Annotated in this window: 221 protein-coding genes and 1 riboswitch (1 of these 222 cut by a window edge); of the genes, 174 read left to right on the forward strand and 47 right to left on the reverse strand. The window is 48.6% G+C overall.

Annotation, left to right across the window (positions count from 1 at the left end; genetic code table 11):
• Positions 1-1,184 (forward strand): group II intron reverse transcriptase/maturase (gene ltrA, locus KJS69_RS10140; RefSeq protein WP_213583648.1); only part of this gene is annotated, 1,184 nt, incomplete at its 5' end.
• 528 nt (positions 1,185-1,712) lie between these two features.
• Here ltrA and KJS69_RS10145 read toward each other — a convergent pair.
• Entirely contained in the window at positions 1,713-3,077 is a 1,365-nt protein-coding gene (locus tag KJS69_RS10145) for an MATE family efflux transporter (RefSeq protein WP_213583649.1), read from the reverse strand.
• 250 nt (positions 3,078-3,327) lie between these two features.
• Here KJS69_RS10145 and KJS69_RS29960 point away from each other — a divergent pair, with 250 nt between their 5' ends.
• Positions 3,328-3,456, forward strand: coding sequence for a hypothetical protein (locus KJS69_RS29960; RefSeq protein ID WP_283777453.1), 129 nt, complete (start codon positions 3,328-3,330; stop codon positions 3,454-3,456).
• A 66-nt stretch (positions 3,457-3,522) separates the two neighbouring features.
• Here KJS69_RS29960 and KJS69_RS10150 read toward each other — a convergent pair whose 3' ends face one another.
• The 3 genes from KJS69_RS10150 to KJS69_RS10160 all read right to left on the reverse strand — a co-directional run bounded on the left by KJS69_RS10150 (position 3,523) and on the right by KJS69_RS10160 (position 4,692).
• Positions 3,523-3,960, reverse strand: a complete 438-nt coding sequence (locus KJS69_RS10150; RefSeq protein WP_213583650.1) for a hypothetical protein — start codon at positions 3,958-3,960, stop codon at positions 3,523-3,525.
• On the reverse strand, positions 3,950-4,087 hold the full coding sequence (locus KJS69_RS10155) for a thioredoxin domain-containing protein (protein ID WP_213583651.1): 138 nt from the start codon (positions 4,085-4,087) through the stop codon (positions 3,950-3,952). Before KJS69_RS10155 ends, KJS69_RS10150 begins: the two co-directional genes overlap by 11 nt.
• Positions 4,088-4,170: 83 nt before the next feature.
• A complete protein-coding gene (locus tag KJS69_RS10160; RefSeq protein ID WP_213583652.1) occupies positions 4,171-4,692 on the reverse strand; it encodes an acyl-CoA thioesterase in 522 nt (173 codons plus the stop codon).
• A 252-nt stretch (positions 4,693-4,944) separates the two neighbouring features.
• On the opposite strand from KJS69_RS10160, the gene KJS69_RS10165 reads away from it, so the two are divergent.
• The 5 genes from KJS69_RS10165 to KJS69_RS10185 all read left to right on the forward strand — a co-directional run bounded on the left by KJS69_RS10165 (position 4,945) and on the right by KJS69_RS10185 (position 8,020).
• Positions 4,945-5,259 carry a hypothetical protein gene (locus KJS69_RS10165; RefSeq protein ID WP_213583653.1) on the forward strand — a complete coding sequence of 105 codons (315 nt, stop codon included), beginning with the start codon at positions 4,945-4,947 and terminating at the stop codon, positions 5,257-5,259.
• Positions 5,260-5,369: 110 nt separating this feature from the next.
• Positions 5,370-6,077, forward strand: a complete 708-nt coding sequence (locus tag KJS69_RS10170) for a glycosyltransferase family 2 protein (protein ID WP_213583654.1) — start codon at positions 5,370-5,372, stop codon at positions 6,075-6,077.
• Positions 6,074-6,445, forward strand: coding sequence for a DUF2304 domain-containing protein (locus KJS69_RS10175; protein WP_213583655.1), 372 nt, complete (start codon positions 6,074-6,076; stop codon positions 6,443-6,445). The genes KJS69_RS10170 and KJS69_RS10175 overlap by 4 nt, the downstream gene beginning before the upstream one ends.
• Positions 6,417-6,764, forward strand: a complete 348-nt coding sequence (locus KJS69_RS10180) for an EamA family transporter (protein ID WP_213583656.1) — start codon at positions 6,417-6,419, stop codon at positions 6,762-6,764. The genes KJS69_RS10175 and KJS69_RS10180 overlap by 29 nt, the downstream gene beginning before the upstream one ends.
• A 23-nt stretch (positions 6,765-6,787) precedes the next feature.
• Positions 6,788-8,020: an ArnT family glycosyltransferase gene (locus KJS69_RS10185; RefSeq protein WP_249730482.1), complete on the forward strand. Its 1,233-nt coding sequence runs from the start codon at positions 6,788-6,790 to the stop codon at positions 8,018-8,020.
• Between the two features lie 82 nt (positions 8,021-8,102).
• Here KJS69_RS10185 and KJS69_RS10190 read toward each other — a convergent pair whose 3' ends face one another.
• Positions 8,103-8,522: a CBS domain-containing protein gene (locus KJS69_RS10190; RefSeq protein WP_213584077.1), complete on the reverse strand. Its 420-nt coding sequence runs from the start codon at positions 8,520-8,522 to the stop codon at positions 8,103-8,105.
• A gap of 113 nt (positions 8,523-8,635) precedes the next feature.
• Here KJS69_RS10190 and KJS69_RS10195 point away from each other — a divergent pair, with 113 nt between their 5' ends.
• From KJS69_RS10195 to KJS69_RS29660, 3 genes are all read left to right on the forward strand, one after another.
• Positions 8,636-9,085 (forward strand): GNAT family N-acetyltransferase, encoded by a 450-nt coding sequence (locus tag KJS69_RS10195; protein WP_213583658.1) that lies wholly within the window; start codon positions 8,636-8,638, stop codon positions 9,083-9,085.
• The gene (locus tag KJS69_RS10200) at positions 9,055-9,198 is read left to right on the forward strand and encodes a hypothetical protein (RefSeq protein ID WP_213583659.1); all 144 of its coding nucleotides are present in this window, start codon (positions 9,055-9,057) and stop codon (positions 9,196-9,198) included. The genes KJS69_RS10195 and KJS69_RS10200 overlap by 31 nt, the downstream gene beginning before the upstream one ends.
• 457 nt (positions 9,199-9,655) lie before the next feature.
• The gene (locus KJS69_RS29660) at positions 9,656-9,901 is read left to right on the forward strand and encodes a DUF3892 domain-containing protein (RefSeq protein WP_249730483.1); all 246 of its coding nucleotides are present in this window, start codon (positions 9,656-9,658) and stop codon (positions 9,899-9,901) included.
• Between the two features lie 116 nt (positions 9,902-10,017).
• Here KJS69_RS29660 and KJS69_RS10210 read toward each other — a convergent pair whose 3' ends face one another.
• Complete coding sequence (locus KJS69_RS10210) at positions 10,018-10,764, reverse strand: MBL fold metallo-hydrolase (protein ID WP_213583660.1); 747 nt, start codon at positions 10,762-10,764, stop codon at positions 10,018-10,020.
• A 347-nt stretch (positions 10,765-11,111) separates the two neighbouring features.
• On the opposite strand from KJS69_RS10210, the gene KJS69_RS10215 reads away from it, so the two are divergent.
• From KJS69_RS10215 to KJS69_RS10225, 3 genes are all read left to right on the forward strand, one after another.
• Entirely contained in the window at positions 11,112-12,008 is an 897-nt protein-coding gene (locus KJS69_RS10215) for an alpha/beta hydrolase (protein ID WP_213583661.1), read from the forward strand.
• Between the two features lie 203 nt (positions 12,009-12,211).
• Positions 12,212-12,829, forward strand: a complete 618-nt coding sequence (locus tag KJS69_RS10220; protein WP_213583662.1) for a stalk domain-containing protein — start codon at positions 12,212-12,214, stop codon at positions 12,827-12,829.
• Positions 12,830-12,910: 81 nt separating this feature from the next.
• Complete coding sequence (locus tag KJS69_RS10225; protein WP_213583663.1) at positions 12,911-13,216, forward strand: DUF1292 domain-containing protein; 306 nt, start codon at positions 12,911-12,913, stop codon at positions 13,214-13,216.
• A 106-nt stretch (positions 13,217-13,322) separates the two neighbouring features.
• Here KJS69_RS10225 and KJS69_RS10230 read toward each other — a convergent pair whose 3' ends face one another.
• Complete coding sequence (locus tag KJS69_RS10230; protein ID WP_213583664.1) at positions 13,323-13,742, reverse strand: DUF1885 family protein; 420 nt, start codon at positions 13,740-13,742, stop codon at positions 13,323-13,325.
• Between the two features lie 201 nt (positions 13,743-13,943).
• Between KJS69_RS10230 and KJS69_RS10235 the strand changes: the two genes are divergently transcribed.
• Positions 13,944-14,231, forward strand: coding sequence for a DUF3055 domain-containing protein (locus KJS69_RS10235; protein ID WP_213583665.1), 288 nt, complete (start codon positions 13,944-13,946; stop codon positions 14,229-14,231).
• A 69-nt stretch (positions 14,232-14,300) separates the two neighbouring features.
• Here KJS69_RS10235 and KJS69_RS10240 read toward each other — a convergent pair whose 3' ends face one another.
• Positions 14,301-15,776, reverse strand: a complete 1,476-nt coding sequence (locus KJS69_RS10240; protein WP_213583666.1) for an aminotransferase class I/II-fold pyridoxal phosphate-dependent enzyme — start codon at positions 15,774-15,776, stop codon at positions 14,301-14,303.
• A gap of 242 nt (positions 15,777-16,018) precedes the next feature.
• Here KJS69_RS10240 and KJS69_RS10245 point away from each other — a divergent pair, with 242 nt between their 5' ends.
• Positions 16,019-17,341, forward strand: coding sequence for an MFS transporter (locus KJS69_RS10245; protein ID WP_213583667.1), 1,323 nt, complete (start codon positions 16,019-16,021; stop codon positions 17,339-17,341).
• Between the two features lie 31 nt (positions 17,342-17,372).
• The gene (locus KJS69_RS10250; RefSeq protein ID WP_213583668.1) at positions 17,373-18,551 is read left to right on the forward strand and encodes an MFS transporter; all 1,179 of its coding nucleotides are present in this window, start codon (positions 17,373-17,375) and stop codon (positions 18,549-18,551) included.
• 75 nt (positions 18,552-18,626) lie between these two features.
• On the opposite strand, the gene KJS69_RS10255 is transcribed toward KJS69_RS10250, so the two are convergent.
• Both KJS69_RS10255 and KJS69_RS10260 read right to left on the reverse strand, forming a co-directional pair.
• Positions 18,627-19,319, reverse strand: a complete 693-nt coding sequence (locus KJS69_RS10255; RefSeq protein ID WP_213583669.1) for a hypothetical protein — start codon at positions 19,317-19,319, stop codon at positions 18,627-18,629.
• 380 nt (positions 19,320-19,699) lie between these two features.
• Positions 19,700-20,323, reverse strand: a complete 624-nt coding sequence (locus tag KJS69_RS10260) for a YktB family protein (RefSeq protein ID WP_213583670.1) — start codon at positions 20,321-20,323, stop codon at positions 19,700-19,702.
• Between the two features lie 323 nt (positions 20,324-20,646).
• Here KJS69_RS10260 and KJS69_RS10265 point away from each other — a divergent pair, with 323 nt between their 5' ends.
• Positions 20,647-21,243, forward strand: coding sequence for a hypothetical protein (locus KJS69_RS10265; RefSeq protein ID WP_213583671.1), 597 nt, complete (start codon positions 20,647-20,649; stop codon positions 21,241-21,243).
• A gap of 188 nt (positions 21,244-21,431) precedes the next feature.
• On the opposite strand, the gene KJS69_RS10270 is transcribed toward KJS69_RS10265, so the two are convergent.
• Together KJS69_RS10270 and KJS69_RS10275 are read right to left on the reverse strand one after the other, a co-directional pair.
• Positions 21,432-22,814, reverse strand: a complete 1,383-nt coding sequence (locus tag KJS69_RS10270) for an ADP-ribosylglycohydrolase family protein (protein ID WP_213583672.1) — start codon at positions 22,812-22,814, stop codon at positions 21,432-21,434.
• A gap of 105 nt (positions 22,815-22,919) precedes the next feature.
• Complete coding sequence (locus KJS69_RS10275) at positions 22,920-23,768, reverse strand: AraC family transcriptional regulator (protein WP_213583673.1); 849 nt, start codon at positions 23,766-23,768, stop codon at positions 22,920-22,922.
• A 335-nt stretch (positions 23,769-24,103) separates the two neighbouring features.
• Between KJS69_RS10275 and KJS69_RS10280 the strand changes: the two genes are divergently transcribed.
• From KJS69_RS10280 to gndA, 11 genes are all read left to right on the forward strand, one after another.
• Positions 24,104-25,771, forward strand: a complete 1,668-nt coding sequence (locus tag KJS69_RS10280) for an extracellular solute-binding protein (protein ID WP_213583674.1) — start codon at positions 24,104-24,106, stop codon at positions 25,769-25,771.
• A 372-nt stretch (positions 25,772-26,143) separates the two neighbouring features.
• On the forward strand, positions 26,144-27,049 hold the full coding sequence (locus KJS69_RS10285; RefSeq protein WP_213583675.1) for an ABC transporter permease: 906 nt from the start codon (positions 26,144-26,146) through the stop codon (positions 27,047-27,049).
• 37 nt (positions 27,050-27,086) lie between these two features.
• A complete protein-coding gene (locus KJS69_RS10290; RefSeq protein ID WP_213583676.1) occupies positions 27,087-27,971 on the forward strand; it encodes a carbohydrate ABC transporter permease in 885 nt (294 codons plus the stop codon).
• A 39-nt stretch (positions 27,972-28,010) separates the two neighbouring features.
• Positions 28,011-29,741, forward strand: coding sequence for a sensor histidine kinase (locus KJS69_RS10295; protein WP_213583677.1), 1,731 nt, complete (start codon positions 28,011-28,013; stop codon positions 29,739-29,741).
• A 12-nt stretch (positions 29,742-29,753) separates the two neighbouring features.
• A complete protein-coding gene (locus KJS69_RS10300) occupies positions 29,754-31,436 on the forward strand; it encodes a response regulator transcription factor (protein WP_213583678.1) in 1,683 nt (560 codons plus the stop codon).
• A gap of 96 nt (positions 31,437-31,532) precedes the next feature.
• Entirely contained in the window at positions 31,533-32,807 is a 1,275-nt protein-coding gene (locus tag KJS69_RS10305; RefSeq protein WP_213583679.1) for a Gfo/Idh/MocA family protein, read from the forward strand.
• 231 nt (positions 32,808-33,038) lie between these two features.
• Positions 33,039-34,040, forward strand: coding sequence for a LacI family DNA-binding transcriptional regulator (locus tag KJS69_RS10310; RefSeq protein WP_213583680.1), 1,002 nt, complete (start codon positions 33,039-33,041; stop codon positions 34,038-34,040).
• 93 nt (positions 34,041-34,133) lie between these two features.
• Positions 34,134-35,402 carry a nickel pincer cofactor-dependent isomerase, group 22 gene (locus KJS69_RS10315; protein WP_213583681.1) on the forward strand — a complete coding sequence of 423 codons (1,269 nt, stop codon included), beginning with the start codon at positions 34,134-34,136 and terminating at the stop codon, positions 35,400-35,402.
• Positions 35,403-36,950 (forward strand): gluconokinase, encoded by a 1,548-nt coding sequence (gntK, locus tag KJS69_RS10320; RefSeq protein ID WP_213583682.1) that lies wholly within the window; start codon positions 35,403-35,405, stop codon positions 36,948-36,950. It begins immediately after the preceding gene.
• A 39-nt stretch (positions 36,951-36,989) separates the two neighbouring features.
• On the forward strand, positions 36,990-37,757 hold the full coding sequence (locus tag KJS69_RS10325) for an SDR family oxidoreductase (RefSeq protein WP_213583683.1): 768 nt from the start codon (positions 36,990-36,992) through the stop codon (positions 37,755-37,757).
• A gap of 269 nt (positions 37,758-38,026) precedes the next feature.
• Entirely contained in the window at positions 38,027-39,436 is a 1,410-nt protein-coding gene (gndA, locus tag KJS69_RS10330) for an NADP-dependent phosphogluconate dehydrogenase (protein WP_213583684.1), read from the forward strand.
• Here the strand turns inward: gndA and KJS69_RS10335 are convergent.
• Entirely contained in the window at positions 39,433-39,726 is a 294-nt protein-coding gene (locus tag KJS69_RS10335; RefSeq protein ID WP_213583685.1) for a hypothetical protein, read from the reverse strand. The genes gndA and KJS69_RS10335 overlap by 4 nt on opposite strands.
• Before the next feature lie 200 nt (positions 39,727-39,926).
• Between KJS69_RS10335 and KJS69_RS10340 the strand changes: the two genes are divergently transcribed.
• Positions 39,927-40,442: a shikimate kinase gene (locus KJS69_RS10340; protein ID WP_213583686.1), complete on the forward strand. Its 516-nt coding sequence runs from the start codon at positions 39,927-39,929 to the stop codon at positions 40,440-40,442.
• Positions 40,443-40,446: 4 nt separating this feature from the next.
• Here KJS69_RS10340 and KJS69_RS10345 read toward each other — a convergent pair whose 3' ends face one another.
• The gene (locus tag KJS69_RS10345; RefSeq protein ID WP_213583687.1) at positions 40,447-40,740 is read right to left on the reverse strand and encodes a rhodanese-like domain-containing protein; all 294 of its coding nucleotides are present in this window, start codon (positions 40,738-40,740) and stop codon (positions 40,447-40,449) included.
• A 287-nt stretch (positions 40,741-41,027) separates the two neighbouring features.
• Between KJS69_RS10345 and aroA the strand changes: the two genes are divergently transcribed.
• From aroA to KJS69_RS10360, 3 genes are all read left to right on the forward strand, one after another.
• Positions 41,028-42,320, forward strand: coding sequence for a 3-phosphoshikimate 1-carboxyvinyltransferase (gene aroA / locus KJS69_RS10350; protein WP_213583688.1), 1,293 nt, complete (start codon positions 41,028-41,030; stop codon positions 42,318-42,320).
• 36 nt (positions 42,321-42,356) lie between these two features.
• Positions 42,357-43,181, forward strand: coding sequence for a C39 family peptidase (locus KJS69_RS10355; protein WP_213583689.1), 825 nt, complete (start codon positions 42,357-42,359; stop codon positions 43,179-43,181).
• A 234-nt stretch (positions 43,182-43,415) separates the two neighbouring features.
• The gene (locus KJS69_RS10360; RefSeq protein WP_213583690.1) at positions 43,416-43,838 is read left to right on the forward strand and encodes a CoA-binding protein; all 423 of its coding nucleotides are present in this window, start codon (positions 43,416-43,418) and stop codon (positions 43,836-43,838) included.
• Positions 43,839-43,968: 130 nt separating this feature from the next.
• Here KJS69_RS10360 and KJS69_RS10365 read toward each other — a convergent pair whose 3' ends face one another.
• Positions 43,969-44,640, reverse strand: a complete 672-nt coding sequence (locus KJS69_RS10365) for a hypothetical protein (RefSeq protein ID WP_213583691.1) — start codon at positions 44,638-44,640, stop codon at positions 43,969-43,971.
• 258 nt (positions 44,641-44,898) lie between these two features.
• Here KJS69_RS10365 and KJS69_RS10370 point away from each other — a divergent pair, with 258 nt between their 5' ends.
• The 7 genes from KJS69_RS10370 to KJS69_RS10400 all read left to right on the forward strand — a co-directional run bounded on the left by KJS69_RS10370 (position 44,899) and on the right by KJS69_RS10400 (position 51,004).
• Positions 44,899-45,117, forward strand: a complete 219-nt coding sequence (locus tag KJS69_RS10370; protein WP_213583692.1) for a hypothetical protein — start codon at positions 44,899-44,901, stop codon at positions 45,115-45,117.
• 27 nt (positions 45,118-45,144) lie between these two features.
• On the forward strand, positions 45,145-45,474 hold the full coding sequence (locus tag KJS69_RS10375; protein WP_213583693.1) for a spore coat protein: 330 nt from the start codon (positions 45,145-45,147) through the stop codon (positions 45,472-45,474).
• 411 nt (positions 45,475-45,885) lie between these two features.
• Positions 45,886-47,787 (forward strand): glucose PTS transporter subunit IIA, encoded by a 1,902-nt coding sequence (locus tag KJS69_RS10380; RefSeq protein WP_213583694.1) that lies wholly within the window; start codon positions 45,886-45,888, stop codon positions 47,785-47,787.
• Entirely contained in the window at positions 47,780-49,525 is a 1,746-nt protein-coding gene (gene ptsP / locus KJS69_RS10385) for a phosphoenolpyruvate--protein phosphotransferase (protein ID WP_213583695.1), read from the forward strand. The genes KJS69_RS10380 and ptsP overlap by 8 nt, the downstream gene beginning before the upstream one ends.
• Positions 49,526-49,547: 22 nt before the next feature.
• Positions 49,548-50,078, forward strand: coding sequence for a type 1 glutamine amidotransferase domain-containing protein (locus KJS69_RS10390; protein ID WP_213583696.1), 531 nt, complete (start codon positions 49,548-49,550; stop codon positions 50,076-50,078).
• A 25-nt stretch (positions 50,079-50,103) separates the two neighbouring features.
• A complete protein-coding gene (locus KJS69_RS10395; protein WP_213583697.1) occupies positions 50,104-50,496 on the forward strand; it encodes a VanZ family protein in 393 nt (130 codons plus the stop codon).
• 88 nt (positions 50,497-50,584) lie between these two features.
• Positions 50,585-51,004 (forward strand): hypothetical protein, encoded by a 420-nt coding sequence (locus KJS69_RS10400; RefSeq protein WP_213583698.1) that lies wholly within the window; start codon positions 50,585-50,587, stop codon positions 51,002-51,004.
• Between the two features lie 6 nt (positions 51,005-51,010).
• Here the strand turns inward: KJS69_RS10400 and KJS69_RS10405 are convergent, their stop codons facing one another.
• Positions 51,011-51,238: a hypothetical protein gene (locus tag KJS69_RS10405; protein ID WP_213583699.1), complete on the reverse strand. Its 228-nt coding sequence runs from the start codon at positions 51,236-51,238 to the stop codon at positions 51,011-51,013.
• 46 nt (positions 51,239-51,284) lie between these two features.
• Between KJS69_RS10405 and ytxJ the strand changes: the two genes are divergently transcribed.
• The 4 genes from ytxJ to KJS69_RS10425 all read left to right on the forward strand — a co-directional run bounded on the left by ytxJ (position 51,285) and on the right by KJS69_RS10425 (position 57,115).
• On the forward strand, positions 51,285-51,626 hold the full coding sequence (ytxJ, locus tag KJS69_RS10410) for a bacillithiol system redox-active protein YtxJ (protein ID WP_213583700.1): 342 nt from the start codon (positions 51,285-51,287) through the stop codon (positions 51,624-51,626).
• Between the two features lie 162 nt (positions 51,627-51,788).
• Positions 51,789-52,793 carry a catabolite control protein A gene (gene ccpA, locus KJS69_RS10415; RefSeq protein ID WP_213583701.1) on the forward strand — a complete coding sequence of 335 codons (1,005 nt, stop codon included), beginning with the start codon at positions 51,789-51,791 and terminating at the stop codon, positions 52,791-52,793.
• Positions 52,794-52,964: 171 nt separating this feature from the next.
• Positions 52,965-53,678: a 5'-methylthioadenosine/adenosylhomocysteine nucleosidase gene (locus KJS69_RS10420; protein ID WP_213583702.1), complete on the forward strand. Its 714-nt coding sequence runs from the start codon at positions 52,965-52,967 to the stop codon at positions 53,676-53,678.
• Positions 53,679-53,905: 227 nt separating this feature from the next.
• Complete coding sequence (locus KJS69_RS10425; protein ID WP_213583703.1) at positions 53,906-57,115, forward strand: FIMAH domain-containing protein; 3,210 nt, start codon at positions 53,906-53,908, stop codon at positions 57,113-57,115.
• A gap of 164 nt (positions 57,116-57,279) precedes the next feature.
• On the opposite strand, the gene KJS69_RS10430 is transcribed toward KJS69_RS10425, so the two are convergent.
• Together KJS69_RS10430 and KJS69_RS10435 are read right to left on the reverse strand one after the other, a co-directional pair.
• Positions 57,280-58,476: an acetoin utilization protein AcuC gene (locus tag KJS69_RS10430; RefSeq protein WP_213583704.1), complete on the reverse strand. Its 1,197-nt coding sequence runs from the start codon at positions 58,474-58,476 to the stop codon at positions 57,280-57,282.
• A gap of 18 nt (positions 58,477-58,494) precedes the next feature.
• Positions 58,495-59,127: a GNAT family N-acetyltransferase gene (locus tag KJS69_RS10435; RefSeq protein ID WP_213583705.1), complete on the reverse strand. Its 633-nt coding sequence runs from the start codon at positions 59,125-59,127 to the stop codon at positions 58,495-58,497.
• Between the two features lie 168 nt (positions 59,128-59,295).
• Between KJS69_RS10435 and acsA the strand changes: the two genes are divergently transcribed.
• Complete coding sequence (gene acsA, locus KJS69_RS10440; protein WP_213583706.1) at positions 59,296-61,020, forward strand: acetate--CoA ligase; 1,725 nt, start codon at positions 59,296-59,298, stop codon at positions 61,018-61,020.
• A 125-nt stretch (positions 61,021-61,145) separates the two neighbouring features.
• Here acsA and KJS69_RS10445 read toward each other — a convergent pair whose 3' ends face one another.
• Positions 61,146-61,892 (reverse strand): anti-sigma factor domain-containing protein, encoded by a 747-nt coding sequence (locus KJS69_RS10445; RefSeq protein ID WP_213583707.1) that lies wholly within the window; start codon positions 61,890-61,892, stop codon positions 61,146-61,148.
• Positions 61,882-62,466, reverse strand: coding sequence for an RNA polymerase sigma factor (locus KJS69_RS10450; RefSeq protein WP_213583708.1), 585 nt, complete (start codon positions 62,464-62,466; stop codon positions 61,882-61,884). The genes KJS69_RS10445 and KJS69_RS10450 overlap by 11 nt, the downstream gene beginning before the upstream one ends.
• A 251-nt stretch (positions 62,467-62,717) precedes the next feature.
• Between KJS69_RS10450 and KJS69_RS10455 the strand changes: the two genes are divergently transcribed.
• From KJS69_RS10455 to KJS69_RS10465, 3 genes are read left to right on the forward strand one after another with little or no spacing between them, the layout of a single operon-like run.
• On the forward strand, positions 62,718-63,881 hold the full coding sequence (locus KJS69_RS10455) for a COG1470 family protein (RefSeq protein WP_213583709.1): 1,164 nt from the start codon (positions 62,718-62,720) through the stop codon (positions 63,879-63,881).
• Between the two features lie 3 nt (positions 63,882-63,884).
• Complete coding sequence (locus KJS69_RS10460) at positions 63,885-64,886, forward strand: ABC transporter ATP-binding protein (protein WP_213583710.1); 1,002 nt, start codon at positions 63,885-63,887, stop codon at positions 64,884-64,886.
• Positions 64,825-65,928, forward strand: a complete 1,104-nt coding sequence (locus tag KJS69_RS10465; protein WP_213583711.1) for an ABC transporter permease — start codon at positions 64,825-64,827, stop codon at positions 65,926-65,928. Before KJS69_RS10460 ends, KJS69_RS10465 begins: the two co-directional genes overlap by 62 nt.
• A 121-nt stretch (positions 65,929-66,049) precedes the next feature.
• Here KJS69_RS10465 and KJS69_RS10470 read toward each other — a convergent pair whose 3' ends face one another.
• On the reverse strand, positions 66,050-68,935 hold the full coding sequence (locus tag KJS69_RS10470) for a transglycosylase domain-containing protein (protein WP_249730459.1): 2,886 nt from the start codon (positions 68,933-68,935) through the stop codon (positions 66,050-66,052).
• A gap of 972 nt (positions 68,936-69,907) precedes the next feature.
• Between KJS69_RS10470 and tyrS the strand changes: the two genes are divergently transcribed.
• The gene (gene tyrS / locus KJS69_RS10475; RefSeq protein ID WP_374706630.1) at positions 69,908-71,158 is read left to right on the forward strand and encodes a tyrosine--tRNA ligase; all 1,251 of its coding nucleotides are present in this window, start codon (positions 69,908-69,910) and stop codon (positions 71,156-71,158) included.
• Between the two features lie 60 nt (positions 71,159-71,218).
• Here the strand turns inward: tyrS and rpsD are convergent, their stop codons facing one another.
• Entirely contained in the window at positions 71,219-71,821 is a 603-nt protein-coding gene (rpsD, locus tag KJS69_RS10480; RefSeq protein ID WP_213583714.1) for a 30S ribosomal protein S4, read from the reverse strand.
• Positions 71,822-72,208: 387 nt separating this feature from the next.
• Between rpsD and KJS69_RS10485 the strand changes: the two genes are divergently transcribed.
• From KJS69_RS10485 to KJS69_RS10505, 5 genes are all read left to right on the forward strand, one after another.
• A complete protein-coding gene (locus KJS69_RS10485) occupies positions 72,209-72,916 on the forward strand; it encodes a hypothetical protein (RefSeq protein ID WP_213583715.1) in 708 nt (235 codons plus the stop codon).
• 179 nt (positions 72,917-73,095) lie between these two features.
• Positions 73,096-73,785: a TVP38/TMEM64 family protein gene (locus tag KJS69_RS10490; RefSeq protein ID WP_213583716.1), complete on the forward strand. Its 690-nt coding sequence runs from the start codon at positions 73,096-73,098 to the stop codon at positions 73,783-73,785.
• A gap of 13 nt (positions 73,786-73,798) precedes the next feature.
• Entirely contained in the window at positions 73,799-74,914 is a 1,116-nt protein-coding gene (locus tag KJS69_RS10495; protein WP_213583717.1) for an aminopeptidase, read from the forward strand.
• Positions 74,915-75,026: 112 nt separating this feature from the next.
• Positions 75,027-75,275, forward strand: coding sequence for an HPr family phosphocarrier protein (locus KJS69_RS10500; protein WP_213583718.1), 249 nt, complete (start codon positions 75,027-75,029; stop codon positions 75,273-75,275).
• A 472-nt stretch (positions 75,276-75,747) separates the two neighbouring features.
• Positions 75,748-76,035 (forward strand): Fpa/YlaN family protein, encoded by a 288-nt coding sequence (locus KJS69_RS10505; protein WP_213583719.1) that lies wholly within the window; start codon positions 75,748-75,750, stop codon positions 76,033-76,035.
• A 112-nt stretch (positions 76,036-76,147) separates the two neighbouring features.
• On the opposite strand, the gene cax is transcribed toward KJS69_RS10505, so the two are convergent.
• Entirely contained in the window at positions 76,148-77,209 is a 1,062-nt protein-coding gene (gene cax / locus KJS69_RS10510) for a calcium/proton exchanger (protein WP_249730460.1), read from the reverse strand.
• Positions 77,210-77,325: 116 nt separating this feature from the next.
• Here cax and KJS69_RS10515 point away from each other — a divergent pair, with 116 nt between their 5' ends.
• Both KJS69_RS10515 and KJS69_RS10520 read left to right on the forward strand, forming a co-directional pair.
• Positions 77,326-78,111 (forward strand): SDR family oxidoreductase, encoded by a 786-nt coding sequence (locus KJS69_RS10515; protein WP_213583721.1) that lies wholly within the window; start codon positions 77,326-77,328, stop codon positions 78,109-78,111.
• 27 nt (positions 78,112-78,138) lie between these two features.
• A complete protein-coding gene (locus KJS69_RS10520) occupies positions 78,139-78,522 on the forward strand; it encodes an Asp23/Gls24 family envelope stress response protein (protein WP_213583722.1) in 384 nt (127 codons plus the stop codon).
• A 101-nt stretch (positions 78,523-78,623) separates the two neighbouring features.
• Here the strand turns inward: KJS69_RS10520 and ftsW are convergent, their stop codons facing one another.
• Together ftsW and KJS69_RS10530 are read right to left on the reverse strand one after the other, a co-directional pair.
• Positions 78,624-79,784 carry a putative lipid II flippase FtsW gene (gene ftsW / locus KJS69_RS10525; protein ID WP_213583723.1) on the reverse strand — a complete coding sequence of 387 codons (1,161 nt, stop codon included), beginning with the start codon at positions 79,782-79,784 and terminating at the stop codon, positions 78,624-78,626.
• 12 nt (positions 79,785-79,796) lie between these two features.
• Complete coding sequence (locus tag KJS69_RS10530) at positions 79,797-80,144, reverse strand: YugN family protein (protein WP_213583724.1); 348 nt, start codon at positions 80,142-80,144, stop codon at positions 79,797-79,799.
• 222 nt (positions 80,145-80,366) lie between these two features.
• On the opposite strand from KJS69_RS10530, the gene KJS69_RS10535 reads away from it, so the two are divergent.
• The 14 genes from KJS69_RS10535 to KJS69_RS10600 all read left to right on the forward strand — a co-directional run bounded on the left by KJS69_RS10535 (position 80,367) and on the right by KJS69_RS10600 (position 96,130).
• Positions 80,367-81,545, forward strand: coding sequence for a M20 metallopeptidase family protein (locus KJS69_RS10535; protein WP_213583725.1), 1,179 nt, complete (start codon positions 80,367-80,369; stop codon positions 81,543-81,545).
• Between the two features lie 120 nt (positions 81,546-81,665).
• Positions 81,666-82,103, forward strand: coding sequence for a CBS domain-containing protein (locus KJS69_RS10540; protein WP_249730461.1), 438 nt, complete (start codon positions 81,666-81,668; stop codon positions 82,101-82,103).
• 284 nt (positions 82,104-82,387) lie between these two features.
• Positions 82,388-84,082, forward strand: coding sequence for a DNA repair helicase XPB (locus KJS69_RS10545; protein ID WP_213583726.1), 1,695 nt, complete (start codon positions 82,388-82,390; stop codon positions 84,080-84,082).
• On the forward strand, positions 84,082-85,974 hold the full coding sequence (locus tag KJS69_RS10550; RefSeq protein WP_213583727.1) for a helicase-associated domain-containing protein: 1,893 nt from the start codon (positions 84,082-84,084) through the stop codon (positions 85,972-85,974). Before KJS69_RS10545 ends, KJS69_RS10550 begins: the two co-directional genes overlap by 1 nt.
• Positions 85,975-86,042: 68 nt before the next feature.
• Positions 86,043-86,501 carry a YlbF/YmcA family competence regulator gene (locus KJS69_RS10555; protein ID WP_213583728.1) on the forward strand — a complete coding sequence of 153 codons (459 nt, stop codon included), beginning with the start codon at positions 86,043-86,045 and terminating at the stop codon, positions 86,499-86,501.
• A 506-nt stretch (positions 86,502-87,007) separates the two neighbouring features.
• Complete coding sequence (locus KJS69_RS10560; protein ID WP_213583729.1) at positions 87,008-87,271, forward strand: YlbG family protein; 264 nt, start codon at positions 87,008-87,010, stop codon at positions 87,269-87,271.
• Between the two features lie 111 nt (positions 87,272-87,382).
• Positions 87,383-87,820 (forward strand): hypothetical protein, encoded by a 438-nt coding sequence (locus KJS69_RS10565; RefSeq protein WP_213584080.1) that lies wholly within the window; start codon positions 87,383-87,385, stop codon positions 87,818-87,820.
• Between the two features lie 321 nt (positions 87,821-88,141).
• The gene (locus KJS69_RS10570; RefSeq protein ID WP_213583730.1) at positions 88,142-88,990 is read left to right on the forward strand and encodes a PHP domain-containing protein; all 849 of its coding nucleotides are present in this window, start codon (positions 88,142-88,144) and stop codon (positions 88,988-88,990) included.
• A gap of 1 nt (position 88,991) precedes the next feature.
• Positions 88,992-89,864, forward strand: a complete 873-nt coding sequence (gene galU / locus KJS69_RS10575; RefSeq protein WP_213583731.1) for a UTP--glucose-1-phosphate uridylyltransferase GalU — start codon at positions 88,992-88,994, stop codon at positions 89,862-89,864.
• Positions 89,865-90,025: 161 nt separating this feature from the next.
• Positions 90,026-90,274 carry a hypothetical protein gene (locus KJS69_RS10580; RefSeq protein WP_213584110.1) on the forward strand — a complete coding sequence of 83 codons (249 nt, stop codon included), beginning with the start codon at positions 90,026-90,028 and terminating at the stop codon, positions 90,272-90,274.
• A 611-nt stretch (positions 90,275-90,885) separates the two neighbouring features.
• Positions 90,886-91,788 carry a Gfo/Idh/MocA family protein gene (locus tag KJS69_RS10585; protein WP_306434406.1) on the forward strand — a complete coding sequence of 301 codons (903 nt, stop codon included), beginning with the start codon at positions 90,886-90,888 and terminating at the stop codon, positions 91,786-91,788.
• 104 nt (positions 91,789-91,892) lie between these two features.
• A complete protein-coding gene (locus KJS69_RS10590) occupies positions 91,893-93,590 on the forward strand; it encodes a polysaccharide deacetylase family protein (protein ID WP_213583733.1) in 1,698 nt (565 codons plus the stop codon).
• A gap of 50 nt (positions 93,591-93,640) precedes the next feature.
• Positions 93,641-94,894, forward strand: coding sequence for a DegT/DnrJ/EryC1/StrS family aminotransferase (locus KJS69_RS10595; RefSeq protein ID WP_213583734.1), 1,254 nt, complete (start codon positions 93,641-93,643; stop codon positions 94,892-94,894).
• A 174-nt stretch (positions 94,895-95,068) separates the two neighbouring features.
• Positions 95,069-96,130, forward strand: coding sequence for an alpha/beta hydrolase family protein (locus tag KJS69_RS10600; protein WP_213583735.1), 1,062 nt, complete (start codon positions 95,069-95,071; stop codon positions 96,128-96,130).
• On the opposite strand, the gene KJS69_RS10605 is transcribed toward KJS69_RS10600, so the two are convergent.
• Positions 96,105-97,505, reverse strand: a complete 1,401-nt coding sequence (locus KJS69_RS10605) for an extracellular solute-binding protein (protein ID WP_213583736.1) — start codon at positions 97,503-97,505, stop codon at positions 96,105-96,107. The two genes, KJS69_RS10600 and KJS69_RS10605, sit on opposite strands and share 26 nt — an antisense overlap.
• A 179-nt stretch (positions 97,506-97,684) precedes the next feature.
• Between KJS69_RS10605 and KJS69_RS10610 the strand changes: the two genes are divergently transcribed.
• The 6 genes from KJS69_RS10610 (at position 97,685) to KJS69_RS10635 (ending at position 104,543) form a co-directional block, all read left to right on the forward strand.
• Complete coding sequence (locus KJS69_RS10610) at positions 97,685-98,878, forward strand: DegT/DnrJ/EryC1/StrS family aminotransferase (RefSeq protein ID WP_213583737.1); 1,194 nt, start codon at positions 97,685-97,687, stop codon at positions 98,876-98,878.
• 313 nt (positions 98,879-99,191) lie between these two features.
• The gene (locus tag KJS69_RS10615) at positions 99,192-100,055 is read left to right on the forward strand and encodes a sugar phosphate isomerase/epimerase family protein (protein WP_213583738.1); all 864 of its coding nucleotides are present in this window, start codon (positions 99,192-99,194) and stop codon (positions 100,053-100,055) included.
• Entirely contained in the window at positions 100,052-101,086 is a 1,035-nt protein-coding gene (locus KJS69_RS10620; RefSeq protein ID WP_213583739.1) for a Gfo/Idh/MocA family protein, read from the forward strand. Before KJS69_RS10615 ends, KJS69_RS10620 begins: the two co-directional genes overlap by 4 nt.
• A complete protein-coding gene (locus KJS69_RS10625; RefSeq protein ID WP_213583740.1) occupies positions 101,083-102,381 on the forward strand; it encodes a neutral/alkaline non-lysosomal ceramidase N-terminal domain-containing protein in 1,299 nt (432 codons plus the stop codon). The genes KJS69_RS10620 and KJS69_RS10625 overlap by 4 nt, the downstream gene beginning before the upstream one ends.
• A 261-nt stretch (positions 102,382-102,642) precedes the next feature.
• Entirely contained in the window at positions 102,643-104,076 is a 1,434-nt protein-coding gene (locus tag KJS69_RS10630) for an extracellular solute-binding protein (RefSeq protein WP_213583741.1), read from the forward strand.
• 257 nt (positions 104,077-104,333) lie between these two features.
• A complete protein-coding gene (locus KJS69_RS10635; protein ID WP_213583742.1) occupies positions 104,334-104,543 on the forward strand; it encodes a hypothetical protein in 210 nt (69 codons plus the stop codon).
• Positions 104,544-104,784: 241 nt separating this feature from the next.
• Here KJS69_RS10635 and KJS69_RS10640 read toward each other — a convergent pair whose 3' ends face one another.
• Positions 104,785-106,533 (reverse strand): Rqc2 family fibronectin-binding protein, encoded by a 1,749-nt coding sequence (locus tag KJS69_RS10640; protein ID WP_213583743.1) that lies wholly within the window; start codon positions 106,531-106,533, stop codon positions 104,785-104,787.
• 1,032 nt (positions 106,534-107,565) lie between these two features.
• Here KJS69_RS10640 and KJS69_RS10645 point away from each other — a divergent pair.
• The 18 genes from KJS69_RS10645 (at position 107,566) to spoVM (ending at position 128,094) form a co-directional block, all read left to right on the forward strand.
• Positions 107,566-110,337: a calcium-translocating P-type ATPase, SERCA-type gene (locus KJS69_RS10645; protein ID WP_213583744.1), complete on the forward strand. Its 2,772-nt coding sequence runs from the start codon at positions 107,566-107,568 to the stop codon at positions 110,335-110,337.
• 333 nt (positions 110,338-110,670) lie between these two features.
• Positions 110,671-112,569 (forward strand): bifunctional homocysteine S-methyltransferase/methylenetetrahydrofolate reductase, encoded by a 1,899-nt coding sequence (locus KJS69_RS10650; protein ID WP_213583745.1) that lies wholly within the window; start codon positions 110,671-110,673, stop codon positions 112,567-112,569.
• A 23-nt stretch (positions 112,570-112,592) separates the two neighbouring features.
• Complete coding sequence (locus tag KJS69_RS10655; protein ID WP_213583746.1) at positions 112,593-113,471, forward strand: YicC/YloC family endoribonuclease; 879 nt, start codon at positions 112,593-112,595, stop codon at positions 113,469-113,471.
• Positions 113,472-113,544: 73 nt separating this feature from the next.
• The gene (gene remA / locus KJS69_RS10660; RefSeq protein WP_213583747.1) at positions 113,545-113,805 is read left to right on the forward strand and encodes an extracellular matrix/biofilm regulator RemA; all 261 of its coding nucleotides are present in this window, start codon (positions 113,545-113,547) and stop codon (positions 113,803-113,805) included.
• The gene (gene gmk / locus KJS69_RS10665) at positions 113,795-114,436 is read left to right on the forward strand and encodes a guanylate kinase (protein ID WP_213583748.1); all 642 of its coding nucleotides are present in this window, start codon (positions 113,795-113,797) and stop codon (positions 114,434-114,436) included. The genes remA and gmk overlap by 11 nt, the downstream gene beginning before the upstream one ends.
• A gap of 2 nt (positions 114,437-114,438) precedes the next feature.
• A complete protein-coding gene (rpoZ, locus tag KJS69_RS10670) occupies positions 114,439-114,648 on the forward strand; it encodes a DNA-directed RNA polymerase subunit omega (protein ID WP_213583749.1) in 210 nt (69 codons plus the stop codon).
• A 102-nt stretch (positions 114,649-114,750) separates the two neighbouring features.
• Entirely contained in the window at positions 114,751-115,962 is a 1,212-nt protein-coding gene (coaBC, locus tag KJS69_RS10675) for a bifunctional phosphopantothenoylcysteine decarboxylase/phosphopantothenate--cysteine ligase CoaBC (protein WP_213583750.1), read from the forward strand.
• 2 nt (positions 115,963-115,964) lie between these two features.
• On the forward strand, positions 115,965-118,478 hold the full coding sequence (gene priA, locus KJS69_RS10680; protein ID WP_213583751.1) for a primosomal protein N': 2,514 nt from the start codon (positions 115,965-115,967) through the stop codon (positions 118,476-118,478).
• 452 nt (positions 118,479-118,930) lie between these two features.
• On the forward strand, positions 118,931-119,407 hold the full coding sequence (def, locus tag KJS69_RS10685) for a peptide deformylase (protein ID WP_213583752.1): 477 nt from the start codon (positions 118,931-118,933) through the stop codon (positions 119,405-119,407).
• Between the two features lie 7 nt (positions 119,408-119,414).
• Positions 119,415-120,389, forward strand: a complete 975-nt coding sequence (gene fmt / locus KJS69_RS10690) for a methionyl-tRNA formyltransferase (RefSeq protein WP_213583753.1) — start codon at positions 119,415-119,417, stop codon at positions 120,387-120,389.
• 21 nt (positions 120,390-120,410) lie between these two features.
• Positions 120,411-121,787, forward strand: a complete 1,377-nt coding sequence (gene rsmB / locus KJS69_RS10695) for a 16S rRNA (cytosine(967)-C(5))-methyltransferase RsmB (protein ID WP_213583754.1) — start codon at positions 120,411-120,413, stop codon at positions 121,785-121,787.
• A gap of 109 nt (positions 121,788-121,896) precedes the next feature.
• Positions 121,897-122,946 (forward strand): dual-specificity RNA methyltransferase RlmN, encoded by a 1,050-nt coding sequence (gene rlmN / locus KJS69_RS10700; RefSeq protein ID WP_213583755.1) that lies wholly within the window; start codon positions 121,897-121,899, stop codon positions 122,944-122,946.
• Positions 122,947-122,952: 6 nt separating this feature from the next.
• Positions 122,953-123,711, forward strand: coding sequence for a Stp1/IreP family PP2C-type Ser/Thr phosphatase (locus KJS69_RS10705; protein ID WP_213583756.1), 759 nt, complete (start codon positions 122,953-122,955; stop codon positions 123,709-123,711).
• Positions 123,712-123,718: 7 nt separating this feature from the next.
• On the forward strand, positions 123,719-125,779 hold the full coding sequence (gene pknB, locus KJS69_RS10710) for a Stk1 family PASTA domain-containing Ser/Thr kinase (protein WP_213583757.1): 2,061 nt from the start codon (positions 123,719-123,721) through the stop codon (positions 125,777-125,779).
• A gap of 2 nt (positions 125,780-125,781) precedes the next feature.
• Positions 125,782-126,690 carry a ribosome small subunit-dependent GTPase A gene (gene rsgA / locus KJS69_RS10715; RefSeq protein ID WP_213583758.1) on the forward strand — a complete coding sequence of 303 codons (909 nt, stop codon included), beginning with the start codon at positions 125,782-125,784 and terminating at the stop codon, positions 126,688-126,690.
• A 2-nt stretch (positions 126,691-126,692) separates the two neighbouring features.
• The gene (gene rpe, locus KJS69_RS10720; protein WP_213583759.1) at positions 126,693-127,355 is read left to right on the forward strand and encodes a ribulose-phosphate 3-epimerase; all 663 of its coding nucleotides are present in this window, start codon (positions 126,693-126,695) and stop codon (positions 127,353-127,355) included.
• Positions 127,355-127,627 (forward strand): hypothetical protein, encoded by a 273-nt coding sequence (locus tag KJS69_RS10725; protein ID WP_213583760.1) that lies wholly within the window; start codon positions 127,355-127,357, stop codon positions 127,625-127,627. The genes rpe and KJS69_RS10725 overlap by 1 nt, the downstream gene beginning before the upstream one ends.
• 386 nt (positions 127,628-128,013) lie before the next feature.
• Entirely contained in the window at positions 128,014-128,094 is an 81-nt protein-coding gene (spoVM, locus tag KJS69_RS10730) for a stage V sporulation protein SpoVM (RefSeq protein ID WP_010269764.1), read from the forward strand.
• Between the two features lie 69 nt (positions 128,095-128,163).
• Here spoVM and rpmB read toward each other — a convergent pair whose 3' ends face one another.
• On the reverse strand, positions 128,164-128,352 hold the full coding sequence (rpmB, locus tag KJS69_RS10735; protein WP_213583761.1) for a 50S ribosomal protein L28: 189 nt from the start codon (positions 128,350-128,352) through the stop codon (positions 128,164-128,166).
• Between the two features lie 194 nt (positions 128,353-128,546).
• Between rpmB and KJS69_RS10740 the strand changes: the two genes are divergently transcribed.
• The 9 genes from KJS69_RS10740 (at position 128,547) to ilvN (ending at position 137,979) form a co-directional block, all read left to right on the forward strand.
• Positions 128,547-128,906 carry an Asp23/Gls24 family envelope stress response protein gene (locus tag KJS69_RS10740; protein WP_213583762.1) on the forward strand — a complete coding sequence of 120 codons (360 nt, stop codon included), beginning with the start codon at positions 128,547-128,549 and terminating at the stop codon, positions 128,904-128,906.
• A 63-nt stretch (positions 128,907-128,969) separates the two neighbouring features.
• A complete protein-coding gene (locus KJS69_RS10745) occupies positions 128,970-130,676 on the forward strand; it encodes a DAK2 domain-containing protein (RefSeq protein ID WP_213584081.1) in 1,707 nt (568 codons plus the stop codon).
• 33 nt (positions 130,677-130,709) lie between these two features.
• Positions 130,710-131,567, forward strand: a complete 858-nt coding sequence (locus tag KJS69_RS10750) for a DegV family protein (RefSeq protein ID WP_213583763.1) — start codon at positions 130,710-130,712, stop codon at positions 131,565-131,567.
• Positions 131,567-133,624, forward strand: coding sequence for an ATP-dependent DNA helicase RecG (recG, locus tag KJS69_RS10755; protein ID WP_213583764.1), 2,058 nt, complete (start codon positions 131,567-131,569; stop codon positions 133,622-133,624). Before KJS69_RS10750 ends, recG begins: the two co-directional genes overlap by 1 nt.
• Positions 133,625-133,763: 139 nt before the next feature.
• Complete coding sequence (locus tag KJS69_RS10760) at positions 133,764-134,042, forward strand: ArsR/SmtB family transcription factor (RefSeq protein ID WP_213583765.1); 279 nt, start codon at positions 133,764-133,766, stop codon at positions 134,040-134,042.
• Positions 134,043-134,143: 101 nt separating this feature from the next.
• Positions 134,144-134,527 carry a VOC family protein gene (locus tag KJS69_RS10765; protein WP_213583766.1) on the forward strand — a complete coding sequence of 128 codons (384 nt, stop codon included), beginning with the start codon at positions 134,144-134,146 and terminating at the stop codon, positions 134,525-134,527.
• 95 nt (positions 134,528-134,622) lie between these two features.
• Positions 134,623-134,910 (forward strand): stage VI sporulation protein F, encoded by a 288-nt coding sequence (locus tag KJS69_RS10770; protein WP_213583767.1) that lies wholly within the window; start codon positions 134,623-134,625, stop codon positions 134,908-134,910.
• Between the two features lie 841 nt (positions 134,911-135,751).
• Positions 135,752-137,500, forward strand: a complete 1,749-nt coding sequence (gene ilvB / locus KJS69_RS10775; RefSeq protein WP_213583768.1) for a biosynthetic-type acetolactate synthase large subunit — start codon at positions 135,752-135,754, stop codon at positions 137,498-137,500.
• Positions 137,497-137,979, forward strand: coding sequence for an acetolactate synthase small subunit (gene ilvN, locus KJS69_RS10780; RefSeq protein ID WP_213583769.1), 483 nt, complete (start codon positions 137,497-137,499; stop codon positions 137,977-137,979). The genes ilvB and ilvN overlap by 4 nt, the downstream gene beginning before the upstream one ends.
• Before the next feature lie 84 nt (positions 137,980-138,063).
• On the opposite strand, the gene KJS69_RS10785 is transcribed toward ilvN, so the two are convergent.
• The gene (locus KJS69_RS10785) at positions 138,064-138,303 is read right to left on the reverse strand and encodes a ferredoxin family protein (protein WP_213583770.1); all 240 of its coding nucleotides are present in this window, start codon (positions 138,301-138,303) and stop codon (positions 138,064-138,066) included.
• A gap of 596 nt (positions 138,304-138,899) precedes the next feature.
• On the opposite strand from KJS69_RS10785, the gene KJS69_RS10790 reads away from it, so the two are divergent.
• Complete coding sequence (locus tag KJS69_RS10790) at positions 138,900-140,621, forward strand: putative bifunctional diguanylate cyclase/phosphodiesterase (protein WP_213583771.1); 1,722 nt, start codon at positions 138,900-138,902, stop codon at positions 140,619-140,621.
• 221 nt (positions 140,622-140,842) lie between these two features.
• Here KJS69_RS10790 and KJS69_RS10795 read toward each other — a convergent pair whose 3' ends face one another.
• Complete coding sequence (locus tag KJS69_RS10795; protein WP_213583772.1) at positions 140,843-143,032, reverse strand: anthranilate synthase component I; 2,190 nt, start codon at positions 143,030-143,032, stop codon at positions 140,843-140,845.
• 259 nt (positions 143,033-143,291) lie between these two features.
• On the opposite strand from KJS69_RS10795, the gene KJS69_RS10800 reads away from it, so the two are divergent.
• The 6 genes from KJS69_RS10800 (at position 143,292) to KJS69_RS10825 (ending at position 148,755) form a co-directional block, all read left to right on the forward strand.
• Positions 143,292-144,335: a serine hydrolase domain-containing protein gene (locus KJS69_RS10800; RefSeq protein WP_213583773.1), complete on the forward strand. Its 1,044-nt coding sequence runs from the start codon at positions 143,292-143,294 to the stop codon at positions 144,333-144,335.
• A 702-nt stretch (positions 144,336-145,037) separates the two neighbouring features.
• Entirely contained in the window at positions 145,038-145,349 is a 312-nt protein-coding gene (locus KJS69_RS10805) for an ArsR/SmtB family transcription factor (protein WP_213583774.1), read from the forward strand.
• Between the two features lie 13 nt (positions 145,350-145,362).
• Positions 145,363-146,772: an arsenic transporter gene (locus KJS69_RS10810; RefSeq protein ID WP_213583775.1), complete on the forward strand. Its 1,410-nt coding sequence runs from the start codon at positions 145,363-145,365 to the stop codon at positions 146,770-146,772.
• Between the two features lie 29 nt (positions 146,773-146,801).
• Positions 146,802-147,227, forward strand: coding sequence for an arsenate reductase (thioredoxin) (gene arsC / locus KJS69_RS10815; protein WP_213583776.1), 426 nt, complete (start codon positions 146,802-146,804; stop codon positions 147,225-147,227).
• A 54-nt stretch (positions 147,228-147,281) separates the two neighbouring features.
• A complete protein-coding gene (locus KJS69_RS10820; RefSeq protein WP_213583777.1) occupies positions 147,282-147,731 on the forward strand; it encodes a MarR family winged helix-turn-helix transcriptional regulator in 450 nt (149 codons plus the stop codon).
• A 211-nt stretch (positions 147,732-147,942) separates the two neighbouring features.
• Positions 147,943-148,755, forward strand: coding sequence for an arsenite methyltransferase (locus KJS69_RS10825; protein WP_213583778.1), 813 nt, complete (start codon positions 147,943-147,945; stop codon positions 148,753-148,755).
• Positions 148,756-148,777: 22 nt separating this feature from the next.
• Here KJS69_RS10825 and KJS69_RS30235 read toward each other — a convergent pair whose 3' ends face one another.
• The gene (locus KJS69_RS30235; protein ID WP_213583779.1) at positions 148,778-149,071 is read right to left on the reverse strand and encodes a YolD-like family protein; all 294 of its coding nucleotides are present in this window, start codon (positions 149,069-149,071) and stop codon (positions 148,778-148,780) included.
• A 564-nt stretch (positions 149,072-149,635) separates the two neighbouring features.
• On the opposite strand from KJS69_RS30235, the gene KJS69_RS10835 reads away from it, so the two are divergent.
• Together KJS69_RS10835 and KJS69_RS10840 are read left to right on the forward strand one after the other, a co-directional pair.
• Entirely contained in the window at positions 149,636-150,859 is a 1,224-nt protein-coding gene (locus tag KJS69_RS10835; RefSeq protein ID WP_213583780.1) for a hypothetical protein, read from the forward strand.
• Positions 150,860-150,884: 25 nt separating this feature from the next.
• Complete coding sequence (locus KJS69_RS10840; protein WP_213583781.1) at positions 150,885-151,415, forward strand: hypothetical protein; 531 nt, start codon at positions 150,885-150,887, stop codon at positions 151,413-151,415.
• A gap of 368 nt (positions 151,416-151,783) precedes the next feature.
• Here KJS69_RS10840 and KJS69_RS10845 read toward each other — a convergent pair whose 3' ends face one another.
• The 3 genes from KJS69_RS10845 to KJS69_RS10855 are packed head-to-tail and all read right to left on the reverse strand — an operon-like array spanning position 151,784 to position 153,811.
• On the reverse strand, positions 151,784-152,119 hold the full coding sequence (locus KJS69_RS10845) for a YolD-like family protein (RefSeq protein ID WP_213583782.1): 336 nt from the start codon (positions 152,117-152,119) through the stop codon (positions 151,784-151,786).
• The gene (locus KJS69_RS10850) at positions 152,116-153,384 is read right to left on the reverse strand and encodes a DNA polymerase IV (protein ID WP_213583783.1); all 1,269 of its coding nucleotides are present in this window, start codon (positions 153,382-153,384) and stop codon (positions 152,116-152,118) included. The genes KJS69_RS10845 and KJS69_RS10850 overlap by 4 nt, the downstream gene beginning before the upstream one ends.
• 55 nt (positions 153,385-153,439) lie before the next feature.
• A complete protein-coding gene (locus KJS69_RS10855; RefSeq protein WP_213583784.1) occupies positions 153,440-153,811 on the reverse strand; it encodes a YhjD family protein in 372 nt (123 codons plus the stop codon).
• Positions 153,812-154,493: 682 nt separating this feature from the next.
• On the opposite strand from KJS69_RS10855, the gene KJS69_RS10860 reads away from it, so the two are divergent.
• The 7 genes from KJS69_RS10860 (at position 154,494) to KJS69_RS10890 (ending at position 161,769) form a co-directional block, all read left to right on the forward strand.
• Complete coding sequence (locus KJS69_RS10860; RefSeq protein WP_213583785.1) at positions 154,494-155,996, forward strand: FAD-dependent oxidoreductase; 1,503 nt, start codon at positions 154,494-154,496, stop codon at positions 155,994-155,996.
• A 293-nt stretch (positions 155,997-156,289) separates the two neighbouring features.
• Complete coding sequence (locus KJS69_RS10865) at positions 156,290-156,910, forward strand: hypothetical protein (protein WP_213583786.1); 621 nt, start codon at positions 156,290-156,292, stop codon at positions 156,908-156,910.
• Complete coding sequence (locus KJS69_RS10870; protein ID WP_213583787.1) at positions 156,891-157,415, forward strand: accessory gene regulator ArgB-like protein; 525 nt, start codon at positions 156,891-156,893, stop codon at positions 157,413-157,415. Before KJS69_RS10865 ends, KJS69_RS10870 begins: the two co-directional genes overlap by 20 nt.
• The gene (locus KJS69_RS10875) at positions 157,412-157,537 is read left to right on the forward strand and encodes a cyclic lactone autoinducer peptide (RefSeq protein WP_213583788.1); all 126 of its coding nucleotides are present in this window, start codon (positions 157,412-157,414) and stop codon (positions 157,535-157,537) included. Before KJS69_RS10870 ends, KJS69_RS10875 begins: the two co-directional genes overlap by 4 nt.
• 22 nt (positions 157,538-157,559) lie before the next feature.
• Entirely contained in the window at positions 157,560-157,892 is a 333-nt protein-coding gene (locus tag KJS69_RS10880; protein WP_213583789.1) for a LytTR family DNA-binding domain-containing protein, read from the forward strand.
• A gap of 180 nt (positions 157,893-158,072) precedes the next feature.
• Positions 158,073-158,435, forward strand: coding sequence for a sporulation histidine kinase inhibitor Sda (locus tag KJS69_RS10885; protein WP_213583790.1), 363 nt, complete (start codon positions 158,073-158,075; stop codon positions 158,433-158,435).
• A gap of 289 nt (positions 158,436-158,724) precedes the next feature.
• Positions 158,725-161,769, forward strand: coding sequence for a YhgE/Pip domain-containing protein (locus tag KJS69_RS10890; RefSeq protein WP_213583791.1), 3,045 nt, complete (start codon positions 158,725-158,727; stop codon positions 161,767-161,769).
• A gap of 136 nt (positions 161,770-161,905) precedes the next feature.
• Here KJS69_RS10890 and KJS69_RS10895 read toward each other — a convergent pair whose 3' ends face one another.
• Positions 161,906-162,361 (reverse strand): Lrp/AsnC family transcriptional regulator, encoded by a 456-nt coding sequence (locus KJS69_RS10895; protein ID WP_213583792.1) that lies wholly within the window; start codon positions 162,359-162,361, stop codon positions 161,906-161,908.
• A gap of 294 nt (positions 162,362-162,655) precedes the next feature.
• Between KJS69_RS10895 and KJS69_RS10900 the strand changes: the two genes are divergently transcribed.
• The 3 genes from KJS69_RS10900 to KJS69_RS10910 all read left to right on the forward strand — a co-directional run bounded on the left by KJS69_RS10900 (position 162,656) and on the right by KJS69_RS10910 (position 164,289).
• Positions 162,656-163,495: a sulfite exporter TauE/SafE family protein gene (locus KJS69_RS10900; RefSeq protein ID WP_213583793.1), complete on the forward strand. Its 840-nt coding sequence runs from the start codon at positions 162,656-162,658 to the stop codon at positions 163,493-163,495.
• Positions 163,492-163,908, forward strand: a complete 417-nt coding sequence (locus KJS69_RS10905) for a DUF1634 domain-containing protein (RefSeq protein ID WP_213583794.1) — start codon at positions 163,492-163,494, stop codon at positions 163,906-163,908. The genes KJS69_RS10900 and KJS69_RS10905 overlap by 4 nt, the downstream gene beginning before the upstream one ends.
• A gap of 138 nt (positions 163,909-164,046) precedes the next feature.
• Positions 164,047-164,289, forward strand: coding sequence for a hypothetical protein (locus KJS69_RS10910; RefSeq protein WP_213583795.1), 243 nt, complete (start codon positions 164,047-164,049; stop codon positions 164,287-164,289).
• Between the two features lie 85 nt (positions 164,290-164,374).
• Here KJS69_RS10910 and KJS69_RS10915 read toward each other — a convergent pair whose 3' ends face one another.
• Entirely contained in the window at positions 164,375-165,238 is an 864-nt protein-coding gene (locus KJS69_RS10915) for a GNAT family N-acetyltransferase (protein WP_213583796.1), read from the reverse strand.
• A gap of 699 nt (positions 165,239-165,937) precedes the next feature.
• Here KJS69_RS10915 and KJS69_RS10920 point away from each other — a divergent pair.
• Positions 165,938-166,285: a YolD-like family protein gene (locus KJS69_RS10920; protein ID WP_213583797.1), complete on the forward strand. Its 348-nt coding sequence runs from the start codon at positions 165,938-165,940 to the stop codon at positions 166,283-166,285.
• Between the two features lie 119 nt (positions 166,286-166,404).
• On the opposite strand, the gene KJS69_RS10925 is transcribed toward KJS69_RS10920, so the two are convergent.
• On the reverse strand, positions 166,405-166,668 hold the full coding sequence (locus KJS69_RS10925; protein ID WP_213583798.1) for a WGxxGxxG family protein: 264 nt from the start codon (positions 166,666-166,668) through the stop codon (positions 166,405-166,407).
• Between the two features lie 33 nt (positions 166,669-166,701).
• Positions 166,702-167,220 carry a DUF3231 family protein gene (locus KJS69_RS10930; protein ID WP_213583799.1) on the reverse strand — a complete coding sequence of 173 codons (519 nt, stop codon included), beginning with the start codon at positions 167,218-167,220 and terminating at the stop codon, positions 166,702-166,704.
• 399 nt (positions 167,221-167,619) lie between these two features.
• Between KJS69_RS10930 and rsmD the strand changes: the two genes are divergently transcribed.
• Both rsmD and coaD read left to right on the forward strand, forming a co-directional pair.
• Entirely contained in the window at positions 167,620-168,210 is a 591-nt protein-coding gene (gene rsmD, locus KJS69_RS10935) for a 16S rRNA (guanine(966)-N(2))-methyltransferase RsmD (protein WP_213583800.1), read from the forward strand.
• 7 nt (positions 168,211-168,217) lie between these two features.
• A complete protein-coding gene (coaD, locus tag KJS69_RS10940; RefSeq protein ID WP_213583801.1) occupies positions 168,218-168,721 on the forward strand; it encodes a pantetheine-phosphate adenylyltransferase in 504 nt (167 codons plus the stop codon).
• Here coaD and KJS69_RS10945 read toward each other — a convergent pair.
• The gene (locus KJS69_RS10945; protein ID WP_213583802.1) at positions 168,718-169,971 is read right to left on the reverse strand and encodes a nucleoside recognition domain-containing protein; all 1,254 of its coding nucleotides are present in this window, start codon (positions 169,969-169,971) and stop codon (positions 168,718-168,720) included. The genes coaD and KJS69_RS10945 overlap by 4 nt on opposite strands.
• Positions 169,972-170,270: 299 nt before the next feature.
• Between KJS69_RS10945 and KJS69_RS10950 the strand changes: the two genes are divergently transcribed.
• Entirely contained in the window at positions 170,271-171,431 is a 1,161-nt protein-coding gene (locus KJS69_RS10950) for a SepM family pheromone-processing serine protease (RefSeq protein WP_249730462.1), read from the forward strand.
• Positions 171,432-171,496: 65 nt separating this feature from the next.
• Here KJS69_RS10950 and KJS69_RS10955 read toward each other — a convergent pair whose 3' ends face one another.
• Positions 171,497-172,762, reverse strand: a complete 1,266-nt coding sequence (locus KJS69_RS10955) for a nucleotidyltransferase (RefSeq protein WP_213583803.1) — start codon at positions 172,760-172,762, stop codon at positions 171,497-171,499.
• A gap of 381 nt (positions 172,763-173,143) precedes the next feature.
• Between KJS69_RS10955 and KJS69_RS10960 the strand changes: the two genes are divergently transcribed.
• From KJS69_RS10960 to ftsY, 12 genes are all read left to right on the forward strand, one after another.
• On the forward strand, positions 173,144-173,605 hold the full coding sequence (locus KJS69_RS10960; protein WP_249730463.1) for a YceD family protein: 462 nt from the start codon (positions 173,144-173,146) through the stop codon (positions 173,603-173,605).
• 102 nt (positions 173,606-173,707) lie between these two features.
• Entirely contained in the window at positions 173,708-173,881 is a 174-nt protein-coding gene (rpmF, locus tag KJS69_RS10965; protein ID WP_213583805.1) for a 50S ribosomal protein L32, read from the forward strand.
• Between the two features lie 265 nt (positions 173,882-174,146).
• On the forward strand, positions 174,147-174,767 hold the full coding sequence (gene fapR / locus KJS69_RS10970) for a transcription factor FapR (protein WP_213583806.1): 621 nt from the start codon (positions 174,147-174,149) through the stop codon (positions 174,765-174,767).
• Positions 174,751-175,740 carry a phosphate acyltransferase PlsX gene (gene plsX / locus KJS69_RS10975; protein WP_213583807.1) on the forward strand — a complete coding sequence of 330 codons (990 nt, stop codon included), beginning with the start codon at positions 174,751-174,753 and terminating at the stop codon, positions 175,738-175,740. Before fapR ends, plsX begins: the two co-directional genes overlap by 17 nt.
• A 9-nt stretch (positions 175,741-175,749) precedes the next feature.
• On the forward strand, positions 175,750-176,736 hold the full coding sequence (locus KJS69_RS10980; RefSeq protein WP_213584083.1) for a beta-ketoacyl-ACP synthase III: 987 nt from the start codon (positions 175,750-175,752) through the stop codon (positions 176,734-176,736).
• Between the two features lie 78 nt (positions 176,737-176,814).
• Positions 176,815-177,747: an ACP S-malonyltransferase gene (fabD, locus tag KJS69_RS10985; RefSeq protein WP_213583808.1), complete on the forward strand. Its 933-nt coding sequence runs from the start codon at positions 176,815-176,817 to the stop codon at positions 177,745-177,747.
• A gap of 146 nt (positions 177,748-177,893) precedes the next feature.
• Complete coding sequence (fabG, locus tag KJS69_RS10990) at positions 177,894-178,634, forward strand: 3-oxoacyl-[acyl-carrier-protein] reductase (protein ID WP_213583809.1); 741 nt, start codon at positions 177,894-177,896, stop codon at positions 178,632-178,634.
• A 260-nt stretch (positions 178,635-178,894) separates the two neighbouring features.
• Positions 178,895-179,128, forward strand: a complete 234-nt coding sequence (locus KJS69_RS10995) for an acyl carrier protein (RefSeq protein WP_213583810.1) — start codon at positions 178,895-178,897, stop codon at positions 179,126-179,128.
• Between the two features lie 101 nt (positions 179,129-179,229).
• Positions 179,230-180,468 (forward strand): beta-ketoacyl-ACP synthase II, encoded by a 1,239-nt coding sequence (fabF, locus tag KJS69_RS11000; protein WP_213583811.1) that lies wholly within the window; start codon positions 179,230-179,232, stop codon positions 180,466-180,468.
• A 22-nt stretch (positions 180,469-180,490) separates the two neighbouring features.
• Complete coding sequence (gene rnc, locus KJS69_RS11005; RefSeq protein WP_213583812.1) at positions 180,491-181,189, forward strand: ribonuclease III; 699 nt, start codon at positions 180,491-180,493, stop codon at positions 181,187-181,189.
• Between the two features lie 146 nt (positions 181,190-181,335).
• On the forward strand, positions 181,336-184,908 hold the full coding sequence (gene smc / locus KJS69_RS11010) for a chromosome segregation protein SMC (protein WP_213583813.1): 3,573 nt from the start codon (positions 181,336-181,338) through the stop codon (positions 184,906-184,908).
• A 61-nt stretch (positions 184,909-184,969) separates the two neighbouring features.
• On the forward strand, positions 184,970-185,971 hold the full coding sequence (ftsY, locus tag KJS69_RS11015; protein WP_213583814.1) for a signal recognition particle-docking protein FtsY: 1,002 nt from the start codon (positions 184,970-184,972) through the stop codon (positions 185,969-185,971).
• A gap of 19 nt (positions 185,972-185,990) precedes the next feature.
• Here the strand turns inward: ftsY and KJS69_RS11020 are convergent, their stop codons facing one another.
• The gene (locus KJS69_RS11020) at positions 185,991-186,191 is read right to left on the reverse strand and encodes a hypothetical protein (protein ID WP_213583815.1); all 201 of its coding nucleotides are present in this window, start codon (positions 186,189-186,191) and stop codon (positions 185,991-185,993) included.
• Between the two features lie 127 nt (positions 186,192-186,318).
• Positions 186,319-186,488, forward strand: a riboswitch (cyclic di-AMP (ydaO/yuaA leader).
• A 202-nt stretch (positions 186,489-186,690) separates the two neighbouring features.
• On the opposite strand from KJS69_RS11020, the gene KJS69_RS11025 reads away from it, so the two are divergent.
• Positions 186,691-187,452, forward strand: coding sequence for a 3D domain-containing protein (locus KJS69_RS11025; RefSeq protein ID WP_213583816.1), 762 nt, complete (start codon positions 186,691-186,693; stop codon positions 187,450-187,452).
• A gap of 86 nt (positions 187,453-187,538) precedes the next feature.
• Here KJS69_RS11025 and KJS69_RS11030 read toward each other — a convergent pair whose 3' ends face one another.
• Positions 187,539-188,606 carry a polysaccharide deacetylase family protein gene (locus KJS69_RS11030; RefSeq protein ID WP_249730464.1) on the reverse strand — a complete coding sequence of 356 codons (1,068 nt, stop codon included), beginning with the start codon at positions 188,604-188,606 and terminating at the stop codon, positions 187,539-187,541.
• Between the two features lie 340 nt (positions 188,607-188,946).
• Between KJS69_RS11030 and KJS69_RS11035 the strand changes: the two genes are divergently transcribed.
• The 17 genes from KJS69_RS11035 to KJS69_RS11115 all read left to right on the forward strand — a co-directional run bounded on the left by KJS69_RS11035 (position 188,947) and on the right by KJS69_RS11115 (position 205,277).
• The gene (locus tag KJS69_RS11035; protein WP_213583817.1) at positions 188,947-189,297 is read left to right on the forward strand and encodes a putative DNA-binding protein; all 351 of its coding nucleotides are present in this window, start codon (positions 188,947-188,949) and stop codon (positions 189,295-189,297) included.
• Between the two features lie 46 nt (positions 189,298-189,343).
• Positions 189,344-190,714, forward strand: a complete 1,371-nt coding sequence (gene ffh / locus KJS69_RS11040) for a signal recognition particle protein (RefSeq protein WP_213583818.1) — start codon at positions 189,344-189,346, stop codon at positions 190,712-190,714.
• Between the two features lie 50 nt (positions 190,715-190,764).
• Entirely contained in the window at positions 190,765-191,037 is a 273-nt protein-coding gene (rpsP, locus tag KJS69_RS11045; RefSeq protein ID WP_144933227.1) for a 30S ribosomal protein S16, read from the forward strand.
• A gap of 23 nt (positions 191,038-191,060) precedes the next feature.
• A complete protein-coding gene (locus KJS69_RS11050) occupies positions 191,061-191,291 on the forward strand; it encodes a KH domain-containing protein (protein WP_213583819.1) in 231 nt (76 codons plus the stop codon).
• A gap of 85 nt (positions 191,292-191,376) precedes the next feature.
• The gene (gene rimM / locus KJS69_RS11055; protein WP_213583820.1) at positions 191,377-191,898 is read left to right on the forward strand and encodes a ribosome maturation factor RimM; all 522 of its coding nucleotides are present in this window, start codon (positions 191,377-191,379) and stop codon (positions 191,896-191,898) included.
• Between the two features lies 1 nt (position 191,899).
• Complete coding sequence (gene trmD / locus KJS69_RS11060; protein ID WP_213583821.1) at positions 191,900-192,640, forward strand: tRNA (guanosine(37)-N1)-methyltransferase TrmD; 741 nt, start codon at positions 191,900-191,902, stop codon at positions 192,638-192,640.
• 222 nt (positions 192,641-192,862) lie between these two features.
• A complete protein-coding gene (locus tag KJS69_RS11065) occupies positions 192,863-194,155 on the forward strand; it encodes an ABC transporter substrate-binding protein (RefSeq protein WP_249730465.1) in 1,293 nt (430 codons plus the stop codon).
• Positions 194,156-194,219: 64 nt separating this feature from the next.
• Entirely contained in the window at positions 194,220-195,071 is an 852-nt protein-coding gene (locus KJS69_RS11070; protein ID WP_213583822.1) for a carbohydrate ABC transporter permease, read from the forward strand.
• Positions 195,072-195,079: 8 nt separating this feature from the next.
• Positions 195,080-195,925, forward strand: coding sequence for a carbohydrate ABC transporter permease (locus tag KJS69_RS11075; RefSeq protein ID WP_213583823.1), 846 nt, complete (start codon positions 195,080-195,082; stop codon positions 195,923-195,925).
• Positions 195,926-196,185: 260 nt separating this feature from the next.
• Entirely contained in the window at positions 196,186-196,527 is a 342-nt protein-coding gene (rplS, locus tag KJS69_RS11080; protein ID WP_213583824.1) for a 50S ribosomal protein L19, read from the forward strand.
• A 180-nt stretch (positions 196,528-196,707) separates the two neighbouring features.
• Positions 196,708-197,286: a signal peptidase I gene (gene lepB, locus KJS69_RS11085; protein WP_213583825.1), complete on the forward strand. Its 579-nt coding sequence runs from the start codon at positions 196,708-196,710 to the stop codon at positions 197,284-197,286.
• Between the two features lie 32 nt (positions 197,287-197,318).
• A complete protein-coding gene (gene ylqF / locus KJS69_RS11090; protein WP_213583826.1) occupies positions 197,319-198,185 on the forward strand; it encodes a ribosome biogenesis GTPase YlqF in 867 nt (288 codons plus the stop codon).
• A 104-nt stretch (positions 198,186-198,289) separates the two neighbouring features.
• The gene (locus tag KJS69_RS11095; RefSeq protein ID WP_213583827.1) at positions 198,290-200,068 is read left to right on the forward strand and encodes a sensor histidine kinase; all 1,779 of its coding nucleotides are present in this window, start codon (positions 198,290-198,292) and stop codon (positions 200,066-200,068) included.
• A complete protein-coding gene (locus tag KJS69_RS11100) occupies positions 200,052-201,671 on the forward strand; it encodes a response regulator (RefSeq protein ID WP_213583828.1) in 1,620 nt (539 codons plus the stop codon). The genes KJS69_RS11095 and KJS69_RS11100 overlap by 17 nt, the downstream gene beginning before the upstream one ends.
• A gap of 119 nt (positions 201,672-201,790) precedes the next feature.
• On the forward strand, positions 201,791-203,176 hold the full coding sequence (locus tag KJS69_RS11105; RefSeq protein ID WP_213583829.1) for an ABC transporter substrate-binding protein: 1,386 nt from the start codon (positions 201,791-201,793) through the stop codon (positions 203,174-203,176).
• Between the two features lie 301 nt (positions 203,177-203,477).
• The gene (locus KJS69_RS11110; protein ID WP_213583830.1) at positions 203,478-204,374 is read left to right on the forward strand and encodes a carbohydrate ABC transporter permease; all 897 of its coding nucleotides are present in this window, start codon (positions 203,478-203,480) and stop codon (positions 204,372-204,374) included.
• 18 nt (positions 204,375-204,392) lie between these two features.
• On the forward strand, positions 204,393-205,277 hold the full coding sequence (locus tag KJS69_RS11115) for a carbohydrate ABC transporter permease (RefSeq protein WP_213583831.1): 885 nt from the start codon (positions 204,393-204,395) through the stop codon (positions 205,275-205,277).
• Between the two features lie 663 nt (positions 205,278-205,940).
• On the opposite strand, the gene KJS69_RS11120 is transcribed toward KJS69_RS11115, so the two are convergent.
• Positions 205,941-206,897: a transposase gene (locus KJS69_RS11120; RefSeq protein ID WP_213583832.1), complete on the reverse strand. Its 957-nt coding sequence runs from the start codon at positions 206,895-206,897 to the stop codon at positions 205,941-205,943.
• Between the two features lie 953 nt (positions 206,898-207,850).
• Between KJS69_RS11120 and KJS69_RS11125 the strand changes: the two genes are divergently transcribed.
• From KJS69_RS11125 to KJS69_RS11140, 4 genes are all read left to right on the forward strand, one after another.
• Positions 207,851-208,462 carry a ribonuclease HII gene (locus tag KJS69_RS11125; protein WP_213583833.1) on the forward strand — a complete coding sequence of 204 codons (612 nt, stop codon included), beginning with the start codon at positions 207,851-207,853 and terminating at the stop codon, positions 208,460-208,462.
• Between the two features lie 313 nt (positions 208,463-208,775).
• Positions 208,776-210,701: a hypothetical protein gene (locus tag KJS69_RS11130; protein WP_213583834.1), complete on the forward strand. Its 1,926-nt coding sequence runs from the start codon at positions 208,776-208,778 to the stop codon at positions 210,699-210,701.
• Positions 210,698-210,991 (forward strand): EscU/YscU/HrcU family type III secretion system export apparatus switch protein, encoded by a 294-nt coding sequence (locus tag KJS69_RS11135; RefSeq protein WP_213583835.1) that lies wholly within the window; start codon positions 210,698-210,700, stop codon positions 210,989-210,991. The genes KJS69_RS11130 and KJS69_RS11135 overlap by 4 nt, the downstream gene beginning before the upstream one ends.
• Positions 210,988-211,365 (forward strand): YraN family protein, encoded by a 378-nt coding sequence (locus tag KJS69_RS11140; protein WP_213583836.1) that lies wholly within the window; start codon positions 210,988-210,990, stop codon positions 211,363-211,365. Before KJS69_RS11135 ends, KJS69_RS11140 begins: the two co-directional genes overlap by 4 nt.
• Positions 211,366-211,475: 110 nt before the next feature.
• Here KJS69_RS11140 and KJS69_RS11145 read toward each other — a convergent pair whose 3' ends face one another.
• Both KJS69_RS11145 and KJS69_RS11150 read right to left on the reverse strand, forming a co-directional pair.
• Positions 211,476-211,703 carry an LSm family protein gene (locus KJS69_RS11145; RefSeq protein WP_213583837.1) on the reverse strand — a complete coding sequence of 76 codons (228 nt, stop codon included), beginning with the start codon at positions 211,701-211,703 and terminating at the stop codon, positions 211,476-211,478.
• A 114-nt stretch (positions 211,704-211,817) separates the two neighbouring features.
• Complete coding sequence (locus tag KJS69_RS11150) at positions 211,818-212,126, reverse strand: hypothetical protein (RefSeq protein WP_213583838.1); 309 nt, start codon at positions 212,124-212,126, stop codon at positions 211,818-211,820.
• Positions 212,127-212,348: 222 nt separating this feature from the next.
• Between KJS69_RS11150 and KJS69_RS11155 the strand changes: the two genes are divergently transcribed.
• Positions 212,349-212,510, forward strand: coding sequence for a hypothetical protein (locus KJS69_RS11155; RefSeq protein WP_213583839.1), 162 nt, complete (start codon positions 212,349-212,351; stop codon positions 212,508-212,510).
• 502 nt (positions 212,511-213,012) lie between these two features.
• Here KJS69_RS11155 and KJS69_RS11160 read toward each other — a convergent pair.
• Complete coding sequence (locus tag KJS69_RS11160) at positions 213,013-213,798, reverse strand: ATP-binding protein (RefSeq protein ID WP_213583840.1); 786 nt, start codon at positions 213,796-213,798, stop codon at positions 213,013-213,015.
• Between the two features lie 173 nt (positions 213,799-213,971).
• Between KJS69_RS11160 and KJS69_RS11165 the strand changes: the two genes are divergently transcribed.
• The 4 genes from KJS69_RS11165 (at position 213,972) to KJS69_RS11180 (ending at position 217,465) form a co-directional block, all read left to right on the forward strand.
• The gene (locus KJS69_RS11165; RefSeq protein ID WP_213583841.1) at positions 213,972-214,598 is read left to right on the forward strand and encodes a hypothetical protein; all 627 of its coding nucleotides are present in this window, start codon (positions 213,972-213,974) and stop codon (positions 214,596-214,598) included.
• A 162-nt stretch (positions 214,599-214,760) separates the two neighbouring features.
• Positions 214,761-215,537 (forward strand): phage antirepressor KilAC domain-containing protein, encoded by a 777-nt coding sequence (locus KJS69_RS11170; protein WP_249730466.1) that lies wholly within the window; start codon positions 214,761-214,763, stop codon positions 215,535-215,537.
• 202 nt (positions 215,538-215,739) lie between these two features.
• Positions 215,740-216,003 (forward strand): hypothetical protein, encoded by a 264-nt coding sequence (locus KJS69_RS11175; RefSeq protein ID WP_213583842.1) that lies wholly within the window; start codon positions 215,740-215,742, stop codon positions 216,001-216,003.
• A gap of 52 nt (positions 216,004-216,055) precedes the next feature.
• Positions 216,056-217,465: an ApeA N-terminal domain 1-containing protein gene (locus KJS69_RS11180; RefSeq protein ID WP_213583843.1), complete on the forward strand. Its 1,410-nt coding sequence runs from the start codon at positions 216,056-216,058 to the stop codon at positions 217,463-217,465.
• Between the two features lie 285 nt (positions 217,466-217,750).
• Here the strand turns inward: KJS69_RS11180 and KJS69_RS11185 are convergent, their stop codons facing one another.
• On the reverse strand, positions 217,751-219,322 hold the full coding sequence (locus KJS69_RS11185) for a YifB family Mg chelatase-like AAA ATPase (protein WP_213583844.1): 1,572 nt from the start codon (positions 219,320-219,322) through the stop codon (positions 217,751-217,753).
• A 191-nt stretch (positions 219,323-219,513) separates the two neighbouring features.
• Between KJS69_RS11185 and KJS69_RS11190 the strand changes: the two genes are divergently transcribed.
• From KJS69_RS11190 to codY, 10 genes are all read left to right on the forward strand, one after another.
• Positions 219,514-219,771, forward strand: coding sequence for a hypothetical protein (locus tag KJS69_RS11190; protein WP_213583845.1), 258 nt, complete (start codon positions 219,514-219,516; stop codon positions 219,769-219,771).
• Between the two features lie 426 nt (positions 219,772-220,197).
• Positions 220,198-221,358: an ADP-forming succinate--CoA ligase subunit beta gene (gene sucC / locus KJS69_RS11195; RefSeq protein WP_213583846.1), complete on the forward strand. Its 1,161-nt coding sequence runs from the start codon at positions 220,198-220,200 to the stop codon at positions 221,356-221,358.
• Between the two features lie 58 nt (positions 221,359-221,416).
• Complete coding sequence (gene sucD, locus KJS69_RS11200; RefSeq protein WP_213583847.1) at positions 221,417-222,349, forward strand: succinate--CoA ligase subunit alpha; 933 nt, start codon at positions 221,417-221,419, stop codon at positions 222,347-222,349.
• 91 nt (positions 222,350-222,440) lie between these two features.
• Positions 222,441-223,535: a DNA-processing protein DprA gene (gene dprA / locus KJS69_RS11205; RefSeq protein ID WP_213584087.1), complete on the forward strand. Its 1,095-nt coding sequence runs from the start codon at positions 222,441-222,443 to the stop codon at positions 223,533-223,535.
• Between the two features lie 148 nt (positions 223,536-223,683).
• Entirely contained in the window at positions 223,684-225,762 is a 2,079-nt protein-coding gene (gene topA, locus KJS69_RS11210) for a type I DNA topoisomerase (RefSeq protein ID WP_213583848.1), read from the forward strand.
• Positions 225,763-225,973: 211 nt separating this feature from the next.
• Entirely contained in the window at positions 225,974-227,302 is a 1,329-nt protein-coding gene (gene trmFO / locus KJS69_RS11215; RefSeq protein WP_213583849.1) for an FADH(2)-oxidizing methylenetetrahydrofolate--tRNA-(uracil(54)-C(5))-methyltransferase TrmFO, read from the forward strand.
• A gap of 67 nt (positions 227,303-227,369) precedes the next feature.
• Positions 227,370-228,263, forward strand: coding sequence for a tyrosine recombinase XerC (gene xerC / locus KJS69_RS11220; RefSeq protein ID WP_213583850.1), 894 nt, complete (start codon positions 227,370-227,372; stop codon positions 228,261-228,263).
• 37 nt (positions 228,264-228,300) lie between these two features.
• Positions 228,301-228,843: an ATP-dependent protease subunit HslV gene (gene hslV, locus KJS69_RS11225; protein ID WP_213583851.1), complete on the forward strand. Its 543-nt coding sequence runs from the start codon at positions 228,301-228,303 to the stop codon at positions 228,841-228,843.
• A 43-nt stretch (positions 228,844-228,886) separates the two neighbouring features.
• Positions 228,887-230,281, forward strand: coding sequence for an ATP-dependent protease ATPase subunit HslU (gene hslU / locus KJS69_RS11230; protein ID WP_213583852.1), 1,395 nt, complete (start codon positions 228,887-228,889; stop codon positions 230,279-230,281).
• Positions 230,282-230,311: 30 nt separating this feature from the next.
• Positions 230,312-230,686, forward strand: the 5' portion of a protein-coding gene (gene codY / locus KJS69_RS11235; RefSeq protein WP_213583853.1) for a GTP-sensing pleiotropic transcriptional regulator CodY. The gene runs 405 nt beyond the window's last position; only the first 375 of its 780 coding nucleotides appear in the window; the start codon lies at positions 230,312-230,314; its stop codon lies beyond the right edge, outside the window.

Raw genomic sequence — 230,686 nt, forward strand, 5'->3', positions numbered from 1 at the left:
TGAAACCGGGTAAGGCAATAGGAGTAGATGGAGTAACAAAAGAGATGTACGAAAGTGATCTCGAAGCGAACGTAAAGAATCTCGTGGAGCGACTGAAAAAGAGAAGCTATCGACCCCTGCCAGCACGAAGGACGTATATCCCCAAGGATGAGAAAAGCAAGAGACCGCTCGGCATTCCCGCATACGAGGATAAATTGGTGCAAATGGCATTGAAACAACTACTCGAAGCGATATACGAGCAGGACCTTCTGGATCATTCCTATGGATTTCGTCCGAAACGAAGTATGCATGACGCGTTAAAGCGAGTCACCTACATCATGGAACGCAAAAAGATGGAATATGTCGTTGATGCGGACATCTCCGGATTCTTTAATCATGTTGACCACGACTGGTTGATGAAGTTTCTAAACAAACGGATCGGAGACCCAAACATTCATCGACTCGTGAAAAGAATGCTCATTGCGGGCATTCAAGAAGATGGAAAGTTCGAGCCGACAGAAGAAGGCACCCCCCAAGGGTCTGCGGTGTCGCCGCTTCTAGCCAATATCTATTTACATTACGTACTAGACCTCTGGTTTGAAGTAGCGGTAAAGAAACAGCTAAGGGGTCAGGCGGAAATGGTGCGATTCGCAGATGACTTTGTGTGCATGTTTCAATACAAAGACGATGCCGAGCGATTCTACTATGCGTTACTCAAGCGCTTGGTTAAATTCAATCTCACCGTAGCAGAAGAGAAGACCAAGATTATTCGATTCGGTCGTTTCGCCGAGAGTGCAAGGAGGAAAGCGGGCCTGGGAAAGCCAGAAACGTTCGACTTTCTGGGGTTTACCCATTACTGTGGGAAAAGTCGGACGGGCTCATACCGGATCAAGCGCAAGACGAGCAGGAAGAAATTCCGGCAGAAGGTGAAGGCTTTTGACGAATGGATGAAGCAGGAGAGGCATAAGAAGTTGGCCTTAACCATTCCAAAAGTTCGAGCGAAACTCATGGGTCACTACAGATACTACGGGATAACGGACAACTTTATGAGCATAAAGGCGTTCGCTTATCTCGCACAGAAGTCGATGTATAAATGGCTAAACCGCAGAAGCCAACGGCAGAGCTACACCAAAGAGGAATTCTATGACCGCGTCGTGCACTGGAAGCTACCCAAACCGCGTATCTACGTTAACATCTACAACTGAAAAAAAAACCATCGATTGTAAATGATCAATGTGAGGAGCCGTATGCGTTAATTGCGCACGTACGGATCTATGAGGGGTAAGGGGCACAATCCTCGAAGGAAAGGCCCCGCCTACTCGACCAGGTCTCCGGGATGATTCTAGCTGCAATCAGCTAATCTCATGCAAAAATGCAGTTGAATTTAGCGATTTGACCGATTTTCGGATTTTGGGGATGAAAGACATGCAATTTTGCGCGTCATTTGCGAAAAACAGTGGATTCTCGCAATGGACATGCATTCCTGCATGTCCATTTGCTTTTTCAGCCGAGCGCCTTGATCGTGGGGCAGATACGCGATAAGACGAGTCTAGCCCCGTTTATCCCATGTCTACACGTGAGAAGCTTTCTTCCAGATGGCCAAAACGTAGCGTTGCATGACGTTTGTCAACCGCGTGTGCCCTGCTAAAGCATATTAGCGTTCTATTATTCTCGTATATTAATATAGCTTGTAAGGACGATTGTACCTTATTCCTACAAGCTGTCCCAACAACCTAGCCGATGGAAATCGCCACAAGTTTAGATTTTCTTTGAACATGAAGCAGGCGGAATAGCAAGCAGAATGCTCCCAGGGCAAGTCCGGCAATTAACCCTATCCAATAGCCGTAGGCTCCCAAAGAGGTATAATTGGCCAGCACATAGCCTACCGGCAAGCCTATGCCCCAGAAGGAGATCAAAGCTACAATAAACGTAACGTTAACGTCTTTGTATCCTCGCAGCGCCCCTTGGATCGGTGCCGCTATCGCATCCGACAGCTGGAAGAAGATAGCGTAGTATAAAAATTGCTTGGTCAGCTCAATGACGACGGAATCGTTCGAGTAAAGACCGGCTACCTGCCCATTGAAAATGAACAGAGCGATCGCGCATAAGGTGGACATCATCAAAGCCATGCCAATGCCAATATAACTGTACTGCTTGGCGTCCGTTGGCCTTCTCGCGCCAATCTCATAGCCTACCATTATAGTCAAACCCATAGAAATGCTCATGGGAATCATATAGAGAAAAGAAGCGAAATTAATTGCCGCCTGATGGGCAGCTATCGTAATAGTATTAAAGTTGCTCATCAACAGAGTCACCGCGGCAAAGATTCCCGTCTCCAGCATAATGGCGAGTCCGATCGGGACCCCGATCTTCAGCAGCTCGAACCATTCAGACCAGGCTACGGCAGGAAATCGTCTCATCACTTGAAATCCGGAAAAAGGCTCGTTCCGATAGACTACAATGGCAGCAATAACACATATACACCAGTAGGTAATCGAGGTGGCCACTCCTGCGCCGATCCCGCCCATAGCGGGAAAACCGAATTTTCCGAAGATGAGGACGTAGTTGAAAAAGACGTTGATCGGCAGTGACAGCAGAGTGATAATCATGGTCACCCGGGTATGTCCGAGCGCATCAATGAAACAGCGAAGCACGGTGTACATGAACAGCGGAAATACACCGAATGCGAGAGCAAAGAGGTAATTTAGCGCCACATGGCGGACGGACTCCTCCAGATCCATCAAATTCAGGATGGGGTTAAGCGCCAGCCCTCCCAAGACGATCAGAAGAACCGAAATAGCCGCGGACAAGTATAACCCTTGCATGACTGTTAACGGCACACGGTCTCTCTTGCCTGCCCCGACCAGTTGGGCCACTGTAGGGGTGACTGCCATAAGAATCCCGGTAAGTCCGGTAAACACCGGCATCCACAGGCTGGAGCCAATGGCGACTCCGGCCAAATCCTCCGGGCTGACATTGCCCGACATGACCGTATCAAAGAAACTCATGGCATACATGGCTACTTGTGTCACCAAAATGGGAAACAGGATGATAAACAAGGCGCCCATCTTTTGCCTTACAGTAAAGGTTTGTTTCATTCTTCTCTCTTCTCTCTCTACCCTATTATTATTTTGACAGAATATTGAATAGTATAACAGACCATCCATAATCGGGCTAGAGAAGTGCTCTTTGTAATGAGAGAAGTGTATAGCACAGTGGTATGGACTGCGGATGGGGCAAAAAACACTCCTGTCCTCCGTAATCTGTATCGAACCTCCGTACTGCAGACTGAATAACAAGTAAGTAGAGTGTTGAATAGTGGAAAGTAAGCTGGATGAAGGAGGGGGAATGGATATGACTAGGGAAGAGTTCATCCTTCGCATCGCTCCGATTGCTGTACAGCTGAAGACCGAGGGCTCTCCAATTTTTCCATCCGTCCGGATTGCTCAAGCCATACTAGAAACGAGGGAGGCTTAATCGATACGCCGGAGAACGGAAGCTATGACTTCTATAGATTGTTAACAATATTATGGAGAAAAGGGATTATATAGTGCGTGCAGAGGAAATTCCTCTATATGGAACTTTATGAATTTTAATTTCCAGCCAGCTGCCTTTGCCGTTTACAATTGCTTTCGCATTGAAGGCCGCTTCAAAAAACTTCTTTTTATCCTCAAACTGATGGATGGCCATCCCCGGCCTTAATTCATATTCAAAGACATAATAATGATCGTCGATTTTCTCGCTGAAGCGGATAAGGGCGGGGAATAATTTGACGGTTCGACTGCCTCGCTCCATTTTTACAAATAAACCGGTTCGTTCAAAAGTGGCCTTCATTTTTCGAACGTTCCGGTTTTTGTTGGAAAAATACCAGATATAGAAAATAGCGGCCATAATAGCGCACAGTGCAAAAAGCTTCCCACGGTTAGCTTCCAGGAAGATGGATATCGATTCTACGGACGAGCCGAAAGGATTAAAAAACAACGCTTCCACCTCCGGCCAGCAGAGGATCTTCGCGGACCAAGAGAGGAACTTCTCCAGCGAACAGATAGTCCTGCCCGCGATGGACGACGGATCTGTCGTGAACCTGCCGAATCCTGAAGGGTATCATAGCCAAAAACTCCTTTCCAGCAGACTATATTACAAGGATATGTTGTCCTAGTAAAAATAGTCCACTGGAAAACAATTAACCGGCTATTCCCAAGGGAAAGAAGTGCCGAACATGGCAGCCCATTCCTTGCTTTCGACACGGCGTTTGCTGCGCGCCTCCGCACGGGCCGGGGCCGAGTCGTGCAGCAGCTTTTCCTGGGGAGTTTCGGGAAAGGCCTTGGGGACCTCGGTCGGCAACCCATCTTCCCCTAGCGCTACATAAGTCAGGAAGGAAGTGGCGCATACTTTTCTTTGTCCGGTGTGGAGGTCTTCGGCAATGACCTTGACAAAAACCTCCATGGAGGTTCGTCCGGCCCAGGTAACGAAGGCTTCCAGCGAGACCTCGTTATCGACGCGGATGGGATGGAGGAAATCTATCGAATCCGTCGATGCGGTAACGACCGGCCTTCTGGAGTGGCGCATGGCAGCCCGTGCCGCAACGTCGTCGATGTAGGCCATCAGCTTGCCTCCGAATAATGTATGATGATTGTTCGTATCGGGCGGCAATACATAGCTGGAAAGGACCGTCCGGGATTGCTTGACTGGTTTTGAATTCACGATGATCATTCTCCTCGAAGCCCTGATACGGGTAAGGTTATTTAATCAAACAGACTGATCGATTACAGAAATAGGTTTACCATGATTGACGGATTGGATTCCATCTATATAAGGGATCGGCTTATTACTCTAATGAATGTAACATAATCGGTTTGGCTGAGCCAAGCCCTTTGGGAATCCCTTTTCTAAGATCAATAAAATCGACTATAATGAAGCGGATGCATATGACTTAATTAGTTCAATAGAAGGGAGAAGAAATGAATGATTCCATACGGCGCTGCAACCTGGAAAGAAATTCACTTTACGGGCTTTACGCCAAACGTCGAGGAGAGGCTTCCCTGGATCGATATATATTTGAAGCTGCATTTCGAGGAGGGAACTGAGCTTCCCGAAGGATTAACAGACCCGAGCGGGCTTGCGATTTGCAATGCTGACCGAAAAATTGTCCAGTTGATCGTATTGGATGAAGGCTGCGACAGTGAGTTTCAATTTACTCCCGGAGAGAAGGAGCAAATCGTACGCTACCTGCTAGATTCCGGACTCGCGACCGGATATATAGAGGAGCGCGCGGAATAAAGGCCGGTGTTTAACGGTGTAAGAATGAGGGTATAATGTTTTCGAGATAGGCTGCTATGCAAAACTAGGTTCCAGAAGACCTTTTTGCCCAAGATTAAGGGGTGCATCCTTTGAAAACACTGATTATTATCCCTGCCTATAATGAGGAAAAAAATATTGTTCCCGTCCTTACCTCCGTTAAACAGAGTCATCCAACTAAAGATATTGTTGTCATTAATGACGGCTCCAAAGATCAAACGGGGGATTTAGCGCGTCAAACCGGACTGGCTCATGTTATAGATTTGCCGGTAAACATCGGGATCGGCGGAGCGGTTCAGACCGGCTATTTGTTCGCCTGCCGCAACGGTTACGATGTAGCCGTTCAAATCGATGCGGACGGTCAGCACGATCCGGCCGACGTTAATAAAATTATTGACGTCATCGAATCGGGCGAAGCCGATTGCTGCGTCGGCTCCCGGTTTTTGCAAAAAACCGCTTATCGCTCAACCTGGGCGAGGCGGGCCGGGATTCAATTTTTTGCCTGGTTAATCCGTGGCTTGACCGGCAAAACGATAACCGATCCGACCTCCGGGTTTCGTGCGGTAAATCGGCGGGTCATTGAGCTGTTTTCGGAATATTATCCCGATGATTACCCGGAAGTGGAGGCGGTCGTTCTGCTTGAAACTAAAGGGTTTCGGGTTAAGGAGACCTCCGTCCTGATGCACAGCCGCACTTCCGGAAAATCTTCCATTACCCCCGTCAAATCATTGTATTACATGCTTAAAGTGTCGCTTGCCGTTCTGATGACCCGAATAAGGAATGTGAGCGGGCGGCTATGAACATTTATTTATTATCGATTATATTCAGTCTGTTTTTTCTCGTGGTGACGCTGGAGCTCATCCGACGGCAAAAAGTAGCGGAAAGATATTCCCTGCTATGGCTCATTCTGGCGCTGGTTATGTTGGTGTCCAGTATTTTTCCGGGCTGGCTTAATGCGGTATCCCGTCTGGTAAATGTCTATTACGCTCCATCGCTTCTTTTTTTGGTCGGGTTTATTTTTTCCCTTCTGCTGATTATGCATCTGACCATCGTTATCACGCGTCTGCAAAGGCAAGTGACCCGAATGATCCAGGAAGTGGCCCTGCTTAAGGCACAGAAGGGACGAGAGGAGGCTCCCGATGACGGCTCTGCTCATCGTCCTGGCTAATGTTCTGCTGTTGGTCACCGGACAACTTTTGTGGAAAATAACGCTTAACCGACATCCGATTAAAACCTGGGACAATGTCCTTACGATACTCCTTCAGCCTTCCATGATTTTGGGCTGTATTTTGTTTGCGGCTGCTACACTGATATGGTTTTACGCTTTAAGCCGCTACAATTTAAGTCGAATCTACCCTCTGCAATCGATGGCTTACGTATTGGGGGCCGTTGGAGGGGTCGTTTTTTTAAGAGAATCGATGTCCGTCTATCAATGGCTCGGTCTGTTCTTTATAGTCGGCGGGGCGTTCCTGCTCTCCAAATCGTAATGCACGGAGGAATGCTTGTGAACATGCATAACACGCAGAACATGCAGCGAATCTACACAGGGGCTATTATCCTAATCATGCTGTTAGCGCTTGGACTCCGGCTTTATTACGTGTGGAGCGAAACCTACGAGCCTTTGGAGTGGGATCAGCTCGAATATACGAAATTGGCGATTCAATGGCTGGAGCAAGGAATCTATGCATACCGGGATACGGTTCCTAATACGCTGGTGACTCCAGGCTGGCCGGCGATGCTATACGTGATGTACGGTTTGTTTGGGTATGATCCGCTGGAGCCGACACTCATGATTATCCGGACGCTCAATTGTTTTATCAATGTGGTAGCGATCTGGTTTATCTACAAGCTGGGCGTTCGGCTTTTCCATCCGGCGGTGGGGCTGTTGGCTGCCTTGTTCGCTGCGGTTTATCCGTCTTATATTTGGTCGACCTCGCTTATTTTGACGGAGGTCCCTTTTTTGACTCTTTTTACGGCTTTTTTATATATGCAGGTTAAAATTATTCAGGAAAATCGTCCTCGAGACCATCTGGTCATGGGACTGTTGTTGGCCGCTTGCGTTCTCATTCGGCCCAACGTATTGCCGTTAGCTATCGTTCCGTACTTGTTTCTGTGGGTTATTCACCGCAGGCTGTTTGTGGCGCAAATTGTGCGAGGAGCCGGAGCCTTTGCACTCCTTATGCTTCCCTGGTGGATCCGCAATGCGGTCACCTTCCATGAGTTTATTCCAATCGCCAAGGGAGAAGCGGGTAATCCTTTTCTAGGCGGAACCGATCCTTATTTCAGAGGAACGATTGATTGGACGCAGGTGGATGAGCAGCATCAATTCCAACAAGGGCTGGAGCGGATTAAACGGGGACTTAAGGAGGAGCCCTGGCTGTGGATCAAATGGTTCACGGTCGGCAAATTTAAAGTGTTCTATCGGACCCTCTGGGTCGGCCCCTATCAAAATTTCGTGCCGGCTGTTTATTTCTCGCTGTTAAGCAAGCTTCATTATGCTATTGTGTATATAGGCTGGACAGCTTTGCCGGTCTTTAGCTTTTTTCATCGGTCCTTTGCTTATTTGACGGTAAGTCTGCTGATTTTTTATGGGGTTCACGCTTTATTCATTCCGGTTGATCGGTACTTGTACGGAATGCTTCCTTTTCTTATGCTGGGTACGGCGCAGGTTGCAGTGATGGGGCTCCGTTGGTTACAGAGTCTCCTTGACCGCTCGGCAGTCAATTCCCGGCGAAATGGTTAGCTGACTGGCGGCCGGAATGGCAAGGCATAACAAACCCCTCGCCGTGAAGGAACATAAGGTCGAGGGGTATTTGGTTTGTCAATTATCGGGAGTTCACTTCTTTAAAGATTTGGTCAGAGCAAAATTCAATGATATCACTTCGGCGGACGATGCCGATAAATTTATCCGTATCGTCTACGACGGGAACGAAGTTCTGGACCTTCACCAAGCTGATCAGGTCCTGCATATTGGAATCAATCCGCACGGATTTGTTCTGCATCCGCAGGGGCACCTCCGAAAGGCTATGCCGATGGGCGTTGTCGAAATTGACTTCCGAATTATTTTTAAAGAACCATAGCAGATCGCCTTCCGTAACACTTCCGACGTAAGTTCCGTCCTCCTTGAGAATCGGGACGGCGGTGTAACGGTGATATTCCATCTTTTCAAGCGTTTGGCGCAAAGTAGTATGCAAGGTTAAATGTATAACTTCATGCTTGGGCAATAAGAAGAACGCAATATTCATAGGCCGGGCTCCTTTATCCATTTCTCTCTCCCCCTTCATTTTATCAAAATCCGGCTGAACAGGATAGGGCGTGGCATTGTTTCAATTAGAAAATAATAACAATGGAGTGAAATATGATGAAATTGATTGAGGTTCGAACGACGGAAGAGCTTGAAAATTGCCTTAAAGTCCGTAAAGAAGTATTCGTGAAAGAACAAAAGGTTCCGGAAGAAATAGAGGTCGATGAGTACGATCGTTTCCCGGAGGCATGCTCCCATTGGCTGGCGCTGGATGAGGAAGATCGACCCGCAGGTACGGGGCGGTGGATTTTTTATGATCGCGAGCCGGATACTGCGAAGCTTCAGCGGTTAGCGGTGCTGTCACGCCATCGGGGCAGCGGATTGGGGGCTCGATTATTGCAGGCGTTGGAAAGTTCAGCCAAGGATGCGGGGGCGAATTACGCCATTCTGGACGGGCAGTGCCATGCTGAAGCCTTTTATATCAAGCAAGGCTATGAAACGATTTCGGAGAAGCCTTTCCTGGATGCGGGAATATGGCATGTGCGGATGAGGAAGCGGCTTTAGAGCCATCCATCGACATGGAAGTCTGTCTGATACAAGGGATGGCAGGACCCGAGGTCGAGCCGACAGACCGGGAAATCGGCGGCGATGGAAGACAGGGAATACATCACGCCTGATAGAGCCGCAGGCCGAGGATAGGATAATGGAGCGCTAATGGGAACAAACTAATGGAATCCCAAGGGAAAGGATGATTCCATGCAGCAATACGATCTGACAGGTCCACAGAATTCCTATGGTACGGCGGGCTCTCAAAAGGCTGTTGACAGCTCATCTATGCTTCAGCAGGTAACTCAGATGCAGCAGCAGCTGGAACAGCTCAGACTGCAGCTGCTGCAAGCGCAGCAAGCCGGTTCCTTGCCGTCTCAGAGCAATACAGGGCAGTATCCTACAGGAATGCCGTCTGAAAGCTATAGGGGGCAACCGTCGATAGGAATGCCGTCCCAAAGTGTTGCGGGACAGTTTACTGCCGGTATACCGTCTCCGAACAATGCATATTCATCGACAGCCAGGGAGGCGTCTCCGTCTAACGGAGCAGGAGCGCGGCCGCCTGATTTTCAGACACAGACGCAAGGAATTCAAGGAGGCGGCGGCAGCCCAAGAGAATCCTTTGTCGCCGTCCGCAAAAACGGAGACGGGGATTTAAGAGAATTTATGACTTCGTCCGGCCGCGTGCTAGCCTATGATCAGGCTCTTGAAGAAGTGCAGATGGGTAAAATCCAAGGAGTGAATGCGTTCAAAGGGCGGGATGGAGGCTTATACATTCGTGGAGATGCCGACGGGGATCCGAGCAACAACCTGGACAATTTACCAGGATTTTGACTAGCTTCCATAGTACAGAAGGGCGCCCCATAGAGGTGAATCTTTTAGGGTGCCCTTCTATTTGGTGTGAAGTTTTAATCCGTAAAGCCCGTCTTGACTATCGAACCGTCTAATCTTTATTCCATAGAGTAAGTGTACAGCTCGTGCTGGCGAATAAAAGTCATTATACCGGTCCGGCCGATGTATTGCTCCATATCATCGCCATAATGCATCAATTGAATTTTGCTTTGTACTTCTTCCGGGAGGGTCAGAAGCTCTTCTAATGTCGTATGTACCCCGGGAGCCCCGTACAGTTTACATTCGTGCAAAATATAGCGGACGCCCTGACTATGTAATTCTTCCAGCCTAGCGCGATTGAAACGGGTGTCGGAGCTATAGTACATTTGCCCGTTGATAAGCAGCGAATAGCTTGACTTATGGGCAATATGCTGTGTAGGCAATATATTTAGACGAAGTCCTGGGGATACTTCCATTTCATGCCCTTCATGCAGCTCGATCACATCGAAGTAGTCGTCCAGCGCCGTCAGCCCGGCTTCGATATTCTCCATCCCGCCCTTTAATGTATTCTCCCATAAAACTTCGCGCAGAGAGGCCGGGATGAACAGCTTTGGCTTCCGACGATGAATGTGAAGCATTTGAAAAGCGAATTCTTCCAGACCTCCGACATGATCCGCGTGTTGATGGGTAACGAATACTCCATCAATCGAGGGGAGCGGGACATCCATCTCACGCAGAGAACGAATGGCTGTGACTCCACAATCGACAAGCAACGTAAAAGATCCTGCCGTCATTAAAGCGTTGTTGTTGGCATATCGGGCGGAGAAGGCCCCGCCGGTGCCAACCATTCTTAATTTCAACTCCATCTTGACATTCCTCCAGGCCAGTGCAGATTGGTATACTCTTCTCTATTAAAAATGAAGCTACCTGTATTTCGTCCTCTATTGTATCCTACATTCGTTTCGGGATACAGACCTGACTGTTAGGAAACGAAGAATGAATGTCTTTTGGTCATTCTGGACCGTAAAGGACTGCTGTAGCACCGCGGCCTTTTCTGGAGCTGGTTCCGGAAAAGGCCTATAATGATTTTTTGATAATTATGGTAAAATAGTAGGATCGAAATCAGAGGTAATGGTTACATAGAAGGGAAAGGTATCATGTCAGTACAATTTCTTGGAAGTCTGTATGAGAAGGATATGTCGGGAGTACGCAGATGATAATGACCATTGCTATTGCAGCTGCAGTTCTCATCGTGATCGTTATCATTTGCATCGGGATCGCCGGGTACGTGGGATGGAACTTAACCCATCCCGAGAAGAAACCGTTGACAGATTCCCCTGCTAATTATGGCTTGTCTTACGAAGAAATCCAGTTTCCAAGCAAAACGGGAGAAGTTCAGTTGAAGGGTTGGTTTCTTCCAACAACGCAAGCAGAGCCGAAAATGACGATCCTGTTCGCCCATGGCTACTCCGTCAACCGTCTGCAGGACAACGTTCCGGCACTTCTGTTGGCCCGTTCACTCAATGAGGCGGGGTATCCAGTGGTGTTGTTCGACTTTCGCAATTCAGGGGAATCGGAAGGAAGCGTCACATCGGTCGGTCAATTGGAAAAAGATGATCTTCTGGGAGCAGTCGACTGGGTAAAGAGCAATCATCCCGGGCGGATAGGCGTTGTCGGCTTTTCGATGGGGGCAAGCGCGGCTATTATGGCGGCGGCGGAGGAAGAAGCGATAGCCGGGGTTGTGGCAGACAGTCCGTTTAATCATTTAACCGAATATTTAAAGGAAAACCTTTCCATTTGGTCCGATCTCCCGCATTTTCCTTTTACTAAGCTAATTCTGTTGTTGCTGCCCCGGATAACGGGCTTGGATCCGGACCAGGTTGATGTAGTTTCTGCAACAGATCGGGTGTACCCGCGACCGATCCTGTTCATTCATAGCACGGATGACGATAAGACTCCGTGTATACATAGCGAGAAGATGTGGGAGAAGCATCCTGATCGGTTTGAGTTATGGAAGCCTGCCGGGGGAGGGCATGTCGGCAGCTATCCATATGATCCCAAGGAGTATACGCGAAGAGTGATTTCATTTTTGGACGCCTTGCAAGGATAAACGCCTGCGGCGTCCTTGATCGTGGAGTTGAGTTATAGATTCTATATGTGGTCAAAAAAGGAACCTGAGGTAAGGGCCTGAAATAGCGGCATTCTGGTTTATAGAAAGACCGTTTGGAAGTTTTTCTCCCCGTAAATCCGCAACTCTTGAAAGGGAGTGGAGTATAAACAAGCAATACTAGCATGATGGAGGGTTTCCAGTACATGAAAACCAAAGCTAAACGAATCGTCATTCTTTCCGCACTTATTTTTACACTCGGATCGGTTACTGTCTTTGGTGAATCCTTATGGGGCAGCTTTGAGGGGTTTAGCAAGGCAAGGGTGTTTATTAATGATTCCGAGGTCAATATTCCGGAAGGAGATGTTCCGGCATTTATCGTTAACGGCCGAACGGTGCTTCCTCTCCGATTGTTGGCCGAATCGCTGCAAGCGACCGTCTCCTGGGACAACACAGAGCAAACGGCCAAAATTTATAAACCGAACATTCATATGTTCGTTTCTTTAGACGTGGATAAGGAATATACGATCAAGAAACCATTTGGCAAAGTAGCCCGCGGAGAAACGAGAAATTTTGTCGTTTCCACCCAAGTGGACACTTTAAAGATGAATGCGACGGGCTTCAAGATTACGGTTGAAGACCCTAAGGGGGAATTGGCTGCCGAGGCTGTGGAAGTGCCGCTTGAGAAGGCCAGTGAAAGCTTCTGGTATACCTGGCCCTTCAAAGTGAGCTTCAATCAGGCGGGCAATTATACGGTGAAATTTTCCCTGCTCGTCGATGGGTCCTACACCGTTGTATCCAAAAAAACAATCGTTTCCGAATAAGCCAAGTCGTTTGACCTTGCTTGGTCAATAGTGTTACGATACAAAGAAGAAATTTACTATACAATGAAATGAGGCGATGTCATGACCGATCATAACCATCAGGACTGCGGCTGCGGACACGACCATAATCACGAACACGATGAAGATATATTTTTAGTGACCGATACCGAGGGCGTAGAGCATGAAATGGTAATGGTATACACATTTGAAGCTGATAATCAGGCGTACGCCGTATTGCTGGATCGTAACGCGCCGGATTCCGACGGTGTTATATTTCGGATCGAGGAAGAGAATGACGATGCCTACCTTGTAAGCATTGAAGACGATGAAGAATGGAACCGGGTAGTGGCCATTTATAATGAATTGGCTGCATCGGAAGCAGAATAAAGCATAAATCTACTACGTAAAAAAGGGCTGCCCGGATTAAACGGTGCAGCCCTTAATGTTGCGGCAGCATCTTTGAAGCTAAGCAAGGACCGCGAGGAAAACGTCTTTATTTCCGGGGATTATAGTACATTATCCGCCCATTAAACAGATGAAGCTCCGCTTTAAGTTTCCGTCCGAGGTGTTTACAGAATTCGTTGGCCTTGCACTTGTCGCCGTGGGTGGCGTCATCGGGAAGGACGGCTTGAACATAGTGGATATCTTGGTCATCCCGCGATTCCCTGCCCAGACCAAGCACAATATAATGATACAGGCTGTCCATTCCTTTAAGATAGAACCACTTGTCCTGAGCTTCCGGCTTGGTCTCGATCGTGTAAGGGAAGCCCGCTTCAGAGTAATCCCAACCGAGCTGCTTGCCGGTCAGCGCCAGCTGCTCTTTGTAGTTCAATAAATGCTGTTTCAATTCATCCAAGGATAAGGAAGAAACCGTCGAACCTTCGACGAATTTAATGAAAGCGCTTTGAGCCATAGCTAAACACCTGCCTAAATTAATCTCTCATGCCCATGATAGCACTCCGATTAACGATTTACAATAACTCCCTTCTCTAGTCGAGCAGAGAAGCATAAGCTTTAAAATAATTACCGATTTAGGCTGTTACAAACAAATGGTTTTGTGGTAAAATTTATTAAATGAATATTCTGAAAATTTGGAGTCGAAGGAGGCTGATCTATGTTTGACAAACTGTATGAAGAAGTGGAAAGAGCCACGGTGCATTTTATCGGCTATGCCTCGGAGACAACCCGCTATGATTTCGCTATTGTTTATACGGAGCACTTTTTTGGCAAGCCGCTCGTTCTTTGTATGCAAACGGGTAAATCAACGCTACTTTGTCTCGATGATGTGAATAATCTGGAGCATCTGCAGACTCATTTTGGTGTCAAGCTGGACGAAGCTGAAGAGCTTTCGAGCTTCTTTCATGAACGGTTGCCTGCTGTTGGACTTCATGATCAATATTAAATTCAAAGTATGCAAACGACAAAAAAACCGGGGGAAGTCACCGGTTTTTTTGCCTGTTTTTTATTTTTTTTAAAAGATAGCTTCCGTTTCGACGATGACCTTCACAAACTCGACGTTGCGGTCCTCCGGCCCTTTGACCGGTAATCCAACCTGAACGTGATCCATAATGTAATCAATATTTTCTTGGGAAATAACCTCGCCTGGCAGCAGAATCGGAATTCCAGGCGGATACACATATATAAATTCGGCAATGATTCTTCCGGCGGAGTCTTTGAACGGGATCGTTTCCGTATCTCCGTAGAAGGCATCTCTAGGTGTCAGGGAAAGCTGCGGGATTTCCGGAATCTGCACGACCAGCTCTTTAACCGCACCGGTGTTACGGTGTTCCTCGGCCAGCTTATAGAGAGCATCCACCAGCAATTGAATAGAGTCTTCCGTATCTCCCGGCGTGACCAGACACAATAGATTGTACATGTCGCTCAGCTCGACTTCCAGGTTGCAATGATCGCGCAGCCAGTTCTCGGCATCGTAACCGGTTATCCCTAAATGCCGCACATGAATTGTCAGCTTGGTCGGATCAAAATCGTAGGTCGCTTCGGTACCGAGAATTTCTTCGCCGAAGCAGTACAGTCCGGGAATGTCGTTAATTTGCTTCCTTGCCTGATTAGCCAGACGAATAGCCGTTTCGGCCATCTCTTTCCCGTGCAATGCTAAATTACGCCGGGAAACATCCAGCGAAGCCAGCAAAATATAGGACGTCGAAGTCGTAGTCAGCATGCTTATTATCGTTTGGACCCGCTTAGGGTTAACGAGTCCTTCTTTAACACTCACATTAAGAACAGAGCTTTGAGTGAGGGAGCCTCCCAGCTTGTGAACGCTTGTAGCTGCCATATCGGCTCCGGCTTCCATGGCGGAAATAGGAAGCTGTTCGTGAAAATGGATCAGGGCACCGTGAGCTTCATCCACGAGAACAGGAATACGATAGCTGTGGACGAGCTCCACAATTTCCTTCAAATCAGCGCATACCCCGAAATAGGTCGGGTTAATGATGAACACCGCTTTGGCATCCGGATGAATCTCCAAAGCTCTCTTGACCGAACGGGTGGTGATCCCGTGATCGATCCCCAAGTTCTCATCCCGGGCCGGGGACAGAAACACAGGCTTGGCTCCGCAAAATATAATCGCAGACATGACAGATTTGTGAACGTTTCGGGGGACAATAATTTTATCGCCCTGAGAGCAGACCGACATAATCATAGTCATGATCGCTCCGCTTGTACCCTGTACGGAAAAAAAGGTATAATCGGCATGAAATGCATCGGCAGCGAGCTTCTGTGCTTCCTCGATTACGCCCATCGGCTGATGTAAATCATCCAGCGGAGCAATATTAATTAAATCGATAGAAAGAGCGCGCTCTCCCATGAAGTTTTTGAATTCGGGGTCCATGCCAACGCCTTTTTTATGTCCCGGTATATGAAATTGGATCGGATTGCGTTCCGCATGCTTGACCAAAGCGGAGAACAACGGGGTTTGACGATGATCCATTGGGCACTACTTCCCTTCTTGATATGAATTAATTTGAGACCGACCACCCTTGGAAGCTTCCATTCGAAGTCCTTCTCCGGATGCCGGATAAGTGACAATCAGATTGTTTTGCACGCCAGTTGGAAAGGATATTAGTTACATAACAACTCTGGTGCTTTCTAATCTTTTCAATGTCGCAAACAAAATGAGTATATCAGAATTGAAGCAGGATGCAAGTGAATTTTCCAGGTGAGAGGTGAGCTATGGATTCTCAAGCCAAAAAAGGGAAGATCGATCGCAAAATACTATTTTCCGGTTTCGTATTCAAGCTGCTGGCGATCATGTTTCTGATCGAATTCGTCAAGGGAGCTCTGTTGATTACATTTTTGCCCCTCTATATGAAAAATGCATTGAACGCTACCACGATTGTCATCGGCTGGACGCTTGCCGTCCAATACGTCGGTGATAATTTATTGCGGACACCTATCGGTTGGGTTATCGACCGTTTTGGCTATCGTTACAGCATGCTGATTGGCGTGGTGTGCACTCTGCTCGCGGTTATTATTATGGCCTTAACGTCCAGTTACTATTGGATTGTTGCCTCTTGCGCTATTCTGGGTCTAGGGACGGCCCCCCTATGGCCATGCGTGATTACGGGAGCGACCGAGGTAGCCGGGGAACAGGGGAGAGGGACGATCATGAGTGTCGTCTATATCGCTTGGTTGACAGGCGCAGGACTAGGTCCGTTTGTCATCACTTATTTTGTCAATGATCACGCATATCGCGGCGCTTTCATGCTGCTGTGCGGAATGATGGCCCTCGTGGTGGCTATCGCCTTGTTTTTACCGGGCAAATTGAAGAAGCGGAAGTGGGCGGACAGCCAGGGAGCGGGTGCAGCGGAATTTCATTCGCACCAGGCTGATAATTATAAGCAGTCCTCCAATGCCAATCTTCGGGCAGCTCAAGGAGGCTCGTCCATAGCAGAACGGATGAAGAGCTATTTTTCCGAGGTCAAACGTTCCATGAATGTCAGCTACCTTCTGTTTCCCGCTATGTTTGCCCAGACATTCGCCTTGGGGCTGCTTTCTCCGGTGCTGACCCTCTATGCAATGGAAGAGCTTAAGTTGACGGGGGACCAGTTCCGTATGTTTATGCTTGTCGGAGGAGCTGTCACTGTTCTGCTTATGATTCCTGTCGGCAAGCTTGTGGATCGGATAGGAGTCCGTTGGTTTATTAATGGAGGCTTTGCAATCATATCGACAGCCTTGTTTCTATTAACGGTCGTTCGCGAGCTGACCATGCTCTATGTTCTCGTTGGGCTGCTGGGTCTGGGCTATGCTCTTATTATTCCATCGTGGAATGCTTTGATCGCCGATGCGGTGCCTCCGGACAAAAGAGGTGCGGTCTGGGGCTTCTTCTTAACGATCGAAGGCTTGGGTACGACCATCGGACCGGTTATATCCGGTTTTCTTTCACATCTCGCCGGCTTGCAGGCGCCTTTTGTAGCCAGTGCTGCTGTCGTGCTGCTGCTGCTTGTTATGCAGTGGTTTATTAAAGTTCATCCTAAACAACAAATGGCAGGCTAGCGGAGCCGTTATAATCAGGAGGAAACCCTACATGAAAAAACAAATGATCATCATTATGCTGCTGCTGATGACCGTATTTATCGGCTTTGGAATTATCATTCCGATCCTTCCGGTTATCATTGGAGGAGGCGAAGGAGAAGGGATTCATCTAGCTCTTCTGCTTTCCTTGTATTCCGCCGTCTCTTTTATTATGTCCCCTTGGTGGGGTGGGGTTTCGGATCGGATCGGGCGCAGACCGGTGCTGTTGACCGGACTGCTTGGCTTCAGCCTCAGCTTCTTTCTATTCGCCATCGCCGGGGATAACCTGTGGCTGATGTATGTGTCACGCATTATAGGCGGTGCTTTCTCCGGTGCCGTTACCTCGTGCGCTGTGGCCTACGTAGCGGATATTACGTCGGAGGAAGAGCGGACCAAAGGGATGGGACTCGTCGGAATGTCTATCGGACTTGGATTTTTATTTGGTCCGGCGCTGGGGGGGATATTGAGCGTCTGGGGCAACAGCGCTCCTTTCTTTGCCTCTTCTCTGCTTTCCTTGTTGACGTTTATATTTGCCTTCCGTTTTCTGACGGAATCTCTACCGGAATCTGCTCGTAAGCAACGGACAGAGGAGAAGCCATCGAGATGGACCGCCTTTCAAGGCTCGCTTAAATATTTATATGTGCTGTCTTTCTTCGTAACGTTTACATTGGCTGGTCTGGAGACGACCTTTCAATTGTTCCAAATGCTCAAGATTGGTATCGGCCCCTATGAAGCGGGAATGATGTTTTTTGTCAGTGGTCTGGTAGGGGCCCTCATTCAGGGCGGTGTCGTCCGCCGTCACATTAAGCCCGGGATGGAAAAGAACGCTATTCGCCTTGGATTGATTCTGTCGGCTATCGGCTTCGTATTGATTCTATTCTCGACCAATGTGATCACTGCGGCCATCTATTTATCTATCTTCGGTGCCGGCAATGCGCTGATTCGTCCGTGTGTCATATCGCTCATTACTCAGAAGACGAATGTAGGACAGGGGATTGCCACCGGCTTGAACTCTTCGATGGATAGTCTCGGTCGAATTGCGGGCCCTCTTGTCGCTATGGGATTGTATGGCTTGGAAGTCTCGCTGCCCTATATCGTCGGAGCTATCCTCTGTGTGGCTGCTTTGACGCTCGTGGCCCGGTTTGTCAAGTTGGACAAACGGCAGGGGAAGGTGTCCAAGGCCGCACTTTAGTTTCTGAACGCCCGTCTTTCCCATGGCAAGGCAAGAGCCTGATCCTCAGGAAGGATCAGGCTCTGTTTTACATAATTATGGAGCAGGGGAAGATAGCTTCTGGCTCTCTTCTTTGAGCTTGCTCATCAGCTGCTCCTTGCTCATTCCATTCGCTTCTGCAATCTCCACAAGCGACTTTCCTTTTTTCAATTGAGCGGAAAGCTCTTCCTCGGATATGCCGATGATCGCCGCCACTCTTTCCGGATTAAAGTGCTTCAGGGTCCTATGCCGCATCGATTTCATACGGTCCTTGTGGAGAGATTGCATTCCTTTCTGCTTAACCATATAAGAAAGATGCTCTTTCATGTAGGCTTTAATTTTTTCCGCTTTTTCTGCAGACATTTTGCCTGCGATGACCGCTTCATTCACCTTTTGATTTCGGAGAGCAATCAGCTTTCCGATCAGGTCGGATTCACTCATCCCGCGGGCTTGGGCGACGTCAGACAAGCTTTTGCCTTGCTGTAATTCCTTGACGAGGTCTTCCTTGGACATGCCGAGCAAAGAAGCGGTTTCTTTTAAGATGGGCAGCATCGATTTGGATTCTTTGCCATCGTGATTATGTCTTTGACGGCGTTCGCGCAGCTGTTTGATCAGCTCGTTCTTCTCTTTGGCCCAGCTTCTTTCCAGCGCCCCCAGCTTGCCCGAATCTTTGGCCGCTCCATAGGCCATGTTACCGCTGAAAACTAGCGACAGCACCAGTGCCGTAGTTACAATTGTTTTGGACCTCATACGTACACCTTCCCTTCCTGATGGATTGTAAGCCGGTTTCCTCTCCCTCAATAAGGATGTTCAAAAAAACGAATGCTTTTTGAACTCGCACTATGTAGGATGCTCAAAAATCTCCAGTTTAATGAGAAAAATTTCTATCAGAATCCTTCGAGAATGAGCGATTCGTTTGGGTCTCGAAAAAGGACCAGGCATGGGCTGCTAACGCCTGCTTCACTTTTTGAAGATTCAGTTTGGATTCAGCGTTCATCTCCGAAAGAGCTTCAATAAAGTCTCCCTTTGTATATATAAAATAACCGATGAACATTAAATTACATTTAAAATCAGATTAAGTTTAGTTAAAAGTTGGTTACTTATTATCGTCCAGTAGCTTTGCATCGCCCTTAGAATGAAATACGGTAAAGCGGAATCAAAGTTTCAAACGTTTGCTCGGCCAACCGGATGAACCGATGGCCGTCCCGCAGCACGGGATCGTCACGCTCAATTCGCAAGCCGCACAATGTCTCCGCCTTCTTAACTCGTTTGAGCTTGTCCATCCAGTCGCCTAATATTTCCTCCGACATAGCCTGATGCTGGACGGTGTCCGGCCGGGTATGATCGTTGGACCAATAAAAATGATCAGGGATGGATGGATATACTTCATCCATACATTTCAGCAGATTATTTGCAAAAACCGCCTTGTTTGTGCTTTCGTAAATAATGGCGAATTGGATGAACAGATGGGTGGACCAGAGTCCTATTTGGAAGTGGGGATGTGCCTTGTACCCCCGTTTATGGCTAGCCCAGGCCACCCACGTATCGTCAGGTGGATTCACCGTGCGCCGTGCATGCTTGGCTACATGGGGATACATTGGCTGTCCGCATATGGCCGACAGGAAGGGACTAAGCTGTTCACCCAGCTCAGTTAATTTGGGCCGGATCTGTCCGATAATAGCTTCCATCCGCGGCTCCAGTCCTTCCACGGTTAGCGCATCGAAATCTTCTGCTTCGAATCCTGCAAACTTCATGGATGTCAATTCCTCCTAATCTTATCGCTGCACTCAAGCTATTGGTTTCAATTATAGCATATCCATAATATCAACTATTTTTAATAAGGATGGTTTCTATTGACAAATTTTTGTCTAAGCTATAGAAAGAAGTCCACCGATCTGCCGCCCGATGGCCAAGCTCTCAGGACAAGCCGCCGAGACATTCAACCAAATTCCTTCCTTTGCCAACATTTAATCATTAAACCAAGTTGCTAAAACATAATATTGATAATAAGATATGGTAAAAGGATAAGTTGTCTGAACATTCTGTCAAGGAAGTGCTATGGGGGGAGGGTCCGGCCGTGAACAACGGGCACGAAGTGGAGTATTGCAACTTAGAACTACGGTTTGATCGCCGTCAGATCCGGCATTTCATCAAAGCATTAATCCAGGAAGGGTTCTCCTTATATTGGAATGAAAACGACACCCAATTCATCATCTCCGTCCGTACAGGCAGGAAGCTGGTTAAATTGAAATTCGAACGGATAGGAGAACGCTTTAAAATGATTGGAAGCTACTCTTTCAAGGATGAAAAGCTTTCGGAATTGATGGAAAAGATGATAGGCGATACTAGAGGGCACGCAGTGGTCAAACGATTTAAGGAAAGACAGATTTTAATAGAGAGCATCATGTTCGGTGAAATTATTCGGATGGTTGAGATTTCCGGGGTGGACCATAAAATAATTTTTCAGAGGGATCCTATGGTTACATTAGAAGAAATGACGGAAGCACTAAAGTCGACACGTATAGAAGAGCGGATACCGGTTTTACGGATGGAATTGGATTATGAACTGGCCAACTTGCAGGAAGCGTTGGAGCGCGGCAACTACAGTGAAATTATGGAGATTAAGAAAAAGCTGGAGGAGCTGCGCAGAGAAATGCTCACGCTGGAGATGTGAGAAGTGAAGGGAACATTAAAGAGCTAGGCAAAAAAATCTTTCGCATGATCTTTGCGGAGATTTTTTTGATTTTCGGTAAAAGTGGAAGGCCGGCATCGATCGATGCCGGCCTAAGCCGTAACAGAAACTATCACGTCATTTATAGGACGCCGCAAGGCGTTTCTTCTTGTCATAATCTAAAAATAAGTTTACTGCTGCAATTTTCGGAAGACATTGTAGCTTCTTTGAGCGCATTCTGAGATGGCAATGGGGTGGAAGCCGCTGACATCCGCATACAAAGTATCGTTTAGCGGCGAAATCCATGTCTCAGGAAGCGCTGCCGCTCCAAGCGATGCGCCAAGAATGGAGCCGACGGTGGCGCCATTGCAATCGGTATCCCAGCCGCCAAGTACGGCTGTCGTAATGCCTTTCTCAAAATCGCCGCCGGAATGAATGAGCGCAGCCGCGCATAATGCAGCATTATTATTGGTATGAACATGGTGATAGTGCTTAAATGTCTCCCATATTTTACTCACCAATTCTAATGTGTCTTCCGTTTCCTCAGCAATTTTGACCGCTATTGCGATATCTTCTGCCAGACGGCTGTGTTTCGGTATTTCACTCAATCCGATCTCGACAATCCGCTTCATATCCCTTTCAACGAATGCGGCGGCAATCATAGCCGAGCAAAACATAGCGCCGTAAATACCATTCTTCACATGGGAGAAGGAAGCGTCCCGCCAAGCAAGCTCAGCTGCAAGCTGGGGCTGGCCGGCAGCACCGTATGCATAGCCATCCACACGGATCTGGGCGCCGATCCATTCGCGGAAAGGATTCAAATAAGAACGTCCCCAATGGATATGTTTCTCCCAGTCATCTGGCTGATCGCCGCTAATATGTGAAGTGACACGGGCAAAATTAAGATAGGACTGCGCCTCAGCTGTGAATACCTGCCCGAATGACAAATGACGATGCCACAGCTTGCCTACATCCCAGGAGTTAAAATCAAGCCCGCGCTCCTCAAGCATGAGCAGGCCAAGAACCGTGTAACGAATATCATCGTCTGTTTCCATAAAGCGAATGTTTTCCCGGCAGCTGGCCAAGCTGCTCCATCGGGCTATCTCGATACCGTACTCGGCTTCTGCAGTTGACTCGCCCGGGGTATAGTGCCGAATCGGCCATTGCCTGGCGCCTTCGAACCACAACTTGATATTGTGCCAGCCGGGTCTGTCGCCGGAGCCTTGCATGAAGGGAAGGGTCTCCAGAGGTTTTCCGAGCGCACAACCAGCCGACCGGCCGAGCCAAGCACCATAAAATTTATCCTGCCATTTGAGTTCATCCCAGTTTCCGGACAGTATTCTCGGTCCTTCCGGACGTTCGGCGCGAATGGCTTCCAATTCCGATGGCTCGATATACTTGAAATCCGCACTTGGTTCAAGGGCCATTAAAGCCTGGTATACTTCCATAAGCTTTGCTTCGTCTGTGCCGGCTGCTTCCAGACATTCGGACATCCCTTCTACATTACAGCCTTCTTCTCCGCGCTGCTTTATTTCTTCCCGAACTAATTCCCTCAGTCCAAACCATTTCGTCATAACGTTCCCCTCCTGAAAAAGGTGAAATCAACTTATGCCTTGATTATAACCAGCCATGCCGGCTCTGGCTTCTCATATTATGAAAGCGTTAATCTCATTTTTTGCTCATTCCGTAACCCCCATAGATTGCCGATAACTGATCGGAGACATGCCGACAGTCTCTTTAAAAACACGGTAAAAGGTCGGCAAGCTTTGAAAGCCGCATTCGAATGCAATATGAGCCACAGCTTTGTCTGTTCCCGCCAACTCCCGCTTGGCAGCCTGAATACGCAGCAAGGAAACATAGTCCGAGAAACGATAACCGGTCGTTTCCAGAAACGCCCGGCTCACGCGCGAGACGCTTAACCCAAGTTCATCAGCCAATTCCCCTAAGCTAATCGGCCCTTTGTAACGCTGTTCGACCAAAGCGGCCAGCGATTGCACCTGGCGAACGGACTGTACCATGTTCTGCCGCTCATCATCTGTGAGCAAACCGTTGTAATGACGCAGAAGACGGCCGCAGAGCTGAATGAGTGCGCTTTTGGCCATCACCAAATAACCCGGGGACTTCTCCCGCAGTTCTTCCGCTATGGCTAGCATCCATGGAGTAAGCTGTTTTGCGAGGGGTGAGCCGCCAATAATATGATTGCAAAAATGAGTGGAGCGATAGGAGAATGGCAGCAGCAGACCGGGCTCCTCCGCTAGCAGCAGCGCGGCATCAAAGTTAATAAAAAGATAACGGCTCGGGTCGTCGGGATCGGATTGGGCAATGTGCCGTTCCTCATTATTGACCAAGAACAAGTCGCCAGGATTAGCTGCATATTGTTTATTGCCGAAGAAAAAGCAGCCTTTGCCTGTTAAACAAAGGCCGATTTCCAGACTCGCGTGCACATGAGGCGGCTGCCGGTAAGTGGCAGGCGTCCATTCGAAAGCATTGATAGCAATGGGATGATCATAAGTAATATGAAGTTTCATCGTGACCAAATGCCTCCAGACAGTGATCAATTTATAGGCCAAGTATATAAACAAGGGTTGCCTTCAGCCAGATACTCCTTTTTACTTTTATATATACATTCTGAAGTATTTCCCGATGCAAAGTAAAGAAATGTATATAAAAAGCAAAGTTCTTGGAAGCCGCGCTCTAAACGCCAATCACAGTAAGTATTTATTTTTTGCCTGGTGTCAAGAGGTGTATACGAAAGTAAAGACTAGTATATAGAACAGCGGAGAGCTTCTTTCTATACTGGAAATAGGAAATACGGCAGTACAATTTGCAGCGAAAACTATAACGAAACATATCGGAGGGGTAAATGTTGAAGAGCAAAAAGGCACTTGCAATGATCTCCTTGACACTTGCTTTGGCGCTTACAGGCTGCGGCAGCAAAACGTCGCCTGAGCCAAGCCATTCACCTGGAAATTCCAAGGAACCGACTGAATCAACAGGCACGGGAAACGGCAATGATGTTATTGAAGTTTCAACGGTTTCGCCAAGCGATCCTTACTTGAAATTTGACGAAGGCGAAAGCTTCGACCAAAACTCGGTTTATGAAGCTTATGAAAAAGATATCGGTGTAAAAATTACAAACAAATGGGTTGCAGATATAAGCCAATTTAAAGAGAAAGTAAAAATTGCCATTGCATCCGACGATCTTCCGGATTTCTTGCTTGTAAACGCTACACAGCTTAAAGAGCTTACTGAAGCGGATATGATTATGGATTTGACAGAGATTTATGATCAGCATGCTACGGAAGAAACGAAAAAGTTTCTGACCATGGACGGCGGCATGCAAATGAAAACAGCGATGATCGACGGGAAAATGATGGGCATTCCAAGCTCATACAATCCGTTCAACTATCAATACTTGTTCGTTCGTACGGATTGGCTGGAAGAACTGGGCCTGCCTGAGCCTAAAACAATGGATGATTTCTTTGAAATTGCCGAAGCGTTCAAAGCGAAAAATCCTGGCGGCACAAAAGAAGCTTTCGGTATTGCGGCTAGCAAGAGCCCATTTAATATTGAGACAGGCGTTACCGGTCTGAGAGCGTTCTTGAACGGTTACCATGCTTATGAAAACATTTGGATGGAAGACGGGAACGGCGGTTTGATGAACAGTGATATTCAGCCCGAGATGAAGCAGGCTCTTACAGCGTTGCAAGAAATGTTCAAAAAAGGTCTCATCGATCCTGAGTTTGCGGTTAAAGATACGGAAAAAGCTGCTGAGCTTATTTACGACGGCAGCATCGGCATGGTATTTGGCGCTTCCTGGACACCGGCGCAGCTTGCGCAAGGCGCTGTTAAAGACGGCAAGGTTGTTCAAGAATGGGGAGTGTTCCCTGTCCCTTCCATAGATAACAAGCCTGCATTGAATCAAATCGGTCTTGGCGTTGATGAGTACTATGTCATCTCCAAACAAGCCAAGCATCCGGAAGGCGTGATCCGTTTGCTAAACCAATGGATCGTTGTTGACAATCATCCGACAGAAGAGCAAAAAGTATATGGGTATGGTAAAGACCGTGTTGAAAAAGGCAACAACTACTGGCTGCTTAATCCGCTTCGTGTAGGCAAACAGTTTGACAATAACGGCGAAATCTTGCCGAAAGCCATTGAAACCAAGGACGAAAGCATACTTGAGACAGCAGACCAAAAAACGCGTTATGCCCGCGCCATGCAATACGTTGAAGGCGATACAAACATGTGGTGGGAATATTTAATCTCTGGTCCTAAGGGAGCCTATTCTCATGTTCCAGAAATTCAAAAGAACAAGCAATACCTGCAAAACAAATTCTATGGCGCACCTACTCCGGCGATGGCAGACCGTCAAGAAATTTTAACTAAAAAACGTGATGAAGTATTCATCAAAATCATTATGAACCAAGTATCCGTAGACGAGTTCGATAAATTCGTTGAAGAGTGGAAGAAGCTTGGCGGCGATGAAATCACGAAAGAAGTTAACGAGTGGTATAAGTCGCTTAAATAGAATCTGTACGCAGGGAGGGATTGGTTCTATGCAATCCCTCCTTTTTTAAAGAACAACCTATATACCCGGCACTAAAGATATCATAGCTCATGAAGTGGAGAAAGAAAGATGCTTCCAGGGCGAGTTTTGGCTTTGTATTCCTACCATCCGAAGGCCCATCTATATAGAAGGAATCTGTTTGTTTCGGGGTCCCCGAAAAGTACCTGGAATTGCTTCGAAGCTCATCTTCACTTTTTGGGGAAGGAGTATGATGTTTGAAGCTTCGGAGGCACTTTCCTTTCGGAACGGAATGATAGCTTTATTTAGTGCCACATATATAGGTTATTGAGCAAGGAATGCACAGCATGAAAAGTGAATCAGCGAGGTGAAGATATGAATAGACTGACGCGCAGGTGGAAGAAGGAATGGCCGCTTCATTTGATGCTGCTGCCGGGTTTGGCTTTTATTATTATTTTTAGTTACATTCCAATGACAGGGATCATGATGGCTTTTCAAAAATATGTACCGAGTAAAGGGTTGTTCGGCTCCCCGTTTATCGGATGGAGGAACTTCCAATTGTTAATGGATTATCCGGATATCGGCCGTATTTTCTTTAACACGGTATATATTGCTGTAATGAAAATAGTTGCCGGTTTGTTTGTGCCGATCACCATTGCTATTTTGCTTAATGAATTGCGTAGAGAGTGGATTAAAAGAACGTTCCAAACATTGGTCTATTTGCCCCATTTTTTATCCTGGGTATTGCTGAGCGGTATTTTGGTCGATATTTTGTCTCCTTCCTCCGGCGTGTTTAACCAACTGCTCGGATGGTTGGGCATTAAGCCGATCTTCTTTCTCGGCGACAATAACTGGTTCCCTTATGTCATGGTCATCTCGGATGTATGGAAAGAATTTGGATTTGGCACCATTGTTTATTTGGCGGCGCTGACAGGGATTAACCCTACGCTTTATGAAGCCGCTGAAATTGACGGCGCAGGCCGCTGGAAACAAACGCTGCACGTGACGCTGCCGGGCATGATGCCGATCATAGTCCTTATGCTTACGCTTAATATCGGCAATGTGCTGAATGCCGGATTTGATCAAATATTTAACCTGTACAGCGCGCCGGTTTATGAAAGTGCCGATATCATTGATACTTTTGTTTACCGCATGGGGATACAGCAAGCGCAGTTCGGATTTGCCACAGCTGTCGGCTTATTGAAATCAGTTGTGTCATTTATTTTTATTTCCGTATCCTACGTACTCGCATACCGACTAGCGAATTACCGTATTTTCTAATAGCGGAAAAGCCGGTCATTCAGAAAGGAGACAGACCGTGGCAATTAAACCGTCATTCGGAAGAAGGGCTTTTCTTGTTTGCAATCTAATCTTTCTTGCGTTTATTTCTTTTCTATGCTTAATGCCGATTATTCATATTTTGGCGATTTCCTTTAGCTCGGGTTCGGCGGCGGCAGCCGGCAAGGTTGCGCTGTGGCCTGTAGAATTTACAACGGCGGCTTATGATAACGTGTTCGGCAAGCCTGAATATTTAAGAGCCTTTGGCGTTTCTATTCAACGGGTTGTTGCAGGGACGGCATTAAGCATGCTTTTAACGATTATTACAGCCTATCCTTTATCCAAGGACCGCAATACGTTTCGTCTAAGAACCGTTTATGCCTGGATATTCGTTTTTACGATTTTGTTCAACGGCGGACTTATTCCTACCTATTTGACCATTAAAAGCTTGGGACTTATTGATTCACTCGGAGCGCTGGTGCTTCCTACGGCGGTTAACGTATTCAACGTCATCCTGCTATTGAACTTTTACCGCAATTTGCCCAAGGAGCTTGAGGAAGCTTCACGGATTGACGGAGCCGGGCATTTTGCAACACTTTGGAAAATATATGTTCCGCTATCATTGCCCGCACTGGCGACAACGGGGCTTTTTACGATGGTCGGGCATTGGAATAGCTGGTTCGATGGTATGCTCTATATGAATCATCCAGAAAATTACCCGCTGCAAACGTTCTTGCAAACCGTTATTATTAAGATGGATTTCCGATTTATTAAATCCGAAAATGTGGAGCTCATGCTCCAGCTGTCTGACCGTACAAGCAGGGCGGCACAAATCTTCGTTGCGGCTTTCCCGATTCTTATTGTCTATCCATTCTTGCAGCGGTTTTTCATTAAAGGCATTGTAATGGGAAGTGTAAAAGAATAGACAGGAAAGTCGTAGATCTCGGGCACAGGAGAACAAACGATGAAAAGTATATTCTTTTTACAGGATTCCTCTATATTCAAAAAAATAATGGCTGCCTTTTTGGCGGCCTTGCTGCCGCTCATGGCCATTACCTGGATGATTAATGAGCAGGGGGCCAATAATATTCGCAGTGAAATATCCGATTCGATTTTGAATACGACGCGGTTTTATTTAGACTCCCTGAATAAAGAAGCGGACCGGATCAACCGATATTTGCCTAACTACGTCATGGACAGAGATTTAATGGAAGTGGCGGCGACCGGCGAGCAGATGAGCTCCTACGAGCGGTCGTATAAAATATTGGATATTCAGCACCGCTTGGATTTAATGAAAAATTCCAGTCCGTTTATTCGCGAGGCGAAGGCGTACATTCCGCATATCGAGCGCACTGTGCTGAGCAACAGCTTTGAAACCAAGCTGAATGCGGAAGAATATGCCGCGATGCAGCCAGGCAAGAAGCTTTATACGGAGCCTTTTATTTATTGGCAGGACCGGCTGTTTATTACGATGCAGTACCCTGCCGGCAAAAAGGATCCGCTCTATGTGGTGGGCGTAGAGCTCTCAACCGGCAAAATTAAAGAAACATTAGCGCAAATCGGCAACAGCAGGGGAGGCCAGACCATACTGCTTAATTTGGAGCGTGACTGGGAAATCAATAGCGGCTCCGACCTTGAATTGCATGATCTGATGAAGCAGCTGGCTTTTGAAAAGCAGGCAGCGCAAATGGATGAAGGCTATGAAACGATTCAGTATAAAAACAAACGATTTCTAACCGTATTCAAGTATTCCAGCCTCTGGAATTCATACATGATAACGAGCATACCGGAAGATATGCTTCTCGGTTCCTTGCAGGTATATAAAACTTTGTTTTGGTGGGCTTGCGTGCTTGCCGTTTTTATTGTGTTATTCTTCACCTATTTTTTAATCCGGTTAATATACCGTCCGTTGATAAAGCTGGTGCGTTCCTTCCGCCGCATGCAGCAAAACGAGCTGGAGCCGATCGTGATCGACCGCGGGAATGATGAGCTCGGCTATTTGTACCAGGCTTTTAACGATACTGTGAAATCTTTGAAAACACTGATTGAGGAAAATTATGAGCAGCAAATTCGCACTCAGCGCTCGGAGCTGAAAAGATTGCAATCGCAAATTAATCCTCATTTTTTATATAATTGCTTTTTTGTGCTTTGCCGCTTGATTAAATCCGATAGCCAGAAGGAAAAGGCGTACCAGTTCTGTTTATACATCGGGCAATATTTTCAATTCATTACGCGCCATAATGATGACGACATCCTGCTGGAGCTGGAGCTGGAGCATTCCCGCACTTATGTGGAGATGCAATCGATCTGTTACGGGGATCGCATACAAGTGCTGTTTGAAGCCGAATCCCAGCCGATTGAAGTCCCCCGATTGATTTTACAGCCTATTATTGAAAACGCTTATAAACACGCCCTCGGCAATATGCTGGGTCCAGGCGAGCTATGGGTGCACAGCAAGCTGCGAAAGGATGCTTTTTACATTTATGTAGAAGATAACGGCGGGTCCATTACGGACGAGGAAATAGAAGCGCTTGGCAAAAAGCTGCGTCATTCAACGAACCGGATGGAGGAGACAACAGGCTTGCTTAATGTTCATCGCAGAATTCAGCTTCGTTATGGAGAAGAGTTTGGCATGATCGTGTCACGCTCTGAGCTGGGAGGGCTGCAAGCTATTATTAAGCTGAGCATGAGCTAAGGAGGAATCGCCATGTACAGACTATTAATCGTAGATGATCTGCCGATTATTGTGGATGGTCTTCTGGAGTTGTTCGAGCAGACGGAGCATCTGGAGCTTGAAGTCATGAAGGCCTATTCCGGCGAAGAGGCGTTGGAGGTGCTGTCTCATCACCGGATTGATCTTGTGATTTCGGATATTAAGATGCCCGGCATAGAGGGTATTGAGCTTCTGCAGGAAATAAGATCGCAGTGGCCGGCGTGCAAAGTTATATTTTTGACGGGGTACAATGATTTTCACTATGCGAAGAGCGCCCTTACGTTTGGCGCCTTTGATTATTTGCTGAAAGTGGAAAGCGACGAGAAGATCGTTCATGCGGTTGAACGGGCGATAGAGCAAATTGAAGAAGAACAGGATCAGGCGCAAATGATCTTGCGCGCCCAGTCCAAAATGAGAATAGCGCTGCCTTCCTTGCAGAAGGAATATATGTGGGGCTTGTTTCAAGGCAAGCCTATGACCGGGGAGCAGCTTCGGGACGCTTTTGTGGAAATCGACATTCCGCTTGACGCATCGCTGCCTGTTTATTTGCTGATTGGCCGGATCGATGCTTGGAAGGAAATGTTCACGGCCCCGGACAAGGCTTTGCTCGCTTACGCTCTGCAAAATATCGGCGATGAGTATTTATCCGCCCATGTGCGCTGCTTCTCAGTCGTATTTGACATGAACAAAATGGTATGGATCTTTCAGCCTAAAGCCAGCCCGGAGTTAACATCGGATACCGGCACAGTGGAATGGACCAGGGCCTACCGCTATGTGAGCGGCAATTTGGAGACGATACAGGCTACCAGCAAAAAATTACTGAGCCTCTCCGTATCTTTTCTTATTGGCAGCGAGGCGGCCCCATGGAATCGGCTGTCGGATCGTTTTCATGCGATGAAATACGGTCTTGTGCAAGGCCATGGGTTGTTTCATGAAATCATCATGACAGATAAAGATATTCAGAAGTCCGAAGAAAATGAGAAGGCGAATAGCTATCATGATGGCTTTTTCCACGCTCGCGTGCAGCTGCTGATGAGCTGTCTTGAAAATAATTACCGCGAGCAGTTCAATAAACTGTTTGTTGAATTGACTGACAGCTGGAAAGATCCGGATACGCCTTATGAGCGCAAGGTTGAGCTGTACCATTCCCTGTCTGCGGTATTTCTGGCGCATTTGCACAAAAATAAAGACATGCGCGACTATATGAATACCCAGATTAATTTGGATATGCTGTTCCGCCAGGAGGAGACGGCTTCATGGACGGAGCTTATTTCATACTATTGGCAAATTGCGGACGGCTTTTTTGAATGGAATGCGATTAGAGGAACAGAGCTGCCGGCGGAGGTCGTCAACAAGGTGCATCGCTATATAGAGGAGCATATTGCCGACGATATATCCCTAACCGCTCTTGGGGATTATGTCAGCTTGAATCCATCCTATCTATCGAGGCTTTACAAGCAGATAACGGGAATGGGACTCTCTAAATACGTGAATGATTACCGCAATGTCATTGCAAAGGATATGCTGCTCAATACATCCATGAAGGTCAATGAAATTGCCGCCAAGCTGGGCTACAATTCGGCACTTGCTTTTATCCGCTTCTTTAAGAAGCAAAATGATATGACGCCGCAGGATTTTCGGACGGCCCGCACCGAAACGGTGCAGCAAGGTCAATAAATGTATATGAAATGTAAGCAATGATCTCTTTTTATGCGCGGAGTCACCCCTTACAATGAAATTAGGATGCAATTGTATACGCAAGGGGGAAGAGCTTTGAAAACATTAACGGCTGTACTATTAGGCGCAGGCAGCAGAGGAAGATACATTTACGGACCGTACGCGGAAAAATTTCCGAATGAACTGAAGTTTGTTGCGGTAGCCGAGCCGGATGATGAACGCAGACAGCGTTTTGCGGAGATTCATCAAATCGATGAAGAGCATGCATATAATTCTTGGGAAAAAGCATTTGAACAGGGGAAAATAGCTGATGTGATGATCATCTGTACGCTTGACCGAATGCATTATATACCGGCAATGAAAGCGATGGAGCTTGGCTACCATGTTATGCTGGAGAAGCCGATGTCGCCCAATGCGCGGGAATGCATAGAACTGGAGCAAGCTTCGCTTAAGCATAAGCGATTGCTGGTGGTCACGCATGTCCTTCGCTATTCTCCGTTCTGGTCGGGCATCAAGAAATGCATCGAGGAGGGCGAGCTGGGCGCAATCGGCACCATTCAGCTGACCGAAAACGTGGGCTATCACCATATGGTTCATAGCTACGTGCGCGGCAATTGGCGCAATTCCGAGGAAACAAGCCCGATGATTTTGGCCAAGTCCTGCCATGACCTGGACCTCATCTCCTGGCTGATGGATGAGCCGTGCACAGCTGTCAGTTCCTTTGGCTCATTGCTTCATTTTAAGGCCGAGAACGCGCCGGAGGGCTCAACGGACCGCTGCATCGACGGTTGCGAAGCAGAGAGGGAATGCGCTTTTTCAGCGATTAAAATGTATTTGCAGCTGCCTGCCGATCAATGGGCGCGCTATATGACGCACGATTTGTCGCAGGAAGGCATTATCCGGGCGCTTAAGGAAGGACCGTTCGGCCGCTGCGTCTATCGCTGCGATAATAATGTTGTCGACCATCAGGTCGTCAATATGGAATTTGCCAGCGGCGCCAACGCTAACTTTATTATGTCGGGATTACCGAAGAGCGGTACCCGCCGCGTGCAGATTATGGGCACGCAGGGCGAGATCATTGGCGACATGGATAAAGGTTCATTTACGCTATACCGCTATGCGTCGGGCGAAGAGGTTGAAATCAAATGCAGCGTGCAAGGAGACGGCCATGGCGGAGGCGATGAGCGGATGGTGAGCTCCTTCCTCAAAAATGTGCATCAGTTCGACCGCAACCCGTCTCAAGGCCTTACATCGGCTACAGCTTCCCTGCAAAGCCATTTGATTGCCTTCGCTTCCGAGCGCTCCCGCTTGCAGCAGGGCAGAAGCATAAAGCTGACAGAGATGTATGAGAAGGAAGAAGCGGGCGTTTAACGATTGTTTCATATTCTAAACCTTGTTCAACTCACGCCATAAATGCTTGTTTAACGTCTGAAAGCCTGCATATTTGTAGGCTTTTTCGTAATTTAAGACAGCAGCGAAAGTCCGTGAAAGAGGTCTCCATAGGGAGTTTGAGCCCGGGATTCCAATCAACCGAATTTATTTGTATCGATTCCGTTGTTAACGTGTGCAGAGATATGGTATTGTAGTAGCAGAGGTGAAACTATGAGCGTCACGATCAAAGACATCGCGAGGCTGGCCAACGTGTCACATACTACGGTTTCCAGGGCGCTCAATGAAAGCCCCTTGATTAACCGGGAGACGAAAGAAAAAATCCAAGAGATTGCCAAGCGACTGCATTACACGCCCAATTACAGCGCCAAAAGTCTTGTCCTGGATCGTTCTTATAACCTGGGGTTGTTTTTTTCCACCCTAAATGAGGGAACCTCTGCAGGATTCTTTTTCGAATCGGTTCGGGGTGTAAACAATGTTGTCAAAGGGTCTTACAATCTTGTCGTCCGGGGAATCGACGATTACAAGGATTACAACGGGATAACGAGAAAAAGCTTCGACGGCGTTCTGGTTATGAGCCAAAGCGCGAGGGACGATGAGTTTATCCGCCATCTGCATGAATCCGGGATTCCTTTTGTGGTGCTGAACCGGCATGTAGAAGGATACGGTTCTGTAAATATCCTGTCAGACGATCGGCAGGGGGCGTTCCAGATTGTACAGTTTTTAATTCATCAGGGACACCGACGAATAGCGATCATTGAAGGAAAAGCCGGGTTTAAATCGACGCAGGAGCGTAAAAAGGGATATTTGGAAGCTATGGCCGAGCATGATTTACAAATCCGGGAAGAATACCAGGTTCAGGGAAGCTACGATTTGGAAAGCGGTTATATTCGCATGAAGGATCTATTGAAGCTTCCGGAGCTGCCGACGGCCATTTTTTGTTCCAATGACGATATGGCGGTTGGCGCCATGAAGGCGGCTCTGGAGTACGGGCTGAAGATTCCCGATGATCTTTCATTAGCCGGCTTCGATGACAACCTGTTCTCGGGATACCTGTCCCCCGCATTGACGACCATCAAGAGACCTGTGGAGCAAATGAGCCGCAAAGGGGCGGCCGTTCTGGTTGACCTGATCGAAAGCAAGGATTTGGGCAAGCAGGATACTGTCTATTTGCCCACTGAATTAATGATCCGGGACTCCGTATCCCGGAGGTAGAGCAGGGCGCACGCCGTCAGTCCACTGCGTCGCAAACCGGCTATTAACAGCAGCTATAGCGAGCCGGGGACGCCATCTAAGGAGGAATTCAATATGGACATTTTACAACAACTGCTTAAGGATATTCCTATTCCGCGAATGGTCCGCATCCGGCAAAAATTCGACCGAAGCGTCGTCGAGAATCCGCAGCGGAAGCTGGAGGAAGAGCTGGCCAAGCCGGGCGCTGTTGACGCCATAAAGCCCGGGCAGCAGGTTGCAGTTGCGGTCGGAAGCCGCGGGGTAGCGAATATCGGCTTGTTTACCAGAACGACGATTGATGCTATTAAGGCCGCCGGCGCCCATCCCTTTATCGTCCCTTGTATGGGCAGTCACGGCGGGGCTACGGCAGAAGGGCAGAAGGAAGTGCTGGAGCATCTGGGCGTTACGGAGGAAGCGATGGGAGCTCCGATTCGTTCTTCGATGGAGGTTGTCCAAATCGACCAACTTTCGAACGGACTGCCGGTCTATGTAGATAAGTATGCTTATGAAGCAGACGCCATCGTCGTTATTAACCGGGTGAAGCCGCACACCGCCTTTCGCGGGCCGATTGAGAGCGGGATCATGAAGATGATCTCGATCGGGCTCGGGAAGCAAAAAGGCGCGGAGGCCTGTCATCAGCTCGGGTTTAAATATATGGCCGAGAATGTGCCGGCCATGGCCGAAATCATGATTGACAAGCTGCCCATCTTGTTCGGAGTGGCGCTCGTCGAGAACGCCTACGATGAAACCTGCCGGATTGAAGTGCTTCCGGCCGCTGCAATACGTGAAAGAGAGGAGCAGCTGCTCGTTGAAGCGAAGGAGCGTCTGCCCAAAATTTTGTTCGAGCAAATCGATGTTCTCCTGATCGACTATATCGGAAAAAATATTAGCGGAGACGGGATGGACCCGAATGTAACCGGACGTTATCCGACCCCCTATGCTGAAGGAGGACCCGAAGTGTCCAAAATGGTCGTATTCGATCTGACACCGGAAACGAAAGGCAACGCCAACGGGGTCGGTACCGCAGATTTTACGACACAAAGGCTCGTCGACAAGACGGATCTGAAGGCGACATACGCCAATGGGCTCACTTCGACGGTATGCGCTCCAACCAAGATTGCCACGACGCTGTCCAACCAGCGGGAGGCGATCAAGGCGGCGGTTAAAACGTGTAATATTCTGGACTATACAAAATGCCGCATGGTCAGAATCCAGGATACACTTCATCTGGGCGAGATCGAAATCTCCGTTAACTTGCTGGAGGAAGCCAGAAACCATCCGGATATCGAAATATTGACGGAGCCTTATGAACTGAAATTTGACAGCGAAGGGAATTTGTTCTAAATGAGTGGAGCTAAACGTTACGTCATTGCCGTCGATCTCGGAACGACAAGCACGAAGACGCTGGTGATTGACCGCGACGGCCGGGTGCTTGCTTCTCATTCCATCGAGTATCCGCTGTATACACCCGGTCCTGATCGGGCCGAGCAAGACCCGTTGGAAATTTATCAGGCCTCTGTCCGCGGAATCGGTGAGGTGATCCGTAAGGCCGACGTTGCCTCCCGGGAAGTGTCCTGTGTGTCATTCAGCTCGGCCATGCACAGCCTTATTGCAGTGGATGCCGAGGCGAATCCGCTCACTCCTTGTATCACTTGGGCGGACAACCGCAGCGCTTCCTATGCCGATTTATTAAAGAAGGAGTTCGATGGGCATCAGATTTATTTAAGAACCGGGACTCCCATTCATCCTATGTCGCCGCTCACCAAGCTGATGTGGATGAAGGATCATCAGCCGGAGATCTACCATCGTGCTTACAAGTTTATCGGCATCAAGGAGTTTGTCTTCGCACGGCTTTTTGCGCGATATGTCATCGATTACTCTCTGGCCAGCGCTACCGGAATGTTCAATCTCCGCAATCTGGACTGGGACCGTCAGGCGCTGGAAGCGGCAGGCCTATCGGCGGAGAAGCTGTCCGAGCCGGTACCGACTACCTGTGTGCTCGAAGGGCTGGCGCCTGAGCTTGCTTCGCAGATGGGACTGGAGCCGGACACTCCGTTTGTGATCGGAGCTTCGGACGGCGTACTCGCGAATCTCGGAGCCGGGGCTTTTGAGCCGGGGGTCTATTCGGTAACTATAGGTACCAGCGGTGCTGTCCGAGGAGTCGTCCGAGAGCCTCTGACCGATCCTAAAGGCAGGCTGTTCTGCTATGCGCTTAAGGAGGACTTTTGGGTGATCGGAGGGCCGATAAACAATGGGGGCATCATGTTCCGCTGGGTGCGCGATCAGCTTGCCACGCTGGAAGCGGAGGAAGGCCGCCGCCGAGGAATGGACCCTTACGATTATTTAACCGAATTAGCTTCGGAAGCTCCGGCGGGTTCGGGAGGTCTGCTCTTCCTGCCGCTCCTGTTAGGTGAAAGAGCGCCGTATTGGAATGCGAACGCAAGAGGGGTATTCTTCGGCTTGTCCATGTTCCATGAGAAGAAGCACATGATCCGTTCCGTGCTGGAAGGCGTCGTTTACCGGATTCATTCGGTTGTCGCCGCTTTGGAGGAAGTCGGAGGACGCACCCGGGAAATTCGTGCCTCAGGCGGGTTTGCGCGCTCCGCTTTTTGGCGGCAGATGATGGCCGATGTGCTGGGCACTCCGGTAACGGTGCCGGATTCCATCGAAAGCTCGGGGCTTGGAGCCGCTCAGCTCGGACTGTTGGCCATCGGAGAAGTGAATGATTTCAGCGGAGTGCATGATTGGGTGCAGGCGAATCAGCGGCATCAGGTCCATTCCGCCCATTACGAGGTTTACCGCGAATTAACCGAAATTTATATGAGGGTTTACAAGCAGTTGACCGGCGAATTTGACGCCATCGCTGCCTTTCAACATAAGCATGCCCATTGATGGATTAATGCTTGACATTCCAATCCCAGGAGGTACACAATGAACTTATTCGATTTAACCGGTAAAACGGCAGTAGTCATCGGCGGAAACAGCACTTTGGGCGGCGCAATGTCCGTTGCCCTTGGCGGGCACGGCGCGAACGTCGCTATTGTCGGCCGCAATCAGGAGAAGTCCGAGCAAGTCGTACAGAGCATCCGGGAAGCCGGCGGGCAAGCGAAGAGCTTCACCGCGGACGCTACCAGCGAGGAAGATTTGAAGCGGATATTACAGGAAGTGATCGCTTGGACAGGACGGGTGGACGTGCTTATGAACTGTCCGGGTGTTAATAGCGCAACCCCGTTCTTCGAGATTACAATGGAAGAATGGGACCGGATTATCGATGTCAATCTGAAGAGTGTTGTACTAGCTTGTCAAATCTTTGGTAAACATATGGTTGACAAAGGAGAAGGCGGAAGCATCATCAACATTTCCTCAGTTTCGTCCGATCCGCCATTGTCCCGGGTGTTCACTTATTCCGCTTCCAAGGCCGGCGTGAACAGCGTTACGAAGTATTTAGCACGGGAATTTGCACCGAGCCGGGTACGGGTTAATGCCATCATTCCCGGATTTTTCCCCGCGGAACAAAATCGCAAGATTTTGTCTGAGGAGCGCATCGCATCCATTATGGGACATACTCCGATGCAGCGTTTTGGCGAGGCGGAGGAGCTGCAAGGGGCAGCGGTATTCCTGGCTTCGGACAAGGCTTCCAGCTTTGTGACGGGAGCGTTCATCCGCGTCGACGGCGGTTTCGGAGCGATGACGATATAATTGAATGGGATGGATATAACCGGGAAAGGACTCTTTTCCGGTTATATACTCGGCACTAAAGAATTCAAAGCTCATGAAGTGGAGAAAGAAAGATGCTTCCAGGGCGAGTTTTGGCTTTGTATTCCTTCCATCCGAAGGCCGATCAAATAAATAAGGAATACAAAACAAGATGTTTGAAGCTTCGGAGGCACTTTCCTTCGGAACGGAATGATCGCTTTCTTTAGTGCAACTTATATAGCTAACATGATTTTTTAGAAGGGAGAACGAATATGTCTAAACAACAAATAGGCGTCATCGGATTAGCCGTCATGGGCAAAAATCTGGCATTGAACATTGAAAGCAGAGGGTTTACCGTCTCTGTCTTTAACCGGTCTCCGGAAAAGACGAAGGAGCTGCTGGCGGAATCCCCGGGCAAAAACCTCTTTGGTACATACAGCATGGAGGAATTTGTGCAATCGCTGGAGGTTCCCCGCAAAATTTTAATTATGGTCAAAGCCGGCGAACCGACGGACGCCATGATCGATCAACTCGTTCCTCTTCTCGATAAGGGAGATATTCTGATCGATGGGGGCAACGCCTACTTCCCGGATACTCAAAGAAGAAACAAAGCTCTCGAAGAACGCGGCATTCGCTTTATCGGGGCGGGCGTTTCCGGAGGAGAAGAGGGGGCGCTGAAAGGGCCGGCAATTATGCCGGGGGGGCAAGAGGACGCCTATCATCTCGTCGAGCCGATTCTGACTTCCATCTCTGCCAAAGTAAACGGAGATCCATGCTGTACTTATATCGGACCCGACGGCGCTGGACATTACGTCAAGATGGTACACAATGGAATCGAGTATGGGGATATGCAGCTTATTTGTGAAGCCTATCAACTGCTTAAGGATGTTCTCGGTCTGAGCACGGACGAGCTTCATGAAATTTTCAGCGAATGGAACAAGGGCGAGCTGGACAGCTACCTGATCGAAATTACGGCCGATATTTTCGGCAAACGCGATCCGGAAACCGGCCAGCCGATGGTCGATGTTATTCTGGATGCGGCCGGACAGAAGGGAACGGGGAAATGGACGAGCCAAAGTGCGCTGGATCTCGGCGTTCCGCTGTCTATCATTACCGAGTCGGTATTTGCCCGCTTCCTCTCGGCCATGAAGGAAGAGCGAGTAGCAGCCAGCCAGGTGCTGAGCGGACCGGCCTCCCAGCCATTTGACGGAGACCGTCAGGCGTTTATTGAGGATGTTCGCAAAGCTCTTTATGCCAGCAAAATTATTTCCTACGCTCAAGGATTCGCTCAGATGAGAGCGGCCTCCGAAGAGTACAACTGGGATTTGAAGTATGGCAATATTGCCATGATTTTCCGCGGGGGCTGCATCATCCGTGCGGCGTTCCTGCAGAATATTAAAGACGCATACGACCGTCAACCAGAGCTCAAAAACCTGCTGCTTGATCCGTACTTTAAAGAAGTCGTCGAAAGCTATCAGGACTCCTGGAGAAAAGTGATCGCGAAGGCCGTTTCCCGGGGAATTCCTGTCCCGTCTTTCGCCTCGGCTCTGTCTTACTACGACAGCTACCGTACGGCAAGATTGCCGGCTAATCTGCTGCAGGCACAAAGGGATTACTTCGGAGCGCATACATTCCAACGCGTGGATAAAGAAGGTTCCTTCCACTTCCAGTGGATGGATTAATCGGCGTCGATTAGTCCATAGCCGGCCTCTCGAAGCCAGCTTTTAATACTATCCAATTCTTGATCGTATACCGGACGGCCATGAATAAACATCATCGCCGTTTCGGCAAAATAATGAAAGTTCTTCAACAAGCGTGGTTGAGGCAGGTCCAGCAATTTAGGGTCGCCCTCAGCCACCTTTTTTTTAATCCATTCGAGCATCCAGATGACGTCATCTTTGCATAAAGGATGGTTAGGGTGTAAAATTTGCTCCAGCCTGCGGCTCGAAGGGTTGGGATGTGACGACAGCATAAGGCCAGCTCCTTTACAGAGTTTACAATTAATGGTTGTGTATAGCTAGTCTATTCACATCCTTGCTGTAAACATGTTAATTTATTCATAGCTGTAAAAATAAAATATGCAAAAAGCAATGGAAGAGCGGCTCATATAAAATACAGCTGTTGTTCATGTATATTTAAGAAGTAAAAGAATTTCAGCAAAGGGGCAAGAGGATGAAATACAGCAATTTGGTATTGATTGGATTTATGGGTACGGGTAAAAGTACGGTCGGATTAGCCTTATCCGGAAAGCTTGGCTGGTCATTCGTCGATGTGGATGCAAAAATCGAAGAGAAAGAGGGACGGACGATCCCTGAAATGTTTGCACAGAATGGGGAGGCTTATTTCAGACAGGTGGAAACCGCGGTCATTGCAGACATTATGCAGCAGAACCGGCAAATTGTGTCGATGGGAGGCGGAGCGGTGCTGGCCGCCGGGAACCGGGCCAGGATGAGCAGCAATGGCCTGGTCATAGCCCTGTCTGCATCAGTTGAAACGATAATCGAGAGGGTACGGGCGGACCAAAACCGGCCTCTGCTTCAGGGAAATCTGGAGGAAAGAGTCGCCTCTTTAATGGAACAGCGTAAAAATGCATACGATTTTGCCGATATACATATTAACACTGACAATATGCCGGTGCAGGACATTGTTGCAGCTATTCTGAAGGCCGGCGGTTGGGGAGGGGAGTAAGCTCTTAGAGCTTCTCCCATTCGAGCATGCCTCCGACCATATTTTTCAGGCCGGTCACGCCCATCGCGGACAGATATTCGCATGCTTTGCCGCTGCGGTTGCCACTGCGACATATGACGATAATTTCTTCAGCCGGCTCAATTTCATTGTACCGTTCGGGCAGTTCTCCGAGCGGGATGTGCTGGATGCCGGGGAGAGCGATTTCGGCCACTTCCTCGTCTTCACGAACATCGAGAAGGCGCAGCTTTTCCCCTTTGGCGAGGCGTTGTTTCACTTCGGACGGAGTTATAGTATTCATGAACGATCCTCCAGTTCTATAATCGCTTGTTACTTATTATGAATAACGCCGGAACCAATGTCAAAAGAGAGTCAATCTTGGGTCAATAGGCGTATACTGGGAAGGCACGGAAGGTGTGTGTTCTCGCCAGGAGGCGTTCCTTTAAGGAGAAGATTCCCAAGCGGATAGGCATATGGTACACTTAAAGCAATTGATTAAGGTTTGCCGCTGATCGGCAACCCAAGTGTTATCCAACCTATGTGACTCAAGCACTACTAATGATAAATAAAGAGGGAGAGTTCGACCAGATGAAGGCTATCGTCAAACCTACGCCAGAACTTAAAGGGACTATCAACGCCCTTTCATCCAAAAATTACACTACGCGGTACATGCTTGTCGGAGCCTTGGCGGAAGGGACAAGCACTCTGCTTTACCCGGCGCATAGCGAGGACAGCGATGCGATGCGTCGCTGCATCCGAGATCTTGGAGCCATCGTTGCCGAGGATGAAGAGAAGATGACTATTACGGGCTTCGGGCGGAATCCGCAGGTAGTCCGTGAGTTAAATGTCGGCAACGCCGGAGCGGTGCTCCGATTTCTAATGTCGGTTGCCGCCTTTTGCCCGGAGCTTACTTTCGTCAACACTTATCCGGAATCGTTAGGAAAAAGGCCTCATAGCGACTTGATCACCGCTCTCGAGCAAATGAATGTAAGGGTCGATCATAACGGCGGCAAGCTGCCGATTACTATTTACGGAGGCGAACCCAGAGGAGGAAAAATTTCCGTTTCAGGGAATGTGAGTTCGCAATTTTTAAGCTCCTTGCTGTTTATGACACCTCTTCTTAAAGAGGACAGTGAAATCGAAGTGCTGCATGATTTGAAATCGAAGATCATTGTCGGCCAGACCTTGGAGGTGCTGGAGCAGGCGGGCATTCACATCGAAGCGGCGAGCGATTTAATGCGCTACCGGATACCGGGGGGACAGCGTTATAAAGCTCAAGAATATACAATCCAAGGAGATTATCCGGGTTCAGCAGCTATTCTAGCCGCGGCAGCGGTTACGGGATCCGACGTTACGGTTCACCGGCTGGAGGAGAACAGCAAGCAGGGAGAACGCGCAGTTGTGGATGTGCTTCGTTCCATGGGAGTTCCGTTAACGCATAAGAACGGGACGGTTCATGTACAGGGAATTTCGGCTTTGAAGGCCGGAGAGTTCGATGGAGATCAGTTTACGGATGCCGTTCTGGCGATGGTCGCCGCATCTGTCTTTGCCGAAGGCACATCCCGATTTTATAATGTCGAGAATTTGCGTTATAAAGAATGCGATCGGATAACGGACTTTGTTACGGAGCTGAATAAAGCGGGAGCTAACGTCGAAGAGAGACAGAGCGAGATTATTGTTCACGGAAAGCCCGAAGGCGTAGAAGGCGGTTTAGAGATCGACGCTCACTACGATCATCGGGTGATTATGGCCCTGACGGTCGTAGGCTTGCGTTCCAGACAAGGGTTGGTCATCCGCGACGCTCATCATGTTGCCAAATCTTACCCACACTACTTTGAACATTTGCTGTCGTTGGGAGCGCAAATTGAATTGCAAGATTAAGAGCGGAATTATTAATTAAAGAAGAGTTGATAACGAATGAGTATCTTTGCCAGTGTGCTTAAATACACATTGAGTCTTTTGCTGCTCATCTCATTGGCTTTAACTAGCGGGGGGCTGTCCTTGGCTCTGTATTCCAAAATAACCGGTAAACCGTGGGCGTTTGCCGCCGCTTTCGAAGCCGCGGACGATTTAGGAGAGGGTGATCTCTCCTTGTCCGTCGAGGAAGAATCCGGGGCGGAAGAGCTTGGGCCTCTGCCGCATCCTTCGTCCGCGATGTTGTCGGCTCCAGCCATTAAGCAATATCCTGAACTGTATTCGGGCTGTGAAGTGACAAGTTTGACGATGCTTCTTCAGTTTGCCGGATTTGACAAGGACAAGATGGAGCTTGCAGAGGAGATGCCCAAAGATCCTACTCCAATCAGCTATAATGCGGATGGCTCCATTGCTTATTGGGGAAATCCGAATCTGGGCTTTGTAGGTGAGGTCACCGGTAAAGCTAAAGGATTCGGAATCTTTCATACGGCATTGATAGAGCAATTGAAAAGCTATATCCCTACGGCTGTCGATCTGACCGGAGGGGAATTTGAAGAGATTGAAAGACATATCGCAAGCGGTATTCCTGTCATTGCGTGGACAACGATTACTTTTAGAATCCCGGATAAGTGGGTTGTCTGGGACACTCCGATCGGGCCAATCAAGACCACCTTTATTGAGCATGCTGTGCTGGTTGTCGGATATGATGAGAATAATGTCTATGTCAACGACCCTTATTCAGGCAAGGCGCAGGTTAAAGTAGATAAAGCAAGATTTATTGAAACCTGGGAGCTTATGGGAAAGCAGGCGATTACTTATACGGAATAAAGGGTAATCTATAATGCCGACTATAAGTTGAACTAAAGATTCAATAGATCATGGAGTGGAGAAAGAAAGATGCTTCCAGGGCGAGTTTTGGCTTTGTATTCCTACCATCCGAAGGCCAATCCATATAGAAGGAATACAAAACAAGATGTTTGAAGCTTCGGAGGCACTTTCCTTCGGAACGGAATGATCGCTTTCTTTAGTGCCATATATACATTAAACCGGGAGGTTATTGTGATGACGTTCGAGAATCCGTCGCGGGATACAATTAAATCAATTTTGGAGGCTGCCACAACGATTGCCGTTGTCGGTCTGTCAGACAATCCGGACCGGACTTCCCACATGGTTTCACAGGCGATGCAGAATAAAGGATATCGGATCATTCCTGTTAATCCGAATGCAGAGCAAATTCTTGGCGAGAAATGTTATCCATCCTTAACGGATATACCCGAGTCGGTCGATATCGTGAATGTCTTCCGCAGAAGCGAGCATACGGTCCCTATTGCCGAGGAAGCGGTTAAGATCGGAGCCAAAGTGCTGTGGCTGCAGCAGGGAATCATCAATGAAGAATCGGCGAGGATTGCTCAAGAAGGCGGTCTTCAGGTTATTATGGACCGCTGTATTAAGGTAGAGGACTCGATATTGCTTCCGCCTCGCTAAGTAAAGGAATCGTAACCGCCCCGGAGGGCGGTTTTTTTAATGCGGGACCAATACTATCCATAAATAAAAGTACAAGCGCTGGCGGACAATATAGATGGCTTCCTTTCTGTGTTTTTATGAGAGGAGGACCTCACTTTTTCAAGGAGGACACAGAAGCGTGTATAACCAAAGCTCTTTCCATTCGGCGAACTACCGCGGGAATCAAACAGGTCATGATAACTACCTTCGTTCCGATTCGCAGAACCCTTCCCAAAGCTCCTTTGGCATAGGACAATCTTCGATTCGTACTTCCCAAAGTTTCCAGCCGACCGGTTTTGTTCAATCCAAATATGGCCAGAATCAGCAAAATCAAGCAGGCAATACTTCCTACGGAATGCAGTCTTTTCATACGAGCAATTACCGTGGGAACCAAGCGGGACATGACAACTACCTTCGTTCTGATTCCCAGCAGCCTTCTTCGCAGAGCAGCTTCAGCGCCGGCTCGATGAGCAGTATGGGGGGAAGTTCTTTTCACACGGCCAACTACCGTGGGAACCAACCAGGACATGACAACTACCTTCGTTCTGACTCCCAGCAGCCGTCGCAAAGCAGCTTTGGAGCCGGTTCGATGAACATTGGTTCGGGTTCCAGCTCTTTCCACACGGCCAACTATCGTGGGAACCAACCAGGACATGACAACTACCTTCGTTCTGATTCCCAGCAGCCTTCGTCGCAAAGCAGCTTTGGAGCCGGTTCGATGAACATTGGTTCGGGCGCCAGTTCTTTCCACACGGCCAATTACCGTGGGAACCAACCAGGACATGACAACTACCTTCGTTCCGATTCCCAGCAGCCTTCGTCGCAGAGCAGCTTTGGCGGTTCAATGAACATGGGAGTGGGTTCGGGCGCCAGCTCTTTCCACACGGCCAATTATCGTGGAAATCAGCAAGGACATGACAGCTACCTTCGTTCCGATTCCCAAAATCCGGCTCAAAGCGGAATTCGTTTCTAACTTGAGCACTTTAAAGCGGGCCTAATCGGGTCCGCTTCTTCCACATCCAAACCTTGGGGGTGTATTGCAATGCAAACGAACAATCAGCAAATGACGTCTGACCGCAGCATGATTTCGGAGAAGGAGCTTCTGTATATGAAGGATTATTTATCCTGGGAGCTTCTGGCGATGAAAAAATGCAATGAATCCGCTAATTTGTGTACGGATCCGCAGCTTAAGCAGCTTATCAAGCAAGTAGGCGAGAAGCATAAGCAGCATTATCAGACCATTCTGTCTCAGCTGCAATAATTTATTCAATAAAAGGAGGACGCCCTCATGAGTCTGCAAATTGCCATGCCGAAATCGCCGCAAGAGCCGCAGGTTAAAGGGCCGGAGATGAATGACCGGGATCGGATTAATGACGTGTTATCGAGCATTAAACAGCTCACGATTGGTTATAACATCGGTCTGAATGAAATGCAAAATCCTCAGCTTCATCAAAGCGTCGCTCAAATTTTGCAAGACCTTCACCAAACTCAATTTCAAGTGTTCGATGCGATGTTTCAAAAGGGCTGGTATAAAATGAAAGCTGCCGATCAGCAGGAAATTAGCCAGGCCCACACTCAATTCAGCAATTACAGCTCGCAATTTCCGAATTTTCAATAATTCTGGCTGTACTGTTAAAAGCCCTGACCCTATCAGGGCTTTTACTTTGCCATGCTGTTACTCTCGGGATATGAACTTATTAGCTTTACAAATGAGACGACAGGCTTTACCATTCTAATAGAGGTTGTTCAAAAAGTCCCCTTTTGATCACGAAGGATACCAAGAAGCGGAATCGGCATCGAACCTTGCACTCACCCTCGAAGTCCGATGCTCATGTAGGTTTGCCTACACTCCGCTCCTCCTGAAAGTTTTGCAGAGCAAAACTCTCTTCGGAAGCATAAGCTCTCAGCTTCGCACAATCTTCTCGGTGCTGAAAAGTTGACTTTTTGAACATTCACTAATAGGGGTTTGTGCATTTGCCAAAGATGGTCAAGCTCAGGCGTTATCGGAAAGGAGGGCAGGAAGCGGAAGATGAACTGGATGGGATATTTGCAGCAATTGGGCAGGTCGCTAATGATACCGACCATCGCCCTGCCCGTAGCGGCCGTCTTTCTGAGTCTGGGAGCGTTGCCATGGGAATCGGCTGGACTGGGCAATCTCGGGAGCTTGTTTGTTTTTTCCGGAGATATGATTTTTACTTACCTCCCTTTTATGTTTGCCGTAGGGGTAGCCTTGGGACTTACGAGCAATGCCGGCATTGCCGGACTGTCTGCTCTTCTCAGTTACTTCCTGCTAACCCAAATAACCCAGACCTATATGCAGCCACAGCTGCAAATGGGAGTTACCGGGGGCATTGTAATAGGGATATTGACTGCACTGTCATATCATCGGTTCAGCAATATTCAATTGCCGGAATATATTCAGTATTTTGGCGGACCGAGATTTGTGCCTATTTTTGTCGGAACCGCAACTATTTTTCTCTCCCTGGTTATTATTGCCGTAGGTCCAGCCGTCGAGCAGACGATCGAATGGTTAGGCGAAATGCTCCTGAGCCTGGGGGGATTTGGAGCTTTTATATACGGAACAGCTTATCGGCTGCTCGTTCCGTCGGGTTTGCATCATATTCTTAACAATGTATATTGGTTTCAAATCGGCACTTTTGAAAGGGCGGATGGAACGACCGTATTCGGAGATTTGCCGAGATTTTTTGCGGGGGATCCGGAGGCGGGAATCTTTATGGCCGGTCTCTATCCCATTATGATGTTTGCCCTCCCTGCTATTGCGCTGGCTATTATTCAGGAAGCCCGTGAAGACCTGAAGCCGAAAATCCGGAAGACATTTTTAACCGCGGCATTAGCGTGCTTTCTGACTGGAGTGACCGAACCGATTGAGTTCGCTTTTTTATTCGTGGCACCTGTGCTATTCTTCATTCACTCTATCTTATCCGGATTGTCCATGTGGATCGCCTACGAGCTCGGTATCCATCACGGCTTTTCCTTCTCGGCGGGCCTGCTGGAATTTATTATTAACGGCCATTTGTCCACTCGCGGGCTATGGCTGATTCCTATCGGCCTTGTATTCGGCATTACTTATTATGTGCTCTTCCGTTGGGCCATTCGGCGCTTTCAGCTTCCGACTCCGGGCCGGGAAGAAGGCTCGCCTCTGGAAGAATGGGCAGGGGATATCCGATATCGCTCGCCCCTCATTCTGCAAGCACTTGGAGGCAAAAATAATATTAAAACGATAGAGGCCTGCATCACCCGTCTGCGGCTAACGCTGCAGGATGACAAATTGATCGATACAGCGGCCTTAAAGCACCTGGGCGCGGCCGGAGTCATCCGCTTGGGCGGCGGCAACGTTCAGGTCGTCTTCGGAACGTTCTCGGAATTGATCCGGGAAGAAATCATTAAAGTGACCCGGACGGATTTGCAGCAAGTGCTGTTTAGCTCGCCTGTTCAAGGCAGGATGATCCCGCTGGATGAAGTGCCGGATCAAGTATTTTCGAGAAAAATTGTCGGCAACGGAGTAGCCTTCATTCCCGAACGGGGGGAACTCGTAGCTCCGGTAGCGGGAAAAGTGATTCATATCTATCCTACGATGCACGCCATCGGCCTGCAGACGGAGAATGGTCTGGATGTGCTGCTGCACATTGGCATTGATACCGTGCAGCTGCAGGGGAAAGGAAAATGGTTTACCGCCGTCGTACAGGAGGGGGACGAGGTTATTCCCGGACAACTGTTGGTTAAATTTAATTTGACCAAAGTAAGACAGAATGCCAAATCGCTGGCGACACCTATGCTTATAACCAATGCGGAGCGAATTAAGTCCTGGAGCTTTGCTCCCTTTAAAGCTGTTAAGAAAGGTCAAGGGGCCGTCATGTCCGTTGTGTTAAAAGAAGAAGCCGCAGCAGTTGGAGGTCAGTCTGATGATTAAAGGAATTGGAGCGTCTGTTGGAATCGCGATAGGAAAAGCGATCGTCCTGCCCAACTGGGAATGGAATGTGCCGGATAAACTGGTGGATGTGGCCGACTTGGCTTACGAATTCGAAAAGCTTTACGAAGGAATACAGATTTCCAAGGTGGAGCTGGAGACGATTAAAGAGGATATTTCCGAGCTTATTGGAGAAGAAGAGTCTAATATTTTCAACGCGCACCTGGCCATTCTGGAGGACCCGGTCTTTATGAACGAGGTCCAGGCTATTATGCAGCGGCAATATAAAGCTGCGGAAGTGGCTGTCAAAGAGACGATTGATAAATTTGTCGGCATGTTCGATCTGTTGGATGACGAATACATGAAAGAAAGAGCAGCCGATATAAGGGATGTTGGCAACCGGCTTCTCAAGCATCTTTTGGGCGGGTTTCAGGATACGCTGCCCGATCAGGATGATCCCTATGTCCTGGTGGCCAAAGAGCTTACCCCTTCCCAATGGACTCATCTCGATCCTTCCAAAATTTTGGGAATTGTCACCATTATGGGAGGGATGAACTCTCATGCAGCGATCATGGCCAGAGCTATCGGGATCCCATTCGTCCTTGGATTGGATGGGAAATTGAAGAGGCCGATCCAAACCGGAGATTTAATTATTTTGGATGGGGAAGAAGGAACCGTTTTTGTCAATCCGGACGAGGAAACGATTGCCCATTACCGGGAACGCAAGGAAATTATACAGAAGCATATGGAAAGGCTGGAGCAGTTGATCGATGTGCAGGCCATCACACAGGATGGAAAGCCGATTGAGCTGAAGGCCAACATCAGCTCTGTCAAGGAATTGGAGCAGGCATTGAAGACAGGAGCCCGGGGAGTAGGACTATTCAGGACAGAGTTTCTGTATATGGATCGGAATTCCCTCCCTCCGGAAGAAGAACAATTTGAAGTATACCGGCAGGTTGCTGAAATGCTTCATGGCGAGCCGCTCGTTATCCGAACGCTGGACGCCGGGGGAGACAAAAATATCCATTACATTGATCTTCCGCAAGAAGTCAATCCATTCCTCGGATACCGTGCTATCCGTATTTCCTTGGATCGGCAGGAGCTTTTTAAAACTCAGCTGAGAGCTATTCTGCGGGCCAGTCATTACGGGCATGTGAAGATTATGTATCCGTTTATTTCATCGGTTAAGGAATTCAAAGACGCCAACCAGCTGCTGGAGGAGGTCAAGAAGGAGTTAAGAGAAGAGGGACAGCCCTTTGACGAGCAGATAGAAGTCGGGATTATGATCGAGGTGCCGGCTGCGGCTCTGACCGCGGATCTGTTGGCCAAGGAAGCGGATTTCTTCAGCATCGGGACCAATGATCTCGTGCAGTACTTACTGGCTGTTGACCGGATGAATGAGCATATTGCTCACTTATATGATCCTTACCACCCCGCTGTACTAAGACTTCTGCGCCAGACGATCGAAGCGGCTCAGCAGCAAGGAATCCCGGTCAGCGTTTGTGGAGAGATGGCGGGCGACCCTAAGGTTCTGCCTATTTGGCTGGCACTCGGCATTGAAGAACTGAGCATGTCCGTCAAAACACTGCTTCCGCTCAAGGAGAGGCTGCTGCAAAGCTCGATCGAGCAAAGCGGACGGGTGTTTGAGCAAATTATGCAATGTACGGATAGTGACCAAATCCGCAACATTTTGGATCAATGCTATAATGGTAAGGAACGGTATGGACCGATTACAAATTAAGGACAGGGAGGAGAGGTCTGCTATGGACTTAACGGGTTATAAACTGCTAGCTTTTGTTGATGAAGAATTTGAAGATTTAGAAATGTGGTATCCGGTTCTGCGCCTGCGGGAAACCGGTGCCGAGGTAGATCTGGCCGGACCTATTGCGGGACAGGTGTACAAAGGAAAGTATGGCGTTCCACTGGAGACGAATGTTTCTTTCGACGAGGTTAACGCATCGGATTACATTGGCTTGTACGTTCCGGGAGGCTGGGCCCCGGACAAGCTTAGACGCTATTCCTCGGTTCTGCAATTGACGCGTGAATTTCATGAGGCGGGCAAGCCGATTGCGCAAATTTGTCATGCGGGCTGGGTGCTGATTTCAGCCAAAATCGTTGAAGGCTACACAATGACTTCCACTCCTGGAATACGAGACGATCTGGAGAATGCAGGAGCGATATGGGTGGACGAGGAAGTCGTGGTCGACCGCAATATCGTATCCGGAAGACGCCCTCCCGATTTACCGGCCTTTGTTAAAGAATACATCCGAGTGCTGGGCGAGTACGCAAAGTAGAGTGAGAGCCTGGGGAATCCGGTGGATGCCGGCCATATTGTGGATGGCAGTTATTTTCTATTCTTCTTCGAGAACTGCGGATAGTATGAACACCTTGCTTCCGTGGTTTCAAAAAATCGTCCCTTCGATGCAAAGCTTTGATTGGGGACATTTTATCGCCTATTTCATTCTTGCTTTAACGTACTTGTGGGCACTGGATAACGGCAATCCGTCCTGGAAGATCAAAGGGATGGTCATTGCCATGTGCGTCGTGTACGGAATGACAGATGAGTTTCACCAGCTTTTTGTGGACGGCCGCCATGCGGATTGGCAAGATATTCGAAATGACGGCATTGGTGCTGCCATCGCTATGCTGTTGGTTTCACTTAAGCCGATCTCCCGTTTATACGGAAGACTGCCTCATTCCAAAAAGTGCTAAGCTTGTTGCGAGAGGATTTGTGGGTTAAAGGTAGAATACCAATGGAGTGGAAGAAACCCGACCGTACCGCACAAGAGGAGTGAACATATTGCAAAAGCAGTGCCATTGCGGGGAGACGATGACCGTCCAACTGCGAACCGTCATTTATGAGAAAAAAATCGAAATAGGCCATGTGCCGGTATATTGCTGTTCCGGCTGTTCTGCAAGCGTTGTGTATCCCGATGTAAAGAATGATTTGACCGAATTGATCGCCGGACTTCATCCTCCCTCTTCGGATAAGCTGAAGATCAGCTTTGAGGATGTTAATGAACTGGCTTATCTGATAAAAAAAGCAAGCGACAAGGAGCATTGGAACGAGCCGCTCCAACAAATTATCGACGACCGGATTAACGAGCTGCTTGATATGCTTCTGCTGGCACAGTCACTGCAGGATGGCCGCTGGGCAGAGCAAGTGAGGAACAAGCTGCGGCAAATCTCCAGCTATTCCCAATCGGTTAATTTTACATAATGTCCCTCAATCTGGAGAGGAAAGGGACAACTCTTTTAAAAAGCCAATGAAAAATTGGCTTTTTTCTTTCATTTTTGTTAGTATTAGTCCAACAGTATTGCGAGTTAAAATCAACTTACCAGCTCCGAGAAGCACAAGTTTTCGCAGAAAACAGGCTCCGGAAGCGTTAGTTTGCGAGGCAGGGGGGAATACTTCTACTGCCATTTGTGCTTCGCATAGCAGCTCGAGATCCATTTTGTACAGCCTAATAGTAATCTTTTCGAATGGGGAGAGGATTCCTGTGGAACAAGTTAAACAACTGAATACCGTGGAGGAATGGCAGGCGAAGCTGCAACAATCCTCAGATAAGCCTGTTTTCGTTTTTAAGCATAGCACCCGCTGTCCTGTAAGTGCCGACGCTTACGATCAATACTTAATCTATTTGAATCGGGAACCAAATCGGGATGTTGACTATTGCCTTGTCAAGGTAGTGGAATCCAGACCGGTATCGAATGCCATTTCTGAAGATTTGTCGCTGAAGCATGAATCACCTCAGGCTATATTAATCAAGGACGGCAAAGTAGCCTGGCACACTTCCCACTGGAGAATTACAAAAGAATCATTGCAGCAAAACGCAAAATAACAGAACCTGTGAAGACGACTTAGAGGTTTAGTTATGTCAGATATCGCACAAATCGACGCAAAAGCTAGGATCCGTTTGTAAAATGAATAAAATTATCGTATTATAAAGTTAAATGTGTAGGTTCGACTGGAAAATAATTCTAAATAGATGGAGCGAATGAAAGTGACCGTAACCATATATGATGTAGCACGCGAAGCTGGCGTTTCCATGGCTACCGTATCCAGGGTTGTTAACAACAATCCCAACGTGAAGCCACAGACTCGTAAGAAAGTTTTCGAGGCGATTGAAAGATTGGGCTATCGTCCTAATGCCGTAGCCCGCGGATTAGCGAGCAAGAAAACGACGACCGTCGGGGTCGTTATTCCCGATATTTCCAATATGAACTTTGCGGAAGTAGCGCGGGGCATCGAAGATATTGCGACAATGTATCACTATAACATCATTTTGTGTAATGCCGACAAGAAGAAGGATAAGGAAATCCGCGTCATTAATACACTGCTGGAGAAGCAAGTGGACGGGCTGCTCTTTATGGGCGGAACTGTGACGGACGAGCATATCCAAGCTTTCCGTACTTCTTCGGTGCCTGTCGTGCTTTGTGCAACTGCAGACGGTAACAATACGATTCCTTCTGTCGATATCGATCATGAGAAAGCTTCTCTTGACGCTGTCAAGCTGCTTATTGACCATGGGCACCGCAAGATCGGGATGATTAGCGGAACGCTTCAAGATCCTGCTTTGGGCTATGCCCGTTACCATGGATATAAGCAAGCGTTGGAGAATGCCGGAATTCCTTTCAATGAGAACTATGTACGGGTGGGGAACTATCGGTACGAGTCGGGAATAGAAGCGATGAAGTTTTTCCTGGACCTTGAAGATCGTCCGACGGCTGTGTTTGCAGCAACGGATGAGATGGCCATCGGTGCGATTCATGCTATTCAGGATGCGGGACTCAAGGTTCCTGAGGACATATCGGTCATCAGTGTCGATAACAGCCGTATAGCTTCGATGGTGCGGCCGCAATTGACGTCTGTCGCCCAGCCGATGTATGACATCGGAGCGGTTTCCATGAGGCTCTTGACCAAATTAATGAACAAAGAATCCACTGATCAGAATAAATATGTCCTCCCTCATGACGTCATTAAACGTCAATCGGTTGCGCAGAAATAAGTAAGGGTGTTCCTGTTAGCCGGACAAGTCCCTTGCATAGAGGTTGGATCGGCCAGCATATAGCCTTGGACATTAACGGCTCATTACAATAATGAGCCGTTAATGCTGCGTAGCGCTAAGCTTATGAATCTACAATAGCTGCAGCAGAGATATAGCGGGAGGAAGAGAAGAATGAAATATACAAGATTAGGTCTCATTGGAGCCATGGAGGAAGAAATCGAATGGTTTCATAGCGGGATGAAGGAAGTCGAGACTGAAGAGATTGCCGGGATTCGCTTTGCGGTTGGACAATTTGGCGGAGTGCCCGTCGTTGTCTGCAAATCGGGGGTAGGTAAAGTGAATGCCGCGGTTTGTACACAAATTTTGATCGATCGCTTTGGAGTGGATGCCATATTGTTCACTGGAGTGGCCGGGGCTCTGGATCCTAAGCTTAATATAGGAGATATCGTCGTTTCTACAGATTGCATGCACCACGATATGGATGTTACCGCACTCGGATTTGAACGTGGAGTTGTCCCTTATCAGAATAACTCGATCTACCGAGCTGACGAGATGCTGCATAAGCTGGCCTATGATTGCAGCTGTGAATTATTTCCGAATCGGACCGTCGGTGGCCGGATTTTATCGGGAGATCAATTCATCGCCGACCGCAAGATCGTCAACGAGCTTTATGAGAGCATGAACGGGGCTTGCACGGAGATGGAGGGAGCTGCGGTTGCCCAAGTGTGTGAGATGCATGGAATTCCGTTCGTCATTATCCGTTCCATGTCCGATAAAGCAGACGGCTCGGCAGATATTAATTTTGTTGAATTTACAAGACTCGCTGCGGAGAATTCGTTTAGAATAGTAGAGAAATTGTTGTCGAAGCTGGTCGAACAGCAATAAAAAGCTAAATAAGCTAATAAATCAGGATTTCCTCGGAGTCGGGGAAGTCCTTTTTTTCACAATAAAGCAAATAAGCAAACGTTTTTCTAACCATAAATTTGAAAAAAAATCTACAATATCTAAAATATGTTACCTATTCAAGCTTGGACATAAACCTTAGAATGAACACGACGACTTATGAAAACGCTTTAATTTCTATGAGTCGAACAAACCAATAGAGGAGGACAATGATGAAACGAATGTGGTCTGTTTGCTGGATTGGGCTGCTGGCGGCCTCTTTCCTGCTGCCTGCAACCGGCTTATCGGCACAGAACGACAGGATTGGGATTAACGCCGAAAGTCATTTTTCGGAAGCTACTACTATTATCGAGCCGATCGGAAGCGAGACGGTCCGAGTGAATCAGTTAGAAAACGCCAGCTTCGAGGTTCCCCCGGCGGCGACGGGAACTATTCCCGGGTGGAAACCGAAGGATACATCAGGATCTGTGAGCTTCGAGCTGTCCCGATCGGAAGGTACCTTCCTGGACGGTAAGCAGAGCCTGCATATTCAAGGTTCGAACGAAGATGAGCCGGCTCGGCTTTACAGCAAACCGATCCAGGTTGTCCCCGGCCAATTGGTTAAAGCGTCCGGGCAATTTCTGGTGAGGGAGGGCAGCATTGAATTAGCCATTCATGCCTATGCCGGTCCGGACGAATTAGCTGCTTCCCTTAAAAGCAATACTCTCGGGATAACCGGGGAAGGGTGGAGTGAAGAACAGCTGACTATGACGGTTCCCGAAGAGGCAAGCTGGATTCGCATCACCTTGGGGACGATTTCCGGGGAGCCGGCAGACGCTTTTGCAGACGCATTGGATGTAGATGCAGGAGTCACGCTGGAAATGAAGGATTGGGGTCCCCCAATCGAGACAGTTAGCGGGTCTCGTGCGGTTTTTGCGGAAGAGAACGGCAGGAACATCATGTATATGAATTTGAACGGATCTTCTGCACAACTGGCCAAAGTTGATCTGGATACATTGACCCTGGTAGATCAAGTTGCCTTGCCTGATACGATGCTGCGCGGCCTTGCTTTGGGAGCGGACGGAAACGTCTATATGGTTGGATACACTACGGGAAAATTACTTAAATATGATGTCCAAAGCTCTACAATTGAGGAATTGACTGTCGTTATGGCGGGACATAACGTCTTCGATCTGGTCTCCACCCCGGACGGGAAGCTTTATGGGGGAACCTATTCCAGACTAGAGCATGATTACGGTCGTGCTTTTGAATACGATATTTATACAGGAACATTTAAAGATATGGGAGTAGTGATGAATGGAATGAAATATATCCATTCCGTCGCTTACGATGAAGTAAACGATGCCGTCTATTTCGGATTAGCCACCGATGCGAATATTCGTAAATATGACCGAAAGCAGCAACAATGGTCCGGAGACTTTATACCGCTTCTGTATGAGGATAAAAATTTTACCGATCTCTACAAATATACATTTGATTTGGACGCTATAGATGGCTTGGTTTATGCCAGATTGTCGCAGCTAAAAATAGCGGGTGCCGGGACTAGCGTAGTGGATTTGGTTCTGGACCCGGCCCGTGATGATCAAATTATCGGCACCTTTCCTAATAATCAGGCTCGCGAAATTTCCCCGACTCGCGACGGAAAGGTCTACTTTCAATATTATACGAAATATGATGGGGAGAACGGTAATTGGCTTGCCTATTATGACCTTGAGGACCAGGAGGTACACTTAGTTCTTACTCCTGAGCCGGTCAGAATGGACGGACGATTTAATGAGTTTGACATTCTGCAACTGGATAGGGATGGTTATCCGGGGGACACGTTTGTCGGTCTGAGTGCGGAAGGAGCTTTATTTACCTATAATTTCGAAACAGGAAAAACGGAAAGTATATTATTGCCGGTCATAGCGGAGGCGGGAACCATTCATGCCACTGGAAGAGGCAATGATGGAACGATCTATTTCTCCGGTTATACCACTACAGGCTACGCCGTGTTCCGTCCATCCGAGCAAAAGCTGACTCAGTATACTTCAAGAACAATCGGAGCCAATAACTCCCTCTATCAGGGTGAAATGTTTATTCCTTACCAGGAAGATCAAGTCTTTATCCCCGTTTATCCGGGGGTCATTATGTATCGTTATGATCCGAATAAACCATGGAATCTTGAAGATCCATCGCAAATGATCAATCCCGTTAAATTATTCGGCTTGGATCAGGCCGGACCGGATAAGCAGGAGCGGGCTTATGCAGGAGAGGTCATAACGAGAAATGGCAGAGAGACTCTGGTAACCGTCACTACACCGGCAAGAGATACCCGTACCGGCGAGTTGGTTTTCTATGATTTGACGACTAAAGATCTGGAGAGATATAAACCGATCGAGAACCAAAGTATAGTATCGATGGCTTATAAAGATGGAATCGTATATGGGGGCTCTTCGGTATGGAACAGTTACGGAGATACGGGGCCTAACGAGCCGGAAGCAAAAATGTTTGTGTGGGATGTTGCTGCAAACCGGAAAATCAAAGAATTTGTTCCGGTGCCGGGTAAAGGGGCGATTACCAAGCTTATCGTAGGGCCGGACGGCTATATTTGGGGATTCGCAGACGGACATTTGTTTATATATGATACCGAGAAAGGAGAGGTGGTGTATAATGAACCTAAATTTGACATCACATACTCCAGCATCGTTTTTAGAGACGCCTTTTTGGAAATAAGCCCGGATGGGAATGTATACGGCACCATATCCGGACGATTCTTCATGATCGAGCCTGAGACTAAAAATGTTTATCTTATTCAGCCGAAAGGGAGAAGGTACCTGACCCAGGATAATCAAGGAAACTTGTTTATGATGGGGGAGAATCAGCAATTTCTGCAGGCTTCGAATGATTTAAGTTCCAGTGCGGATTTGATCAATGTCAAAGTCAATCATGAGTTTATAGAAGGCTTCGATCCGCAGCAAATGGAATACTCCATCGAATTGGAGGGCTCTTCGGGTGAATTTCCACTGCTGGAGCCAATCGCCAAATCAGGAGATGCGGCCACAGTTACCGTAACTAAGGCGGATTCCTTGCCTGGCACAGCGGAAATACGGGTTCAATCGGCGGGTGGACTTAATGAGAAGCTGTATATCCTGCATTTCACCTTAGCTTCTCAGCCGATTACTTTAGATTCGATAGCATGGCAACTGGAACAATATATTTCTTCCGGCGATGTAGTCGAGCCGCTCACGAACCAATTGCGCAACAGCTTGAAGCAAGCGGAACATCATGGAGACAAAGGGCACACCAAGCAAGCGTTGAAGAGCCTGGATGACTTCCTGAAGCATATGAACAATCCGGCCCATGAGGACAAAATATCAGAAGCCGCCAAGAATAAGCTGAATGCGGATGTGCAAGCTTTAATTTCAAGTATGGAATGAGTTGTTTAGTAAAATGGAAGCGGCCTTAGCCTGCCTTACGGGTTCCATGGGCTAGAGGCCGATAACGCAGCAATCCCTTGCCCAATATCATTTGGACAAGGGATTTTGTTTCATCCTTATTCATAGGCAAGGATGGTTGCCTGATCCTAAGATAAGGGGGCGGATTATGGATCTGACGGAGAATCAGGCAAATAAAGAAGAGCTACTTCCTTGGAATGTTTGTTATTAATATTAATTTCGTTGCGTCTTGGAATCGGCTCCCATTGCTCTACCGGATCCAACCAAGTGTCCGGAAGCGGGAAAGGGCTTTCCGGCTGCCACTGCTTCAACCATTCCTCGGGCAATGGAGTAAGCGGTTTCGATTGCAGCGTTGCTATTAACGGATGATCCGCCATGGTCATCCACAGCAGCGCCCATGCTCTCGGAACGACACGCCATATCTCATATCCTCCTCCTCCCAAAGCGATCCAACGGCCCTCGCAATATTGGTGGGCTACTTCATGAATCCAATAGGGCATCTGCAGGTAGATATTCATACTGCAGTGCATATGGGCTTGCGGATCGAAAGCGTGGGCGTCACATCCGTGCTGTGAAATAATAACGTCGGGTTTAAAATAATCGACGACTTTCAGAAGGACCTCCTTGAAGCCGTCCATCCAAGACTCGTCCTCAGTATACGGGTCCATCGGCAAGTTGATATTAGTGCCGAAGCCTTCTCCTTCCCCTCGTTCACCGGCAGCGCCAGTACCCGGAAACAAATATTTACCGGTTTCATGAATGGAGAACGTGCATACATTGGGATCCGAGTAGAATGACCACTGGACTCCGTCTCCATGGTGCACATCTGTATCGATATACAGCACTCGGGAATTATATTTATGGCGAAGATGTGCGATAGCTACAGACGCGTCATTATAGACGCAGAATCCGCCGCCTTTGTTAGGCATGGCATGATGGAGGCCGCCTCCAAGATGCAGAGCGTGATTTGCTTGTCCAGTCATAACAGCATCTACCGCTTCCAATGAGCCGCCGACAAGAAGGGAGGTCGTATCGTGCATCCCTTCAAAATAGGGTGTATCCTCGTCCATCAGCCCCCAGCGATCGGCTTCCTGAATCCATCTCTCCTCCGGATTCGGCAGGCTTAGCGCCTGAACCGCCGCGATATATTCAGGGAGATGGACTCTGCTTAGCTCCTCGATGGTGGCTTGTCGCGGCGGTATAATAGAATCATCCGGGAGAGCCCCTGCTTTAATAAGTAAGTCAACCGTAAGCTCCAATCGCTTCGGATTAAACGGATGATCATCGTTAAAACGGTAGCTTAGTTCCTCTTGTCCGAACACAAATTTAGCGTGACAACTCAAATTAGTTCCCCCTAGCGCCTAGTACATGAATCTCTGACGGAATCGGAGATGGTCGAATTTTTCGACCGACTCCAGACTGACGTCTTTTCCAACGCGTACCATCAGGCAGTTGGCCGGATGCGAACAAATTTCCGGATCGTCCGTAGCATACCATACCATATCTACACATTTCATTAATTCTTCCATCATTTCTCTGTACTGCCATACGTTTAGACCGCTGCGCCGAAGATCCCAGTGCCAATAATATTCCGTTGTATAGACGATCACATTTTCCAACTGACCGTCTTGAAAAGCCAGTTTGATCAAGCCTTTGGCCAATCCTAACCCACGGTAATCATTAGCTACTTCAATGGCGCCAAGCTCGACCAAATCCTCCATGTTACCGTCAGACCAGCGCTCCATTTCGTCGGGATAGTGGAAAGTTACGTAGCCTACAATGGTCATCTCATCACGAGCCACAATGATTCTGCCTTCCGGAAGACCGGCAATCTCGACTAAAGCTTCCTGTTGGTCTTTAGGCCTTCGAAAAGCATCCAGATCGGGATGCATGGAAAGTCGGGCTACGTTCTCTGGGGCGACAGGTCCTTCAATAATAATCTGTTTGCCATCGTAGTTCACAACGGTTGAATTGTAAATTTTGATATGCTCCATAGGGCTAGCAGCTCCTTTTTGTGGCCTCTCTTTACTTATAGCAAATTTTATTGTTTGTGAAAAGCGATACACGGTAGTGACAGGTTATGTTATAATAGAAATGTCATCAAGTTTTCATAATGTAGATATGAAAGCGTTACATTTCGTTAAGGGAGGCAAGGAGACCATATGGAACAACGTCAAGAAGAAATTTTGAAAGCAACCGCAGAGCATTCCAATTTGGGAGATTATGACCAAGCAAAGGAAAACTTTAACTGGGAACAGGTAGAGAAGCAATTTAGCTGGCATGAAACGGGAAAAGTGAATATAGTGTACGAAGCGATAGATCGTCATGCCGAGTCATCCAGGAAGGATAAGGTTGCGCTTATTTTCGACGATGGTCAGCGGAATGAGCAGTATACTTACGACGAAATGAAGAGAAAGACCAATCAGTTCGGGAACGTGCTTCGCAAGCACGGAATCAAGAAAGGCGATCGGGTATTTATCTTTATGCCGAGAACGCCGGAGCTGTATTTTGCGTTGCTTGGCGCAATCAAGATAGGGGCTGTCGTTGGCCCGCTATTTGAAGCTTTTATGGAGCAAGCGGTAAGAGACCGTATGGAAGACAGCGGAGGAGTGGCCATTGTGACTACACCTTCCCAACTGCCGCGAGTACCGGTCAAAGACCTTCCTGATTTGAAGCATGTCATTATCGTGGGAGACAATCTGGAGCTCGAACCCGGCCAACTCGATTTCCACAAGGAGATGGCGGAAGCCTCCGAAGCGCTGGATATCGAATGGGTGGACCGCGAGGACGGAACGCTCCTTCACTATACGTCGGGATCGACTGGCAAGCCTAAAGGCGTCTTCCATGTTCATAACGCGATGATTCAGCATCTATACACCGGGCAGATCGTCCTGGATTTGCGCGAAGATGATATATATTGGTGTGCAGCAGACCCAGGATGGGTGACGGGCACATCTTATGGAATCTTTGCTCCTTGGCTCAACGGAGCGACGAATGTGGTTCGCGGCGGCCGTTTCAGCCCGCAGGATTGGTACGGAACCATTCAGAAGTACAAGGTTACGGTATGGTACAGCGCTCCGACGGCTTTCCGTATGCTGATGGGCGCTGGGGATGAAATCGTATCCCAATATGATCTGTCTTCTTTGCGTCATGTGCTGAGCGTGGGGGAGCCTCTGAATCCGGAAGTAGTCCGTTGGGGAATGAAAACATACTCCCGCCGGATTCACGATACTTGGTGGATGACCGAGACAGGAGCCCAGTTGATCTGTAATTATCCTTCCATGGATATTAAGCCAGGCTCCATGGGTAAAACTATCCCTGGAGTAGAGGCCGCCATTCTGGATGATTCCGGGAATGTGCTTCCTCCTAACCGGATGGGTAACCTTGCGATCAAAACTCCATGGCCTTCCATGATGCGCAAAATCTGGAACAACCCGGCTAAATTCGAAGAATATTTCCGTTTTCCCGGTTGGTATATTTCGGGAGATTCCGCTTATGTAGATGAAGACGGTTACTTCTGGTTCCAAGGCCGGGTCGACGATGTCATTATGACAGCCGGTGAGCGGGTAGGTCCGTTTGAGGTAGAGAGCAAGCTGGTAGAGCATCCTGCAGTCGCAGAAGCGGGAGTCATTGGCAAGCCGGATCCCATTCGCGGAGAGATTATCAAAGCTTTCATCTCGCTGAGAGACGGCTACACTCCTTCAGAAGAGTTGAAGCAGGACATTGCCAAATTTGTTAAAGTCGGCTTGGCTGCTCATGCTGCCCCCCGCGAGATCGAATTTAAAGATAAGCTGCCTAAGACGAGAAGCGGTAAGATTATGCGCCGTGTGCTTAAAGCCTGGGAGCTTAACCTGCCCACAGGAGACTTATCCACTATTGAGGACTAATATATTAGGGTTTATGTTTTCCCTTGCCTTTTGAATACAAGGTGCAAGCGCGGACAGCGGCTGCACAGAACAACCCATGGATGACGTTCCATGGGCTGTTCTAATTGCCCGGTTTACTACAAGGACTAGCGGGCAACGGATGAATCATCTCGAAGATTGACAAGAACACGATCAGGGCCGCTGGGTTGAAGACTGCCCCCTTTGGGTTCAATACTTAGCCAAATTCCTTCCGCTTCACGAACCTGATTTTTCTGAGCGGTATAATATAATGACGCTTTTCCATTCGTTAATTTGAGTATACCGCTATTTCGGCGATCGTCCGCTTTGACGATCCATACCTGGTAGTCGTATTCCGGAAGAGGGGGGAGGCCCTCCACATGGATGAGCATTTCCCCGGATTCTGAATTAAGCCAGACATAGCCGGTAACTAAGTCGTGGGCAGACGCAGGCACATTATAGAGAACGGTTCCCGGACGGGTAACCAGCCTCAGCTCTGGCAGAGTGGCGGGTAAATCCCGATCTTGCAGCCACGGAACCGAATGCGGACGGAAGAGACCGATAAAGAGCAGGAGGGTCATAACCGCCGCGAGCATCGCCACCCCCCATCTTTTGCGAACAGAAATGGAGCTAATGATATCTTTAAACCGTTGCCACCGCAGTTTTCCTCTAATTCTTTTCTTGATTATGGAACGTGGTTGTTCCGCCCCGGCCGGAGATAACAGGGTTAACCATTCGTCATATAACTTGCGGCATGCCTCACAGGTATTTAAATGCTGCAGGCTATGCCGTTCCGCATGCTCCCCCCATCTTCCTTGAAGTAAATCTATTATTCGCTCTTCCGTAATACATTGCTTCTCATCATTATTTTCCATCCTCAACACCTCCCGGCTGTTCCAGCCACCCCATTTTGGCTAACTGCTTACGCAGGCTGGCAACACCATAACGGATCAGCGATTTAACCGTTCCGTGAGGCTTTTGCATCACAGCGGCAAGCTGTTTCTGACTTTGTTCATAAAAATACATCCCGATCAAGGCAGCCCGCTGTGTTTCTGGGACTTGATCTATCGCTTTATGGAGCGATTCTATCTGCCATTTGGTAATGGTGGATTCCTCCGCCGATCGTTCTGTCGGAAACCAGGAGGAAGAGCTTTCGACAAGCAATCTTCGCTGATTGCGGCGGATTCGGTCCAGACATCGACTTTTGGTCCTTATAGCAAGCCATGCCTCCATACTGCCGCGTTCCGGGTCATATTGCTCCGCTTTGTTCACGATTTCCAAGAATAGGTCATGACATACATCCTCTGCATCCATACGGTTCCCCGTTATTTTTAACGCGATTTGATAGACAAGCGGAACGTAACTTTCATAGAAAAGTTCAAAGGCCTCAAGCGAACCTTTACTCATTTCCTTCAGCAGGAGATGAGCCTCTTCTTGGGACAAAGACACGGTAAATCACCTTTCCATCAAATAATCGATATTGAAGAAGGACAGTCGGCTGCAAGTAATCATTTTCAACAATAAACGGTATTTCTTACCAAGGAGGTCCTTAATTATTTATGTAGCAAAAATGATGCAAAAGGGGAAGTATTTGGTTAAATTTTAAGCTTCTTTTAATGAAATTTTTATCTCCCTTTCATAAATCCGATTGCGAAGTTCATTCGTAGGATAGTTGATAAAGAATAAAGGGGGAAGAATTCATGCTTTGTTTTTGGCACAGCAAAGTGCGTTGGGTCAGCATTGTATTAATGGCAGCTATAGTTTTAATGGGGTTTGGCTCCGGACAGCTGTCGGCAGCGGGAGGAGTGACGCTTTATACACCTTATACGGATATTTCGGTCACTCCGGGAACGACGATCAAATACACCATCGATGTAATCAATGACAGCGGCAGTGTGCAGGATGTCGGCTTGCGGTTGGAGGATAACGGTGCCGGCTGGGAATACGGAATGACCTCCGGCGGCTGGAAAATCGAACAAATTTCGGTAAAGCCTAATGATTCCCATCAGGTTAATATGGAATTAAATGTTCCGCTGCAAATAGATAAAGGGGATTACCAATTCGTGCTGACAGCGGATGGATTAGCCAGCTTGCCGCTGACCGTACGTGTCTCTGAGCAGGGAACTTACCAAACAGAGCTGACAACCGAACAACCTAATATGGAGGGGCATGCCGAGTCTTCATTCAGCTTCAGCTATACTTTAAGAAACCGGACAGCGGAGAAACAGGACTATGCTCTTGTTTCACAAGCGCCCCGTGGATGGAATGTGCAATTTAAAGCCGACAGCAAGAGCGTAACTTCAGTAACGGTTGAGCCTGGGGAATCCAAGTCTGTGACAGTGGATGTTAAACCGCCAGACCACGTTCAGGAGGGCAGTTACCGTATTCCAATCTCAGCGGCTAACGGCAATACGGAGGCCAAGTCGGAGATGGAGATTGTCATTACCGGCTCTTATAAAGTGAGCTTAAGTACAGAAAGCGGGTTATTAAGCACGGAAGTTACGGCCGGCAGCAGCCGAAAGCTCGATCTCAAAGTAACGAATGAGGGTTCGGCCGATTTAACGGATCTGCAGCTCAATGCCCAAGCGCCGATTAATTGGGAAGTGAATTTCGAGCCCAAGTCGATTCCTAAACTGGAAGCCGGGCAATCGACGACAGTGACCGCTGAGCTTAAGGCTGACAAAAAAGCCGTTGCCGGTGATTATGTGACCAGCATGAGGGTAACCGCTCCAGAGGCTTCCTCGGACGCGAATTTTCGTGTAGCCGTAAAAACTTCTGTGCTCTGGGGATGGATCGGGGTGTTGATCATCGCTGCGGTTATCGCTGGAATTTATTACTTGTTCCGTACTTACGGGAGGCGGTAACTTATGAGCGAACCGATAATTGAACTGGTGGATTTGACGAAGAAATACGGGGAGAAAACAGCGGTAAACCAATTGAACCTGTCGATTCATAAAGGAGAGATATTTGGACTTCTGGGTCCGAACGGAGCCGGTAAATCAACCACCATTTTGATGATGATCGGTTTGTCGGAACCAACCTCGGGCTTGGTGAAGGTATGCGGATTCAATTCCACCCGTCAGCCGATGATGGTGAAGAAAAGAGTAGGCTATTTACCGGATGATGTAGGATTTTATGATGAGCTCTCTGCACGGGACAATTTAATCTATACCGCCAGACTGAACAGGATTCCCGCCATAGAAGCCGCCGTCAGGGCAGATCTTCTTCTGGAACGGGTCGGTCTCGGTCAGGCCAAGCGCCAGAAGGCGGGGACCTTCTCCAGGGGAATGAGGCAGAGGCTCGGGTTGGCCGACGTTCTGATCAAGCGGCCGGAGATCATTATTTTGGATGAGCCGACCCTGGGAATCGACCCTGAAGGGGTCAGGGAATTTCTCGATTTAATTCGCACTCTCAGCCGTGATGAAGGATTGACCGTCCTGTTGTCTTCCCATCATTTGCACCAAGTACAGCAAATCTGCGATAGGGTAGGAATATTTGTTCAGGGGCGATTAATTGCTCAAGGAACGATAGAGAGCTTGTCCCGGGAGCTATTTGCCGGTGAACCGCTGGTTATAGAAGTGGAAGCAGCGGCCTTAACGAATGAAATGGAGGAGGCTGTCCGGGGCATAGAGCACGTTCTGAGAGTGGAGCGCGAGGGGCAGCGGCTTCGTCTTGGATGCGCGCAAGATGTCAGTTCGCAAGTTGCCCATACATTAGTTCAACAAGGAGCGGCTTTAACCGGTCTATCCAAAAAACAATACGGGCTGGATGAAATTTATCATCGCTATTTTGAAGGGAGTGATTCGGATGAAGGGGAAGGTTCCAGGATGGGAGCAAGCCGTGCGAAAGCTGCGCGAAAAGGTATATGAATGGAGAAGACCGCGCAGCAAGATGGAGGCCGCATCATCCGAGGAAATTGGGCGGGGCGCCTCTGAAGATGGGATAACTCCCAAGGAGCATTCCCCATCTGTGCACCCATTCTGGGTCATTGTGAATAAGGAAATCGGCGATCACATCCGCAGCTGGCGGGTGGTCATCCTTCTTTCTCTTATGGTGCTAACCTGTATAGGTTCCTTATATACTGCAGTGGAAGAAGTTCGTTCCATTGCACGCTCAGAGGAGGATTCCTCCTTCCTGTTCCTCAAACTGTTTACCGAGCATAACGGAACCTTGCCTAATTTCATTACTTTCGTGAGCTTCCTAGGCCCGCTTCTCGGCATAGGGCTGGGCTTCGATGCTGTCAATTCCGAGCGGAGCAAAGGTACATTGGGACGAATGATATCGCAACCGATTTATCGGGACGATTTGCTGCTCGCCAAATTTACTGCCGGCTTTGTCCTGATTGCTGTCCTCTTTATGTCGCTGGCTATGACTATGGTCGGCACAGGCTTGCTCGCACTCGGCATCCCGCCAACGCCCGAAGAGTTCTGGCGTATCGTTTTCTTCATGTTGATTGGTACTGTTTATGTCGGTTTCTGGCTGAATTTGTCGATATTATTTTCTGCCCGTCTGCGTCAGGCGGCAACGTCGGCCATCAGCTGTATCGCGGTATGGATTTTTTTCAGTGTATTTTTTAATATGATTGTCCAACTTGTGGGGCGCGCATTGGCTCCGGCGGGAGGTGCAGGAATAGACGACATATTAAGTTATGCCCGATCCATGCAGCTTCTCATTCGTTTATCGCCAAGTCAGTTATTTGACGAGGCTACCATGACTATGCTCGTTCCATCCATTCGTTCACTGGGCTTGTTAACCCCTGAACAGCAAATCGGGGCTATTCCGAGCCCCCTGCCCCTCGGCCAGAGCCTTCTTCTGGTATGGCCGCAGGTTACTGGCCTAATGGCGGCTACGATGGTTTGCTTTGGGATTGCCTACGCTTTATTTATGCGTCAGGAAATTCGTTCAAAGTAATAAGAGCCATGTTATTGTACTAAATTAATCAAGGCGTTTTTCCGTCAGAGGAAAAACGCCTTGATTTAGTCTTCGGGCTGATTTCGCGCGGATTACCTCTTGCTGCCAGCCTATGGATGGGTCAGGATTCAAAATGTACCGGTGCAGTTGGCTTCGATTCTTTATCGCCATTGGATGCCGTTACTCGGTAATATCCATTGTAATCATCCGACTCGCTGGCGTAAAAATTAAATTCGGTGTCGCCTTTAATCGAACCGATTTTTTGGAACGGTCCGCTCTCTTTCTCACTGTAGTAAATATTATATTGACTTGCTTTTTCTTTACTGTGATTCCAAGTGATTTGCAGTGCTTTTCCTTTCATGCTGGCTTTAACACCGGATGGAGGACTAAGCGCGGCGCCTTCACTGGAACCTTCTTCGCCTTGAGCTTTCTCTTGACGGCCTTCTCCTGGCAAGATCAAGTCAGGATTGATGCTGTCGTTGAACACCACTCGACTTGGCGCCGATTCCCGACCCGCTACATCTACGGCAGTGATATAATACCCGCTGCCAAAAGAGTAGGGCAGTCCGGTGAAGAGGGTCTCCTCTCCCGCCAAAATGACTTTGCCGTTCATGCGTTCGAATGATTTCACACCATCGGTTCTGTAGAGTCTGTAGCCGACCACGTCATTATTCCCGCTAGGATTGAAGGACAGGCTGTTCGTATCGCCGTTTCGGGTAAACACTAAATGGCTTGGCGGCTCCGGGGCTTTGCCATCATCCTGCCGCGGGTCCGTCTCCGTTGGAGCATCCTTATACGCATCTTTCGGGACGTAGGCGCTTAGCGATCTCCGTTTGTTCGCCGGAAGGGAAGAGCTCACTTCTTGAATTCGTTTCAGAATGGAAGCTACGGACTCCGGACGTTTAATCACAATCTCCTCACGCACCATATCATCCGGCGTTGAGGAATGGGGGAGATAGTTAACCCCATTGTAAGTTATATATTTGGATCTGACGAGGACATCATCCACCTCGGTCGGTACATACTTACGGTTGAAAATATCAGTAACCAAATGCCCGGAACTGGTCGTTAATTCAGTCGGCAGCTTGCCGGACAAATTAGAGACAGTCATTTTAACAATATCTTTGGGCTGTTCAAACTTTTCGGTCTGAAAGAGCTCGGGTTTCTTCTCGTAAGCGACATCCATAATATGAGACCATACCTGCAGAGGGTGCATAGTACTTCCGTTTTTACTGCTCAGCTTGTATTTGGGCTCGCTATATCCTGCCCATACTCCGACAGTGATATCAGGAGAGTAGCCGACAAACCAAGCATCCGCGTCCTCGTTCGTAGTACCGGTTTTTCCCGAAATCGGAAACTTTCCGTAGTTTTTAAGGTATTTCTTGATGTTGGTTCCGGTCCCGGAAGTAATAACGGTTCTCAGCATGTCAGTCATTAGATAAGCAGTTTCCTCCGAGAACACTTGCGTAGGCTTGGTCTCGTGCTCATAGACCATCTTGCCGTCGGCGCTTTCGATTCTGCGAATCATGTACGCATCGTTAAAGGCTCCCTTATTGGCAATAGCCGTATAGGCATTTGTCAGTTCCTCTACCGAAACCCCTTTGTACAAGCCGCCGATAACGCCTGTCTGAGCATGATTATCCTCTTCGGTAATTGAATTAATGCCAAGCTGTCTGGCAAAATCCCAAGCCTCCTGAATCCCTACCTCATTCAAGAACAGCTTGATAGCCGGAATATTGTAAGACTGATTCAAGGCTTCTCTGGCAGTAATCAGACCCTGGAACTGGCGATTCCAGTTCTCCGGAATGTGCCATCCGCTCGTTCCATCCTTAAGCACGATCGGAGAGTCATCAATGACACCGCCGGGTTGGATGGCCCCTTTTTCCAGCGCAGGCAGGAAGGCGGCGATCGGCTTCATGGCCGAGCCGGGCTGCCGGTAGGCCTGGGTCGCATGGTTGTAAGAGGTACCGCGTCCTTCGATCATCCCTAGAATAGCTCCGTCTCTATTATCGATCATAATGGCTCCAACCTGCTCGACTCCAGCCTCCGGGTGATCCGGAAGAAAATTGGACGGGTCATTAGCTATCGCCTGCATGGCATCATATAGCGTCTGATCAATCGTTGTATATACTTTATACCCTCCGCGGAACAACTCCTGCTGGGTCTCCTTGAATGCCTCTTGATACGCTTCTTTATTTTCCTCCTTATTCTCCGCAATTTCGGGGTGTCTCACCGAGAGCAGAACTTCGGTGGCTCTTTTTTCCACTTCAATCATCAGGTTAGGATAGGTGGTGTAGGCTTTAACCTGAGGCTCTGACAGGCTCTCTTTTAAATTAAAGCTAAGAGCTTCCTCGTATTGTTCGTTTGTAATTTTCTCAGTTTCGACCATCCGCTTAAGAACCCAATGCTGGCGTTCGACTGCCCGATTAAAGCCTGCTTCGTCAAATGTCCCATTTCCTTTAAAAGCCGAGAAGCTGCTTGGTAATTGGGGAAGTCCGGCCAGGTAGGCAGATTGGGCCAGGTTCAGTTCGTTCAGATTCTCTATTCCGAATATTCCTTTGGCTGCTGCTTTGATTCCATGAACGTTGTAGCCGTTCGCGCCAGTACCAAACGGAACTTTATTCAGATAGGCGGTGATGATCTGATCCTTGGACATAACTCGCTCTATACGAACGGAAAGCAGAATTTCCTTCAGCTTACGGCTAATCTCCCGGTCGGTGTTGAGAAAAACTCGTCTGGACAACTGCTGGGTGATGGTGCTTCCTCCGGTTTGAATGTCTTCGTTCAACACTTTCTGCTTAACGGCCCGGAAAACCCCTTTGAAATCAAAGCCGATGTGATCATAAAAGTTCGAATCTTCTACGGCAATTAAAGCTTCCTTCACTAATTTGGGAATTTCATCGTAGGTCGCCATCCGCCGATCCTCGTCGGATCGCAGCTGACCCAGCTCGGTATCGTCCAGAAAATAAACGAAGCCGGTCATTGCGTTTTCTTCCATCTTCGCCATTATTTCTTCCTTGCTCCGAACCGGATCATCTTTAACCAGCGCGGAAGAATAACCAAAGATGGCACCCGCAGCCAAAAATCCGCAGATCACTATAGTTATGCAAGTCCACTTTAGGGTTAACCAGCTATAACGACCTGTTTTTTTTACTGCTGGATGACTGAAAAATGATTGCAATCGCTTAAGCATAAAAAAACAACAACCCCGTTTCGAGTAAAATAAACAAAACCATTATATCACAAATGATCGGATTGTTGCAGAAAACCGCGAAAAGTACGATTTCGTCGAATTGACAGTCGGTTCAGGGTATGATATAAAGAATAAAATACAAAATGATACAAAATATGCGCTGAAGGACTGGCGGATTATGGCCGCCACAGTAGATGCGTGCTGTCCGCTTTAAGAGAACCGGTGGTAGGTGCGAACCGGTACGCCAGCCGTATTCGAATTACCGTCCGGAGCAGGGGAAGGGAACGGGCCGATATTTTCGGTTTCATTGCAGCTCCAGTAGCTTCCTGCCGGGTCAATCCCGTTATTTCTTGAAGAGTGAAAGCTCCGGAGACCGTCAGGTCTGATAATACGGTGCTTTAACAAGGGTGGTACCGCGAGACAGGCCTTCTCGTCCCTTATGGGGATGAGAGGGCTTTTTTCGCATTATTGAAATTCTAAGTTCCGGGGCTCCCCGCAAAGTAATCGGAATACGCTTCGAAGGCTATGCGTCACTTTGTGGGGGATTTTACGGGGCTCCCCGCAAAGTAATGTATAAACCACTATCGAAGCAAAGTCAGGAAGAGCGACCGCGATTAGAGGAAGGTTTAAACGCCGGCCCTGTTAGGGTGCGGACGGAATACGCTTCGAAGTCCATACGTTGTGGGGTTATTTACGTTGAAATAGCGGGGGAATAGCCGGCAAACCGGTTAAAGTTTCTATCAGCGCATTGCGTTATTTATTTGAAAGGGGATGTATTCCGTGTCAATGGATAAATTAAGCAAGGATCAATTGGCAGAAGTAGAACGCCAGTTTGAGCTGTTACAAAGAGGGGTTACAGAAATTATTCCGGAAGACGATCTTAAGGAGAAGCTGGCTCGCTCCATTGCTACCGGCAAGCCTTTGAATGTTAAGCTTGGTCTGGATCCATCGGCTCCGGATATTCATGTCGGGCATACGGTCGTATTGCAGAAGCTGCGCCAGTTTCAAGAGCTGGGACACCAGATCCAGCTTCTTATTGGAGATTTCACGGGGAGGATAGGAGACCCGACCGGCAAATCGGAAACCCGCAAACAGCTTTCGGAAGAAGATGTTAAACGTAATGCGGAAACCTATAAGGAACAAATTTTTAAAATATTGGATCCGGAGAAAACCAAAGTTTATTACAACTCCGAATGGCTGAGCCCGCTGACTTTTGCTGATGTCGTCCAATTATCCGCCAAAGCAACGGTTGCCCGGATACTTGAACGCGATGATTTCAGCAAGCGGTATTCCGCAGGGCTGCCCATTCATATTCATGAATTTTTTTACCCGCTTATGCAGGGCTATGATTCCGTCGCGATGGAAACCGATGTGGAGCTGGGCGGAACGGATCAGAAATTCAACCTGCTGATGGGAAGAACGCTGCAGAAGGAATACGGGGTCGATTCTCAAATAGCGATCACTATGCCTCTCCTGGAAGGATTGGATGGCGTACAGAAGATGAGCAAGAGCTTGGGCAATTACATCGGTATTGACGAAGAGCCTAATGAAATATACGGCAAGGCGATGTCTGTTCCCGATGAGCTGATGCTTAAATACTACGAGCTGGCAACGGATTTGCCCGATGATGAGCTTAAGGCGCTGGAATCGGGGCTGGCAGACGGAACGGTTCATCCAAGGGATGCGAAGATGAGGCTGGCCGCTTTGTTCGTGCGAATGTACCATGGCGAAGAAGCAGCTAAAGAGGCGGAGCGTCATTTCGTTACCGTCTTCCAGCAGCGTGCGCTTCCAGACGATATTGAGGAGAAGCCGCTTCCGCTCTCTGAACTGTCGGACGGACGGATTCGTATCATCCGGCTGCTTGTTGCTCTGGGCATGCAATCTTCCAATGGAGAAGCGAGAAGAAGTGTGCAGCAGGGGGCGGTCAAAATTAATGAAGAGAAGCTGACGGATCCGAACGGAGAGGTCGAGATTCACGATGGAGACATCGTGCAAGTCGGCAAACGGAAGTTTGTCAAAGTGAAATTGGAATCTTAAAATTGAAGAGGCCCAAAAATAAAACCACCCTGGAATGATCCGGGGTGGTTTATTATTAAATTAACGGCTGTAAAACTCGACGATTTGCTTCTCGTCAACGTCTTGCGAAAGTTCGGAACGCTCAGGCAAACGAATATATTTACCTTCGAGCGCCTGCTCGTTGAATTCAACGTAAGCGGGAACGTGATTGCGGTTTTCCAGAGCTCCTTTGATAGCGGAGAGACCGCGGCTTCTTTCACGAAGGCCGATTACGTCACCGACACTAACCATGAAGGAAGGGATGTCTACTTTTTTGCCATTGACGGTGATATGACCGTGGGAAACCAATTGACGCGCGCCTGCACGGGAATTGGAAAATCCGAGACGGTAAACGAGGTTGTCCAGACGGCTTTCCAGCAGGATCATAAAGTTCTCACCGGAGATTCCCTTCATTTTAGTAGCTTTATCAAACAGGTTGCGGAATTGCTTCTCGCTCAAGCCGTACATATGACGCAGCTTTTGCTTCTCTTGAAGCTGCATGCCGTATCCGCTAATCTTTCTTCTCAGTCCGGGTCCATGCTGCCCCGGAGGGAAAGGACGCTTGCTCAATTCCTTGCCAGTGCCGCTTAAGGAAATGCCAAGACGGCGGCTTAATTTAAATTTAGGACCTGTGTAACGTGCCATGTATAGATTGCTCCTTTAAATGTCAAATTTAATTTTAAATAATAGTAAATCTCGTTGTTGGGTTCGTCCGGTTTGAAACAGAAATTCGTTATGCCCAGCTTTGTTTATCGCGGGGCTCGATGGCTCCGCTCTGACACGAATAGTTCAGCCGCTGTCCTGTCAGCAACAAAACCGGTGAGGGTGTTCATAACGTCCCTGACCGTACGAGAAGCGGACATAATCCACTCAAATTCTAATTCTATAGGAATATCCAATTCGATGTCAAGTCTATATTACAAGAATACTTGGACAAATCCCGGTTTAATTATCTGTGAACAACATACCGGCATAAAGCGGGCCTTCGGTGGCATCCTAGTATAAAGCTATTATTAATACGGGGGAATTGAGATGAATCCTAGTCGTCGAAGAAGACAACGAATAAGCTTGTTGGCATTGAACCTAATTTGGCTCGTCATACTCGTAGCCTGTCAGCGTACAGCGCTCGATCCCGAAAGAGTTCTGGAGGAGGTGTTGTCCAATATGTCACTTGCGCACATTGCTTATGAGGGAAGCTCCGAGATCCAGGTAGCAGGAATGCCGGTGGCCGGGAAATCTTTTTTTCAACCGGTAGATGCTGCAGAGAGACGAGAGTCTTCTATGGCTGGATTAGAGAATAATCCAGCAAATCCGATAGCAATCATCGAATCGTTAAAAAAAGCGCGTAAAACCGTCCGTATCGATAATAAAACCGGCAATAGCCTGACTTTGATTATTGAAGCGGATGCCGGGCAATGGACCCAGCTTACTAATCTCCAGTGGCAGAAGCAGCTGGAAGAGCTCCGGGAAGAGCAAAAAATCCGTTCATCCCAATATGTGCAGACCTTGGGGGCGGATAAGGCGGCCCGTCTGGAACAGGAAGTAAACGAGCGTATTCATCGGGAAAAAGTTAGGCTGGACCAGCTAGGAGCAACGCTTTCCGCAGATGGACAATGTCGAATTTTACTGGAACTACCTAATAAAAAGGCAAAAGAAATGGAAGTGGAAACCCGGCTAAGCTATACCGAAGCTGGTGAAAATCAACAGGAAATCGTCCGTTCCGGCTACATTTTTCATTAATTCTTCCTTATATACAAGGAAGATTAGACAAAGCGCTTCTCGGGTGAGTTTGACTCTTTATCCAGTGCTATGTAGGTGAAAAAAATTTTCCGCCCTGAAGCTTGACCTCGTCATATTCGTTTTCCTTCATGGCATTACGTGGTACAATTAATGAGGAATTTGCGAGAGGAGACCCCCCATTGAAAAAATCGATAAAGCCTGCGTCACTGCTAAAATACATCATTTCAGCCGTCTTTATTCTTGCTCTTGTCCTCTTCATGTATAAGGCAAATTGGAGGGGAAAGCTGCCGGGTCTGACGGTTGAACATTTATCCCAGTACTTGCTTTCCTTCGGAGCCTGGGCGTACGTTCTAGGAATCGCTGCGGTGCTCATACAGACGGTTGTGCCCATCATTCCTTTTGTGCTGGTGGCCGGGGCCAATATTCTTATATTCGGACTATTCTGGGGCTTCGTTGTGAATTACGTGATGTCGGTTGTCGGAGCGGCGTTATCGTTCTGGTTCGCCAGATCGATCGGCCAGCAATGGGTACTCGGCAAGCTGAACAATTTCCCCACCGTAGAGGCATTTAATGATAAACTGGAACGAAGCGGCTTTTTTTATGTGTTAATCGGCCGTCTCATTCCGATCGTTCCCTCCTCCGCAATAAACTTCTCAGCAGGTGCGATGAAGGTTAAGGCCAGTCATTTTATGACGGCGACCATTCTTGGTAAATTCCCTATTGTGCTGCTGGAATGCTTCATAGGACATGACATGCTTCATTTTCATCAAAATAAAGGAAGGCTGCTGCTGTTGGTCGGGATTTTCGCTGTTTTACTGGCCATCGGCGGATGGATCAAGAGGATGATCACTCACAAATCAGCTGTCTGAAGGAGGATTTATTATGAGAGATCCGCGATTGCAAACATTAGCCCGCAATTTGGTTAATTACTCTATGCAGGTACAGCCGGGAGATAAAGTGCTGATAGACATGCAAGGCTCGGAGAGAGAAATCGTGGGCTGCCTGGTAGAGGAAGTATACAAAAACGGGGGCATTCCGTTCGTAGACCTGAATGATCGAAAGGTTCTGCGATCTGTTCTGATGTCCGCGACCCAGGAGCAGATGGAGCTATGGGGGCGGCTCGATACGGCAAGAATGGCGGAAATGCAATGTTATGTTGCTATTCGTTCTGGGGAGAATGTGAACGAATTGGCAGACGTCCCTGACGATAAAATGAAGCTTTACGATCTTTATTATCGAAAACCGGTTCATTTGGAACAGCGTGTAAAGCATACCCGCTGGGTCGTTCTGCGCTATCCGAACGATTCTATGGCCCAGCTTGCCAATACGAGCACCGCTGCGTTTGAAAATTTCTACTTTGACGTATGCAATCTCGACTATTCTCGCATGGATCGGGCGATGGACCCGCTGCAAAAGCTGATGGACCGCACCAATAGAGTCAGGATTATCTCCCCGGGTACAGACTTGAGCTTCTCGATCAAGGGCATTCCTTCGGTCAAATGCTCCGGCCACCGCAACATTCCTGATGGAGAGCTGTACACTGCTCCGGTGCACGATTCTGTCCATGGAGTGATCCAATATAATACTCCATCGGTGTATCAGGGAACGACTTTTGAAAATATCCGCTTCGTGTTCGAAAATGGAAAAATTGTAGAGGCAACCAGCAGCGATACGAAAAGGCTCAATGATATTTTGAACACTGACGAGGGAGCGAGGTATATTGGCGAGTTCAGTCTCGGCTTCAATCCGTATATTTTACATCCGATGAAGGATACGTTATTTGACGAGAAAATCGCGGGAAGTCTTCATTTTACCCCAGGTCAGGCATACAAGGAAGCCGACAACGGTAATCGTTCCTCGATCCATTGGGATATCGTCCTTATTCAGCGCCCGGAATACGGCGGAGGCGAAATTTATTTCGACGATGTGCTGATCCGCAAAGACGGCCGATTCGTCATTGAGGAACTGGAAGGGTTGAATCCGGAGAACCTGAAGTAGAGCAGATGGAAACGTTTTTACGATAAACTGAAAATTGACTTGCACCCTACAAGTTTCCAAGGTATCATTACATTGAAAGCTTTGACGACACTACTCATTTGGAGGGATAGCAATGGCTAATTCGAGCAATGCCGCAGTGGTGGATATTTCCCAGACGGCTAACAAATTCAGCTCTTCCATCGTTTTGCAATATGAAAACAAATATATCGACGTTAAAAGTATACTGGGCCTGTTCACTACTTTGACCTCCGCTGGAAAATACTCACTCCACGTTCATGGTCCGGATGCTGAGGAAGCGAAGAAAGCAATGCAGGAAGTATTTGCTAAACATAACCTTGCGGTTCAAATGGCCGCAGAGTAATAGGTGCCACTACTTAAAAGTATTCCCGTCTTAAGGGAATACTTTTTTGACTTTACAGACTTATTTTCAGGATAGAATGATAAGCTCCGGACTTCCCGCAAAGTTCTGTATAACCTACTTTTGAAGCCAAATCAGGCGTTTAAAAATCAGAATTGTTTTTTGCGTAGCCGCATAGAGTTTTTGGAAGATGCCGTATCTCTTGTATCTTGTTATGTTTTCGTCTAATATAGTGCATAGGAGCTTATTTTACCACATATAGAATTTATAAGTTTTTGCTTTCTGAACCGCACTAAATTCTATTTGGCGATAAAACAACCTTAACAACGCGGTCGCTCATCCTCGAAGGATCTCCAAGGGCATCTGACCGCTTGGGGGATTGGACCGGACGGATTCCTCCATAGATATAAGAAATAAGCTAGTGGGCATGCCACTTTAAATGGGGGTTGTTATTTTACTACAGGGGGGAAGTTTGATGTCTTCATCGGAATTAATGTTGAGTTTAAACCAACGAGCCTTCCAGCTTCTACAGGAAGATGCTTTAAAAATACAGAAGCTAATTGAAGTGCAAATGGAAAATTTAACGACTCGTAAATGTCCTTTGTACGAGGAAGTGCTGGATACTCAAATGTATGGGCTTTCCCGCGAGGTAGACTTTGCGATTCGAGCCGGTCTAGTAAGCGAGGCGGCCGGAAAGCAGCTGTTAAGCGAATTGGAACGCAATCTCGCCCAATTATATGAGGCTTTGAACGCTAAAGAGTAACCCCGTATACCTGGTTACTCTTTTATTTTACTTTGGTGAGCTTGCAGAATTCTCCAATTGAAGGAAAACGATGCTCATTTTCGAATACTCCGATAGGGGTAATAACCCTTAGTTATATAAGGAAAAAGGCCATTCCAAGTATTAAATAGACTGCCAGCAGAAGTACTCCCTCGTACCAGCTTGTGCGGCCATCCTTGGAGATGGCTACCGCAATAACGACAGATACGGCAATGGCCGCCAGCTCGTGGACTGTGAAGACGAAGTTCATCGCCTCGCCCATGATATAGCTTACAAAAACAAGGATCGGCGCGACAAAAAGAGCGATCTGCAAACTGCTTCCAATGGCGATTTCTACGGCAGCTCCGATTTTGTTCTTCATGGCCAGCATAACAGCGGCCGAATGCTCTGCCGCATTGCCGATAATCGCAATGACGAAGGCGCCGACAAACAATTCTGATAAGCCAAAGCGATGGGAGAAATCCTCCAATGTGCCAACCAGCCACTCACTGACGAACGCCACCATTACAGTAGCTGCGATCAAAAACAAAATCGATAATCCTTTGGACCAGTCGGCTTTTCCCTGCTCGGCCTTGTCCTCGCTTATTTGGGCCTTATGGGTCACCATAGAAAACACCAGCCACAACAAGTAACAAATCATTAAAATGGCGGCTACCGCGAGACTCAAATATTCCGTTTCGCGATTCGTCAACGTATAGGAGAATGCGGCTGGTATGAAGAGAGCAATAACAGCCAGCTGCATGAGTGACGAGTTGTACGTTGCCAATACTTGGCTGAAGTTTTGCGTTTTATATTTCAAGCCTCCAAGCAGCAGGCTGAGCCCGAGAACAAGCAGCATATTCCCAATGATCGATCCGGTAATGCTCGCTTTAACCATATCAAACAGCCTAGGATTGCCATTAACGGCTTCTTTGATAAGAATAATGGAGATAATTAATTCTGTCGCATTGCCGAACGTGGCGTTAAGGAAGCCTCCCATCCTTTCCCCGGCATAAAAGGCTACATTTTCGGTTGCTTTGCCGAGAAAGCCTGCCACGAACAAAATAGCGATGCAGGACGTTATAAATTGCACGGTGTAGTTCATTCCCGCATAGTGGGCTGCTCCGCTTATGACAAAAGTAAGGATCAGGAGAATGTATAGTAGACGATTGCTCAATATTTTCACCTCTTCCATGGATAGCATTCCAAAATTGCAAGATCTAATGCAATGCGGGGAATGATTAGGCTTGCTACCCTATAATATTAATAAGATAATTAGAAGGAGATAGAGCTATGGATCTGAAATTAAAAGGAAAAACGGCTGTTGTAACGGCTTCAAGCAAAGGGCTGGGACGAGCGATTGCCGCCAAGCTGGCTGAGGAGGGAGCTAACCTTATTCTGGGCAGCCGGGACGAAGAGAGCATCCGTGCAACGGCCCAGGAGCTGGCTTCCCGCTATGGAGTAGAAGCCCAGGGCTTCGCCGTCCAGGTGGGGGATGCGGAATCAGTGGCCAAGTTCGTGGAGCGCTCCGCCGCTTCCTGTGGGACGATTGATGCGCTTGTGTGCAATGCCGGCGGTCCCCCGGGGGGAAGCTTTCTGGAGATGCAGGATGAGGCCTGGGAGAGCGCATTCCAAACCAATCTGATGAGCGTTGTCAGACTGGTCCGAGGCTTCCATCCCTACATGAAGGAAGCCGGAGGAAGAATTGTAACTATCGCCTCAAGCTCCGTCAAAGTGCCTATTCCGGGCTTGGTGCTGTCTAACACTTTCCGTGCAGGAGTGGCCGGGCTAATGAAGACGTTATCGATCGAATTGGCAGAAACAGGTATTCTGTTGAATACGGTTTGTCCCGGAAGAATTTCGACCGACCGATTAACGGAGCTGGATGGCGCCCGAGCCGCCCGGGAGGGCCGGACTATTGAACAGGTTCAAGAAGAGATCATGCAGGAAATTCCGCTGGGCAGATATGGACGGCCCGAGGAATTGGCGGATTTGGCCGCTTATTTATTGTCACCGCGCAACAGCTACATGACCGGTTCCACGTTCTTCGTTGACGGGGGAATGGTCAAATCATTATAATGAATAAAAAGAAAAGGAGTGAACGGTATGTCAGAACAGAAGCAAACGGGGAACATTCGTATTTCTGATGATGTCGTTGCTACGATTGCAGGTTTGGCTGCCCTCGATACTCCCGGAATCGCTGGAATGTCTGGAGGGATTTCGGAAGGCCTGGCCAAACGGCTTAGCGGCAAAAATCTGCAGCGGGGTGTGACGGTAGAAGTGGGGGAATTGGAAGCCGCCATCGATTTAAGAATCATTGTTCACTATGGCTCTCAGATACAGGTCGTTTGCCGCGAGCTGCAGGAGAACGTTCGTGATTCCATCGAGAACATGACCGGCTTGCATGTCGTTGAAGTGAACGTAAAGGTAGAAGGGGTCGCCTTCAAGGAGAGGGAGGAAGAGAGCGAAGAGATCCTTCGGGTGAAATAGGATGGTTCGGGATCTTTCCATAACAAGCTACATATAACGAAGAAAAGGACGGCCTGCAGGCCGTCCTTTTTATGAACGAAACTAATATAATGGAGACTGGTTTAGCTTCGTTTATTAGATGTTTCCGGCAATCGCTCATTCGATTGACGGGAAATGCCAAGCACGATTCCCATGCCGATCAGTGTGGCAAGTATGGAAGACCCGCCGTAGCTGATGAAAGGCAGCGTGATGCCGGTCATTGGAATACTGTTGGTCACTCCGCCAATGTTGACTAAAGCTTGAATACCGATCGTACTGATGATTCCGATCCCGACTAGCATTCCGAACGGATCTGGGCAGCGCAGAGAAACAATAATCCCTCTCCACAAAAAAAGAATATAGATAAGGAGAAAGAGGGAGGTGCCCAAAAATCCGAATTCTTCACCGATGATCGCAAATATAAAATCGTTATGAGCTTCGGGAAGATAATGAAGCTTCTGGATACTCTGCCCAAAGCCGGCTCCAGTAAACCCTCCGTGACCAAAGGCATAGAGGGACTGGATAATTTGAAAGCCCGTGTCCAGCGGATCGGACCAGGGGTCCATAAATACTCTAAATCGGTTGAAGCGGTAGCTGTCAAAGCCATGTCCCTGAATCGTCATAATTCCAAGAGCGATTCCCAGTACTCCAGCTCCGACGGCTCCTAATGCCGCCAAATGCTTCAGATTAGCGCCGCCGACAATGATGACCGTCATGGCACCGAGCACCAGAATGGCGCAGGAGCCTAAATCGGGCTGCATCATGATCAAACCACCGACGAATCCGACAATGATTAGGGAGGGGAGCAAACCGTTCTTAAAATCTCTAAGCTTGTCCCCTTTTCTTGTAATCATATTAGCCAGATACAAGACGATGGCCAGCTTGGCAAATTCGGATGGCTGCAGGTTGAACGGACCGAGAGCGAGCCAACTGCGGGCTCCCGGTGGCCCATAGCCGATGAACGGCACGAGTGCCAGCAGGACGACTGTTATCAGAAAGATGGGAAGCGTCCATTTGCGCAGCATTCGGTAGCGAACGTTCATAATGAAGATCATCGCAAACAATCCGAGGATCATCGCAATCGCGTGCCGTTTGGCAAAGTAAAATGAATCTCCTCCGTATTTCTCAGCTGATAAAGCAATGGCAGAGCTGGAGCTGTAAACCATGAGCAGTCCGAAAGCCGCCAAAGCAAACGTCAGGAACAACAGTAAAAAATCGGGCGTTCCTCTTCGTGGGGGATTCATGGATTCGCCTGCTTATTGCTCGAGCTTCTTCTTTAACTCAGTCAGCTTCCGGTTAGCTTCGTCCAGAACGGCTTGAGGAACAGGAGAAGTGTACTCGAGTCCGTGCGGGAAAGTGACTCGTCCTATGTAGACTTGTTCAATATTGAGAATGGAATCGGGGCGCTCCAGCTTTCCGACTTCAACCCGAGTGTTGATTCTTAGCAAATATTCATTTTTAGATTTGGCATCTTCAATTTTGTAATCATATGTGGCGCGGTAGTATTCCCATTGCCAGCGGATAAAACCAAGGTCAGTGGTTACTTCATCCAAGAAAGCAAGATCGCTTTTAACTCCGTTTAAGCCTGTATTTTCGATTATCATTTATAGTCCTCCGATCTATTTGGCGTCCAGTTAATAAGGGTATATCATTTTCATGATAGTATGTTTCCCAAACTTGTGCAACCCTAAAGCCCTGCGCGCGAACTTGTTAAATGTGGCTATTTTGTGGCATGTTTTTATGCTGTCTTGCCTTGGATAGATAGGAAACGGTGGGGAGGTCTGCTAAAATATTAGGTAAGAGGTTTTTGTAATGGGAGGGATACGATGAATATAGAGCAAAGCGTAGAGCAGATTTATCCAGACATGGTGAGCTGGAGGCGACATTTACACCGTCACCCGGAGTTATCTTATCAAGAGAAGGAAACGTCAAGATTTGTAGCAGAGCGGCTTACGAGCCTGGGGCTGGAGGTTGAACGGAATGTTGGCGGGTACGGGGTAACAGCACTTCTGCGGGGAGGCCGGCCGGGACCGACGGTTGCTCTGAGAGCGGATATGGACGCACTCCCCATCCAGGACGAGAAGAAGGTAGAGTACGCTTCTAAAGTGGCGGGTGTGATGCATGCCTGCGGCCATGACGCTCATACAGCGCAATTATTGGGGGCAGCTGCCGTTCTGGCTCCATTCAAAAGAGATCTTAGCGGAAATGTCCGGTTTATATTTCAGCCTGCCGAGGAAATCAGTCCGGGCGGCGCCTCCGCAATGATTGCCGACGGTGTATTGAAAGATGTGGATGTAATCTATGGGGTTCATCTATGGTCGCCGTTTCCATCAGGCTCTGTCTACAGTGCGGAAGGGCCGATCATGGCTAATGCCGATGAAATGCGTATCGAAATAACGGGCAAAGGCGGGCACGGGGGGCTGCCTCACGAGACTGTAGACAGTGTAGTGGTCGGTTCTCATCTTGTCGTTAATTTGCAAACCATCGTCAGCCGTAACGTTAATCCGACCATTCCGGCCGTCCTCTCGATAGGTTCGATCCATGCTGGAAGCGGCTTCAATGTCATTGCTGACCAATGCATTCTGAACGGAACGGTCCGGACCTTTGATTCCGGCACCAGAGACCAGATCAGAAATAGAATAAGCGAAATAGCGGAACAGACCTGCGCCATGCATGGAGCAGCATTCAAGCTCGAGTACAAGGAAGGCTATCCGGCGGTTGTCAATCATGTGAGCGAGGCGCAAAGATTTGTTCGCATCGGTCGGCAATTGTACGGCGAGGATCGAGTTCGCTCTTGCGCTCCGATTATGGCGAGTGAGGACTTCTCGTATTATTTGCAAAAAATCCCGGGTTGTTTTATTTTTGTCGGTGCGCAGGCTCCCGGGTCCGGCACCCCCATCCCCCATCACCACCCGCTGTTTGATATTGATGAAAATGCGATGAAGCAAGCGGCATGTTTGCTTATTGGTCTCACACTTGATTATTTGAATGAACGATCGTTGTAGGGGATAAGATTATTTTGCTTATTTTCTCCGGCTGACACATTTTTGCAAGGATGAATCCTCCTCTGCAGGAGAAAGCTATGAAGGGACTGCCCCTTAAATACTTAGCTAGGAGGAAGATTAGTGAGAAAAATTAAAGATATTATGACCGACGAGATCGTTGCGGTAGGCTCCAAGGACACCGTATATGACATTGCTTTAAAAATGAAGCAGCACGACACCGGCTTTATTCCTGTCGTTGAAGGCACAAAGCTGCTCGGAGTCGTAACCGACCGCGATCTGGTCATTCGCGCCATCGCCGAGAAGAAAGAAGGCTCAGCCGTTGCCGAGAACCTGATGAGCCGTGACATCACAACGGTGGACCCGGAAACCACCGTAGACGAAGCGGCCAAAATGATGGCAAAGGATCAAATTCGCCGTCTTCCGGTTGTCGACCAGGGAGAGTTGATCGGCGTCGTGTCCATCGGGGATCTGGCGGTACGGCATATATTCGAGAGCGAAGCAGGAGAAGCGCTCAGCGAAATTTCGGAAAGTGATAAGTCGGGCACCTTGAATCGGTAACATCTATGGCCATGAGCACGAGGGAATAGGTTATTATAACCTGAATCCCCGTTGTCTCGTGGCTTTTTGCTGCCACATATAGAATTTATTAGTTGTTGCTTCCTGAATCCCATCCAATTCTATTTGGCGATAAGAAAGCTTCTATTTGAATGATGCCATCTTTTCTAAAAGTCGATGAGACTGACTTCGGTTCCCTTATTCCTGTCGTAACTCTGCCGGGATGTTTAATTTAGGCGACTTCCTTTCATACTTAATAGTAAGAAGATAAACGGAAGGAGAACGTTATGAACAGTGCATCCCAGTCCCCTTTGTTTATTTTGAATGATTTTACCGTATTGCTTGAAACCGATCATCCTGATTTCGAAACGGTTCGAAACCGTTTGAACCGCTTTGCGGACCTGGTTAAAAGCCCGCCTCATATTCATACCTATAAAATCACTCCATTATCGTTATGGAACGCGATGGCCTGTGGCTGGCGTCCCGGCGAGATGATTGATTTTTTGACAAATTACAGTAAATTCGGTATTCCCTCATCTGTTCGCAATGAGCTTCTGAAGATTACAGATAAGTATGGCTTGCTGCAGCTGGAGCAGAGAGACGGCGCGCTGCTGCTCCTTTCCAAGAGCCCCGCATTGCTGAATGAATTGATGTCTTATCCTTCGCTATCAGCCTTGTTTGGCGAACGAATTGATCCGCAAGCCGTCGAGGTCCGCCCATCCTCCCGCGGCAAGGTTAAGCAGGAGCTGATCCATCTCGGGTATCCGCTGGAGGACCGGGCCGGCTTTCATCAGGGAGAATCGCTTGCTCTCGACTGGCGGGATAAATTATCCGACGGCCGGACTTTTGAATTGAGGGATTATCAGGCCGAGGCTGTAGAGGCCTTTTATCGTGAAGGGAGCACTCATGGAGGAAGCGGGGTATTGATTTTGCCCTGCGGAGCGGGAAAAACGATTATCGGAATAGCAGCAGTATGCAAGCTGCAATGTGCCACGCTTATTTTGACACCGAATGTAAGCTCGGTTAAACAGTGGAAGAGAGAAATTATGGAGAAAACGACATTGGACGAGTCGATGATCGGGGAATACGACGGGACTACCAAGCTGGTCAAGCCAGTAACGATCGCTACTTATCAAATTTTGACTCATCGCCGCAGTAAAGAAGATGAATTTAGACATATGAAGCTGTTTAAAGAACGGGATTGGGGTCTGATTATTTATGATGAAGTCCACCTTCTTCCCGCCCCTATTTTTCGGGTAACCGCCGATATCCAGGCGACCCGCCGCCTTGGCCTGACCGCTACACTTGTCCGGGAAGACGGCTGCGAGAAGGAAGTCTACTCATTGATCGGACCCAAACGGTACGATGTTCCGTGGAAGCAGCTGGAGAAGCAAGGCTGGATTGCCCAGGTCGAATGCAAAGAGCTTCTCGTCGATCTCCCTCGGGAGTCCATCAAGCTGTACAAAGAAACAGGCGCCCGTTCGCAAATGCGTGTAGCTGCGGAAAATCCACGCAAAATGGAGGTAGCTGCCAAGCTGCTAGTCAAACATAAAGGAGAGCCGACTCTTGTGATCGGCCAATATTTGGAACAGCTCCGGAAATTTGCAGATTACTTGCAGGCGCCTCTTATTTGCGGAACGATGCCGCATGAGGAGAGGGAGAAGCTGTATCAGCAATTTCGCGAAGGCTTGCTTCCGGTTCTGGTTGTTTCTAAAGTGGCTAATTTTGCGGTGGATCTTCCCGATGCTTCTGTGGCGATCCAGGTCTCGGGCAGCTTTGGCTCCAGGCAGGAGGAAGCCCAACGGCTGGGCAGAATTTTGCGCCCGAAGCCGGGAAGAAACAAGTCTTATTTTTACTCGATTGTGAGTAAAGGAACGAAGGAGCAGGAATTTGCGTTAAACCGTCAATTATTTCTTATTGAGCAAGGCTACCAGTACAGCCTTATAGAAGGAGAATGGGAAGGGCAGGAGGTAGAGGTCTAATGATCAGCTTATCCGAAATAGCTCGTCGTGTGACTAGTTCCGGATTGCTTCCCCATGGAGGGTCGCCGTCTTTCCCTTCCCGTCTGGGGAGAACAACGGACGATTCTATATACTGGGCGGATTCCGGGGGAAACCTTGGGTCTGCAGGGCAAGCGGAGTCTCTAACTCCCTGGGAAAGAAATACACTGGTCGCTTGTCTGGCGGAATTCGGTGTTCATCCATTCAAGCTGACGAATTTGGAGAAAGCCGCAGAGCGAGAAGGTATCTCCGGTGCAGAAATAAGAAGCGGGCTCGCCGGCTTGCAGCAGCGGGGGATCGTCTTTGCTTTCCGTAAAGCCTGGGGAGAGCATCTGTATGTTCTGCCGCTTGAAATAGCGAGGATGTGGCATCGCATTCTATGGCCTCTTTCCTTTAAAACGGAGGACCCCTCTTTATACGAACGGGCGGAGGAGGGGAGATACGCGCGAGGGGTAGCGTTCGACCTGCTTTATTTGCTCCGTTATTTGGCTTCTGAGAAAATAATCTTGACGCGTAAAGGAACCGTTCCCAAACGTCATCTGCAAAAAATCAATTCGCTGATGACCGTTAATCCGGATGTCCTTAAGCCATTATCGTACCATTATGTTCACTGTGATGTATACCACGAGGCGTTCGTTATTACGTTGGATATCGTGCTCCAAATGAGATTGGCAGAATTCGGGGAAGATGAATTAAAGCTTTGCCGCGAAAGGGTGGAGCGCTGGTTAATGCAATCTTCCAACGATAGGCAGCGGGAGCTTTATCGCTATTGGTGCCAAATCTGTCTGCCGCTTATCCCTGCATGGATGCACCATGCCATTTTGTTGGCGGAACGGGTCCCTTTTGGCCAGTGGGTTCGGATTGGAGATTTGCTGAGCGGTTTAACGGAGCCGGTCACCGGAATCCGTCTGTTTGACGATAGCTCTATTCGGGATCAAGCCTGCGATCCTGATGAATTACTGGCTCGCTGGCTGCTGCCACTAAGCGAGATGGGCTGGGGGGAAATTTCCGATTTATCGGAAGTAACCGAATTGGCGGAGCGCCGATTTCGCTGGTCTTTTCCGTTGATGGAGGAGGAGCCGGCCGGGGAGGAAGCCGAAGGGGGCAAATGCTATGTCCAGCCCGACTTGGACATCATCGCTCCTCCGGACGTATCCTTCTCCACCCGTTGGATGCTGGAAGCGATGGCAGAGCGCTGCCAATCCGGACAGGTAACCGTATATCGCTTGACCAAAGATCGCTTTCTCAAAGCACTGACTGAAGGGTACAGCCTGGACGAATGCACCCGTTTTCTTAGTGCGGCGTCCCTATACGGACTCCCTGATAACGTGGCCCAGATGTTAGAGCAATGGGCAAATAGCAAGGGGAAAGCTGCAGTCCTGCAAGAGCCAGCTGTGAATATGAATACAAATTCATTGCCGGGGCCGCTTAAGGAGCTCTCTGTCCAAAGGCTTTCTTGCGAGGGAGAATGGCTTGAGGCCAATGGCGAAACCCGGGATGGAGAACTTGATAAAAAGGGGGCTCCGCGACTGATTCTCTCCGATTACGCCTGGAGCCAGTGGCCGGTGGATACGGATATTCCATCGGCGGACGAGCTGTTTCCGGAATGGCGGGAAGTCCCTGGAAAGTGGTTCCGCGAGTGCCTTTCCTATCATTTATCAACCCGTAAGGAAATAATCAGAAAAGCGTTGGAATGGAAGGCCGCGCTCCGGATAGCATCCGAAGGGGATGAACAAACCATTGTTCCAATGAAATTAACAGAGGACGACAATGGCTGGCGAATTATCGGAATGGCTGGCTCGTCCTCTGTCACGATAGATCCTCGAAATTGGGACAGAGTCCAAATTGTGCTTCCTGGAATTTCGCAAATTTAGTTACCGATAATCGGATACTTCATGGTATGATGAAGGATGTAAATAAACTAAAGGAGTGACATGGTCAAATGAGCATCCTGGAAGCCGACGCCTTGGACATGTCGGCCTTATTGATACAAGCCTACGAACTGGGCGATTCGATTAATTCCTCTGTTGAAATGGCGGAGTACTTATATTGGAAAGAACGTCTCGCGGAGGATGAAGATGCGCAATCCCTCATTCGCCAGTTCGCGAAGAAGAAGGAGAAGTTTGAAGAGTGCGAGCGTTTTGGTCATTTTCACCCTGATTATCACGCCGCTCTGGAGGAAGTGCAGGCCTTGCAGGAGCAGATGCATGAGAATTCAGTCATACGTTTCTATCAGCAGGCGGAGTCCCGCTTGGATGAACTGCTCTTTGATGTTTCTGAGTTGATCGCTTATTCCGTTTCGGAGTCTATCAAGGTGCCGAGCAACAGTCCTGTTCCCGTAAGCGGCTGCGGATCGGGAGGCTGCGGGTCTGGCGGTTCCTGCAGCGGGAACTGCGGATAATAACCGCTTCCTCTCAGGTTCCGAGATCGTTGACGAGCTCGGAGGCCGGCCTTTCGATGCAGGACGTTCTCCTCTTCCCGATTCGCCTGGCGGTCAGGAAGAGGAGGCGACGGCTTGCGGCTAACGGGCGGGAATTCGTCTCCTCAAGGAATTACTCCTTCTGAAATAACTAAGAATCTATGTTGATTCCACTTAACAATAGCGCTACTCCTCAGATCCTGACTGCCCGACCCATGTCGTCCCTTCCGGTTTTCCATCGGCTTAAAGAGCGTTCCTCTGCACTATGAAATTTTTGGCTTGCGTTTATTTAACGACTAATATTTCGAAAGACTACAAATCAGTTCCAATAACTGATCTATCCCAATCAATTATAACTATATATATTGAACTGAAGATTTCATAGATCATGGAGTGGAGAAAGAATAAGGTTCGGAGGCACTTTCCTTCGGAACGGAATGATCGCTTTCTTTAGTACCACATATATAGATACGAAAGAAGGAATAATTATGTTTACCGAAAGAATCGGCCTTATTATTTGGGTAACCGATTTAAAGCCGGCCCGAAATTTAGAGCGGTACGGAACGGTTTATTATATGTCCAAAAAGCTGCATTACGTGGTCATGTACGTTAACAAGGATCATTGGGAAGATACCATGCGGAATATTCAGCGTCTGCCTTATGTGAAGAAAGTTGAAAGATCGTATCGCAGCGAAATTAAAACGGAATACAATAGCAATGTTCCTGATAAAACTCGTTTTTACACTTTTTAATACTTTTTTCGTATAGATGGATTGGAAAACGGCTCAAAATAGAGTAGAATGGGGATGATGAGTTTGTACATAGTCTTCTAGGCCTGTTTTTGTAGGAGGGGAGTCGTGGAAGTGAGAGACAGAATGATGGACCGTTGGAGTACTTACGAACCATTCTATATAATACTGTCAGACAAGAAGATTGCCGACATTGTCGTAACCCATCACGCCCGAACCCGATGGATCTCGCGGGTCGAGAACCGGAAAACAGGCTTTGAAGATATATGCGATTTTTTATGGAGCAAGCTGAAGCAGGGTCAGATTCAATCCTATTACCGGAATGAGCAGGACGTGTTTTTAATTGAAGACGATCTGGTGATGGTCGTGGAATTTGCTGTTTTGGAGAATGAAACCGATATAGCGGGGAATCCGTTATACAAGATGATAGTTGTTACCTTTCTAGGTAGAATGTCCGAAACGATCGAGCTGCGGGACTTAAAGTCCTATTACTCTTGGCTGCGTCATTCCCGCCGAATGACACTGATCAAGAACAGCCGCAAACGCAAATAAATAACTGCCTTCGCGCTCTCGAGCTGTCAGACAAGATAAGCTCGGGAGCGTCTTTTTGTTAAATATAAGAAATATATAAGTTTCCCATTCTAATCATGCTTATGATTCATCGTGAAACGTTAGTCAGCCACCACAGGACGGCGATAGCCGTTTGCGCTTGAAATGGATTCTTCCGTGACGACAGGAATATCGGCACTTTTTTAAAATAAGGATTATTAGAGGCGGTTACCGGTTGTCAGTCGCAATCCCGCATATCCTTCTTCTGTCAGGGTTTGGTATAATAACATTATAGTTCAGACAATTGACGGGAAGGATGAGGTTATGTCAGGACGATTTGTAGATTTACACACTCATACGAACGCTTCGGATGGCACACAATCTCCAGCGGAGAATGTTCAATTAGCTTACAGAGCCGGCTTGTCCGGTGTGGCCATTACGGACCATGATACGGTGGCGGGAATAGAAGAAGCAAGGAGGGCCGGGGATCAATTGGGAATCCTTGTCGTTCCGGGAGTGGAAATCAGCACCGTAGCCGGAGGGCAGGATATTCATGTGCTGGGCTACTATATGGATGAGCGGTGCCCGGTGTTTCTGGATCGTCTGGAGAAGCTGCGGCAAATTAGAGACCGACGAAATGAATGGATGCTGGAGAAGCTGCGGGAGCTCGGGCTGGATGTATCGTTAGAGGAAGTTATAGCGAATGCGAGTAAAGATCGGGGCAAGGATGAGACTATCGGTCGTCCTCATATTGCGGAACTGCTGGTAAGCAAAGGTTACGTTCAGTCGATGGAAGAGGCGTTTGACAAATACTTGGGAACCGGTGGCGCTGCTTACGTTAACCCGCCGCGGATCGGACCGAAGGAAGCGATCGACTGGATACACGAGGCCGGCGGTGCCGCTGTTCTCGCTCATCCGGGAATATATCGGAACGATGAGCTGGTTGAAGAAATCATTCGTTACGGTTTGGATGGAATAGAAGCTTGCCATTCGGATCATTCCCCTGCGGAGGAAGAGAAGTACAGAGAGCTGGCCGCACGTTATCATTTGGCGGTAACTGCCGGGTCGGACTTTCATGGCGAGCGCCATGGCCAAGTTTTTCACGGACCGATCGGTAATCGCAAAGCGGAATGGTCCGTACTGGAATCATTACAAAAGCGAAGAGGGGATTAGTATGACTATACGCAAGGCAATTATCCCGGCGGCCGGGCTGGGCACCCGCTTCCTTCCCGCCACGAAGGCACAACCGAAGGAAATGCTTCCGATTGTCGATAAACCGGCTATTCAATACATAGTGGAGGAAGCGATTAATTCCGGAATAGAAGATGTCATTATCGTTACCGGGCGTAACAAACGGGCGATAGAAGATCATTTTGACAAATCGGTTGAGCTGGAAATGCTGCTGGAGGAGAAAGGAAACGAGGAACTGCTGAACGTTGTCCGTCAAGTGTCCAACCTGGTTGACGTTCACTATATCCGTCAGAAACAGCCGCTTGGGCTCGGTCATGCCGTGCTCTGCGCCAGAAAGTTTATCGGAGATGAACCGTTCGCTCTGCTGCTGGGAGACGATGTGATCGACTCCAATCCTCCCTGCATTCGCCAGATGATGGACTTATATGAGGAAGCTCAGACGTCGATAATCGCGGTTCAAGAAGTGCCTTGGAATGAGGTGGATCGTTATGGGATTGTGTCTCCCTCGTCCCGAAGCACTTCTGTGGCGACAATTCGCGATTTGGTCGAGAAACCGGATCGGGATCAGGCTCCATCCAATCTGGCGGTTATCGGACGCTATGTGATCGAGCCGGAAGTGTTCTCGATTCTCGAAACCTGCAAGCCCGGAAGGGGAGGGGAAATTCAGCTGACGGATGCCCTGCGGGTGCTGAACCAGAGCAAGCCCATGCTGGCCTTCCTGCAGCAAGGCAGAAGATATGATGTTGGAGATAAGCTGGGCTACATTGAGGCTACGATAGAACTAGCTTTGCAAAGGGAGGACCTTGCCCCCCATTTGAAGCAATACTTAAGCAGATTGACTGAATCCTGGGACTAATTTGCCAAGCACTAGTCAACTGCGGTTGTTTTTGCGGTTTGCCCCGGCTATTTCATTAGGCAAACACCTTTTTGTACAGCCCGTGGGCAACTATCCAATCCGCTCCTCACCAGCAACATAGTATACATTGTGTTCATTAGTCCAGTGAGGAGTTGATTCTATTGTCCAGCTTGGGTCCAAATTCAAAAGCGAATATGATGGTTTCTCCGTTCGGCCTTGCTAATATTCACGCCGCTAATGTATATCCCAACGTGATGCCTAATGTAGCTCCGGCTGCCCTGTATCCGTTCGAGCCGTTTCCTTGTCATCCTGTCTCCCCGGTTGGGGCTGGAGCATGCGACTCAGTCGGGGTGATCCTCGTCCTGTTCATTCTGCTAGTCATTATTTTAAGATCCCGTCACAAGTTTTGAGGCGGGCAAAGATCAACGGCTCCACTCGGGGCCGTTTTTTATGTGCAATGGACCTGTATTTTGTAGGAGCTTAATTATTGGACGGAAGAGAATGTTTAAGTGTCCGATAAAATTATATCCTGCATACCGGCAGTATCCAGAAATTGCTGGCGCTCTATATGGAAAAAGTTGAAGACTCAATAAAAGTGGGCAATATTTTTTAGTATTCGTAAAAATTGTTTCCTGTTTTTGCTGGATGTGTCTTCTATAATGGGAACTAATGCGGGAGACCGCGCTTAAAAGAGAATTCAGACACCACGAAATTCGTTATAAAACTTGCTTAGGCTGCTGTCTTGAAGACCTTTTAGTGAAGCTCGCCGGAGCACGGTTGGCGAGGGTGAAGTTCCTATTTTTAGACCGTTAATTTCTATTGACATAGAGCCTGGTTAGGGTTATGGTTAACTCGAATACAAGTTGTATACAAGTGTAGGAAGCAAGTAGCGATACATCATGAGAGGGAGTAAATTCCACTGTGGACGGTTGTTCAGTCTAATGACCAGTACCGGAAACGGTGGTTCTCGGCCTCGGTGTATCCGGTTTCGCCAAAATGTATTTAATGGGAGATGAGCAAGATGAACAAGATTAAAATAGGAATGATTGGCCTGGATACTTCTCACGTACCGGCTTTTGCTGAACTTTTGACTGACACGAATCATACTTACCATGTGCCGGGCGCGGAAGTGGTTGTTGCTTACCCGGGCGGTTCGGAGGATTTTGAGCTTAGCATCGGACGTGTGGCCGGATATACCGAAACGATGAAGGACAAGTACGGGGTTCAAATTGTAGACTCTGTAGAGCAGGTAGCTGAATTGAGCGATGCGATTCTGTTGGAATCTGTTGACGGTCGGGTGCATAGAGAACAATTTGCCAAGATAGCTCCTTACGGAAAGCCGGTGTTCATCGATAAGCCGTTCACTTTATCGTCCTCGGATGCTTCCGAAATGTTTAAATTGGCCCGTGAACATAACGTGCCGTTAATGAGCGCGTCCGCTCTGCGTTATGCAGAAGGATTGACCGAAGTGTTGGCTACCGGGGACAAGGGAGCGATTATCGGGATGGATGTCTATGGGCCAATGGCTATCCAGCCTACTCAGCCTGGCTTGTTCTGGTATGGAATACATACGGTAGAAATGCTGTTTACCGCTCTTGGCACCGGCTGCAAGTCGGTAACGGTAACGACGAATGAGGATCATGATTTGGCAGTAGGTGTATGGTCGGATGGTAGAATCGGCACCCTGCGAGGCAACAGAAAAGGAAATAATCAATTTGGAGCCCTTGTTCATCGGGAGCAGGACACCCAATTTGTCGACGTCTATACTCACCCGAAACCATACTATGCCAGCATGCTCGAGAAAATTATGGGAATGTTCACAACCGGAGTTCCAGCGATCGACCCGAAAGAAACGGAGCAAATCATCCGATTTATTGAAGCGGCCAACGAAAGCCGTGAGACTGGAAAAACGGTTCTTCTATAAGCCCTTCATAAGAATAGATCTACGATATAACGCCACAGAGCGGACTGTGGCAGATCGACTTCGGATAGAACAATAAATCTATGGGGAAAAGGGGAACAGCGTATATGAAAATGGCAAGGGTCGGCATTCTGCTCGACAAGCAGGCCGCCACAAAACGATGGGCATTTGGACAAAACGTGTTTGAGACATACTTAGGCGAAGTGCTATCCCATGCCGGAATCCCTTATCGGTGGTTGGACAGTCCGGACCAAGCCGATCGGAATAGTCTGGATATTCTAATTGTCGCTTTAAGTGGGGAAGAAGAGGAAAAGGCCGCCAAGCTGCGCCAATTTGCGGAGCAAGGCGGGGGGGTGATTTCGTATGCGGGTCTCAATCGGCTTACAGGAGGGCTGGGATGTGTGGAGCGCCCCGCCCCGTCCCCGGGCTACGCCTCTCTGCCCAAGGAAGGCGGAGACGAAAGACCATTGCGCTATCTCCGGTCCCGACCATGGTTCCACACTGCAGAAGCAGGGATGGTCGTCGAAGCACAAGGAATGCTGCATAAGGATAAGCCTGACGGCGAGGAATCCGGTCCCGCGCTTATTCGCTTCCGGATAGGAGAAGGCTTCATTGATCGGTGGTCGGTGGATATCCCCTATACGATTGTGGCCCTGCAGCAAGGCTCTGGTCCGGTTTGGGAGGATGGAATTCCGGCGGAGGATGGGACTGCCAATCTGGACGAAGGAATATTGAAAGCCGACGACAAGTGTGAGATGGATTGGGAGTACGACAGGCTTTATACAGAACAGGGGACCCCTTATTACGCGCATCCTTATGCTGATTTATGGAGAGAGGCTCTGATCCATCATCTCCTGAAAAGAGCTGTGGGGATGGGACTGACGCTTCCCTTCCTTGGCTATTGGCCGGAAGGCGTTCCTTATGTCGCCCTGATTTCCCACGATAGTGATATTAATCAGGACGAACATGCAGAAGCGACATTGGAAGTATTAAAGGAATGCGGCATTCGTTCCAGCTGGTGTATGCTCGAGCCCGGTTACAGCTCTTATATTTATGATCAAGTCAAGGAGGCAGGTCATGAGCTCGCTTTCCATTACAACGCATTGGATAGTCAAAATGGCCGCTGGGGGGAAGATGAATTTAACCGGCAGCTCGAATGGATGAGAGCAGCTACGGGTCTGACTGAAATTACATCGAATAAAAACCACTATACCCGTTTTGAGGGCTGGGGAGAGCTGTTCAAGTTCTGCGAGAAGAACGGAATTGCGGCGGACCAGACGAGAGGACCAAGTAAAAGAGGAAATATCGGGTTTTTGTTTGGTACTTGTCACCCCTATTTCCCGATTTCCTGGTCAGATGAACATAACCGGCTGTACGACGTATTGCAAGTCGGCTTCCTGACTCAGGATCTGGATCATCAGACTCTCGCAGATTCCAGCGTGATCGTTCCGTTCTTAGAGCAGGCAATGAAAGTCGAAGGAGTGGCACACTTCCTGTTCCATCAAATTCATATCCAGACGCAGCCCAAGGTGGCCGATGCTTTGCGCAAGGTCGTTCGCGAAGCGAAAAGCAGAGGATTCGTATTCTGGACCTGTAAGGAAATTAATGATTGGGAGCGGGCTAGAAGAACAATCATTGTTCAAGAAGTGAACGAACAGGGGAAAGCGATCGTGGAGAACGGAGCCGAAGTGGATGGGGTTGTCGTATGGATTCCTCTTCCCGATGGGGCAGAGACTGGCGCTGCTGTCGAAATGAAATACGGAATCCCATGTGTTAAGCAAGTCCTGTCTAGAACCTCCGTGTAATCAGATGGAAAGAGCAAGCTATCATAACACATATTAAGGAGAATGACAGAATGAGTGGAAAAGTGGCGGCACAAGACAAGTTGGCGATTCTGGGCGGATCACCGGTTAAGACGACTCCTTTTGGAACTGGGAAAAGGTTCGGGATGGAGGAAGTTAAGGAACTGATCGAGGCTTTGGAGCAGAACACGCTGTTTTATCATTTCGGTGGAAAAGTGAAGCAATTTCTTAACGATTTTAACGAGATGTATGGGGTTAAATACAGCGTGGCCGCTTCCTCTGGAACGGCGGCTATTCATGTCGCGCTTGGGGCGGCTGGAGTAACGGCCGGCGATGAGGTGATTACGAGTCCGATTACGGACCAGGGGACTTTGATCGGTATTCTTTATCAGAACGCGATTCCGGTATTTGCCGATTTGGACCCGCATACGTATAATATGACGGCCGAATCGATCGAGGCCCGAATTACAGAACGGACGAAAGCGATCGTTGTCGTACATTTGGCTGGCAATCCGTGCGATATGGACCCCATCATGGCACTTGCAAAAAAACACGGTATTAAAGTTATTGAGGATTGTGCACAAAGCTATCTCTGCCGTTATAAAGGCCGCTTAGCCGGGACGATAGGAGACTATGGCTGCTTCAGTACAAATGACTTTAAACATATTTCTACCGGCGACGGAGGAATTGTGACGGTCAACTCGGGAGAAGAAGAGGATTACTATATTACCCACGCTTTTGCGGATAAAAACTATAACCGCTTCGGCAACGTCTTCCATCGGGACCTTAGCTACTTGGCACCTAACTATCGGATGACGGAGCTGCAAGGAGCCGTCGGAATTGCTCAGCTTAAGAAGCTGGAATGGATTTGTGATCGGCGCAAGGAATACGGCGATCGGATTACAGCGGGCATTCAAAATCTGCCGGGGATTTCGGTTCATGCCATTACAGAGGGAGCGGAATCGAGCTACTGGTTCTATATGCTTCGAATCAAAGAAGAGGAGCTAACCTGTACACGGGAACAGTTTAGCGAGGCTTTGAATGCGGAAGGAATCCCCAATACCCCCGGGTATATCAAAACTGTAGTGTATTTGCAAAGTCTATTTCAGGAGCGGCATGCTTATCCGGGAACCCAGTATCCTTTCAACCTGACAGAGGTTACTTATGAGAAAGGGCTCTGCCCCAATGCGGAGCAGATATTGGATACAGCTATCCGGCTGGGTGTGAATGAATTCTATACCGATCAGGATGTAGAAGAGATCATTGCGGGAATCCGTAAGGTCGCTCTGCATTATCGCAAAAGCTAATATTAAGTCGCCATCAACAATGTTGGGCAGCCATCCGGTTAAGCCTTCAGGGATTCCTGGAGGCTTTTCTATACCGGAAGCTGCCTCTTCCGTGATGAACCATTCCTGCCCTGTTACTCCGATACTCCATAATAAAGAAATCATTTAAGAGCATACAGAAGGGGAGAAAGCCAGATGCAAGGATATGACAAATCTGATTTGAACTCATCAGGGATTCCGCCTCTGCTTGAGCGCGTTGAATCGCAGGACCAGTGGCTGCACAAGCGGAGTCGAATCTTCGACAGATGGATGGAGGTTGTAGGGGGGCTTCCCTCCAGAGAGCCTATCCAGTACGAGGTATTGTCTGAGAGCCAGGAGTCCGACCACCTCCGTCTTCATCTCGTCTATAAGACCGCCTATGGAGATAAGGTTCCGGCCTATTTGCTGATTCCGAGCGATGGGTCCGCCCTGGCACAAGGGAAGCGATACCCCGCCGTTCTCGCTCTGCATCCTACGGCTCCCGAGGGCAAGGATGATGTGGCCACCCCGTCCGGCAGGGAGGGCCGGAAATATGGGTTGGAGCTCGTCTCCCGCGGATATGTCGTCCTCGCTCCGGATACGATAACAGCCGGAGAGCGAGTCTACGCAGGCAGTGAGCCCTACCAAACGGCCCCCTTCTATGAGCAGTATAAAGAATGGAGTGCAGTCGGTAAAATGATGACTGACCACCAATACGGACTGGATCTGCTCACCACTCTGGACTATGTCGATCCGGAACGGATTGGCGCCATTGGCCACTCGCTCGGCGGTTATAACGCCTTCTTTCTGGCTGGAGCCGACGAACGCATCAAGGCCGTCGTCTCCAGCTGCGGATTCAGCACGTTCGCCGGAGACGAGGAGATGCATCGCTGGGGTCAGCGAGACTGGTTTAGCCATTTGCCCGTCGTCTCACAGGAGGCGGAGAAGGGGAGGGTCCCCTTCGAGTTCCATGAAATTGCAGCCTTGGCCGCACCGACTCCGTTTTTTAATTGGAGTGCCCAACAGGATCGAATTTTTCCGCATTGGAAGCTCATATTGGAGGCGCTGGGGGAATTGGATAAGCTGTATAAGTGGATGGGTGCGGAACAAGCCTTTGTTTCATTAATGGGCAATTCCGGCCACGATTTTCCTGATGAAATTCGGCTGCTGGCCTATCGCTTTTTGGATAGATGGCTGAATAATGACAAGCCTGCTAAGACGAGCGATCCGACTCCTTAACGCTAATAATTTCATAGAGCTTGTCGGCAAAGGAGGTGGCCGATTCCATTCCGGCCCAATACATTTCCATCTCGGCTTCCAACTCTTCAATCAGGCTGAAATCTTCGAACAGCTCATGTAAAAAGTAGGAGTTGTCAATCTTGTCCGAGACAATATTGAGCGATTCGAGATAGGGCTTATCCCACAGCTTGTTGTTGATCGGCTGGAGGATCGATAAAAAACGGGTCATCCGGCAAATCTTCTCCTGCACCTCCGGGGCATAAGCCATTTGTAGAAACTGCAAGGCCAAATCCTTGTCTCCGGCATCCGTAGGGATCAGCAGCGCATTGGCCACCATAAGGGTCGCCTTGCGGTCGCCAAATGGCAGCGGGGCGACCAGCGGTTCGAAATTAAGCGGCAGATTTCTCAGGCCGGCCAATTCGATGGATGTTGTCAGAACCATCGCTGTTTTTCCCATAGCAAAGGCTTCGGAATTGAGCAGTCTGGAAAACTGGTACAGATGAGCTGAACGGTTGCGAAACAAAATGTCGTGCAGGAAACGGAGTGTCTCCTGAACTCCTTCTTTACTGGACTCTTTGTTAAAGAATACTCCATTCTGCATGGCGATGACCGGCCAACGACTAATGGAGGAGGATAAGGAAAAGCCGTATTGATCTATGATCCCGTCTCCGTCCGTATCCATCGTCAACTGCTGTGACGCTTGGACGAAATCCTCCTGGGTCCAATCGGGGGCAGGAGGGGTTACTCCGCAGCGTTCAAAGAGCTCAGGGTTATAGGCTAGATAAACGGTGGAGAAGGTTATGGGAGTGGCGGGCAGCTTGTCCCCCGCTCGGAAGGAGTCAATCAGCCTCGGATAGATCATCGGCAAGCTATCCTTCAATGGTTCGCTCAAGTCCAGCGACAGCTCAGGGTCATCCAGTTCTGCCAATTGTCTGTCGGTAACAAAGACGAGGTCAGGCTGCAGCCCGGCTTCGCGGCTGACACGGACCGATTCCCAGAAATCCGAAGTGGGGAAGCGCAGCACCTTTACATCGACATTAGGATAGAGCTGCTTGAATTCCTCCAGCAAATACGGCATGCAGTGATCAATAAAATGCGAAGGGGAAGTCGCCAGTATTCGCAGAACCTTCTGATTTTTTACCGGAATTTTAAGGTTGGGGGCCACCATGGTGCCTTGTCCGACCCGTTTGACCACCAGCCCTTCCTTGGCCAATTGCTCCAAAGATTTCCGGACAGAGGTTCGGCTCATCCCATAATATTTGCATAATTCGTTCTCGGACATTAAATATTGTCCGGGCTTGATGAAGCCTGACCAAATCTGGTCACGCAATATTTGGGCTAACTGCGAGTATAGAAATTCATTTTCTCTCCTCATCGTTTCTGATCTTCCTTCTGTTATATAATTGGATTCTCCTATTATAACACGGATATACAGTGACGACATATTTTACATCTTTGACAAAAAGGCTGGAAATCATCGAAAAGTAAGCTTATAATGAGGTTACGTGTATCATACCTATATCTTTTTATTATTTCCAGAAAAGAGGGTTCAAGATGGACAAATTGGCGATTGACGGTGGAACTCCTGTTAGAACAAAGCCTTTTCCCAAATGGCCTATTCACGGTGAGGTAGAGCAGAAGCTGCTGATGGAGGTGCTTCAATCCGGAGAGTGGGGAGGAACGGCCCGAATCAAGCTGGCTGAGCTGGAGGAGAAGTTCGCAGCCTATCATGACGCTAAATATGCGGTTACGGTAGTTAACGGGACGGTTGCGATTACGGTAGCTCTGCAGGCAGCAGGGGTACAGCCAGGGGATGAAGTGATCATGCCACCCTATACATTTATTGCAACCGCTTCCTCAGCTCTAATGTTTGGGGCTATTCCGGTTTTTGTCGATGTCGATCCAGACACCCTGCTGCTGGATCCGGATAAGGTCGAGGCGGCGATTACAGACAAGACCAAGGCCATTATCGCCGTACATATTGCGGGTGCCCCGGCCAATATGACTCGATTGAAGGAAATTGCCCAGAAGCATCAGCTGCGGCTGATTGAAGATGCTGCCCAAGCCGTAGGAGGCCGATGGGAAAATGTAGGTGTAGGAGCGATTGGAGATTTGGGAACATTCAGCTTTCAGTCCAGTAAAAATATTAATTCGGGCGAAGGCGGAATGATTCTGTCTAACAATGAAGCTGTGGCCGAGATGGCCTGGTCACTGGCTAATGTGGGGCGTATTCGGGAAGGCGGCTGGTACCAGCACGAGCATATCGGTTGGAATTTACGGATGACGGAATTTCAGGCGGCTATCCTGCTTGGCCAAATGACCCGCCTGGATGAACAAATCGCGCTTCGTGAGAAAAACGCAAAGCTGCTTACGGAATTGCTGCAGGACATCGAAGGGATAGAGGTGTTTAAGAGAGATCCCAGAATTACTACCCATGCCTACCATCTCTATATGTTCAAAATCGCTTCCGGATGGACGGATCGGGTCAGCAAGGACGATTTGATAGCCAAGCTTGGTGCAGAAGGAATCGGAGCGAGCCCCGGCTATGTCCCACTGAACAAAAACAAGGCCGTTCTTGCAGAAATTGAAAAATGGACTGGTAAACGCCGTGAATTCGATTGTCCGGTCAGTGAGCGAGCCAGCGAGAAGGAAGTGCTGTGGTTAGTCCAGAACATGCTTCTTGGAACCGATGAGGATATTCATGAAATCGCTAAAGCTATCCAGAAGGTCATGCGCTCGTATTCGTAAAGTAAACCGGGTTATCCATCAGCCGCGGATGCGGCTGTTTTCTTTACCACATTCTATTTGGCGATAAAGAAGATTCACTTCGGTTTTTCTTCAGAATAATAGAGTTCATATATAGCCTAATTAAGGCACTGGCGACTCGTTCACCCTTATCGCTGGAAAAATATTAAAAATTGCCATAGGCTAATGTCTTTATTGTCTCTATATGGCAAGTAAGCCACTACCATGGTACTATTTGGTTAGAACAACATTGAGCGGTATCCCTTGGAGAGCGTGAGCGCACCTTGCGGAAACCGCCGGAACAGGAGTGAGAGCTGTGGTATTGAATCGATTGGGAGTATTAACGGACGAAGTATCCGCTAATTTGACGGAAGCTCTGGATTGGATTGCAGAGCAAAAGCTGGTGCATGTGGAAATTCGCATGGTGGATGGAACGAATGTGGCCGCTCTGTCTAACGAGCAGGTGGCTAGAGTAAAAGAGGAGGTGGAGAAGCGCGGGCTGTTCGTCTCTGCGATCGCTTCCCCTCTTTTCAAATGCGCTTTAGATCCCTCTCGCCCGGTTGCATCCGGAGATACTTTTGGGCAGCAGGAAGAAACGGTGGAGGCTCACTTTGCGAAGCTGGATCGAGCCATTGAAATATGCAAGATGCTCGGCACGGATAAAATAAGAATTTTTTCGTTCTGGCGTGAGAACGATCCTCAAAAATATGAGCAGGAAATTGTGGAGCATCTGCGCAAGGCCGCTCAAATTGCCGGACAAGCGGGAATTATTCTGCTGCTGGAGAACGAGCCTGCATGTAACGGAGGGTTTGCCAGCGAAGTAGGAAGGATCGCGGCCCAGGTCGCTTCCCCCAACCTGAAGGTGCTGTGGGATCCGGGGAATGAAGAATACGGCGGCAGGCCTTCCTACCCGGAGGGATATGAAGCGGTGAGGTCCCAATTGGGTCACGTTCACGTGAAGGATGCCTACATTACTTCTGAAGGAGAATCCAAATGTGTGCCGGTCGGCTCCGGAAAGGTTCCGTTCGTGGACCAATTCCGCGCGCTTGAGAAAGATGGCTATGATGGCTTGTTTACGATCGAAACGCATTACGTTCCAGAAGGAGGTACGCCTAAAGACGGCACGGCGATGACATTAGAAGCGCTCATTAAATTATTGAAGGAGGCGGGTATCGATTGAAACGATGGGGATTCGGATTGATCGGTTGCGGGAGTGTCGCCGATTTTCACATGAATGCCATACGCGAAATCGAACAAGCTAGACTGGTTGCTATATCGGACAGGAAGGAACAGCGGGCTAAGGAAATAGGTGCCAAGGAAGGGTGTGCCTGGACTACCGATTACAAGGAGCTTCTCGCTAATCCAGAGGTGGAAATAGTCTGTTTGACCACGAGCAGCGGAACGCATGGGTCCATTGGCCGGGAGGTTCTTCTGGCAGGCAAGCACCTCGTTGTGGAGAAACCGATAGCGATGACAAGCCGGGAGGCTCGGGAATTGGTTCGCTTGGCTGATGAGAAAGGGCTGACGCTTTCGGTTATTTCTCAGAGGCGATTTGAGGCGCAGCATCAATGGGTTCACCAAGTGTTGGAGGAAGGGAAGCTTGGCAAATTGCTTCTCGTGCAAATTGACGCCCCTTATTACCGCACCCAACAATATTATGATTCGGCGGATTGGCGCGGGACCATAGCGGAAGATGGCGGTGCGCTGATGAATCAGGGCATCCATTCTATCGATCTGATGCTCTGGATGGGAGGTAAGATCCGGTCAGTTTACGGTCAAATTGCCACCCAAACCCATCGGATGGAAGCGGAAGACTTGGGACTTGCGATTGTTAAGTTTGAAAATGGCGCATATGGTACGATTATGGCATCCACGAGCATCCAGCCTGGCTTTCAGCCTTCGTTGTATCTATATGGGGAGCGAGGCTCTATCCAAATTGAAGGAACGACGATCAAGCATTGGACTGTAGAAGGAGTGGACAGACCCGGACCGGTCGAGGCCGCCACTTCGGGTGGGGGAGTATCAGACCCTAAGAGCATTTCGAATCTATATCATAGATTACAATTGATAGATGTTATAGAATCATTAAATACAGGGCGGCCGGTAATCGTGTCCGGGGAGGACGGGTTAAGATCCGTTGAACTGGTAGAGGCGATTTACAAGTCATCGAGCCTTGGCAAAGAAATCGTCCGGGGAGAGGACTGGCCATGAACGGGCCGCTAAAGTTGGGGACGGCCAAGCTGGACATTACTCCACCCAAGCCCATTCCGCTCGCCGGCTTTGCCCATCGGCAAGGAAATTATGATGATATCGCCCGGCGTCTTTATGTCAGAGTCTGGTACTTCCAACAGCTCGATGCGCAAGGTCAGCCACATCAGGCTCTTCTGGTTCAGGCCGATATCATCTGGTGGGGATCGGAGCGAATGGAAGCGATATATGCCCTGCTGGAGAAGCGCTGGGGGCTTAAGCGTGAGGAGGTTATTCTTCATGCGAGTCATACCCATGGCGGTCCCCAAACGAGCGACCTGTTCATGTCCGCGCTAGGCACCATGGACTTGTCCTACGTCGAATGGATGGAAGAACAGCTTATGGCTGGAATCGAGCAAGCTTATGCTAACTTGGAGCCCGTCTCATTGGAGAGAGGGAGCGGGGCTTGTCAGATTGGCATCCACAGGCGCAAAGAAATAGAAGGAAGCATAAGAATGGCCCCTCATCCGGAAGGTCCGATTGATACCGAGGTGACCGTTATTCGATACAGGAACGAAGACGGTGCGGTTAGAGGGGTTATGTTCCATTATACGTGCCACTCCACGACCACTGGAGACAACCGGGTGACGTCTGAATATCCCGGTGCTGCAATGGAAAATGTAGAGAGGGAGCTGGGAGAAGGGGTTATTGCCTCCTTCCTGCAGGGCTGCTGCGGCGATATCCGTCCAGCTCTTATCCGGGAGGGAGCTTTTTACAGTGGAACGGAGGAGGACGTCGGGCGGCTGGGGCAGCAGCTCAGCGATCAGGTGATCGAGGTGTTGAGCAGACCGATGAGTCGGGTGCCATCCGCCGGTCTGGCAAGCCATCGTCAAGCCGTCGAGCTCTCCTTCCGCAAGCTCCCCAGTGTGGAAGAATTACAGGATCGGTCCGGGGCAGAAGGCGTCGCAGGAGAATGGAGCCGCCTGTTAATGAATCATCCTGAACGGAATCGTCCTTCCATTCCTTTAACGATGAATATTATTCGGATTGCGGATGGCCTCGCTTTCTTGGCCATGGACGGGGAAATCGTAGTCGAATACGGTATGTTTATTAAGAAAATTTCAGAAGGAAGCGTGCTGCCGCTTGCCTATAGCAACGGGATGATCGGTTATGTTCCTACCGCGAGACAAGTGGAAGAAGGAGGCTACGAGGGAGGGGATTCTGCCGTTTATTTTGGACTTCCCTCCGCGTTTGAGCCTGCGCTGGAAGATCAGATCAAGGCTGCGGCCGTGAACCTTGTTAATGAAGTGAGGGCTTAACAGGATGGATTGTCGGCATTAAAGACTTCATAGCTCGTGAGGCGGAGAAAGAAGGTGTCTCCAGGGCGAAGAGAACAAATGCAGAATAGAAAGTCAGACATTAAGGCAGGGAGAAGTGCTGAACACGCACCTCTTCCTGCTTTTCATTTCTCGAATTTCGAGAACCGCTTTTGGCTGAAGGTAAATCGTATGCGCTTTATTCCCGGTCCATGTCATGATAAGATAGAACTAATTTAGAAACATGAAATAGGAGCGGTTATATTGCTACGAAGAAGAAGTCTTTTTCAGGAACGGTATACCAAATTTGAAACAGAACTGCGAAACGAAATATTGACCGGAGCGATTAAACCGGGAGAATTTATATTGCCGGAGAACACCCTGAGTCAGAAGTATGGCTTAAGCCGGGTTTCCGTCCGCAAAGTGCTCGCTACTCTGGTGGAAGAGGGACTGATTGAGAAAATCGCCGGCAAGGGCAACCGGGTCAAGCCTCCTTCCGATCAAGTGGAACGAACGGTCATTCATATGTTCTGGTTCTCCTCTTCTTATGAGATTCCAATTATAGAACGCTTAATTCAGCAGTATGAATCCCTTCACCCTTTTATTAAAGTGGAGTTGACGCTGCTGCCTCAATCAGAGTACACCACCTCGATTATTCAAATGATCGATAAAGGAAATCCCGTCGATTTATTCGTTGTCTCGGACCAACATTATCGGGAATTTATGCAATTCGATCGCTTAAATCTGTTGGATAACTACTTGCCGGAGCACCTCGATCCCGAAAGGGATAGTTATCCCCAACTATTCGATATATTTAAAGAGGACGGTCAACAAAAAGTCGTCCCGCTATTTTTCTCCCCCGTCGTGCTGGCCTATAACTCAAAGCTGTTTGAAGAAGTGGGATTGGAGCCGCATCGCGCTATGGAAAGCTGGGACTCCTTCCTGGAAATAGCGAAAAGCTGCACACGAGATCTGAATAACGACGGAAGAACGGAAAGATTCGGCTACTGCTTCTCTACCAGCACGACCCGTTGGCCGATTTTTATGCTGCAAAATAATGGCCGGCTCATGGAACCGGGCCGCAAGCGCTCTGAGTTTGCTTCCTCGCAGACGATAGAGGCGCTTCAGTTTTGTGTGGATTTAATGTACAAGCATAGGGTATCTCCTGTCTTTTTTCACGGAAGCCGTAACAGCGCCGAGCATTTATTTATGAAAGATTTAGTCGCTATGGTGTTGACTACCTATTATTTCATGAATGAATTCCGCAGTTCCGAGGTCGAATGGAACGTTATGCCTGTTCCTGAAGGACGAAAGCAAGCCTCTTTGCTGCTGGGAAGCGGGATTGGCATTAATCGGCAAAGCGCCAATCGGATCTTGGCTCATCGTTTCGTTGACTTTTTAACCGGGAGAGATGCCCAAATTACGGCCAAACAAATGGGCTGCACCATCCCGATGCTTCGTTCGGTCGCCGAGGACGATCAATGGTTGGTGGATGGAATCCATCCGAGAAATTATAACGTGTTCAGAGAAGTGCTCCCTTACTCGGTTTCATTAAATTCGCTGAACCTGTCGCAGCAAGAAATGACCACGATTTGGCAAGAAATGAACTTGTTATGGGCCAATATGGAACAGCCTGAACAAACCGCCAAACGGATTGAACAATGGCTGAATGATAAACTGGATCAAGAACGCACTTGAGGCTGCCGGTAACTAACCGGCAGTTTTTTTGAAAATTGGAATTTATAAAAATCTTTATCGCCAAAATTCGACGGTAAACGCAGGCTTTCTTGATCAGAGATCAAGGACGCCGCAGGCGTTTATCCTTGCATTATTTTATAAGTTTCGGGCTAGACGTCATTTTGTGGGGTTATTTTATACATAATTGGATGCCGGGAGAGAAAAATATAAACATTAACGGACGAAAGGAATCCATTCGGAAAGGAGGGGGAAAAGCGATGATCAGACAATATTTCACGGAACTGACACTGGAAGAAGGGGCTTTGTTAAGTGATGGGCTTCATATGCTCGTGGATAAAGCCGAGGAGGAGCTCGCTTCGGAGTTTATCGAAGTCGTCCAAGTCGTAAAACACGATTCTAACCGGTATACCGTTATTTTAAATATCGACCTGGACGAGGAAGCGAGCGAGTCGGCGAATGCAGAGTAAAGGAGGGCTGCACACTTTCCACGTGCCGGGCTGAGTGCAGCGCGAAAAGCTACCATTGCTAGCTGCGAACTACTGAAAATGGCCCGATATTTGGTAAAAGTGCACTTATTACCTTGTTCGGGCCATTGCAAGGCCACTAGTGGTAAAAATGCACTTATTCTCTGTTCCGCCTATATCCACTCGTGACGGCTCAAATTAGGAGTGTTTTGCTTCTATTCAATAGGCAGCTTCTATAATCCTGCTAGCTACAGCTGTCTCTCTGAGACAGCTGTTTGATTTTCTGTTCATCCGGCGTTACGAATAAAGTCTTATGCTGCTCGTAGATGACAAAGCCGGGTTTGGCGCCGTTTGGCTTGCGAACATGTCGAATGAGAGTATAGTCGACCGGTACTTGACTCGATTCCCTGGCTTGACTATAGTGCGCCGCCAGCATGGCCGCTTCGTGCAGTGTCGCTTCCCCGAACGAATTCCCGCGGATAACGACATGGGACCCCGGGATATCCTTCGTATGCAACCAAGTGTCTGATGAATGCGCCAGCCGGTTAGTCAAATATTCGTTTTGTGTGTTGTTCTTCCCTACATAAATCGGTACCCCTTCACTGGACTGGAATGAAGTGAGCGTGGGCTTGCCGTTTTTTTTCTTTTTGCGAACTTTACGGGAGCGATCCCGAATGTATCCTTGCTCTGCCAATTCGTCGCGAATTTCGTCAATGTCGGATAGCGCTGCGTTATCCAGCTGCTGGAGCAGGGAGTCCAAATAAAGGATTTCCTCTCGTGTGCTGTCCATCTGTTCTTGTACGACGGAACGGCTGTTTTTAATTTTTGTATATTTTTTAAAATATTTTTGCGCGTTCTCTGAAGGGGAGACCAGTGGGTCCAGCTCGATCGTGACCGTACCCTGCTGCTCGTCGTAATAATCGGTCACTTCCACCTGTTTATCCCCTTTTTTAAACAAATGCAGCGAAGCAGTGAGCAGCTCGCCTTGTATTCGGTACCGATCGGCCTCTTTCGCTTCCTCCAGAGTTTCTTGGAGCTTATCCAATTTTTTTATATTTTTCGCCTTTTCATTTTGCAAAAAGCGCAGCAAATCAGACGTTCGTTGGCGAACGGTATCCCGCTCCGCCTTGGTGCCGTAGAAGCTTTCCAGACAAAGGCTGATGGAGGGGTAAGTTTGCTCCTCTCCCCGAACATGAGTAAGACGCGTGGCGGAAAAAAACATTTTGCCGCTGGATTCATCGGTAACGATGGATGGCTCGTAATCGTGCGCTTTAAAATGGTTCATCATGCCGCTGAATGATTGCCATAACGATCGAGAGCTAGTTGCGTCTTCAGCCCGATAGACGATCTCTCTGGCCAGAAGCGGACTGATGCCGCTGTATCGGCGGACGAGCCGCTGCTCGGGCTTGTCTGGTTTATCATCCGTCTCCGAGACCACTTCCATTTCATGAACAAACGAAGCTTCGTTCTCCTCCAGCGGATAGATTTTGTCCTGCTCCGGAGGAGCGACATATAGGCTGCCGGGCAATACGACACGATAGCTGCTGATTGCGGGAGTGACATGATGGATGCCATCGAGAATAACGCCACTGACCGGATCGAGCAAAATAATGTTGCTATGGCGGCCCATGATCTCCACTAAGATCGTTTTGGAGCTCAGATCGCCCAGTTCATTGCGATGCTTGATCTGGATTCGAATCACTCTTTCCAGTCCATCCTGCTCAATCGACTCAATAGAACCGTTCTCACAATATTTACGTAACAGCATACAGAACATGGGAGCTTCCAATGGATTCATAAATTGCGCTTCCGTCAAGTGAACCCGGGGATAAGTCGGGTTGGCGGATAGCAGAAGCCTATAGTTATTGCCCTGTGACCGGATGTGCAGCAGGACATCGTTATTTGACGGTTGGTGGATTTTACTGATACGACCGCCCACACACGCTTGCAGCTCGCGAACGATCGCGCGGGTGACTATTCCGTCTAATGCCATAGTTTGATCACTCCATTTCCTCTTTGACCCGGATAATAGCTGCGTGAAGCATTTATAAGTTTTCGAGGTTAAAGCGGGTCTCTTCCCAAATTTTATGATGGAATGCAAAAATACAGTCGATGGGTGACTTTTGCTCTCATTTCGACAGATCTACTGCAAATATACAGTAGATTCGGCCATTTAGGAGCGAAAATGGATGGATCTGAAGATTTTACTGTATTATTGCAGTCGATGATTGAAAACAAGCGGATTCCGGTCAAAAGTAATGTATTATTGCAGTCGATTATCAGCGTTGCTCCTACGCCTACGCTGCACCTACGCTGCGCTACACCTACGATGCGTCTAAACCCAGGGTACGCCTACGCTGCACCTACACCTACGCTGCGCCACACCTACGGTGCGTCTAAACCTAGGGTACGCCTACGCTGCGCCACACCTACGGTGCGTCTAAACCTAGGGTACGCCTACGCTGCGCCACACCTACACTGCCCCCAACGCATCTACGGTTACGCTCGTCCATCCTCGGAGGATACCGTCACGCGTGTTCTCATTAACTGTATTTTTGCGAGTGAATCCGAGCACTTCTTGGCGAACGAGCCAATAGCCGGTCTTTTTCTCACTTCAACGACCTCAATGCATATAGGGCCCGGTTCAAGTCTTTTTACGCGTCTTCCTTCTCGCTCATCTAATGATGCCACATTTATAACCCGGAAGGAAAGGCCTGAAATCGATATAGCTGTTTTTGCCTTGTCCAGAAAGAAGAAAAGAGGAGGCAAATAGGGATATTTTGCAGCTTGTCTGAATAGATTTACTCTAGGAGTCTGTCCCAAGAGGGTGGCGGCCGGAAGAAGCGATCTGCACCCCAGCAGTTATTCTCGCTACAGCTATCCTGATAACAACCGGTCCCGCCGCAGGATAAGCCAGGCGTCGAGGGCGGAACATCGCTGCCGGCACTATCGTTGTTATTGCAACGGATAACGGATAACTCGTCGTGAGAAGGTAGGCCAGGCAAACAGTAGGAGGGAAGTTCGGATGAGTCAGAAAAAATGGTACCAGATGTCGGCGGAGGAATCGCTGCAACAGCTAATGACCGACAGCGGACGGGGGCTGACGAATAAAGAAGCCCAAATACGCCGTGAGACGGTCGGGGATAATGCGTTGATGGAAGGCAAAAAAATATCGCCGGTGACGCTGTTTTTAAACCAGTTCAAAGATTTCATGGTTCTTGTGCTCATGGGAGCGACGTTGATCTCCGGATTGCTCGGGGAGTATTTGGACGCCATCACGATCCTGGTTATCATCCTGATGAACGGGGTATTGGGATTCATTCAGGAGTTTAGGGCAGAACGGTCCTTGCAAGCTTTGAAGGAGCTCTCAGCGCCGATGGCCAAAGTGATCCGTGACGGGAATCTTGTTCATGTGGCGGCTATTGAATTGGTACCTGGCGATATTATTATGCTTGAGAGCGGAGATCGAATTCCGGCGGATATCCGCTGGCTCGAAACGAACGGGCTGTATGTGGAGGAATCGGCTTTAACCGGAGAATCCGTGCCAGTCAGCAAAGGAGTGGAGCGGTTAAGCGGCGACGAGCTTCCCGTCGGAGATCAACGTAATCTCGGCTTTATGGGTACGATGATTACCCGAGGCACAGCACAAGGGGTGGTCGTTCGGACCGGGATGGATACAGAAATGGGCAAAATTGCCGATCTGATTCAGAACACGGAAGAAATGCAGACGCCGCTCCAGCATCGGCTTGAGCAGCTAGGGAAAATCCTTATTCTTGTTGCGCTTGGTTTGACGGTCATGGTCGTTGTAGCCGGATTGATCCATGGTCAGCCGGCCTATGGGATGTTCCTGGCGGGAGTCAGCTTGGCGGTTGCAGCTATTCCCGAAGGATTGCCGGCCATTGTGACGATCGCCCTGGCTATGGGAGTGCAGAGGATGATCAAACGCAAGGCGATCGTCCGCAAGCTGCCTTCGGTCGAGACTCTCGGCTGTGCTTCGGTCATTTGCTCGGACAAAACGGGCACGCTGACGCAGAACAAAATGACCGTCACGCATTTATGGCTTGGCGGACGATTGCTGGAGGTAAGCGGGGAAGGGTATGAGCCCAAGGGAGATATTTCGCATGAAGGCAAGAAGCTGGATCCCGGACGGGAACCGATGCTCCAACGCTTCTTGAAAATTGCCGCATACTGCAACAACGCGAAGCTGACGGAAATGCGCCCGCAGGAGGCCAAGGGCAAAAAAGCGAAAGAGGAAGCCGCGCCCACCTGGAGCATTAGCGGCGATCCAACGGAAGGCGCTCTTATTGTGTTGAGCGCCAAGGCCGGGATCTTGCCGCAGGCGGAGGAAGCCGCACGGGTCCGGGAATTTCCCTTTGACTCCGAGCGTAAACGGATGTCGGTCATCATCAACGACTCGGGAAGCCGGTGCGTCTATGCCAAAGGTGCTCCGGACATGCTCATTGACCAGTGCAGCTATTTACTGTGGGATAATAAAGTAGTCCCTTTTACGAATACGATGAAGCAGAAAGTGCTGGCAGCGAACGAAGGAATGGCCAAGTCGGCTCTCCGCGTCCTAGGTCTAGCCTATCGCGAGCTTAAACCGAGCGATTCCTGTTCCAGTGACAGCCAGGCCGAACGCAATCTCGTCTTTGTTGGCTTGGCAGGGATGATTGATCCACCGCGCAAGGAAGTGCGCGAAGCCATCCATAAATGCAAAAAAGCGGGCATTCGCACCGTCATGATTACCGGAGACCACCAAACGACCGCAGAAGCTATCGCCAAGCAACTGGGGATGATCCCGACGACCGGACTGGTGGTCAATGGGCAGCAGCTGGCGGCCATGACGGATGAGCAGCTGGATGCGAAAGCAGAGCAAATCTACGTATTCGCCAGAGTATCTCCGGAGCATAAGCTGCGGATCGTCAAGGCATTGCAGAAAAAAGGCCATGTCGTTGCTATGACTGGAGACGGAGTGAATGACGCGCCGGCGATCAAAGCGGCGGATATCGGCATCTCGATGGGGATTACCGGGACCGACGTATCCAAAGAGGCTTCCGCTCTTATTTTAAGCGACGATAACTTTGCCACCATTGTGGCCGCGATCGAGGAAGGCCGGGGCATCTATGAAAATATTCGTAAATTTATCCGTTATTTGCTGGCGTCTAATGTTGGAGAAATATTGACGATGTTCCTTGCGATGATGGCGGGCATGCCGCTTCCGCTCGTTCCGATTCAAATTCTATGGGTGAATCTGGTCACCGACGGATTGCCCGCTATGGCTCTGGGGGTCGATCAAGCAGAAAAGGATTTGATGCAGCACAAGCCCCGCTCCGCGAGAGAAAATATTTTTGCCCGCAGGCTGGGGTGGAAAATTATTAGCCGCGGGATATTAATCGGATTGTGTACCCTCGGCGCATTCTGGATAACTTTGCGCCAAAATCCCGGGGACCCGAGCCATTTGGTTAAAGCCCAGACGGTAACTTTTGCTACGTTGGTCATGGCTCAATTGATTCATGTGTTCGACTGCCGCAGCTCCCGCTCGATCTTTCACCGCAATCCGCTGCAGAACAAATATTTGGTACTGGCGGTGCTCTCGTCCGTTGTCCTGCTGCTCGGCGTTGTTTATATCGAGGCTCTGCAGCCTATTTTCAAAACCGTCAATCTGAATTTCCAGGACTGGGTGCTCGTTCTGATCGCGGCGGCCATCCCAACCTTTTTAATGGGAATCGGCAGTGTCATGTCGGGACGTTCTAATAAAAAAGGAGCTCGTTATACCTCCAGACCGATTACGAGGTAGAGAAGGAAGGGCTGCCTGAATTGGTCAAACTCTCTATTTTTCCATAAATCAAGGGTACAATTGGCTTAAAAAACGATATAAACGGTTAAATAGGTGGAAAAAGCTATGCATTGTCGCTTTTTTACGTTATGATAAGGGCAAAACCATATCATTTAAGGGTTCACAAAAGATAAGGATCGGTTATCCGGTCGATGGAAAAAGAGGATGTTGCCGGTCGGTCCGGTGGAGAGCAGGTTCCTAAGCATGGGACTGCAAGCCGCCGGTCCGTCTGTCGTTTAGCGGCAGCTTGCAATAGATTACTACATGCGATGCATAATAGGTGGGATGAGAGAGATGAAGCCGGATTTAAAAAAAGCTCTGCAAGAGCAAATTATTACGGGCGATGGAGCTATGGGAACTTACTTGTATCAGATCGGGTTTCCCATTGGCGTCTCCTACGAGGAGTTCAATCTGAACAAGCCGGAATTGATTGTCGATGTTCACCGCCGGTATTATGAGGCTGGAGCCCGTTTGATCGAAACGAATACTTTTTCTGCGAATCGGGAAAATTTATCCAAATACGGTCTGGAGCTGGAGGTAGCTTCTATTAACCGCGCCGGGGTAGCCCTTGCGCGTCAAGCTGTCGGGGCGGACGCTTATGTTGTCGGCGCCGTCGGCCCTGTTCGCGGCGGCAAGCGCAAAAGCCTGAGCAGCGAACAGATCGAAGCTGATTTGATCCAGCAGATGGAAGTTTTGCTGGAGGAGAATGTGGACGGATTGCTGCTGGAAACGTTCTATGAGCTGGATGAAATCCTTCTGGCACTGCGGTGGATTCGCAAGTCGAGCTCTGTTCCGGTCATTTGCCAGTTTGCGACAGAAGGCGGCGGCGCTACGAAGGATGGCGTTCCTTTGCAGGAAGCTTTCGCCAAGCTTAAGGAGGCCGGAGCCGATGTGGTCGGCTTTAACTGTCACAGCGGACCGATGGGGATTCTTCGTGCCCTGGATAAGCTGCAGCCGATAGAAGGAGTGCCCTTCTCGGTATTCCCGAACGCCGGCTTGCCCGGATATGTGGATGGCCAGTTCACCTATACGGCCACTCCGCAGTATTTTGCGGATACGGCGCTTCGTTTTGCGGATCGGGGGGCCCGGATTATCGGCGGCTGCTGCGGAACGACCCCAGACCATATAGCCGCCATGGCTAAAGCGCTCGACGGCTACCGTCCGGGTGTGGACCCTCTAACGGGAACTCCGCAAGCAGCCAAGAGACCGAATCGGCTGGAGATAGCCGCGCCGCGACGGGAAGTCGGGACAGCGCCGTCAAAGTCCGAGCCGTCCATCGTCGATCTGGTTCGCGAACGGCCTACGATTATCGTCGAATTGGATCCTCCCAGAGGACTGTCGATCGATAAGTTTATGGAGGGGGCCGCGGCGCTGACAGAGGCGGGTGTCGATTCGATCACGATGGCGGACAATTCGCTCGCCATGACCCGCATGAGCAATCTCTCGACCGGCTATTTGGTTAAGGAAAAACTCGGAATGCGGCCGCTTCTGCATATTGCATGCCGCGACCGCAACTCGATCGGAATGCAATCCCACCTGATGGGCATGCACGCTATGGGCATGGACCATATTCTTTGCCTGACGGGTGATCCGGCCAAATTCGGGGATTTGCCGGGATCAAGCTCTGTTTATGATCTGAATTCCATCGGCTTGATCAAGATGGCCAAGCAATTGAACGAAGGAATGGCCTATTCAGGCAAAGCTTTAAAACATAAATCCAAATTTGTTATCGGTGCGGCGTTCGATCCGAATGTTAAATATATAGAGAGAGCCGTCGCGCGTATGGAGAAAAAAATAGAAGCCGGGGCTGATTATTTCATGACCCAACCGGTATATGAACCGGAAATGATAGAAAGACTGTATGAAGCAACCAAACATATCCCGGTTCCGATCTTTATCGGGATCATGCCTCTTATCAGCGGCAGGAATGCTGAATTTCTGCATAATGAAGTGCCGGGCATCCGGATTTCCGACGAGGTCAGAAATCGGATGAGAGGGCTGGAACGGGAAGAAGGCCGGCGTGCCGGGGTTGAAATAGCCAAGGAGCTTCTCGATACCGCACTCCAATATTTTAAAGGCTTCTACTTTATGACTCCGATGCTTTATTACGATATGACCGTTGAGCTTACAAGGTATGTATGGAATCGTACGAATCGCTTCCACCCCCTTGTACCGGCAAGTGAAATCAATTAAAATATGGTATGGATGTGATGCAAATGCTACGCAGTATGACCGGATTTGGACAGGCTTTGCATCAGGCAGGAGGCTTCAGAATCCAGTTGGAGCTGAAATCCGTCAATCATCGTTTTAAAGAGACATTGGTACGCGTTCCCCGCCAGTGGAGCCATATGGAAGAACGGATGAAGAAGCGGGTACAGGATCAGCTCTCACGAGGCCGTATCGAAATATCGGTCGTTGTGGAACGGGACGCCTCATCGGTTCAGAAGACACAAATCAATTGGCCGCTGGCGGACGCCTATATTGCTGCCTCGCGACAACTAGCAGATAAATATTCTATGGAAGACACGCTTAAGCTCCGGGATCTGCTGTCTGTTCCCGATCTGATTTCTTTTAAAGAAGAGACAGAAGAAATTCATTTGGCCGAGGAAGCGATAATGGATGCTCTTCAGGAAGCGCTGGATCTGTTAGTTCAAATGCGAGAAGTCGAGGGGGCTCATCTGTATACCGATATAATAGGCCGCCTGCTTAATTTACGCGGTCGGGTCGCTCTTCTACAGGAGCTGGCTCCTGCGGTGGCAGACGATTACCGCCATAAGCTCAAGCAACGAATGGCAAGCTTACTGGGGGATCAGCCAATCGATGAACAAAGATTGGCCATGGAAGCAGCGTTAATGGCCGATAAAGCGGATATAGAAGAAGAATTAACCAGGCTAAACGGTCATTTTGATCATTTTGAAAGGATTATTGAAGGAACGGAGCCTGTGGGGCGCAAATTGGATTTTCTTCTGCAAGAAATGAACAGGGAAGCCAACACGATCGGCTCTAAAGCGAATTCCGCGGCTATCACAGCGCTTGTCGTTGAGATAAAGGCGGAGCTGGAGAAAATTCGAGAGCAGGTTCAGAATTTGGAATAGAGCTAGCTTTTGACGAACCCCAGGCGGACGTTTTAGACGGCTTGGCCGGGGCAAAACTATTGGGAGGAACAGAATGGCTATTAAACTTATTAATATCGGGTTCGGCAATATCGTTTCCGCCAACCGGATCATATCGATCGTCAGCCCGGAATCTGCGCCTATTAAACGAATTATACAAGAGGCACGGGACCGTCACATGCTGATTGACGCCACTTACGGAAGGCGGACCCGGGCAGTCATTATTACAGATAGCGATCATGTGATTTTATCCGCTGTTCAGCCAGAAACGGTGGCCCACCGACTCTCCAGCAAGGAAGATGATCATGACGAATAAGGAATGGATCTGGGGCGCGGAAGAAAGAGGAATCCTGATTGTGCTCTCCGGTCCTTCCGGAGTGGGCAAAGGAACGGTCTGCTCCGCTCTTCGCGCCATGTCCAAAGACCTCGTTTACTCGGTTTCCGCCACAACGAGATTGCCTCGTGATGGCGAAGTCGACGGGGTCAATTACTTTTTTAAGACCCGAGAGCAATTTCAGACGATGATCAAGCAGGATGAACTGCTCGAATGGGCGGAATATGTAGGCAACTACTATGGCACCCCCAAAGATTTTGTGGAGCGGACATTGAATGAGGGCAAAGACATCATTCTCGAGATCGAGGTGCAGGGAGCGCTTAAAGTGAAGGAGAAGTTCCCGGAAGGAATCTTTATTTTCTTGCTTCCGCCTTCTTTGGACGAGCTGCAGAATCGGATTGTCACCCGGGGGACGGAATCTGAGGAAACGATCCGTCAACGGATGTCTGCAGCAATAGACGAAATTAGCCTATCGGAGCATTACGATTACATCATTGTCAATGACCGCGTCGAATCGGCCTGCCACAGAATTCAGTCCATCATCGTGGCGGAGCATTGCAAGCAACAGCGGTTTCTTCCGAAAATTAAAAAAAGGATCGAAGAGGTGCTTTAGTCATGCTATATCCTTCTATTGATAAACTGTTAACCAAAGTGGACAGCAAGTACTCGTTAGTCGTGGCAGCATCGAAGAGAGCCAGGGCGCTGCGGGAAGGAGCGAAATCGGAGCTGGAGCATCCGAAATCGCACAAGCAGGTCGGAGTCGCGCTGGAAGAATTGTACGCCGATTACATTTATTACGAAAAACTAGACCATAAGAACGAATAGCGGCTTCTTCTGCTGGAATGTTATGTTTGATTTCGACAACCCTTGAGGTTGTTATTTTTTTCTGCGGCCGATACCGGAAGGTGCGGAGGAAAGGATGAGAGCATGAATCTGAAAGGGAAATCTATCCTGCTGGGCGTGAGCGGCGGAATTGCCGCGTACAAGGCGATTACTCTCTGCAGCAAGCTGGCTCAGGCGGGGGCGGATGTGAAGGTTATCATGACCGAATCCGCGGTCAAATTCGTTGCGCCGTTAACGTTTCAAACTTTGTCCAGACATCATGTCGTTACGGACACATTCGAGGAGAAGGATCCGTCAGTCGTATCGCATATTGATTTGGCGGATCATGCCGATCTGGTCGTCATCGCCCCCGCTACGGCCAATATATTGGCTAAGATGGCGCTTGGAATGGGAGACGATATGTTGAGTACTACCCTGCTTGCTGCTACAGCGCCGATTATTGTCGCTCCCGCCATGAACGTACATATGTATGAGCACCCTGCCGTACGCGCCAATATGGAGACACTTCGCGAGCGGGGAGTTCGCTTCATTGAGCCGGGAGAGGGCCAATTGGCCTGCGGCTATGTAGGCAAGGGCCGCTTGGCGGAGCCGGAGCAAATTTTTGCTGCCATAATCGATAGTTTTGAGCCCAATCGTCCCCTTCAGGGCAAGAAGGTGCTGGTAACGGCCGGAGGAACGGTGGAACGGCTCGATCCGGTCCGTTATTTGACTAATGATTCATCCGGTAAAATGGGCTATGCCATTGCAGAGGAAGCCCGGGCTATGGGCGCTGAGGTCGTGCTGGTCAGCGGTCCGTCCTCTCTGCCGAGACCGGCTGGAGTGGAGTTCGTTCCCGTCCTCTCGGCATTGGATATGCTGTCGGCCGTCATGGAACGGCTCGAGGAGATGGATGTTATTATTAAAGCCGCCGCTGTCGCGGATTATCGTCCTGCGGAAGCTTCTCCCGTCAAAATCAAGAAGAAGGATGAGGAATTGACGATCCGGCTTGTTAAGAATCCGGACATCCTGCAGCAAGTCGGAGCGCGAAAAACTAAGCAGTTTGTCGTTGGCTTCGCGGCGGAGACGAACGACCTGGAGGCGAATGCTCTGGATAAGCTCCGGCGCAAAAACTGCGATCTGGTGGTGGCCAACGATGTCACCCGGGAAGGGGCCGGCTTCGGAACCGACACGAATATCGTAACCATCCTGGACAAGAACGGAACAGCGGAGCGGCTGCCCGTGCTGTCGAAGCGCGAGGTGGCTCGCCATTTACTTCAAATTGCAGCCGATCGTCTCGTTTCCTCCGGAGGGGAGTAATCATGTACGCCAAGATCATTGTCGATGTGCCGGCCAGACAGACGAACCGCTCGTATGATTACTATGTCCCGCCGATGCTGATCCCTTGGGTAGACATTGGCAGCCGGGTGGGGGTTCCGTTTGGCAACCGCACCGTTCAGGGATTTGTCGTTGGCCTGACCGAGCGTCCGGACGTAGCTGCCGGCAAGCTGAAGGAGATCGCGGGCGTGCTGGATGCCTATCCTCCGCTGACTCCGGAGCTTGTCGAACTGGCGAGATGGATCAGCCGTACTTATTTATGCCACGAAATTACCGCTCTGCAAGCTATGATTCCCGGGGCGTTGAAAGCTAAATATGAAAGATTGGTCCGGCTGGAGCCGTATGAGGATTCGGATCTGGCCTTTCTGGTTCCCTCTCAGCTGGAAGTGATCCAATATATGGAGGCCAAAGGGACGGTGCCGCTGGATGAGCTCATCCAGCGCTACCCGTCGGAAGGCGGGTGGATCAAGGAACAAATTCGTGCGGGACGGTTCAGTGAAACCAAGTCGATTCGCGACCGAATCGGCCGCAAGAAGCTGCTGACCGTGTATCCCCCGGAGCCGCCGGAATTGTTGGAACAGTATGCAGCGGAGCTATCCGCCAGAGCCGCCCGGCAAAAGGAAGTTCTGGACTATTTGCGGGACAATCCCCAGCCAGTGGCGTTGGCTGAGCTTACGCGTAAGCTTGGGGTCGGGGCAGGTACAGTCAAAGGGCTGGCGGACAAAGGCTGGATCTCCATCCGCGAGGTCGAGGTGTTCCGTGATCCTTATGCGGAACGGTCCTTTCAACGGACCGAAGCTCTGCCGTTAACGCCTGAACAGGAACGGGTATTTCGTTCCGTCTCACGCTCATTAACCGATTCCATTCATCGGGTTTTTCTGCTTCATGGAGTGACGGGAAGCGGCAAGACGGAAGTGTACCTGCAATCGATCCAGCAATGTCTGGATCTCGGTCGGGAAGCGATCGTGCTCGTCCCCGAAATCTCGCTTACTCCACAGATGGTAGAGAGATTCAAGGGACGATTCGGCGATCAGGTGGCCGTGCTGCACAGCCGGCTATCGCAAGGGGAAAGATATGACGAGTGGCGCAAAATTACACTCGGCCAAGTCAAGGTCGCTATAGGCGCCCGCTCCGCTGTATTCGCCCCATTTAGCAGACTCGGACTCATTATTCTCGACGAGGAGCATGAATCGAGCTATAAGCAGGAGGACAGCCCGAAGTATCACGCGCGGGAAGTGGCGATCCGCAGAGCCCGGTATTACGGGGCGGCGGTTATTCTCGGCTCTGCTACCCCTTCGCTGGAGAGCTATGCAAGGGCCGTCGAGGAACAGCCTGACCATCCTTCAGCCGATGAGGAAGCTCTGGCCGCGAGCCGCCGCTACAGGCTGCTTGTCATGAAGGAAAGAGTAGAGGGACGCGCCCTGCCTCCGGTCTATGTGGTCGATATGCGGACCGAGCTGAAGGACGGCAACCGTTCGATGTTCAGCAGGCCATTGTATAAAGCGATCGAAAAACGGCTACAACGTAAAGAACAGACGGTTCTGCTGTTGAACCGCAGAGGCTACTCCACCTTCGTCATGTGCCGGACCTGCGGGCACACGCTAGGCTGCCCCCATTGCGATATTTCGCTAACCTATCATCAAAGCTCGCGAACGGTACGCTGTCATTACTGCGGATATGCCGAAAGGCAGGCTCAGGTATGCCCAAGCTGCGGCAGCGAGCATATCCGCTACTTCGGTACCGGAACCCAGCGGGTGGAGGAGGAACTGGCCAAGCTGTTCCCCGGCATCCGCGTCATCCGGATGGATGTCGATACGACGAGTGAGAAGGGCTCCCATGAAAAATGGCTGACGCAATTCGGCAACCAGCAAGCCGATGTACTCTTGGGTACACAGATGGTTGCCAAAGGACTCGACTTTCCGAACGTAACTTTAGTCGGAGTCATTGCCGCGGATACGGTGCTGAACCTGCCGGATTTCCGGGCGTCCGAGCGAACCTTTCAGCTGCTGACCCAGGTGGCCGGAAGAGCCGGGCGGCATCATCTTCCCGGTGAAGTGTTCGTGCAGACATATACCCCGGACCATTACAGCGTGCAGTGCGCCAGCCACCATGATTTCCATTCCTTTGTCAGCACGGAGCTGGAGATGAGGAAGCTCAGGGAATATCCTCCTTATTGCCGAATCATTCTGGTTACGCTGTCTCATGAACAGATTCCTCTGCTTGTCCGTGCCGCCGAAACGTTCGCGGCCCGGCTGAAGGAGAAGGCCTCCGCACAAGCGGCCCGTACGGGGGTTCCATCGGATATGGAAGTGCTGGGTCCGGTAGCTTCGCCCATTTCTCGCATCAAAGATAGATATCGGTTTCAATGTCTGATAAAATATCGGGCAGATACATCTGTTTCCGAGCGGGTCGCAGAGGTTGTTTCCTCTATGGACGATCTCGTCAGACAGGAGCGGCTGCAAATTAGCATCGATGTGGATCCGTATCTGCTGATGTAAATCGGATGCTCGGATGCATTAAACAACTATCAGCCTGAAGCAGGTTGACCAGCTCAAGCAGGTTCAACGGCTCGGCAGCTTGCTCAACTGGATAGCTCAAACCATTGAAGCAGCTTTGCTGCTCAATATAGCTCGAAATATCTCGGAACAGCCCAAATGGCTATATAAATTGAACTAAAGATCATAGATCATGGAGTGGAGAAAGAAAGATGCTTCCAGGGCGAGTTTTGGCTTTGTATTCCTACTATCCGAAGGCCCATCCAATAAATAAGCAATTTGTTGGTTCAGGGTCCCCGAAAAGTACCTGGAATCGCTTCGAAGCCCATCTTCACTTTTTGGGGAAGGAGTATGATGTCTGAAGCTTCGGAGGCACTTTCCTTCGGAACGGAATGATCGCTTTCTTTAGTGCACATATATAGACAGGCTAAACATGAAAAAAGGATGGTGCTCCTATGGCATTGCGCATCATAGTTAAAGATCCGGATCCGGTGCTCCGGGAAAAGGCAAAGCCGGTTCCCAAAATAACCCCGAACATCCACAAGCTGCTGGATGATATGGCCGATACGATGTACGACGCTCAAGGGGTTGGGCTGGCGGCTCCCCAGGTGGGAATTCTGAAAAGAGTTATTGTGATGGATGTTGGAGATGAGAATGGCCTTATCGAATTAATTAATCCGGAAATTATTGAGAAGGAAGGCGAGCAGTTTGGCCCGGAAGGCTGCTTGAGCATCCCGGGGCTGACCGGAGACGTCCGCCGCGCCCTAAAGGTTAAGGTAAGAGGGCTGAATCGGAACGGGGAGGAATTCGAGCTGGAAGGAACCGAATTGCTTGCCCGCTGCATTCAGCATGAAGTGGATCATTTAAACGGCGTATTATTTACGGATTTGGCCGAAAAAACGTACCGTGCAGAGCAGGATGAGGGAGAGTGAAGCGAATTTGAATATTGTATTCATGGGGACGCCGGATTTCGCCGTCCCTTCTCTGGAGATGCTGTTGGACAATCATTATCCGGTCAAGGCTGTTGTTACTCAGCCCGATCGGCCCAAAGGCCGCAAACGGACGCTGACGCCACCTCCAGTGAAACAGGCAGCTGAATTGCGGGGCCTCCCTGTGCTGCAGCCGGAACGTATCCGCCGGGAAGAGGCGGTCGAGCAAATCCGCCAGCTGGAGCCCGATCTGATTGTGACCGCGGCTTATGGGCAGCTTGTGCCCAAGTCCATACTGGAGCTGCCTCGGTACGGCTGTATCAATGTGCATGCCTCCTTGCTGCCCAAGTACCGGGGGGGCGCACCCATACAGCATGCAATTCTGCGGGGAGAGAAGGTAACGGGAGTTACCATTATGTATATGGCGGAAGGCTTGGACACGGGCGATATGATCAGCCGGGTGGAAGTGCCGATTACCGATGACGATACGGCGGGAACGCTGTTCGACAAGCTGAGTCTCGCCGGAGCGGAGCTGCTGAAGCGCACGCTGCCCGACCTGTTGGCCGGCAAAGTGCAGGCGGTGCCCCAAGATCACGAGCAGGCGACGTTGGCACCCAACATTCGCCGCGAAGACGAGAGGATCGACTGGAGCCGTCCCGCCAACGAGCTGTACAATCAGATTCGCGGACTGAACCCGATGCCCGGCGCGTTCACCACCTGGAACGGACAAGTGCTGAAGATATGGGCCAGCCGCAAGCCGGAAGGTGCAGGTCCTGGCGCTGCATTGGGCGGGATCGCCGGAGAGCGGGATCATGCAGCCGCTCCGGGCACGGTGCTGAAGGCCCTCCCGGAAGGGCTGGAGGTAGCTACCGGTCAAGGAAGCCTATGGCTGACGGTGATTCAGCCTGCAGGGAAGAAGGCGATGGATGTCGCTCAAGTGTTAAGAGGAACTAACCTGCCCGAAGGAACTATACTGGGCCAATGATAAGTAAAGGAGGCGGCGCTGGTGAAAGCAACCCCATCCCCCCACGTTGAACGAACCGCCCGCGAGCTTGCCGTTGAATTGTTGACGCGAGTAGACCGGGAACGGTCCTATAGTAATCTATTGCTTAACCAGATGCTGCGCAAGTATAAGCTGGAGCGGCTGGAAGCGGCTTTCGCGACCGAGCTGGTATACGGGACGATCCAGCGGCGGAATACGATCGACTATTTCCTTGGCCGATTTGTTGCCAAGGGGCTGACTAAGCTGGAGCCTTGGGTGCGAAATCTGCTGAGAATGAGCTTCTATCAGTTGTACTATTTAGACAGAGTGCCTCCGCATGCCGTCGTTAATGAGGCTGTTAATATCGCCAAGAAGAAAGGGCATCGCGGCATATCGGGGATGGTTAACGGCGTGTTGAGGAATGTGCTTCGTCAGGCGGAGCAGCTTGTATTGCCGGAAATGAAGGACCCGGTTCAAAGCATTGCGCTGCGCCATTCCCATCCCGAGTGGATGGTCTCCCGCTGGGTGAAGCAATTCGGAGAGGAAACGGCAGAGCGGATATGCGAAGCGAATAACTCTGCTCCGAGCTCCAGCGTGCGCGTCCAATCATTGCGGAGCAGCCGGGAGCAGATGCTGGACCAGCTGCGTGCCAAAGGTATAGAGGCCGCCCCATCTCCGCTTGCGCGAGACGGAATTGTAGTGCAGCAAGCCGGGAATATGGCGGATTCGGAAGAGTACAGGCTTGGACTATTGACGATTCAGGACGAGAGCTCCATGCTGGTGGCCGATGCCGTCGATCCCTCGCCGGGAATGAAGGTGCTCGATTGCTGCGCCGCTCCGGGAGGCAAGACGACTCATCTGGCTGAACGAATGAATGACGAAGGAGAAATCATCGCCTGCGACGTTCATGAGCACAAGGAGAAACTGATCCGCGAGCAGGCGGATCGGCTGCAGCTTTCCTGCCTTCACACAATCGTGACGGATGCACGAAAACTGCAGGAACAGTATGCGCCGGGCACGTTCGATCGGATTTTGCTCGATGCCCCCTGCTCCGGACTGGGGGTTATCCGCCGTAAGCCGGACCTGAAATGGGCTAAAAGCGAAGCGGAAATCGAAGAGGTTGTGAACGTTCAGAGCGAGCTGCTGGAAGCGGTACATTCGCTCTTGAAACCAGGCGGAATCCTCGTCTACAGCACGTGCACGGTGGAATATAATGAGAACGAAGGACAGGTGCGCCAATTTTTGGAGCGTCATCCGCAATTTGCGCTGAGCGAATTTCCGCAGGCTCTGACGCAGTTGGAGCTGCCCGTGAGCAGAAGGAGTAAAGGAATGCTCCAGCTGCTCCCGCAAGATTATAACAGCGACGGCTTTTTTATCGCTCGTCTGCAGAAATTGACTTGATCGAAGCTACCAAAGGCTCGCAACAGGGGAAACGTGTTTACGGCCCTGTTTTTATGTTAAGATAGACAGGATTAGCGACAATACTTGAAAAACAGGTTGTGATCCATATATGAAACCATTTGTTTATGATTTGACATTTGAAGGTTGGGGGCAGTGGGTGAAGGAGAACGGTTTGCCGTCTTTTCGCGCCGGTCAAATTTTTGACTGGCTGTATGTGAAAAGGGTGGACTCTTTCGAAGCGATGACCAACCTGCCCAAGTCTCTTCGGGAAAAGCTGATCGAGCAGTTTCAGTTCGTCACGCTGAAAGAAATCGCGCAGCAGCAATCCAAGGATGGGACGGTCAAATTTTTGTTCGAGCTGCAGGATAAGCATGCGATCGAGACAGTGATAATGAAGCATAGTTACGGAAACAGCGTCTGTGTGACGACCCAGGTCGGCTGCCGTATCGGGTGCACGTTCTGTGCTTCCACTCTGGGGGGGCTGAAGCGGGATCTCGCTCCGGGAGAAATTGTGGCCCAAATTGTCAAAGCCCAAAAGCTTCTCGATGCTGACGGCGAAAGAGTCAGCAGTATCGTTATTATGGGGATTGGGGAACCTTTCGAAAATTATGAGGCGATGATGACCTTCCTTCGTATTATGATTCATGAGAAGGGTTTGAATATCGGGCAGCGCCATATTACGGTATCTACCAGCGGGATTGTTCCTAACATCTACCGGTTTGCCGATGAAGAAACGCAGATCAGCTTGGCTATATCGATTCACGCACCGAATGATGCGCTTCGCTCCAAGCTGATGCCGGTTAACCGCCGGTATCCCTTTGCCGATTTGATCGAAGCGTGCAAATATTATGTCAACAAAACAGGAAGACGGCTGACGTTTGAATACGCGTTGATGGGCGGTGTCAACGACCAGCCTGAGCATGCGGAAGAATTGGCTGAAGTGTTGAAGGAGATTCCGCTTTGCCATGTCAATCTGATTCCTGTCAACCATGTGGTAGAGCGTAAATTTGTCCGGACGCCGAGGGAGGATATTTTTGCCTTCCAACGTATTCTGGAAAAGCATAAAATCAACACGACGATCCGCAGGGAACAGGGCAGCGATATTGCCGCCGCTTGCGGGCAGCTGCGCGCGAAGCACATGGAGACAAGTAAGAGGTGATGACGAATGAGGATGGCTAACCGAAGCGATGTCGGTCGAATTCGGATGGTTAACGAAGACTCTGCAGCGGTAGTGCCCGACTGTCAAGGATATTCGCTGGCCATAGTCGCTGATGGAATGGGTGGCCATAAAGCCGGCGATATAGCCAGTCAAATGGCGATCGAGAAGATGCAGGAATATCTCGTCCGCTCTTTGCGGCCAGGCGCCAGCTCCGAAGAATGTGGAGAGTGGATCAAGCAGGCGGTGTATGAAGCGAACCGTTCCATCTTTGAAGCGGCCTCGCGAACGGTGGAGTACAGCGGGATGGGAACGACCGCCATCGTTACGTTGGCCGACCGGAATCGTCTGATTTTGGGCCATATCGGAGACAGCCGTGCCTATTTGCTGAGCAATGGGCAATTACGTCAATTGACAGAGGACCATTCTCTGGTCAACATGTTGATTAAATCCGGACAGATTACTCCCGAGGAAGCGGAGCAGCATCCGCGGAGGAATATTCTGACGAGGGCGCTCGGTACAGATGAAGAGGTGGACGTGGATATTATCCAGGCCGCATGGGCGGAAGGGGACGTCGTGCTCGTTTGTACGGATGGATTAAGCGGAGCCGTTCCCAAAGAGGAGCTTCGGCTCGTTCTGAATTCTGAAGGAGATCTGGACGAGAAGGCGAACCAATTGGTCAATAAAGCGTTGGAAGCTGGCGGAGACGATAACATTACCGTTGTTCTGATGGCCAACGAATCCAATCATTCGGAAGGAGCGAGGTGATGGAGAAGTGACAGGTCAGATACTCGGCGGAAGATACGAAATCCTGGAGAGAGTGGGCGGGGGCGGAATGGCGCTCGTCTACAAAGCTCATGATCTGCTGCTTAATCGCCACGTGGCTGTTAAAGTGCTTCGCCAGCAATACATTCACGACGAAGAATTCATCTATCGCTTCGGCCGGGAGGCTCAATCCGCGGCTGCGTTATCCCATCCGAATGTGGTCAGCATTTATGATGTCGGGCAGGACGAGGATACCCATTACATCGTGATGGAGTATGTGGAAGGGATGACATTGAACGACCTGATCAAGCAGAAAGCTCCGCTGCAGGTCGAGGAAGCGGTCCACATCGCTTCGCAAATTTGTGATGCGCTGGACCATGCCCACGCGAATGAAATTATTCATCGAGATATTAAGCCGCACAATATATTGATTGGAAAGAACGGCAGGGTAAAGGTCACCGATTTCGGCATCGCCCGGGCGGGAACCTCTTCAAGCATTACCCAAACCGGTTCAGTCGTCGGTTCGGTCCATTATTTTTCACCGGAGCATGCCAAAGGAATTGCGGCCGGAGCCAAGTCCGACTTGTATTCACTTGGGATCGTATTGTATCAAATGCTCACAGGGAAGCTGCCTTTTCTCGGCGACAGCCCTATTAGCGTGGCGCTGAAGCATTTGCAGGAGGACGTAGAGGAGCCGCGCAAGGTGAACCCTCTCATTCCGCAAAGCGTAGAGAATATCATACTGAAGGCCATGCGTAAAAATCCCGAGCAGCGTTATCAATCGGCGGCCGAAATGCTCCGTGATCTGGAGACCTGCCTTCTGCCCGAGCGAAGGAATGAGCCGCGTTTGGCGGAACCGGAGGAGGACGACGGGGACGATGACGAGAAAACAAGGATCGTACCTGCCATTCGTTCGAATCACCCCGGTCTGGAGCCTGAGCCTGACGGGAAAGAAAAGAAGCGAAAGAGAACCGGTGTCTGGATTTGGACTCTCGTGTTCCTGGTCGTTGTCGGCGCTCTGCTGGCGGGAATTTATTATGTCAAAAGCCAGTTCGAGGTTAAAGACGTTCCTGTGCCCGATTATATCAACAAGCATGTGGACGAAGCGGTAGCCGAACTAGAAAGTGTTAATCTTGTCCCTAATATCGTGGCATATGAACATAGCGATGAAGTGGAGGAGAATTATGTTATTGATCAAAACCCTAAAAATACGACAATCAAGGAAGGCAGCACCGTTGAGCTGACCGTTAGCCTTGGAGTGGAATTGCCGAAGATGAAAGACTATGTCGGCAAGAAATGGGCGGACGTAGCCAAGGAAATGGAGGCATTAGGGATTGATAATTCTCGCATCGATGTGAAAGAGAAGCACGATGAGCAGGCGGTTGATACTATTCTGGAGCAATTCCCTGAGCCGAATGAAGAATTCGACCCGGCCAAGGTGGAGATCAAATTAACGGTCAGCCAGGGTCTGGAGAAGTTCCCAATGCCTGATTTGACCGGGAAAACGGTGGAGGAAGCGGACGCTACCCTGCTGCAGAAGAATTTGAGCCGCATCAAGGGTAAGGAAGGCGTTATTGAGAAGCCGTCTTTTTCACAGCCTAAAGGCAAAATTTACGATCAATGGCCTTACAAGCCGAATCAAGAGGTCGAATCGGGAACGAACAACATTATTTACTATGTCAGTTCGGGGCCTCCGGAAGATGCGGGGCAGCTTCTAGTTACCTTGCCGGAGCTGAAGCCGAAAGAGGAAGGAAAGGATTCTTCCTTCAAAATCATTATTACCGATGCCCAGTATGAAAATTACGAATACCGGACCTTCGAAATCTCGAAGCCTGATCTGCTTAATGTTCCAGTGATCGTAACGAAGGAGCGGAATGCGGTTATTCAAATGTTCCGCGACGATGCTTACTATGATTCGAGAACGGTCACCTACAACGATTATTTAGAGCACAAGCACGGACCCCGGCAGAACGAGACTGAGTCTTCATCTGAGCCATTGGGGGAAGATCAGCAGACTAAGGCGACGCCTGAGCCTGGGGGAGATCCCACACCGCAACCGGGGGGGCAATAAAGATGCCGCAGGGAATGATCGTCAAAGCATTAAGCGGTTATTATTATGTACTTCCGGATGGAGATGGACAGGATCGGGTTCAATGCCGGGCCCGAGGTATTTTCAAGAAGAAGAACGTGAGTCCTCTGGTAGGGGACCGGGTGATTTACGAGGTGACGGAGAACGGCGAGGGGACGGTGGATGAAATTATGCCCCGTTCCACGGAGCTGATCCGTCCTCCGGTCGCCAATGTTGAGCTGGCCGTGCTTGTCTTTTCTGTTGCCGAGCCCGTCATCAGCTTGCCGCTGCTGGATAAATTTCTAATTCATACGGAGAGCGTCGGGTTGGAGACGGTCATCGTCTTTACGAAGCATGACTTATTGGCGGAGGACACTGGCGGTTCTTCGGCGCAAACTGATTTCCGGCGTATCCGTCATATTTACGAATCGATCGGGTACCCGATCGTTACGACCAGTGCCATGGCTGGAGACGGACTGGAAAGCATCCGAGCGCATCTGCAGGGAAGGATCAGTGTCTTCGCCGGGCAGTCGGGGGTCGGCAAGTCCTCGCTGCTCAATGCGCTTGTTCCGGAGCTGAATTTGCAGACAAGCGAGATTAGCCACAGGCTGGGAAGGGGCAGGCATACGACCCGTCACGTGGAGCTGATTGCGTTGGAACCGGCCGGCTGGGTTGCCGATACTCCCGGCTTCAGCCAGCTCGACTTCATGAATGTGGAGGCGGAGCAGCTGGCGGACTCCTTCCGGGAATTCCGCACTTATTCGCCAGGCTGCCGGTTCCGCGGCTGCCTGCATCAGCACGAACCGGGCTGCAAAGTCCGCGAGGCGGTCGAGGCCAAGGAAATCGCTGCTACAAGATACGATCATTACCTGCTTTTCCTGACGGAAATCAGGGACAAAAAACGGAGGTATTAATTTTGGGGAAGCTGCGAATCGCACCATCCATTCTGTCTGCCGATTTTGCGCGGCTGGCTATGGAGATTAAAGAAGTGGAGAACGGAGGAGCGGACTGGATCCATGTCGATGTGATGGACGGGCATTTTGTTCCGAATCTGACTCTGGGTCCCATTATTGTCGAAGCGATCCGGCCGGGCACCTCTTTGCCGCTGGACGTCCATCTGATGATCGAGAAGCCGGAGCGTTACATCAGCGCTTTCGCCAAAGCGGGAGCGGATTACATAACGGTGCATGCGGAAACCTGTCCGCATCTTCATCGCACCCTGCACATGATCAAGGAAGAAGGGGTCAAGCCGGGAATCGCGCTCAATCCCGCCACACCTCTGTCCGTGCTGGACCATGTGCTGGAGGAAGTCGACTTGATTCTTATCATGACTGTTAATCCCGGCTTCGGAGGACAGCGCTTTATTAGCTCCATGCTGTCTAAAATCCGCGAATTGCGCCGCCTGGTTGCAGAGAGCGGGCGCGATATCGCCATTGAGGTGGACGGAGGGATCAATGAGCAAACGGCTCCGCTTGTTGTCGAGGCGGGAGCTGATGTGCTCGTAGCCGGAAGCGCAGTGTTCGGTGATCGCGACCGGGCAGCCGCCATCCGCCGGATTCGCGCGGCAGGAGAAACCTAATGCGTAAATTGCTGCTGCTTGTACTAAGTTTGGCCGCCGGTGCTTTGATGACGGTTTTTGTATTTATGTCAGGGTTTTACAAGCATCTCTTTTCGTTAGGCGCAGTCCTGATCGGAATCTACGTATTCAAGACATATGAGACTAAAGGACCTAAGATTGCCTTTATCGTCCTGACCTTGATCTTCTCTTTTTTACTGCCACCCACCTATGTTTTGATCGCTTATGCTAACGGTTGGTATGTTCCTCCGCAATTTTTGGAAGGCGTAGAGTAAAAGATGAGGAATCAAGAAGGGGATTTGGGAATATACTGGGTTACAGAAGCCGCTGGCTTTTGTAGCCCTTTTCTTTTTTTTGCCACATAGAGAATGTTATAAAGTTTCTGCTTCCTGAATAGCTTCCAATTCTATTTAGCGATAAACATCCTCTAAATGCGGCCGTTCATCCTGCATTAATCCAATAGAAGCTTTTTGATCGCTCCGGATAAGACAGGACTTCAAAAAAACTTAAATACGCTGGTTCCGCTCAGGCACTTTTTGTCGTAAAGCAGAATATAGTAAATAGTAATGATAAGTTCAGGAAAGACGGGGATGGAAGCGGACGGTGACGCAAAATCGATTTTTGAAGCCGTTTGGTGACAAACTGGTTAGGAGGGGTAGGAATGAAGTTTTATACGATCAAGCTCCCGAAGTTTTTAGGCGGGTTTGTCAAAGCAATCCTGAATACCTTTAGTAAAAATTAACGTCCTTCTACTTTCGGGAGAAAAAAAAGCACCTCATGATAAGGTGCTTTTTGTCTATGCGCTAATTCATTACACACGGGTAACTTTCCCAGATTTCAATGCGCGTGTGCTGACATAGACGCGCTTTGGCTTACCGTCCACGAGGATTCTTACTTTTTGCACGTTAACTCCCCAAGAACGTTTGGTTTTGTTATTGGCATGGGAAACATGATTTCCCGATTTTGGCGATTTACCGGTAATAAAGCATTTGCGAGCCATGAATTCCACCTCCTCTGACGCCCTTCAAACAACGTCTTCAATCGTCAATCTCGTTACATAAACATACTACAATATGATAGCACAGCGGAAAGTTATCAGTCAACGGCAGAAAAACGCCGATTTGCATTTATTTCTTGTTTTTATTATAGTACAATGAGACTTAGTCCCTAATATTTTCAGAAAAGGGTGGTAGCATGCCAATTCAAGTAGCTAATGAATACGGCAATATTAATGTTAACGATCAAGTCATCGCCGTCATAGCGGGTTCCGCGGCATTGGATTGCTATGGTCTCGTCGGCATGGCTTCCCGCAAACAATTGAAAGACGGAATCTCCGAGCTGTTGGGTCAGGAGAATTTAAGTCGAGGTGTGGAAGTAAGACGGGATCACGAGGAGCTGCAGATCGACTTGTACATTATCGTCAGTTACGGAACTAAAATATCGGAAGTCGCTCATAACGTTCAGAATCGAGTGAAGTATGTGTTGAATGATATTGTGGGGCTTCAGGTTGATCATATTAATATATTTGTACAGGGAGTTCGTGTAACCCGTTAGTGAGGAAGGAGAATTTTTTTGAGTAAGCGCTTTAATATCCTAGACGGTGCAGATTTTATTCATATGATGATGTCCGGAGCCGCTCGGCTTAAGATCCATGTCAATCAAGTCAACGCACTCAACGTATTTCCCGTGCCGGACGGGGATACCGGCACCAATATGAATTTAACGATGTCGTCCGGTATGGAGGAGTTGCAGAGGCGGAAGAGCAGTCATATCGGCCAGGCCGCAGAGGCTCTTTCCAAAGGGCTGCTGATGGGAGCGCGCGGGAATTCCGGCGTTATTCTGTCCCAGCTGTTTCGCGGTTTCGGGAAAGCTGTCCATGACTTCGAGACGATCAATGCCCAGCAATTTGCGGCGGCGCTTCAGCAAGGGGTGGATACAGCTTATCAGGCGGTCGTCAAACCTGTGGAAGGAACCGTATTGACGGTCGCTCGAGAAACCGCGAGGCATGCCGTATCCTACGCCAGACGGACCGATAATCTGGCGGAGCTGATGCGGGAGGTGCTGAGCAAGTCTGTAGAAACGCTCAATCGGACTCCGGACATGCTTCCCGTTCTGAAGCAGGTCGGTGTTGTCGATGCTGGCGGCAAAGGATTGGTCATTATTTATGAGGGAATGCTGGCGGCTTTGACCGGAGAATTCGACCAACCGGCAGATCTCTCAGAGACTGAAGCTTCCATTCATCCGCTGGGCGAATCGCTGCACGAGGCGGCCAACGCCCAATCCATGCTGGCCACAGAAGACATCGAATTCGGTTATTGCACAGAGTTCATGGTCAATCTCGTTCCAGGAAAAGTTCCGGGATACCGCTTTGAGGAAACGAAATTTCGAAGTGAATTAGAAAAATTCGGAGATTCTCTACTCGTTGTGGCCGATGATGATTTGGTCAAAATTCATATTCACGCCGAATATCCCGGTGAGGTAATGAACTATGCTATGAATTACGGCGATTTGACCCGGATCAAGATTGAAAATATGCGCGAACAGCATTCTCATATTCTTCTCGCTAACGAATACGAGACCACCTACGCTTCATCCCAATCGGAAGAAGTGCTGCAGGAAGAGGTTCCTTCCTTGGACGAGACTCGGAATGAGCCGGTCAACAGCCAGCCTTACGGCTTTGTTACCGTATCGGTCGGTCAAGGAATTTCCGACATCTTCGAAAGCTTGGGAGCGGATGAAATGATTGCAGGCGGCCAGACGATGAATCCCAGTACGGAGGACATCGTTCAGGCCGTGCGGCGGGTTCGGGCGGAAACGGTATTCATTCTGCCCAACAACTCTAACATCATCATGGCCGCCCAACAAGCTAAAGAACTGGTGGAGGATAAGCAGATCGTTGTCATTCCTACGAAGACTATTCCTCAAGGAATGGCGGCTATGCTGGCCTTTCAGGAAAGAGCCGATGTAGAGGCGAATACCGCAACGATGACAGAGACACTGGGCAAGGTTCGCTCCGGTCAGGTGACCCATGCGGTGCGGAACTCCTCTATTGACGGAATGGAAATTAACGAAGGCGATTACCTGGGCATCATGGACGGTACTATTGTGAGCGCTCAGCCTGATCTGCTGGAAGCCTGCAAGCAGCTGCTGGAGCGGATGCTGGAGGGGGATGGCGAGATTGTTACGGTATTAACCGGGGAAGAAGCGACGGCCGAGAATACGTCGGCTATCCAGGCCTATTTGGAGGAAGCTTATCCCGAGGTGGAGATAGAAGTCCATCCCGGCGGCCAGCCCATCTATTTTTATTTGTTTTCCGTGGAATAATGTACGATCGATATGAATGGGAAGGTGAACGGATTGAGCAAAGTTCGCATCGTAACAGACAGTACGGCCGATATTCCTGTTGAGGATCGGGAGAGACTCGGAATAGAAATGGTTCCGCTTAAAGTGCATTTTGGGAATGAAACCTATATTGATGCGGTTACGATTCAATCCCAGCGCTTTTATGAATTGCTGGCTGAGTCCTCTGCATTACCAACGACTTCCCAGCCTTCGCCTGTCGATTTTTTGGACATGTACAAAAAAATATTGGCTGAGGAGCCGGACGCCCAAATCATCTCGGTTCATCTGTCGGCCGCTATGAGCGGGACGTATCAGTCAGCGGTATTGGCCAAGTCGCTTTTGGAAGAGCAGGCGGATATTACAATCATTGATTCCAAATCGGCCTCTTACGGTTTCGGTTTGCTGGTCGTTGCGGCGGCAGAAGCGGCGCAAGCGGGCAAGACGAAGGAAGAATGCCTGGAACTGATTCATCATAACCGCGAGAATACGGGGCTGTTTTTTCTGGTCGATACGCTCGAGTTTTTACAAAAGGGCGGGCGGATTGGCAAAGCGGCCGCATTCCTAGGCTCGCTGTTGAATATCAAGCCGATTCTGTCCATCGATGATGAAGGCGAGGTCACCTCGATCGAGAAGGCCAGAGGGCAGAAGAAGGCGATGGCCCGGATTGTCGAGCTGTTGAAGGAGGGCGGTTATGCGGATAAGGAAGTGAAGGTCATTATTGCGCATGCCCACTCTGTGCCAGCTGCGGAAGAGCTAAGCTCGCTTATTAAAAGCCATTTCCAAGTGAAGCATTTATCCTACACGTCCATAGGACCGGTTATTGGAACGCATACCGGGCCGGGGACTGTGGCGGTATTCATGCTGCCGGTGTAATGGCTATGGATCTTAGAGAATTGGCTGTCCGGCAGGTGCGCGGGATTGGCCCCCGAAAGGCGGAGGATCTGCAAGCGCTTGGTATAGAGACAGCATATGATTTATTAGAGTATTTCCCTTTTCGCTATGAAGATTATCATATCCGGGATTTGGCCGCAGTTAAGGACGGGGAAAAGGTAACGGTGGAGGGGACGATCTACGGGGCGCCTGTCTTGCAGATGTACGGACGCAAGAAGTCTCGCCTTACCTGCAAAGTTGTCGTAGATCCGCTGATGATTACTGCTGTCTGGTTTAATCGGCATTTTATTAAGGACCAGTTAACGACGGGAGCTAAAATCGTCCTGACCGGCAAATGGGAGCAGAACAGGCTGCAGATCACCGTTGCGGAGCATGAATTCCCCGATCGGGGCGGGGCTTCGCGAACAGGTACGCTGCAGCCTGTTTATTCCGTAGCCGGCCCGGTGACGCAAAACTGGCTGCGCAAAACGATCCGGCAAGTATTGGCGCAATATGGGCAATGGGTAGAAGAAATTTTACCCGAGGAGCTGGTGAAGAAATACCGGTTAATGCCCCGCGAGCGGGCCGTCTCCGTTATTCATCAGCCGGAAGATTGGGAGGAGGGCAAGCAGGCTCGAAGGCGAATCGTCTATGAGGAACTGTTCCTGTTCCAATTGAAAATGCAGGCTTTTCGTGCTCTTAACCGCAGTAAATCGGACGGTGTCGCTCATTCGGTAGATTCTCAGGCCGTGAGAGAATTCGTTCGTTCTTTGCCATTCGTGCTGACGGCTTCCCAAAAAAACGTTATTGCGGAAATTTTGGAGGATCTTAAACAGCCATATGCAATGAATCGGCTGCTGCAAGGGGATGTCGGCTCCGGGAAAACGGTGGTGGCGGCGGTCGCATTATTTGCTGTAGTTAAAGCGGGGGCGCAAGGGGCGTTGATGGTGCCCACCGAAATATTGGCTGAGCAGCACAAGCGGTCACTCGAGAAGCTGTTTGCTCCATACGGAATTCAAGTAGGCCTGCTGACAGGCAGCTTGACCGAAAGACAGCGGCGCGATGCGCGTGCCTCCATTCAGATGGGGCTGACCGATATTGTAGTCGGCACTCATGCGCTTATTCAGGAGGATGTGATCTTTCATCGGCTTGGACTGGTTGTGACCGATGAGCAGCATCGGTTCGGGGTTAATCAGCGAAGCATTCTGCGCCGTAAAGGACTGCATCCGGATGTGCTTACTATGACGGCCACTCCGATTCCGCGGACACTGGCCATTACCGCATTTGGCGATATGGATGTGTCCACATTGAAGGAGCTGCCCAAAGGACGGAAGCCCATCAAGACCTACGCTGTTCCTCATGACATGCTGGAGCGGGTTCTTCGTTTTATTCGTAAGGAAGCGGCGGCGGGCAGGCAGGCATACGTCATTTGTCCGTTAATCGAAGAATCGGACAAGCTGGATGTTCAGAATGCGATTGACGTTCATGCTCAATTAACTCATCATTTTCCCGACTTGTCCGTAGGGCTGCTGCACGGTCGCCTGTCTAATCAGGATAAGGAACAGATTATGGCGGAGTTCAGCGACAACCGGATACAGGTGCTGGTGTCCACCACCGTTGTCGAGGTGGGAGTCGATGTTCCGAACGCTACGCTGATGGTGGTGTACGATGCGGTTCGCTTCGGACTGTCCCAGCTTCACCAGCTTCGTGGAAGGGTCGGGCGAGGGGAGCATCAATCTTACTGCATCCTCATTGCCGATCCGAAGAACGAAATTAGCCGGGAACGGTTGAAGGTGATGACGGAGACGAACGATGGCTTTGAAATTGCACGCCGCGACTTGGAAATTAGGGGACCAGGTGATTTCTTTGGCACGAAGCAAAGTGGCCTGCCGGAATTTAAGGTGGCCGATCTGATGAGTGATTTTGAAATTCTGGAGAAGGCTCGGGAAGACGCAGCCGAGCTGGTGTCCGAATCGGACTTCTGGACCGCTGCCCGTTATTTGCCGCTGCGCGATTATTTGCAGCGGTCGCAAGTCTTCAGTGGTCACCCGTTTGATTAACTAATGATCCGCCTTTCTCATCTGAGAGGGGCTTTTTTTAATTGGCTTTGTTAAACGTTATTGTTGATATTTCTTTATCATGCAACTTTACAGTTGCTTATACTTGACAAGCAACCGTAGGGTTGCTTATAATCGATATATGAATAGGGACAAAGACGCTATATTCAAAGCACTTGGCGACTCAACTCGGCGGCTTATATTAGACGAACTATCCGAGCGCAACGAGCAGACGTTATATGAACTTACGGTGCGTCTCATTACGAAGCACGACCTCTCCATTACGCGACAGGCGATAGCTAAACATATTTCTGCATTGGAAGATGCAGGGCTCGTAAAGTCAGAAAAAAAGGGAAAATATCGAGTGGTTATATTCAACAACGAACCACTTAAAAATTTGCTGAAAGGATGGGTAGAGTAATTTCAATTAAAACTTCTGACGAATGTATGGGTTTTTCTGATTGGAGCCAGATTGTTAGCAGAGCACCAACGTCGCAAATAATCAAAGGAGGCAAAAACATTATGAAAATCATTGTTGCCAGTATATTCGTTCAAGATCAAGACAAGGCATTGGAATTTTATACAAAAACACTGGGCTTTTTAAAAAAGCATGACGTTCCCGCCGGAGAATTTAGGTGGATAACGCTTGTTTCTCCCGATGAGCAAGACGGTACCGAGCTTTTACTCGAACCGAATGACCATCCTGCCGCCAAAGAGTATCAAAAGAGGATATTTGCCGATGGCATCCCAGCGACAATGTTTGGCGTTGCAGATATTAATAAAGAGTATAAACGATTATCGGAAAACGGCGTGAAGTTTACTATGGAGCCGACAAAAATGGGCGAACTCACAATAGCTGTCTTCGACGATACATGCGGCAACCTTATTCAGATTGTGCAGAAGTAACTTGCCCGTACGGCGTTGTATTTATAAAATCATAGCACATTCAAGGAAACCCCACATAGAATAGAGAATGACATTTTCTTTATGGAGGGGTGAAGATGAGCTATCAGCAATACGGGATTGATCGACAATTGGTGGAGCGCATCAAGCTGAAAATGAAAAACCCGGTGCTCAAGGAGCGGGTGAAAGCTTTGCTGCATGGGGTCAACAAGCATGATCTTCAGGATCGCGCCAAAGTAAGGGGGCTGCTCAACCGGATCTCTAAAGTGCTGGGAGAAAATTTGACGGAAAAGCAAGCGACTCAGATTGTTAATTTTGTGCTGGCGCAAAAAATAGATCCGAACAATACCTTCCACTTAATTAAACTGTGGGGGATGTTTCGTTAGCTGGCTGAAGCCGGTGGCTCGCGATCCAATTTTATTTAAAAATATTAGAATAGGATTGACGGACTTGGGGAAATCTGCTTATAATATACATTAATCATTAAAGCTAAAGCGAAGAAGAGGTTATAGGAATAGAGGCTCTTATGCACCAGAGAGCGGTGGAGCTGCTGAAACCACGGCCATAATCCTTTATGACGATGTCGCCTCCGAGCTTTCTTCCCGAACGATTAGTAAGGAAGAACGATCAGCACCCGTTATTGTGCTAAGGTAGAAGACTCGGAATAGAGATTGGATCATTCTGTTTGCCGGCTTCGACCTATCGAGTCCGCCATCGCGAGATGACGGTGAATTCGGGTGGTACCACGGAAGAGAACCCCTTTCGTCCCGCTGACGTTCATTATGAACGCTGTGGACGAAAGGGTTTTTTATTTGTCCTGACAGGGGAATAGATGAACAAGCTGAGAAGAGGATAAAGTCACAAAGGCACTTATGTACAGAGAGCGTCGGATTCGCTGAGACCGCGCCATAATCCTTTACGACAATGTCGCCTCGGAGCTTTTTTCCTGAATGTCCGAGTAAGGAAAAACGGCTGGCCCCGTTATCGAGCCGGGTTGGAATTTCCGATTTTTGCCGTGACGTCCGGCAAATCGGGATTCCGACCCATGGAGGCCGGAGCTTGTGAAAGCTCCCGTAAATCCGGGTGGTACCACGGAAGAGATGATTCCTTTCGTCCCGCAGCGCTTAGGCGAGGTGGGGCGAAAGGATTTTTTGTTTTTAATATAGCTATATGGATCAGCCATGGCCAGGCTGAATGGATTTTCACATAACAAGGAGGTAAATATTAATGAGTATCACTTACTCTACTGCAAGTGCGGAAACAGACATTCGATACAAGCTGCTGCAGCCCGACCGGATCTCGGGTTCGGAAATTTTGCTGAGAGCTTTGCTGCTCGAAGGGGTGGACTGCGTATTTGGTTATCCCGGGGGGAATGTTCTCTATATTTACGATGCGATGCATGGTAATCCCGATTTTAAACATTTGTTGACCCGACATGAGCAAGGGGCCATCCATGCGGCCGACGGATATGCCCGATCTACGGGCAAGGTAGGTGTCTGTATTGCGACGTCGGGTCCCGGGGCGACCAACCTGGTTACGGGAATCGCCACCGCTTATATGGATTCCGTTCCACTCGTTGTAATTACGGGCAATGTACCCAGCCATTTAATCGGCACGGACGCCTTCCAGGAAGCCGATATAACGGGGATAACGATGCCGATTACGAAGCATAGCTATTTTGTTCGCAAGGTCGAGGATTTGGCGCAGACGATCCGGGAAGCTTTCTATATTGCCAATACAGGCCGGAAAGGACCGGTGCTGATTGACATTCCGAAGGATGTGTCGGCCGCATTGACGGAGTTCTATTATCCGGACAAGGTAGAGGTACGGGGGTATTGTCCCAGCCCGCCAGTGAATGAGGCTCAGATCGACGCATTGCTCCAGGCGATGGAAAGGGCGGAACGGCCTGTTATTCTCGCCGGTGGAGGAGTCGTGTACGCCGATGCGTCGCCTGAATTGCTGGAATTCGTGGAGAAGACGCAAATTCCGGTGACCACCACTCTCCTTGGGCTAGGGGGCTTCCCGAGCGGTCATGAGTTATCGATGGGTATGCCGGGGATGCACGGAACGTACACCGCCAATATGGCTATGACGGAGGCCGATTTACTCATTTCGATCGGAGCCCGCTTTGACGATCGGGTGACGATGAAGCTGGACGGATTCGCTCCGAACGCAGAAATCGCTCATATTGACATTGATCCCGCAGAGATCGGTAAGAATGTGGAGACCCAGTATCCGGTTCTGGGAAATATTAAAGCGGTGTTGGCTTATGCGAATCCAAAAGCGAGACGCGCAGAGAAAGCGCAAGACTGGCTGCGGCGAATTCAGCAAATGAAACGGGAATTTCCGTTAACCTATACAGATTCAGAGCAGCAATTGAAGCCTCAATTCGTAGTGCAGATGATCGGTGAAATGACTAAAGGGGAGGCAATCGTCACTACCGATGTCGGCCAGCATCAGATGTGGGTCGCGCAGTATTATCCATTCCGCCGCACTCGTTCCTCGATTACATCCGGCGGCTTGGGAACGATGGGCTTTGGATTGCCGTCGGCCATGGGAGCGCAAATCGGTCATCCCGATAAGCTGGTTATTTCCATTAACGGAGATGGAGGAATGCAGATGTGCGCCCAAGAGCTGGCGGTATGCGCTATCCATCAAATCCCCGTTAAATTTGTCATCATTAACAACGGGGTATTGGGGATGATCCGGCAATGGCAGGAGCTTGTGCATGAAGGCCGTTTAAGTCATTGTGACTTGGCAGGCAGTCCCGATTTTGTCAAGCTGGCCGAAGCCTATGGGATTAAAGGGCTCCGGGCTACCAATAAAGAGGAGGCGCGTTCAGCATGGCAGGAAGCTATGCAGACACCAGGGCCGGTGGTCGTTGATTTCCAAGTTTCCAAGGATGAATTCGTGTTTCCGATGGTTCCTCAGGGCAAGGCGATACATGAAATGATCTTGGAGGAGGACTCGCAATGAATAAGCACACGGTATCCATTCTTGTCAACGATCAGCCAGGGGTCCTTCAGCGCGTGGCCGGCCTGTTTGGCCGCAGAGGCTTTAACATTGAAAGCATTACGGTTGGCTGCTCGGAGGAGGCCGGCTTGTCCCGAATGATTGTAGTCACTAGCGGAGATGAACGGACCCTTGATCAAATAACCAAACAATTGGGCAAGCTGATCGATGTTATTGCAGTGAGACAGCTTAGCGGCTTGCCGATGGTATCGCGGGAGCTTGCTCTCATCAGAGTTCATGTTCAGCCGTTGAAGCGTCCGGAAATTCTCGGAGTAGTGGAAACCTTCCGCGGGTCGATTATCGACATTGCAGCTGATACGATGGTGGTAGAAATCGTTGGAGAAGCAGAGAAGATTCAGGCGATGGTGGAATTAATGAGGCCCTATGGGATTCAGGAGCTGACGCGAACCGGGGTAACCGCCATGGCCAGGGGAGCACGATAGGAAGAGAAGGGCTCAGGCATATAGATAAACAAACTGCACGGATCTGGTGATCTGTGCAGTTTGTGGTGGTTGCTTAGGTGGATGTTAATTATTTTGGAAAAACAAACGGTTTTTCTCGATATACTCTTTCTCGTCATCGGGTACGTCATCTTCGTGGAAAATAGCCGCTACCGGACAAACCGCCTCGCATGCGCCGCATTCGATACAGGTATCCGGATCAATGTAGTATTGATCTTCACCTTCATGAATGCAGTCTACCGGACAAGATGTCACACAGTCTGCAGCTTTTTCTCCGATACACGGAGAGGTGATAATGAATGACATAGAAATAACCTCCTCGTTAAATAATGGTAGGTAATTTGTTTATAAGAAAACCAGTTGTAGTAACTGGTGATCTCTCTTGGGCATCTAACCCTGACTACCAGCCGATGCCGATAGGACCGACGCACTTGCCGAATAGATTATGGAAAAGAGTGGAATGCCGGTCGCGGCATTGAAGGAATAAGATGGATCAGAAAAGCCTGCCAAGATTTTGTCCTACGTGTTTATTATCACTTTTTTTATATAACAAATCAACAGATTATGGAGAAAGATTCAAGGAGAAAGTAACGCAGGCAATATCCTTGAGCAAGGAAAGCTGCAAAACCGAAGTAAAACGACGAAGAGGGCTAATAAGAAGGGCAACAATAACAGCAACGATAACAGGGAAGAGACTAGAGCAGAAAATTATTAATATTAGAAAAAAATTGCCTAATGTTTGCAAATGTTTACAAACTATTTTTAATAAAGGCTGTTAAAATAAAAATAGGGGGAGGATACGCGGCGTCCCCTTTATTCGAAACCTGTTATTAGATGCTTGCGTAATATTAATTACAAACAGGGCAGAGCACTTCCTGGAAAAGGGTAGGGGGGGAGAAACGATGAAAGGTCAAGAGAATTTAGTGGAGGATACCAGTCATCAATTGAAAAAAATAATTAAAGAGCTCCAGGATATTAAATACGCATTGGACCAATCGTCTATACTGGCGGTGACGGATAAGCGGGGAAGAATTATTTCGGTTAACGACCAGTTTTGCCGCATTTCACAGTATTCACGGGAAGAGTTGATGGGACAAGACCACCGGCTTGTCAATTCCGGACATCATCCGAAGGAATTTTTTGCCGAGCTGTGGAGAACTATTCGCAGCGGCCGAGTGTGGAATGGGGAAATTTGTAACCGTGCCAAGGATGGCAGCTTGTATTGGGTCAAGACGACCATTGTTCCTCTGCTTGATGACAACGGGGCTCCCCATCAATATATTTCCATCCGCAACGAAATTAGTGAGCTGAAGCACGCGCAAGAAACGATCCGTCATATGGCTTATCATGATTCGCTTACTCAACTGCCTAATCGAAGAATGTTTCAGGATCGGCTTGTCGAGGAAATCGATAAGGCTAAGCAACAGGGGCAGAGATTGGCCTTGCTGTTTCTCGATATTGACCGGTTCAAGAGCTTGAACGACAGCTTGGGCCATACGGTCGGCGATCTGCTGTTGGTCGAAGTGGCCAGACGGATGCAGACGTTGTCCTTTGTCCGTTCGCGGCTGTTCCGTTGGGGTGGAGATGAATTTACGGTCTTACTGCCGGAAAGCAGGAAGGAGGAGACGGTTTCACAGGCTGCCGATATTTTAAAGCTGTTTGATGAGAGCTTTGTTATACAGGGGCATGAATTTTTCGTTACGGTCAGTCTCGGCATCAGCTTCTATCCGGATCATGGAGAGGATATCGATTCTCTGGTGCGGCACGCAGATGTCGCGATGTATCGGGCGAAGGAGCATGGCGAAAGTATGGTGCAAGTTTATCAGTCGGCCATGAGTAAAGACTACGCGACGCTGCTTCTGATGGAAACCAAGCTGCGCAAAGCGATCGAGTCCGAAGGCTTGGAGCTTCATTATCAGCCGAAGATGGATATGACACGGGAAAACATTCATAGTATGGAGGCTCTTGTTCGCTGGACGGATCCGGAGCTGGGCTCGATTCCTCCGGGGCAATTCATTCCTCTGGCTGAGGAGCGGGGGTTAATTTCGACTCTTGGCTATTGGACATTGATGGCAGCGTGCCGGCAGAACAAGCTGTGGCAGGAAGCAGGCTTCCCGCCGATGCGGGTGGCGGTCAACATTTCCGCGATCCACTTTCAGCAGGCAGGATTTGCCCGCAAAGTTCGCGAGATTCTGGAGGAGACGGGTCTGGAGCCCCAATATTTAGAGCTGGAAATTACGGAAAACATCATGCTGCGGAATACGAAGCAGTCGCTGGATGTCCTCCAGGAGCTTAAGCAGCTAGGGATCTCGATCTCCATCGACGATTTCGGGACAGGCTATTCCTCCCTCGGCTATTTACGGCGGTTCCCGATCGATACGCTGAAAATCGATCAATCGTTCATCCGGGCGCTGGAGGAAGAAAATAATGCGGCCATTATTACGGCGATCATCTATATGGCTCATGCATTGAATTTGCGGGTTATCGCAGAAGGGGTGGAGGAGGAAGAGCAGCTCCGCTTTTTGACCCAGCATCGGTGTGACGAGATTCAAGGGTATTTGATCAGCAAGCCGCTTCCCGCGGTGGAATTCGCCCGATATTTGCAGCTGCGGGCTTCTTCTTGATCTGTAGATTAGGGATTATATTAGGGGGTAGGAACTGAACTGGCCGAATTCGGGAGCCAGTCCAATCGTTTCATGAAATGAAGGAGTAAGCTGTTCTAGGCAGAAATAACGATTAGAACAGCTTTTTTTTATCCTATATAGCACACCAAACTCTTGGCGATAAGGGCTCCGGATAGGAGTTTTCCCACACTATACACCAATTAGAAATGTTTATTTTTTGCCTACACATTTGAGCAAGCATCGAAGGCAGTTCTTAGTCGACATATCACGTTCTCGATAAGTCTCCAACCGACATCTCCACGCAGGGTGGCGATCGATTCGGGATGAAATTGTACCGCCGCCATCGGCAACGATTGATGCCCGATTCCCATAATAATTCCATCTTCTGAAATCGCATGAACGTCAAAGCAGTCCGGCAGTTCTTTGACATATAATGAATGGTATCGGCCTACGTGAAATTGCTCGGGCAATCCTTCCCAAAGGGGACTTTTCCCGATGCTTTTAATTAAAGAGCTCTTCCCGTGCTGAGGATAATCTAAAAGCTCCAGACTGCCCCCGAAGTATTCCACCATTCCTTGCAGTCCCAGACATACGCCAAACACAGGCGTTTGCTTCTCCAGACAAAGATCAATCGTCTCGCTTAATTTAAATTTCGAGGGTCGGCCAGGGCCGGGTGAAAGGACTACCAGATCAAACGATTCTTGCTGTAGAACCGTTCTCGCATGAGGTGCGCGTAAAGTGACCACATCTGCACCTGTTTGTTTAATGTAATTCGATAAGGTATGAACGAAGGAATCTTCGTGATCGACGACCAATATTTTTTTGCCCTGCCCGACAGTTGATGAGGCCGGTTTAATGTTATTATCCTTTCTCTGTGGATGGGATTCGCGAACAGCTTGGACTAGAGCGGCTGCCTTGGTCAGGGTCTCCTGCTCCTCATCCTCCGGCACAGAATCCAGAAGCAGCGTTGCGCCAACCCGAATTTGAGCGACTCCATCTTGGATTCGGATGGTTCGCAGCGTCAAGCCTGTATTCAAATCTCCATTAAAGGCGAAGTATCCGACAGCCCCGCCATACCAGCCCCTCGAAGAGGCTTCGTGATCTTCTATCCAACGAATCGCTGCACGCTTAGGCGCTCCCGTGATGGTCACCGCCCACATATGAGTCATGAATGCATCCAATGCATCAAACTCGGGACGTAAAAACCCCTCCACATGATCGACGGTATGGATAAGGTGGGAGTACATTTCAATCTGCCGTCGCCCGATGACCTGGACCGAACCCGGTTCGCAAATCCGCGATTTATCATTTCGATCCACATCGGTGCACATCGTCAGCTCGGATTCATCTTTAGCGGAGTTCAGCAGTTTTTTAATCTGATCGGAATCTTCAATCGCGTTAATCCCGCGTTGTATGGTGCCGGAGATCGGGCAGGTTTCCACTCTGCGGCCTTCCACTCTGACGTACATCTCAGGCGAAGAGCCGACTAAATACTCGCTGCCCAAATTGATGATGAATCCGTAAGGACTCGGATTGATTTCCTGCAGACGTCTGAATACATCTGACGGAAGGCTGGGGCAGGATTCATATAGCGTGTGAGAGGGGACGACTTCGAATAAATCTCCCACCTTGAAGGATTTGGCAGCTTCCCGCACCAGACCTGCATATTTGCCTGCAGTGTAACCGTCCGCTGGGACGGGCCCCTGGAACTTGGGCTGAACACGCTTACCGTTTCGGTCGAGTCCGTTCGTTCGATCGCCATTAGCAGAAAATTCATAAGATAGCTGATAGGCGGCATTCATATGATGGTCTACCAGAATGATCTCGTCAGGAAAATAAAGGATCACGTCGGAATCGTCAGGGTTCCTCCTATGCTTCAGCTCCATCGGTTCAAATTGAAAGACTAAATCATAGCCGAACGCCCCATACAATCCGATAAAAGAATCCTCGGGAGAATAAAAAAGCTGCTGGATAGCTCGGAGAACAGAAAAAATGGACGGCTGCTTCGTTCTATGTTCTTCTGCAAAAAGCTTGTCACTGCTTCGGATATTTCCTGAAATCTCGTTATCAGCATAGATGACATGTTCTATATCGGGGATTTGCTGCAGAGCAAGAAAAATGGCATGCAGTAATACGCCTCCTCTGGCATTCTCTGCTGCAATGCGGAATCTATTCCCATTCGCTTTCAGCTCCAGAGCAGGGTTGATAAAGCCGATGTCCCAGCGCGAATAACGTCCGGGGTATTCGTAACCGCTGGAAAACAAGGCGCCTTTGGCATAGTCGATTTCTCGTAAAATAACTTGATGGGCCGTGGCGACATCCAGCGGCTGCAAATGGCGGGATACTTCAATATTTCCTTGGGTCGTATACATTTTCTTGTGCTCGGGGATAAAGGATGACAAAATGCTCATGTGGAAGAATGACCTCCTCTAAAATTTTAGAGGAGAACAGGAGTAACTCATATTCTCAACCAGACTCATCTCTTCTCAGCTCAAGCTAACCTGTTCTCATCTCGACTGGTTTAAGCATAATCGATTGCTTGAATATTATCAATAAAAAAGGAGTCCAATATGGAAGGATATTCCATGTAATATGCCGAAATATACAGGGAGGATTAGCATCGTGAATCTCTAATTTGAGGATATGGATAAGGATGAGGGGCGGAACTATATGAAAATGACATTAACGGACATGGAACTGGCTGAATTTAATGCTCATATCGAAAACCTGGTTGCCGAGGATAAATTCTCGGGGTCTGTATTGATAGCGAAGCATGGAGAGGTGCTTTACAAGAACGCTTTCGGCATGGCGAACAAGGGATACGGAATTCCAAACAGAACGGACACCAAATTCAATCTCGGCTCGGTGAACAAAATGTTTACCGCCGTTGCAATCATGAGGTTAGCTGAAGAGGGCTTGCTGCATCTCCATGATTTCATTGGAAAATATTTGCCTCATTTTCCCCCGGAGTTGGCTAGCAAAATTACCATTCACCATCTCCTGACGCATACATCGGGGACCGGGCTTTACTGGAATCACAAATTTGAAGCCAAGTTCACGAAACTCAAAGCCGTGGAGGATTACCTTCCGCTTTTTATCGATGATGCTCTATTATTCGAGCCGGGAACCAAATGGTTTTACAGTAATTCAGGATACATCATTCTCGGGGCCATCATTGAGTCGGTTTCAGGGAAGGACTACTTCACCTTTGTCAAAGAAAACGTTTATTCGCGGGCCTATATGCCCGATACCGATTGCTATGATCTGGAATACGATGTCCCCAACTTGGCCGTAGGCTATACTCGCGAAGGAACGAAGGAGGGGGGACCCTGGCGTAATAATGTGTTCCTTCATACGGTTAAGGGAGGTCCGGCCGGCGGGGGATATTCTACGGTGGACGACCTGCTTCAATTCGACATCGCCCTTCGCGCGAATAAGCTGCTGAGCCCGGAATGGACTGCTCTTGCTACGACAGACAAGCTTCAGTCTTGCAGTCCGGATATGCAAATGCATTACGGATATGGATTTATGGATGTCAGTAAACATGGTGAGCGGATCGTTGGTCACACCGGTGGCTTTCCCGGCGTTAGCGCGCTTTTAAACATGTATATGCTTAGCGGATATACGTTAGTGATATTATCGAACTACGATGCGCATGGAACCGTTGGAGTGCACCGCAAATTCGAGGAATTGTTGTTTGGCCATGGAAAGTAGGTCGTTATCGCGTTAAGAGAGGTCAGGGGTTGACCGATTTATGTGGTCTAGAAGAATTCAGTCAAATTTAATAAGTATGAAGCTGGGTGAAAGGGACGTGTTTATGATTTGTTTACAAACTCTTCATAATATAATCGGTTCAACCTAATAATCAGTGCTTGATTTTCTTTCGCCACCAAACAGACTGGATTTTATACAGCTAAATAAGCCAGATCAGACGATTTTTGGCAATCTAACTGGAAATCATACAGCTAATTCGGTCCCAATCTATCCAATCCCTCTTTAACCCCATTTCTAACGGTAGGTTTTACATTTAGTCCGGAGATCTAGCGAGATTTAGCGAGAATTAACTACATCAATTACATTTAATCGGACCATCTGGAGGGCCAATCTATCAAGTGAAATTCTAATAAGATAAATCTGTCAAGGATGGCCTGTTAAAGTCAAGGACTGATTATGGTTTTGAGCCATATAATTTGTTGATTATATAAGTATATTAATATATATTTATTAAATAATCCCTGTTATGTGAAGTGAATCATTGTTCAATGCTCTGTAACGGTGTCTATAGCAGTAGAAGTTGTGCCATTTGGAACAATACTGCAGACCCAATATTGGCGAGAGAGAGTTGGAGAGTTTTGGGCTGCAAGGGATCGATTAAACAAATAGCGCTGAGCTGTATAGCGATAGATGGAGGTTTATATGGAGCGTATCAATGAAATAGCAGAAAACCTAAAACTGCTCGGTGACAGGACCCGACTCACGATGATGGCCTTATTAAAAGAACGTGCTCTTTGTGTTTGTGACATTGTGGAGTTGTTGGAAACCTCACAGCCTAACGCAAGTCAGCATTTGCGCAAATTAAAAGCAGCCGGGCTTGTAAATGAAACGCGTAAAGGCCAATGGATTTACTATTCCTTAAATATTGAAGATAAACCCTACATTCAAGTGATATTAGGATACATTCCATCTCTGAAAGAAAAAATCGATCAAGTCAAAAATGATTGTGATTAGTGTGGAGGATTATATGGCTATCACTGCGTTTCTTATTTTTTTAGTTACCCTAACCTTTGTTATTTGGCAACCAAAAGGATTGAATATCGGCTGGTCGGCAAGTGGTGGAGCCATCCTTGCTTTGATATTCGGCGTAGTCAACTTCGCCGATGTTGGGACCGTTACCGGCATCGTGTGGAATGCGACTTTGGCATTTGTAGCTATCATTTTAATCTCATTGGTGCTTGACGAGATCGGATTTTTTGAATGGGCGGCGCTGCATATGGCTCGGCTAGCACGCGGAAACGGGCTCCTCATGTTTGTTTTTATTATCCTGCTTGGATCGGCAGTTGCTGCCCTGTTTGCCAACGATGGCGCGGCATTGATCATTACCCCCATTGTACTCGCCATGGTTCGAGCACTCAAGTTTAATGACAAGATGATCCTGCCCTTTATTATGGCTAGCGGGTTCATTGCGGATACGGCTTCCTTACCCCTTGTCGTCAGCAACTTGGTCAACATCGTCTCAGCTGACTATTTCAACATCGGTTTTGCGGAATACGCGAGTCGTATGATCATACCGAATTTCTTTTCTATCCTTGCGAGCCTGATTGTACTGTATCTTTGTTTCAGGAAGAGTATTCCGAATATCTACAATCTCACCCAATTAAAAAGACCGAAGGAAGCTATCAAGGATATGCGGCTGTTTAAGTTATCTTGGTTCATTCTAGCTGCGCTGCTTGTCGCGTATTTCGTCAGTGAATATTTCTCGATTCCGGTATCCATTATTGCCGGGGTCGCGGCTATAGCCTTATTGTTCGCGGCGAGAAAAAGTCCTGCGATTCATGCTTGGAAATTGGTGAAAGGCGCTCCTTGGGCCGTTGTAATCTTCTCTATCGGCATGTATGTGGTGGTTTATGGCTTGCGAAATGCCGGACTTACCGATGCATTAGGCAACGTTATTCAAGCGATCGCTGATAAAGGATTGTTCGCGGCGACAGTGGGTATGGGTTTTATTGCAGCCGTCCTTTCATCCATCATGAACAACATGCCGACGGTCATGATCGATGCGCTGGCTATCCAAGGTACGCAAACCGGTGGATTTATTCGTGAGGGGCTGATTTATGCGAATGTGATCGGTTCGGATTTGGGGCCGAAAATTACCCCGATCGGGTCCCTTGCAACTCTGCTTTGGTTGCATGTGCTTTCCACGAAAAACGTAAAAATCAGTTGGGGGTATTATTTTAAAGTCGGCATTCTGTTAACCATACCGACGCTGTTCATTACTCTCATCGGTCTTTATGTGTGGCTTTATGTACTCCAAACGTTACAGGTGAATGTATGGCTATGTATTATGGTTCTTGTGGTTGTGCTTGTGGTGGCAGCGATGATCATTAAATCCTTCCTGGGAAAAAACAAATCAAAAGAGGGCATCAAGGCGTAAATAATTAATACCCAAGGAGATCGTTAAGCATGGAGAAAAAACCTTTGGTTTACTTTTTATGTACTGGAAATTCTTGCAGGAGCCAAATCGCGGATGGGTTTTTGAAGCAACTTGGCTGCGATAATTTTGAAGTGAAGAGCGCGGGCCTTGAAGCACATGGACTCAATCCTCGTGCGGTTCAAGTGATGAAAGAGGCTGGCATAGATATAAGTAAAAATACCTCTGATGTGATCGATCCGGAAATTTTGAATCGTGCTGATTATGTCATCACCCTTTGTGGTCACGCCGACGAGCATTGTCCTGTCATCTCCAACAAGAATGTAACCAAATGGCATTGGGGCTTTGATGATCCGGCAAGAGCGGAGGGATCGGAAGACGAAATTATGAACCAGTTCCGCACTGTTCGCGATGCAATCAAGAGCCGGATTGAGCAGTTCGTCAAATTTTTGATTTAAATACTTGTAAATTGCAATCTATTGGTGTATAACTATGAAATGAGGTGAATCACATTGGAAAACGTTCGCGAACTATTTCAAATCATGACACGCCGATTTGGGTTTCTCAATAAAAATTGCTGCTCGGCCGGTGGCTATGAAATATCCTTAGTTCAAAGCCATATTCTTTACGAAATCGATCGTCAGCATAAGCCTTCTATGCAACCAGTAGCTGAGGCATTAGGTACCGATATCACGACCTTTAGTCGTCAAATTCAATCGTTAATCAAAATGAACTTAGTGAAAAAAGCGCCCGATCCGGACGACCGCAGAGTGTATGTCCTTTCCTTAACGACAGAAGGCATGTACGTGGCCACGACGATTGACCAGCAAATGAATGCTTATTTAGATGAAATTTTCTCACACATGAACGATTTTGAAAAAGAAACGGTCATTCGCTCCATTAAACTTTTAAATGAAGCAATGGCGAATTCCAGCCCATGCTGTTCCACCCCAGCGGGGTGATTTCTTCCCTCTTATACTTGCAAAATGCAACTAAATTTAAGGGGTGCTGGTAGGAATGAAGTCTTGGATACGATTGTCATTGGAGAGGGGCAGGCAGGTCTTGCTTCTGGACCTTAAGGGGGGTGGGGCCGGACGCAAAGTTTGTTGTCAAACGGCTGTTCCATCATCTTAAACGTTGAATGCATAAAAAATTAAACTAGGAGTGATTTTCATGAATCAAGTCAGTGAGGATCAGATTCGTCAAAATGTTCGCAGCCGGTATAAAGAAATGGCTTTGCACCCGGTGGAAACCGGATCATGCTGTACACCGACTTCTGCAAGTTCCAGCTGTTGTGATTCGCCGATGGATTACGGGGAGGTTTCTGCCAAGCTTGGTTATTCGTACGAGGAGTTAACCGCTGTCCCGGAAGGCGCGAATCTTGGTCTGGGCTGCGGCAATCCGCAAGCGATTGCCGAACTGCAGCCAGGAGAAGCAGTGCTTGATCTTGGCAGCGGCGGCGGTTTCGATTGCTTTCTGGCTTCGCGACAAGTCGGAGAGACGGGGCGAGTGATTGGTGTAGACATGACGCCGGAAATGGTAAGTCGTGCCCGCGCTAATGCCGCGAAAGGCGGGTTTACGAATACCGAATTCCGTTTAGGGGAAATTGAGCATTTGCCTGTTGCAGATCAGACGGTGGACGTCATTATTTCGAATTGCGTGATCAATCTTTCTCCGGCCAAGCAACAAGTATTTGATGAAGCATTCCGGGTTCTACGCTCCGGTGGCCGCCTTGCCATATCCGATATCGTGACCATCACGGAACTGCCTGATGAAATCAAAAACGATTTGGACGTGATGTATTCGAGCTGTGTATCAGGGGCCTCATCGATTGAGGAAGTCAAGGCGATGCTAACGCAAAGCGGATTTATGAATGTGGTCGTCGAGCCGAAGGATGAGTCGAAAACGTTTATCCAAGATTGGGTACCTGAAGCCAATATACAAAACTATATCGTCTCGGCGGTTATAGCAGGGGTCAAACCTTAAACAAATTGAACGAGGCCCCTTTCTAAAAGGGGGCTTTATTATTGTTTATTTCAATGTTAAGTAGATCATACAGTTCAATCCACGTATAATCATTTGCCGTTAAAACCTTTACTCGTTTCAAATACACATCCATATTTCTAATTTTGCCTGTTATGACTGTATCTTTATACTGGTTAAACACTGTAATTATGACTTCTCGATCATTCTCAAAGGTTTCTGACAGTAGTTGCGAAAGTTCCTCCAATCTATGCTCATCTAATTGGGGGCGCGGGTTCTTGCAAAAGTTCTGCTGCAGCCGGATGTTTCCACATTCCATTGCCTTGCAATTTTTTACTCATTTATAGCGCTCTCCAATTTTTTGTGATCTATCCATAGCTTACTCGGCAGATATACATTTTTGGCACATCCATATTCGGATTTTATAGGTATGCCTTTGATTTCATTTCAATCGAGCAATAACTGCTTCAGAAGTATAATTAACAGCTGCCCGCTTCCTTCACTTAGGGTGAAGCGAGGTACTCATTTGAGTGGTTTTACTTTTATAATTTTACACATATTTCATTCTTGTCTGGTATTAGTAGGACATAGCATATTCAATCTCCTAAAGTTTATACGAATAATATATTTTGACAGCAAACGACAATTATTTACATAAATTTAGTAATTTTTTACTATATTTAGAAGTTGTTATGTCTGATATGATGGAGTTGTCATGAAAAATTGGAAAGAATTAACTCTTATTTGACGAATGAGCTGATAAGGAAAGGGGGAAGTGCCCACTGATAGATTCATCTAAATGAAATGTAAAGGAACAATCTTTTCATGCCAAATGAAAGAATTATTTGTACTCATTAATTGAAAAAATAGGAGGATTATAATATTGTTTAAAAAATTGAGTATTTTAATGCTTAGTATGGTTTTGACAATTGTATTAATGGGTTTCGATAGAGTAGAGTCTTCTACAAGTGATTTCTTGCAGGCGAACGTTCCCCCAGCTTTGAGTGGGCCCTTCAAAATCACCGATGAAGAAAGAGTTGTGAAAGAAAAGTGGGAGAACCTGTTTGCTAATGAAGCGGAGTCCGCTGATACCCCGTTACTGACATATGAATACATTCCTGCTGAGAATGGTTCTATCACATCGCTCTTGCCAAAAGGAGCTGAGCCACGATATCTTGAAAAAGACGGAGATAATATTTATATAGAATATCATTTGAATAATGTGCGATATACTTTTGCTTATTATCCAGATAATTATGTCGTCAAGACTGTCAAATTATTAACAAGCTCAGGTGACACTGATGAAAATGATGTATTTCTAAATTATAATAATGTAGAATTTGATTCATATAATATTAAAAAACTCCAAGAAGGAGAGACAGTTACTAGAACAGAAGAAGAAGTTAAAACAATTCAAGAAGAGATGCGTAATAACCCACAAAATTTCACTGACCCAAGTGATGGCACATTAATTGCTCCAATGAATGTTGGAATTACAAGTGCTAAATACGTCTATTGGTATGCACCAGGAAGAATGAACGCTGTTAGATATTATAATCAAAATTGGACTTTCCCTGCGTTAAATGATGCATCCAGAGCTTTGAAAATATATTTAACAAGGGATTATTATGTTGAAAAAAGACGTACTCTTGGATATGTAATTAGTGAGGGTGCCGCTGCTCAAGCGGTGGCAGATGTTTTTAATACAACAGTTTTAACAGCTAAAAGTCTGCTTAATATAGCTGGTGTTGCAGTGGATATATATGATAGATTGAAAGAAGCGGCACAGCCAGTTCCTTTCCAAGAGTATGAATATTCCTGGGGGAATGAGGGCACAGTTTACGATACCACTGTTCACAATCAAGATGTTGAAGTATGGCAAGATTGGGCGAACGGAAAAATGAACCTTGTAAATCTTATCAATGGACAGGGAAAACAATGGGGGGTATCTGCTCCTGCAGTTAATGAGCCCACCGGCGATCTGACTGAGACAACCTTGAGGAATCATGCGGAATCTTTAGCTCAAAATGTTGCAAATATATACAATAATAATATTAAATTGTATGGTTCTTGGAAACATGGCGTTGGCAACGGTCTAGGAAGATAAATGTAATGGTTTTGGAGGGGCTTTTTTGAAAAAACAACATCGTTTGATTCTCATTTTAGTTTTTGTAGTAATGCTCTCATCAATTATCTATTTGTTTGTTAAGATGCAAACAATTCAACAGCGGAACAATGACCGAGAGAGTAAATATGTTCAAATCATGGAATTCATGATTGAAACCACTCTAAAAGAGGATGCATACATTACTGAGCAAGAACGAAAAAATGCTTCAGAGTGGAACCGATTGTTTGAAAACTATGGTATTCATTTCTCCAATGGGAATCAAGACCATTTGAAAATTCCAAATGACAACCCTGAAATTCGAAAATTGCTACCCCTTAACGCAGAACCTATTATTTTTGAAAAAGATGATACAGCCATTTATTTCAGGTATGATATTGAAAAAAAACGATATGATTTTGCTTATTACAATGCAGAAAATAAAATCATTAAAAGTGTCTATTTATTGCTTGAAGACTCAAATAATATTGTTAAAATCGCAAACGAAAATAATGAAGAATTTAATCCTACTGTAAACATTCCTTTTTATCGGAAATGAACCATTTTTAAAAGCTACTCATGATTCACAAGATAAGTCATGAGTAGCTTTATCATTTTGTATATGGCCAAGATGGGAGCCAATAGTTAGCTATCCGATGCTGTGTTAACATCTTGCTATTCTCCCCGTTATAGAATCTACCATCTGGATTGTCTCGCATGTTCCGTCGGGGTCGTTGATCTCTTTCCTAAAATGTATCAATGAATTTGCAATTCTATTGTATTTCACATCAGTTAATTGTGTTGCATATTATCTCTTTGGAATTTCGCTGAAGACGTCAATATCCACATTGACTCATTTGGGGTTAATGTATACTGTCCCCTATATACAGCAAGCGTTTACCGAACTGCTGGTTTCTCTTTATAATTTTATTTCAACACGGCATCAATAATATCAGCTATTTTTACCCACAAAAAATCATTGCCTTGAGTGAGTCTGACTTTTTTTTGCTGTTGGTCCATTTTGGTTACGACTCCTGCTAATTCCGGCCTATCCCATTCTCCAAATAATATCAGAGTCACTTCCTTCCTGAACCGCATCGATTCAGCGAGAAGCATGGATATCCGATCCGTCTCCTGTTCATCTAATTGGGGGCGCGGGTTCTTGTGCAAGTTCTGCTGCAGCCGGAGGTAAGCCTCTTTATGTTCCGGCAGCATCATTCTCGAGGATTCGAACAACCCGTTTCCTTGCAGCTTCTTGCTCATTTATAATGACCTCCGATTTTCAGGGATCTCTCCGCAGCCTGCCCGGCTGTTGTCAAGGACGATGCTCTCACGATGGCGGAGCTGCCATAGCGGTCTTTTAACTCATCCGTTGCTTTCTCCAGGGCTCTGTACTTGACCTGATCCTCAAAAAAAGTGAGCTGATAGCCTTGATCGTTGGTTAGCTGGCTTAAGGTGACCCCCATGCGCCGAACAGGCATTTGATCCCAAAATTTATAGAACAGCTTTTTGGCCGCTTGAAAGACGGTATTGGTGTGGTTGGTAGGGTCCGGCATTTTCATCTGGCGCGAGAACCCGGTCGGGGCTTCGTAAGGACTGCACATGCAACTGACCGTCACTACAGAGCCCCTATATCCTTTGCGGCGGCAGTCGCGGCAGACCTCCTCCGTCAGCTCCAGCAGGACGGTCTCCACTTCCCAGCGTTCAATATAGTCTCTGGGCAAGGTCATCATATGGCCCACCGACTTCGGCGCTGTGTTGAAGGTCCCGGGAGTCACCGGGCTATCGTCGAGACCATTCGCCGTGCGCCACAGCACTTCCGCATGGATATCGGATTGCTTGCCGAAGCGGGCGCGAAACATCTGCTGGAGGCGAGGCAGTGGCGTTCTGGCGATTTCGCCAACGGTATAGATTCCAAGTCTGCCCAAATGAGCGGTCATTCGGGAGCCGACTCCGAACATTTTCTGAACAGGCTGACCCCACAGCAGGTCTTCAATCTGAGTCCGCGGTAAAGTAAAAATGCCCCTTTCATTTTTCTTGGCCCATATATCCGTCGCAATTTTAGCCAGGATTTTATTGGAGCTTATGCCTACTCGGACCCATACCCCGGTTTGCTCTAGAACCTTCAGTTGAATAGCTTCAGCGATTGTTTCCGGGTCCCCAAAGAGGTGTAAGGTCCCCGTAACGTCAAGAAATTGCTCATCAATGCTGAAAACCTCCACCAAATCCGTAAACTCTTCGTAAATCTTCGTAATCCTTAGTGAAATGTCAATATAATGCTGCATGCGTGGTCGGATGACCACTAGATCCGGACACTTGCCAATGGCCTCTCCCAGTCGCTCGGCTGTAGTGACGCCGTATCGCTTGGCGATTGGGCATGCTGCCAAGATGATTCCAGATCTGCGCGCCGGATCGCCTGCCACAACGACAGGTTTATCCGCGAATTGAGGATGATCAGCTTTCTCGACGCTTGCATAGAAGGATTGGCAATCCGCCAGCATGACAACTCGATGGGGTGTGGTATTCATTGAGGTGCTCCTTATCTTGATGTTTATGGCGCTGGCGGGCAGCCGCCCACGACGCTTATTTTCCACACTTCCGGCCAAAAAACAGACTCAGCTTCGCAGTCAGCTCCGCTTTAACCAAGCTCCAGAGCATCGCAAAGGTATGATGATATCCGCGGCATAAATAGCGGGCTTCGATTCCCAGGCGGGTACGCTGCTGCTCATATACTTTAATTCCCCGTATTCGCATTTGTTGGCGTATTAACGTTAGAGCGGTTGTAATGTCAATTTGTATGCCTCTCAAATTGCCCACATAAAAAGCGGCCATTTTTAATTGAATTCTCTCCATCAGGGCGATATCGTGCTCCAGAGCATCCAGAAGAAGAGGGAGCAGGATGTATTCCTTGACCAGCTCAAGGTCTTCTTTAGTTTCCAGAGGCGCCTTGCTCATCTAAGAAATTCTCCTTTGTCTGTACGATAAAAAGCAATGCGGGCTGCCCCGTCCTCCATTGAACCTTTCTCTGGAAAGAGAACGTATGTTTCTATTTTATGCTCATTATATGGCGAATATACGTTCTTGTGCAAGTGGTAAAAAAAGCAAGCGGAGGAGGCGCCAAAGGCGCCGGACTGGTAATGGAACGTAAGATTTGCTATCCTTTTGCATAGTTGGCTGGAAGCGGTAGAAAGCCGGCTCTCCGCGGTCGGGCAGCGGGCATCCGTCGCACGGATACGAAACAAAGCGCTCGGCTCGGAAATATATGCTCGGCACTAAAGATTTCAAAGCTCATGAAGTGGAGAAAGAAAGATGCTTCCAGGGCGAGTTTTGGCTTTGTATTCCTACTATCCGAAGGCCCACCCAATGAGTAAGAAATGATGGGTTGAATCGGGGTCCCCGAAAAGTACCTGGAATCGCTTCGAAGCTTACTTCACTTTTTGGGGAAGGAGTATGATGTTTGAAGCTTCGGGGGCACTTTCCTTCGGAACGGAATGATAGCTTTCTTTAGTGCCACATATATAGGTATGACGGCTAAGAGAGTACCGACCAGGCCATAAGCTGGCGGACGGCTGCCCGGCTATAAGGCCGACGGGGCTCAGGCTCGCATGAAGAAGCTGAAGAGAGAGGGGACTATTTGTTGAAAAGATTCGCTTGGTTGCTGTCGATTGTTTTATTGTTTGTGGCTGGTTGTGAAGGGGACAAGAAGCCGGGAGGCGACAAAGGGACTCCGTCTCATTCCTCGGACCCGGATATTGTGCTGATCGGTTCGGAGATTGAAGGAATGTATCTGGCGCGAGCGGCCGCAGATGAAGGATTGCATGTAGTCGTGCTGGATCCGCGCAGCCGCCCGGGAGGGCAGTTAATTCAAGGAGAGATGCTGTACTTGGATGAGCCTTTTGACGGCGCCGGCGAATCTCTTCTGCAAGGACGGGTCAAGGAGCTTTTTGACCGTTACAAGCAAGGGGAAATCCGCAAGAAGGAAGAGTTTGTCAACTATTTCGAAGCGATTGCAGACGGAATTCCGATCGAATCAGGGATAGAAATAATAAAGATCGAAACCGAACAGGATACGGCCCGTTCCAAGCAAAAAATAAAATCACTGACCTACCGAACGGCAGCCGGTGAGGAAAAAACGGTCACAGCCAAGTATTGGGTGGAGAATACCGATTTCGCCGCTCTTTCCAGCCGATTAGAGGTAACCGGAATCCCGGGGATCGAAACGGTGTTTGGCGGATCGGCGAAGGACTACATGGCCGCTTCCATTATGATGAAATTCCGTAAGGTCGACTGGGCAAGATTCAGCGGCGAAATCAATCAGCTGGGCCAAGAGAAGAAGGAAGAAATCTATGGGGCAGGCACCTACCTTACCGGGACCTTCGCCTATGGATTTGGAAATATCGGCAAGAGCTACAGTCCAAGCCAGCAGGATGTTTTCCTGCGCGGATTAAATATTATTAATCAGCGGGATGGGGATGTTCTGATCAACGCTTTGCTTGTTTTCGACGTCGATCCTGCCAATAGCCAGCGGATTGAGGAGGCGCTCGCCGCGGGGAGAAAGGAGACGGATCAAGTCGTCCAGCATTTGCGGCAGCAGCTGCCGGGCTGGGAGGAAGCGGAGGTTAACGGCTATCCGGAATATCTCTATATTCGCGATTCTGACCGATATGAGACGGAATATGTGCTGCAAGCGACCGATCTCTTCAGCGGCGCCATGTTCTGGGATAACGTGAGCATAGCGGGGTATCCGATAGATCTTCAGGGCAATAAAGCCAATCCTTGGGGGACAAGCACAGGCAAGCCCGATAAATATGGGATGCCGCTTCGGGCCTTCCAGTTGAAAGGCTACACTAACGTACTGACCGCCGGTAAAAATGTCGGAGCCTCGGCGGTAGCCTACGGCAGCGCCCGGATCCAGCCGAATACTTCGCTGGCCGGCGAGGTGATCGGAATTATTCTCGGACAGATCGATGGGAAGAACGAGTTGGCTGATCTTTCGGAGAAGGAGATGAAGAAGCTGCATCAATATATAAAGAAAAATTACGGCATCACCTTGAGCGGAGTGAAGGCTGACAATAAAATCGCCGGATATAGCGAGGAGCAGCTGGAGCAGATCAATAAAGGCAAGCTGGCGGTGGAATAACGATCGGGTGCGAAGCGGAGTGATCTGCCGTCCGTCTAGGGGCGGCAGGTCTTTTTTGTAAAAAAGGGTCTAAAGATCTATGGAAAATCTAAAACAAGGCGAATGGATATAAATGGAGAATTATTCGAAAGGTAAAAATATCCTGTAATAGATAGGTAAAGGCTATTGTAGAAACATCTTCCATCTAGTATATTAGATATAGGAAAAAAGTCGAATCTTGTCGGCAGCGGGAGTGTTTAAGGTTGATAGACTTCTGGCTTTTTATCGGTTTCTCCATGTTAGAGACTTTCGCCATGTTTTATTTCATTTTTGTTCTATTCAAAATCGATATTTATCCAAAAGAAATGATTTTTGCAAGTCTTATCATGTCCTTCATTTCTTATGTCCTGCGAACGGTTTATGAGTTGCCACAGATGGATGTTATCGTTCAGGTTCTTTTAATGTTTTGTTTTATATGGCTGCTCTTTAAGATTCATGTGTTTTATGCCGCAATCCTGACAGGTATGGCGTACCAAGCCTATATGTTTATTCAAGGACTCTATTATTTCATTATGGATAGCGCCGGGCTGTTCGATGTTGGCCTTCCATATATTTTAAGCATCTGCACATTTGTATTGCAGACGCTTTCCGCGGCAACGGCCATAGGGATAGGTTATTTTCTATCTATTAAACGTAAAGGGTTTGATTTCGTACCGGACAAGCCCAGTGGTAAAATAGCGGTGAAAACGTGGGAAAAGGTCTTGTTCGCCCTGAATATTCCTTCTGTCATTATTGTTTTATTAACGATGTATTTTGCTTCTAATTTATCGACCCTCTTTTTTGTCGTGCCTCTAGTTAATGCAATAATTTTGTACGGATATCTCTATTTTGCTTATAAAAAGGATAGGGCAGAAGATGAACACTTTAGCGTATAGAATTGCTGCTGCGATCAAGAAGGCGGATTCCGATCGTACTCATTCCATCGAAGTGATGCAGTATTCATTAGCTATTTTGCTGAACACCGCTCTGATTATCGTCGTTTCTTTGCTGATCGGCTGGTGGACCGGCCAGTTCACCTCCACGCTGGTGGCTTTAATAAGTTTATCCGGTCTAAGAATGGCATCAGGAGGCGTTCACTTTAAATCCCCCTGGGCTTGTAATGTCGTCTCGGTTCTGCTAATTGTCGGAGTTGGGCATATTCCCGTTTATCCGGAATCGCTGCTGTTTTGGGTCAATGTCATAAATCTCGTCCTAATGATTAGTTTTGCTCCGCGTCCAGACGCTAACGCAGCTATTCCTGTAAAGCTATATCCCCTTTTAAAATGGATTTCGATAGGCCTGGTCAGCTCCAACTTCATTATTGGTTCGCATGTTATTGGGTTGGCCTTCCTGGTCCAATCTTTAACAGTAGTTCCATGGAGAAAGGAGGGGATAAAATGAAAAAGATGGCAGCTCGATATGCGTCTTCCGTTTTGGCTTCATGTGCAGTTGTTTTCGTCGCGATTCTCAAACCGATGTTTCACAGCCCGAAAGCACCTAAGGAGCTAATGAAAAAGCAGTAAGGATAGTAAGGTGGGGAAATTCATGCGTGTTCTCAAAAATGACGGTTCTTCCTGCGAAATCCAAGAGGAAGAAATATTGTATTTTACCAACCACAGAAATACAATATACGTCCATACGACAGATGGCGAATATGTACTCCCCACCACACTTTCCGATCTTCACGCCGCCTATAATCATAGCGGATTTGAGAGATTGGATCGCTCCAACGTCGTCCATCTCAAAAATGTTGCAGGATATGATTCGGAGCGAAAGATCGTTTATTTCAAGGAATCGCAAACGTTCGCCACCGTCTCCGAATCCAATGAGAAACGAATCAAAAGGTATTTGGAAGCAAGAAAGAAGAGCTCGACCTGATCCGGTCGGGCTCTTTCTCATTTTTCGCTAAGTATAGACAAACATTATCGCATATTTTCCACAATATGTAAAGATGTTTTTGGAATGCGAAACGGTACAGACGATAAGGGGGACTAATGATATGCTAGGAATAGATAAACTAGACTAAATAGATCGAAAAATCCCGAAGGGAGAGGGACCATGTCTGATGGAAGATTTGTTCAGACGCCGGAATATGCGGGAGTCAGTCAAAAGCCGTTTGGGAAGGAAGAAGTCCAAATCGGGCACACCGCATCATCTAAAACGGTTATACGGGAATCATGGAAAAATATAGCCAGCCGATTCTCTGCCAAGAAATCGTCTTATGATTGGGTGGAAGCGTTGAAGTGCCATTATGATCGTTCTCCAAGGCCCTCGGCATTGGAAACGCTGGACAATCGGGAACTGATGAACATTTATCGGCTGGCTGTAGATGCCAACACGTCCAACGATTTCATCGAATTAATCCTCAAGACGCTGCGCGGAAGAAACGTGGATGTCGTTGAAGTTATAAATAGCCGGTAAGAGCCCAACTGTACTGTTAACACAAGAAAGAAGTAGATAGAGGGCAGAATAGATTGCCCGGAATGCGCCGCTTTGCGGCGTTATTTTTTTGCGAATTTTGGTGAAAAGCGGCACTCCCTTTCTTAAACTGCTTTAAAAAGACCTTTTCCTCTGTTATCGGTTCGTTGCCTTTTATAGGGGGATCGGGTACTATGTTTTAATGATTGTCGTGAAAACAGACTTTATATACTTTAGGCTCGGAATGCGCCTAGGACCAATATTGGAGACAGAGAGAAATGGGAGAATAGACATGAAAAATATTTATAAAATTTTCAGAACAGATTTGGTCAATATAGCGAAAAACCCGGCAGCTCTGCTAGTCATAGCTGCTGTTGTCTTTTTACCTTCTTTGTATGCGTGGTTCAATATCATTTCTTCATGGGACCCTTATGCCAACACTAAGGGAGTAGCTATTGCGGTGTCCAATATGGATGAAGGAACGACGCTGGAAGGCAAGGAGATTCAGGTTGGCGATGAAATTATTAAATCGCTGGAGGAAAACGACAAGCTGGGTTGGGTGTTTGTGGATGAGAAGGAGGCGCTGCGCGGGGTGGAGCACGGCGAATACTACGCCAGCATCGTTATCCCGGCCGATTTTTCAGAGAAAATTGCAACGGTCGTTACGGGCCATCCGCAGAAGCCGGAACTGGATTATTACATCAATGAAAAAATTAACGCCATCGCTCCGAAGGTAACCTCGGCCGGCGCATCGGGCATTATCGAAAATGTCAGCAGTCATTTCGTTAAGAGCGCTAATGGAGCCATCTTTAAAGTGTTTAATGAAATCGGCCTGGAGCTTGAACAGAGCTTGCCCGCGATGGAACAAATGAAGAAGCTGGTCTTTCAATTGGAAGCCGATTTACCGGAAATCGACCGGATGATCCAGCTTGCGCAGACGGATCTGGACAAGGCCGAGAGCATCGTTGGCAAGGTCGATGACGGCTTGGTCAAGGTCAAGGAGATCGGCCAGCACGCCGAAGCGCTGGGCAGTCAATTGGAGACGCTGCTCTATGAGGGAGACCGTGTCGTCAGAGAGTATGCTCCGACTATTCAAGCCGATCTTCAGACGGTTCAGGAGATCGCCCTTCTGACCTCGGAGCTGACCGACAGCCTGATAGCGTCGGATATTAATGCGGACACGCTGCTCCATGGGCTGGAGCAGGCGATGGAAGCTGTCGATAAGGGAGCCGCGGCATTGGAGCGGCTGACGGATGTGGTGAAATCGATCGATACGATGATTTCAGAGGAGGGGAAGCTGCAAGAGGTCATTCTTACTCTGATCTCCGCTCACGATCGCCTCAGTGAACTGAGAGGGATTATGGCTTCGGCGGTCCGCCTGCTCCACGAGGGAGAAGAGCCGGCCCGCGAGGTTCTGCAGCGCATCCATGATGCTGCCCAAGAAGCGGATCGGCTCCTCGGCGAGCTCATTCAGCTTCACGATGAGCGGCTTCTTCCCGCTCTGAAGGAAGCGGTGGAGAAGGCGAAACAGGGGGCGCCGAAGGTTAAGGAGGAGCTCCTTCTGCTCCAGGAGAAGGTTCAAGCGGGGGAGCAGGAACTGGGCAAGCTGCTGGACATGCCGTGGGATCCCGAGCGCGCCAAGCAAGGGCTGGGAACGGCCATGGAGCGGATCGATACCGGTCTGGCGGTGACGGAGCGCCTGATCGATCGGTTCGAACGGCTGAACGCCTTGACGGACAGGAAGCCGCTGCAATCTCCTATCGACGCGCTCAAGGAAGTCCAGAAGCGGTTCGAGACGGTAAAGGAACGGCTCCAGCAAGCGCAGCAGGCGATCGAGAACGGACAGCAGCCCGCGGAGAAGCTGCTGAGCGGAATCGGCGAGCTGCTTAAGGAGGCGGACCGCCTGCTTGGTGAGGTCATCCAAGCCTATGAGCCGGTCCCGCTTCCGGCCCTGCAAGAGGCGCTGGCCCAAGCGGAGGAGCTTGATCGGCAAGTGCGAGGCGAAATGGACAGGCTGCAGGAAACGGCGCAACGAGTGATCCGCCTTACCGACAAGGGATTGTCCTTGGATACCGCCAAGGTGAGGACTGCCCTGCTCGAGGGGATGGCTCGAATCGATCAGGGTCAGGCCGTTATAGTCCGTCTGATCCGCTCTCTGGATCAAGCCCAGACGCTAGTCAAAGACGGAGCGCTGCGTGATGCTGTGGAACGGCTAGAGGCCATGCAGGAGCGTCTGCTCACATTGAAGGAGGCGTTGGGCAAGGCCTACGAAGTGGTGGAAGCAGGAGGGCAGCCGGCGGCGGAGCTGATTCATCGCATCAATGCTGGGGCTAAGGAGCTGAACCATGGGCTCGGAGAGCTGCTGCAAATTTATGACAGCAAGCTGGCTCCGGCGTTGGAGGATGCGTCCACGGTGGCACAGCAGACGGTGTACAAGGCCAATACCGTCATTCACGAAGCTAATGAGGCTCTGCCGGAAATTGAGAGCCTTCTGCTTAAAGCCGGAGAAGGGGTGGAGTTGGGGCAGCAGGAGGTCGGACGAATCCGCGATAAATTCCCTGCCGCCCAGACCAGACTGACGGAAGTGGCCGATCGGATCAGAGAATTCGAGAAGACCGGGGCGCTGGATCAAATATTGGATCTGATGAGGTTGGACGCGGATGAGGAGAGCGATTTTTTTGCCAAGCCGGTGGAACTGAAGGAGCATAAACTGTTCCCGATCCCCAACTATGGTTCGGCTATGTCGCCTTTCTTCACGACGCTGTCGCTCTGGGTAGGCGCCTTGCTGCTAGTCTCGCTGTTAAGAGCGGATGTAGAGAACAAGCAGGACTACAAAAGCTATGAAGTCTATTTTGGCCGCTTTCTTACGTTTCTTACGCTCGGACTGGGCCAGTCTCTTATCGTCACGCTCGGAGATCTGTTTTTGCTTAAAGCCTATGTAGTGAATAAAGTCTGGTTTGTATTGTTCGGTCTTCTGATCAGCGGGATATTTGTTATGATTGTGTATACTCTCGTTTCGGTCTTCGGAAATGTGGGCAAAGCGATGTCTATCGTGCTGCTCGTGCTTCAATTATCCGGTTCAGGAGGAACGTTTCCGATTCAGATGGCTCCGGACTTTTTCCAGAAAATCCATCCCTTCCTGCCCTTTACGCATGCTATTACTTTAATGCGCGAGGCCGTAGGCGGAATGCTGTGGAGTGTTGTCTGGAAGCATGCTCTTATTCTGCTCATCTATATCGTTATTGCATTTGTGATGGGAGTCGCGTTGAAAAAAACATTTAATAAATCGAGCGACAAATTTTTGGAAAAAGCGAAGGAGAGCAAGCTCATATTGTAATCTGGAGCAGGGAAAAAATAAAGGAAGGGCTGCCGAGCTTCGGCGGCCCTTCCTGCGATTTTATGCTATGGGAGGCATTCCATTACCCGAACTGAGCATCGGGCGGAGAACGTTTCATGGAGCAGGACAATTTCGATTAAATCAGCAAGCCGCCTCTCTCTTTATATCTTGCGATCAGCACCTCGCTCTGGACATCTGTGATCCCCTCTATCGCCTGCAGCTTCTTGAGATATCGCTCGGCATGCTCTGCATTATCCAGTAAAGCATGAACATGCAGATGCGGTTTGCCGCTCATTTGGTACACGTTCGTGATTTCCTCCGCAGCGATCAATTCATCCGCCACTTGCTGCAGTTTGGGCCATTCCACCTCGATATTAAAAAACATAGACAGCATTTTTCCTGCTTTAAGAGGATTGACCACAATAGTGAACCGGTCGATTACCCCATTCTGGATCAACTCGTTGATCCGCTCTCTGACCGCTGCCCGGGTCAGGTTCACAAGCCGCCCCAGCTCGGCATTGCTCAATCGCCCGTTCTCCGATAAATATTTCAAGATCAGAGTATCGGTCTCATCCAAATTATTGAAATGCATGGCATCATCCCCCGATGAGATTTTTTTATTATACATCTCTACTTTACATTGTAAATTGTTATTAGAATATATTGATCGATTGTAAAATATATGATATACATATGGATGTGTTATTGCAAGCGAACGTGATTTGTATGAGGAATACATCAGGTGGATTCGGAGCTAAACGAAAAGTGAGAATGGATTCCATCCGTTTGGTGCAGAACATGAGTAAGGCCCTGCCGAAAAGGAGGGGCGATGCGGGGGCTTCGATTTCCGGCAGAAGTCTTATTAACAGTCTGGGAGGGGAAAAATATGGCCTTAATGGCAATTCAAATTCTGGGAATATCCGTTTTGGCCGGAATGGTAGGATCGGTACTGGGTCTCGGTGGCGGGATCATCGTTACCCCTGCGCTGACCTTATTATTTGGCGTAGACATCAAGCATGCTATCGGCGCAAGCATCATCTCGGTCATTGCTACCTCTAGCGGATCGGCTATCGCGTATATCCGGGACCGTATTACGAATGTCAGGGTAGGGATGTTTCTAGAAATTGCGACTACGATCGGAGCGATCACCGGGGCATTCGTCGGAGGGCTGATCGCTCCCGGTATTTTGTATATCGTTTTTGGGTTGGTGCTGTTGTATTCCGTTATTGCGATGCTTAAGAAAGCGAGCGATGAATTACCCGGTGAAGTTCCGCTTCATCCGGCCGCCCAAAAATTAAAGCTGCAAGGTCAATATTATGACAAAGCCTTGCAGCAAAACGTCTCCTATAATGTAGATAATGTTTATGGAGGGTTCAGCGTCATGTATGGCGCCGGCGTTATTTCCGGGCTGTTGGGCATCGGCAGCGGGAGCTTTAAAGTCATGGCGATGGACGTGTTCATGAAGCTGCCTCTTAAAGTATCCAGCGCTACCAGCAACTTTATGATGGGAGTTACAGGCGCCGCCAGCGCCGGTGTGTTCTTCTTCCGTGGAGATATTGATCCCGTCATCTCCGCGCCTGTCGCGCTTGGGGTATTGGCGGGAGCCATGCTAGGAACGAAAGTGATGCAAAAGCTTAAAAGCAAAACGATTCGCAAATTGTTCATTCCGATCCTCGCTTACGTGGCCATCCAAATGATTGTTCAAGGATTGGGGGCGAATTCATGAGTACCGAAGAGCAAGCCAAAGATCAAGCCAAAGGACAGGTCGATGATCAAGTCAGGGGACCAAGCCGAGAGAATGATCGGGCAGCCGCGGTGGAGCTTGTCGTCAGCCGTTGGCTGAGAGTGGGCGTAATGGTGAGTGGCGCGGTAATTTTGGCGGGGTTGTTGTTCTTTATTGTTGCAGGGGACAGCGGTTATCCGGGAGCCACCTTCCCAACCTCTTTGAAGGATATTTTGGCGGGAGCGATGGCTTTCAAGCCCTATGCGATCATTATGGCAGGCCTATTTTTGTTAATTTTAACTCCCGTTTTACGGGTGGCTATTTCACTTATTGTATTTTTGGTTGAAAAAGATTATTTGTATGTGCTGCTGACCAGCTTCGTATTTATAACGCTGATTATTAGCTTTTTCTTGTAAAAATAAGGATAGGTAAACTCGCTGACGCTTAGACGATAGCCGTAAGCAAGATCTTATAGCTTATGCAAGTTCGGAAGAACTGACGGTTATGGGCAACCTTATGTTCCTAATTACGTATTTATCGTTGGAGGTGTTAAAATGTCAATAAAAGGTAGATCTGTGTCAGCAGACGGAATTAGAGAAGTTCAACAAGTTAATCCAGCGCTAAGTGCAGGCATCGTGTTCAACTTAAAATCGAGCGCAGAGGTTCGCATTCAGTACGACAAAGAGGATGTATACGTAACAAGGACGGATAAAACAGGACAAAAGAAATATATTGTAGAGTCCGCAGTGCTAAAGGAATTTTTTGATAATAAACTGAAATTATTTCATGTTTCGTAAGGTACGCTATATAAGATGACAAGACCTTCGGCTGAAGGTCTTGGAATGCCTTGCTCAACTAATCCGTCTTGTTGAATCTACACCGTTACCCAAAAACTTGGGCGGCAATCGCAAATAGAGTACCGTTCCGATTCGGGAGTTGATCGGAATGGATGATCATAACGGGAGGTTGACTTACCTTTTTAAACCCGCACCGTATCAAATGTGCCATTAGTTTCTCATGGCCGGAGGGCACATCGATTCTTATTTTTCCCTCATGCGCACCTGCCAAATGGTTTATTAATAAGCAAGCTATAGCATAGTTAGGAGCTACAATGGGGCCTATTATCCGGTTAACGGGGCCCGGAACAGATAATCCATAGCCTACCGTTCTCCCTGCTGAATCTTTGGCGACAAGGCACAACAGGGCTTGTTGTATCCGATGAATCAGTAATGTTCTTCTTTCTTCACCTACGGCCGTTTTATCCAATTCTACAATTCGAGGAAGGTCTTGTTCAGCAAAAGGCGTGATTACGTATTCAAAATTAGGAGACGATTGAGGGACATAGTTATCGCATATAAATTTATGAACATAATCTGCAGTTCTGAATCCCATACTTTCATATAACGGTTTTCCTTCTTCGGTTGCGATCAACATAACCGCAGCTTTGGGAACTGTGCGCAAGCACCTCTGGACCACCTGCCTGCCAAGTCCCATTCCTCTGTAATCCTCACGAACAATAACCATCCCTATGGAAGCCAAAGACTTCCCGTATGGAATGACTGCCGCGCTGGATATAATGGCGTCTTCTTCGTTTTTATGACCATAAACTCTGCCCGTTGACAGGATGGTTGCAATTTCACGGTCGTTATAATCCCAGCCAACCGATCCCGATAATTCGATTAATCCGGGAATATCATTTTCTCCAAATGTGATGATGTCAGGTAAAACCCTTTTAAACGAGGCCATTGGAAGCTCCTTTAATGGTTAATAGTTCCATTCTATTTAAAGAAACGAGACATGACAACTATATATGTGGCACTAAAGAAAGCGATCATTCCGTTCCGAAGGAAAGTGCCTCCGAAGCTTCAAACATCATACTCATTCCCCAAAAAGTGAAGCTAGACTTCGTAGTGATTCCATTTACTTTTCGGGGACCCCGGTTAAACCATTCCTTATTTATTGAATAGGCCTTCGGATAGTAGGAATACAAAGCCAAAACTCGCCCTGGAAGCATCTTTCTTTCTCCACTTCATGATCTTTGATCTTTAGTGCCGAGTATATAGGATTTGTCCGAGCGAAGAAGTCTTCTGAGAATGTTCTTGCTTCTCCTGTTTTCTTAGTATAAAATGGGAACATGTGTTCTTGTGATGGTCAGAGAACAGAGAAGCTAAAGAATGAGAAAAATTCCATCGGAGTCCTTCGGGGATGAGCGACCGCGTTTAAAGGTTGTTTTTACCACACCAGAAATGTAGATATTCACTAGGTCATTGCATAAATAGTGAAACACTTTCTGGTTGGCATGAAAGCTACCGATAAGGAAGAATTCGACGACATCTCCGAAATGGCTTCAATAGAAGCTTTTCTTATCGCCAAATAGAATTGGATGGGATTCAGGAAGCAGGAACTTATAAATTCTATATGTGGTTAGAAAGGCGGTGCGGCCGCATGAATATACAACAAAAACTATCCGAATCCATTGCTTTACTTGGATGGACTAGGATGACTCTGCCGAATCATCAGGGGGAGATTGGCGAATCTGACGGAATAAAGTTAGCCTCATATCAAGTGAAACCGGAGGAGAGAGATAGTTATCTAATCTACGAGCTCCTGCAATTTTGTATGCGACTAGGGCGAGAAGTCTCCTTAATCGTACGGGGGCAGTTCGGGAAGGAACGGTTAATCGGCCGAATTTATCACCTGGATCCTGCTCGAGTCACCCTTAGTACCGGTAACGGATACGAATGGATAGAGCTAGAGGATGTAATGGAAGCGGGCATGAAAGTAATCGGTTGAGAAAGAAAAGGTCCTCACAGTGCATAGGAGATCGTCACGGTTACGGCGGAGGAGTGAGGCGGTTTGGAAATAAAAAATGGAGCGCTGAGATTTAATCCAGCACTCCATTTCTATGCGGCTTATTTTTCCCGTTCCCCTGACCTGTTTCTTAACCCTGCGAGTCCAATTAATCCGAGAAGACCTACCCATCCCCAATTATTGGCGTAAGTATTCGTTGCGTATGTTCTCGTATTTGCTGTTCCTCTGTCATGGGTGGTTGTTCCTGTTGTCGTTCCTGTTGTTGTTGCAGCTGTTTCTGTTGCAGCTGTAACTTCGGCAAAAACAGGCATCGAAAAGAATAGAATCGAAACCGAAACCATCAAAATAGCAACTAACCTCTTCATGTAAATACCCTCCTATTTGTAGTTGTATATTGCTTAGACTTCAACGGGCTCAGGTCTTGTAACATGTAACGGCGGTGGTATCAACCAGCCTTTTTCCTTAGTCATCTCAACAATTTTTAAACCCAAAGCCGCTTTAGTTGTGTGATACTTGCCAAATAAGGCTCCAATATCTACTCTTATTGATTTGCCCATAATTTGGCTGCATACCACCATGCTTGCCGCAGTATCTGCCGCAATAAGGGAGGCAATCTCCGGGTCTGTAATTCTTGCACCGACTGGAATCTCGGCAAGCTTCGCTTCAGGCCTGTCCGGGAGAACGGGGGAAGGCGCAATTCCGTTACTGGTTAATATTGTGTCACATTCTTTAACTTCTAATTCGGATTGATCGATTAAATCGCTCAAGATTTTTTTCAAGTCTTTGTCGCCAGCATGGAAATAGTAAGCCCGATAGACTGAAATACAACCTTTTGCTTTCATGGAAAACGACCATACATCAAAAATTTCACCATAATGAAGAGGTTCATCTTTGGGATTTCCACTTAATACGCCCATGATAACAGCTCCTTGTCAATGGTTGTCAATCGATCGTTATAATTCCCGTTTTCTTAAATGTTATACGCTAATTTTTAGAAAAGAAAACTTAAGTTTGTTATTCGTAGTGATTTCAGCATGGATGTATTTTCTGCCGAAAAGTCATCCACACTGCTGAAAAAAATAATTGGGCGCCCCTTGCGGGACGCCCTCATGGGAGAGGAGAAACCGGACGAAGAGCTTATGGGGAAACGTAAGCCTTCTCCGCGGTTGTCTACGACATTGCTCTAATGTCGATACTGTCATGATTGACTCTTTGCTCTGAAATTATACATCTGTGATTAAATTTTTTTGTAAAAAGCGGCAACAATATGTGATAATATAGCAACGAATGATATAAGCACAAAAAGGGGTCAGCCGATGAGAGTCATTTCTGGAACAGCTAGAGGAAGGCCGCTTAAGGCCGTACCCGGCAGCGGAACAAGACCTACGACAGACAAGGTCAAGGAAGCGGTATTCAGCATGATAGGACCATATTTTGATGGGGGGCGCGCTTTGGATTTGTTTGCCGGAACAGGAGCTCTCGGAATCGAGGCACTTAGCCGGGGAATGGACCAGGCCGTATTCATCGATCTGGAGAAAAAAAGCATCGATGTCATTCGTGATAATTTGCAGTCGGCGGGATTAGCGGAGCAGGCCGAAGTATATCGCAATGAAGCGATTCGCGGTCTTAAAGCATTGGCCAAAAGAGACATTCGTTTTGACCTTGTCTTGTTGGATCCTCCTTATAAGATGAAGAGATTAGACGATCTCGTACGAATGATAAGCGATCTGGAGTTGTTGGAGCCGCAAGCGACTGTTTTGATCGAGTGCGACACCTCTCATGTCTATGAAGCTCGCATCGGAGATTTGTTCCAAACTCGTCACACCGTCTACGGGGACACTGCTATCTATGTTTACCGTTATGAAAGTCAAATCCCGGAGCAAGACCTGCACACGAAGAAGGAGTGAATCAGCGATGAATAAACCGAGTCATGAGCATACGATTGCCGTCTGTCCGGGCAGTTTTGATCCTGTTACTTATGGACACCTGGATATTATTCAAAGAGCGTCGCAAGTGTTTGAAAAAGTCATTGTCGCCGTTCTAGTCAATTCCAGTAAAACGCCTTTGTTTAGCCTTCAGGAGCGACAGAAATTTTTGGAGCAGGTCACTGGGCATATTCCGAACGTTGAAGTAGACAGCTTCGATGATTTGCTCATCAACTATATGAAGGAACGCAAAGCCCAGGTTATTGTCAAGGGCTTAAGGGCAGTATCCGATTTTGAGTATGAGCTGCAGATGGCTGCTCTCAATCGCAAGATGAGCACGGATATCGAAACCTTTTTCATGATGTCAAGCAGTCAGTACTCCTACTTAAGCTCGAGTATTGTCAAGCAAATCGCCCAGTTTCATGGTCCGGTCGGAGATTTCGTGCCCGAGGTGGTCGAGCAGGCGCTAAGAGACAAGTATAGCACCCGTTAGTTGGTTTTGTTCCTGCAGATGTAATAAATAATGGAAGACGTACATATCAGAAGGACAATAAGCAATGCAATGAACAAATATAGTTTTCCTAACAGCGGCCACATTCTTAATCCCTCCATCCAGAAGGAGCCGGCTCCGATCGTTGAAGATTTGGCGGAGATGGAAGCTCCAACCATGTCAGAAGGGGCAAATGATGTACCGATAATCCCGAAGGTGGAAGTTAATGGTTTCCACAGAAGGACCGTTAATATAAAAGCATAAGCTGCGTGCAGCAATCGGGCAAACATAAAGGGAAAGTAACGAATTCCGTCTGCCTTGGCCAAGCTGATGGTCTGCGCGTGCAAGGAAAAGCCGCTCCATCCGAGAATAGCACCGATCACTGCCGATTGAACGAGAGGAGAGGACGACCACTGGCTTGTTCCGAACACACCGAGATAGGGATCCAGAAGGCCGGCCAGGTAAGTGGTGATCGGTTCGGCCGCCAGAAAAGGTCCGAAGGCCAATACAAGGACACGGTGAATAACGGAAAAAAGAATGATATATCCACCGATAGCAAGAAGCGTTTGAGCGGCCGAGGTTACCGAATCTCCCAGCAGCTTGCCGAATGTCCGGCCATCCTCCTGATGGGCCGAGCGCATAGACCAGGCGGAGCGGCGAAGAAGCCCGAGCTGGTTCTGTAACGAACGGGAACGGTCCTCTGGAGCTTTATTCGCCTGCCCGTCTTTATACAACAGCCGCAAGGTAATCCCCATAATTAGTGCCGATAAATAATGAATGACGGCAATCAGGAACCCGGTTTCAGCGCTTTGCAGGAAGCCGACTCCGATAACAGCTATCATTACCATAGGGCTGCATAAATGGCTGACCGCGAGCAGTCTCTGAGCTTCGGCCGCGTTGATCAGCCGCCCACGGATGAGCTTGCCGGTCGCGTCCGCCCCTGCTGGAAAACCGGCGGTCAGTCCCAAGGCAAGCGCCCAGCCTCCCGCTCCGGGAAGCCGAAACACCCATCTCATGGCGGATTCCAACAAACTGCCGAGAGCATGCACGAGACCAAGGCCCGTCATCATCTCTGACAGGATGAGAAAAGGGAGCAGTCCGGGAAATACGACGTTCCACCATAATGTCAATCCGTTAAGGGAAGATTTAAACACTTGATCGGGATACATAATAATAAACAGTACGAGAATAACAGCCAGGCCGCCGAGCAGAATGGTAAATGATCGGCTGTCGGGCTGAATCCATTTCCGCATGCGATTCACCTCCGTCCCGCTTATTGCATATTTACGCCACACGGCCTGGAAATAGACCAAGCCTTCCTTCCGCTCTCGGGCCAAGCCCTGAAGGCAGGGAAGCCGCCTGGAGTCAGCAAAGCAGCCTTGTGTCTTGCTAGGCTAGAAAATGATCTTTTGTTTTATAGGAATCCGTGTCATTAATGAATGTGGCGATGCGAGCCGGGCTTTGCGTTCTTTTGGATGGAGTGGACTCTTGCATCAGTTATTGCCGTATATATAGCGGGGATAACTTTTTCTACAGAAAGGAGAGGAATCCAGTGGCGGATCATACTAAGGAGGGAGCGTCCGGAGGCCGCGATCCATGGGAACGAATTGAAAGACGGAGACGCCGGGGCAGAAATTCTGCCGTCCGGTACCTGGCCCCGATACTGGTTGGACTGATCTTTTTTTGCATTCTGTATTTTATTCCGCTTCCTTATTATATTTATAAGCCGGGTTCGGCGGAGAACATCAGACCTATGGTTGAAATTCCGCAAGGCGGACAGCCGGAAAGCGGGTCCTTTATGTTGACGACGGTAGGGGTGGTGAATTCCAATCTGATCGGATATCTATATGCCCAGTGGAGTGATCTCTATGAGCTGCGTCCCAAAGAGACCGTTCGCCGCGAAGGGGAAACGGAACGGGAGTATAACAAACGGCAGGAATATAATATGGTAACATCTCAAAGCAGCGCTATTCAGGTGGCTTATCAAAAAGCCGGCATCCCTTACCGAATAGATAATGTCGGTATCATCGTGCTGCAAGTGGCTCAGGAAATGCCTGCTTATGGCAAGCTTCAGGCGGGAGATATCATTAAAGAGGTCGATGGCCGGACGGCTGCGGCTGCTTCCGAGTTGACCGAGTACTTGCAAAGCAAATCGGCTGGCGATGAAGTTAGCGTCACTTTCCAGCGGGGATCCGCGACGAAGACAGAGACGATCGCTCTCGGCCAGCTCCCGTCGGACAAGGATGACCCGGTGGAGAAGCCGAGACCCGGCCTCGGCGTTACTATTGGCACCCTGCAGGAAGTGCGGGCAGAGGATGAAGCGAAGCAGGTATATGTAAAGGCGGGGAACATTGGCGGTCCATCGGCCGGGCTAATGTTTTCGTTAGAAATTTACAACCAGCTGGTGGAAGAGGATATAACGAAAGGCTACCGTATCGCAGGTACCGGGGAGCTGGACGTTCACGGCAATGTCGGGGTGATCGGAGGAATCCAGTTCAAAGTAGTGGCCGCCCATCGGGAAGGAGCGGATATTTTCTTCGCCCCGGAAGATTGGATTCCGGAGCCGGGACAAAATTTTGCCCCTATTCCAAACGCCTCTATAGCCGAGGAGCAAGCAAAGAAGATTAAAACCGAGATGAAAATTGTTCCGGTGCGGACAGTGGACGATGCACTGGCTTATTTGAAATCCTTGCCGCCGAAAAATGCCTCCTGAGTAGAAGAGCAAGGGATGGCATCTGATGCCACTGCAGAAATACATCGAAATCCAGTAAAGAACGGTTAATCCGGCTCCATCCGAAGCGGGGGCTCATAGTAATCGCGGAATATTTCCCCGGAAGAGGGTCTTGAATACCCGAGGGAGTAGGCTCCGGTGGCCCTTATGTCCATTTCCAGATACGAAGGGCATTCCCTCGGGATTTTGACGAGAATGGGACAGCGAGCGTTCTGTTTCATCCGTTTCAGCAGTAGACGGCCCTTGGAGGAGAAGCCGAGCACGCGAATATATTGCGGGCCAGCGCCCAACGCTTCCCGGGATAACTGAACTTTATAATGGTTGAGCAAAATTCGGACGAGCATTCTTTGCAGCTTCGTCCGCGTGTATCGCTTCGTTTTGACCAGGCGGATCAGAGCTTCGAAAGCATCCTCTTGGGTGAGCGGATCGCTCTGGTGCCGTAACCATTCAGGAAGACTTTGCTTAAGGCGATGCTCCAATCCTTCGGTCACTTCATGGATTAAATGCAGCTCGTCGGCTGATTTGGTGACAAGCTGATGAAGCAGGGGATGCAGGTAATGATTCCAAGTGATCGGTGCTCGTCCAGCCTGCAGCTCTCTGGAGAGAATGTCTAAAGTATAGGATGGGACATACCTGAGAATCTGCTGCAACCCTGCTTCCTGCCCGTTCTTATCCAATAAACGGCGGATAGCTGTTGCGCTGGCGATCCGTTCATCGGTGGCGTCCTGGTCATGATAGCCTGAATTGTGGCGGGTAATCGTGGCGGGAACAATGGAGCTGTTTAGCCTTTTTAGCGCCATCAGATAATGTAATCCGAGCGTATTATTAGGCGCGTTCAGGTTGCCGGCAGCTTCTTTGCCAAGCCAAGCCTGAATCGCGGCGCTGTAAGCGGACGGATAGTTCAAGCCTTGCTCCAGCCTCTCAGCCAGAAGCCGCTGGAAGCTGTTTTGTTCCTCGTGCAGCCGCTCAGCCAGGCTTGACAGCCAATCGACATCTCCGCCTTCACTGCCAAAGCAGAGCGAATCCACCGCGCCGCAATCGTCCAACGTACGTACGGCGCCGTAAGCGAACCATTCCGCCGCTTGTGAGGAATAGGCGACAGGAAGCTCGAGGACGACATCGACCCCCATCCGTAAAGCCATCTCCGCCCGGGCCCACTTATTGACGAGGGCCGGCTCGCCCCGCTGCAGCCAATGACCGCTCATGACGGCTATGGCTGCATCAGCTCCGGTGACGGTCTTGGATTGTTCAAAATGATATACATGCCCGTTATGAAGCGGGTTATACTCTACTATGAGGCCGACGGTTTTCAATCGCAATCTCCTCCCTGGTTGCCCGTTAGGTCCAGACCTGCTATGATCGGGTTAAGTGTCGCTTAAATCGCATAAGAAGCTACCTCTAAAGAAGAATTCGGCGACATCTGCGAAAATGCATCCATGTAAGCTTCTTTTACGATGCAAAGATGAAAAGATAAGTGATCATTGCCTTGCTTAAATCGCATAAGAAGCTACCTCTAAAGAAGAATTCGGCGACATCTGCGAAAATGCATCCATGTAAGCTTCTTTTACTATAGCATGGACAGAAAATGTTGACAAAAGATCAGCACTATCGCTATAATTAACTTTGTTTGTTTGGGGTGAATATTCATGCTGCTTCATCTTAAGGACTTAATAGCCAAAGAGAAGTCTGTGCATATGAAAGAGTCCTTGGATCTGTCCAGTTTGCTGAAGGACCGTCAAGATTTGCGAAGCTTCGGCTTGCTGGAAGCGGAACTGGAGGCTAAAGGGACATCCGGTATGGTGGAGGTCACCGGCGAGCTGACGCTTGATGTAGAGATGTCATGCTCCCGCTGTCTGGATCCTGTCCGCGAGACATTGAGTATTCCATTTCGGGAATTGTTCGCGGGGTCGGCAGAATTGCTGCCGGCGGAGGAAGTGGATGATGCCCACATAGTGACCGAAGATAAAGTAGAGCTGACCCCTTACCTGGAGGAGGCCGTTGTGCTCGCTCTCCCTTATGCACCGTTGTGCGGTGAAGAATGCCAAGGGCTTTGTCCGGTATGCGGAAGTAACCGCAATGATAACCCTTGTGAGTGCAAGGTGGAGAGAATCGATCCGCGGCTTGCCGGTTTGGCGGATTTTTTCAAACAGCCATAAGCAGATTCACTACGGACTATTCTAATACAAACTGATAAACTGGACTTAAAAGATCGTTAAGGCGAAGATCGGTTTATCTCATGATAAGGAGGTGGAAAATCCATGGCAGTACCTCAGCGGAGAACATCCAAAACTCGTCGCGACAAGCGCCGTACTCACTTTAAACTAGTTGTTCCTGGCATGGTCAAATGCGAACAATGCGGAGAGCTTAAAATGGCTCATCGTGTATGTAAAGTTTGCGGGACTTACAAAGGTAGAGAAATTATTAAACAATAATGAATTGGAAGTAGTGCTTCATCTTTTCGGGTGGGGTGCTATTTTTTTTCATTAGAATGATAAGTTCCGGGGCTCCCCGCGAAGTATTAGGAATAAGCTTCGAAGGCCATACATCACTTTTTGTACGAGTGGGGGTTATTTTATGCTTCTGCCCCCGCCTCTCTTTTCATTTTGCTCATAATTATATATACTACAGATTAGCACCAGGTAATAAAATGAAGTAACAAGGGTAATCAAAGACCGACCGGACGAATCCGGAGTAACCATGAGAAAAAGGCGGTGCGGCACCATAGAACGCATACCTAAACGGCTTCGCCAGCAGCAGCTGATGAAGGTGATTGAAGACAATCCCTTTGTCACGGACGAGGAATTGACCAAACGGTTTCGGGTCAGCATCCAGACGATCCGGCTCGACCGGCTGGAACTGGGCATCCCTGAGCTCAGGGAACGCATTAAACTGATGGCCGAACAATCGTATGATCAGGTCCGCTCGCTGCCGCTTCACGAAGTGATCGGAGATATTATTGATCTGCAGTTAGATAAAAGCGGAATCTCGATTTTTGAAATTAAAGAAGAGCATGTTTTTTCTCGGACCAAAATCGCTCGGGGACATCACATCTTTGCCCAAGCCAATTCCTTGGCGGTGGCGGTAATTAATGATGCGATCGCCTTGACGGCTTCGGCCGACATCCGTTTTATCCGCTCCGTCATGCTCGACGAGAAATGTATAGCCAAATGCTATGTCAGATCCGTGACGCGGGGGAAAGCGAAGGTCGAGGTATTTACTTATGTGAATGACGAGCTCGTGTTCCAGGGTAATTTCTTAATCTATCATTCGAAAAAAGAGCGCGGAGAAGGAGGCTACCCGAATGCGGATCGCGATTGATGCTATGGGCGGGGATCATGCCCCGCACGCTATTGCGGAGGGTGCGGTAGCAGCCGCCAGGGAATGGAACGACATGGAACTTATTCTCGTCGGACATTCGGAACAGCTCGGGCCGCTTCTCGGGGACAAGCCGGCTAACGTAACGATTCATCATGCGGATGACGTCATCCTCGCAGAGGATGAGCCGGTGAAGGCCGTTCGAAGGAAGAAAGCCGCTTCGATGGTCGTAGCTGGCCGATTGGTGAAGGAAAAGCAGGCCGATGCGATGATTTCTGCCGGCAATACCGGAGCCTTGATGGCCACAGGCTTGCTCGTTGTCGGCCGAATTCGCGGAATTGAACGTCCGGCGCTGGCACCGATGATCCCTACGATGGACGGAACGGGAGTGCTTGCGTTGGATTTGGGGGCCAATATGGATTCCTCCCCGGACAATTTACTCCAGTACGCCATTATGGGGAGTATTTATCGCAGCAAGGTTCACGGCTTGGCCAAGCCGCGGGTCGGCTTGTTGAACGTCGGCACGGAAGAAGCGAAAGGCAACGAGTTAACCAAGGCGGCTTATCCGCTCTTGGCTGCAGCGCCGATTCATTTTGTCGGCAATGTCGAAGCGCGGGACGTCTTGAATGCAAACTGTGATGTTCTCGTATGCGATGGATTTGTCGGAAACATTTTGCTTAAATCTTTGGAAGGAGCGGCTGACGCAATTTTTTCCGCTCTGAAGACCGAATTTACCCGCTCCCTGACAAGCAAGCTGGCGGCGGCCGTACTGAAGCCGGGCTTAAGCCAGTTTAAGAAAAAACTTGACTATACGGAGCATGGGGGAGCGCCGCTCTTGGGAATTGACGGACTGGTCCTAAAAAGTCACGGCTCTTCCGATGCCAACGCGATTAAAAATGCGGTACGTCAGGCGCGAATCGCTTTGCAGAATGACCTGGTTCCTTCCATTTCATCTGAAATTAGCAGCGGGAAGTGAGTGTATTTGATGAACTTAACACCGGTTGGCATTATTGGAACGGGCAAATACGTTCCTGAACGGGTTCTGACCAATAAAGATTTGGAACAGATGGTAGATACGAACGATGAGTGGATTTCCACTCGTACCGGAATTAAGGAAAGACGGATCGCCTCGGAGCAGGAAGCTTCTTCTGATCTCGCTTTCCGCGCGGCGGAGATTGCTCTGGCCAATGCGGGGATAAGCGCTGACGAACTCGATTTGATTCTGGTCGCTACGATTACTCCAGATATGGCCTTCCCTTCAACGGCGTGTATCCTGCAGGAACGGCTTGGGGCGAAGAAGGCCGCCGCTTTTGATTTGTCCGCAGCGTGCTCCGGTTTTATTTATGGGTTGGCTAATGCTTCCAACTTTATTGCCATGGGAATTTACAAACATGCTCTCGTTATAGGCGCGGAATGCTTGTCCAAAATTACCGATTATACAGATCGCAATACTTGCATTCTGTTTGGAGACGGAGCAGGGGCGGTCGTGCTCGGGCCGGTTCCGGAAGGAAGAGGCTTCCGTTCATTCGAACTGGGTGCTGACGGCTCGGGGGGCGAATTGTTGAAAATCACCGGCGGCGGCTCACGCTGTCCAGCCAGCCCGGCCAGTCTGGAACAAAAGCAGCATTATATTTATATGGCGGGCAAGGAAGTGTTCAAGTTCGCTGTCAAAATTATGGGCTCGGCGGCGGAAGAGGCGCTGCGTAAAGCTGGAATCGACAAGTCCGGGATCGATCTGTTGATCCCTCACCAAGCGAACATCCGGATCATCCAGGCCGCTCTGAACCGGCTGGAGCTTCCCGAAGATAAATGTATGATTAATTTGCAAAAGTACGGCAATGTATCAGCGGCTTCGATTCCCATTGCTCTGGCAGAAGCCGTCGAGGAGGGCCGGGTGGAAGAAGGCGATTGTCTCATGCTCGTCGGTTTTGGCGGGGGCTTGACATGGGGCGCTTCTGTGCTGATCTGGTGATGGCATCTCTAATTGGACTTATGATTTAACGCTAGGTTATAAAAACGGTTTATAACCAACCGTGAAAGGAGACGACCAATGGGCAAAATAGCTTTTGTTTTTCCGGGTCAAGGCGCACAGTCGGTCGGTATGGGACAGGACGTTTACGAATCCGATCCCGATTCCCGAAAAGTGTTCGACGAGGCGGACGAGGCTCTCGGGTATAATCAGAAGGAATTGATTTTTCAGGGGCCGGAAGCCGAATTGAAGAAAACATTCCATACGCAGCCGGCTTTGCTGACGACGAGCATCGCCTATTACGAGGCGCTGCGTAAGTCCGGCCTGACCCCGGACTTCGTGGCCGGACACAGTCTGGGAGAGTACAGCGCTCTGGTAGTGGCCGGCGTGCTGACTTTTGCCGATGCGGTCCGTACCGTTCGGCTTCGCGGCGAATATATGGAGTCGGCGGTTCCGGGGGGCGAAGGGGCCATGGCAGCAGTACTAGGGGCCGAGCGCGGAGCCTTGGAAGCCTTGTGTGCCCGGCTTTCCCTTGAAGTTGGCGTAGTCGAGCCGGCCAATGTGAACTGTCCCGGACAAATCGTTGTCTCGGGAAGCCGGGAAGGCGTTCAGGCCGTCATCGAGCAAGGAAAAGAAGCGGGAGCCAAGCGGGTTATTCCGCTCGAGGTTAGCGGCCCGTTTCATTCCTCGCTGATGCAGCCAGCCGCTGTGAAGCTGGCGGATACGCTGCAGAACGTGCAGATGGCCTCGGCGCGGATTCCCGTCGTAGCCAATGTGACGGCAAGGCCGGTCACAGAGCCGGACGATATCCGCCGCTTGCTCGTAGAGCAGGTTTGCGCTCCCGTTCTGTGGGAAGATAGTGTTAAATGGCTAATCGGTCAAGGAGTGGATACGTTCATCGAAATTGGGTCCGGCACCGTACTCGCCGGCCTGGTCAAAAAAATCGACCGATCCGTCCGAGTCCTGTCCGCCAACAGTAAAGAAGCGGTAGATCAGGTCTTGGCCGGGCTATAGAACAACCGACAATTAGGGCCATACAGTCTCCCGGCCGTGCGTACCCGGTTCATACCGACGTGCAGGACAGGCTGCTCTGCCGGCCTTCCGGCGAAGAAGGCGGAACCGGGACCGGAACCAATAAAGCTATAAGGAGGGGAAGTAGTATGCTCACAGGAAAAATAGCTCTCGTTACCGGAGCTTCCAGAGGAATTGGCCGGGCTATCGCTATTCAGCTGGCTGAGTCCGGGGCGGACGTCGCCGTCAACTATGCCGGAAGCGAAGGAGCAGCGGCGGAAGTGGTGCAGCAAATTACCGCTCTTGGCCGACGCGCTGTAAAAATCCAGGCCGATGTCAAAAACTCCTTGCAAGTGGAAGAAATGGTCAAGCAAGTGATTGGTGAATTCGGCCGATTGGATATTCTTGTGAATAATGCGGGAATAACTAGAGATAATCTAATTATGCGCATGAAGGAAGAAGAGTTTGACGAAGTGATCGCCACGAACCTTAAAGGAGTTTTTAACTGCTTGAAGGCCGTGACGCGGCCGATGATGAAGCAGCGTTCCGGCAGAATTATCAATATTTCCTCCGTTGTAGGCGCCCTCGGCAATCCCGGGCAGGTTAATTACTCTGCGGCCAAAGCCGGAGTGATCGGGATGACCAAGTCGGCGGCCAAGGAGCTGGCTTCACGCGGTATTACAGTGAATGCCATCGCGCCGGGATTTATAGAGACGGATATGACGGATCAACTGCAAGGGGAGACCCGGGATCAGCTTCTCGGCCAAATTCCGCTTGCCCGGCTCGGGCAGCCGGAGGAAATCGCGAAAGCGGTCCGCTTCCTGGCATCCGACGATGCCGCCTATATGACCGGACAGACTCTGCATGTTGATGGCGGAATGTACATGTAATGTGAGATAATAGATTCCTTAATTGGGATAAGATTCTGCTTCCTGAATCCCGATAAAACCCTTCTTATTAAAGCGGTCGTCCATCCTCGAAGGACTCCGATAGGAGTTTATCTCATAGCGTTTGGCAATGGCTGGGAGGGGCAGGAAAGCATGTAGCCTGACCGGTTAGACGGTAGCGTGTTTATCGCAAAAAGCTTGTTTATGATTGTATGGTAATTTGATGTTAATTCTCGTATAATACCAAAGAGGAGGTGAGCCGGATGTCCGACGTTTTGGATCGTGTAAAGCGAATTGTCATTGATCGCCTTGGGGTTGAAGAAGCGGAAGTTACCCTGGAAGCATCTTTTAAAGATGATTTAGGCGCTGATTCCTTAGATGTAGTGGAATTGGTCATGGAGTTGGAAGACGAGTTCGATATGGAGATTTCCGATGAGGATGCAGAGAAGATTACAACCGTAGGAGAAGTTGTCGCCTACATAGAATCTCATAAGTAATAAGCCGGTATAAGTCCCGTTTGGTTATTAACAACGGGACTTATCCTGCCTTACCAAATCAAAGGAATTCAGCCATAAATGTCAAGTATAGAGGTGAATCCATGGCACAACGGGTGGTTGTTACTGGTTTAGGTATTATGACCTCACTCGGTCATGAGCTCGAAACATTTTGGGACCAACTGATGGCAGGCAAATCCGGTGTTTCTCTGATCGAAAGCTTTGATGTCAGTGAGTATCCTACTCGCATCGCGGCTTCTATTAAAGATTTCAAACCGGAAGATTATATGGATAAAAGGGAAGCGCGCCGGATGGACCGCTTTGTGCAGTTTGCTATGGCGGCAAGCCAGAAGGCTTTACAGGACGCGGACTTAAATATAAGGGAACAGACCGATCCGGAGCGGGTCGGGGTTATTGTCGGATCCGGAATTGGCGGACTGATCACTTGGGAAGAGCAGCATAAGATTCTGCTTGAGAAAGGACCGAAGCGCGTCAGCCCGTTCTTTATTCCGATGATGATCGCGAATATGGCCTCCGGCCAGATTTCGATGGCTACCGGGGCGAAAGGGCCCAACACGACTTCTGTGACGGCCTGCGCGACAGGAAGCCATTCGATCGGGGATTCGTACAAAATCATCCAACGCGGTGATGCGGATGTCATGATTTGCGGCGGAGCGGAAGCTACCATTTCCCCGACAGGGATGGCCGGGTTCTGTGCTTTGCGCGCCATGTCTACGCGGAACGATGAGCCGGAGAAGGCGAGCCGTCCCTTTGATCAGGACCGCGATGGTTTTGTCATGGGAGAGGGTTCGGGAGTTCTCATTCTGGAATCGCTGGAGCACGCGCAGAAGCGTGGGGCCCGAATCTACGCGGAAGTGATCGGCTATGGAATGAGCGGAGACGCTCACCATATGACTGATCCAGATCCGGATGGAGCTGCCCGCTGTATGAAGAAGGCGCTTCAAGACGCCGGACTGCAGCCTGAGGACGTCGATTATATTAACGCTCACGGGACATCGACCCCGGTGGGAGATATATCGGAGACGACGGCGATCAAGAAGGCATTCGGAGACGCTGCTCGACAATTGGCGATCAGCTCAACGAAATCGATGACCGGTCATTTGCTAGGTGCGGCGGGTGGCGTGGAAGCGGTCATTTGCGGCTTGTCCATCAAGCACGGCATGCTTCCGCCAACGATCAACCTCGATAACCAGGATCCGGAATGCGACCTCGATTACGTGCCCAATACCCCGAGAAAGGCAGACGTCAAAGTGGCGATGTCCAACTCGTTCGGGTTCGGAGGTCACAATGCGACGATTATTTTGAGGAAATACGAAGAATAATCTTACGAAGCAGGTGTTTTCGATGAATCGGGATTTAAAACAGCTCCAGTCCGCTCTAGGCATCTGTTTTCATAAGCCTCACCTGCTGCGGCAAGCTTTTACCCATTCCTCCTATGTGAACGAGAACCGGGTTGCCGGGAGCAAGGATAACGAACGCTTGGAATTTCTAGGAGATGCGGTGCTGGAGTTAACGGTTTCGGAATACTTGTATGATCTGTTTCCTCATCGGACTGAGGGGGAGTTGACCAAGCTTAGGGCTTCGATCGTTTGCGAGCCATCCCTGGTCCTGTTTGCCGAACAGCTCGATTTTGGAAGCTACGTGCTGCTCGGCAAAGGGGAGGAGTTGACGGGGGGAAGAACCCGTCCCGCTCTCTTGGCGGATGTTTTTGAATCATTTGTCGGGGCATTATATCTCGATCAAGGCTTGGAGGAAGTAAAATCGTTTCTCCACAAGCATATGTTCCCGAAGCTGTCCGGCGAAGGGAAGCCGCAAATTCTGGATTACAAGACACAGCTCCAGGAATATACTCAACAGCATAATATGGGGGTCCTGGAATACCGGATCGTCGAGGAACGAGGTCCGGCTCATGAGAAGGAATTTATTGCGGAAGTGCGAATGAGCGACAAGCTGCTCGGCCAAGGGAGCGGACGTTCCAAGAAAGAGGCGGAACAGCAAGCCGCATCCCAGGCCTTGCATCACCTGGACGTCAAGGCCAGGTGAATGTCCGGGTAAGTGCCGGCAGGTATCGGATAAGAGCGAACAGGGACGGTTAAGGCCGCCGCCTGCTTCGCTCTTTCTTCGCTTCGTAGCCAGCTTTATTCTTTTCATTGTCGCAGGTTATGATACAATAGCTTTGAGGTGAGACCATGTTATTGAAGCGGATTGAACTGGCGGGATTCAAATCGTTTGCCGATAAAACAGAACTGGAATTTGTGCAGGGAATTACCGCCGTTGTAGGACCGAACGGAAGCGGGAAGAGCAACATCTCCGACGGAATCCGCTGGGTCTTGGGAGAACAAAGCGCCCGGTCTCTTCGCGGGGGCAAGATGGAGGATGTCATCTTTGCCGGGAGTGACGCCCGCAAGGCCGTCAACTACGGCGAAGTCTCGTTGACGCTGGACAATACGGACAACGCTCTCGGTCTTGATTTTAGCGAGGTGACCGTTACCCGCAGGGTACATAGAAGCGGGGAAAGTGAATACTTCATTAATAAACAGCCATGCCGCTTGAGAGATATTACCGAGCTGTTCATGGATACAGGCATTGGGAAGGAAGCCTACTCGATTATCGGCCAAGGACGGATTGAAGAAATATTGAGCACGAAATCCGAGGACCGCCGAGGTATATTTGAGGAGGCCTCAGGGATTGTCAAATACAAATCCCGGAAAAAGGATGCGGAAAAAAAGCTCGACGAAACCGAACAAAACCTGCTGCGCATCCATGATCTGGTCTCTGAGCTGGAGGATCAGATCGGACCTTTGGAGGAGCAAGCGGAGAAGGCGAAGCAATACAAACGGCTCAAGGAAGAGCTGAAGCAGAATGAAATCTCCGTTTATGTGCACCAAATTGACAGCATCCACCGAACCTGGTCGGAGACCCAGCAAAAGCTCGGCGATCTGCAAACTCAGCAAATGGAGTTTGCCCGAATCGTCAACCAGCATGACGCCTATCTGGAGAAGCATCGCTGGGAAACGGGAAGGCTGGAGCAGGAATTGGAGCAGCTTCAGGAGCGGCTGCTGCAAATCAGTGAAGAATTTGAGAAGTGCGAAGGCCATGGAGAAGTGTTGAAGGAGCGCAAAAAGAATACGATCGGCAACCGGGCTCAACTGGAGCAGACGATTCATATGCAGGCGGAGCGCCTGACTGAGAAGCAGGACGAGCTGAAACAGACGAAGGCCAAGATTGTCGAGGTGTCCCAACAGTTGGAGGATTGCCGGGATCGGCTGACAGCGGAGGAGGACCGGTTGCTCGGAATTACCGGCGGCATCAGCAGCGAGGCCGAGGAGCAGCTCAAGGGCGAGCTGTTAGAGGCGCTTAATCGAATGGCGCAAAGCCGTAACGAAATCCGCTATGCCGAGCAGCAATTGGAAACCGTTCGCCGCCGGGAGGAACGGCTGGAGGGCGAGAAGCAGAAGTGGACGGAAGAACGAGAGCTGCTTGTGGAGCGGAAGGCAGAGCTGGAGCGGAAGCTCGCTGCGACGGGGGAAGAGCTCGCAGAGATCCGCAGGCAGTACAGCGCGCAGCTCGACAGCATCCGGACCAAAACCGGCTTGCTGGAGCAGACACAGGCGACGGTCCGTAAATGGGAACAGAAGCTCAACTCCATCGCTTCCCGGAGAGATACGATGAAAGAGATGCAGAACGATTACGACGGGTTCATGCATGGAGTTAAAGAGGTGCTGAAAGCGACCAAGCGAGCGGATGGCCTGCGGGGGATTCACGGGGCTGTAGCTGAATTGGTTAAAGTTCCAGCCGAAGTGGAGCTGGCCGTGGAGACGGCGCTTGGCGGAGCGCTTCAGCACGTTGTCGTGGAGAATGAAGCGAACGGCCGCGAAGCGATCGCCTTTCTTAAATCACGGCAGCTAGGCAGAGCGACGTTCCTGCCGCTCGATGTCATCCGTGGCCGGTCGCTCAGCGAATCGGACCGCAGATCGGTGCAGAACGCCGAGGGCTTCGTCGGCATTGCGGCAGAGCTGGTCCGCTTTGATCCGAAATATACCCCGATCATGACAAGCTTGCTCGGCCACGTTATCATCGCCCAAACGCTGGAGCAGGCCAACCGGATTGCCGCTCGCTGCCAATACCGTTACCGGGTCGTCACGCTGGACGGCGATATCGTCAATCCCGGTGGCTCGATGACGGGAGGAAGCCAGCATAAGAAAACGACGAGTCTGCTCGGGCGTCAGCGGCAAATTGAAGAGCTGGAGAAGGAAATCGCGCAATCGCAGTCTCAATTGGCGCTTTTGTCTGACAAGGCCCGGCAGTTAAAGGCGGAGCTGGTTACCGAGAATGAGCAATTGGAAGCTTTGCGCGAGCAGGGGGAGCTGAAGCGGATAGAAGAGCAGCAGTATGCCGCGGAGCTGACACCTTTGGCCAACGAAGCCAAAAGAATGGAGGAGCACCATACTCTGTATACGCAGGACAAGCAGGCTTTGGTCGAAGAACTGAATCAGCTGCAAGCCCGCCAGCGGGATGCGGAGGAACTGCTTGGTCAGCTTACGAAGCGGGAACAGGAGCTGCAAGGAGCGATCCGGGAAGCGGAAATAGCCCGCAAAGCCAGCGAATCTGCCAAAGAAGAGCTGATGGGGCAATTGACGGAGCTTAAGGTGCAGGCCGCCTCTCTGGCTCAGGAGAAGCAGTCGCTTGTGGAGCAGTACCAGCGTCTGCAGGGCGATTATAAGCTGTCCGAGAGCGAACAGGAGCAGAACCAGCGCTTGCATCATCAATTGACGACAGATTTGGGAGAAATTGAGGAGCAAGGCGTCAAGCAGCTGGAGCAGTTGAATGATTTGAAAATTCAGAAGCAGGAGTGCCTGGAGACGATCGAATTCAAACGGGCGGAACGGGCCGACTGGATTCAGCAGCTGGAGCTCGAGGAAAGCAAAACGAAAGAGCAGAGGACGCAATTGAAGCAGGTGGAGGAGCAGCTTCATCAAACGGAGGTTCGGGCGAACCGACTCGATGTGGAGCTGGAAAACCTGCTGAAGAAATTGTCCGAAGACTACGAAATCGGCTATGAGCTGGCCAAAGAGCGTTATCCGCAGCCGGAGGATATCGAAGCAGCCCAGCATACAGTGAGAGACCTGAAGCGGTCTATCTCGGTTCTGGGCGAGGTTAATCTCGGGGCGATCGATGAATTCAGCCGAGTGAGCGAACGATATCAGTTTTTGAGCGAGCAGAAGAGCGACCTGATGGAAGCCAAGGCGACGCTGTATCAAGTGATTAAGGAAATGGACGAGGAGATGTCCCGTCGTTTCCGCACCACGTTTGAAGCGATCCGTGCGCATTTTGTCGTCGTGTTCTCCAAGCTGTTCGGCGGAGGCCGGGCGGATCTTATTCTGTCAGAGCCGGGTCGGCCGCTGGAAACGGGCATCGAAATCGTCGCGCAGCCCCCGGGCAAGAAGCTGCAAAATCTGCAGCTGCTGTCTGGAGGGGAGAGGGCGCTAACCGCTATCGCTTTATTGTTTGCGATCCTGCAGGTGAAGCCGGTTCCGTTCTGTGTCCTGGACGAGGTGGAAGCGGCGCTTGACGAGGCTAACGTTTCGCGCTTCGCGGAATATTTGCGGGAATTCTCCAACGAAACCCAGTTTATCGTTGTTACCCACCGCAAGGGAACGATGGAGGAGGCCGATGTTCTGTACGGAGTGACGATGGAGGAAGGCGGCGTCTCCAAGCTTGTGTCGGTTAAGCTGGAGGAAGATGAGGCAGTCTCTGCCTAGGCATGGAAGGCTGGCTTCACTTATTGATGTTAAAGGTAAAATGGAAATTGGAGGAAGTCAGATGAGTTTTTTTAAAAAGCTGAAGGAAAGCATTTCCAGCAAAACGGAGGCAGTGACCAATAAGTTTAAAGAAGGCTTGACCAAAACGAGAAATGCTTTCGTCGAAAAAGTGGAGGATTTGATTCTTCGCCGCAAAAAAATTGACGAAGACTTCTACGAGGAGCTCGAGGAAATCTTAATTGGCGCCGATGTAGGTGTCACCACGGTCATGGAGCTGATTGACGATTTGCGGGATGAGGTCCGCAAACGCAGAATCGAGGATGCGTCGGACTTGAAGCCTGTTCTGTCAGAGAAGCTGGTTGCTCTTCTCAAAGGGGAGGAGGACAACTCCATGAAAGTAGCCGAGAGCGGACTCACGGTCTACTTGTTCGTTGGCGTGAACGGGGTCGGTAAGACGACGACGATCGGTAAGCTGGCCCACCGTTTTAAACAGGAAGGGAAGAAGGTTCTGCTGGCTGCTGGGGATACATTCCGTGCCGGAGCTATTGAGCAGCTGGAGGTATGGGGTCAGCGGGTAGGCGTAGATGTAATTAAGCAGCAGGCGGGATCCGATCCGGCAGCGGTTATGTTTGATGCGGTACAGGCGGCCAAAACCCGGGGAGTGGACATCCTGCTGTGCGATACGGCAGGCCGATTGCAAAACAAAGTCAATCTGATGGAGGAATTGAATAAAATTTACCGGGTGATCAGCCGGGAGGTTCCCAACGCTCCCCATGAGGTCCTGCTGGTGCTGGACGCGACAACGGGCCAGAATGCATTGAATCAGGCTAAAATGTTCGGGGATAAGACCGGATTGACTGGTTTAGTGCTGACGAAACTGGATGGGACGGCTAAGGGCGGGATCGTGGTAGCGATTCGTCAAGAGATGAATATCCCGGTTAAATTTGTCGGACTCGGGGAAAAGATGGACGATATGGAGCCTTTCGACTCCGAACAATTCGTTCATGCCCTATTTGCAGGATTAATAACGGAAGAAACGGTAGAAAAAGAATCGCAAGCTTAAATTTATGCTGCCTTTTTTTTCAAATATATTTGTTTGTATGGAGAGAGCCATCGCCGCCTAATTTGAAGTCGGCGATTTTTCTCATTTGAATTCTGCTGCAAGCAAGTGAGTGCGACTTGGCTGCAGCTTTTTCGTATAACAAAGAAAGAGCAGAAAGGGTAATATCAGAAAGGTTTAAAGAGAAGCAGAGAAGTAAAACATTCCCTGTTTCTTCTTTCATTTACCACCCATTTGACTTGCATGGAGAAGTGGAAAAAGTTGCATACAACGCATGACGATTAATTTTAAAACGCTTTCATTGCAATTTTCCAAATTCTGTGGATGTTTATTCCCAAAATCATATGATAGCCTGCAAATTGCCAAAACTTATTCGCAAGTACGGACGAGTACGGGGGATGTTTTTTACGAAAAGGGGCTAAGCCAGTTTTCGTTTGGGGCGAATCGTCCAGCGGGACGTAGGGTTATATCCAAGATCCAAATCCGACAGCTAACCTCGTAGGCAATCATTAGAGTGCCAGCTCATAAAAGGCAACCTCGCTGCCCGGCGAGATCGGTGTAATGACCGTCGAAGTCGAAGCCAAGTGGAAATGAGGCACGATCAATCGCTTCAAGCGGAAGCGTCAGGTCCGATAAGTGCAAATCCAAAGAAGGCGCGCCTCTTGGTATACAGCGCGGACAAGCCTTGTGTGGGCACTCTTGTAAAAGGAGAGCTTTTATCTATGAATCGTATGACCAGCAAACCGTTAAAGGCTATTGCTTTCGGCGTAGCGGCCATTAGCTTGGCTGCAACTGTTTCAGCTGCTTCTCTGAACTCGGAGAAGCCGGCGCACTCCATTGCCGATCCTAAAGAGCTGAAGTCCGTTCGGTGGCTGCCGATACAGGAACAGGCAACAGCGATGGCGAGCGAGCCGCAAGCAGAGGCAGTGACGCAGGAAGCAGAAGAGACAGCTTCGGCCGCAGACCCGACAGAAGCTGCTCCTGCCCAGGAGAGCCAGCCTTTGACACAGACGGTGGAAGCCAGGCCGCTCGTGCAATCAGCGCAGCCCAAGCCCGAGCAGGAGCCTGCTAAGGCTGAGAGCAAGCCGGCGGAGGCTCCTGTATTAAGAGCCGTACCGGCCAAAGCGAATGCTATCGTAACTTCCTCTGGTCAAACTTATACTTACAAGAAAGTCGTTCCGGCCGTTGCCTCTGCTTATACGGCATCTGCCGAAGAAAACGGAGGATACGCGGGACACGATTATTTCGGGAATTCATTGCAGATCGGAACGATAGCGGTGGATCCTTCTGTAATTCCGCTTGGATCCAAAGTATATATTACCGGATATTCGTATGATGGTCTTCCCAGTGGAGGAATGATTGCGACCGCTTCCGATATCGGAGGCGCGATCAAGGGGAACCGGGTTGATATTTTTGTTCCACATTCCCGCCAGCAAGCGCTTACCTTCGGTAAACAAAATGTGCAAGTTTATGTGTTGAATTAGCAAAGTCGGCCGGAAGTGGGAGCTTCCGGCCGACTTTGATCTGTCGTAAAGACGGATAAAGCTTACATATTGTGTGGGGTAGCCAGTCATTTAGCTTTAGGTACATTCAGCATTTCGGGCACCGTTACAAACTGGTATCCATCCGCCTTAAGCTTCTCGATGATACCTTGAAGAGCTTCAACAGTGCCGGTCAGGTTACTTCCATTGCCTCCGGCTGAATGCTGAAGAATGATCGCCCCGGAATGGGCATGATTTAATATATTAGCAGATACCTGCTTTGCACTGAGTCCCTTCCAATCCAGGGAATCAACATTCCAGTTAACGATCATAAATTGATTTTGGATGGCCCATTGAAGCTGCTCCTCGTTGATCGCACCGTAAGGCGGGCGAATAAGCTTCGGTTCATAGCCTATCAAACGGTTCAATATTTTCTGGGTTCGGGTCATTTGCTGCTCAAAAACAGTCAGCGGCAGGTTAGGAAAGTTAGGATGATTATAGGAATGGTTGCCGATGGCATGCCCTTCCTTTGCAATCCGCTTCACGACGTTGGGATTAGCTTCCGCACGATATCCCAGGAGAAAGAAGGTAGCTTTCACATTGTTTTTCTTTAATATTTCCAATATTTGCGGAGTGAATCTTTGATCCGGTCCGTCATCGAACGTAAGGGCGATTTTTTTGCCTCGGGAAGAACCTTGAAGACGGAACGATTGCGGATACTTAGCTCTCAGCTCGGACAAGGTCAGTTGAGATGAGCTGGAGGAAGGTTTAACGGGTTTGCTGTCGGACTTCACCTGCTTCCGTTTCGGATGATTGCTTTCGTTCCCTTTGGCTGCAGGCTTGGGAGCGGGAGGAGGAGCAGGTGTCGCTTCCGCCGGCTGTGGCGGAGTAACCTCGGGTGAAGTCGCCGGAGGATCGCTAGCCGGTATGGGAGAGGGTCCGGAATCTTCAGTCGAAGCCGAAGGGGAGACTGAAGGCAGCGGGGCAGGCCGAGGCGCTTGTTCCGCCAAATCCGACTGACGTTGAACCTCCGACCATAGAGATTCGGCAAAGGGCTCGGTTTGGCCGTTACCCTTCTCCTGGCCCGAATCGCATCCTGCGATTACAAGAGTGAGCAGCAAACCTATAGAAATCATATGGAGACGGCAACGTTTCATCGATTTTCCCCCCTGATGTAGTCATATCTTTTAGTTTGTTTTTCCTGTGCTGAATTATCCCCACAGATAGCAAATTGGAGACAAATGGTATTTCTCTGCCCAGAAGCCATGGTCTCTGTAGGGGGATCAGAGGGGGATAATGGCCTGAGGCAGCCCTTATGTTGTCATAGAAACAAGTACTGGGAGAGGCTGTTGCGGTTAAGAGCAGGTATGGAATTGGCTGAACAAGGCAGCGGATAATGCTGTCAAGGTTAAAGTCTTGACAATGTCCGGGTCTGTCGGGTACAATAAGCAAAGTTATTGCTGTAAAGTGTTTTACCTTGACGGGGGTTAGACTACAATGCCCGAGAATCCAATGCTTGAAAAGACGAACCGGGTCAATTTGCTATTTGATTTTTATTCGGAGCTGTTGACGGAGAAGCAGCGGACATTTTTGTCATGTTATTTTCATGACGATTATTCCCTTGGGGAGATTGCTGCGGAATTTGCTATCAGCAGACAAGCGGTATACGAGCATATCAAGCGCGCTGAGCAAACATTGGAAGAGTATGAGCGGAAGCTTCGACTTCTTGTGAAACATGAGCAACGGGTCGACTGCCTGAAGCAATTAGAAGAAATGCTGGAGAAGACGGATGCCGAGCTTCGTGTTCAGGTTCAGCCTCTGTTGGAACGGATGCGTCTTCTCGATTAACTATACAGATTCGATCCGACCGTCAAATTGTCTGGAGGTGGCATAGTTGGCATTTGAAGGATTAACAAGCAGACTTCAGAATGTGTTTGGCAAGTTGAAGGGCAGAGGCAAGCTGACGGAAAATGACGTCAATGAGGCTTTACGCGAGGTCCGGTTGGCGCTTCTCGAGGCCGATGTCAACTTTAAGGTTGTCAAAGAGTTTATCGCTAAAATTAAAGAACGGGCGATTGGCCAGGAAGTATTAAAAAGCTTCACTCCAGGTATGGTCGTCGTCGAAATCGTTAACAAAGAGCTCACCGAGCTTATGGGAGGCAGCCAGAGCAAGCTGGCCAAAGCGAATAAGCCGCCAACGGTTATTATGATGGCCGGTCTGCAGGGAGCGGGGAAGACAACGACGACGGGCAAGCTGGCCAAGCTGCTGCAGAAGCAGAATCACCGCCCGCTTCTCGTTGCGTGTGATATCTACCGGCCCGCAGCCATTAAACAATTACAAGTGCTGGGCGAGCAAATTAAAGCGCCGGTCTTTACAATGGGCGACCAGGTCAGTCCGGTCGAAATTGCCAAAGCGGCGGTTGCCCATGCCAAAGACAATGGCAACGACTACGTCATAATAGATACAGCCGGCCGACTTCACATCGATGAGGAACTGATGGACGAGCTGAAGAGAATTGTGAGCGAGGTACAGCCTCACGAGATCTTGCTCGTCGTCGACGCAATGACCGGGCAGGACGCCGTGAATGTGGCCGAGAACTTCCATAAACAGCTCGAGTTAACCGGAGTCGTTCTGTCCAAGCTGGATGGCGATACCCGTGGAGGTGCGGCTATTTCGGTTAAGGCGGTGACAGGCTGTCCGATCAAATTCGCTGCTCTGGGCGAGAAGATCGATGCACTTGAGCCTTTTCATCCCGATCGGATGGCGTCCCGGATTCTCGGCATGGGAGATATGATGACGCTGATCGAGAAGGCTCGCTCCAACATCGACGAAGAGAAAGCGAAGGAAATGGAGAAGAAGCTTCGCAACGCAGAATTTACGTTCGAAGATTTCTTGGAGCAGATGGAGCAGATGAAGAAGCTGGGTCCGCTCGATCAATTAATTGAGATGATTCCCGGAATGAACAAGATGAAGGGAATGAAGGATCTCAAGATCGACGATAAGAAGATGGCCCGTACAGTGGCTATCGTCAAATCGATGACGACCGAGGAGAAGCGCAAGCCGGAATTGCTTAATGCAAGCCGGCGCAAGCGGATCGCTCTCGGCAGCGGCAACTCCATTCAGGAAGTGAACCGGCTCATCAAGCAATTCGAAGATATGCGTAAAATGATGAAGCAGTTTTCCGGAATGATGGGGGGCGGCCCCAAAGGCGGCAAAGGCCTGAAAGGAAAGCTGGGCAAGGGCTTTAAATTTCCATTCGGCTAAGCCGGAAGGGATCGCAAGACCGGATATTTTGTAAGGAGGTGAATTCATCAATGGCAGTTCGTATTCGTTTGAAACGGATGGGTGCTCACAAAGCCCCTTTTTACCGTTTAGTCGTGTCCGATTCTCGTTCTCCTCGTGACGGACGTTTTATTGAAGAGATCGGTACTTATAATCCTTTGACTCAACCGGCTGACGTTAAGATCGACGAAGAAAAAGCTTTGAAATGGCTTCAGAACGGAGCGCAAGCTTCGGATACCGTTCGCAGCTTGTTCAGCAAAGCCGGCATCATGACCAAATTCCACGAGCTTCGGCATCAAAAATAATTCCGTCTTAACGGGGGGTTATCATGAGGGATCTAATATCCGTCATAGCTAAAGCATTGGTCGATTATCCGGAAGAAGTCCGGGTAAATGTGGTGGAACAAGAGCATGCAACTGTCTATGAGCTTGCCGTTCATCCTACCGATGTCGGGAAGGTCATTGGAAAGCAGGGACGCATTGCCAAAGCGCTGCGCACCGTAGTGACTTCGGCGGCAGTTAAAGAGAATAAGCGAGTTTCCGTAGAGATCGTCTCTTAAGAAATATGCGGGCGGAATAAGGGGTAGGGGAACCTAGCCCTTTTCCGCGTACGCATATACATAAAATTTATTACGGAGGTCATTCATGGACGGAAAATTGTTTAATGTGGGGAAAATAGTTAATACGCATGGGATTCGAGGAGAAGTCAAAGTGGTTTCTCAAACGGATTTTCCCGAAACACGGTTTAGCCGGGGAAGTCAGCTTGTATTGACCGATGAAGCGATGCAGACGCGCATTCCGGTCACCGTCGAATCCGGTCGCCCTCAGAAGAACGTCTATCTTCTTAAATTTTCCGGCTTGGATGATATTAATCAAGTAGAGAAATATAAAGGATGGCTGCTCAAAGTAACCGAAGAGGATTTAGTTGACCTGGAAGAAGGAGAGTACTATCACCATCAAATTGTCGGCTGCTCCGTTCTTACGGAGGAAGGGGAAGGGCTCGGAACCGTCAGCGAAATTTTATCTCCAGGGGCTAACGATGTGTGGGTTGTGGCACGGCCCAAAGGCAAGCCTCTTCTCGTGCCGGTCATTGATGACGTGTTGATTAAAGTGGATGTTGCGGAGCGGCAAGTAACGATCCGATTGATGGAAGGTATGATGGATTAAGATGAAAATCGATGTTCTGACGCTGTTTCCAGAAATGTTCGATGGGGTGTTCGGAGCAAGCATTCTCGGCAAAGCTCGAGATAAAGAAATTGTCTCTCTGAGAACGGTTAATTTTCGTAAGTATGCCAACAATAAACATAATACGGTCGATGATTATCCCTACGGCGGAGGCGGAGGGATGGTGCTGAAGCCGGAGCCCATCTTCGCCGCGGTCGAGGACCTAACTTCGGGCCTGGCAACCAAGCCGCGAGTTATTCTCATGTGCCCTCAGGGCGAGCCTTATTCTCAGAGCAAGGCTGAGGAGCTGTCAGCCGAGGAGCATCTTATTTTTATTTGCGGCCATTATGAAGGATATGATGAGCGAATTCGTCGTTATCTGGTAACAGACGAGCTGTCTATCGGCGATTATGTGTTAACCGGTGGAGAAATTCCCGCCATGGCTGTCATAGACAGTGTGACTCGCCTTCTTCCCGGGGTACTGGGCAATGAAAGCTCGGCGGTGACCGATTCTTTCAGCACCGGCCTGCTTGAATATCCTCATTACACCCGGCCTGCTAAATTCCGGGATTGGGAGGTTCCAGAGGTGCTTATTTCCGGTCATCACGGAAACATCGAGGCTTGGAGACGAAAGCAGGCCCTGCACCGTACCTTCCTGCGAAGACCGGAGCTGCTTGAGAACCTGTCTTTATCCCAAGAGGAAAAGGACTGGATTAAAGAGTGGACAAAGAAAGAGAACAACTAAAAAAGGTTCATCTTTCGCCTCTAATATCGGGGAGTCTCGTGGGGAATTTTTTTTTGAAATGAAATGCTAATAATATTGATATTGAACTATTCGACAATATTCGCTATTATAGATGCTAGGGGGGAGGTATTTTTCAGTTATTGAAATAATAGCGGAGGAAAATTCCTTTTCATAGTGCTTGGGCTAGGCACTGTGACCCATCAACAAGAGGGGGAGAATGTATTGGTAATTAAAAAAAGCAAGTGGTTAGTTATGCTAGTGGCTCTAATGTTGCTTGTTAGCGCTTGCGGCGGTGGGGGCGGCGGATCTGCCAAGCCTTCCGGCGAAGGAGATGGGAAAGGAGCTTCAGCAGGGGACAAGAAGATTGCTTTCTGGACCATTTCGTTGAGCCCGACCTTCGATGATTACATCAACGGAGTCATTAAAGATTTTGAAGCGCAAAATCCTGGTGTTAAAGTAGAATGGCAAGACATTCCATACGATAATGTGGAACAAAGAACGTTGACAGCAGCTGCTTCCGGACAGCTTGCGGACGTACTGAATTTGAACACAGATTACTTGAAGAAATTATCCGCTCTCGGAGCGGTAGCTAACATGGACGAGCTGCTGCCGGATGCCAAGAAAGATTTCTTCGACGGAGTATGGACTTCCGGGCAATTCGAAGGGAAAACCTTTGCTCTGCCATGGTATCTCTCCAACGCAGTTATTCTTTACAACAAAGAGTTGCTGGCCGAGGCAGGCTATGACCATCCGCCGGCTACAGAAGAAGAAGCATGGGAAATGTCTGCAGCTATTAAAGAAAAGACTGGATTCTATGGTCATTCCATCAAAGATATCCATTTATATTTGCCGAGATACGGGATCAACATTGTAAGTGACGACTTCAGGTCAGCCGCCTTTAACACACCGGAGACAGTGGAAATCTTCAAGAAATTCAAGGAAAGATATGACGCAGGGTTAATTCCGGAAGAAATTTTGTTAGGTCAGGCTAAAATTCCAGAGTGGTATGCACAAGAAAAATTAGCTTTCTGGGGCACCGGACCGCAGTTGTTCCGTCAAGTTGAAGACTTGTCCCCCGAAGTATATAAGAAATCCGCAGCAGCATCGAGCTTGGTCGGTTCCACCGGTGAGTCTCACGTTGCCATCATGAACATTGCGGTTTCCGAGAAAAGCAAGCATAAGGAAGAAGCAGCCAAATTTGCTCAATTCATTACAAATGCCGACAACCAATTGGCTTTCTCCAAAATCGTAGCTGTTCTTCCATCGGTTAAAGCAGCTGCTGAAGATCCTTTCTTCACGGAGGGAGAAAACTCCGAGGATCCTGCGGAAAGAGGTCGTTTTCTGGCCGCGAAGCAGTTAGAAAAATCCGTTGATATGCTGGCTCCTGTTGAAAACGTAAGCCAGATCAACAAAACGATCAATGAAGAGTTCCATAAAGTTCTTCTGCAAGGAAAAGATCCTGCTCAAGCGGTAGCAGATGCCGAGGCTGAAGTAAACAGATTGTTGAATCAATAATAGAGTTATTATTCATCTAGCTGTGAGCCATCACAGCTAGATGAATCTTTTCCGGAGGTGTCGAATGTACAAAACAAGACATGCATGGTTTTTCTTATTTCCGACATTGTTGCTGTTGTTCGCCTTCAGCCTGCTGCCTGCGGTCATGGCGTTTTTTTTAAGTTTTACTAGCTACAACGTGTTTCAGCCTTTGAACTGGGTCGGGTTGGATAACTATATCGCTGCTTTCAAGGATCCCCATTTTTGGAATGCGATGAAAAATACGTTTTTCTTTTGGATTTTGGTTACCCCGGCTTTAATCATCCTGCCTATTTTTATTGCGATCCTGGTTAACCAAGCTTTAATCGGAATCAAAATTTTCCGGCTTGTCTACTACTTCCCTGTCCTGGTTTCCGTAGTAGTAACTGCGTTTCTATGGCAGTGGATGTTTCAAAGCGATGGAATTTTCAACTATGTTCTAAGTTTGTTTGGACTGGGGCCGGTAAAGTGGTTGACCAGCGGAACGATGGTTATGCCAAGTTTGGCTATTGTAACGGTCTGGCAGGGCTTAGGCTACTACATGCTGTTTTATTTGGCTGGACTGCAATCGGTATCGCAAGACCTGTATGAAGCAGCGGAATTGGATGGCGCTGGTTTTATGCGCAAACACATATCTATAACACTGCCTTTGCTCCGGCCGATTATTTTCTTTGTTGCCGTTATGTCCACAATGTCTGCCTTTAAGGAATTTACATTGATGCTGACCATGACGGAAGGAGGACCGCTCAGGGCGTCCACTACCGTAGTTTATATGGTATTCGAGAAAGCGTTTGTTAACTTGGAAATGGGTTACGCCAGTGCCATCTCCTTTATCCTGTTCGCTGTCATCCTAATATTGTCCATTCTTAACAGAAGCTTGATAGAGAAGGAGGATTGATGGAAGCTATGGCCAGACCGTTCATTTCCAGACGCAGATTAACCCGTAATTTGGTTTCTTATTTTTTTCTAATCGTACTTGCCATCATTACGATTGTTCCTTTTCTATGGACGCTTTCGACTTCCTTAAAGGGACAAAATGAGACGATCTTTTCGATGCCGCCGCAGCTTATTCCGACTAATTTTACAATTGAGAACTATTTAACCGTTTGGAATTCCCTTCCTATTCCGCTCTATTTATGGAATAGTGTTTTTCTAGCGTTTTTCGGAGTGCTGCTTCCGTTAATCTTTTGCTCGCTAGCCGCGTTTCCGTTAGCGAGAATGAGATTTAAAGGAAGAAATTTCATATTCTTGCTTATTATCGCGACGATGATGATTCCCGGTGAAGTGACAATGATCCCGGTTTATCTTATTTTGAATAAACTGCATCTGGTCGGTAGCCATGCGGGTGTTATTGTTCCCGGAGCCGTATCCGCTTTTGGTATCTTCTTGATGAGACAGGCGTATCTTGGAATTCCGAAGGAAATCGAGGAGTCGGCTATTATGGACGGGGCCAGCGTATGGAGAATTTGGATGTCCGTTCTTACTCCAATGGTTCTACCGATGATGGCTACGCTAGGTATATTAAGCTTTATCGGCTCCTGGAATAACTTCCTATGGCCGTACCTCGTTCTGGATAACGAGCGCCTTTACCCGCTTACAATTGGGTTGTTTAAATTAAAGGGAACCTTCGTAACCAATACCCGTTTAGTGGCAGCGGGGACAATGGTGGCTTTGCTGCCGATCCTGTTCGTGTTTGTCTTTTTCCAAAGATACTTTATTCAAGGTGCTTATTCCAGCGCTGTTAAAGGCTGATCGAACCCAACTGCATCATGACAGAATGGGGTTTCGTTACAGGCAACGGAGCATGGTTTTCTATCGCACACAAATGAACGAAGGGGTGTGTATTATTTTTACGGGATTCCCTTCCTGACTTGTTGAATTTTGTGGTTGGATATGGTAGAATGTTTTCTGTTGTTGTTTTGTTTATCAAGATGGTCCTCTACCGCGTAACGGCACCATTAAGCTAATTATTACGTTGCGGTAAGAACATCTGTGTGGAAGGAGGAGTCCCAATGAATATTATCCAGGAAATTACCAAAGAGCAGCTGCGCCAAGACCTTCCGAATTTCCGTCCAGGAGATACCCTTAAGGTACACGTTAAAGTTATCGAGGGTACACGTGAACGGATTCAGGTTTTTGAAGGAGTCGTCATTAAGAGACGTGGCGGCGGCATCAGCGAAACCTTTACGGTCCGCAAAATTTCGTATGGTGTCGGAGTGGAAAGAACATTCCCTCTGCATACTCCGAAAATCGATAAAATTGAAGTGGCTCGCCGAGGCAAAGTACGTCGCGCTAAGCTGTACTACCTGCGCAGTCTTCGCGGTAAAGCTGCTAGAATTAAGGAAATTCGATAAGAACAGTAGAGGGGGCTTGCTATCAAGCCCCTTTTCGTTTACCTCTTACAGAGGGTTAGACGGATTTCCTGGCAAGCGACAGATGCTTTTTCAAGGGAAAGACATCGTTATCCTGCAGGACGGTTTCAGAAGTCTACAACGAAATCGGTAATGGAAAATAGAAAGCGGGTGTCGGAAACTATGGATCAAGAGCAATCCTCCGATCACCCTACTCCGGTAACAAGCGAAATATGGGAATGGGCGAAGGCGCTAATCATTGCTGCGGTTCTCGTTCTGTTAATCCGCTGGTTTATTTTTGCTCCATTTATAGTGGAGGGCCCTTCCATGCAGCCTAATTTTGAAACCGGAGAAAGGCTGATCGTCAACAAAATCATCTACAGCATACGTAAACCGCAACGGGGCGAAGTGATTGTCTTCCATGCCCCTCAAGGCAGGGATTATATCAAGAGAGTCATTGCCCTGCCGGGAGAAACCGTGCGAATAGAAAACAATAAGGTCTATGTCAACGGTGAAGAGCTTTCTGAGCATTACATACAGGGAGCGATCGATAAAGCGTTGGAAAATGGAGAACACTATAACCAGAATTTTGCCGAAATGACCGTTCCGGAAGGACATATCTTCGTAATGGGGGACAACCGTCTAAACAGCCAAGACAGCCGCGCTCCTTCAGTAGGTCCTGTACCGTATGAGAAGGTTGTTGGAAGGGCCGATATTATTTTCTGGCCGTTGTCCAAAATTAGTTTGGTCAGCCACAAGTAATGGATGACGGGATGCAGAAATGAGGTGATCCTATGACCATTCAATGGTTTCCCGGACATATGACAAGAGCCAGAAGGCAGATTCAGGATAAGCTGAAGCTGATTGACCTGGCTATCGAGTTGATGGATGCGAGAATTCCGATCTCGAGCCGCAATCCGATGATAGACGAAATTTTGGGAAGCAAGCCGCGCTTGATTCTGCTCAATAAAGCGGACCTGGCGGATCCGGCGATGACTTCGGAATGGGTTCATCGATTGAAAAAGGATGGGGTGGACGCTCTGCCTATTGATTCCATCTCCGGTACGAACGTGAAGGAAATTATCCCTCACTGTAAACAGCTGCTGGCGGAGAAGAGAGAAGCCCAAATCCGTAAAGGGATGAAGCCGCGCCCGATTCGAGCGCTGATCGTCGGGATTCCGAACGTCGGTAAATCGACCTTGATTAACCGGCTGGCCGGCCGTAAGGCCGCAATAACCGGAGACCGTCCGGGAGTAACGAAAGGTCAGCAGTGGATTCGGATCGGAGGAGAGCTGGAGCTGTTGGATACGCCCGGTATTCTATGGCCGAAATTCGAGGACCAGGAAGTGGGGGCCCGATTAGCCGCCATTGGGTCGATCAGGGACGAAATCCTTCATCCGGAAGATATTGCTTTCTATGTCATTCGTTACATGATCCAACATTACCCGGAAGCGTTAAGCGATCGGTACGAGCTGGAAGGTCTTCCGAAGGAGGTCTCCGAGCCTGAACCGGTTATCGAGGTTATGGAGATGATCGGACGGCGAAGGGGATGCTTGCAAAGCGGAGGAAAAGTGAATTTGGAAAAAGCGTCAGCTTTGTTCCTTAAAGATTTGCGGGCCGGTAAAATGGGGCGAATCAGTCTGGAGCATCCTGGCGATTAACGATGGATTTCCCGGTAGAGAGAGGCGCGGCTACGGCTGCGCTTCTTTCTTTGGGTGCTAATTGTGATTGCGCATACAATTTGTCGCAAAAGGGGGAAGAGAATTTGGGCTTTAAACGATGGTTGTTTCGGCTTTCCTTCAAAAGGAGAGTCTGGATTTCGTTTATCGTCCTGCTTATGCTGGCGATAAGTGCCTCGGGCACGATGACTTATTTCATCGCGGCCGGAGTTGTTAAAAAGAACGCATTCGAGCTTAGTCAGAACAGCTTGAATAAATCGGCCCAGGTGCTGGATGAGAAGCTGAAGCAAATTACCGTATCTGTCATGACATTAACGATTAGTGACTCTTTTAAAGAAATGATCAGAAATGTGTCTGCCGGAGATTCGCAAAATTATTACCGCCTGTTATCCCTGATTCAAACTCCTTTCTCTCAAATTCAGGCACTTCAGCCTGCGATTCAATCCATTCTAATTACGACGCCGATAGGTGAATTCTATCCGACAACATACTTGCGACTGAAGGAAAACTCTTTTTTCGATAGCGAAATGTATGATTTAATCACGCAATATCAGCATGCCGTTTGGATTAAAGGGCATGAGGATCGATTTTTTTCAGGAAAGGAAAGAGTAATTACACTTGTTATGCAACCGCTTACAGAAATTCCTTTGGACAATGTCCATATTATCGTCAACATTAATGAGCAAGCGTTGAAGGAACTGGTTATTCAAAATATAGAACAATCCAGCCAGCCCTTTTACCTTGTGTCCAAAGAGGGAGATGCGGTTTTATCTTCAATGGCTTCGCTTCCTGACGAATTCAACCATCCCGATTTTGTAGCACTCATTAATGAAGAGGAGGGTGGTCACTTTGAATATAAGACGAAGCACAAGGCCTATTTGGTCAATTATGCATATTTATCGTTGAGTCCGGATTGGGTACTGCTAACGGTTCAATCGAAATCCGATTTGTTAAAACAAATGAATGCGATTAAGTGGAGCTCTATATTCATCATGGCTGGCTGCCTAATAGTCGCTTTATTTTTCTCCAATCTGCTGACGGCGTTTTTGTTGAGACCTCTATACAGGCTTCGGAACTTAATGATTCAGGTAGAGCAGCATAACGATTTATCCGTACGTTTTCAAAGCGACTTTCAGGATGAAGTTTCCCAGGTCGGCAGCAAATTTAACAGTATGCTGGAGGAAATAGCTCTGCTTATCCAAGAAATCCGGGAAGGGGAGAAGAAAAAGAGAAAGGCGGAGATCAAGGCGCTGCAAGCGCAAATCGACCCCCATTTTTTATATAACACGCTGAATACGATCTATTGGAAGTCGCAATTAAATCAACTGGACGATGTTAAGCAAATGATTTTATCTTTATCCCGCATGTTTCAGCTTGGTCTGAACAATGGATTGGAATTCACTTCGCTGGAGAAGGAAGTGGCTCATGTGGAGCAATATTTATTTATCCAGCAAAAGTGTTATGAAAATTTGTTCGACTATTCTATCGAGGTGGAGGAAGAAAGCTTACTGGAAGCTCCGATCCTCAAGCTGCTGCTCCAGCCGCTCGTTGAAAATTCCATTCTGCATGGTTTCAAGAACCGCACATCCGGCGGGAAAATAGTTGTTTCGATCTGGAGCGAGGAGAACAAGCTCGTTATTCTGGTAACAGATAACGGAGAAGGGATGGATGTGGAAACGATCCGGCGGAGTCTGAAAAATGGTTCGGAAAAGCAAGGATACGCCCTATGGAATATTTATCATCGGCTGCTGTTATATTACGGGGAATCTTCCGAAATGATTCTGGAGAGTACGCCCGGCGAAGCAACCTCAATCAAACTGATAGTAGACTGGGAAGGAGATAACGGGTATGGAGACAAGGATTAGCATGTGTGTGCTTGACGATATCAAAAGTGTCATTGATGGGATCACCTTGGGAATTCCCTGGTCCGACCATGGAATTGAGATAGTGGGGACGGCTATGGACGGAGAGGAAGGCCTGCGGATGGTACAGGAGCTTGAGCCCGACATATTATTAACCGATATTCGCATGCCCCTGCTGGATGGTTTGGAGTTAACCCGCATTATGATGCAGTCCAACCCATCCTGTAAAGTCATCCTGCTAAGCGGCTATTCGGAGTTCAGCTATGCGCAGCAGGCTATTCGCCTGGGAGCGTTCGATTACGTATCGAAGCCTTTCTCAATAGAAGATATCGTAGAGGTCGTCCTGAAAGCGGTGGAGGAGATTGAATTGGAACGCAGCCATCATAGAAGGATTTACGAAATGGAGGCTAGAGTTAGAGAAAGCATGCCGATTCTGAGGCAGGAATATTTCAATTTGCTCATTCGTTATTCCTCCGATGAGGAGAGCATAGGGAAACGTTGGGATTTTCTCGACATCGGTTTGGATCCAGAAAATTTTATCATCATGGCTGTGGAGGTGGATCACTTTGCCAAGACGGTGCAATCCATGCCGATAAGTGAAGTCGAGTTAACCCGGTTTGCCTTACAAAATATACTGGAGGAGACGCTGTCGGCTTATACCCGGAGCATCGTCTTTAGAGAAAGCATGAATCGTCAGGTGGCGATTTTCAACTCCACTTCACGGCTTAACCCGGGGGAGATGGCGGAGCTTTGCCGCCAGCATTGCGCCGAATACATGCGTCATACCGTTTCGATAGGGGTCAGCTCGAAGGTTTCGACGATCGCTGAACTGCCGCGTGCCTATGAACAGGCGGTCAGTGCCTTATCCTACAATTTCTATACCGGCGGCAACGGAGTCTTCTTATTCGGCGATTTGGGCTCCACGGATAGATATTTACGCATCTGTTCTGCGGATCAGGAAGGAGAGCTGCTTTTCGCACTTCGTTCAGGCAATCAGGAGCTGACTCTTGAACTGCTCCATCAAATCCTCCATAGTTTTGACAGCATGCAACCGCTTCCCGATCCGCAGCGTCTGATTCGATTGTACGAGGAACTGGCTGGGAGAATGCTGAGAGTTCTGGAGGAAAAGCTGTCTCATGATGAGTTAAGAGGATTGGAAGCCGAAGTTGAGAAGCTTCGCAAGAAAGGATGGGGTTCCTTACAGGAACTGCAGCAATATCTGCAACAGCTTTGTAAGCAAGGATGTATTCTGCAAGAGAAGCATCGAAGAAGCGAAGCGGAGCAGGTCATTCATAAGGCTGTTCAATACATTAAGGGCCACCTTCATTTAGATCTGTCCGTGATTGATTGTGCCCGACAAGTCCATCTAAGCGGCAGCTATTTCAGCAATTTGTTCAAGAAGGTCACGGGCCAAACGTTTCTGCAATTTGTGACGAATGAACGAATCGAACGCGCGAAAATGATGCTGCTGGAAGAAAAACAAGTGCAGGAAATAGCGGGTTTGCTTGGTTATGAGGACCGCCGTTATTTCAGTGAGGTCTTCAAGAAGCACTCGGGAATGACCCCGTCCGAATTTAAGACAGCCTATTTGGGAAAGAAGGAATGAAAGGAATGATCGTATAAAATCCCCCCTTCATCATCGTTTTGTCTCATTATGTCTTAGACAAAGCGCTTTTATAATAAACGAGTACCTATAAAAACAAATAAGAAGGGGTTGATCGTTCCATGTTAAGAAAAACTGGGATCGTCGCTTCGGTAGTGGTTATGGCTGTCGGTTTGGCGGCTTGCGGTTCGGGAGGCGGTGACAAGGCTGCAGAGCAAGCACCCAAAGGAAATACAGAAGGACAGAAGGTTAAATTAAGCTACTGGACGGAGGACAGACATGATCTGGCTTATATCCAGGAGGTCGTCAAGAAATTTAATGAAACCAATCAGGATAACATTGAAGTAGAAGTGAAGGGGATGGCCGAAAATTACAATCAATCGGTCGATATCGCGTTCGTCAGCAACCAGGCCCCCGACATCATTAGAACAACACCGAGCAATTTTATTCCTTTTGTCAAAAAAGGGTATCTTGAGCCATTGGACGACTATTTGAACGAGGACATGAAAGATAAATTCAAAAGTGCGCTGGTGGATAAATCGAACATGATGAACGGAAATATTTATTCACTACCTAATTATGGATACTCAAGCAGGCTGATCTATAATGCCGACTTATTCGAGAAAGCGGGAATTAAGGAGCCTCCCAAATCATTGAGCGAGATGGTGGAAGTCGCCAAGAAATTAACCGAGGCCGGTAAAGAGACAGGTGCCTACGGCTTTGCGATCAATTTTAAAGGTCCGGACAACTCCTTCGAGAAAGGCCCTCGGGTGATTGCGGAAATGAGCGGGATTGGCGGTTATGGATACGATTTCAAAACAGGCCGTTATGATTTCTCCGGGTTCACCGAAATCATGAAGGCATTCAAGCAGATGAAAGACGATGGCAGCATGCTGCCTGGTGTCGAGGCCATGGACATCGATCCGCTGCGAGCACAATTTGCCGAAGGGAAAATTGGCATGTATCTGTCTATATCTGCTGAACCCGGAGTTTTTATCTCCCAATTCCCTACGAAAGTGAATTGGTCAGCCGCCTTGCCGCCAAGCATCGATGGTGAGGCTAGAGGAATCGCAGGCTACTGGAAAACAGGACCGTGGCTGTCGATCAGCAGCAAAACCAAGCATAAAGAAGAGGCTTGGAAGTTCCTGGAGTATATGTATAGTGATGAAGTTTTACAAAATTACTATGAGGATGGTTATGGCTTATCCTTGCTTCCTTCCATTATTGAAAAATCCAAAGATCCCGCCATCGATGGAATTGAAGGCTTCCTACCCACAAAATATGATGGGATCTGGCCGATTTCCCCGTCTGTAGGGGTAGAAGGAATGGATTTCCCCAATGTTTTCATTAAATATACTCTCTCCGGTGGTGATCTCGATCAGATCATTGAAGATGTCAATAAACGGTATAATGCCGCATTGGATAAAGCCAAGGCATCCGGAGAAGTAAGCACGGAAGCGACACCGGACTTTGACCCCATCAGCTTGCAAGGACAGTTGGTCCAATAGAGCGGAATTGTATGCTACGTTTGAAGAAGAGCTATTAGTTCAATAGATGGAATTATCCAACGTGTTTTGAATGACTGTTTGTTCAGCCGAGCTGTAATTATCTACGTTTGAAAAAGAGCGCTAAGGACTAACATGTATCACTTGAGGACGAGTGCCGATTAGTGCGGGTTAGAGAACAAGTATGAGGTCGGGTTGGCAGGAGATTTATAGGGAACAGCGATCTTCTGCCTTATCCCGCAGCTGTTTTTACTCACCGACTTAAAGTAGGGCTGTCCTTGGTTATTTGAGGAGATGAATGGACATGAGCCGCCTGCGTAAATTGGGGGAATCTTATTTTTTTATTCTGCCAAGCCTTATTCTGACCTTAGTCCTTGGAATTTACCCGATTCTGTGGGCTATGAGATATATGTTTTATGATTATCCCGGGTATGGAGAAGAGATATTCATCGGTTTAGGCAACTTTGATCGTCTGATGAGAGATGCGGAATACTGGAAATCGGTCTGGAATACCGCTGTTTATGCCGGCGGAAAGTTAGTGGTTACTTTGCCTATCTCGTTAATTTTGGCCGTCATTTTAAATCGGGCCATCCGCGGTAAGAACATTCTCAGGGCAATCTATTTCATGCCTACCGTTTTAAGTACGGCCGTGATTTCCATTGTCTTTTTTAACATCTTCAATTCGTTTAACGGCATCTTAAACCAGCTATTGCTGAAATATAACTTGATTTCCAAAAGCATCGATTGGCTAGGTCCCGAGCTCGCCATGGTTACAACTATTATAGTAGCGATCTGGGGGGCTATAGGAAACTATATGCTGCTATTTCTGGCCGGTTTGCAGAGCATTCCGGAGGATGTTTATGAAAGTGCTTCTTTAGATGGAGCGAACGCGGTACAGAAATTTTTCTACATTACAATCCCCATGCTTGGACCTGTGCTTCAGATGATCATCATGCTGGCCATTACGATATCACTTAAAGGCTATGAAAGTATAATGGTCCTTACCGAGGGCGGTCCCATCGGTAAAACAGAAGTGATGTATCTATATGTCTATCGGATGTTCTTCCCGATCACATCTAGTTCAACAATGATTCAGGAAATTGGCTATGGAAGTGCCGTAGGATTCATGTCGGCACTGATCGTCGGTGTCATTACCGTTGTGTATTTCTGGGTATCCAGACGATTGAACCGTATATTCTAGCTTGGGAGGGCAGCAATTATGAACACGGCACCGGTAAATCGTACGATTTCGGCCACCAGCATGGGTCGACGGACAGGACGGTTAGCTTCGAGGATCATCCTATGGCTGTTTTTAGGGTCGATCGTGATCTTTACTATTTTTCCTGTCTTGATAACGTTTTTCGGCTCATTTAAAACAAATGCAGAATTGACGGCAGGTGCCACTATCCTGCCTAAGGAATGGCATTTTTCTAATTATATTGAAGCTTGGAAGCAAGCGGATTTTGCGAAATTTACATGGAACAGCTTATTTTTGAGTACATTTGCAACGATCGGATCTCTGCTGGTAGCCTCCATGGCCGCTTATGTAGTCGATCGCCGGGATTTTATCGGCAAACGAGTATTTATCGCAATACAGGCTTCCACGATGTTTATCTCCATTGGTGCCGTTGTGCTTCGACCCCAATTTGAGCTTATGGTCAAGCTTCAGCTTAATATGTCCTTATGGGGAATGATCCTGATTCTCATTAGTGCACATGCGACCACCTTTTTTATCTTGATTGGCTTTTTCAAAGGGATTCCCCGCGATCTGGATGAAGCGGCCTTGCTAGACGGCTGCAATTTCTTCTCGGTTTACTGGCGAATTGTGCTGCCATTGTTAAAGCCGGGATTGGGAGTAAGCGCGTTGTTTGCCTTCCGCAATGCGTGGAACGAATATATATTGCCCCTGGTCTTCACTATGTCCAATCCCAAATTGCAGACATTAACGGTGGGGCTTGCGAATTTAAGATACGGCAATACGGCTGCAACCCAAACTCACCTGATTATGGCAGGGGCTTGCTTGTCCATTTTACCGATTCTTATCGTCTACATCTTCGCTAATAAATCTTTCATGCAATCGACAGCAGGATCGGTTAAAGGCTAAAAGCAATGCTAAATGCTAAATGAAAAAGTGAAATGAAAATAAATTTATTGAAAAAAGGATTGCGTCTTTTCTGCAATCCTTTCGGTGTATGTGTTGAGAAATGCAGAGGGGAAATTTTCCGCCTTAAAAAAATGGAGCTGCCGAATCTATTGCCTTGTTCTACCTCATATCTCTCTTTTACCACTCTTTTGAAAGTTATCCCCTTAGCTCAGGTATTTAACTAATCCCTTATTTACTTAAATTATAAGAGATTTTTTCCGCGTTCGACTAGTTCCTCAGGTCAGACTTGTCCCCTCGCGTTCCTTTCACTTAATCTTTCCATTTCTTCCCTATCTTTTTATAAATAGAAATCTCGTATCCTCATATCCCTTTTGGCAAGCATTGGTCTATTATCCCTTTACGTCAGAAAATAGGTGAATGTAGATTTAAGGACATTGACATAACATTGACATAACATTGACATATACATTTCTAGGTCATGACTGTATCATGAAATGCGAAAAAATCAGCGCAATAGCAGCCTAATCGTTAGGATTAAATTTGTGTGAAGATAGGTTGTTAAGAAGGTTGCGTTAAGGTCGTATTAGAATGGCATTCCTGGGAAGAGGTAGAATTGAATCAAAATTGTTGAAAAAAACCAATCTCCACATTCAGCAGTCATGGTCAAGATAAGCTCTCTTTATTAAATGTACGCACACAGGCATGGGCCATCTGATCGAAGATAGGAGCGTGGTGAATTTGTAAATTCAAACGAAAACAAAATTCATCGAGGTAGTGCTGTAAATACTTCGGTCCAATCCCATTATATGTTCGATTAATCCATGCTCTCGCTTGGCGGATATACTTTTGCAGGGAGGGAATACGGGGAAAACGGAAGCGCTCTGTCTCAATAACCACATCATCCGCTTCTGTGCTGACTTGCTGTTCGATGAAATGATGACGTGCGGACCGGTAAATGGAGCTCTGTTTCATATCGTGTGGCAGAACGGTTTTAATCTTGACTTGCTGGGGTTCAGACTTTCTCCCCAAAGAAGCGGCCACGATTAGGGGCCTTTGCTCCGGGTAATGGTTCATGATCGATTTTGCCGTATTGAACGGGCGGTATAAGGTTGTTCCGCCTCTTACAATGCCGGAAAGCGGCTGCATATTGTCGGCCTGAGACAAAGCTTGACGAATCTTTCGAAGGATCGACCAAGCCGTTTTATAGGTGACATGGATGCGCGAGCTTAACTGCACGGCATTCGTGCCTCGGTCGGTCCGCGACATAAGATGAAAGGCGAGAAACCATTTAAGCAGCGGAGTGCGGCTTCCTTCCATCACCGTCCCGGCGATCAAGGAAGTCTGGTGCCGACAACTACGGCATTCATAGAGCGGGAGTCTGCGGGAACGGATGACGTAGGCCTGTTTATGTTTGCAACGAGGGCAGGAGAAGCCATCCGGCCATTTCAATTGATAGATGAATTGTTCACAATCTTCTTCTGTCTTAAAACGATTATGAAAAGCTTCTTCCGCTGACCGGAAAGTGTCCTCATTCCATTTGACCCAAAGATCCATATCCAGTCTCAGATCTAACTTGAACCCTAACTTCAAATTCCGTTCTAACTTCAAGCCTAAATTCACATCCAACCCTCCCACTCAAATCCGTTGAACCCAAGTGCATTGAACCCAAGTGCATTGAACCCAAGTGCATTGAACCCAAATCCGTTAAACTCAAATCCACTAAACTCAAATCCGTTAAACTCAAGTGCATTGAACCCAATCCATTAAATTTAAACCCATTAATTTAAATCTGTTGAAATGTTTATATGGAAAAGTTAATTGAAATTTTCAATCTGACTTCCATCACAACTATTTGAAATTTCCTACAAACATAAATTGGAACTCGCAACAACTTTCCTGCAAACCTACTTGAAACTCCTAATTACTTTTGCAAACCTAAACTTGAAATTCATATGTTGATTCGCATTCAAAATTTCCGGGTCGAAATTGATATTGAGCTTATTTCCTATAGAGGGGAATATTTGTTCTATTCATTATAACGAATATATGTTCCCCTTTCAAGGTCTTTTAATAAAATAATCAATTAATTCCGGAGTTGATTTCTCGAGAAGCTTCAAATAGCAATTTACGGAGTCTTCAGTTTATCGGCTTGAATAAAGAGATTGAATGGAGTTCTGAACGAATGGGATAACGGGCAAAAGTATGGGGGAAAGGATATTGGCTTAATCAAGAAGAATATGAACGAAGTGGAGGACAAAGGGCAATAAACATGAATAAACATGATAAAACATAGGGAAAAGGCATATGAAAAAGAGTAATAGTCCAATCAAAAAACAAGATGAATGAAGGGCAGAGCTGTTTAAAATCATTTAAAAAAACAAGTGACTACTTTAAATTACAACGGGGTTAAATGTGCTGAACAGGAAGTATGAGGTTCTCCCGGCAAGTGAGACATAAAGGAAGGATTGTCAGACGGTTCATAGCCATCGAGGTTGCATTAAGACGGAATTTGTCGGATGATTGTAGCGTGTGCAAGGCGGCACAGGTTATAATGGGCAAGAGGAGGGGAACTCATGCTCCAATATGAACAAGCGCTCTGGGATCGTCAATATCGGTTGATTGCCGGAGTAGATGAAGTAGGGAGAGGCTGCCTGTTCGGCGATGTAGTTGCCGCTGCGGTTATCCTGCCGTCGGATTGGGTCGTAGAAGAGGTGGACGATTCCAAAAAGCTGACGCCTAATAAAAGAGAACGACTATATGAAGAAATAACCGAATGTGCTCTGGCGATTGGCATCGGTAAGGTTGATTCCGAAACAATCGACAAGATTAATATTAAACAAGCCGCTCGCTTGGCTATGAAAAAGGCAGTGGAACAGTTGGTCGTAAAGCCGGATCATCTACTCGTCGATGCAGAGAGGATCGACTGTGAAGTAGAGCAGATGGCCATTATACACGGTGATGCGCTTAGCCAATCGATAGCGGCCGCTTCGATCGTGGCGAAAGTGACTCGCGACCGAATGTGCCTTCACTGGGATACCGAATTTCCGGAGTATGGAATTGCTATACATAAAGGTTATGCAACTAAACAGCATCGCGAGGCTATCCTCGAATACGGTCCGTGTCCTTTACACCGTAAATCATTTCTTGGCAAGCTGCTTAATGTTCAGCAGCAGTTTTTGTTCTGATTCTCCTAATTTTGAAGCTTGTCCAGCGGGAAGAGGGTAGATTCGCTTTACTAAATGGCAGCCAGTGTAAATCATCTAAAGATTTGGTGATGCCAGTTTCCAACCCTAGCGCCAGTTCTGTAGTGGTTGTTGGATGATGTCCGCCCCCTTGGTTATCAGTAATATTAGATTGTCGGCTCAATAATGGGGGTGTTTTTGCCGATAACTTCCATAGGGATAATAGATTGGACAGGCTGCCGCAAGATTAGAGAATGGAAGGATCATCTTGGGCAAACGAACGACACTGGAAAGGATCTGGGGGAAGGGATGACGTATGAATATAGGGCATTTAATCCGTCAATTTGTTGGAGAAGCCAGACTTGCCGAAGGAAAGGCTCTTGAGCTGAAGCCGGGACAGATCGTTAGAGGGACGGTGCTGCAGCTGCTTTCTGATCAGGATGCCGTTCTGATGATCAGCGGAGTAAAGGTGAGGGCTAAGCTGGAAACGCCATTACAACAAGGGGAATCCACCTTCCTTCAGGTGCTGGTGGAATCCGCTGCCGGGCAAATCCGATTAAAGCCGGTAATAGGGGGAGGCACTCCGCTTCCGGAAGCTTCTTTATTGGAGATGTTAAAGGAACTTGGGCTAAAGGATTCTGCGGCGAACCGACAGCTTCTCCAATGGATGCAGCAATCGTCCGTTCCATTGACGAAAGAAAACGCTGCTTCATTAGCCGCAATGGCGGCAAAGGTTCCCGCCGGGGTGAAAGCGGAGGAATGGAGCCAGGCGGCGATGCTGGCCGTGAAGCGAGGCTTGCCGCTTACCGCGGAGCACGTGTCGGCGCTGCACCAGGCGCTGTTCGGCAAGCCGCTGCACGAAGGGCTCTCGCAGCTGTCGGCGCTGCTGAAGCAGAGCCTGGATGCGGGAGCCGCTCTGCGCCCGGAGCTGCGCCAGCAGCTGGCTCACGCGCTGCGGGCCGCCGCAGCCGTCATCGGCGCCGCAGCTGTGCGCTTGCCCGCGGATGCCGCTACGGCCGTTGCTGCCGCGCCGGGGCAAGTATCGACGGCTCCTCAATTCTCCTCTAACCCGGCCACAAGGCCGGTTGGAGGAGAGGGAGCCGGCGGAGCCACACCGGCGCTAGGCGGGGCTGCGTCAGCGGAAGCGTCCGCACGGCCGCTCGCCGCCGGACAGCAGCCGTCGCCGGGCCCGGGCTTGCCAGGCCAAGCCAGCCGCGATCCGGCCAGCGCAGCCGCGCGTACGGCGACAGGAGCCGCTAGCCCGCAGGCGGCGCAAGCCGGGCCCGAGGCGCTCGCGCAGCGTCCGGCGCCAAGCGCGCCCGCAGCAGCGGCACAAGCGGCAGAGCCCACCGCGTTAGCCGGACGTGCCGGCACGCAGGGCCAGCTTGGCCAGGCGGGCTTGGCCGATGGCCGCGCGGCTGCGTCCGGGCAAGCAGCTCCGCCAGCGGAGCTGCCGCAGCCGGCCGCCGGCGGGGAAGCGGCGGCGAGGGCAAGCGAGCCCTCCTGGGTGGCTCGGCTGCTGAAGGCGGTTGGGCTCGATTACGAGCACAACCTGCTGCAGCAGGCGGCCAAAGGAGGGCCTGAGCTCGCTGCCGGAGCCAGGCCGGCTGCTGCCGCCGCGCCGTCTGCGCCGGGGGCGGACCCGGCCGTTGCCGGGGCGGTCGCGGAACGGGCCGCCGAAGCGTCGCAGTCGCTGAAGGGAGCGCTCCTTCAGCTATCGGCGGCTGACGATCTTCCGCCGCTGCTTAAGGAGGCTGTTCAGCAGACGGTGCAGCAAATTACCGGCCAGCAGCTTTTGCTGGCGGCTGACCGGTCGTCCGTATTCACTTATGTGACCCTGAGTTTGCCGTTGTATCACGCGGCAGGCGAACAGACGGCAGCTGTCCATATTCAGTCGCGCAAAAGCAAACAGGGGGAAATCGATCCTTCTAACTGCCGGCTGCTGTTTGATCTCAGAATGGCTCACCTGGGTCCGACAGTCGTAGATGTTCAAGTCGTAGACCGGATCGTCAACATCGTTGTGCATAACAACTTCCCCAACATGGAGGAGGTTATGGAGCCTTTTCGCCAACAAATGGCTGATCGTCTGGATGCGCTGGGGTATCCTTTTTTATCCATTCGCACGGTGCCTTTACCTGACAAAACGGAAAGGGGGAGCGGAGAGTCCGGGCTCCCGAGCGAGGACGGGGCGCTGAGCTTTTATGATACTAAGCCATATAAAGGAGTCGATCTGCGAATATGAATTCCGATAGACATACGACCAAGAAAGCGGTCGCCCTGCGGTATTCTCCCGAGCAGACGGCCGCTCCTGTTCTCGTTGCCAAAGGAAAAGGGGAAGTGGCGGAGAAAATATTGAATACAGCCAAGGAATTCGGAGTGCCCGTCCAAGAAAATGCCTCCCTGGTCGAGGTGTTGTCCCAGTTGGATCTGGAGCAGCAAATTCCTGCCGATTTATATGATTTGGTTGCGGAAATCTTAACCTTTGTGTACCGTTCGGACCAGAGGGCGGGACAAGAAAAGGGCTCCCCATGAGCACTCCAAAAAAAGACGGCCGCATAGAGCTTGGCCGGCAAGGAGAAAAGCAGGCAGAAGCTTTTCTCGTCTCGCAAAATTATCGCATTCTCCACCGCAACTGGAGATGTCGATCGGGAGAGCTGGACCTTATCGCCCGGGATGGAGACACTCTTGTTTTTGTAGAGGTCCGAACCAGAAGAATGACAGGTAGCTTTGGAACTCCATCGGAGTCGGTCCACGTGAAAAAACAAAAGCAAGTGAGGGATACTGCACAGGTGTATTTGTACCGCCATAAGCTGCACGAAGCATCTGTCCGCTTTGATGTTATTTCCGTTTATATGGATATGGAAGGAAAGCTAAATCGTTTGGAGCATTTGTGCGCAGCATTTTAATAGAGAAGTAATAGACTAACCGGATAATAGGGAAACAGAGTAATTTTCTTTAAATAATACGGCCTAATTATTCGATATCCTTAATGCGTCGATCAGGGCTTCCCAGCCTTTTATACCAATAAGGAAATGGCGAGAAGATCAAAAAGAACCAGGGTTAAAATTTGATTCCTCGCGCCGAACCAGCCTTGAGTCTGTACTTCGCCTCCCTGCTCCACTTGTAAATATAGATGATACCTATCGACATCCGTTACGACTCCCTCATAGGTTTGGCCGTTGGCAGTGTAGACACGCACTTTACGGTTAAGGCAGCTCCTGCAAGCGTAATACCTTTCTACCATAGCGAATCTCCTCCTTCCTTTCAAAGCAGTTTATGAGAACAAGGAGGAAGAGGTGCCGGCTAGTACATACTTGATTCACCAAAGTCGGAATTCGCCCGAAAGAGTTCAGTTTTTCTACTCTCTTAGTGCGTCTCTAAGCTTGCTGGACATCGGTTGCGGCTTGGGGCGGGCGCTTCGCAGCCGGGCTACCTCTTTTTTCAACTGTTCGATTTCGTAAAGAAGCCGTTTCTGATCTGTTGCCGGGTTTTCTATCGGTCCATCGTTTTTTTCAAATAGGGTAGTCTCCCGGGTTTCTCCCTCAAATGTCCAATTCTTTTCCAGGAGTATCTGGTCGAATACGTTTCTAAATTGCTCATAAGTTAGATTCTCATTAAGTATAATGAAGCCGTCGATTTGAATATATCGGCTTTTTTTGTCGGTCACGGGGGTTCACTCCTGTTGGCTAGAATGGCTTATAGAATATGAATCTAAAAAATTTCGGGCAGCTAACAAACGAGTTTGTTCCTATATATTGTAGCGGATATCGGATCAAAGAACCAACGAATTCCTGCAGAGCGCTCTTTTCAAATGAATAGATCTGGTCATCGCCATGCAGCGTTGCAACAGGGCCCGAGAGAAGTGACTTTGGCAAAAAGGATTGACTTTGTGTCGTGTCGTAACTTTGTGGAACAATTGAACCGTTTTCAGGACGAGGCCAGACTTTGCATGGAGTATGCCGATGGGGACGAGCCGGAGGAATATACCGCTCAAGAAATGCTTGAATTGATTCAAGAGCTGCGGATAAGTGAATTTCTGGATGTAGATTGAACAATAATGTAACCCGTGCTGCCGCCTGCTATTTATTCTATAGATAAAGATAGTAAAGGCGACAGCCTATTAAGTTCCTATTGCAAATAACGAGAAACCATTTCTGTACTTACTAAAACAATGAAAGCCCTACCTCTCTTTCATCCTTGCGACTCCTTGATCGCGCCAGTGTGAATTAGCGATACATTACAAACAAATTCTTTAGGGTTGTTGGAATTTGAATAAATGGATGGAGGAAATTATTTAACTGAGGAACTACTGAGGGTTAATCAAATACTATAAAACGATAACATATTTTTATATGAAAGTCAATGAAAGGATTTATAAGGTGTTTATAAGGATAAGGTTGACACCGATTCCAATTATGATCGGATAAGATCATAAGGTTAGCCCTCATAGGCATGCATGGAGAGCCGTATGTAAAAATATAAAGGGCCGCTAAAAATAGCGGCCAGCATTATTTAGGGTTACTATCCCTTGTTCCTGAAACTTTCCCTTGCTCTTACCGGATCGTCTGCCGATCCAAGGTACGGTACTGAATCGCCTCCGCCAGGTGAGCGACTCCGATATCGGCTGCTCCCTCCAGATCGGCTATCGTTCGGGCCAGCTTCAAGATCCGGTCGTGGGCACGGACGCTTAAGCCGAGTGTATCAAATGTATTGTGCAGAATTTGGTCGGCCTCCGGGCTGAGCCTCGCATGACGCCGCAGAAGCCTTCCTCCTAATTCACCATTGAATCGGATGCCGGTTCCCTGATACCTGGCTTGTTGAATCGAATGGGCGGCCACTACAGCTTGTTTCATCTCATCCGAGGACAGAGCCGGAGTTTCTTGCCCGAACAGTCCGTATTCGATCCTAGGCACCTCTACGTGCAAGTCGATTCGATCCAGTAAGGGTCCGGAGATACGGGACAAGTACTGGTTAATTTTGAACGGACTGCAGGTACAGGAGGAGGCGGCCGTCTCCGTGCCCAAAAATCCGCAGGGGCATGGATTCATCGAAGTCGCAAGAATGAATTGCGCTGGGAACGTAAATACCGCCCTCGCACGGCTGATCGTCACCTGGCGGTCCTCCAGCGGCTGTCTAAGTACCTCGAGCGCATTGCGGGAAAACTCGGGGAATTCATCAAGAAACAGAATACCCCGATGTGCAAGACTAACCTCCCCCGGCTTCGGCACAGAGCCTCCTCCGGCCATGCCACCCGCTGAAATCGTATGATGAGGGGAGCGAAAAGGACGATGGGACATCAATTGACATCGGCCTTGCAGTAAACCGGACACGGAATACATAGATGATAAGAAGGCATTCTTTGAAGTGCAAGATGATTCTGAAAAGTTTTATTATGTAGCAGGTTAGCCCATTCGTGGGCTTTCTGTTATTATCTTAAAAATTATTACCAAATAATATTGCGTAATTATTTCAGGTGTGATATATTTGGTATCAGAAAGGAGGAAAACACTGAATGAGCAACATTGGAATTGATTATATTCTCGAAGTTTACGGCGTTACAAAGTCGTACATTGCTAAGAAGTTTGGAGTGCCTGCACCAAATGTAACTGGATGGGCCAAAAAGGATCGACCAATTCCTCAAGATAAGTTAGAAGAGTTGTATAAAATGTTCCCCAGCATACCGAGAGATTATTTTACTAAGGAATTATCCAGGTGGGAAATTCTGGATATACAAGAAATATATTTACGAGAAACTGACGTTGTGGATGAATATGAAATTCCACATAAAGAAGAAGATGGAAGAATTTTGGTAATTTCTCAACAATCTTATCAAAACGAGCAATCAGTTCTAGAAATCCAGGCGCAAAAAGATCATATCAAATTTATTGAGAGAATAGAGAATTTAATAGAGGAGGATACAGGCATACGAGGAATAAATAAGGAAATGTTGAAAGACCTTATCGACATCCTTGAAACAGGTGATAAAAAAAGCATAGCCATTATGCAGATGATACTGCTTCATCTAAATACTAAGCGCAAATGGTGGGGAGAGCATCCAGCATATAGAGCTTTAAAGGAGCAAAAAGAAATGTATGCAGATTTCAAGCAATTCCTTGATAAGTACGGTGTTATCAATTAAGCATATTTTTCAAACTCTAGTATAAAAAAATAGAATAATAAGAAATAGATTAATAGTTCCACCACACATTGAAGGGAGTGGTGGCCTGGCAAGCAACTAGCAGAGTTGAGCCGAGATGAGATGAGCAAAACTACTATATATAATGGAGGAGTTTGTATAAGTATGAAAATGAATCAACTGCAAGTGTTTAATCATCAAATGTTTGGGGAGTTGCCTATAATAATTGTTGATGGGGTCGAATGGTTTGGAGCAAAAGAAGCAGCTGAAGCATTAGGGTTTTCAAATCCATATGATGCTGTTAAGAATCATGTTGATGAAGATGACCTAGCGGATCACGAGGTCATCGACAAACTAGGGAGAAAACAGAAAAAAAAATTTATCAATGAATCAGGATTGTACAGTTTAATTTTTGGGGCTGCTAAGCAGGGGAATAATACTGAAATCCAAGAGAGAGCGAAAGTATTTAAAAAATGGGTTACTGCTGATATCCTGCCATCAATCCGCAGACATGGAATGTATGCCATTGATGAACTACTAGGTAATCCAGATTTACTAATTGCTACTGCCACCAAGCTAAAAGAAGAACGACAAATGAGACTAGCAGTAGAAAAAGAAGTTGAAAGATTGCAGCAGGTTAATGAAGTACTGGAAGACAAAGCAGAGTACTTCGATGACATTGTAGACACGAATCTACTATTAAATTTTCGTGATACTGCAAAAGAATTAAAAGTTAAGGAGCGGCAATTTATAAATAAGCTAATAGACCAAGGTTACATTTATAGAGACAAAAAGAAAAAGATTAAACCTATGTCACAATATGTACCTAACCTATTCCAGATCAAGGAGTATTCTAATGAAAATGGATACACGGGTAATCAAACGCTTATCACGCCAGAAGGAAGAAATTATTTCAGAAAACGCATCAAGAGTTTTGGATAAAAAAAGGATCGTTGCCGTCAACAACGACCAAAGAAAAAATATGTAATAAGCTACTAATTATCATACCATAACAATTGACCCCATGTACAGAGCAATGGAGTGGAACCTATCTGCTCCACCAACTAATACTAGTTTTATATCAGTAATATAATGGAAAATGTTCTTGAATCGTATACATAAAAAACTACGAGGAGAATTGCAAATGTCTGATGATAAAAATGTAATCAGATTTCCAATAAGCTATGACCAGAGAATGAAAAATCAAAGAGGAGTAGGATATGTTCCCTGTGAAGTTTCTAGCAGATATTTATTATTTAATAATTATGTTGATGATAACGGGTTGATAATGATGAATGTTAGGACTAATAATGGTGGTTCGGACAGGAAATTGTGTGATATGGTGGTTCATTTTGATGACTTGGTTGAACTTGTAAATTCTGTATACGACAGTAGAAAGAACAAATAGTTAAGAACAATTATAAGAGAAACAGTTAGATGGTTTAAGGGGAGTGTCAATAATGTCTAAAATTCCTCCTGGAATCTATGATGAATTTGAATTAAAAGGATATTGGTGGACTATTGGAAACGAAGAGGAAAGGACACCTGGGATTCTGAGTTATTCAAAATCAGGTATACAATTAGAACTCTTTAAATCGTATAAAAATGAAAAACCTTTCAACGACACTGAACAAAGTTATAACAGGCATCAAATAGTTTTAGGTGAAACTTCAAAAGGACTTATAACTTTAATTGATGGATTTGAAATAAATAGCTCTACAAGTTTTAATTTTTATACCGAGAAAAGTTTTACCACCTCTAATTTAATATTTAACACAATGATAACTGGAACTCATTACAATGATTTAAATGAGATTAAATTACCAAGTTTAACTGTATATTTTTCTAATCTTGAAATGTGGCTACAATACCAACCATTTGAAAATGTGACTGAAGAAAAAAGAGTTGGGGCATTTTCAAACATTATTAAAACATTTGAAATATATATTGATTGTTTAAAAATGAAAATTAGCTCAACATATACAATTTATTCAAAAAATAATATTTTTGAATTTGAACATCTAAACTATCAACCATTCATTGTTTTTACTCCCGATGAACCAAAGTCACTTGAGTGGTTTCAAGATGTTATTTGGAAATTTAAAAATTTTCTAAGTGTGCTCATGGATTCTAATGTTTATATTGAGTCAATAAAGTATGATGATTATTCCACAAAGACATTAAATGTTTATACTGTTCCATTCAAAAATTATAAAAAAGAAAAACTTGAACGTTTAAATGTCTTCAGAATCGATTTACCTTCAATCCAAGATAACTTGGAAGAGATCCTTAATAAGTGGTATAGCAATAACATTGAATCAAGTATCTTACTTTATATGCAAAGTTTAACAAGGGATATAGTATTTGAAGATCTCTTTTTAGTATATACAAAAGCAATTGAGAGTGCCCATCGCGACAGTAATGTAGAAAACAAGTTTATTTGTGATGAAGAATATACAAAGACAACAAAAAAAATGTTAAGTGCAGTAAAAGGTGATATTCCGAATGATCTATATAACAAATTAGACGCAACACTTAAATATGCAAATGAATTTGGGTTCCAAAGAAGAATAAAAGAAATTGTGCAATCGTTAAATCCAAGCGTACAAGAACTTATTTTAGTAGGGAAGACAGTAAAAGATTATGCAGATATGATCCGAGTAAACAGAGATTATTATACACATTATGGAGATGAATCAGATATTCTATTCAAGCCAAACCAGTTTTTTATTATAAATCGAAGTTTGAAACTGATTGTTCTTAATATAATTCTAAGAGAAATCAACATATCAGATGATGTATTTGTTTCAGCATTGGAACACGATGGGTATTTTGTTGAAGCGTTGCAAAATGGCGCATCGTTGTTTTAATAGTATCGGCTATGGAGAATGATGATTTGCGATATAAACAATGCTTTAAGGGGTAAAATCTTTGATTAGGAAAATGAAAACATTAATTGATAGAATCCAAGAAACATGAAAGGATTTATAAGGATAAGGTTGACACCGATTCCAATTATGATCGGATAAGATCATAAGGTTAGCCCTCATAGGCATGCATGGAGAGCCGTATGTAAAAATATAAAGGGCCGCTCAAAATAGCGGCCAGCATTATTTAGGGTTACTATCCCTTGCCCCTGAAACTTTCCCTTGCTCTTACCGGATCGTCTGCCGATCCAAGGTACGGTACTGAATCGCCTCCGCCAGGTGAGCGACTCCGATATCGGCTGCTCCCTCCAGATCGGCTATCGTTCGGGCCAGCTTCAAGATCCGGTCGTGGGCACGGACGCTTAAGCCGAGTGTATCAAATGTATTGTGCAGAATTTGGTCGGCCTCCGGGCTGAGCCTCGCATAACGCCGCAGAAGCCTTCCTCCTAATTCACCATTGAATCGGATGCCGGTTCCCTGATACCTGGCTTGTTGAATCGAATGGGCGGCCACTACAGCTTGTTTCATCTCATCCGAGGACAGAGCCGGAGTTTCTTGCCCGAACAGTCCGTATTCGATCCTGGGCACCTCTACGTGCAAGTCGATTCGATCCAGTAAGGGTCCGGAGATACGGGACAAGTACTGGTTAATTTTGAACGGACTGCAGGTACAGGAGGCGGCGGCCGTCTCCGTGCCCAAAAATCCGCAGGGGCATGGATTCATCGAAGTCGCAAGAATGAATTGCGCTGGGAACGTAAATACCGCCCTCGCACGGCTGATCGTCACCTGGCGGTCCTCCAGCGGCTGTCTAAGTACCTCGAGCGCATTGCGGGAAAACTCGGGGAATTCATCAAGAAACAGAATGCCCCGATGTGCAAGACTAACCTCCCCCGGCTTCGGCACAGAGCCTCCTCCGGCCATGCCACCCGCTGAAATCGTATGATGAGGGGAGCGAAAAGGACGATGGGACATCAATTGACATCGACCTTGCAATAGACCGGCCACGCTATAGATTTTGGTCACCTCGAGCGCCTCCTGCTCCTCCATGTCCGGCATGATGGTTGGCAACCGGCGGATCAGCATCGTCTTCCCGGTTCCGGGAGGGCCAATTAGCATAATATTGTGCATGCCTGCCGCTGCAATAACAAGTGCGCGTTTGACGTGAAGCTGACCGCGTACATCCGCATAATCGAGCTCACATTCCTGCTTTACCGAATCAGACTCAGAGGAGAGGGCGACATCGGCTGCTTTCAGCTTTATTAAATGTTGTAAATGATTAATATCATTAATTAAACACTCATTTATTGTTGCTATTTCGTTTAAATGGGAGACGGCATAGACATCAATCCCTTCGATCAGCATCGCTTCTCTGGCATTCTCCCAAGGAACGACAACCCGAGGAATCCCTATCGTTTTGGCGTGATGCACCATGGAGAGAACACCGGGAACCGGACGGATGCTACCGTCCAAAGCCAGCTCACCGATGATCAGGGCTGTTTCCCACAGTTCTCCCCCCAGTTGTCCGCTGGTAAGCAGCAGACCGACAGCGATGGCCAAATCGAAGGAAGCCCCCTCTTTGCGGAGATCCGCCGGCGCCAAATTAATCGTAATCCGTTCCATCGGGAATTTGTATCCGCAATTTTTGACTGCAGCCCGGACTCTCTCGGCCGATTCCTTGACGGCCGCATCCGGCAAGCCCACAAGATTAATCTGGGGGAGACCGTTGCTGATGTCCAGCTCAACCTGAATCATTCGTCCTTCGATCCCATGAATACAAGCGCTCCTAACTTTACCGAACACAAACAAGCACGCTCCTTCCACATTTAAGACAGAGGGGATTCTATGGCCCTCTAGGTCCCATCATTGGAAAAAGGTGCTTCCTTATAACCAAATATTAAGCTATATAAGTATTCGCCATAGGGGCGAAAAATCCTTCCTGTGTTTCATATTTTTAGAAAAACAGTCCATACTAGCCGTGAGGTGATTTCAAGATGGACAACAAACCTTATTTTTGTCCGAATTGTCGCTCGAACCGGGTCAAATTCAGCGTCATAACAAGATATTCACAGTATTTTATGAAAGATGCCATTTCCGGAGAGATTGTGGATACGGCAGAAACTATGCCGCTCCATCCTGACGAGCCGGAAATTCAATGCTTAGTCTGCAATTTTGCTGGAAATGAGCAGAGATTTGTTAAACAAGCGGAGAGAGAGCCAAGGATGGCGACCCCGACTGAATCTACCTATTGATAGCCGTATTTCCGTGCTGATGGCCGGCGCGCGCTTGCTTTTCTCCGGGGGAAAGCAAGCGCTGTTTTTTTTCATACAGGTGTCACTCTCTTACGGAAATCAGTCAAGCGGCATGTCTCCCCCTAAGGTGAACCGATGGAGGTGCCATTCCTTCTTTCCTTTATTTCCCGAACAATAAGAAAAAACGTCACCATTCTCCAAAAACAGGAAGTGCAAGAGAAAATAATGTTATATAATTAAGAAAAGTAGAGGAAACCGACGAAAAAAAGTGGTACAATGGAAAAGGCTTGTCGAGCGGTGTGATCCTGCCGATTGAATAGATTTTTTCCATTTTGATAATATCTATTTTAGTTGGCTAAAATCCATTAGTATCGAAGCAATGATTCGAAGCGTGATTGAAAGATGACCTGATAGGAGGAAGTAAGAATGAATATCCATGAGTATCAAGGCAAAGAAGTCCTGAGACAATATGGAGTAGCCGTTCCGGAAGGACGAGTCGCTTTTTCCGTGGATGAAGCGGTTGAAGCTGCCAAGCAACTGGGCACCCCTGTTGTGGTTGTCAAGGCCCAAATCCATGCTGGCGGAAGAGGAAAGGCCGGCGGAGTCAAGGTAGCCAAAAATTTGGACGAGGTGCGTACATATGCTGACGAAATCCTTGGCAAAATCCTCGTCACGCATCAGACAGGACCGGAAGGAAAAGAAGTCAAACGTCTGCTGATCGAGCAGGGTTGCGATATTAAGAAAGAATACTACGTGGGTGTCGTTGTCGACCGTGCAACTGGCCGTGTCGTAATGATGGCTTCGGAAGAAGGCGGCATGGAAATTGAAGAAGTGGCTGCCAATACGCCTGAGAAAATTTTCAAGGAAGTCATTGATCCCGCAGTCGGTTTGCAACCATTTCAAGCCCGCAAACTGGCTTACTCGATCAATATTCCAGCTGAATTAATTAATAAAGCTGTCAAATTTATGACCGCGCTGTACACTGCATTCGTTCAGAAGGACTGCTCCATCGCTGAAATCAATCCGCTTGTTGTTACCGGAGATGGCGATGTCATGGCCCTCGATGCGAAGCTGAACTTTGATTCCAATGCATTGTTCCGCCATAAAGACATTTTGGAGCTGCGCGATCTGGAAGAAGAAGACGAGAAGGAGATTGAAGCATCCAAATTTGATCTCAGCTATATTGCCCTTGATGGAAATATCGGTTGTATGGTTAACGGGGCAGGCCTTGCTATGGCCACTATGGACATCATTAAATACTACGGCGGGGAACCGGCCAACTTCCTTGATGTAGGGGGCGGTGCCACAACCGAGAAGGTAACCGAAGCTTTTAAAATCATTCTGTCCGATGCTAATGTTAAAGGAATATTCGTCAATATTTTCGGCGGAATAATGAAGTGCGATATTATTGCTGACGGTGTCGTTGAAGCGGCCAAGCAAATCGGTCTTGACCGTCCGCTTGTGGTCCGTTTGGAAGGAACCAATGTCGACCTGGGTAAAAAGATTTTGAATGAATCCGGCCTTAATATCGTTGCTGCCGACTCCATGGCGGACGGGGCACAAAAAATTGTTGCTTTAGTAAAGTAATCTGTTGCTGATGCAGCTCCTTTTTCTTTAAATTAATTAGAGGATGTGAATGATCACCATGTCTATTTTGGTTGACAAAAATACAAAAGTCATTACTCAAAACATGACAGGTAAGACGGGCATGTTTCATACATTGGGCGGTCTTGAATACGGCACTCAAATGGTAGCGGGTGCTGTTCCCGGCAAAGGCGGAACGAAGGTTGACTTCACGCTGGAAAACGGATCTACCGTCACGCTTCCGGTCTACAATACCGTATTGGAAGCCAAAAATGCTACAGGTGCCACCGCTTCCGTTATTTATGTCCCGCCTGCATTTGCAGCCGACTCGATTATGGAAGCTGTCGATGCGGAACTGGACCTCGTTATCTGTATTACAGAAGGGATTCCGGTGCTTGACATGGTTAAAGTTAAGCGCTATATGGAGGGCAAGAAAACCGTTCTCATCGGTCCTAACTGCCCAGGCGTTATTACTCCAGGTGAGTGCAAAATAGGGATTATGCCCGGTTATATCCATACTCCGGGGCATGTAGGTGTAGTTTCCCGAAGCGGAACCCTCACTTACGAAGCGGTTCATCAGCTGACGACCCGCGGAATCGGGCAATCAACGGCTGTAGGGATTGGCGGGGACCCGGTTAAAGGCTCCGAGTTTATCGATATTTTAAGCCGGTTTAATGATGATCCTGACACTTACGCTGTCATCATGATCGGTGAAATTGGCGGAACCGCAGAGGAAGAAGCGGCGGAGTGGATTAAGGAGAACATGACCAAGCCGGTCGTTGGCTTTATTGGCGGTAAAACAGCTCCGGAAGGAAAGCGCATGGGTCACGCTGGCGCGATCATCTCCGGGGGCAAAGGAACGGCTACCGAGAAAATCGCCACTCTGGAGAAATGCGGTGTCAAAGTCGCTCCGACTCCATCAGAGATGGGCTCCACACTCGTCAGTGTCCTTGAAGAAAAGGGACTGCTTGAGAAATGCATAACTAATAAATAATATTTCCGATGAAGGTAAGCAACCTTTCATTTCCCAATGTGGGATTTGAGAGGTTGCTTTTTTTTCATACAAACATTTAGGAGGCATAATGATGAAGAACCGGTACATTTTATTGGCGTTGCACGAAATGGAAGGGATTGGCTGGCAGACGATTGTTAAATTGATTGGACAGACGGAGTCGTTAGACGAGCTGCTCCATTGGAGCACGGCGGACTGGGTGCGGACTGGAGTTCGTGAAGATCGCGCCCAAATAATTAGGAACGGTTTGACACCGGATCGCATTCAATCCAGGCTGGAGTTCTACGATAAGACCCAAGTGCAGATTGTGACGATTTATGACGAAACGTATCCGTACAGGCTGAGGCATATTTCCCGCCCCCCTTGGGTGCTGTACACTAAAGGGGATTTGAAGCTGCTGGATGCTAATCCGTTTGCGATTGTCGGGACGAGGACGCCTACCGCTTACGGCCGTAAAGCGGCTTCGGAGTTGGCACTGCGACTTTCCGAGGCGGGATTTTGCATTGTCAGCGGTCTAGCCAGAGGAATCGACAGTTCCGCTCATCTCGGAGCACTGCAGGGCAGAGCCAAGACGATTGCCGTGCTCGGCACATCGATTGACAAGATCTACCCGCCCGAGAATCGTACGCTCTATAGACAAATAGAGGAGCAAGGGCTGTTGATATCGGAGTTTTCTCCCGGCACGGTTTCGCATCCCGGATTATTTCCTTTACGAAATCGGATTATTGCCGGCATTAGTTTGGGTACTCTAGTAGTAGAAGCTGCGGGAAAGAGCGGATCCTTAATTACGGCCGATCAGGCGCTCAATGAGTCGCGAGATTTGTTCGCCGTCCCCGGCCCGATTTCATCTCCCAAAAGCTCGGGCACTAACCTGCTAATTCAGAATGGCGCCAAGCTCGTTACCTGTGCTGAAGATATTATTGAAGAATATAAGGGACGTATAACTCATCAGACTTATACAGGTTCCCCGTCTGAAGACAAAGATGAGCCTGATTTAACGGAGGAGGAAAGGGAAATTCTGGATTTTATTTCGTTCGAACCAACGACGATTGACTATCTTTTGGAACAAACCCAAACTAATTTTGGACATTTGCATACAATTCTGTTATCTTTATCAATGAAAAAAAAGATTGCGCAACGGGCAGGCTCTGCATACGTATTACTATAAGTGACGTTCCTTAGGGCACCATTTTAACATCAGGATCTTTTTGAACAAGCTCTATAAGCGGATTCACAAGGAATCTCAGACTTCATTAATTAGCCTGCATGGATTGTAAATTAAAATCACCTGTTAACAGAGGGGAGGAAGATGCGACATGGCGGATTCGTTAGTTATCGTTGAATCACCTGCAAAAGCTAAAACGATCGGCAAATACTTAGGCAGCAAATATATTGTCAAAGCATCCATGGGCCATATCCGTGATCTTCCCAAAAGTCAGATCGGAGTAGAAGTCAAACGTAATTTTGAACCGAAATATATAACTATCCGCGGGAAGGGCTCTGTACTTAAGGAACTGAAGGACGCCAGCAAGAAGGTTAAGAAAATCTATCTGGCGGCGGACCCTGATCGCGAAGGAGAAGCGATCGCTTGGCACTTGGCCCATTACTTGGACCTTGGAGACAATGAGCCTTGCCGGGTCGTATTCAATGAAATTACGAAACAGGCGGTTAAGGATGCCTTCAAATCGCCGCGTCCGATCAATAAAGACTTGGTGAATGCCCAGCAAGCAAGAAGAATTCTTGACCGATTGGTCGGTTATAAGATCAGCCCGCTTTTATGGAAGAAGGTTAAGAAAGGACTGTCGGCGGGAAGGGTTCAATCGGTAGCGGTCAAACTGATCAACGATCGGGAGAATGAAATCAAAGAATTCATTCCGGAGGAATACTGGTCCATCACGGCACAGCTTCAAGTTGGAAAAAATCAATTCGAAGCCAAATTTTATGGTACTTCCGGAGAAAAGCAGGAGCTCGGGAATGAAGAAGAGGTTAACCGAATCCTGCAGATGATCGAGAAGGCCAGCTTCATCGTTAAGGAGGTTAAGGAAAGGGAACGGCAGCGCCACCCTTCAGCTCCTTTTATTACAAGCACCCTGCAGCAGGAAGCGGCGAGAAAGCTTAACTTTCGGGCGGCCAAGACAATGTCCGTCGCTCAGCAGCTCTATGAAGGAATCGAGCTGGGCAAGGAAGGGACCGTCGGTCTGATCACTTACATGCGTACCGATTCAACGAGAATATCTCCCGTAGCGCAGGAAGAGGCCAAGGAATATATCGGGGAAAAGTATGGAGCAGCTTATGTTCCCGAAAGCCCTCGCAATTATTCCAAGAAGAACAGCAACGCTCAAGATGCTCACGAAGCCATACGACCGAGCTCTGTCCTGCGTTCACCGGATGAAATCAAGTCATATTTAAGCCGGGATCAATACCGTCTCTATAAATTGATATGGGAGCGGTTTGTAGCCAGCCAAATGACCTCCGCCGTTCTAGATACGATGACTGTGGATATACAAGCCAATGAAGCGGTTTTCCGCGCCGTAGGCTCCAAAGTGAAGTTTCCGGGCTTCATGAAAGTATACGTAGAAGGAAATGACGACGGGACGACCGAGGAAGACCGGCTTCTGCCTCCACTGCGGAAGGATGATGTGGTGGAACAAATCGGCATAGAGCCGAAGCAGCATTTCACCCAGCCGCCGCCAAGGTATACGGAAGCCCGTCTTGTTAGGACGCTGGAGGAATTGGGAATTGGCCGCCCGAGCACGTATGCTCCCACATTGGAAACGATCCAGAAGAGAGGATATGTAGCTCTCGAGGACAAAAAATTCATTCCAACGGAGCTGGGCGAACTGATCGTTGAATTGATGGAGGAATTTTTCCCTGAAATATTGGACGTGGAATTTACGGCCAATATGGAGGAAGAGCTGGATCATGTAGAGGAAGGGAAAGAGGACTGGGTAAAGGTTCTGGATGTATTTTATCAATCCTTCGAGAAGCGGCTGGAGGTAGCCGAAGAAGAAATGAAGGAAGTGGAAATCCAGGATGAGGTTTCCGATGAAATCTGCGAAAAATGCGGGAAGCCGCTCGTTTATAAAATGGGGCGGTTTGGTAAATTTCTAGCCTGTTCCGGATTTCCGGACTGCCGAAACACGAAACCGATCATTAAGGAAATCGGGGTCGTATGCCCCAAATGCAAGGAAGGCCACATCGTGGAAAGACGCAGCAAGAAGGGCCGAATTTTTTATGGTTGCAACCGGTATCCGGAGTGCGATTTTGTATCCTGGGACCGCCCGGCTGGACGGGATTGTCCTAAATGCGACTCCATGCTGGTGCTTAAAAAGAGCAAGAACGGACAGCATATCCAGTGCGTTCAATGCGATTTTAAAGAAGAAGCGCCGGAATAATGCTGCTGCGAAACTAAGTTCTTAGGAGCTTAGTTTTTCGTCTTCTATACGTGAGAAGAATAGTCCGGTGAATAAGCTGCGCAGGCATGGATCATGATTCCTTTGGGCTGCGTACATTTTCGCCGGACCTAGGTATACGAATCTAATCAGCTGCTGTCAGGCGTTGATATATAATCAGGAACTAGACAGGATTGAATGGAGGTTTTTGGCAGTGTCGAATTTACAAACCGTAACAGTCATTGGCGCCGGTTTGGCGGGCAGCGAAGCCGCGTGGCAAATTGCCCAACAAGGCGTGCCGGTTAAACTATACGAAATGAGGCCCGTCCGTAAAACGCCGGCGCATATTACCGATAAATTTGCCGAACTCGTTTGCAGCAACTCTCTCAGAGCCAATGGACTGACCAATGCGGTCGGAGTGTTGAAAGAGGAGATGCGAACTCTTAACTCTCTTATTTTGGCTAGCGCTGACAAACATGCTGTGCCTGCGGGAGGAGCATTGGCCGTTGATCGCGATGGATTTTCCGGGGAAGTGACATCGAAGCTCAAGGATCATCCGCTTATTGAAGTGTCTAACGAAGAGATCACCTCTTTGCCTGATGGAATTACATTAGTCGCCACCGGGCCTCTTACTTCTCCGGAGTTGTCTCAGCATCTGCGCTCGCTTATGGGCGAAGAATACTTATATTTTTACGATGCCGCAGCCCCGATTGTCGAGAAAGATTCCATTGATATGGATAAAGTGTTCATCGCCTCCAGATACGATAAAGGGGAGGCAGCCTATATCAATTGTCCGATGGATGAAGAGCAGTTTCATGCCTTCTACGAAGCATTAATACATGCCGAGGTCGCTCCGATCAAAGAATTTGAGAAGGAGATTTACTTCGAGGGCTGCATGCCCATTGAAGTAATGGCCCAGAGAGGACGGCAAACGATGCTCTACGGCCCGATGAAGCCGGTAGGGCTCGTCGATCCGCGCACAGGCAAGCAGCCCTATGCAGTGGTACAGTTAAGGCAGGACAACGCGGCAGGGACGCTCTACAACCTCGTCGGCTTTCAGACCCATTTGAAATGGGGGGAACAGAAGAAGGTATTCTCGCTTATCCCTGGACTGGAGCAGGCGGAAATCGTTCGTTATGGGGTCATGCACCGGAATACGTTCATTAATTCTCCCAAGCTGCTGCGGAATACTTATCAGTTTCTGCGTAGGGATGACCTGTTTTTCGCCGGGCAAATGACCGGGGTCGAGGGCTATGTGGAATCCGCCGCTTCCGGACTTATTGCGGGAATCAATGCCGGCCGGCTGGCCAAAGGGGAGGATTGCTTGGTCTTCCCGCTGGAGACGGCGCTAGGCAGCATGGCCCAGTACATTACGACGGCCGATTTCAAGCATTTTCAACCGATGAACGTTAATTTCGGTTTGTTCCCGCCGCTTTCGGAACGGATTCGCAACAAAAAAATGAAATATGAGAAAATCGCTGAACGCGCCATTCAAACTATTCAGAATTTTTCGCATGAAACGATGGCATCGGCTTGTAAGTAAAAGTCCAGCTGTGTTACGATAATACTGTTTATATTTGAATGCAGGCTTGCAGCGTGGAGGTCCCGATATGACGATGGAACGGTGGGTCGAAGGCTTCCTTCGCTACATGGAGGCGGAGAAGAATGCTTCGGAGCATACCTTAAACCATTATTCCAAAGACCTGGATCAATTTTCACAATTTTTGCACGAGCAGGGAATAGATGGCCCGGCTTCGGTGTCCTATTTGAATGTTCGGATGTTTCTCGCCAAGCTGAATGAGCGGGAATATGCGAAGCGCAGCGTGTCCCGCAAATTGTCCGCTTTGCGGACATTTTACACTTATTTGCTCAGAGAAGGGCTTGTAGAAACAAGTCCTTTCAGTTACATACGCACCCCTAAGCAGGATAAGAAGCTGCCCCAGTTTCTGTATGTGGAGCAAATGGAGGCTCTGCTTCATACGCCAGACCCGGCCACTCCGACCGGACTAAGGGATAGGGCCATAATGGAATTGCTGTATGCCAGCGGTATTCGGGTGAGCGAATTGGTCCGGCTGGATCTGGCATCGATTGATTTGAATAACGGAATAGCCCTGGTGTTCGGCAAGGGGTCCAAGGAGAGGTATGTTCCGATCGGAGAACCGGCGGTTCATGCCATCCGCGTTTATATCGAGCAAGCGCGGAGTATACTGGTGAAGGAGGACGAAGAGACGGCTCTGTTCGTCAACTACACCGGAGGTCGTCTAACCGACCGCAGCATTAGAAGAATGCTGGATAAATATATTACTCAGGTAGCGGGTGTGCAGCATGTCAGCCCGCATACGTTTCGCCATTCCTTTGCCACTCATATGCTGGAGGCGGGAGCCGATTTAAGGACGGTGCAGGAGCTGCTCGGCCACGTTAATTTATCGACGACCCAGATATATACGCATGTTACCAAGGACCATCTGCAGTCTATTTACAACCGCGCACATCCGCGAGCATAGCGGAGCGTCCGACTAATCATTCAAAGGGAGTGAGTCTGTGAGCGAATTTCATGCGACAACGATATTTGCGATTCGCCATAAAGGCAAAGGAGCTGTAGCGGGAGACGGCCAGGTGACGTTCGGCAACAGCATGGTCATGAAATCCAAGGCCAAGAAGGTAAGAAGGCTTTACAGGGGCAAGGTAATCGCCGGGTTTGCCGGATCTGTGGCCGATGCTATCACGCTGTTTGAAAAATTCGAGAGCAAGCTGGAGGAGCATCATGGAAATTTGCAGCGAGCCGCTGTAGAACTGGCCAAAGATTGGCGATCCGATCGTGTACTGCGCAGGCTGGAAGCCATGATGATCGTGATGGATGAACAAGGGCTGCTCTTGATTTCAGGGAATGGAGAAATTATTGAGCCCGATGACGGCATATTAGCGATCGGCTCCGGAGGCAGCTTCGCCCTGGCGGCAGGCCGTGCCCTTAAACGATACGCCACCGATATGGAGGCGCCCGAAATTGCCAAAGCTGCTCTGGATATGGCAGCGGAAATTTGTGTGTTTACGAATCATAATATTATTGTGGAGGAGATCGGCTAAGCCTCTCTCCGCCTACCGATAAACTATATTCAGGAGGGTTGTTATGAGCGAATCATCCCTTACTCCTAAACAAATCGTCGTAGAGCTGGATAAATATATTATAGGGCAGCAGAAGGCCAAGAAATCAGTGGCTGTCGCTTTGAGAAACCGGTACCGGAGAAGTCGCCTGGACGAATCCATCCGGGATGAAATCGTGCCTAAAAATATATTGATGATCGGGCCGACGGGTGTCGGCAAGACGGAAATAGCGAGAAGAATTGCCAAATTGGTAAAGGCCCCCTTCGTCAAGGTGGAGGCGACCAAATTTACAGAGGTGGGTTACGTAGGCCGGGATGTCGAATCGATGGTTCGCGATTTGGTGGAGACGGCCATACGTACGGTCAAGGCTGAAAAAACCGAGAAGCTCAAGGATCGGGCGGAGACATTGGCCAATGAGCGAATTGTATCGATCATGGTCCCTTCCGCTTCCAAAGGAAAAGGGCAGCGCAATCCGTTGGAGATGCTGTTCGGTCAGCAAAATCAGACCCAGGAGCAAGAGACGAAGGAGCCGCATGTGGAAAATCAGAGGGAGGCTGTCAAAAAACGTCTGTTGAACGGGGAACTGGAGAACGAAACGATCGAAATCGAGGTGGAGGATCACGCACCGTCGATGTTTGATATGCTGGGCGGGCAAGGCAACGACCAGATGGGCTTTAACATGCAGGAAATGTTCGGCAACCTGCTCCCCAAGCGGACCAAAAAAAGAAAGCTGCCGGTTAAGGAAGCGCGCAAAGTGCTGATTCAGGACGAGGCTCAGAAGCTGATGGATATGGATGAGGTCATCCAGGAGGCGACAAAGCGGGCCGAGCAGGCTGGAATTATTTTTATCGATGAAATTGACAAAATTGCCAGTCCGAATCGCGGCGGGAGTGGACCGGACGTTTCCCGTGAAGGAGTTCAACGGGATATTCTGCCTATCGTCGAGGGCAGTACCGTAATGACAAAGTATGGTCCGATTCATACGGATTACATTTTGTTTATTGCTGCGGGAGCCTTTCATACGGCGAAACCGTCCGACCTGATTCCCGAGCTTCAGGGCAGATTTCCCATCCGAGTCGAGCTGAACAATTTGACGCTCGACGATTTCGTGTTAATTTTAACGGAGCCTAAGAATGCGCTAACCAAGCAATACACTGCTCTTCTGGAAACAGAAGGGATTACGGTTGATTTTACGGAAGAGGCCATCCGTGAAATTGCCGCTATCGCTGTTGAGGTTAACCAGAATACCGATAATATTGGTGCGAGAAGGCTGCATACGATCCTGGAGAAGCTGCTGGAGGATTTGTCGTATGAGGCATCCGACATCAATCTGGAGCAAATATCGATTACTCCCGAGTATGTTAGGGAAAAATTGTCGGATATTGTAAAAAACAGGGACTTGAGTCAATACATTTTGTAGAAAAGGCCCGAATTTATGGAGGCAGTACGGATGACGCTATTAGCAAAGACGAGAAGCTTGAATCGATTGCTGCAGAAAGCGGCGGGCAAGACGGTCAGCTTTATGGAAATGGCTGAAGTTCTTCGCAACACGATTCAGGCGGATCTTTATGTTGTAAGCCGTAAAGGAAAAATTCTCGGTTTTGGGCAAATCGAGGCGTTGGAGACGGAGAGCTTAAAGCAGATGGTTCATGAGGAACGCAGATTTTCCAAGGAAGTGAATGCTTTGCTGCTCAATATTGAGGAAACGACCTCCAATGTGGATAGTCAAAGCCCTTATTATTATTTTATTCAACAGATCGAACAAATGTTCGATCATCAGCAAGTGACGGTTATTCCGATTGTCGGCGGCGGGGATCGGCTCGGC

Origin of the sequence: Paenibacillus sp. J2TS4, from assembly GCF_018403245.1 — a bacterium.
In the GTDB taxonomy this organism is placed as follows: domain Bacteria; phylum Bacillota; class Bacilli; order Paenibacillales; family NBRC-103111; genus Paenibacillus_L.

Coding starts and splice junctions, on each gene's coding strand:
- KJS69_RS10600 (WP_213583735.1), top strand. CDS start 95,069: ATGCAAGGATATGACAAATCTGATTTGAACTCATCAGGGATTCCGCCT.
- KJS69_RS10470 (WP_249730459.1), bottom strand. CDS start 68,935: ATGGCGAAGATGGAAGAAAACGCAATGACCGGCTTCGTTTATTTTCTG.
- KJS69_RS10345 (WP_213583687.1), bottom strand. CDS start 40,740: ATGAATACTATAACTCCGTCCGAAGTGAAACAACGCCTCGCCAAAGGG.
- KJS69_RS10465 (WP_213583711.1), top strand. CDS start 64,825: ATGAAGGGGAAGGTTCCAGGATGGGAGCAAGCCGTGCGAAAGCTGCGC.
- KJS69_RS11020 (WP_213583815.1), bottom strand. CDS start 186,191: ATGAAAGAAGAAACAGGGAATGTTTTACTTCTCTGCTTCTCTTTAAAC.
- KJS69_RS10190 (WP_213584077.1), bottom strand. CDS start 8,522: ATGAATATTGCGTTCTTCTTATTGCCCAAGCATGAAGTTATACATTTA.
- KJS69_RS10805 (WP_213583774.1), top strand. CDS start 145,038: ATGGAGCGTATCAATGAAATAGCAGAAAACCTAAAACTGCTCGGTGAC.
- KJS69_RS10355 (WP_213583689.1), top strand. CDS start 42,357: ATGAGTATCTTTGCCAGTGTGCTTAAATACACATTGAGTCTTTTGCTG.
- KJS69_RS10500 (WP_213583718.1), top strand. CDS start 75,027: ATGGCTAATTCGAGCAATGCCGCAGTGGTGGATATTTCCCAGACGGCT.
- KJS69_RS10865 (WP_213583786.1), top strand. CDS start 156,290: ATGTTTTATTTCATTTTTGTTCTATTCAAAATCGATATTTATCCAAAA.
- KJS69_RS10960 (WP_249730463.1), top strand. CDS start 173,144: ATGAAAGAGTCCTTGGATCTGTCCAGTTTGCTGAAGGACCGTCAAGAT.
- topA (WP_213583848.1), top strand. CDS start 223,684: ATGGCGGATTCGTTAGTTATCGTTGAATCACCTGCAAAAGCTAAAACG.
- KJS69_RS10375 (WP_213583693.1), top strand. CDS start 45,145: ATGAGTCTGCAAATTGCCATGCCGAAATCGCCGCAAGAGCCGCAGGTT.
- KJS69_RS10740 (WP_213583762.1), top strand. CDS start 128,547: ATGCCAATTCAAGTAGCTAATGAATACGGCAATATTAATGTTAACGAT.
- KJS69_RS11030 (WP_249730464.1), bottom strand. CDS start 188,606: ATGAAACGTTGCCGTCTCCATATGATTTCTATAGGTTTGCTGCTCACT.
- KJS69_RS10800 (WP_213583773.1), top strand. CDS start 143,292: ATGAAAATGACATTAACGGACATGGAACTGGCTGAATTTAATGCTCAT.
- KJS69_RS10810 (WP_213583775.1), top strand. CDS start 145,363: ATGGCTATCACTGCGTTTCTTATTTTTTTAGTTACCCTAACCTTTGTT.
- KJS69_RS10425 (WP_213583703.1), top strand. CDS start 53,906: ATGATGAAACGAATGTGGTCTGTTTGCTGGATTGGGCTGCTGGCGGCC.
- KJS69_RS10495 (WP_213583717.1), top strand. CDS start 73,799: ATGAGAGATCCGCGATTGCAAACATTAGCCCGCAATTTGGTTAATTAC.
- KJS69_RS10300 (WP_213583678.1), top strand. CDS start 29,754: ATGTACAGACTATTAATCGTAGATGATCTGCCGATTATTGTGGATGGT.
- rpoZ (WP_213583749.1), top strand. CDS start 114,439: ATGCTATATCCTTCTATTGATAAACTGTTAACCAAAGTGGACAGCAAG.
- ftsY (WP_213583814.1), top strand. CDS start 184,970: ATGAGTTTTTTTAAAAAGCTGAAGGAAAGCATTTCCAGCAAAACGGAG.
- KJS69_RS10255 (WP_213583669.1), bottom strand. CDS start 19,319: ATGAGGTCCAAAACAATTGTAACTACGGCACTGGTGCTGTCGCTAGTT.
- KJS69_RS10995 (WP_213583810.1), top strand. CDS start 178,895: ATGTCCGACGTTTTGGATCGTGTAAAGCGAATTGTCATTGATCGCCTT.
- fabF (WP_213583811.1), top strand. CDS start 179,230: ATGGCACAACGGGTGGTTGTTACTGGTTTAGGTATTATGACCTCACTC.
- KJS69_RS10770 (WP_213583767.1), top strand. CDS start 134,623: ATGAGCTATCAGCAATACGGGATTGATCGACAATTGGTGGAGCGCATC.
- KJS69_RS11165 (WP_213583841.1), top strand. CDS start 213,972: ATGAGCAACATTGGAATTGATTATATTCTCGAAGTTTACGGCGTTACA.
- KJS69_RS30235 (WP_213583779.1), bottom strand. CDS start 149,071: ATGGAATGTGGAAACATCCGGCTGCAGCAGAACTTTTGCAAGAACCCG.
- KJS69_RS10420 (WP_213583702.1), top strand. CDS start 52,965: ATGAAATATACAAGATTAGGTCTCATTGGAGCCATGGAGGAAGAAATC.
- rsgA (WP_213583758.1), top strand. CDS start 125,782: ATGCCGCAGGGAATGATCGTCAAAGCATTAAGCGGTTATTATTATGTA.
- KJS69_RS10185 (WP_249730482.1), top strand. CDS start 6,788: ATGCATAACACGCAGAACATGCAGCGAATCTACACAGGGGCTATTATC.
- rnc (WP_213583812.1), top strand. CDS start 180,491: ATGAATCGGGATTTAAAACAGCTCCAGTCCGCTCTAGGCATCTGTTTT.
- KJS69_RS10520 (WP_213583722.1), top strand. CDS start 78,139: ATGTCAGAACAGAAGCAAACGGGGAACATTCGTATTTCTGATGATGTC.
- KJS69_RS10745 (WP_213584081.1), top strand. CDS start 128,970: ATGATGATGTCCGGAGCCGCTCGGCTTAAGATCCATGTCAATCAAGTC.
- KJS69_RS10555 (WP_213583728.1), top strand. CDS start 86,043: ATGAGCATCCTGGAAGCCGACGCCTTGGACATGTCGGCCTTATTGATA.
- KJS69_RS10610 (WP_213583737.1), top strand. CDS start 97,685: ATGGACAAATTGGCGATTGACGGTGGAACTCCTGTTAGAACAAAGCCT.
- KJS69_RS10855 (WP_213583784.1), bottom strand. CDS start 153,811: ATGAGCAAGGCGCCTCTGGAAACTAAAGAAGACCTTGAGCTGGTCAAG.
- xerC (WP_213583850.1), top strand. CDS start 227,370: ATGACGATGGAACGGTGGGTCGAAGGCTTCCTTCGCTACATGGAGGCG.
- sucD (WP_213583847.1), top strand. CDS start 221,417: ATGTCTATTTTGGTTGACAAAAATACAAAAGTCATTACTCAAAACATG.
- KJS69_RS10875 (WP_213583788.1), top strand. CDS start 157,412: ATGAAAAAGATGGCAGCTCGATATGCGTCTTCCGTTTTGGCTTCATGT.
- remA (WP_213583747.1), top strand. CDS start 113,545: ATGGCTATTAAACTTATTAATATCGGGTTCGGCAATATCGTTTCCGCC.
- KJS69_RS10925 (WP_213583798.1), bottom strand. CDS start 166,668: ATGAAGAGGTTAGTTGCTATTTTGATGGTTTCGGTTTCGATTCTATTC.
- tyrS (WP_374706630.1), top strand. CDS start 69,908: ATGGATAAATTAAGCAAGGATCAATTGGCAGAAGTAGAACGCCAGTTT.
- KJS69_RS10145 (WP_213583649.1), bottom strand. CDS start 3,077: ATGAAACAAACCTTTACTGTAAGGCAAAAGATGGGCGCCTTGTTTATC.
- KJS69_RS10220 (WP_213583662.1), top strand. CDS start 12,212: ATGAAAACCAAAGCTAAACGAATCGTCATTCTTTCCGCACTTATTTTT.
- KJS69_RS11170 (WP_249730466.1), top strand. CDS start 214,761: ATGAAAATGAATCAACTGCAAGTGTTTAATCATCAAATGTTTGGGGAG.
- KJS69_RS11025 (WP_213583816.1), top strand. CDS start 186,691: ATGAATCGTATGACCAGCAAACCGTTAAAGGCTATTGCTTTCGGCGTA.
- KJS69_RS10765 (WP_213583766.1), top strand. CDS start 134,144: ATGAAAATCATTGTTGCCAGTATATTCGTTCAAGATCAAGACAAGGCA.
- KJS69_RS10560 (WP_213583729.1), top strand. CDS start 87,008: ATGTTTACCGAAAGAATCGGCCTTATTATTTGGGTAACCGATTTAAAG.
- hslU (WP_213583852.1), top strand. CDS start 228,887: ATGAGCGAATCATCCCTTACTCCTAAACAAATCGTCGTAGAGCTGGAT.
- KJS69_RS11050 (WP_213583819.1), top strand. CDS start 191,061: ATGAGGGATCTAATATCCGTCATAGCTAAAGCATTGGTCGATTATCCG.
- KJS69_RS10235 (WP_213583665.1), top strand. CDS start 13,944: ATGTTTGACAAACTGTATGAAGAAGTGGAAAGAGCCACGGTGCATTTT.
- lepB (WP_213583825.1), top strand. CDS start 196,708: ATGGATCAAGAGCAATCCTCCGATCACCCTACTCCGGTAACAAGCGAA.
- KJS69_RS10485 (WP_213583715.1), top strand. CDS start 72,209: ATGAATCCTAGTCGTCGAAGAAGACAACGAATAAGCTTGTTGGCATTG.
- KJS69_RS11100 (WP_213583828.1), top strand. CDS start 200,052: ATGGAGACAAGGATTAGCATGTGTGTGCTTGACGATATCAAAAGTGTC.
- KJS69_RS10825 (WP_213583778.1), top strand. CDS start 147,943: ATGAATCAAGTCAGTGAGGATCAGATTCGTCAAAATGTTCGCAGCCGG.
- KJS69_RS10335 (WP_213583685.1), bottom strand. CDS start 39,726: ATGCTGTCGTCACATCCCAACCCTTCGAGCCGCAGGCTGGAGCAAATT.
- ilvB (WP_213583768.1), top strand. CDS start 135,752: ATGAGTATCACTTACTCTACTGCAAGTGCGGAAACAGACATTCGATAC.
- KJS69_RS10230 (WP_213583664.1), bottom strand. CDS start 13,742: ATGGCTCAAAGCGCTTTCATTAAATTCGTCGAAGGTTCGACGGTTTCT.
- KJS69_RS10340 (WP_213583686.1), top strand. CDS start 39,927: ATGAAATACAGCAATTTGGTATTGATTGGATTTATGGGTACGGGTAAA.
- KJS69_RS10895 (WP_213583792.1), bottom strand. CDS start 162,361: ATGCATTTCAATAATTTGGATGAGACCGATACTCTGATCTTGAAATAT.
- rpsD (WP_213583714.1), bottom strand. CDS start 71,821: ATGGCACGTTACACAGGTCCTAAATTTAAATTAAGCCGCCGTCTTGGC.
- KJS69_RS10570 (WP_213583730.1), top strand. CDS start 88,142: ATGTCAGGACGATTTGTAGATTTACACACTCATACGAACGCTTCGGAT.
- def (WP_213583752.1), top strand. CDS start 118,931: ATGGCATTGCGCATCATAGTTAAAGATCCGGATCCGGTGCTCCGGGAA.
- KJS69_RS10530 (WP_213583724.1), bottom strand. CDS start 80,144: ATGATAATCGAAAATACAGGCTTAAACGGAGTTAAAAGCGATCTTGCT.
- KJS69_RS10270 (WP_213583672.1), bottom strand. CDS start 22,814: ATGACGAAATGGTTTGGACTGAGGGAATTAGTTCGGGAAGAAATAAAG.
- dprA (WP_213584087.1), top strand. CDS start 222,441: ATGAAGAACCGGTACATTTTATTGGCGTTGCACGAAATGGAAGGGATT.
- rlmN (WP_213583755.1), top strand. CDS start 121,897: ATGAAACCATTTGTTTATGATTTGACATTTGAAGGTTGGGGGCAGTGG.
- KJS69_RS10460 (WP_213583710.1), top strand. CDS start 63,885: ATGAGCGAACCGATAATTGAACTGGTGGATTTGACGAAGAAATACGGG.
- KJS69_RS10905 (WP_213583794.1), top strand. CDS start 163,492: ATGAGTACCGAAGAGCAAGCCAAAGATCAAGCCAAAGGACAGGTCGAT.
- rpmF (WP_213583805.1), top strand. CDS start 173,708: ATGGCAGTACCTCAGCGGAGAACATCCAAAACTCGTCGCGACAAGCGC.
- KJS69_RS11135 (WP_213583835.1), top strand. CDS start 210,698: ATGAATTCCGATAGACATACGACCAAGAAAGCGGTCGCCCTGCGGTAT.
- recG (WP_213583764.1), top strand. CDS start 131,567: ATGGCTATGGATCTTAGAGAATTGGCTGTCCGGCAGGTGCGCGGGATT.
- KJS69_RS11190 (WP_213583845.1), top strand. CDS start 219,514: ATGGACAACAAACCTTATTTTTGTCCGAATTGTCGCTCGAACCGGGTC.
- KJS69_RS10725 (WP_213583760.1), top strand. CDS start 127,355: ATGCGTAAATTGCTGCTGCTTGTACTAAGTTTGGCCGCCGGTGCTTTG.
- KJS69_RS10210 (WP_213583660.1), bottom strand. CDS start 10,764: ATGGAGTTGAAATTAAGAATGGTTGGCACCGGCGGGGCCTTCTCCGCC.
- rpsP (WP_144933227.1), top strand. CDS start 190,765: ATGGCAGTTCGTATTCGTTTGAAACGGATGGGTGCTCACAAAGCCCCT.
- KJS69_RS11180 (WP_213583843.1), top strand. CDS start 216,056: ATGTCTAAAATTCCTCCTGGAATCTATGATGAATTTGAATTAAAAGGA.
- KJS69_RS10165 (WP_213583653.1), top strand. CDS start 4,945: ATGATTCCATACGGCGCTGCAACCTGGAAAGAAATTCACTTTACGGGC.
- KJS69_RS10635 (WP_213583742.1), top strand. CDS start 104,334: ATGATCAGACAATATTTCACGGAACTGACACTGGAAGAAGGGGCTTTG.
- KJS69_RS10405 (WP_213583699.1), bottom strand. CDS start 51,238: ATGGATCTCGAGCTGCTATGCGAAGCACAAATGGCAGTAGAAGTATTC.
- KJS69_RS10275 (WP_213583673.1), bottom strand. CDS start 23,768: ATGAAACTTCATATTACTTATGATCATCCCATTGCTATCAATGCTTTC.
- KJS69_RS10585 (WP_306434406.1), top strand. CDS start 90,886: ATGAACAAGATTAAAATAGGAATGATTGGCCTGGATACTTCTCACGTA.
- KJS69_RS10650 (WP_213583745.1), top strand. CDS start 110,671: ATGAAGCCGGATTTAAAAAAAGCTCTGCAAGAGCAAATTATTACGGGC.
- KJS69_RS10370 (WP_213583692.1), top strand. CDS start 44,899: ATGCAAACGAACAATCAGCAAATGACGTCTGACCGCAGCATGATTTCG.
- KJS69_RS10215 (WP_213583661.1), top strand. CDS start 11,112: ATGATAATGACCATTGCTATTGCAGCTGCAGTTCTCATCGTGATCGTT.
- KJS69_RS10245 (WP_213583667.1), top strand. CDS start 16,019: ATGGATTCTCAAGCCAAAAAAGGGAAGATCGATCGCAAAATACTATTT.
- KJS69_RS10870 (WP_213583787.1), top strand. CDS start 156,891: ATGAACACTTTAGCGTATAGAATTGCTGCTGCGATCAAGAAGGCGGAT.
- KJS69_RS11125 (WP_213583833.1), top strand. CDS start 207,851: ATGCTCCAATATGAACAAGCGCTCTGGGATCGTCAATATCGGTTGATT.
- KJS69_RS10240 (WP_213583666.1), bottom strand. CDS start 15,776: ATGGATCATCGTCAAACCCCGTTGTTCTCCGCTTTGGTCAAGCATGCG.
- KJS69_RS10890 (WP_213583791.1), top strand. CDS start 158,725: ATGAAAAATATTTATAAAATTTTCAGAACAGATTTGGTCAATATAGCG.
- KJS69_RS10535 (WP_213583725.1), top strand. CDS start 80,367: ATGAATATAGAGCAAAGCGTAGAGCAGATTTATCCAGACATGGTGAGC.
- KJS69_RS10920 (WP_213583797.1), top strand. CDS start 165,938: ATGAATATACAACAAAAACTATCCGAATCCATTGCTTTACTTGGATGG.
- KJS69_RS11175 (WP_213583842.1), top strand. CDS start 215,740: ATGTCTGATGATAAAAATGTAATCAGATTTCCAATAAGCTATGACCAG.
- KJS69_RS10845 (WP_213583782.1), bottom strand. CDS start 152,119: ATGAGCAAGAAGCTGCAAGGAAACGGGTTGTTCGAATCCTCGAGAATG.
- KJS69_RS11115 (WP_213583831.1), top strand. CDS start 204,393: ATGAACACGGCACCGGTAAATCGTACGATTTCGGCCACCAGCATGGGT.
- KJS69_RS11105 (WP_213583829.1), top strand. CDS start 201,791: ATGTTAAGAAAAACTGGGATCGTCGCTTCGGTAGTGGTTATGGCTGTC.
- KJS69_RS10930 (WP_213583799.1), bottom strand. CDS start 167,220: ATGGGCGTATTAAGTGGAAATCCCAAAGATGAACCTCTTCATTATGGT.
- rpmB (WP_213583761.1), bottom strand. CDS start 128,352: ATGGCTCGCAAATGCTTTATTACCGGTAAATCGCCAAAATCGGGAAAT.
- KJS69_RS10180 (WP_213583656.1), top strand. CDS start 6,417: ATGACGGCTCTGCTCATCGTCCTGGCTAATGTTCTGCTGTTGGTCACC.
- KJS69_RS11130 (WP_213583834.1), top strand. CDS start 208,776: ATGAATATAGGGCATTTAATCCGTCAATTTGTTGGAGAAGCCAGACTT.
- KJS69_RS11110 (WP_213583830.1), top strand. CDS start 203,478: ATGAGCCGCCTGCGTAAATTGGGGGAATCTTATTTTTTTATTCTGCCA.
- KJS69_RS11035 (WP_213583817.1), top strand. CDS start 188,947: ATGCCCGAGAATCCAATGCTTGAAAAGACGAACCGGGTCAATTTGCTA.
- KJS69_RS10360 (WP_213583690.1), top strand. CDS start 43,416: ATGACGTTCGAGAATCCGTCGCGGGATACAATTAAATCAATTTTGGAG.
- KJS69_RS10945 (WP_213583802.1), bottom strand. CDS start 169,971: ATGCGGAAATGGATTCAGCCCGACAGCCGATCATTTACCATTCTGCTC.
- KJS69_RS10545 (WP_213583726.1), top strand. CDS start 82,388: ATGAACAGTGCATCCCAGTCCCCTTTGTTTATTTTGAATGATTTTACC.
- KJS69_RS10790 (WP_213583771.1), top strand. CDS start 138,900: ATGAAAGGTCAAGAGAATTTAGTGGAGGATACCAGTCATCAATTGAAA.
- KJS69_RS10365 (WP_213583691.1), bottom strand. CDS start 44,640: ATGTCCTGGTTGGTTCCCACGGTAATTGGCCGTGTGGAAAGAACTGGC.
- KJS69_RS10645 (WP_213583744.1), top strand. CDS start 107,566: ATGAGTCAGAAAAAATGGTACCAGATGTCGGCGGAGGAATCGCTGCAA.
- acsA (WP_213583706.1), top strand. CDS start 59,296: ATGGAACAACGTCAAGAAGAAATTTTGAAAGCAACCGCAGAGCATTCC.
- KJS69_RS10705 (WP_213583756.1), top strand. CDS start 122,953: ATGAGGATGGCTAACCGAAGCGATGTCGGTCGAATTCGGATGGTTAAC.
- KJS69_RS10655 (WP_213583746.1), top strand. CDS start 112,593: ATGCTACGCAGTATGACCGGATTTGGACAGGCTTTGCATCAGGCAGGA.
- KJS69_RS10325 (WP_213583683.1), top strand. CDS start 36,990: ATGAACTTATTCGATTTAACCGGTAAAACGGCAGTAGTCATCGGCGGA.
- sucC (WP_213583846.1), top strand. CDS start 220,198: ATGAATATCCATGAGTATCAAGGCAAAGAAGTCCTGAGACAATATGGA.
- coaBC (WP_213583750.1), top strand. CDS start 114,751: ATGAATCTGAAAGGGAAATCTATCCTGCTGGGCGTGAGCGGCGGAATT.
- KJS69_RS10380 (WP_213583694.1), top strand. CDS start 45,886: ATGAACTGGATGGGATATTTGCAGCAATTGGGCAGGTCGCTAATGATA.
- KJS69_RS10625 (WP_213583740.1), top strand. CDS start 101,083: ATGAACGGGCCGCTAAAGTTGGGGACGGCCAAGCTGGACATTACTCCA.
- KJS69_RS10880 (WP_213583789.1), top strand. CDS start 157,560: ATGCGTGTTCTCAAAAATGACGGTTCTTCCTGCGAAATCCAAGAGGAA.
- fabD (WP_213583808.1), top strand. CDS start 176,815: ATGGGCAAAATAGCTTTTGTTTTTCCGGGTCAAGGCGCACAGTCGGTC.
- arsC (WP_213583776.1), top strand. CDS start 146,802: ATGGAGAAAAAACCTTTGGTTTACTTTTTATGTACTGGAAATTCTTGC.
- KJS69_RS10175 (WP_213583655.1), top strand. CDS start 6,074: ATGAACATTTATTTATTATCGATTATATTCAGTCTGTTTTTTCTCGTG.
- KJS69_RS10850 (WP_213583783.1), bottom strand. CDS start 153,384: ATGAATACCACACCCCATCGAGTTGTCATGCTGGCGGATTGCCAATCC.
- aroA (WP_213583688.1), top strand. CDS start 41,028: ATGAAGGCTATCGTCAAACCTACGCCAGAACTTAAAGGGACTATCAAC.
- ftsW (WP_213583723.1), bottom strand. CDS start 79,784: ATGAATCCCCCACGAAGAGGAACGCCCGATTTTTTACTGTTGTTCCTG.
- KJS69_RS10225 (WP_213583663.1), top strand. CDS start 12,911: ATGACCGATCATAACCATCAGGACTGCGGCTGCGGACACGACCATAAT.
- KJS69_RS11160 (WP_213583840.1), bottom strand. CDS start 213,798: ATGTATTCCGTGTCCGGTTTACTGCAAGGCCGATGTCAATTGATGTCC.
- KJS69_RS10295 (WP_213583677.1), top strand. CDS start 28,011: ATGAAAAGTATATTCTTTTTACAGGATTCCTCTATATTCAAAAAAATA.
- rimM (WP_213583820.1), top strand. CDS start 191,377: ATGGACGGAAAATTGTTTAATGTGGGGAAAATAGTTAATACGCATGGG.
- gntK (WP_213583682.1), top strand. CDS start 35,403: ATGAGTGGAGCTAAACGTTACGTCATTGCCGTCGATCTCGGAACGACA.
- KJS69_RS10760 (WP_213583765.1), top strand. CDS start 133,764: ATGAATAGGGACAAAGACGCTATATTCAAAGCACTTGGCGACTCAACT.
- smc (WP_213583813.1), top strand. CDS start 181,336: ATGTTATTGAAGCGGATTGAACTGGCGGGATTCAAATCGTTTGCCGAT.
- fabG (WP_213583809.1), top strand. CDS start 177,894: ATGCTCACAGGAAAAATAGCTCTCGTTACCGGAGCTTCCAGAGGAATT.
- KJS69_RS10445 (WP_213583707.1), bottom strand. CDS start 61,892: ATGGAAAATAATGATGAGAAGCAATGTATTACGGAAGAGCGAATAATA.
- KJS69_RS10250 (WP_213583668.1), top strand. CDS start 17,373: ATGAAAAAACAAATGATCATCATTATGCTGCTGCTGATGACCGTATTT.
- KJS69_RS10980 (WP_213584083.1), top strand. CDS start 175,750: ATGAACTTAACACCGGTTGGCATTATTGGAACGGGCAAATACGTTCCT.
- KJS69_RS10605 (WP_213583736.1), bottom strand. CDS start 97,505: ATGAGGAGAGAAAATGAATTTCTATACTCGCAGTTAGCCCAAATATTG.
- KJS69_RS10515 (WP_213583721.1), top strand. CDS start 77,326: ATGGATCTGAAATTAAAAGGAAAAACGGCTGTTGTAACGGCTTCAAGC.
- ylqF (WP_213583826.1), top strand. CDS start 197,319: ATGACCATTCAATGGTTTCCCGGACATATGACAAGAGCCAGAAGGCAG.
- KJS69_RS29960 (WP_283777453.1), top strand. CDS start 3,328: ATGGATATGACTAGGGAAGAGTTCATCCTTCGCATCGCTCCGATTGCT.
- KJS69_RS10155 (WP_213583651.1), bottom strand. CDS start 4,087: ATGATACCCTTCAGGATTCGGCAGGTTCACGACAGATCCGTCGTCCAT.
- KJS69_RS10795 (WP_213583772.1), bottom strand. CDS start 143,032: ATGAGCATTTTGTCATCCTTTATCCCCGAGCACAAGAAAATGTATACG.
- KJS69_RS10915 (WP_213583796.1), bottom strand. CDS start 165,238: ATGGCCTCGTTTAAAAGGGTTTTACCTGACATCATCACATTTGGAGAA.
- KJS69_RS10900 (WP_213583793.1), top strand. CDS start 162,656: ATGGCCTTAATGGCAATTCAAATTCTGGGAATATCCGTTTTGGCCGGA.
- KJS69_RS10455 (WP_213583709.1), top strand. CDS start 62,718: ATGCTTTGTTTTTGGCACAGCAAAGTGCGTTGGGTCAGCATTGTATTA.
- plsX (WP_213583807.1), top strand. CDS start 174,751: ATGCGGATCGCGATTGATGCTATGGGCGGGGATCATGCCCCGCACGCT.
- KJS69_RS10885 (WP_213583790.1), top strand. CDS start 158,073: ATGTCTGATGGAAGATTTGTTCAGACGCCGGAATATGCGGGAGTCAGT.
- KJS69_RS10310 (WP_213583680.1), top strand. CDS start 33,039: ATGAGCGTCACGATCAAAGACATCGCGAGGCTGGCCAACGTGTCACAT.
- KJS69_RS10390 (WP_213583696.1), top strand. CDS start 49,548: ATGGACTTAACGGGTTATAAACTGCTAGCTTTTGTTGATGAAGAATTT.
- KJS69_RS11070 (WP_213583822.1), top strand. CDS start 194,220: ATGTACAAAACAAGACATGCATGGTTTTTCTTATTTCCGACATTGTTG.
- KJS69_RS10595 (WP_213583734.1), top strand. CDS start 93,641: ATGAGTGGAAAAGTGGCGGCACAAGACAAGTTGGCGATTCTGGGCGGA.
- trmD (WP_213583821.1), top strand. CDS start 191,900: ATGAAAATCGATGTTCTGACGCTGTTTCCAGAAATGTTCGATGGGGTG.
- spoVM (WP_010269764.1), top strand. CDS start 128,014: ATGAAGTTTTATACGATCAAGCTCCCGAAGTTTTTAGGCGGGTTTGTC.
- KJS69_RS10280 (WP_213583674.1), top strand. CDS start 24,104: ATGTTGAAGAGCAAAAAGGCACTTGCAATGATCTCCTTGACACTTGCT.
- KJS69_RS10785 (WP_213583770.1), bottom strand. CDS start 138,303: ATGTCATTCATTATCACCTCTCCGTGTATCGGAGAAAAAGCTGCAGAC.
- priA (WP_213583751.1), top strand. CDS start 115,965: ATGTACGCCAAGATCATTGTCGATGTGCCGGCCAGACAGACGAACCGC.
- KJS69_RS10435 (WP_213583705.1), bottom strand. CDS start 59,127: ATGGAGCATATCAAAATTTACAATTCAACCGTTGTGAACTACGATGGC.
- KJS69_RS10200 (WP_213583659.1), top strand. CDS start 9,055: ATGGCATGTGCGGATGAGGAAGCGGCTTTAGAGCCATCCATCGACATG.
- KJS69_RS10590 (WP_213583733.1), top strand. CDS start 91,893: ATGAAAATGGCAAGGGTCGGCATTCTGCTCGACAAGCAGGCCGCCACA.
- KJS69_RS10395 (WP_213583697.1), top strand. CDS start 50,104: ATGCCGGCCATATTGTGGATGGCAGTTATTTTCTATTCTTCTTCGAGA.
- KJS69_RS10550 (WP_213583727.1), top strand. CDS start 84,082: ATGATCAGCTTATCCGAAATAGCTCGTCGTGTGACTAGTTCCGGATTG.
- KJS69_RS10640 (WP_213583743.1), bottom strand. CDS start 106,533: ATGGCATTAGACGGAATAGTCACCCGCGCGATCGTTCGCGAGCTGCAA.
- coaD (WP_213583801.1), top strand. CDS start 168,218: ATGAATAAACCGAGTCATGAGCATACGATTGCCGTCTGTCCGGGCAGT.
- gmk (WP_213583748.1), top strand. CDS start 113,795: ATGACGAATAAGGAATGGATCTGGGGCGCGGAAGAAAGAGGAATCCTG.
- KJS69_RS10910 (WP_213583795.1), top strand. CDS start 164,047: ATGTCAATAAAAGGTAGATCTGTGTCAGCAGACGGAATTAGAGAAGTT.
- ilvN (WP_213583769.1), top strand. CDS start 137,497: ATGAATAAGCACACGGTATCCATTCTTGTCAACGATCAGCCAGGGGTC.
- KJS69_RS10315 (WP_213583681.1), top strand. CDS start 34,134: ATGGACATTTTACAACAACTGCTTAAGGATATTCCTATTCCGCGAATG.
- KJS69_RS10505 (WP_213583719.1), top strand. CDS start 75,748: ATGTCTTCATCGGAATTAATGTTGAGTTTAAACCAACGAGCCTTCCAG.
- galU (WP_213583731.1), top strand. CDS start 88,992: ATGACTATACGCAAGGCAATTATCCCGGCGGCCGGGCTGGGCACCCGC.
- rsmD (WP_213583800.1), top strand. CDS start 167,620: ATGAGAGTCATTTCTGGAACAGCTAGAGGAAGGCCGCTTAAGGCCGTA.
- fapR (WP_213583806.1), top strand. CDS start 174,147: ATGAGAAAAAGGCGGTGCGGCACCATAGAACGCATACCTAAACGGCTT.
- KJS69_RS11140 (WP_213583836.1), top strand. CDS start 210,988: ATGAGCACTCCAAAAAAAGACGGCCGCATAGAGCTTGGCCGGCAAGGA.
- KJS69_RS10160 (WP_213583652.1), bottom strand. CDS start 4,692: ATGATCATCGTGAATTCAAAACCAGTCAAGCAATCCCGGACGGTCCTT.
- ptsP (WP_213583695.1), top strand. CDS start 47,780: ATGATTAAAGGAATTGGAGCGTCTGTTGGAATCGCGATAGGAAAAGCG.
- KJS69_RS10195 (WP_213583658.1), top strand. CDS start 8,636: ATGATGAAATTGATTGAGGTTCGAACGACGGAAGAGCTTGAAAATTGC.
- KJS69_RS10260 (WP_213583670.1), bottom strand. CDS start 20,323: ATGAAGTTTGCAGGATTCGAAGCAGAAGATTTCGATGCGCTAACCGTG.
- rplS (WP_213583824.1), top strand. CDS start 196,186: ATGAATATTATCCAGGAAATTACCAAAGAGCAGCTGCGCCAAGACCTT.
- gndA (WP_213583684.1), top strand. CDS start 38,027: ATGTCTAAACAACAAATAGGCGTCATCGGATTAGCCGTCATGGGCAAA.
- KJS69_RS10285 (WP_213583675.1), top strand. CDS start 26,144: ATGAATAGACTGACGCGCAGGTGGAAGAAGGAATGGCCGCTTCATTTG.
- KJS69_RS11145 (WP_213583837.1), bottom strand. CDS start 211,703: ATGGTAGAAAGGTATTACGCTTGCAGGAGCTGCCTTAACCGTAAAGTG.
- KJS69_RS11075 (WP_213583823.1), top strand. CDS start 195,080: ATGGCCAGACCGTTCATTTCCAGACGCAGATTAACCCGTAATTTGGTT.